The sequence below is a fragment of the Streptomyces sp. NPDC049915 genome (genome assembly GCF_040656475.1).
GTDB lineage: Bacteria > Actinomycetota > Actinomycetes > Streptomycetales > Streptomycetaceae > Streptomyces.
The window spans coordinates 109,158-338,651 of the sequence record NZ_JBFAMH010000005.1 but is presented as its reverse complement, the minus strand read 5'-3'; the positions used below and the strand labels follow the sequence as shown (position 1 = coordinate 338,651).

At 72.3% G+C, this 229,494-nt stretch carries 191 protein-coding genes, 1 tRNA gene, 5 pseudogenes and 1 riboswitch (2 of these 198 running past the window's edge); of the genes and pseudogenes, 103 read left to right on the top strand and 94 right to left on the bottom strand.

Going from position 1 to position 229,494, the window contains the following annotated elements:
- Together AB0J12_RS11310 and AB0J12_RS11305 are read left to right on the top strand one after the other, a co-directional pair.
- Nucleotides 1-147, top strand: partial view of a hypothetical protein gene (locus tag AB0J12_RS11310; RefSeq protein ID WP_363264012.1) — the final stretch only. 876 nt of this gene lie to the left of the window's left edge; 147 of the gene's 1,023 nt are visible here — the last part of the coding sequence; the start codon falls outside the window, past its left edge; the stop codon is at nt 145-147.
- Nucleotides 144-1,979 carry a glycoside hydrolase family 15 protein gene (locus AB0J12_RS11305; protein ID WP_363264011.1) on the top strand — a complete coding sequence of 612 codons (1,836 nt, stop codon included), beginning with the start codon at nt 144-146 and terminating at the stop codon, nt 1,977-1,979. Before AB0J12_RS11310 ends, AB0J12_RS11305 begins: the two co-directional genes overlap by 4 nt.
- Here AB0J12_RS11305 and AB0J12_RS11300 read toward each other — a convergent pair.
- From AB0J12_RS11300 to AB0J12_RS11270, 7 genes are all read right to left on the bottom strand, one after another.
- On the bottom strand, nt 1,879-2,628 hold the full coding sequence (locus tag AB0J12_RS11300) for a class I SAM-dependent methyltransferase (protein WP_363264010.1): 750 nt from the start codon (nt 2,626-2,628) through the stop codon (nt 1,879-1,881). The genes AB0J12_RS11305 and AB0J12_RS11300 overlap by 101 nt on opposite strands.
- 10 nt (nt 2,629-2,638) lie before the next feature.
- Nucleotides 2,639-7,138: an aminotransferase class I/II-fold pyridoxal phosphate-dependent enzyme gene (locus AB0J12_RS11295; RefSeq protein ID WP_363264174.1), complete on the bottom strand. Its 4,500-nt coding sequence runs from the start codon at nt 7,136-7,138 to the stop codon at nt 2,639-2,641.
- 145 nt (nt 7,139-7,283) lie between these two features.
- The gene (gene galE / locus AB0J12_RS11290; protein ID WP_363264009.1) at nt 7,284-8,342 is read right to left on the bottom strand and encodes a UDP-glucose 4-epimerase GalE; all 1,059 of its coding nucleotides are present in this window, start codon (nt 8,340-8,342) and stop codon (nt 7,284-7,286) included.
- Nucleotides 8,343-8,548: 206 nt separating this feature from the next.
- Nucleotides 8,549-9,319 (bottom strand): GntR family transcriptional regulator, encoded by a 771-nt coding sequence (locus AB0J12_RS11285; protein WP_363264008.1) that lies wholly within the window; start codon nt 9,317-9,319, stop codon nt 8,549-8,551.
- A 10-nt stretch (nt 9,320-9,329) separates the two neighbouring features.
- Complete coding sequence (gene iolD, locus AB0J12_RS11280) at nt 9,330-11,201, bottom strand: 3D-(3,5/4)-trihydroxycyclohexane-1,2-dione acylhydrolase (decyclizing) (protein WP_363264007.1); 1,872 nt, start codon at nt 11,199-11,201, stop codon at nt 9,330-9,332.
- A complete protein-coding gene (iolB, locus tag AB0J12_RS11275; protein ID WP_363264006.1) occupies nt 11,198-12,091 on the bottom strand; it encodes a 5-deoxy-glucuronate isomerase in 894 nt (297 codons plus the stop codon). The genes iolD and iolB overlap by 4 nt, the downstream gene beginning before the upstream one ends.
- Before the next feature lie 81 nt (nt 12,092-12,172).
- The gene (locus AB0J12_RS11270) at nt 12,173-13,051 is read right to left on the bottom strand and encodes a deoxyribose-phosphate aldolase (protein WP_363264005.1); all 879 of its coding nucleotides are present in this window, start codon (nt 13,049-13,051) and stop codon (nt 12,173-12,175) included.
- Nucleotides 13,052-13,352: 301 nt separating this feature from the next.
- Here AB0J12_RS11270 and AB0J12_RS11265 point away from each other — a divergent pair, with 301 nt between their 5' ends.
- From AB0J12_RS11265 to AB0J12_RS11245, 5 genes are all read left to right on the top strand, one after another.
- The gene (locus AB0J12_RS11265; protein ID WP_363264004.1) at nt 13,353-14,366 is read left to right on the top strand and encodes a sugar ABC transporter substrate-binding protein; all 1,014 of its coding nucleotides are present in this window, start codon (nt 13,353-13,355) and stop codon (nt 14,364-14,366) included.
- A complete protein-coding gene (locus tag AB0J12_RS11260; RefSeq protein ID WP_363264173.1) occupies nt 14,366-15,442 on the top strand; it encodes an ABC transporter permease in 1,077 nt (358 codons plus the stop codon). The genes AB0J12_RS11265 and AB0J12_RS11260 overlap by 1 nt, the downstream gene beginning before the upstream one ends.
- 6 nt (nt 15,443-15,448) lie before the next feature.
- Nucleotides 15,449-16,357 (top strand): ATP-binding cassette domain-containing protein, encoded by a 909-nt coding sequence (locus tag AB0J12_RS11255; protein ID WP_363264003.1) that lies wholly within the window; start codon nt 15,449-15,451, stop codon nt 16,355-16,357.
- Nucleotide 16,358: 1 nt separating this feature from the next.
- Nucleotides 16,359-17,261, top strand: a complete 903-nt coding sequence (locus AB0J12_RS11250; RefSeq protein WP_363264002.1) for a sugar phosphate isomerase/epimerase — start codon at nt 16,359-16,361, stop codon at nt 17,259-17,261.
- Between the two features lie 197 nt (nt 17,262-17,458).
- Nucleotides 17,459-18,862, top strand: a complete 1,404-nt coding sequence (locus AB0J12_RS11245) for a serine hydrolase domain-containing protein (protein ID WP_363264001.1) — start codon at nt 17,459-17,461, stop codon at nt 18,860-18,862.
- Between the two features lie 172 nt (nt 18,863-19,034).
- On the opposite strand, the gene AB0J12_RS11240 is transcribed toward AB0J12_RS11245, so the two are convergent.
- From AB0J12_RS11240 to AB0J12_RS11230, 3 genes are read right to left on the bottom strand one after another with little or no spacing between them, the layout of a single operon-like run.
- Nucleotides 19,035-20,039: a Gfo/Idh/MocA family oxidoreductase gene (locus AB0J12_RS11240; protein ID WP_363264000.1), complete on the bottom strand. Its 1,005-nt coding sequence runs from the start codon at nt 20,037-20,039 to the stop codon at nt 19,035-19,037.
- A 43-nt stretch (nt 20,040-20,082) separates the two neighbouring features.
- The gene (locus tag AB0J12_RS11235) at nt 20,083-20,859 is read right to left on the bottom strand and encodes an SDR family oxidoreductase (protein ID WP_363263999.1); all 777 of its coding nucleotides are present in this window, start codon (nt 20,857-20,859) and stop codon (nt 20,083-20,085) included.
- A gap of 28 nt (nt 20,860-20,887) precedes the next feature.
- The gene (locus AB0J12_RS11230; RefSeq protein WP_363263998.1) at nt 20,888-22,045 is read right to left on the bottom strand and encodes a phytanoyl-CoA dioxygenase family protein; all 1,158 of its coding nucleotides are present in this window, start codon (nt 22,043-22,045) and stop codon (nt 20,888-20,890) included.
- Nucleotides 22,046-22,189: 144 nt separating this feature from the next.
- Between AB0J12_RS11230 and AB0J12_RS11225 the strand changes: the two genes are divergently transcribed.
- A complete protein-coding gene (locus AB0J12_RS11225) occupies nt 22,190-23,221 on the top strand; it encodes a LacI family DNA-binding transcriptional regulator (protein ID WP_363263997.1) in 1,032 nt (343 codons plus the stop codon).
- A gap of 29 nt (nt 23,222-23,250) precedes the next feature.
- Nucleotides 23,251-23,829 (top strand): poly-gamma-glutamate hydrolase family protein, encoded by a 579-nt coding sequence (locus AB0J12_RS11220; RefSeq protein WP_363263996.1) that lies wholly within the window; start codon nt 23,251-23,253, stop codon nt 23,827-23,829.
- A gap of 3 nt (nt 23,830-23,832) precedes the next feature.
- On the opposite strand, the gene AB0J12_RS11215 is transcribed toward AB0J12_RS11220, so the two are convergent.
- The gene (locus AB0J12_RS11215; RefSeq protein ID WP_363263995.1) at nt 23,833-24,990 is read right to left on the bottom strand and encodes a Gfo/Idh/MocA family oxidoreductase; all 1,158 of its coding nucleotides are present in this window, start codon (nt 24,988-24,990) and stop codon (nt 23,833-23,835) included.
- 114 nt (nt 24,991-25,104) lie between these two features.
- Here AB0J12_RS11215 and AB0J12_RS11210 point away from each other — a divergent pair, with 114 nt between their 5' ends.
- A complete protein-coding gene (locus AB0J12_RS11210) occupies nt 25,105-26,154 on the top strand; it encodes a LacI family DNA-binding transcriptional regulator (RefSeq protein WP_363263994.1) in 1,050 nt (349 codons plus the stop codon).
- Here AB0J12_RS11210 and AB0J12_RS11205 read toward each other — a convergent pair.
- Nucleotides 26,144-26,488 (bottom strand): cupin domain-containing protein, encoded by a 345-nt coding sequence (locus AB0J12_RS11205; protein WP_363263993.1) that lies wholly within the window; start codon nt 26,486-26,488, stop codon nt 26,144-26,146. The genes AB0J12_RS11210 and AB0J12_RS11205 overlap by 11 nt on opposite strands.
- A gap of 262 nt (nt 26,489-26,750) precedes the next feature.
- Here AB0J12_RS11205 and AB0J12_RS11200 point away from each other — a divergent pair, with 262 nt between their 5' ends.
- From AB0J12_RS11200 to AB0J12_RS11135, 14 genes and pseudogenes are all read left to right on the top strand, one after another.
- Entirely contained in the window at nt 26,751-27,269 is a 519-nt protein-coding gene (locus AB0J12_RS11200; RefSeq protein ID WP_363263992.1) for a hypothetical protein, read from the top strand.
- A gap of 188 nt (nt 27,270-27,457) precedes the next feature.
- Nucleotides 27,458-29,473, top strand: a complete 2,016-nt coding sequence (locus AB0J12_RS11195) for a TerD family protein (protein WP_363263991.1) — start codon at nt 27,458-27,460, stop codon at nt 29,471-29,473.
- Between the two features lie 157 nt (nt 29,474-29,630).
- Nucleotides 29,631-30,263, top strand: coding sequence for an SRPBCC family protein (locus AB0J12_RS11190; protein WP_363263990.1), 633 nt, complete (start codon nt 29,631-29,633; stop codon nt 30,261-30,263).
- Nucleotides 30,264-30,353: 90 nt separating this feature from the next.
- Nucleotides 30,354-30,427, top strand: a tRNA-Pro gene (locus tag AB0J12_RS11185).
- Between the two features lie 156 nt (nt 30,428-30,583).
- Nucleotides 30,584-30,700, top strand: coding sequence for a putative leader peptide (locus AB0J12_RS11180; protein ID WP_361628884.1), 117 nt, complete (start codon nt 30,584-30,586; stop codon nt 30,698-30,700).
- Between the two features lie 192 nt (nt 30,701-30,892).
- Nucleotides 30,893-31,774, top strand: coding sequence for a glutathione S-transferase C-terminal domain-containing protein (locus AB0J12_RS11175; RefSeq protein ID WP_363263989.1), 882 nt, complete (start codon nt 30,893-30,895; stop codon nt 31,772-31,774).
- Nucleotides 31,775-31,812: 38 nt separating this feature from the next.
- Nucleotides 31,813-31,922: riboswitch (SAM riboswitch) on the top strand.
- A 30-nt stretch (nt 31,923-31,952) separates the two neighbouring features.
- A complete protein-coding gene (locus AB0J12_RS11170; RefSeq protein WP_363263988.1) occupies nt 31,953-32,102 on the top strand; it encodes a hypothetical protein in 150 nt (49 codons plus the stop codon).
- 193 nt (nt 32,103-32,295) lie between these two features.
- Complete coding sequence (locus tag AB0J12_RS11165; RefSeq protein WP_363263987.1) at nt 32,296-33,384, top strand: amino acid ABC transporter permease; 1,089 nt, start codon at nt 32,296-32,298, stop codon at nt 33,382-33,384.
- On the top strand, nt 33,333-34,355 hold the full coding sequence (locus tag AB0J12_RS11160; RefSeq protein WP_363263986.1) for an ABC transporter substrate-binding protein: 1,023 nt from the start codon (nt 33,333-33,335) through the stop codon (nt 34,353-34,355). The genes AB0J12_RS11165 and AB0J12_RS11160 overlap by 52 nt, the downstream gene beginning before the upstream one ends.
- A gap of 88 nt (nt 34,356-34,443) precedes the next feature.
- Nucleotides 34,444-34,539 (top strand): putative leader peptide, encoded by a 96-nt coding sequence (locus AB0J12_RS11155; protein WP_363263985.1) that lies wholly within the window; start codon nt 34,444-34,446, stop codon nt 34,537-34,539.
- 105 nt (nt 34,540-34,644) lie between these two features.
- Nucleotides 34,645-35,847, top strand: a complete 1,203-nt coding sequence (locus AB0J12_RS11150) for an LLM class flavin-dependent oxidoreductase (protein ID WP_363263984.1) — start codon at nt 34,645-34,647, stop codon at nt 35,845-35,847.
- 19 nt (nt 35,848-35,866) lie between these two features.
- Nucleotides 35,867-37,243, top strand: a complete 1,377-nt coding sequence (locus tag AB0J12_RS11145) for an NtaA/DmoA family FMN-dependent monooxygenase (RefSeq protein WP_363263983.1) — start codon at nt 35,867-35,869, stop codon at nt 37,241-37,243.
- Nucleotides 37,244-37,285: 42 nt separating this feature from the next.
- A complete protein-coding gene (locus AB0J12_RS11140) occupies nt 37,286-37,732 on the top strand; it encodes a GNAT family N-acetyltransferase (RefSeq protein WP_363263982.1) in 447 nt (148 codons plus the stop codon).
- A gap of 40 nt (nt 37,733-37,772) precedes the next feature.
- Nucleotides 37,773-38,024 (top strand): annotated as a pseudogene (locus AB0J12_RS11135) (hypothetical protein); the annotation flags it as partial.
- 18 nt (nt 38,025-38,042) lie between these two features.
- On the opposite strand, the gene AB0J12_RS11130 reads toward AB0J12_RS11135, so the two are convergent.
- A complete protein-coding gene (locus tag AB0J12_RS11130) occupies nt 38,043-40,607 on the bottom strand; it encodes a CHAT domain-containing protein (protein ID WP_363264172.1) in 2,565 nt (854 codons plus the stop codon).
- A 151-nt stretch (nt 40,608-40,758) separates the two neighbouring features.
- On the opposite strand from AB0J12_RS11130, the gene AB0J12_RS11125 reads away from it, so the two are divergent.
- From AB0J12_RS11125 to AB0J12_RS11115, 3 genes are read left to right on the top strand one after another with little or no spacing between them, the layout of a single operon-like run.
- A complete protein-coding gene (locus AB0J12_RS11125; protein WP_363263981.1) occupies nt 40,759-42,180 on the top strand; it encodes a S8/S53 family peptidase in 1,422 nt (473 codons plus the stop codon).
- Nucleotides 42,177-42,818 carry a sigma-70 family RNA polymerase sigma factor gene (locus AB0J12_RS11120; RefSeq protein WP_363263980.1) on the top strand — a complete coding sequence of 214 codons (642 nt, stop codon included), beginning with the start codon at nt 42,177-42,179 and terminating at the stop codon, nt 42,816-42,818. The genes AB0J12_RS11125 and AB0J12_RS11120 overlap by 4 nt, the downstream gene beginning before the upstream one ends.
- Nucleotides 42,815-43,282, top strand: a complete 468-nt coding sequence (locus AB0J12_RS11115; protein WP_363263979.1) for a hypothetical protein — start codon at nt 42,815-42,817, stop codon at nt 43,280-43,282. Before AB0J12_RS11120 ends, AB0J12_RS11115 begins: the two co-directional genes overlap by 4 nt.
- Nucleotides 43,283-43,301: 19 nt before the next feature.
- Here the strand turns inward: AB0J12_RS11115 and AB0J12_RS11110 are convergent, their stop codons facing one another.
- The 6 genes from AB0J12_RS11110 to AB0J12_RS11085 form a co-directional block, all read right to left on the bottom strand.
- Complete coding sequence (locus tag AB0J12_RS11110) at nt 43,302-44,099, bottom strand: N-formylglutamate amidohydrolase (RefSeq protein WP_363263978.1); 798 nt, start codon at nt 44,097-44,099, stop codon at nt 43,302-43,304.
- 912 nt (nt 44,100-45,011) lie between these two features.
- Nucleotides 45,012-47,231 carry an NADP-dependent isocitrate dehydrogenase gene (locus tag AB0J12_RS11105; RefSeq protein WP_363263977.1) on the bottom strand — a complete coding sequence of 740 codons (2,220 nt, stop codon included), beginning with the start codon at nt 47,229-47,231 and terminating at the stop codon, nt 45,012-45,014.
- Nucleotides 47,232-47,355: 124 nt separating this feature from the next.
- Nucleotides 47,356-47,760: a DUF4186 domain-containing protein gene (locus tag AB0J12_RS11100; RefSeq protein WP_363263976.1), complete on the bottom strand. Its 405-nt coding sequence runs from the start codon at nt 47,758-47,760 to the stop codon at nt 47,356-47,358.
- Nucleotides 47,761-47,885: 125 nt separating this feature from the next.
- Complete coding sequence (locus AB0J12_RS11095; protein ID WP_363263975.1) at nt 47,886-48,977, bottom strand: mechanosensitive ion channel family protein; 1,092 nt, start codon at nt 48,975-48,977, stop codon at nt 47,886-47,888.
- A gap of 202 nt (nt 48,978-49,179) precedes the next feature.
- Nucleotides 49,180-49,944, bottom strand: coding sequence for a crotonase/enoyl-CoA hydratase family protein (locus AB0J12_RS11090; RefSeq protein WP_363263974.1), 765 nt, complete (start codon nt 49,942-49,944; stop codon nt 49,180-49,182).
- A 64-nt stretch (nt 49,945-50,008) separates the two neighbouring features.
- Entirely contained in the window at nt 50,009-50,983 is a 975-nt protein-coding gene (locus tag AB0J12_RS11085; protein WP_363263973.1) for a lysylphosphatidylglycerol synthase transmembrane domain-containing protein, read from the bottom strand.
- Nucleotides 50,984-51,133: 150 nt separating this feature from the next.
- On the opposite strand from AB0J12_RS11085, the gene AB0J12_RS11080 reads away from it, so the two are divergent.
- Nucleotides 51,134-53,038: an ABC transporter ATP-binding protein gene (locus AB0J12_RS11080; protein WP_363264171.1), complete on the top strand. Its 1,905-nt coding sequence runs from the start codon at nt 51,134-51,136 to the stop codon at nt 53,036-53,038.
- 254 nt (nt 53,039-53,292) lie between these two features.
- Here the strand turns inward: AB0J12_RS11080 and AB0J12_RS11075 are convergent, their stop codons facing one another.
- Together AB0J12_RS11075 and AB0J12_RS11070 are read right to left on the bottom strand one after the other, a co-directional pair.
- Complete coding sequence (locus AB0J12_RS11075) at nt 53,293-54,102, bottom strand: pentapeptide repeat-containing protein (RefSeq protein WP_363264170.1); 810 nt, start codon at nt 54,100-54,102, stop codon at nt 53,293-53,295.
- Between the two features lie 328 nt (nt 54,103-54,430).
- Nucleotides 54,431-54,820 (bottom strand): DUF4345 domain-containing protein, encoded by a 390-nt coding sequence (locus tag AB0J12_RS11070; RefSeq protein WP_363263972.1) that lies wholly within the window; start codon nt 54,818-54,820, stop codon nt 54,431-54,433.
- 91 nt (nt 54,821-54,911) lie between these two features.
- On the opposite strand from AB0J12_RS11070, the gene AB0J12_RS11065 reads away from it, so the two are divergent.
- Nucleotides 54,912-55,520, top strand: coding sequence for a helix-turn-helix domain-containing protein (locus tag AB0J12_RS11065; protein ID WP_363263971.1), 609 nt, complete (start codon nt 54,912-54,914; stop codon nt 55,518-55,520).
- Nucleotides 55,521-55,533: 13 nt separating this feature from the next.
- Here AB0J12_RS11065 and AB0J12_RS11060 read toward each other — a convergent pair whose 3' ends face one another.
- From AB0J12_RS11060 to AB0J12_RS11040, 5 genes are all read right to left on the bottom strand, one after another.
- Entirely contained in the window at nt 55,534-56,019 is a 486-nt protein-coding gene (locus AB0J12_RS11060) for a peptidylprolyl isomerase (RefSeq protein WP_363263970.1), read from the bottom strand.
- A 69-nt stretch (nt 56,020-56,088) separates the two neighbouring features.
- Nucleotides 56,089-57,384 carry a haloacid dehalogenase-like hydrolase gene (locus AB0J12_RS11055; protein WP_363263969.1) on the bottom strand — a complete coding sequence of 432 codons (1,296 nt, stop codon included), beginning with the start codon at nt 57,382-57,384 and terminating at the stop codon, nt 56,089-56,091.
- Between the two features lie 103 nt (nt 57,385-57,487).
- Nucleotides 57,488-58,270, bottom strand: coding sequence for a 3-oxoacyl-ACP reductase (locus AB0J12_RS11050; protein WP_363263968.1), 783 nt, complete (start codon nt 58,268-58,270; stop codon nt 57,488-57,490).
- A complete protein-coding gene (locus tag AB0J12_RS11045; RefSeq protein WP_363263967.1) occupies nt 58,267-59,664 on the bottom strand; it encodes an aldehyde dehydrogenase family protein in 1,398 nt (465 codons plus the stop codon). The genes AB0J12_RS11050 and AB0J12_RS11045 overlap by 4 nt, the downstream gene beginning before the upstream one ends.
- Before the next feature lie 8 nt (nt 59,665-59,672).
- Complete coding sequence (locus AB0J12_RS11040; RefSeq protein WP_363263966.1) at nt 59,673-61,037, bottom strand: glutamine synthetase family protein; 1,365 nt, start codon at nt 61,035-61,037, stop codon at nt 59,673-59,675.
- Nucleotides 61,038-61,182: 145 nt separating this feature from the next.
- On the opposite strand from AB0J12_RS11040, the gene eat reads away from it, so the two are divergent.
- Together eat and AB0J12_RS11030 are read left to right on the top strand one after the other, a co-directional pair.
- The gene (eat, locus tag AB0J12_RS11035) at nt 61,183-62,649 is read left to right on the top strand and encodes an ethanolamine permease (protein WP_363263965.1); all 1,467 of its coding nucleotides are present in this window, start codon (nt 61,183-61,185) and stop codon (nt 62,647-62,649) included.
- Between the two features lie 29 nt (nt 62,650-62,678).
- The gene (locus tag AB0J12_RS11030) at nt 62,679-63,407 is read left to right on the top strand and encodes a gamma-glutamyl-gamma-aminobutyrate hydrolase family protein (RefSeq protein WP_363263964.1); all 729 of its coding nucleotides are present in this window, start codon (nt 62,679-62,681) and stop codon (nt 63,405-63,407) included.
- Between the two features lie 42 nt (nt 63,408-63,449).
- Here the strand turns inward: AB0J12_RS11030 and AB0J12_RS11025 are convergent, their stop codons facing one another.
- The 5 genes from AB0J12_RS11025 to AB0J12_RS11005 all read right to left on the bottom strand — a co-directional run bounded on the left by AB0J12_RS11025 (nt 63,450) and on the right by AB0J12_RS11005 (nt 70,869).
- On the bottom strand, nt 63,450-65,012 hold the full coding sequence (locus AB0J12_RS11025) for a GMC family oxidoreductase N-terminal domain-containing protein (RefSeq protein ID WP_363263963.1): 1,563 nt from the start codon (nt 65,010-65,012) through the stop codon (nt 63,450-63,452).
- A gap of 398 nt (nt 65,013-65,410) precedes the next feature.
- Nucleotides 65,411-67,549: a SpoIIE family protein phosphatase gene (locus AB0J12_RS11020; protein ID WP_363263962.1), complete on the bottom strand. Its 2,139-nt coding sequence runs from the start codon at nt 67,547-67,549 to the stop codon at nt 65,411-65,413.
- Between the two features lie 66 nt (nt 67,550-67,615).
- A complete protein-coding gene (locus AB0J12_RS11015; RefSeq protein ID WP_363263961.1) occupies nt 67,616-68,638 on the bottom strand; it encodes a TolB-like translocation protein in 1,023 nt (340 codons plus the stop codon).
- An 80-nt stretch (nt 68,639-68,718) separates the two neighbouring features.
- A complete protein-coding gene (locus AB0J12_RS11010; RefSeq protein ID WP_363263960.1) occupies nt 68,719-69,984 on the bottom strand; it encodes an MFS transporter in 1,266 nt (421 codons plus the stop codon).
- A 21-nt stretch (nt 69,985-70,005) separates the two neighbouring features.
- Nucleotides 70,006-70,869: a glycosyltransferase family 2 protein gene (locus AB0J12_RS11005; RefSeq protein ID WP_363263959.1), complete on the bottom strand. Its 864-nt coding sequence runs from the start codon at nt 70,867-70,869 to the stop codon at nt 70,006-70,008.
- 459 nt (nt 70,870-71,328) lie between these two features.
- On the opposite strand from AB0J12_RS11005, the gene AB0J12_RS11000 reads away from it, so the two are divergent.
- The 8 genes from AB0J12_RS11000 to AB0J12_RS10965 all read left to right on the top strand — a co-directional run bounded on the left by AB0J12_RS11000 (nt 71,329) and on the right by AB0J12_RS10965 (nt 82,480).
- Nucleotides 71,329-72,660 (top strand): sugar transferase, encoded by a 1,332-nt coding sequence (locus tag AB0J12_RS11000; RefSeq protein ID WP_363263958.1) that lies wholly within the window; start codon nt 71,329-71,331, stop codon nt 72,658-72,660.
- Nucleotides 72,661-72,683: 23 nt separating this feature from the next.
- Nucleotides 72,684-73,733 (top strand): Gfo/Idh/MocA family oxidoreductase, encoded by a 1,050-nt coding sequence (locus tag AB0J12_RS10995; RefSeq protein ID WP_363263957.1) that lies wholly within the window; start codon nt 72,684-72,686, stop codon nt 73,731-73,733.
- 54 nt (nt 73,734-73,787) lie between these two features.
- Nucleotides 73,788-74,762 carry an NAD-dependent epimerase/dehydratase family protein gene (locus AB0J12_RS10990; protein WP_363263956.1) on the top strand — a complete coding sequence of 325 codons (975 nt, stop codon included), beginning with the start codon at nt 73,788-73,790 and terminating at the stop codon, nt 74,760-74,762.
- Nucleotides 74,759-75,898, top strand: coding sequence for a DegT/DnrJ/EryC1/StrS family aminotransferase (locus AB0J12_RS10985; RefSeq protein ID WP_363263955.1), 1,140 nt, complete (start codon nt 74,759-74,761; stop codon nt 75,896-75,898). The genes AB0J12_RS10990 and AB0J12_RS10985 overlap by 4 nt, the downstream gene beginning before the upstream one ends.
- Nucleotides 75,895-76,584 carry an acetyltransferase gene (locus tag AB0J12_RS10980; protein WP_363263954.1) on the top strand — a complete coding sequence of 230 codons (690 nt, stop codon included), beginning with the start codon at nt 75,895-75,897 and terminating at the stop codon, nt 76,582-76,584. Before AB0J12_RS10985 ends, AB0J12_RS10980 begins: the two co-directional genes overlap by 4 nt.
- Nucleotides 76,581-77,699: a DegT/DnrJ/EryC1/StrS family aminotransferase gene (locus AB0J12_RS10975; protein ID WP_363263953.1), complete on the top strand. Its 1,119-nt coding sequence runs from the start codon at nt 76,581-76,583 to the stop codon at nt 77,697-77,699. Before AB0J12_RS10980 ends, AB0J12_RS10975 begins: the two co-directional genes overlap by 4 nt.
- A 62-nt stretch (nt 77,700-77,761) precedes the next feature.
- A complete protein-coding gene (locus AB0J12_RS10970; RefSeq protein ID WP_363263952.1) occupies nt 77,762-81,367 on the top strand; it encodes a DUF4082 domain-containing protein in 3,606 nt (1,201 codons plus the stop codon).
- Between the two features lie 66 nt (nt 81,368-81,433).
- Nucleotides 81,434-82,480, top strand: coding sequence for a glycosyltransferase (locus tag AB0J12_RS10965; RefSeq protein ID WP_363263951.1), 1,047 nt, complete (start codon nt 81,434-81,436; stop codon nt 82,478-82,480).
- A gap of 11 nt (nt 82,481-82,491) precedes the next feature.
- Here AB0J12_RS10965 and AB0J12_RS10960 read toward each other — a convergent pair whose 3' ends face one another.
- Nucleotides 82,492-83,148, bottom strand: a complete 657-nt coding sequence (locus AB0J12_RS10960; RefSeq protein ID WP_363263950.1) for a hypothetical protein — start codon at nt 83,146-83,148, stop codon at nt 82,492-82,494.
- A 71-nt stretch (nt 83,149-83,219) separates the two neighbouring features.
- Here AB0J12_RS10960 and AB0J12_RS10955 point away from each other — a divergent pair, with 71 nt between their 5' ends.
- Both AB0J12_RS10955 and AB0J12_RS10950 read left to right on the top strand, forming a co-directional pair.
- The gene (locus AB0J12_RS10955; protein WP_363263949.1) at nt 83,220-85,223 is read left to right on the top strand and encodes an O-antigen ligase family protein; all 2,004 of its coding nucleotides are present in this window, start codon (nt 83,220-83,222) and stop codon (nt 85,221-85,223) included.
- Nucleotides 85,220-86,137, top strand: a complete 918-nt coding sequence (locus AB0J12_RS10950; protein WP_363263948.1) for a glycosyltransferase family 2 protein — start codon at nt 85,220-85,222, stop codon at nt 86,135-86,137. The genes AB0J12_RS10955 and AB0J12_RS10950 overlap by 4 nt, the downstream gene beginning before the upstream one ends.
- Here the strand turns inward: AB0J12_RS10950 and AB0J12_RS10945 are convergent.
- From AB0J12_RS10945 to AB0J12_RS10900, 10 genes are all read right to left on the bottom strand, one after another.
- Nucleotides 86,116-86,907, bottom strand: a complete 792-nt coding sequence (locus AB0J12_RS10945) for a glycosyltransferase family A protein (RefSeq protein WP_363263947.1) — start codon at nt 86,905-86,907, stop codon at nt 86,116-86,118. The genes AB0J12_RS10950 and AB0J12_RS10945 overlap by 22 nt on opposite strands.
- A gap of 11 nt (nt 86,908-86,918) precedes the next feature.
- Nucleotides 86,919-87,851, bottom strand: a complete 933-nt coding sequence (locus AB0J12_RS10940; protein WP_363263946.1) for a hypothetical protein — start codon at nt 87,849-87,851, stop codon at nt 86,919-86,921.
- Nucleotides 87,848-89,344, bottom strand: a complete 1,497-nt coding sequence (locus AB0J12_RS10935) for an oligosaccharide flippase family protein (protein WP_363263945.1) — start codon at nt 89,342-89,344, stop codon at nt 87,848-87,850. Before AB0J12_RS10935 ends, AB0J12_RS10940 begins: the two co-directional genes overlap by 4 nt.
- Nucleotides 89,298-90,170, bottom strand: a complete 873-nt coding sequence (locus AB0J12_RS10930) for a Wzz/FepE/Etk N-terminal domain-containing protein (RefSeq protein WP_363263944.1) — start codon at nt 90,168-90,170, stop codon at nt 89,298-89,300. The genes AB0J12_RS10935 and AB0J12_RS10930 overlap by 47 nt, the downstream gene beginning before the upstream one ends.
- 51 nt (nt 90,171-90,221) lie before the next feature.
- Nucleotides 90,222-91,334 carry a UDP-N-acetylglucosamine 2-epimerase (non-hydrolyzing) gene (wecB, locus tag AB0J12_RS10925; RefSeq protein WP_363263943.1) on the bottom strand — a complete coding sequence of 371 codons (1,113 nt, stop codon included), beginning with the start codon at nt 91,332-91,334 and terminating at the stop codon, nt 90,222-90,224.
- 3 nt (nt 91,335-91,337) lie between these two features.
- Complete coding sequence (locus tag AB0J12_RS10920) at nt 91,338-92,597, bottom strand: nucleotide sugar dehydrogenase (protein ID WP_363263942.1); 1,260 nt, start codon at nt 92,595-92,597, stop codon at nt 91,338-91,340.
- Nucleotides 92,597-93,367: a WecB/TagA/CpsF family glycosyltransferase gene (locus tag AB0J12_RS10915; protein ID WP_363263941.1), complete on the bottom strand. Its 771-nt coding sequence runs from the start codon at nt 93,365-93,367 to the stop codon at nt 92,597-92,599. Before AB0J12_RS10915 ends, AB0J12_RS10920 begins: the two co-directional genes overlap by 1 nt.
- Complete coding sequence (locus AB0J12_RS10910) at nt 93,364-94,530, bottom strand: hypothetical protein (RefSeq protein ID WP_363263940.1); 1,167 nt, start codon at nt 94,528-94,530, stop codon at nt 93,364-93,366. Before AB0J12_RS10910 ends, AB0J12_RS10915 begins: the two co-directional genes overlap by 4 nt.
- Nucleotides 94,531-94,843: 313 nt before the next feature.
- Entirely contained in the window at nt 94,844-95,443 is a 600-nt protein-coding gene (locus tag AB0J12_RS10905; protein WP_363263939.1) for an acyltransferase, read from the bottom strand.
- A 238-nt stretch (nt 95,444-95,681) separates the two neighbouring features.
- On the bottom strand, nt 95,682-96,584 hold the full coding sequence (locus tag AB0J12_RS10900; protein ID WP_363263938.1) for a LysR family transcriptional regulator: 903 nt from the start codon (nt 96,582-96,584) through the stop codon (nt 95,682-95,684).
- A gap of 134 nt (nt 96,585-96,718) precedes the next feature.
- On the opposite strand from AB0J12_RS10900, the gene AB0J12_RS10895 reads away from it, so the two are divergent.
- Nucleotides 96,719-97,453, top strand: coding sequence for a flavodoxin family protein (locus AB0J12_RS10895; protein ID WP_363263937.1), 735 nt, complete (start codon nt 96,719-96,721; stop codon nt 97,451-97,453).
- A gap of 26 nt (nt 97,454-97,479) precedes the next feature.
- Here AB0J12_RS10895 and AB0J12_RS10890 read toward each other — a convergent pair whose 3' ends face one another.
- Nucleotides 97,480-98,082 carry an NUDIX domain-containing protein gene (locus AB0J12_RS10890; protein ID WP_363263936.1) on the bottom strand — a complete coding sequence of 201 codons (603 nt, stop codon included), beginning with the start codon at nt 98,080-98,082 and terminating at the stop codon, nt 97,480-97,482.
- Nucleotides 98,079-98,510, bottom strand: coding sequence for an NUDIX domain-containing protein (locus tag AB0J12_RS10885; RefSeq protein WP_363263935.1), 432 nt, complete (start codon nt 98,508-98,510; stop codon nt 98,079-98,081). The genes AB0J12_RS10890 and AB0J12_RS10885 overlap by 4 nt, the downstream gene beginning before the upstream one ends.
- 668 nt (nt 98,511-99,178) lie before the next feature.
- On the opposite strand from AB0J12_RS10885, the gene AB0J12_RS10880 reads away from it, so the two are divergent.
- From AB0J12_RS10880 to AB0J12_RS10870, 3 genes are all read left to right on the top strand, one after another.
- Nucleotides 99,179-99,523: a family 1 glycosylhydrolase gene (locus AB0J12_RS10880; RefSeq protein ID WP_363263934.1), complete on the top strand. Its 345-nt coding sequence runs from the start codon at nt 99,179-99,181 to the stop codon at nt 99,521-99,523.
- 312 nt (nt 99,524-99,835) lie between these two features.
- Nucleotides 99,836-101,251: a DEAD/DEAH box helicase gene (locus AB0J12_RS10875; RefSeq protein ID WP_363263933.1), complete on the top strand. Its 1,416-nt coding sequence runs from the start codon at nt 99,836-99,838 to the stop codon at nt 101,249-101,251.
- Nucleotides 101,252-101,364: 113 nt separating this feature from the next.
- Nucleotides 101,365-101,607 (top strand): DUF5302 domain-containing protein, encoded by a 243-nt coding sequence (locus tag AB0J12_RS10870; RefSeq protein ID WP_363263932.1) that lies wholly within the window; start codon nt 101,365-101,367, stop codon nt 101,605-101,607.
- Between the two features lie 136 nt (nt 101,608-101,743).
- Here AB0J12_RS10870 and AB0J12_RS10865 read toward each other — a convergent pair whose 3' ends face one another.
- Both AB0J12_RS10865 and AB0J12_RS10860 read right to left on the bottom strand, forming a co-directional pair.
- Entirely contained in the window at nt 101,744-103,018 is a 1,275-nt protein-coding gene (locus AB0J12_RS10865; RefSeq protein WP_363263931.1) for a glycoside hydrolase family 6 protein, read from the bottom strand.
- Nucleotides 103,019-103,128: 110 nt separating this feature from the next.
- Nucleotides 103,129-104,094: a glycoside hydrolase family 6 protein gene (locus AB0J12_RS10860; RefSeq protein ID WP_363263930.1), complete on the bottom strand. Its 966-nt coding sequence runs from the start codon at nt 104,092-104,094 to the stop codon at nt 103,129-103,131.
- 214 nt (nt 104,095-104,308) lie between these two features.
- Here AB0J12_RS10860 and AB0J12_RS10855 point away from each other — a divergent pair, with 214 nt between their 5' ends.
- A complete protein-coding gene (locus AB0J12_RS10855; RefSeq protein ID WP_363263929.1) occupies nt 104,309-105,322 on the top strand; it encodes a LacI family DNA-binding transcriptional regulator in 1,014 nt (337 codons plus the stop codon).
- Nucleotides 105,323-105,417: 95 nt separating this feature from the next.
- Here the strand turns inward: AB0J12_RS10855 and AB0J12_RS10850 are convergent, their stop codons facing one another.
- Nucleotides 105,418-107,439, bottom strand: coding sequence for a non-reducing end alpha-L-arabinofuranosidase family hydrolase (locus AB0J12_RS10850; protein ID WP_363263928.1), 2,022 nt, complete (start codon nt 107,437-107,439; stop codon nt 105,418-105,420).
- Between the two features lie 736 nt (nt 107,440-108,175).
- Nucleotides 108,176-109,396, bottom strand: coding sequence for a metallophosphoesterase (locus AB0J12_RS10845; protein WP_363263927.1), 1,221 nt, complete (start codon nt 109,394-109,396; stop codon nt 108,176-108,178).
- Nucleotides 109,397-109,661: 265 nt separating this feature from the next.
- Between AB0J12_RS10845 and AB0J12_RS10840 the strand changes: the two are divergent.
- Nucleotides 109,662-109,844: pseudogene (locus tag AB0J12_RS10840) on the top strand (SAM-dependent methyltransferase); the annotation flags it as partial.
- A 430-nt stretch (nt 109,845-110,274) separates the two neighbouring features.
- Here the strand turns inward: AB0J12_RS10840 and AB0J12_RS10835 are convergent.
- The 8 genes from AB0J12_RS10835 to AB0J12_RS10800 form a co-directional block, all read right to left on the bottom strand.
- Nucleotides 110,275-111,606 (bottom strand): PE-PGRS family protein, encoded by a 1,332-nt coding sequence (locus AB0J12_RS10835; protein WP_363263926.1) that lies wholly within the window; start codon nt 111,604-111,606, stop codon nt 110,275-110,277.
- Nucleotides 111,599-112,216, bottom strand: coding sequence for an AAA family ATPase (locus AB0J12_RS10830; protein ID WP_363264169.1), 618 nt, complete (start codon nt 112,214-112,216; stop codon nt 111,599-111,601). Before AB0J12_RS10830 ends, AB0J12_RS10835 begins: the two co-directional genes overlap by 8 nt.
- 171 nt (nt 112,217-112,387) lie before the next feature.
- A complete protein-coding gene (locus AB0J12_RS10825; RefSeq protein ID WP_363263925.1) occupies nt 112,388-114,004 on the bottom strand; it encodes a transporter in 1,617 nt (538 codons plus the stop codon).
- A 4-nt stretch (nt 114,005-114,008) separates the two neighbouring features.
- Nucleotides 114,009-114,374, bottom strand: coding sequence for a hypothetical protein (locus AB0J12_RS10820; protein ID WP_363263924.1), 366 nt, complete (start codon nt 114,372-114,374; stop codon nt 114,009-114,011).
- 375 nt (nt 114,375-114,749) lie between these two features.
- Nucleotides 114,750-116,096, bottom strand: coding sequence for an FAD-dependent oxidoreductase (locus AB0J12_RS10815; protein WP_363263923.1), 1,347 nt, complete (start codon nt 116,094-116,096; stop codon nt 114,750-114,752).
- A 42-nt stretch (nt 116,097-116,138) separates the two neighbouring features.
- Nucleotides 116,139-116,816 (bottom strand): transporter, encoded by a 678-nt coding sequence (locus AB0J12_RS10810; RefSeq protein WP_363263922.1) that lies wholly within the window; start codon nt 116,814-116,816, stop codon nt 116,139-116,141.
- Nucleotides 116,817-116,886: 70 nt separating this feature from the next.
- Complete coding sequence (locus AB0J12_RS10805; RefSeq protein WP_363263921.1) at nt 116,887-118,527, bottom strand: MFS transporter; 1,641 nt, start codon at nt 118,525-118,527, stop codon at nt 116,887-116,889.
- 17 nt (nt 118,528-118,544) lie between these two features.
- Nucleotides 118,545-119,444: a phytanoyl-CoA dioxygenase family protein gene (locus AB0J12_RS10800; RefSeq protein ID WP_363263920.1), complete on the bottom strand. Its 900-nt coding sequence runs from the start codon at nt 119,442-119,444 to the stop codon at nt 118,545-118,547.
- A 204-nt stretch (nt 119,445-119,648) separates the two neighbouring features.
- Here AB0J12_RS10800 and AB0J12_RS10795 point away from each other — a divergent pair, with 204 nt between their 5' ends.
- On the top strand, nt 119,649-120,260 hold the full coding sequence (locus AB0J12_RS10795) for a TetR/AcrR family transcriptional regulator (protein WP_363263919.1): 612 nt from the start codon (nt 119,649-119,651) through the stop codon (nt 120,258-120,260).
- A gap of 101 nt (nt 120,261-120,361) precedes the next feature.
- On the opposite strand, the gene AB0J12_RS10790 is transcribed toward AB0J12_RS10795, so the two are convergent.
- From AB0J12_RS10790 to AB0J12_RS10765, 6 genes are all read right to left on the bottom strand, one after another.
- On the bottom strand, nt 120,362-121,825 hold the full coding sequence (locus AB0J12_RS10790; RefSeq protein WP_363263918.1) for an aldehyde dehydrogenase: 1,464 nt from the start codon (nt 121,823-121,825) through the stop codon (nt 120,362-120,364).
- A gap of 28 nt (nt 121,826-121,853) precedes the next feature.
- Complete coding sequence (locus AB0J12_RS10785; protein WP_363263917.1) at nt 121,854-122,951, bottom strand: Zn-dependent alcohol dehydrogenase; 1,098 nt, start codon at nt 122,949-122,951, stop codon at nt 121,854-121,856.
- A 68-nt stretch (nt 122,952-123,019) separates the two neighbouring features.
- The gene (locus AB0J12_RS10780) at nt 123,020-125,428 is read right to left on the bottom strand and encodes an AMP-binding protein (protein WP_363263916.1); all 2,409 of its coding nucleotides are present in this window, start codon (nt 125,426-125,428) and stop codon (nt 123,020-123,022) included.
- Complete coding sequence (locus tag AB0J12_RS10775; RefSeq protein ID WP_363263915.1) at nt 125,425-126,213, bottom strand: gamma-glutamyl-gamma-aminobutyrate hydrolase family protein; 789 nt, start codon at nt 126,211-126,213, stop codon at nt 125,425-125,427. The genes AB0J12_RS10780 and AB0J12_RS10775 overlap by 4 nt, the downstream gene beginning before the upstream one ends.
- A 17-nt stretch (nt 126,214-126,230) precedes the next feature.
- On the bottom strand, nt 126,231-127,604 hold the full coding sequence (locus AB0J12_RS10770; protein ID WP_363263914.1) for a glutamine synthetase: 1,374 nt from the start codon (nt 127,602-127,604) through the stop codon (nt 126,231-126,233).
- The gene (locus tag AB0J12_RS10765; RefSeq protein ID WP_363263913.1) at nt 127,597-128,247 is read right to left on the bottom strand and encodes a hypothetical protein; all 651 of its coding nucleotides are present in this window, start codon (nt 128,245-128,247) and stop codon (nt 127,597-127,599) included. Before AB0J12_RS10765 ends, AB0J12_RS10770 begins: the two co-directional genes overlap by 8 nt.
- A gap of 179 nt (nt 128,248-128,426) precedes the next feature.
- Between AB0J12_RS10765 and AB0J12_RS10760 the strand changes: the two genes are divergently transcribed.
- From AB0J12_RS10760 to AB0J12_RS10735, 6 genes are all read left to right on the top strand, one after another.
- A complete protein-coding gene (locus AB0J12_RS10760; RefSeq protein ID WP_363263912.1) occupies nt 128,427-129,413 on the top strand; it encodes an alpha/beta hydrolase in 987 nt (328 codons plus the stop codon).
- Nucleotides 129,414-129,532: 119 nt separating this feature from the next.
- Nucleotides 129,533-131,194, top strand: coding sequence for an NAD(P)/FAD-dependent oxidoreductase (locus AB0J12_RS10755; RefSeq protein WP_363263911.1), 1,662 nt, complete (start codon nt 129,533-129,535; stop codon nt 131,192-131,194).
- Nucleotides 131,191-131,577 carry a hotdog domain-containing protein gene (locus AB0J12_RS10750; protein ID WP_363263910.1) on the top strand — a complete coding sequence of 129 codons (387 nt, stop codon included), beginning with the start codon at nt 131,191-131,193 and terminating at the stop codon, nt 131,575-131,577. The genes AB0J12_RS10755 and AB0J12_RS10750 overlap by 4 nt, the downstream gene beginning before the upstream one ends.
- A gap of 122 nt (nt 131,578-131,699) precedes the next feature.
- Nucleotides 131,700-133,247: a long-chain fatty acid--CoA ligase gene (locus AB0J12_RS10745; RefSeq protein WP_363263909.1), complete on the top strand. Its 1,548-nt coding sequence runs from the start codon at nt 131,700-131,702 to the stop codon at nt 133,245-133,247.
- A gap of 659 nt (nt 133,248-133,906) precedes the next feature.
- Nucleotides 133,907-134,326 carry an aspartate 1-decarboxylase gene (panD, locus tag AB0J12_RS10740; protein WP_361633522.1) on the top strand — a complete coding sequence of 140 codons (420 nt, stop codon included), beginning with the start codon at nt 133,907-133,909 and terminating at the stop codon, nt 134,324-134,326.
- A 32-nt stretch (nt 134,327-134,358) separates the two neighbouring features.
- Entirely contained in the window at nt 134,359-134,703 is a 345-nt protein-coding gene (locus AB0J12_RS10735; protein WP_363263908.1) for a GNAT family N-acetyltransferase, read from the top strand.
- Between the two features lie 877 nt (nt 134,704-135,580).
- Here the strand turns inward: AB0J12_RS10735 and gndA are convergent.
- Entirely contained in the window at nt 135,581-137,020 is a 1,440-nt protein-coding gene (gndA, locus tag AB0J12_RS10730; protein ID WP_363263907.1) for an NADP-dependent phosphogluconate dehydrogenase, read from the bottom strand.
- 301 nt (nt 137,021-137,321) lie between these two features.
- Here gndA and AB0J12_RS10725 point away from each other — a divergent pair, with 301 nt between their 5' ends.
- Nucleotides 137,322-138,548 (top strand): transglycosylase family protein, encoded by a 1,227-nt coding sequence (locus tag AB0J12_RS10725; RefSeq protein WP_363263906.1) that lies wholly within the window; start codon nt 137,322-137,324, stop codon nt 138,546-138,548.
- Here the strand turns inward: AB0J12_RS10725 and AB0J12_RS10720 are convergent.
- Nucleotides 138,538-139,926 (bottom strand): DMT family transporter, encoded by a 1,389-nt coding sequence (locus AB0J12_RS10720; RefSeq protein ID WP_363263905.1) that lies wholly within the window; start codon nt 139,924-139,926, stop codon nt 138,538-138,540. The two genes, AB0J12_RS10725 and AB0J12_RS10720, sit on opposite strands and share 11 nt — an antisense overlap.
- A gap of 228 nt (nt 139,927-140,154) precedes the next feature.
- Here AB0J12_RS10720 and AB0J12_RS10715 point away from each other — a divergent pair, with 228 nt between their 5' ends.
- The 3 genes from AB0J12_RS10715 to glgC all read left to right on the top strand — a co-directional run bounded on the left by AB0J12_RS10715 (nt 140,155) and on the right by glgC (nt 143,421).
- The gene (locus tag AB0J12_RS10715) at nt 140,155-140,907 is read left to right on the top strand and encodes a (2Fe-2S)-binding protein (protein ID WP_363263904.1); all 753 of its coding nucleotides are present in this window, start codon (nt 140,155-140,157) and stop codon (nt 140,905-140,907) included.
- Nucleotides 140,908-140,977: 70 nt separating this feature from the next.
- Nucleotides 140,978-142,150 carry a glycogen synthase gene (gene glgA / locus AB0J12_RS10710; protein ID WP_363263903.1) on the top strand — a complete coding sequence of 391 codons (1,173 nt, stop codon included), beginning with the start codon at nt 140,978-140,980 and terminating at the stop codon, nt 142,148-142,150.
- Nucleotides 142,151-142,200: 50 nt separating this feature from the next.
- Entirely contained in the window at nt 142,201-143,421 is a 1,221-nt protein-coding gene (gene glgC / locus AB0J12_RS10705; RefSeq protein ID WP_363263902.1) for a glucose-1-phosphate adenylyltransferase, read from the top strand.
- A 134-nt stretch (nt 143,422-143,555) separates the two neighbouring features.
- Here the strand turns inward: glgC and AB0J12_RS10700 are convergent, their stop codons facing one another.
- Nucleotides 143,556-143,939, bottom strand: a complete 384-nt coding sequence (locus tag AB0J12_RS10700; protein WP_363263901.1) for a hypothetical protein — start codon at nt 143,937-143,939, stop codon at nt 143,556-143,558.
- Between the two features lie 200 nt (nt 143,940-144,139).
- Here AB0J12_RS10700 and AB0J12_RS10695 point away from each other — a divergent pair, with 200 nt between their 5' ends.
- From AB0J12_RS10695 to AB0J12_RS10685, 3 genes are all read left to right on the top strand, one after another.
- Nucleotides 144,140-146,755, top strand: a complete 2,616-nt coding sequence (locus AB0J12_RS10695; RefSeq protein WP_363263900.1) for a PA14 domain-containing protein — start codon at nt 144,140-144,142, stop codon at nt 146,753-146,755.
- Between the two features lie 219 nt (nt 146,756-146,974).
- Entirely contained in the window at nt 146,975-148,324 is a 1,350-nt protein-coding gene (locus AB0J12_RS10690) for a wax ester/triacylglycerol synthase family O-acyltransferase (RefSeq protein ID WP_363263899.1), read from the top strand.
- A gap of 103 nt (nt 148,325-148,427) precedes the next feature.
- Nucleotides 148,428-149,921: an SDR family NAD(P)-dependent oxidoreductase gene (locus tag AB0J12_RS10685; protein ID WP_363263898.1), complete on the top strand. Its 1,494-nt coding sequence runs from the start codon at nt 148,428-148,430 to the stop codon at nt 149,919-149,921.
- 26 nt (nt 149,922-149,947) lie between these two features.
- On the opposite strand, the gene AB0J12_RS10680 is transcribed toward AB0J12_RS10685, so the two are convergent.
- Nucleotides 149,948-150,400 (bottom strand): hypothetical protein, encoded by a 453-nt coding sequence (locus AB0J12_RS10680; protein WP_363263897.1) that lies wholly within the window; start codon nt 150,398-150,400, stop codon nt 149,948-149,950.
- Between the two features lie 468 nt (nt 150,401-150,868).
- Between AB0J12_RS10680 and AB0J12_RS10675 the strand changes: the two genes are divergently transcribed.
- Together AB0J12_RS10675 and AB0J12_RS10670 are read left to right on the top strand one after the other, a co-directional pair.
- Nucleotides 150,869-151,042 carry a hypothetical protein gene (locus tag AB0J12_RS10675; RefSeq protein WP_107082809.1) on the top strand — a complete coding sequence of 58 codons (174 nt, stop codon included), beginning with the start codon at nt 150,869-150,871 and terminating at the stop codon, nt 151,040-151,042.
- A gap of 60 nt (nt 151,043-151,102) precedes the next feature.
- Complete coding sequence (locus AB0J12_RS10670) at nt 151,103-151,585, top strand: GNAT family N-acetyltransferase (protein WP_363263896.1); 483 nt, start codon at nt 151,103-151,105, stop codon at nt 151,583-151,585.
- Between the two features lie 81 nt (nt 151,586-151,666).
- Here the strand turns inward: AB0J12_RS10670 and AB0J12_RS10665 are convergent, their stop codons facing one another.
- A complete protein-coding gene (locus tag AB0J12_RS10665; RefSeq protein WP_363263895.1) occupies nt 151,667-152,947 on the bottom strand; it encodes an MFS transporter in 1,281 nt (426 codons plus the stop codon).
- A 57-nt stretch (nt 152,948-153,004) separates the two neighbouring features.
- Here AB0J12_RS10665 and AB0J12_RS10660 point away from each other — a divergent pair, with 57 nt between their 5' ends.
- Both AB0J12_RS10660 and AB0J12_RS10655 read left to right on the top strand, forming a co-directional pair.
- Nucleotides 153,005-153,991 carry a DUF5937 family protein gene (locus AB0J12_RS10660; RefSeq protein ID WP_363263894.1) on the top strand — a complete coding sequence of 329 codons (987 nt, stop codon included), beginning with the start codon at nt 153,005-153,007 and terminating at the stop codon, nt 153,989-153,991.
- Nucleotides 153,992-154,002: 11 nt separating this feature from the next.
- Entirely contained in the window at nt 154,003-154,398 is a 396-nt protein-coding gene (locus tag AB0J12_RS10655) for a DUF4440 domain-containing protein (RefSeq protein ID WP_363263893.1), read from the top strand.
- Between the two features lie 9 nt (nt 154,399-154,407).
- On the opposite strand, the gene AB0J12_RS10650 is transcribed toward AB0J12_RS10655, so the two are convergent.
- Both AB0J12_RS10650 and AB0J12_RS10645 read right to left on the bottom strand, forming a co-directional pair.
- Nucleotides 154,408-155,763: an amidase gene (locus AB0J12_RS10650; RefSeq protein WP_363263892.1), complete on the bottom strand. Its 1,356-nt coding sequence runs from the start codon at nt 155,761-155,763 to the stop codon at nt 154,408-154,410.
- Between the two features lie 94 nt (nt 155,764-155,857).
- Nucleotides 155,858-156,868, bottom strand: coding sequence for a LacI family DNA-binding transcriptional regulator (locus AB0J12_RS10645; RefSeq protein WP_363264168.1), 1,011 nt, complete (start codon nt 156,866-156,868; stop codon nt 155,858-155,860).
- A 281-nt stretch (nt 156,869-157,149) separates the two neighbouring features.
- On the opposite strand from AB0J12_RS10645, the gene AB0J12_RS10640 reads away from it, so the two are divergent.
- Genes AB0J12_RS10640 through AB0J12_RS10615 form a run of 6 tightly spaced genes read left to right on the top strand, consistent with a single transcriptional unit; the run spans nt 157,150 to nt 166,653 of the window.
- Nucleotides 157,150-158,442, top strand: coding sequence for a sugar ABC transporter substrate-binding protein (locus AB0J12_RS10640; protein WP_363263891.1), 1,293 nt, complete (start codon nt 157,150-157,152; stop codon nt 158,440-158,442).
- 6 nt (nt 158,443-158,448) lie between these two features.
- Nucleotides 158,449-159,342 carry a sugar ABC transporter permease gene (locus tag AB0J12_RS10635; RefSeq protein WP_363263890.1) on the top strand — a complete coding sequence of 298 codons (894 nt, stop codon included), beginning with the start codon at nt 158,449-158,451 and terminating at the stop codon, nt 159,340-159,342.
- Nucleotides 159,339-160,244 carry a carbohydrate ABC transporter permease gene (locus tag AB0J12_RS10630; protein ID WP_363263889.1) on the top strand — a complete coding sequence of 302 codons (906 nt, stop codon included), beginning with the start codon at nt 159,339-159,341 and terminating at the stop codon, nt 160,242-160,244. Before AB0J12_RS10635 ends, AB0J12_RS10630 begins: the two co-directional genes overlap by 4 nt.
- Before the next feature lie 60 nt (nt 160,245-160,304).
- The gene (locus AB0J12_RS10625; protein WP_363263888.1) at nt 160,305-161,561 is read left to right on the top strand and encodes a glycosyl hydrolase; all 1,257 of its coding nucleotides are present in this window, start codon (nt 160,305-160,307) and stop codon (nt 161,559-161,561) included.
- On the top strand, nt 161,558-163,609 hold the full coding sequence (locus AB0J12_RS10620) for an endo-beta-N-acetylglucosaminidase (protein WP_363263887.1): 2,052 nt from the start codon (nt 161,558-161,560) through the stop codon (nt 163,607-163,609). Before AB0J12_RS10625 ends, AB0J12_RS10620 begins: the two co-directional genes overlap by 4 nt.
- A gap of 29 nt (nt 163,610-163,638) precedes the next feature.
- Nucleotides 163,639-166,653: a glycoside hydrolase family 38 C-terminal domain-containing protein gene (locus tag AB0J12_RS10615; RefSeq protein WP_363263886.1), complete on the top strand. Its 3,015-nt coding sequence runs from the start codon at nt 163,639-163,641 to the stop codon at nt 166,651-166,653.
- A gap of 70 nt (nt 166,654-166,723) precedes the next feature.
- On the opposite strand, the gene AB0J12_RS10610 is transcribed toward AB0J12_RS10615, so the two are convergent.
- From AB0J12_RS10610 to AB0J12_RS10600, 3 genes are all read right to left on the bottom strand, one after another.
- Complete coding sequence (locus AB0J12_RS10610) at nt 166,724-168,103, bottom strand: serine/threonine-protein kinase (RefSeq protein ID WP_363263885.1); 1,380 nt, start codon at nt 168,101-168,103, stop codon at nt 166,724-166,726.
- Nucleotides 168,104-168,228: 125 nt separating this feature from the next.
- Nucleotides 168,229-169,209, bottom strand: a complete 981-nt coding sequence (locus AB0J12_RS10605; protein ID WP_363263884.1) for a zinc-binding dehydrogenase — start codon at nt 169,207-169,209, stop codon at nt 168,229-168,231.
- 100 nt (nt 169,210-169,309) lie between these two features.
- The gene (locus AB0J12_RS10600; protein WP_363263883.1) at nt 169,310-170,740 is read right to left on the bottom strand and encodes a lipase maturation factor family protein; all 1,431 of its coding nucleotides are present in this window, start codon (nt 170,738-170,740) and stop codon (nt 169,310-169,312) included.
- A gap of 154 nt (nt 170,741-170,894) precedes the next feature.
- Here AB0J12_RS10600 and AB0J12_RS10595 point away from each other — a divergent pair, with 154 nt between their 5' ends.
- From AB0J12_RS10595 to AB0J12_RS10575, 5 genes are all read left to right on the top strand, one after another.
- Entirely contained in the window at nt 170,895-173,000 is a 2,106-nt protein-coding gene (locus AB0J12_RS10595; RefSeq protein ID WP_363263882.1) for a SpoIIE family protein phosphatase, read from the top strand.
- Between the two features lie 78 nt (nt 173,001-173,078).
- The gene (locus tag AB0J12_RS10590; protein ID WP_363263881.1) at nt 173,079-173,942 is read left to right on the top strand and encodes a DNA-formamidopyrimidine glycosylase family protein; all 864 of its coding nucleotides are present in this window, start codon (nt 173,079-173,081) and stop codon (nt 173,940-173,942) included.
- A gap of 57 nt (nt 173,943-173,999) precedes the next feature.
- Nucleotides 174,000-175,256 (top strand): SLC13 family permease, encoded by a 1,257-nt coding sequence (locus tag AB0J12_RS10585; protein WP_363264167.1) that lies wholly within the window; start codon nt 174,000-174,002, stop codon nt 175,254-175,256.
- A gap of 16 nt (nt 175,257-175,272) precedes the next feature.
- Nucleotides 175,273-175,713, top strand: a complete 441-nt coding sequence (locus tag AB0J12_RS10580) for a universal stress protein (RefSeq protein WP_363263880.1) — start codon at nt 175,273-175,275, stop codon at nt 175,711-175,713.
- A gap of 196 nt (nt 175,714-175,909) precedes the next feature.
- Entirely contained in the window at nt 175,910-176,926 is a 1,017-nt protein-coding gene (locus tag AB0J12_RS10575) for a ScbA/BarX family gamma-butyrolactone biosynthesis protein (protein ID WP_363263879.1), read from the top strand.
- Nucleotides 176,927-177,390: 464 nt separating this feature from the next.
- Here the strand turns inward: AB0J12_RS10575 and AB0J12_RS10570 are convergent, their stop codons facing one another.
- The 4 genes from AB0J12_RS10570 to AB0J12_RS10555 form a co-directional block, all read right to left on the bottom strand.
- Nucleotides 177,391-178,968 (bottom strand): MFS transporter, encoded by a 1,578-nt coding sequence (locus AB0J12_RS10570; RefSeq protein WP_363263878.1) that lies wholly within the window; start codon nt 178,966-178,968, stop codon nt 177,391-177,393.
- Nucleotides 178,969-179,012: 44 nt separating this feature from the next.
- Nucleotides 179,013-179,702 carry an HAD-IA family hydrolase gene (locus AB0J12_RS10565; protein WP_363263877.1) on the bottom strand — a complete coding sequence of 230 codons (690 nt, stop codon included), beginning with the start codon at nt 179,700-179,702 and terminating at the stop codon, nt 179,013-179,015.
- Between the two features lie 108 nt (nt 179,703-179,810).
- Nucleotides 179,811-180,509: an HAD family phosphatase gene (locus AB0J12_RS10560; protein WP_363263876.1), complete on the bottom strand. Its 699-nt coding sequence runs from the start codon at nt 180,507-180,509 to the stop codon at nt 179,811-179,813.
- A 72-nt stretch (nt 180,510-180,581) separates the two neighbouring features.
- Nucleotides 180,582-181,574 (bottom strand): aldo/keto reductase, encoded by a 993-nt coding sequence (locus AB0J12_RS10555; protein WP_363263875.1) that lies wholly within the window; start codon nt 181,572-181,574, stop codon nt 180,582-180,584.
- A gap of 368 nt (nt 181,575-181,942) precedes the next feature.
- Here AB0J12_RS10555 and AB0J12_RS10550 point away from each other — a divergent pair, with 368 nt between their 5' ends.
- From AB0J12_RS10550 to AB0J12_RS10530, 5 genes are all read left to right on the top strand, one after another.
- Nucleotides 181,943-182,953, top strand: a complete 1,011-nt coding sequence (locus AB0J12_RS10550; protein ID WP_363263874.1) for a beta-ketoacyl-ACP synthase III — start codon at nt 181,943-181,945, stop codon at nt 182,951-182,953.
- 223 nt (nt 182,954-183,176) lie between these two features.
- Nucleotides 183,177-183,455, top strand: a complete 279-nt coding sequence (locus AB0J12_RS10545; RefSeq protein ID WP_363263873.1) for an acyl carrier protein — start codon at nt 183,177-183,179, stop codon at nt 183,453-183,455.
- Nucleotides 183,455-184,684 carry a beta-ketoacyl-[acyl-carrier-protein] synthase family protein gene (locus AB0J12_RS10540; protein WP_363263872.1) on the top strand — a complete coding sequence of 410 codons (1,230 nt, stop codon included), beginning with the start codon at nt 183,455-183,457 and terminating at the stop codon, nt 184,682-184,684. Before AB0J12_RS10545 ends, AB0J12_RS10540 begins: the two co-directional genes overlap by 1 nt.
- A 182-nt stretch (nt 184,685-184,866) precedes the next feature.
- The gene (gene fabG, locus AB0J12_RS10535) at nt 184,867-185,571 is read left to right on the top strand and encodes a 3-oxoacyl-ACP reductase FabG (protein WP_363263871.1); all 705 of its coding nucleotides are present in this window, start codon (nt 184,867-184,869) and stop codon (nt 185,569-185,571) included.
- Entirely contained in the window at nt 185,568-186,416 is an 849-nt protein-coding gene (locus AB0J12_RS10530) for a thioesterase domain-containing protein (RefSeq protein ID WP_363263870.1), read from the top strand. Before fabG ends, AB0J12_RS10530 begins: the two co-directional genes overlap by 4 nt.
- 4 nt (nt 186,417-186,420) lie before the next feature.
- Here AB0J12_RS10530 and AB0J12_RS10525 read toward each other — a convergent pair whose 3' ends face one another.
- Entirely contained in the window at nt 186,421-187,242 is an 822-nt protein-coding gene (locus AB0J12_RS10525) for an AfsR/SARP family transcriptional regulator (protein ID WP_363263869.1), read from the bottom strand.
- Nucleotides 187,243-187,530: 288 nt separating this feature from the next.
- On the opposite strand from AB0J12_RS10525, the gene AB0J12_RS10520 reads away from it, so the two are divergent.
- Together AB0J12_RS10520 and AB0J12_RS10515 are read left to right on the top strand one after the other, a co-directional pair.
- Nucleotides 187,531-191,571, top strand: coding sequence for a beta-ketoacyl synthase N-terminal-like domain-containing protein (locus AB0J12_RS10520; RefSeq protein WP_363263868.1), 4,041 nt, complete (start codon nt 187,531-187,533; stop codon nt 191,569-191,571).
- A 105-nt stretch (nt 191,572-191,676) separates the two neighbouring features.
- On the top strand, nt 191,677-192,333 hold the full coding sequence (locus AB0J12_RS10515) for a TetR/AcrR family transcriptional regulator (protein WP_363263867.1): 657 nt from the start codon (nt 191,677-191,679) through the stop codon (nt 192,331-192,333).
- 30 nt (nt 192,334-192,363) lie between these two features.
- On the opposite strand, the gene AB0J12_RS10510 is transcribed toward AB0J12_RS10515, so the two are convergent.
- The 3 genes from AB0J12_RS10510 to AB0J12_RS10500 form a co-directional block, all read right to left on the bottom strand.
- Nucleotides 192,364-193,014 carry a zf-HC2 domain-containing protein gene (locus AB0J12_RS10510; RefSeq protein WP_363263866.1) on the bottom strand — a complete coding sequence of 217 codons (651 nt, stop codon included), beginning with the start codon at nt 193,012-193,014 and terminating at the stop codon, nt 192,364-192,366.
- Between the two features lie 496 nt (nt 193,015-193,510).
- Complete coding sequence (locus AB0J12_RS10505; protein ID WP_363263865.1) at nt 193,511-194,014, bottom strand: hypothetical protein; 504 nt, start codon at nt 194,012-194,014, stop codon at nt 193,511-193,513.
- Between the two features lie 133 nt (nt 194,015-194,147).
- Nucleotides 194,148-194,702: a sigma-70 family RNA polymerase sigma factor gene (locus AB0J12_RS10500; RefSeq protein ID WP_363263864.1), complete on the bottom strand. Its 555-nt coding sequence runs from the start codon at nt 194,700-194,702 to the stop codon at nt 194,148-194,150.
- A 211-nt stretch (nt 194,703-194,913) separates the two neighbouring features.
- Between AB0J12_RS10500 and AB0J12_RS10495 the strand changes: the two genes are divergently transcribed.
- Nucleotides 194,914-196,071, top strand: a complete 1,158-nt coding sequence (locus tag AB0J12_RS10495; RefSeq protein WP_363263863.1) for a CapA family protein — start codon at nt 194,914-194,916, stop codon at nt 196,069-196,071.
- A 59-nt stretch (nt 196,072-196,130) separates the two neighbouring features.
- Here AB0J12_RS10495 and AB0J12_RS10490 read toward each other — a convergent pair.
- A pseudogene (locus AB0J12_RS10490) lies at nt 196,131-196,436 on the bottom strand (MarR family winged helix-turn-helix transcriptional regulator); the annotation flags it as partial.
- Between the two features lie 25 nt (nt 196,437-196,461).
- Between AB0J12_RS10490 and AB0J12_RS10485 the strand changes: the two are divergent.
- Nucleotides 196,462-196,593: a hypothetical protein gene (locus tag AB0J12_RS10485; protein WP_363263862.1), complete on the top strand. Its 132-nt coding sequence runs from the start codon at nt 196,462-196,464 to the stop codon at nt 196,591-196,593.
- On the opposite strand, the gene AB0J12_RS10480 is transcribed toward AB0J12_RS10485, so the two are convergent.
- Complete coding sequence (locus tag AB0J12_RS10480) at nt 196,568-198,007, bottom strand: amino acid permease (RefSeq protein WP_363263861.1); 1,440 nt, start codon at nt 198,005-198,007, stop codon at nt 196,568-196,570. The two genes, AB0J12_RS10485 and AB0J12_RS10480, sit on opposite strands and share 26 nt — an antisense overlap.
- 291 nt (nt 198,008-198,298) lie before the next feature.
- Here AB0J12_RS10480 and AB0J12_RS10475 point away from each other — a divergent pair, with 291 nt between their 5' ends.
- The 3 genes and pseudogenes from AB0J12_RS10475 to AB0J12_RS10465 form a co-directional block, all read left to right on the top strand.
- On the top strand, nt 198,299-198,859 hold the full coding sequence (locus AB0J12_RS10475; RefSeq protein ID WP_363263860.1) for a heme-binding protein: 561 nt from the start codon (nt 198,299-198,301) through the stop codon (nt 198,857-198,859).
- Between the two features lie 149 nt (nt 198,860-199,008).
- Nucleotides 199,009-199,629 (top strand): annotated as a pseudogene (locus AB0J12_RS10470) (ankyrin repeat domain-containing protein); the annotation flags it as partial.
- 236 nt (nt 199,630-199,865) lie between these two features.
- A pseudogene (locus tag AB0J12_RS10465) lies at nt 199,866-200,836 on the top strand (YncE family protein); the annotation flags it as partial.
- 15 nt (nt 200,837-200,851) lie between these two features.
- Here AB0J12_RS10465 and AB0J12_RS10460 read toward each other — a convergent pair.
- Entirely contained in the window at nt 200,852-201,328 is a 477-nt protein-coding gene (locus AB0J12_RS10460; RefSeq protein WP_363263859.1) for a universal stress protein, read from the bottom strand.
- An 89-nt stretch (nt 201,329-201,417) separates the two neighbouring features.
- Between AB0J12_RS10460 and lysX the strand changes: the two genes are divergently transcribed.
- Nucleotides 201,418-204,699 (top strand): bifunctional lysylphosphatidylglycerol synthetase/lysine--tRNA ligase LysX, encoded by a 3,282-nt coding sequence (gene lysX / locus AB0J12_RS10455; protein ID WP_363263858.1) that lies wholly within the window; start codon nt 201,418-201,420, stop codon nt 204,697-204,699.
- A 36-nt stretch (nt 204,700-204,735) separates the two neighbouring features.
- On the opposite strand, the gene AB0J12_RS10450 is transcribed toward lysX, so the two are convergent.
- The gene (locus AB0J12_RS10450; RefSeq protein WP_363263857.1) at nt 204,736-205,458 is read right to left on the bottom strand and encodes a hypothetical protein; all 723 of its coding nucleotides are present in this window, start codon (nt 205,456-205,458) and stop codon (nt 204,736-204,738) included.
- Between the two features lie 206 nt (nt 205,459-205,664).
- On the opposite strand from AB0J12_RS10450, the gene AB0J12_RS10445 reads away from it, so the two are divergent.
- The gene (locus tag AB0J12_RS10445) at nt 205,665-206,501 is read left to right on the top strand and encodes a polysaccharide deacetylase family protein (protein ID WP_363263856.1); all 837 of its coding nucleotides are present in this window, start codon (nt 205,665-205,667) and stop codon (nt 206,499-206,501) included.
- Between the two features lie 37 nt (nt 206,502-206,538).
- Here AB0J12_RS10445 and AB0J12_RS10440 read toward each other — a convergent pair whose 3' ends face one another.
- Nucleotides 206,539-207,210 carry a class F sortase gene (locus AB0J12_RS10440; RefSeq protein WP_363263855.1) on the bottom strand — a complete coding sequence of 224 codons (672 nt, stop codon included), beginning with the start codon at nt 207,208-207,210 and terminating at the stop codon, nt 206,539-206,541.
- A 333-nt stretch (nt 207,211-207,543) separates the two neighbouring features.
- Between AB0J12_RS10440 and AB0J12_RS10435 the strand changes: the two genes are divergently transcribed.
- Entirely contained in the window at nt 207,544-208,041 is a 498-nt protein-coding gene (locus AB0J12_RS10435; protein WP_363263854.1) for a hypothetical protein, read from the top strand.
- A 134-nt stretch (nt 208,042-208,175) separates the two neighbouring features.
- Here AB0J12_RS10435 and AB0J12_RS10430 read toward each other — a convergent pair whose 3' ends face one another.
- The 3 genes from AB0J12_RS10430 to AB0J12_RS10420 all read right to left on the bottom strand — a co-directional run bounded on the left by AB0J12_RS10430 (nt 208,176) and on the right by AB0J12_RS10420 (nt 209,907).
- Nucleotides 208,176-208,718 (bottom strand): hypothetical protein, encoded by a 543-nt coding sequence (locus tag AB0J12_RS10430; RefSeq protein WP_363263853.1) that lies wholly within the window; start codon nt 208,716-208,718, stop codon nt 208,176-208,178.
- A 277-nt stretch (nt 208,719-208,995) separates the two neighbouring features.
- Entirely contained in the window at nt 208,996-209,760 is a 765-nt protein-coding gene (locus tag AB0J12_RS10425; protein ID WP_363263852.1) for a hypothetical protein, read from the bottom strand.
- A gap of 18 nt (nt 209,761-209,778) precedes the next feature.
- Nucleotides 209,779-209,907, bottom strand: a complete 129-nt coding sequence (locus AB0J12_RS10420) for a hypothetical protein (RefSeq protein WP_363263851.1) — start codon at nt 209,905-209,907, stop codon at nt 209,779-209,781.
- Between the two features lie 754 nt (nt 209,908-210,661).
- Here AB0J12_RS10420 and AB0J12_RS10415 point away from each other — a divergent pair.
- From AB0J12_RS10415 to AB0J12_RS10400, 4 genes are all read left to right on the top strand, one after another.
- A complete protein-coding gene (locus AB0J12_RS10415; RefSeq protein WP_363263850.1) occupies nt 210,662-211,609 on the top strand; it encodes an SCO0930 family lipoprotein in 948 nt (315 codons plus the stop codon).
- 290 nt (nt 211,610-211,899) lie between these two features.
- Nucleotides 211,900-212,712: an SAM-dependent methyltransferase gene (locus AB0J12_RS10410; protein WP_363263849.1), complete on the top strand. Its 813-nt coding sequence runs from the start codon at nt 211,900-211,902 to the stop codon at nt 212,710-212,712.
- Nucleotides 212,709-214,844, top strand: a complete 2,136-nt coding sequence (locus AB0J12_RS10405) for an EAL domain-containing protein (RefSeq protein ID WP_363263848.1) — start codon at nt 212,709-212,711, stop codon at nt 214,842-214,844. Before AB0J12_RS10410 ends, AB0J12_RS10405 begins: the two co-directional genes overlap by 4 nt.
- Before the next feature lie 4 nt (nt 214,845-214,848).
- Complete coding sequence (locus tag AB0J12_RS10400; protein ID WP_363263847.1) at nt 214,849-215,544, top strand: N-acyl homoserine lactonase family protein; 696 nt, start codon at nt 214,849-214,851, stop codon at nt 215,542-215,544.
- A gap of 156 nt (nt 215,545-215,700) precedes the next feature.
- Here AB0J12_RS10400 and AB0J12_RS10395 read toward each other — a convergent pair whose 3' ends face one another.
- On the bottom strand, nt 215,701-216,585 hold the full coding sequence (locus tag AB0J12_RS10395) for a LysR substrate-binding domain-containing protein (RefSeq protein ID WP_363263846.1): 885 nt from the start codon (nt 216,583-216,585) through the stop codon (nt 215,701-215,703).
- A 120-nt stretch (nt 216,586-216,705) separates the two neighbouring features.
- Between AB0J12_RS10395 and AB0J12_RS10390 the strand changes: the two genes are divergently transcribed.
- The 5 genes from AB0J12_RS10390 to AB0J12_RS10370 all read left to right on the top strand — a co-directional run bounded on the left by AB0J12_RS10390 (nt 216,706) and on the right by AB0J12_RS10370 (nt 221,901).
- Complete coding sequence (locus AB0J12_RS10390) at nt 216,706-217,377, top strand: succinate dehydrogenase (protein WP_363263844.1); 672 nt, start codon at nt 216,706-216,708, stop codon at nt 217,375-217,377.
- Nucleotide 217,378: 1 nt separating this feature from the next.
- A complete protein-coding gene (locus tag AB0J12_RS10385) occupies nt 217,379-219,328 on the top strand; it encodes a fumarate reductase/succinate dehydrogenase flavoprotein subunit (RefSeq protein WP_363263843.1) in 1,950 nt (649 codons plus the stop codon).
- Nucleotides 219,325-220,074, top strand: a complete 750-nt coding sequence (locus AB0J12_RS10380) for a succinate dehydrogenase/fumarate reductase iron-sulfur subunit (RefSeq protein WP_363263842.1) — start codon at nt 219,325-219,327, stop codon at nt 220,072-220,074. Before AB0J12_RS10385 ends, AB0J12_RS10380 begins: the two co-directional genes overlap by 4 nt.
- Nucleotides 220,075-220,267: 193 nt before the next feature.
- The gene (locus AB0J12_RS10375; RefSeq protein ID WP_363263841.1) at nt 220,268-221,041 is read left to right on the top strand and encodes a GNAT family N-acyltransferase; all 774 of its coding nucleotides are present in this window, start codon (nt 220,268-220,270) and stop codon (nt 221,039-221,041) included.
- A complete protein-coding gene (locus tag AB0J12_RS10370; protein ID WP_363263840.1) occupies nt 221,041-221,901 on the top strand; it encodes a lysophospholipid acyltransferase family protein in 861 nt (286 codons plus the stop codon). The genes AB0J12_RS10375 and AB0J12_RS10370 overlap by 1 nt, the downstream gene beginning before the upstream one ends.
- Here the strand turns inward: AB0J12_RS10370 and AB0J12_RS10365 are convergent.
- Nucleotides 221,898-224,231 (bottom strand): excinuclease ABC subunit UvrA, encoded by a 2,334-nt coding sequence (locus tag AB0J12_RS10365; protein WP_363263839.1) that lies wholly within the window; start codon nt 224,229-224,231, stop codon nt 221,898-221,900. The two genes, AB0J12_RS10370 and AB0J12_RS10365, sit on opposite strands and share 4 nt — an antisense overlap.
- A gap of 43 nt (nt 224,232-224,274) precedes the next feature.
- The gene (locus AB0J12_RS10360; protein ID WP_363263838.1) at nt 224,275-225,270 is read right to left on the bottom strand and encodes an LLM class flavin-dependent oxidoreductase; all 996 of its coding nucleotides are present in this window, start codon (nt 225,268-225,270) and stop codon (nt 224,275-224,277) included.
- 175 nt (nt 225,271-225,445) lie between these two features.
- On the opposite strand from AB0J12_RS10360, the gene AB0J12_RS10355 reads away from it, so the two are divergent.
- Entirely contained in the window at nt 225,446-225,817 is a 372-nt protein-coding gene (locus tag AB0J12_RS10355) for a chaplin (RefSeq protein WP_363263837.1), read from the top strand.
- A 6-nt stretch (nt 225,818-225,823) separates the two neighbouring features.
- Here the strand turns inward: AB0J12_RS10355 and AB0J12_RS10350 are convergent, their stop codons facing one another.
- On the bottom strand, nt 225,824-226,243 hold the full coding sequence (locus tag AB0J12_RS10350) for a (2Fe-2S) ferredoxin domain-containing protein (RefSeq protein WP_363263836.1): 420 nt from the start codon (nt 226,241-226,243) through the stop codon (nt 225,824-225,826).
- A 41-nt stretch (nt 226,244-226,284) separates the two neighbouring features.
- On the opposite strand from AB0J12_RS10350, the gene AB0J12_RS10345 reads away from it, so the two are divergent.
- Nucleotides 226,285-226,851, top strand: coding sequence for a hypothetical protein (locus AB0J12_RS10345; RefSeq protein WP_363263835.1), 567 nt, complete (start codon nt 226,285-226,287; stop codon nt 226,849-226,851).
- On the opposite strand, the gene AB0J12_RS10340 is transcribed toward AB0J12_RS10345, so the two are convergent.
- The gene (locus AB0J12_RS10340) at nt 226,817-227,032 is read right to left on the bottom strand and encodes a dodecin (protein ID WP_363263834.1); all 216 of its coding nucleotides are present in this window, start codon (nt 227,030-227,032) and stop codon (nt 226,817-226,819) included. The genes AB0J12_RS10345 and AB0J12_RS10340 overlap by 35 nt on opposite strands.
- A 241-nt stretch (nt 227,033-227,273) precedes the next feature.
- Here AB0J12_RS10340 and AB0J12_RS10335 point away from each other — a divergent pair, with 241 nt between their 5' ends.
- Nucleotides 227,274-228,533 (top strand): extracellular solute-binding protein, encoded by a 1,260-nt coding sequence (locus AB0J12_RS10335; protein WP_363263833.1) that lies wholly within the window; start codon nt 227,274-227,276, stop codon nt 228,531-228,533.
- A 7-nt stretch (nt 228,534-228,540) separates the two neighbouring features.
- On the opposite strand, the gene egtD is transcribed toward AB0J12_RS10335, so the two are convergent.
- A protein-coding gene (gene egtD, locus AB0J12_RS10330) for an L-histidine N(alpha)-methyltransferase (protein WP_363263832.1) crosses the window boundary here: on the bottom strand, nt 228,541-229,494 show its 3' portion. It continues 9 nt past the right edge of the window; only the last 954 of its 963 coding nucleotides appear in the window; its start codon lies off the right edge, out of view; the stop codon is at nt 228,541-228,543.

Genomic DNA, 229,494 nt, shown 5'->3' with positions numbered 1-229,494 from the left:
CTGCCGGCCCCGACGGACCGCGTCCGGTCACTGGACTACTCCGCCCAGGGCAAGCGGGCCGAGCACGTGGTGGCCCGGTGGTGGGCCGGCCGCACGGAGGAGCCATACCTCGCCCAGGACGGGTCGGTGGGAGGCAGGACACCATGACGTCCATCGAGGACTACGCCCTGCTCGGAGACATGGGCACCGCGGCCATGGTCGGCCGCGACGGCTCCGTCGACTGGCTCTGTCTGCCCCGCTTCGACTCGCCGGCGTGCCTCGCCGCCCTGGTGGGGACACCCGACAACGGCTTCTGGCGCCTCGCCCCGGCCACCGGTGCCGGCACCTGCGCGGAGCGCTCTTACCGGCCCGACACGCTGGTGCTGGACACCTTGTGGCGCACCGCGACCGGCGTCGCGCGGGTCACGGACTTCATGCCGACCGGCACGCCGCTGCCCTGCCTGGTGCGGATGGTGGAGGGCGTGGTGGGCGAGGTGTCCCTGCGCAGCGAGCTGCGACTGCGCTTCCACCAGGGCCGGGTGGTGCCCTGGGTGCACGGCATCGACGGCTGCACCGTCGCCGTCGCGGGGCCGGACGCGGTGTGGCTGCGCATCGACGGCGACGGGCGGCTGTCCGGCGACGAGCACGCCACCGTCGCCGAGTTCACCGTCCCCGCCGGCCGGCGGATCGCCCTCGTCCTGGCGTGGGAGCCCTCGCACCACACCGAGCCGCCGCGGTCGCTCGCCGTTCCCGCCGAGACCCTGCTGAAGGAGACCACCGACTACTGGCACGGCTGGGCCGGCCGCTGCCGCTACCAGGGCCCCTGGCGGGACGCCGTGGTGCGCTCCCTGATCACGCTGAAGGCCCTCACCTACGCCCCCACCGGTGGCGTCGTCGCCGCCCCCACCACCTCGCTGCCCGGCTGTATCGGCGGCGGGCGCAACTGGGACCAGCGCTACTGCTGGCTGCGCGACTCCACGCTGACCCTGTCCTGCCTGCTGCGCAGCGGCTACCGGGACGAGGCGGTGGCCTGGCTGGACTGGCTGGTGCGCACCGTCGCCAGCGACCCCGCCGACCTGCAATCCGTCTACGGCGTGGGCGGGCAGCGGCTGCTGCGGGAGACCGAGGCGCCCTGGCTGAGCGGCTACGAGGGCTCGCAGCCCGTCAGATTCGGGAACTGTGCCGACGGATCGTTCCAGCTCGACGTCTACGGCGAGGTGCTGGACACCCTCTACCAGTCCCTGCGGGTGGGGATTGCGATGCCGGCCCACGTGTGGGAGCTGGTCGACGCGCTGATGGGCTACCTGCTGCGGCACTGGCGCGAGCCCGACCAGGGCGTGTGGCAGGTGCGCGGGCCGCGCCGCCACTTCGTGCACTCCAAGGTCATGGCCTGGGTGGCCGCCGACCGGGCTGTGCGCATGGGAAAGCTGCTGGGCCGCAACGGCTCCTCCGCGCAGTGGTGGGCCATGCGGCAGGAGGTGCACCGGCAGGTCTGCCGGGACGGCTGGGACCCGCGACAGGGCTCCTTCGTGCAGTCCTACGGTTCCACCGCCCTGGACGCCACCGCCCTGCTCATGCCCCGGCTCGGCTTCCTGCCCGCGCAGGATCCGCGCGTCCGCAGCACGGTCCGTGCCCTGGGGGCCCTCGAGGAGGACGGCTTCCTGCACCGCTACGCACCCGGCGACGAAGGGGTGCACCCCGTGGACGGCATGGCCGGTCGTGAAGGAGCGTTCGTCTCCTGCTCCTTGTGGCATGCGGATACCCTCGCCGCGACCGGCCACGTCCTCAAAGCGCGTGAGACGTTCGAGCGCGTCCTCGCCGTCCGCAACGACGTGGGACTGCTCGCCGAACAGTGGGACCCGGCCGCCGGCCGCCACCTGGGCAACGCCCCCATGGCCGTCAGCCACCTCGCACTGGTCGAGACCGCGTTCGCCCTGTCAGCAGCACCATCCCGGTATCCCCGTACTCCGGCAGCGTCGGATCGGCGTCGATCCGTGTGACGTCCAGCTCCTCGGTCACCGGTGCGAACACCCTGGTGACGCGCTCGGGGTCCACCGGGCAGCCCGGCCAGCGCGAGGTGGCCCCGATGCGGTAGGTGGGCAGGTTCTCCATGAAGGCCGCCACCAGGTGCCCGCCGGGCACCACACAGCGCACGAAGTGCCCGCAGAAGGCGGCGAACTCGTCGAAGTCCTCACTCGCCCCCTCCGCCACGAAGTGCATCGACGCCAGTTCGTACGTCCCGGACGGCAGCGCCCGCACATCACCGTGCACCACCCGCACCCGGGCCAGCGCGGCCGGCAGCGACGCCGCGATCCGCGGGTCGAGCTGCCGGCACAGCGCGTGGAAGGGGCGCCAGCTGTCGTCCGGACCGGTGGCCAGCTGCCGCAGCAGATAGGCGACGTTGGCGGCGCCCGCCTCGACCGCGTCGATCCCGGCGCTGACCGCGGAGGCCAGCAGCAGCGGGTAGAGGTTCGGACCGGCGCCGAACTCCACCGTGCGGGCCAGGCCCCCGGTGGGCAGGGTGCGGTAGTACGCGGCGTGGTGGGCGATGACCGCGGCGTCGCACGGATGCAGCTGGCGGTAGTTCTCGGTGAGGTAGTCCTCGACGGGCCAGCCGTCCCAGTTCACGTCGTCGTTGCGGATCGACATCGGCGCCGCCTCAGCCGCGGTGCCGCAGTGCGCCCCGCGCGTCCAGCCCGGTCAGCGCCTCGCCGAGCCGGTCGATGTCGTCGTCGGAGTTCAGCGCCGTGACCTGGACACGGAAGCCGACCTGCCGGCGCGGCACCAGCGGATACGCCGCGAGAGTCACGTAGACGCCGTGGTCCCACAGGAAGTCGGCGACCGCCTCCAGTTCGGCCGGGTCCGCCAGCGGGATCTCCACGATGGGCAGCTCGCCCTCGCACGGCGTGTCCAGGTCCAGCGCGTGCACCAGGTCGAGCACCCGTACCGTCTTGCGGTACAGATCGGCGCGGATGGTGTCCCCCCGGCGGTCGTTGACCTCCAGACCGGCCAGGGCGGTCGCCAGCGAGGCGGTGGGGGAGGGGCCGGAGTACAGGTAGGGGGCGGCCGCGATCTTCAGATGGTCCTTCAGCGCGCTCGGCAGCGCCAGGAAGGCCAGCAGCGACGAGTACGCCTTGGAGAAGCCGCCCACCAGCACGATCCCGTCGTAGGACGTACCGGTGTGCCGGACCACGCCGTTGCCGCGCGAGCCGTACGGGCACGGCTCGGTCGGCGAGCGCTCGCCGATGACACCGAAGCCGTGCGTGTCGTCGATGTACAGCGTGGCGCCGCGCCGCCGGCAGATGCCGGCGAGAACCGGCAGATCGAACACGTTGCCGCTCATGCTGTTCACGCCGTCCATGCACACCAGACGCGGGGTGCCGGACGGCGCGTCCCGCAGCAGCGCGTCCAGTTGCTCCGGCCGGTCCGCGTGGAACCGGTGCAGTCTCGCACCCTGACCGCGGGCCGACACGCACCCCTCGTACACCGTGCGGTGGGCGGTGGCCTCCACGAACACATCCCCCTGCTCGGCCAGCAGCGGGATCACCGCGTGGTGGATGAGGGTGGCCGTCGGCAGGAGCAGGGTGTCCTCGGCGCCGAGCAGCGCGGTGAGCCGCTCCTCGATGTCCGGGTACAGCCGGGGGCTGCCCAGCAGACGCGACCAGCTCGGGTGGATGCCCCAGTCCCGCACGGTCGGGCCGATCGCCTCGATGATGTCCGGATCCTGGTCGAAGCCGAGGTAGTTGCAGGACGCGAAATCGATCAGCCAGTGTTCGCCGCAGCGGATGTGCCGGCCGCGCACCTCGTCCAGTACGGCGTCGCTCATCCGACTCGTGTGGCGCAGATGATCGAGGTCCGCCCAGCGGGGGTCGCGCCGGACCGGCGCCAGGGGCGCGAGCGTTGCGTCCATGGTGCTGTGTCCCCTCTCGAGGGCTGTCCCGCTGCCCGGGGACGCGGTCGTCGCAGGCGTGCTCGCCGGGGGCGCCGGGACCTGAGAGGTCTCCCCGGCGGCCGCTGCGGGACCCGCCCGTGCCGCCCGGGCGCCCTCGGCCGGGCCCGGGCGCCGTGCCGTGATCACGGGCGCCGCCCGCCGCAGCACGGCCTCCCCCTCGTCCAGCGGCATCGGGGGCGCGAACAGGTAGCCCTGCCCGAACCGGCAGCCCATGTCGGCCAGCAGCTCCCGCTGCGCCTGCTGCTCGATGCCCTCCGCGATCACTGTCAGGCCGAGGGTGTCGGCGATCCGGACGATCCCCTCGACGAGCGCCACCTGCCGCGGGTCGCGCGGCAGGTCGTCGATGAACGTCTTGTCTATCTTCAGTACGTCGAGGGGGAACTCCCGCAGATAACGCAGCGAGGAGAACCCGGTGCCGAAGTCGTCCACCGCGATGCGCACCCCGAGGCCCCTGACCCCGCCGATCGCGGAGTCGATCTGCTGGTCCCGCTGCATCAGCACGGACTCGGTGAGCTCCAGCTGCAGGGAGCGCGGGTCGAGAGCCGCCGTGTCCAGCGCCTGGCTCACCGCCCCCACGAACCCGGGGTCGCGCCACTGCCGGCTGGAGACGTTGACGCTGACGTACGGCGGCGCGGCGGGCCGGACGCGGCGCTGCAGCCGGGCGATGTCGGAGACGGCGCTGCGCAGCACCCAGGCGCCCAGCGGCGCGATCTGGCCGGTCTCCTCGGCGAGCGGGATGAACTGTTCGGGCGGCACCAGGCCGCCCGGCGCGTGCGGCCAGCGGACCAGTGCCTCGAAACCGACCACCGGCGGCAGCGACTCCGCGAGGTCGACGACGGGCTGGTAGGACAGCGAGAAACGTTCCTGTGCGATCGCGTCGTCGAGATGGGCGAGCAGATCGTGCCGCTGCGCCACCCGCACCCGCAGCTGGGGCAGAAAGCGGCGCCACTGGCGTTTACCTGCCGCCTTGGCCGCGTAGAGCGCCATGTCGGCCAGGGCCAGCAGTTCCTCGGCGTCGGAGCTGTCGAGCGCGGTGGCCAAGCCCACGCTGGCGGAGACGGTGACCGCCTCGTCGCCCAGATGGAAGGGGCGGCTGAAGGCCTGGATCAGCTGGGCAGCGAGCAGCTCGGCGTCCAGCGGCTGCCGGGCGTCCTCCATCAGCACCGCGAACTCGTCCCCGCCGAGCCGAGCCGCCGTGTCGGTACGTCGCAGGGTGTGCGCCAGCCGCTCGCCCACGGCCTTCAGCAGCCGGTCGCCGGTGGAGTGCCCCAGGGTGTCGTTGACGGTCTTGAAGTCGTCGAGGTCCAGGAAGAGCACGCAGGTCAGCGTGGACTCCCGGCGGCCGCGCAGCAGGGCACGGGCGGTCCGCTCCAGCAGCAGCGTGCGGTTGGGCAGACCCGTCAGCGGGTCGTGGAAGGCCCGCTGGGTCAGCTCCTGCTCCAGCTGCCGCTGTTGCGTCACGTCCCGCAGGGTGACCACCACGCCGCCCACGGTGGTGTCCTGCCGGAGGTCGCTGCAGCGCACCTCCACCTCGACGCGGCCGTCGCCGCGCAGCACCCACCAGTGGTCGTGGGCCTCGTGGCGCCCTTGCCGGCCCAGCAACCCCAGGGTGCGGTCCACCCGGTCCCGGTCGCCGGGCGCCACCAGGTCCCGCAGCGCCGTCCCGGCCAGCTCGCTGCGGCCGAAGACCGCCCGGGCCGAGGGGCTGGCGTACCGCACGGTGGTGTCCTCGTCGACGATGAGGATGACGTCCGAGGTGTTGCGCACCAGCGTCCGGAAGTACGCCTCGCTCTCCTTGCGCACGATCTCCTGCCGCAGCGCCACGCGCTCCAAGGCGAGGCCCGCGTGCGAGGCGAGGATCTCCAGGGAACCGCGCACCTCACTTATCCGGCGCTCGGGCCCGGCCGCCACCAGCGCGCCCGCCGGCTCGGGTCCTTCGGCGGTGTCGGGCGCCGCCGTCGGGCACACCAGCGCGCGGGGCAGCCCGTTGAGCCGGGTGGCGAACCGCGGGCCGAGCCGTTCCACGGGCACGGAGAGCGAGCGCTGCGACGGCTCGACGCCACCGGCGCGGGCGCGCGGGCAATCGAGGGAGGCGTACAGCTCCTCGGCCTGCCGCGCGGTGAGCATCAGGGAGCGGTGCGGTGCCTCCGGCCCGAACAGGCTGCCGACCGCCCGCGCGCACGCCACTGCGACCTCCTGCGGGGTTATGGCGGCCACCAACGCGACGGTCGCCGTGCGCAGGGTCTGCTCACGGGCCAGCGCCTTGCGGTGCGCGACGACCATGACCGTGAGGCGGAAGATCACCAGCAGGAACATCAGCGTCGAGAAGACGGCCAGGGCCGTCGCGTCGTGCACCCGGCCCATCCGCTCCTCCACCAGGAGCAGCGCCGGGGCGATCAGCGTGGCGGCGGTGAGCAGGACCAGCCGGTGCCAGCGCAGGAGCAGCGACTGCGGCGGAGGCTCTGCGGCGGTCAGCTCGGCCATGGAGGGGTGCAGCCCGGCCAGGCCCCAGGCCGTGTAGAAGACGACCCAGCCCCAGTCCAGCGCCGTGCCCGTCTGCCAGGTGCCGTTGAGCTGGAGGAAGCCGTAGGTGATGTCGAAGCACAGCAGGGTGACGGTGCCCAGCACCAGCAGCTGCACCGCCCGGTTCGGGCCGGAGACGCCCCCCGGCACGAGCAGCCGGGCCAGCATTCCGAGGACCAGCAGGTCCCCGAGCGGGTAGGCGACGCTGATCGCCCGTTGCTGCCAGGTCAGCTGATCCTGGCCGGCCAGCGGCTGCACCAGGTACACCCAGACCGGCACAGCGACCCCCGCGGTGACGATCATCGAGTCGAGCAGGCTCGGCAGGTCGCGGCCCACCCAGCGGTGCCGGACCAGCCCGAACAGCCCCGCAGCCAGCAGCGGGTAGACGGCGAGATAGCAGGCGTCGGCGGGGGAGGGGAACGGGTTGGAGGCGTGGAAGTACTGCTCCGAAGCGTTGTAGTACGTGTCGCCGGCGGCGAAGGCCAGCAGCCCGGCCGCGAGCGCCAGCCACGGCCAGCGCACGGCGGGCCGGTTGCGCCGGACTCCGGCGAGGACGGCCAGCACACCGCCCAGCCCGATCAGCGCCCACAGCGGGGTCCGCAGGGCGGGGACGAGCAGGTAGACACAGGTGGCAACCAGGATCGTCGCGAGATAGGCGGCCGGCAGCCGGCGGGTCGGCAGCACTGGCAAGCGCCTCCCAACTCGGAGGACACCGGGCTGCGGGGAAAGCGTCAACCTGGAGAAAACATCTGAATACCGATCCTAGGCACGCCGGGCTCCGAGGCGCATCTTCGGCGCCGGCCCCAGGCCGAGTCCACGGCGCCGGTGCTCACTCATCCCCGGGCCCGGAAGGGCGGACGAAGTCGCCGTAACCGACCTGCCGGAGACGCTGGTAGCGCCAGGCGTCACGGCACACGTCGTCCAGGCCGCGACTCGGGCTCCAGTCCCAGGCCCGGCCGATCGCCCCGGCGTCCGCGACCCGCCGCGCCGCGTCCCCGGGCCGGGGCGGGGCCACCTCGTACGGCAGCGCACGCCCGCACACCCGGGAGAACGCGGCGACGACCTCGAGCACCGAGACGCCCCGTCCGCTGCCCAGGTTGTACACGTGCAGCCCCGGCGCGTCGGCGAGATGGTTCAGCGCCAGCCGGTGCGCCTCGACGGCGTCCAGCACGTGCACGTAGTCGCGGACCGCCGTGCCGTCGGGCGTGGGGTAGTCACCGCCGTACACCCGCACCCGCCGGCGCCGGCCTGCGGCGACCTGTGCCACCGACGGCAGCAGGGAGTCGTGGGTGCCGGGACCGCCCCCGCCCAGCAGCCCGCTCGGATGTGCCCCGGCCGGCGTGAAGTGGCGCAGGCACACCACGGTGTACTCCGGCCGGCGCAGGCAGACGTCGGCGAGGAGTTGTTCGCAGGCCCACTTGGAGGCCGCGAAGGGGTCCTCCGGGCGGATCGGGTCGCTCTCGGTGTGGGTGCCCTGCTCGGCGGGCGCGTAGAGGGAACAGGTGGAGGAGAACACCAGTTGGCGCACCCCGTGTTCGTGCATCGAGCGCAGCAGCGTGGTGGTGCCGCCGAGGTTGGCGTCGTAGTACTCCACCGGCCTGTTCAGTGAGGTCCGGGCCGAGGTCAGGGCGGCGAAGTGCACCACCGCGTCGATCGCGTGCCGGGCGAACACTGCCGACAGCGCGCGGCGGTCGCGGATGTCCAGTTCGTACACGGCGCCGACGAACCGGCCCGCGAGCTGCTCGACGCGGGCCAGGACCTGCCTCAGGGCGGGGGACCGGTTGTCGACCACGATCACTTCGTAGCCGTGGTCGAGCAGGTCCACGCAGATATGGCTGCCGAGGAAACCGGCCCCGCCGGTGACCAGGATCGTGGACGGTGCGCTCATGGACCCGGCTCCTTCGCGCACGGTATAGGTGTACGTTTACGACGTATATCTCGACTCTGCTCCGCCCGCGGCGGCCCGTCAAGTGCCGCGGCCCACCCACCACCGGCCTCCTCCCGGGCCCACCGGGGCCCGGACACCACCGGCCTCCTCCCGGGCCCACCGGGGCCCGCCCACCACCGGCCTCCTCCCGGGCCGCCGCGGCTCCCCTAGTTCCGTACCAGCAACTGGAAGTCGAACGAGTAGCGCGACGCGCGGTAGATGTGGGTGCCGTGTTCCACCGCGCGGCCCGTGTCGTCGTAGGCCGTGCGCTGCATGGTGAGGAGCGCGGCGCCCTGCTGCTCGTCCAGACGGGACGCCTCCGTGGCCGTCGCGCAGCGGGCGCCGACGCGTTGCCGGGCGCTGTGCAGGGTGATGCCGGCCGCGCGCATCAGCCGGTACAGGCCCGTCGTCTCGAGCCGGGCCGTGTCGAGATCGAGCAGTGCCGCCGGCAGGTGGTTGCACAGCAGCGCCACCGGCCTGCCGTGCGTTAGCCGCAGCCGCTCCAGCACGATCACCTCGTCGCCCTCGCCGATCCCCAGCGCGGCGGCCACCTCCGCGCTGGCCGGCCCCCGCTCGTGGCGCACGACCCGCGTCGACGGTCCCTGCCCGGCCGCCTCCAGGTCGTCGTACAGGCTGCTGAGTTCCAGCGGGCGCCGGACCTGGCGGTGCACCACCTGGGTGCCCACCCCGCGGCGCCGCACCAGCAGGCCCTTGTCGACGAGGGACTGGATCGCCTGGCGGACCGTCGGGCGGGACAGGCCGAGCCGGGTGGACAGGTCGACCTCGTTGCCGAGCAGGCTGCCCGGGACCAGCACGCCGCGGCTGATGGCCGCCTCCAGCTGCTGGGCCAGCTGGTGGTAGAGCGGAACCGGGCTGGCCCGGTCCAGGGCGAAGTCCACCGCGTCCGTGCCGGGCCCCTCGGTGCGGGACTGCGTCATGGCTCCCCCCTCACAGGTGGCGGCGGCGGTCGGCCACCCGCTGCTCGTAGCGCGCGCGGGCGGCGACCGCGGCCTCACGGCCCGCCACCTCGGCGACCGGCACGTCCCACCAGGCCTCGGCACCGGGCGCGGTCGGCGCCGGGTCCGTCTCGACGTACACGCAGGTCGGCCGGTCCGCGGAGCGTGCGGCGGCCAGCGCCTCGCGCAGCTCGGCCACCGTCTTGGCGCGCAGCACCTCCATGCCGAGGCTGGCCGCGTTCGCCGCGAGGTCGACCGGCAGCGGCGGCCCGGTGAACGTGCCGTCGGCGGCCCGGTGGCGGTAGGCGGTGCCGAAGCGTTCGCCGCCGGTCTCCTCCGACAGGCCGCCGATGGAGGCGTAGCCGTGGTTCTGGATCAGCACCAGCTTGACCGGCAGCCCCTCCTGGACGGCGGTGACGATCTCCGTCGGCATCATCAGATACGTCCCGTCGCCCACCAGCGCCCACACCACCGTGTCCGGCGCGGCCTGCTGCACACCGATCGAGGCCGGGATCTCGTAGCCCATGCAGGAGTACCCGTACTCCAGGTGGTACTGGCGCGGGCTGCGCGCCCGCCACAGCTTGTGCAGGTCGCCGGGGAGCGAACCGGCCGCGTTGATCACCACGTCCGTGTCGCCGACGACGCCGTCCAGGGCGCCGAGCACCTGCGTCTGCGTCGGCACCGCGCTGTCGTCCGCCGCGCGGAACGCGCCGTCCACGACCCGCTCCCAGCGCTCCTTGCCCTCCCGGTACTCCGCCTCGTACGCCGTGTCCACGCGGTGCCCGGCGAGCGCCGCCGCCAGCCGCTCCAGACCGCTGCGCGCGTCGCAGACCAGCGTGCGCGCCGCGAGCTTGTGCGCGTCGAAGGCGGTGATGTTGAGGTTCACGAACCGCACGCCGGGATCGCGGAAGAGGGTCCCGGAGGCGGTGGTGAAGTCCGAGTAGCGGGTGCCGACGCCGATCACCAGGTCGGCGGTGCGGGCGAGGTCGTCGCACACGGCCGTGCCGGTGTGGCCGATGCCGCCCACGTCGGCCGGGTGGTCGTAACGCAGCGAGCCCTTGCCGGCCTGTGTGGAGGCGACCGGGATGCCGGTGGCGTCCACCAGCGCGCGCAGCGCCTCCTCGGCCTCGCTGTGGTGGACGCCGCCGCCCGCGACGATCAGCGGGCGGGACGCGGCCCGGATCTCCCGGACGGCCTCGGCGAGTTCGACGGGGTCCGGCGCAGGCCGCCGTACGAACCACACGCGCTCGGCGAAGAACTCCACCGGCCAGTCGTACGCCTCCGCCTGCACGTCCTGCGGCAGGGCCAGCGTCACGGCCCCGGTCTCGGCCGGGTCGGTCAGCACCCGCGCGGCCTGCAGCGCGCTCACGAGGAGGGCTTCGGGGCGGGTGATCCGGTCGAAGTAGCGGGAGACCGGTCGCAGAGCGTCGTTCACCGACACATCCGCCTCGACCGGGTGCTCCAGCTGCTGGAGCAGTGGGTCGGCGGGGTGCGCGGCGAAGTAGTCGCCGGGCAGCAGCAGGACCGGCAGGCGGTTGATCGTGGCCAGGGCGGCGCCGGTGACCAGATTGGTGGCGCCCGGGCCGATCGACGTCGTCACCGCCATGGCGGACAGCCGGTTCAGATGGCGGGCCCGGCCGACGGCCGCGTGCACCATGGCCTGCTCGTTGCGGCCCTGGTGGTACGGCATGACGTCCGCGTACTCGACGAGTGCCTGGCCGATCCCGGCGACGTTGCCGTGACCGAAGATCCCCCAGGTGCCGGCGATCAGCCTGCGGCGCACGCCGTCACGTTCGGTGTACTGGGCGGCGAGGAACCGCACCAGGGCCTGGGCGGTGGTCAGACGGAGGGTGCGGGCGCTCATCGGGACGTCTCCGGGGCGGTGTAGAGGGGCAGTCGGGGGTCGACGGGCTGTGCGGGCCAGGTGTCGCGGATCCAGGCGTGGTCGGGGTGGTCGCAGATCAGCCAGGACCGCTCGGCCTCGGGACCGGCCATGACGTTGAGGTAGTACATGTGGTGGCCCGGCACCGCCATGGACGGCCCGTGCCAGCCGTCGGGGATGAGGACGACGTCGCCGTCGCGGACCTCGGCCAGCACGTCCGTTCCGCGGCCCCGCCCGGACGGTGAGACCCGCTGGTAGCCGAGGCCGGGTGTGGCGGCGTGGGCGGCGAACTCGAAGTAGTAGATCTCCTCCAGAACCGACTCCTCGCCCGGACGGTGCTCGTCGTGCTTGTGCGGCGGGAAGGAGGACCAGTTGCCGCCGGGGGTGAGCACCTCGACCGCGATCAGCTTGTCGCAGTCGAAGACGCCGGCCGCCGCGAAGTTGTTGACCTGGCGCGAGCAGTTCCCGCTGCCGCGCAGCTCGACCGGTACGGAGGCGGCGGGCCCGTAGCGGGCGGGCAGCCGGCGGGCGCAGCGGGCGCCGGTCAGCGCGAAACGGCCGCCGGCGGCGGAGGTCACGGTGGCGCGGGCGTCACGCGGGGCGTAGGCGAAGTCGCTGACCCCGCTGAAGACGTCCGCCCGGCCCGCCAGCTCGAAGGTGTGGTGGCCGAAGTCGTCGGCCACGGCGACCGTGCAGGAGCCGCCGAGCGGCAGCACGATCCACTCGCTGTCACCGGTGTCGAAGGTGTGCGAGCCGGCGGCGGGCAGCTCCAGCACCCGCAGGGCGGAGTACCCCCAGCCGGCCTCCTTGGGGCCGATGTCGACGGCGTAGGGCCCGGCGGCCGCCTTGCCCGCGGGCAGGTGGTACGTCATGAACTCCTCCGTTTCACAGCACGCGCCGTACAGCGGACCTCTGACGGCACGCCCGTACAGCAGACCTTCCCCGGCGGCGCCTCACAGCAGTCCGACGGCCGTGTCGACCGCCTCCTCCACACTGCCCGCGGCCGGGTAGAGCAGCGAGCGGCCCACGACCAGGCCGTGGACGGTGGGCAGTCCGAGCGCCTTGCGCCAGCGTTCGTAGGCGGCGTCCTGGTCGTCCCCGACGTCACCGCCGAGCAGCACGGCGGGCAGGGTCGAGGCCTGCAGCACCTCGCCCATGTCGTCGGGGTCGTCGGTGACGGGCAGCTTGAGCCAGGTGTACGCGGAGGTGCCGCCGAGGCCGGAGGCGATGGCGATGGACCGGGTGACGGCCGGCGCGGACAGGTCGTTGCGGATCCGGCCGGCCACGCGGCGCGTGAGGAACGGCTCGACGAACACCGGCAGCCGCAGGGACGCCATCTCGTCGATGGCGCGGGCGGTGGCTTCCAGCGTGGTGAGCGAGCCGGGGTCGTCGTAGTCGATGCGCAGCAGCAGCTTGCCCGCGTCGAAGCGCAGCCGGGCGAGGTCGGCGGGGCGGTGCCCGGTGAACCGGTCGTCCATCTCGAAGGCGGCGCCCGCGAGCCCCCCGCGGTTCATCGAGCCCATCACGACCTTGCCGTCCAGCACGCCGAGCAGCAGCAGGTCCTCCAGGACGTCGGCGGTGGCGAGCACCCCGTCGACCCCGGGCCGGGTCAGCGCCGTACACAGCCGCTCCAGCAGATCGGCCCGGTTGGCCATGGCCAGGTCCCGGTCGCCGACGGCGAGCGCGCCCCGGGCCGGGTGGTCGGCGGCGACGATCATCAGCCGCCCGGAGCCGTTCAGCAGCGGCCGCCGGACGCGGCGGGCGGCGGCCTCGGCGACGGCCTCCGGGTGCCGCGCGCGAACTGCGGCGAGGTCGGGGATGCTGAGAGTCAAGACGTCGCTCCGTTTCCGCGTCAGGGCTACGCCCGCGCCCCTGGGGTAGGGATCGACCACGTACCGGCGGGCCTGCCGCCTCCCAGGTGTAGGTGGCCGAAGCCGACACTGTCAATACTTTGTACTTACATTCGGACCTGCTCGTGAAATGATGTCTTAACAAAGTATTGACAGCGGGCGCCGCAGCGACTTGTATCCCGTCCCAGCGCAACAGCCGTGGGACACGGCTCTCGATCCCCTCCCTTCCCCGTCGCACACGTCTTCCCCCGTCGCACACGTCGCACAGTGAGGTGCAGGAAAGATGGACCGCTCTTCTCACTCCCGCAGACTCGCCCCGGTCGTGGCCCTGGCCGCGGCGGCGGCCCTGGCCCTCGCGGGCTGCTCCAGCAGTTCCGGCGGCAAGAAGTCCGAGGAAGGAGGGGCCGCGGCCTCCGCCGGCAAGGCCAACACCCCGCAGATGACGGTCGCGCTGGTGACCCACCAGTCGCCCGGCGACACCTTCTGGGACATCGTCCGCAAGGGCGCCGAGGCCGCGGCCGCCAAGGACAACATCAAGCTCATCTACTCCGCCGACCCCAACGCCGGCAACCAGGCCAACCTGGTGCAGAACGGGATCGACCAGAAGGTCGACGGCATCGCCGTCACCCTCGCCAAACCGGACGCCATGAAGGGCGCCGTCGCCAAGGCCAAGAGCGCCGGCATACCCGTCGTGGGCCTCAACTCCGGTGTCAGCGACTGGAAGAAGCTCGGCCTGCTGGAGTTCTTCGGCCAGGACGAGACCGTCGCCGGCGAGGCCTTCGGCAAGAAGCTCAACGAGGTGGGCGCCAAGAACGCCGTGTGCGTCATCCAGGAGCAGGGCAACATCGGCCTGACCCAGCGCTGCGACGGTGTCAAGAAGACCTTCTCCGGCTCCGTGCAGAACCTCTATGTCAACGGCACCGACATGCCGTCCGTGAAGTCGACGATCACCGCCAAGCTCAAGCAGGACACCGGCATCGACTACGTCGTCACCCTCGGCGCGCCCTTCGCGCTGACCGCGGTGCAGTCGGTCGGCGACGCCGGCAGCAAGGCCAAGGTCGCCACCTTCGACCTCAACAAGGACCTCACCAAGGCCATCAAGAACGGCACCATCCAGTTCGCCGTCGACCAGCAGCCCTACCTCCAGGGCTACCTGGCGGTCGACTCCCTGTGGCTCTACAAGAACAACGGCAACTACAGCGGCGGTGGCGAGCAGCCGGTGCTCACCGGTCCGGCCTTCGTCGACAAGTCCAACGTCGACCAGGTCGCGAACTTCGCCGCGAAGGGCACCCGGTGATCGGTATGACCCAGCAGGCTGCGCCGGCGGTGGGGACACCGCCGGCCCCCGGCCCCCGGGGCTCCGACGGCCGCACCCGGCAGCGCTCCCTGGTGTTCCGGCTGCTCGCGCGGCCCGAGGTCGGCGTCTTCCTCGGCGCCGTGGCCGTCCTGATCTTCTTCCTCATCGCGGCCCCGACCGTCCGCCAGGGCAGCTCGATGGCCACGGTGCTCTACCAGTCATCGACCATCGGCATCATGGCGCTGCCGGTGGCGCTGCTGATGATCGGCGGAGAGTTCGACCTGTCGGCCGGCGTCGCGGTGATCACCTCGGCGCTCACCGCGAGCATGCTGAGCTTCCAGCTGAGCATGAACGTGTGGACCGGCGTGGTCGTCGCCCTGATCGTCTCCCTCGGCATCGGCGCCTTCAACGGCTGGATGGTGGTGAGAACGGGGCTGCCCAGCTTCCTGGTCACCCTCGGCACCTTCCTGATCCTCCAGGGCGTCAACCTCGCGGTGACCAAACTCGTCACCGGCAACGTCGCCACCGACGACATCAGCGACATGGACGGCTTCCAGGGGGCGAGAAAGGTCTTCGCCTCCTCCTTCGACGTCGGTGGGGTCCAGGTGAAGATCACGGTGGTGTGGTGGCTGGTCTTCGCGGCCCTGGCCACCTGGGTGCTGCTGCGCACCAAGTACGGCAACTGGATCTTCGCCGTCGGCGGGAACAAGGACAGCGCCCGGGCCGTCGGCGTGCCCGTGAACTTCACGAAGATCACGCTGTTCATGACCGTCGGCTTCGGCGCCTGGTTCGTCGGCATGCACAACCTGTTCTCCTTCAACACCGTGCAGTCCGGCGAGGGCGTCGGCCAGGAGCTGATCTACATCGCCGCGGCTGTCATCGGCGGCTGCCTGCTCACCGGCGGCTACGGATCCGCGATCGGCCCGGTCTTCGGCGCGTTCATGTTCGGCATGGTCAACCAGGGCATCGTGTACGCGGGCTGGAACCCGGACTGGTTCAAGGCGTTCCTCGGGGTGATGCTCCTCGGCGCGGTCCTGATCAACCTGTACGTGCAGCGCACCGCGACGAGGAGGTGAGGCGACATGACCAGCAGCGGAACACACGGCGCGATCCTCGCGGACACCGTGCCCGAGAAGGACACGCCCCTCGTCGAACTGCGCGCGGCCGGCAAGTCCTACGGCAACATCCGCGCCCTGCACGGCGTGGACCTGAACGTCTTGCCCGGCCGGGTGACCTGCGTCCTCGGCGACAACGGCGCCGGCAAGTCCACCCTCATCAAAATCATCTCGGGGCTGCACCAGCACACCGAGGGCGAGTTCCTCGTGGACGGGCAGCCGGTGCGCTTCAGCACCCCGCGCGAGGCCCTCGACCGCGGTATCGCCACCGTCTACCAGGATCTCGCGACCGTCCCGCTGATGCCGGTGTGGCGCAACTTCTTCCTCGGGTCCGAGATGACCAAGGGCCCCTGGCCGGTCCGCCGCCTCGACATCGCCCGCATGAAGAAGACGGCCGACCAGGAGCTGCGCAACATGGGCATCGTCCTGGACGACCTGGAACAGCCCATCGGCACCCTGTCCGGCGGCCAGCGCCAGTGCGTGGCCATCGCCCGCGCCGTCTACTTCGGCGCCCGGGTGCTCATCCTGGACGAGCCGACCGCCGCCCTCGGTGTCAAGCAGTCCGGCGTGGTCCTGAAGTACATCGCCGCCGCCCGCGACCGCGGCCTCGGCGTCATCTTCATCACCCACAACCCCCACCACGCCTACATGGTCGGTGACCAGTTCAACGTGCTGCGGCTGGGCACCCTGGAGCTGTCCGCCGCCCGCAGCGAGGTCAGCCTGGAGGAACTGACCAACCACATGGCCGGCGGCACCGAGCTCGCCGCCCTCAAGCACGAACTCTCCCAGGTCCGGGGCGTCGACGTGGAAGGACTCCCCGAGGCGCAGGACCTCTCCGCACCCGTGGCGGCCCCTACGTCGGAAGGAACCCCCTGACATGCCCGCTGCTCTGAGCCGCATCCGGGTCGGCTCCGCCCCCGACTCCTGGGGGGTGTGGTTCCCCGACGATCCCGCCCAGGTGCCCTGGCAGCGCTTCCTCGACGAGGTCGCCGAGGCCGGCTACGAGTGGATCGAGCTCGGTCCCTACGGCTACCTGCCCACCGACCCTGCCCGGCTCACCGACGAGGTGCGGGCCCGCGGCCTGAAGGTCTCCGCGGGCACCGTCTTCACCGGTCTGCACCGCGGCCTGTCGGTGTGGGACGCCACCTGGGAGCACGTCGCCAAGGTCGCGGCCCTCACCCAGGCCATGGGCGCGCGGCACCTCGTCGTCATCCCGTCCTTCTGGCGCGACGACAAGACCGCCGAGATCCTGGAGCCGCCGGAGCTGACGACCGAGCAGTGGGCCTACCTCACCAAGGGCATGGAGCGGCTCGGACACGAGGTGAAGGAGACCTACGGCTTGGACATCGTCGTCCACCCGCACGCCGACACCCATATCGACACCGAGGCCCACGTCGAGCGCTTCCTGGACTCCACCGACTCCGACCTCGTCAACCTGTGCCTGGACACCGGGCACTACGCCTACTGCGGCGGCGACAGCGTCAAGCTCATCGAGACCTACGGCGAGCGCATCGGCTATCTGCACCTCAAGCAGGTCGACCCCGGCATCCTCGCCGACGTCGTGGCCGACGGGGTGCCCTTCGGTCCGGCGGTGCAGCGCGGAGTGATGTGTGAACCGCCGTCCGGCGTACCGGAGTTGGAGCCGGTGCTGGTGGCGGCACAGAAGCTGGGCGTGGACCTGTTCGCCATCGTCGAGCAGGACATGTATCCCTGCGAGCCGGACAAGCCCCTGCCGATCGCGGTCCGCACCCGGCGCTTCCTGCGCTCCTGCGGAGCCTGAGCGCACGGCGGAACGGGCGGGGCGCCCCCTGCCGACAGGACGTGACGGGCGGGCGCTCCTATGCTGGGGGTAGCCGGTGTGACCGCTGGGGCCACTGGTACTCCAGGGTGTCGGTCCGTGTCCCACGGCCTCGCTCCCGCCGCCTTACACGACGTTCGCGGGGCGTCCCCTTCCGCCGTCTCACGGGGAGCAAGCCCATGTCGTACGCCTCCACCCGACTGCGCAGGGCGGCCGTCGTGGCCGCCGCGCTGGGGTTCCTCGCCGCACCGGTCGCCGGCGGGGTGGCCGTCGCGCTGCCGACCGCCGCCCCCACGCCACCGTCGCCGTACGGCCCGTCCTCGGCGCCCCTGTCCACCTCGCCGTCCACCTCGCCGTCCTCCTCCGGAGCGACCTCACCGTCGCCGTCCCCATCGACGTCGACGTCCGCGTCCGTCTCGCCATCGGCCTCCCCGTCCGTCTCCCTGTCGGCCTCGGTCTCGTCGTCCGTCTCGCCGTCCCCGTCCGGCAACGAGGTCCGGGCGCTCACGCCCGCCGTGCAGCGGGCTCTCGACGCCGCCGTACAGCGGGTGATGCACCAGGCGAACGTCCCAGGCGTGACCGTCGGCGTGTGGACGCCCGACCAGGGGAAGTACGTCAAGTCCTTCGGCGTCGCCGACAAGAGCACCGGCCGCAAGATGTCGCCGGACCTCTACATGCGCATCGGCAGCGAGACGAAGACGTTCACCGTCACGGCCGTCCTGAAACTCGTCGACCAGGGCAAGATCGGCCTGGACGACACCATCGACAAGTACATCAGCGGCGTGCCCAACGGCGACAAGATCACCATCCGGCAGCTGGCCGGCATGCGCAGCGGGCTGTTCAACTACTCGGCGGACGAGGGCTTCTACAAGGCGCTCACCTCCGACCCGAACCGCCCCTTCACCCCGCAACAGCTGCTCGGCTACTCCTTCAAGCACCCCGTGCTCTTCCCGCCGGGCCAGCAGTTCTACTACTGCAACACCAACCTGATCCTGCTCGGCCTGGTCGTCGAGAAGGAGAGCGGGCAGAAGCTGAACGACTACATCCAGCAGAAGATCCTCGCCCCGGTGGGCCTGAAGCACACGCTCTTCCCGACCGGCAACGAGTTCCCGACGCCGCACTCGCAGGGGTACACCAACCAGACGGCGACCGGGAAGGTCGAGGATTCCGCCGACTGGGACCCCTCGTGGGGCTGGGCGGCCGGCGCGATGATCTCCCAGCTGGACGACCTGCGGGTGTGGGCCCGCACGGTGGCCACCGGCAAGCTGCCGAACGGCGGCGACATGATCAGCCCCGCGACGCAGCAGCAGCGGCTGACGACGCCCGCGACCCCGATCCGGGGCGCCGGCTACGGACTCGGCATCTTCAATGTGCAGGGCTGGATCGGGCACAACGGCTCCCTGCCCGGCTACGAGTCCCTCACCATCTACCTGCCGGCCGCGCAGGCGACGGTCGTCGTGGTGCTGAACACCGACATCAACTACAAGAACGAGGAGCCCAGCACCCTCTTCGGCCGGGCCGTGACCCGGATTGTCTCCCCGGACCACGTGTTCGACCTGCCGGCGGAACCGGTGGCGCGGTGAGTTCGTCGCACGACTACGGCTGAGCCCCGACCGGAGTGCCGGCCGGGGCCCCGCCACGGTTCGGGTGCGGTGTGCTTCCGGCGGTGCCTGTTCCGGCGCCGCGCAGAGCAGGCGCGGTCACGTGGCTCGGCCCTGCTGAAGGCCGCAGTCATCGGGTGGCCCCCCGCCAGGGTCACGCTCCGCGGACCTCCGCGAGTGTCACCGGCCGGTGCTCGTGCCGGGACAGCGTGCACGCCTCCGCGATCCAGCCGGCCTCCAGCGCGTCCTCGATCGTGCACGGGGAGGGCCGGGTGCCGGCGATCAGCTCGGTGAAGGCGGCGAGTTCGGCGCGGTAGGCCGCGGTGAAGCGGTCCATGAAGAAGTCGTGCGGGACACCGGAGGGGAAGGTGACGCCGGGCTCGGCCGAGCGCAGCGGCAGCTTGTCGTCGAGGCCGACGGCGAGGGAGTCCTCGAACCCGTGCAGCTCCATGCGGACGTCGTAACCACGGCCGTTGTGCCGGGAGTTGGACACCACCGCGACGGTGCCGTCGTCGAGGGTGAGCAGCGCGCCGGTGGTGTCGGCGTCACCGGCCTGCCGGATGTAGTCGGCGCCCCGGTTGCCGCCGACGGCGTACACCTCGGTCACCTCGCGGCCGGTCACCCAGCGGATGATGTCGAAGTCGTGCACGGAGCAGTCCCGGAAGATGCCCCCGGACGCGGCGACGTAGGCGGCAGGCGGCGGCGCCGGGTCGAGGGTGGTCGACCGCACGGTGTGCAGCTTGCCGAGTTCCCCGGCCCGGACGGCGGCGCGTGCGGCGGTGAACCCGGCGTCGAAACGCCGGTTGAAGCCGATCTGCACCGGCACGTCGCTGCCCTTGACGGCGCGCAGCACCTCGACGCCCTCGGCGATGGTCCGGGCGACCGGCTTCTCACAGAACACGGGCACGCCGGCCGTCACGCCGGCCCGGATCAGTGCCGGGTGGGCGTCGGTGGCCGCGGCGACGACGATGCCGTCCACGCCGGAGGCCAGCAGGGCCTCGGGAGAGTCGGCGACCTCGGCGCCGAACCGCTCGGCGGCGGCCTTGGCGGCGTCCGCCACGGGATCGGTGACGACGAGGGACTCGACGGCGTCGAGCCCGGACAGGGTCTCGGCGTGGAAGGCCCCGATGCGGCCGAGGCCGAGGATTCCGATACGCATGGTGCTCCTTGGGAAGAAGGAAGAAGGAGGAAGGGTGTGCCGGTCAGTCCAGTCCGCCCAGGACGTTCTGGTCCCAGTCGATCACCGAACCGGTGACCACCCCGGACCGGTCGGACAGCAGGAAGACCACGAAGTCGGCGATCTCGTCGGGCCGGCCGAGCCGCCCCATCGGCAGCCGTGCCGCCGCCTGCTCCTGCCAGTCGTCGCCCGCCCCGTGGAAGGCCCGCTGGGTGGCGTCCTCGCCCTCGGTCGCGGTCCAGCCGATGTTCAGGCCATTGATCCGGATGCGGTCGTAGCGGTGGGCGTGCGCCGCGTTGCGGGTCAGTCCCGCGAGCCCCGCCTTCGCGGCCACGTACGGGGCGAGGAACGGCTGCCCGCCGTGCGCCGACGACGTGATGACGTTGACGATCGTGCCGGACGCCCTGCGGGACAGCATGTCGGCGACGGCCGCCTGCATCGCGAAGAACGGCCCCCTGAGATTGACGGCGATGTGCTGGTCGAACAGCTCGGGCGTGGTGTCGAGCAGTGTGCCGCGCGCGGTGAGCCCGGCGGAGTTCACCAGGCAGTCGATGCGGCCGCAGGCGTCCACCACCGCGGCCACGGCCGCCCTCGCCTGCTCCGCGTCGGCCAGATCGGCCCGCACGTACAGCGCCTTCCCGCCGCCGGCCGTGAGTTCCGCGACCAGTGCCTCGCCCGGCTCGGGGCGGCGCCCGGTGACGGCCACGACCGCGCCCTCACGGACCGCCGCCCGGGCGACGGCCGCGCCGACGCCCTGGCTGCCGCCGTTGACCAGCACGACCTTGTCGTCGAGCAGTCCCATTTCTCTCCTTGCTCCCTCGTCTTCCGTGTCAGCTCGTGCGCCGTCGCCCGGCGCCCGCGCGCAGCTCCTCGCGCAGTGTCTCGGGGCTCCACACCCCGGCGAGCGCACGCCGCAGCAGATCGGCCTGTGACGGCGGGGCGAGCCCCTCCACCGGCGGGTCGCGGTCCAGGTTGGTGGGGAAGGGGTAGCCCTCGGCGCTCGCGGCGATCACGTGCTCCAGCCACGCCTCGCCCACACCCTCGGCCCTGCGTTTGAGCAGCACCGGGTAGACGGCGTTCACGACCGCCTCCCGGTCCACGCTCTCCATGGCCCGGCCGAACGCGGAGGACACCTGGAGCAGGTTGGCCGTGCGCCGGATGTCCGCCGAGCGGTTGGTGCCGGCCGCGTGGAAGAGGGCCGGGTTGAAGAAGACCGCGTCCCCCTTGGCGAGCGGCAGCTGCACATGGTGCTCCGCGAAGTACGCCCGGAACTCGGGCAGCCGCCAGGCCAGATACCCGGGCTCGTACAGCTGGGAGTAGGGCAGGTACAGCGTCGGCCCGGACTCCACCGGCATGTCGCAGTGCGCGACGGCACCCTGCAGGGTGAGCACGGGGGAGAGGCGGTGCACGTGCGCCGGGTAGGCGGCGGCGGTCTCGCCCGCGAGGAAGCCCAGGTGGTAGTCGCGATGGGGCTGCTGCGCCTCGCCGCCCGGGTTGACCACGTTGACCTGGGAGGTGACCTGGTAGGCGGGACCGAGCCAGGCCCGGGAGACCAGCGCCACGACCTCGTTCGCGTAGTAGTCGGCGAACGCCTCCGCGTCGTACAGCGCGGCCTTCTCCAGGGCGTTCCACACCCGGTCGTTGGCGCCCGGGCGCGCGAAGTGGTCACCGGCCGTCCGGCCCGCGGCGCGCTGCTCGGCGATCAGCGCATCGAAGACGGCGGTGAGCCGGTCGACGACGGCGGGGTCCGGGAAGGCGCCCCGGAAGACGGCGACCCCGGGGCCGTCGGCGAGGACGCGGACGATCTCGGCCTGGATCGCGCGGCCGGAGCCGAGCTGCCCGGCGTCGTAGAGCGGCACGTTGTGCTCGACGGCGGCGGCGCGCGGACAGTCGGCGGGGTCGGTGGTCCGCTCGATCAGGGTACGGAAGGCGGTCAGGTCGCAGTCCGGCTCGGACAGCCAGGCGCGCTGCGGTGCGGTGGCGGACATCGCGGTCCCTTCGGTTCATGGCGCGACGCATGGTCCATGGTGCAAGGTGCGGGTCACTGAGCGGCGCGGCTCTGTCATTCTTGTCAGGACAAACACGGCGAACAACCGGCAGGCAGCCATCAAAAACCCCTCAAGGAGCCGACCGTGGGTCACCCCTTCCCGATCAAGGAGATCGCACGTCAGGCCGGTCTGAGCGAGGCCACGGTCGACCGGGTGCTCAACGGCCGCGGCGGGGTCCGCGCGTCCACCACGCAGGAGGTGCACCGGGCCATCGCCGACCTGGACCGCCAGCGCACCCAGGTACGGCTGATCGGCCGCACCTTCATGATCGACATCGTGATGCAGGCACCGGAGCGGTTCTCCACCGCTGTACGCGCCGCTCTGGAGGCGGAGTTGCCGTCCCTGCACCCGGCGGTGCTGCGCTCCCGCTTCCACTTCCGCGAGACCGGGCCGGTCGAGGAGCAGGTCCGGGTCCTGGACCGGATTGCGCGCAGGGGCTCCCAGGGGGTGCTGCTCAAGGCGCCGGACGTCCCCGAGATCACCGCCGCCGTCGGCCGCCTCACCGCCGCGGGCATCCCCGTGATCACCCTCGCCACCGACCTGCCGGCCAGCACCCGGCTCGGCTACGTCGGCATCGACAACCGCGCCGCGGGCGCCACCGCCGCCTATCTGATGGGCCAGTGGCTCGGCGACCGGCCCGGCAACGTCCTCACCAGCCTCAGCAGCGGCTTCTTCCGCAACGAGGAGGAGCGCGAGATGGGTTTCCGCAGCGCCATGCGCGCCCGGCATCCGGGTCGCGTCCTCGTCGAGATCGCCGAGGGCCAGGGACTCGACGCGACCCAGTACGACCTCGTGCGGGCCGCCCTGGAGCGCGACCCGGACATCCGCGCCGTGTACTCGATCGGCGGCGGCAACATCGCCACGCTCCAGGCCTTCGCCGACCTCGGCCGCGCGTGCGCCGTGTTCGTCGCCCACGACCTCGACCACGACAACACCCGTCTGCTGCGCGAACACCGCCTGTCCGCCGTCCTCCACCACGACCTGCGCCAGGACCTGCGCGAGGCCTGCCACCTGGTGATGCGGGCCCACGGCGCGCTCCCGCCGGCCGGGCCGACCCTGCCGTCCGCGATCCAGGTCGTCACCCCTTTCAACATGCCGCCGCAGGCCGGCCGATGACCGGCGCGGGCCGCACGCGGACCGAGCGCGTGAGGATCGAGGGCGTCGACTTCACGGTCACCCTCACCCCGGGCGAGGGCATCGGCCTGCTCGCGCTGCACGCCAGCGTCGAGGGCGGCACCGGCGAACTCGCCGACGAACTGGCGAAGCGGTGCGGAGCGGCGCAACTGGTGTTCCGGCAGAGCGACGGGGAACCGGTGCACATCACCTCGGCACGGATGGCGGCCGCCCCGTGCGGCCTGCTGCGCGACTTCCTCGCCCGCGTCGACGTCGTCGTATCGCTGCACGGCCATCTGCGGAAGGCCGCGCCCCGCTCGATCTTCCTCGGCGGGGCCGACCGGAGCGCGGCGCACCTGATGGCGGGCGGGCTTCAGGCGCTGCGGCCGCGGTTCGAGCCGGTCACCGACCTGGCGCTGATCCCCGCCGCCCTGCGGGGCGTCCACCCCGGCAACCCGGTGAACATGGCCGGCGGCCCGGGCGTGCAGGTGGAGCTGCCGCTGCTGGCCCGCACCACCGTCCCGGGCGGCGCGGACATGCCGCCGCGCGATGTCGCCGACGCACTCGCCGACGGCGTACGACGGCTGCGGGTGCTGGCGCGGAAAGCGTGACGGTCACGGCCGGAGCGTGACCCACGCCCCGCTCTCGGCGGACCGTGTCATCGCGTCCAGCACGGTCGCGTTGTGCACGGCGTCCGTGAGGGTCGCCCCGTGCGAGGTGCCCTCGGCGATCGAGCGCAGGAAGCGGTGGCACTCGATGACCTTCAGGTCGTCGTAGCCCATGGCGTTGGCGGCGCCGGGCTGGAACGCGCCGTACTCGCCGGCGCCCGGGCCGACGTACACCCTGCTCACCGGCTGGTCCTGATAGGCCGTACCGCGACTGACGCCCAGCTCGTTCATCCGCCGGAAGTCCCAGAAGACGGCGCCCCGGGTGCCGTGCACCTCGAAGCCGTAGGCGTTCTGCTCGCCCACGGAGACGCGGCAGGCCTCCAGTACGCCACGGGCGCCGGAGGCGAAGCGCAGCAGACAGCTGACATAGTCCTCGTTCTCCACGGGGCCGAGTGCACCGCCGACGGCGCGCGCGTGGCCGGCGGTGGCACCGGTGGGCCGTGCCCGCTCGGGCAGGAAGATCGCGGTGTCGGCGGCCAGGGCGGTGATGTCGCCGAGCAGGTACCGGGCGAGGTCCACGCCGTGCGAGGCCAGGTCGCCGAGCACCCCGCTGCCGCCGCGCTCCCGCTCGTAGCGCCAGGTGAGAGCGGACTCGGGGTGGGCGGCGTAGTCGCTGAACAGCCGGATGCGGACATGCGTGACCGAGCCCAGCTCCGCTGAGGCGATCAGTTCACGGGCCGCCTCGACGGCCGGGGCGTTGCGGTAGTTGAAGCCGACCGTGCCCTGCACGCCCGCCCTGGCGGCCGCGTCGGCGACCGCGCGGGCGTCACCGGCGCCCAGGCCGACCGGTTTCTCGATCCACAGGTGCTTGCCCGCCTCGGCCATGGCGACGCCGATCTCACGGTGCAGGAAGTTCGGCGCGGTGACGCTGACCGCCTCCACCCGGGGGTCGGCGGCGACCTCACGCCAGTCACGGGTCGTGGAGGCGAACCCGAACTGCGCGGCGGCCTCCTCCGCCCGCCCCGGCACCTCCTCCGCGACGGTGACCAGGTGCGGCCGCAGCCCGAGTAGGGGGAAGTGGTGGAGCACGCGCGCGTACGCCTGGGTGTGCACCCGCCCCATCCAGCCGAACCCGACGACGGCGACCCCGAGCGTGCGTGCCATGACAGCCTCTCGCTTTTGGACCGTTCCAAACAGCTTCTCCCGTCACCTTGTGCGGGCCTGTCCCTGCTGTCAAGCCCTTTGACAACCAGATGGCTTCATGGAACGGTCCACACCATGAGGCAGCCGACGATCCGCGACGTGGCCGAACGGGCGGGGGTGTCCAAATCGCTGGTCTCCCTCGTGCTGCGCGGCTCCGGCCAGGTGCGCCCCGAGAAGCGGGACGCGGTGCTCCGGGCGGTGCGTGAGCTCGGCTACCGGCCCAACGCCGCGGCCCGCACCCTGAGTGAACGACGCTCCCGCACCGTCGGGGTGCTCCTGCACGACCTGCGCAACCCCTGGTTCGTGGAGCTGCTCGACGGTCTCAACTGCCTGCTGCACACGGCCGGTCTGCACATGCTCCTCTCCGACGCCCGCCTCGGCCGCCGCGCGGGCCACGACCTCGCCGAACCCTTCCTCGACCTCGGGGTCGACGGCCTGGTCGTGGTCGGCACGCTGCCCGACCCGGCAGGGCTGGCGCGGGTCGCCGAACGGCTCCCGGTGGTGGTCGCGGGAGCGCGGGAGCCGGTGCTGCCGGGCGTGGACGTGGTGGCGGGCGACGACGAGCAGGGCGCCCGGCTCGCCGTGGAGCACCTGATCGGGCTGGGGCACCGCCGGATCGCGCACGTCGGCGGGCACGGCGCGGTGGGCGAGCTGCGCCGGAACGGCTACGCGTCCGCGCTGGCCGCGCACGGGCTGGAGCAACTGGTCGAGCGCGGGGACCTGACGGAGGAGGGCGGCTACCGGGCCACGGTCCGGCTGCTCAGCCGCCCCGACCGGCCCACGGCGGTCTTCGCGGTCAACGACATGACGGCGGTCGGCGTGCTGACGGCGGCCGCGGAGCTGGGACTGAACGTGCCGCGGGACGTCTCCGTGGCCGGCTACGACAACACGAGCATCTCCCGGCTCCGGCATGTCTGGCTGACCACCGCCGACAACGCCGGCCACGAGGTGGGCCGACGCGCGGCGCGCTGCCTGCTGGAACGGTTCGAGGGCCAGGCGGGCGCGGGCCGGATCCAGCTGACCGCGCCGCACCTGGAGGTGCGGGGGACGACGGGCCGGTGCCCCGCGACGGCCGGTGAAGACGTCCGCGACCGTCCCCGGAACGGGCCCAAGCTCACTGATTGATCGCGTACACCTTGCGCAGCGTCTCGTGCACCGTCCACGTCGTGCGGTCGCCCTCGCGCAGCACCGCCATGTCGCCGGGGCCGAGGTGCAGGGTGGGTCCGCCGTCGACCTCGACCGTGGCCGATCCGCTGAGCACGACGAACATCTCGTCGGCCTCCGTGTCGGTGACGACGCCGGGCGTGATCTGCCAGATGCCGCGGACCTGGCGCCCGTCCTCCGACTCCCACACCACCTTCCCGGTCACCTCGGGCGAGCCGGAGACGATCTGGGCGGGGTCGAGCGGATCCGGCGTCAGGTCGGCGTCCGGGACGTGCAGGGCGAAGGAGTGGATCACGCGGCGACCCTAGCGGCACGGCTCAGGCGGCGGTGCTGGACACAGTGTGCGTGATGGATCCCGCGGACCGGACACATCGTCGTATCGACCGGACACCGCGTCGTACCGGCGCGCCTGCCGGGTCCGGCCGTCGTCGGCCGTGGCATCACACCTGTGCGCCTGCCGGTCCGCCCCCCCCGGCTCGCCGTGCTCAGTGCAGCCGCGCACCTCCCGCCCGCCGTGGCGAGTGGCAGGCGCCCCGGAGCCGGGTGATCGTGAGGGCATGGCCGACTCCGACTCGCCGCCGACGGCCACCGCGTCGCGCGGCCACGACACGCGCGAGATGATCCTCTTCGGCGGTGTCTACGGCGCCGTCCTGGCCAGCTCCATGGTCGCGGCCCTCACCCAGTACGGGCACGCCTCCGCGCACAGCCGCCGCTACGACGCCCTGTGGCTGCTGATCACCGCCTTCGCCTCCGCGCTGGCCCACGGCTACGCCCACTACATCGCCGAGCGGGGCCCGCACCGCCGCGGGGACGCCCTGCGCGCCCTCCTCGACGAGTGGCCCCTGGTCACGGCCGTCCTGCCGACGGTGCTGGTGCTCGCCGGAGCCGGCTGGGGCTGGTGGCCCCCGGACGGCGTCGAATACCCGGCGTTCGCCCTCAACATCGCCCTCCTCTTCACCCTGGGTCTGACGACGGCCCGCTCGTCCGGACGCGGCTGGCCCACGGCGTTGGCCATCGGAGCGGTGGACGCGCTGCTGGGCTTCGTGGTGGTCGTGGCGAACGCGATCATCAAGTGACGCCGGCAGCCGCCCCTGCCCCCGTTTGCCGCGGGCTGCCCCGAGCCGGCTGCGTGGGTATTACAGTCATCTGCCTGCGGCATGTCACACCGTGTCGCTCGTTAGGCCTTTGGGGTCTCGACAGGCCTTTGGGGCAGGGATGTCCGCGCGCTGGGAACGCGCGGCGGTTGGGGGGCTTTGTGCACGAAATGATCAAGGGCTCGAATGTGTCGCTGGCAGCCCTGAGCGAGGACGCCGGATCCGTGATCGTCGGGCTGGGCTGGGCCAGTCCGACCGGGGAGGGGGACGCGGACGTCTCCGTGCTGCTGCTGGACGCGAACGGCAAGGTGCGCAGCGACGCGGACTTCTACTTCTACAACAACCCGGTGGCGGCCGACGGCAGCGTGCAGCTGCTCGGCAAGACGCCCACGGACAACGGCAGCGAGGACCGCATCAGCTTCGACCTCACCGCCGTTGCGTCCGATGTCGAGCGGATCGTCGTCGCCGCGAGCCGGTACCGGGGGGCCCGGTTCGGCGAACTCGACGAGGTCAGGGTGACGTTGGCCGACGCGGCCGGTGAGAACCTGCTGCGCTTCACCATCGACGACGCCGACTCGGTCGGCGCCGTCATCTTCGGCGAGCTGTACCGGCGCGGGGAGGAGTGGAAGTTCAGGGCCGTCGGCCAGGGCTACGACAGCGGCCTCGCCGGCCTGGCCACCGACTTCGGCGTCGACGTCGACGACGCGGAGGAGACGGACACCACCTCGGCGGCCGCGGTGCTGGAGGACGCGCGCGGCGACGAGCGGGCGGAGACGGCGGCCGTGCCCTCGGCGCAGGCGACGCTGGAGGCGGTGCCCGCGCCTCGCCAGCCCGCCGACGACCCGGCCCCCAGGAAGTCGTCCGCCCGGCCGCGCACGGCCAAGAAGAAGATCACCCTGCCCAAGGCGGCGATGAAGACGCTCGCCGAGAACGACTCCTGGAAGCAGGCCAAACTCTTTCCGGTGTCGGCCCTCAAGAGCGACCGGGACCGCGAGATGCGCGCCACATCGGTCCTGCTGTCGGTGATGGCCCAGGTGCCGGAGTTCGGCCGCAGGCTCACCGCGGCGTTCGGCGCCCCGGCCGGGCGGATGGAGACGTTCACGGAGGTCTCCCTGCCGCACGGCGACACGCCGCGCCGCCCCGACGGGGTCATCCGGGTGGAGCGCGCGGGGAAGCTGTGGACCGCGCTGGTCGAGACGAAGACCAACGGCAACCCCCTGAAGGCGGAACAGGTCCAGGCGTACATGGACATCGCCGCGCGCCGCGGCTACGAGGCGGTGATCACGCTCTCCAACGACGTGGCCCTGGAGGGCACTCCGCTCGTCGACGTCAAGGTCGACGGCCGCCGCAAGCACAAGGTCGCCCTGTGGCACCTGTCCTGGGCCGAGGTGGCGCACCAGGCGCAGCTGCTCATCCGGCACGAGGGCGTCGGCAACGCCGCGCACGCCTGGCTGCTCCAGGAGCTGCTCCACTACCTTCAGCACGAGAACTCCGGCTGCCACGGGTTCCAGAACATGGGCTCCGCCTGGGTCCCGGTGCGCAACGGCATCGACGACGAGACGCTGTGCCAGGGCGACCCCCGGGCGCTGGAGGTGGTGGAGAGCTGGGAGCGGCTGATCCGCCAGGTCTGCCTGCGGCTCGGCGGTGAACTCGGCCAGAAGGTGCTCCCCGTGCAGCGCACCCGGCGCGGCACGGACCCGCGGGCCCGCCGCAGCGACCTCGCCGACCAGCTGTGCCTGGACGGCCGGCTGGATGCCGAACTGCGCATCGAGGGCACGCCCGGTGTCCTCGCGATCAGCGCGGACCTGCGGACCGGCAAGCTGCGCACCTCCATGGAGATCCCCGCGCCGGAGCAGGGTTATCCGCTGTCCTGGGCCAAGCGGCTGGTGCGGCGGCTGGCCGAGGCGCCGGCGGACCTGCATGTCGAAACCCTCGTCGACGGGGACGTCGGCGGTCCGCGGGGCACGCTGGAACGGTTGCGCCCCGAGCCCGGTGACATGCTGCCGAAGGACAGCGGTGTGCGGATCACCGGTTTCCGGCTGTCGCTGTTCAAGGGCATGGGGAGCGGCCGGGGCAACGCGGAGTCCGGCTTCATCCGCAGCGTCGACGACGCGGTGCAGCGCTTCTTCACCACGGTGGTCGTCCATCTGGACGGTGCGGCACCCCGCCGGGCGGGCGTCAGGTAGCCCGCGGACGGTACCTGCCGCCGCCGCGTCGCCTCCCCGCTCCTCGGGGCCGGCGACGCGGCGGCAGCACAATCATCACTTCCCTGGCCACCGAACTCGCCCGCGGCCGCCGTGAGCGCCGGCTGCGCGGCACCGACGAACCCCCGAGGAGCACCCCGTGATCGACGTGACCCACCAGATCGGCAGCGTGCGCCGCACGGTCGGCCGCCGTGACTTCAAGGCGGGCGAGGCCCGCGTGGTGACCGTGAGCCGGACGTACGACGTCCCGCTCGACGACCTCTGGGACGCGTGCACCAACCCCGCGCGCATCCCCCGCTGGTTCCTCCCCGTCGAGGGAGACCTGCGCGAGGGCGGCCGCTTCCAGCTGCAGGGCCAGGCCGGCGGCACGATCGAGCGCTGCGAGGCACCCAAGGGCTTCACCGCGACCTGGGAGTACGGCGGGGAGGTCAGCTGGATCGAGCTGCGGCTGACGCCGGAGGGGGAGGGGCGGACCCGCTTCGAGCTCGACCACATCGCCCACGTCGACGACACCAAGTGGGCCGAGTTCGGGCCCGGCGCGGTCGGGGTCGGCTGGGACGGGATGCTCGTCGGCCTCACCGTGCACCTGCGCACCGGCAAGCCCGTCGATCCGGCCGAGGGCTTGGCGTGGATGACCTCCGAGGAGGGCCGCCGCTTCTATGCCGAGAGCAGCGAGGCCTGGTACGCGGCGAACGTGGCGAGCGGCGAGGACGAGAGCCGGGCCCGCGAGGCCGCCGACCGCACGACGGCGGCGTACACCGGCACCGGCTGACCACAGCGACCGCCCCGCCCGGCGGGACCACCCGCGCGGGTGGGGTAGGGTTTACCTGCGTGATCACGCGGTCCACCGCGTACGACGCACCGGGACGTGGCGCAGCTTGGTAGCGCACTTGACTGGGGGTCAAGGGGTCGCAGGTTCAAATCCTGTCGTCCCGACGGTGCGAAGGGTCTTCGCGGGCGAGAGCCCGCGGAGGCCCTTTTCGTGTGCCGCGGACCTTCACCCGCTGACCAACCGGTGGACGCCCCCTTGACGGTGAGCCAGGGTCGATCGACACTCCAGACAGGAATCCTAGTGAACAGGTAGGGAAAGGCATGAGGACTCGCGCACCGCTCCCGGCCCACGCCCGAGCGAGCCGTTCGCCCCTGCTCACCTCCCGCCGTCACATCGACCTGCTGCGCGTCTGCAGCGCCATCGGCCCGGCCGCCTGAGCCCGGGCCGGCGGCCCTCCCCGCGTTCCGCACCGCCACTCGTGGCGCACCGTACCCCCGCCCTCCGCGCCGCCGCCCACGGTCCCGCCCCGCGTGGCCGTACCCGGCCACCGCGGCGCCCCGCGGGGTGCCGCTCACCCGCCCCGAACCCGCCGCCGGCGCCCCCGCGTGCGCCCGACCCCCGGGAGACCCATGTCCGTCGCACCGCTCGCCGCCCACCCGTCCGTGTCGTCCGCGTCCGCCTTCCGCGGGCGGATCGGGCGGGACGCGCGCAGTGGGCACTACGCCGTGCCCCGCCGTTACCGGCTGCACGTGTCGACCGCGTCTCCCGACGGGCTGCGCATCGCCGTCACGCACAGCCTGCTCGGGCTCGACGAGAGCTGTCCGGTCACCTTCCTGCCCGCCGTCCCGGACTGCCCCGACGGCGGACACGCCACGCTGCGCCCGCTGTACGAGGCCAGCGCCCACCGTTATCCGGGCCCGGCCCTTGCGCCCGTGCTCAGCGACGACTGGTCCGGTCGGATCGTCAGCACGCACGCGCGCGACATCATGCGCGACCTCGACCGGCACTTCGCCTCCGGCCACCCCTCGCTCTATCCCCGGGCCGGTGCCGCCGGTATCGAGCACGTCGAGCGGCTGTGCACCGACAGCATCGAGGAGGCAGCCCAGCGCGCCGGATCGGCAGCCGCCGACCCCGCCGAGCGGGCTGCGGCCCTGCGCACCCTGCTGACCGCGCTGGACGACGCCGAGCGGCTGCCGGCCGGGCGCAGGCATCTCCTCGGTGACCAACTCACCGCTGCCGATGTCGAGTTGTGGGTCGCGCTGGTCCAACTCGACACCGTGCACCGGCATCACCTCGACGCCGCCGCCGTGCAGCGCATCGCCGGCCACCCCGCCCTGTGGGCCCACGCCCGCCGCCTGGCCGCCCACCCGGCGTTCGGCACCCACCTCGACCTCGACTCCATCGCCCGCCGCCACCACGCCCGTTGCCGCGGCCTGGAGGCCGCCGGGTCCGCCGTACAGATCCTCGACTGGGCCCGTCACACCAGGTCCCAGCAGCCGGACGGCCGTTGACAGCCGTTCGGGCAGCTGTCTTAATTACGGCCCAGAACGGTCATGAGCGTCAGCGACAAGCCCTGGCTTGCTGACCGGCAACCCTCGCTCCGCGGTGGGGTGCCCCAGGTGACGACCGGACCGGATGACGTTTCGGTAAGCGCGAGGCCCCCAGGGCCGGAACAGTGACGGTGACGTGATGCACGCAGCTCCCAGCACGGCGGCCCGCCGCGCCGTGGGCTGCGTGCGGCCGTATGCGAACCCGCTCGTCGCCGACCGCGCCGTCGATCTCCTGCGCGTCAACAGCGCACTGTGTACCGCACCGGGCCGTGCCCGCTGCCGGGGCTGACCCCTCAGCCGTCCGCCCCGCGCTCCTTCGCCGCACCCCGCACCCCGCGGTGTGCCGCCGCCCGCCCGAGCCCCCGGTCCCGTGCACCCTCCGCGCCCCGCCCGTCCCGGCAGCCGCCCCGCGCCGCCCGGACCCGGCCCCGCGCGGCCCGCCACGCCCGAGGGGCGCCGCCGACTCCCCGCCGGAGCCCACCATGAGCCACACCCAAGGCGCCGCCGTCTCCCTGGCCGACCCGCCGGTCAGTGACACCCCGTCAGACAAGCAACACCCGCCGCGCGTCGTGCCGTTGCGGCACCCCGGGCGCTGGATCGCCACCGCCGTCGTGCTCGTCCTGCTCGCCCAGTTCGTCCATGGACTGGCCACCAACAGCTTCTACCAGTGGGACCGCTTCGCCTACTGGTTCTCCCGCCCCACCATCCTCGACGGCCTCCTCATCACCCTGGAGGTCACCGTCTACAGCGCGGTCCTGGGCCTGCTCGGCGGCATCCTGCTGGCGCTCGCCCGGCTGTCCAGGAGCCCGGTGCTGTGCCTGGTCAGCTGGACGTACGTCTGGGCGCTGCGGTCCATCCCGCTCATCGTCGTCCTGCTGTTCCTGTACAACTTCTCCGCCCTGTACAAGACCCTCAGCCTCGGCGTCCCCTTCGGGCCGGCCTTCCTCACCTTCGACGAGTCGCGGCTGGCCACCGACATGGTCGTCGCCGTCGTCGGCCTCAGCCTCAACGAGGCCGCCTACGCCGCCGAGGTGGTCCGCGGCGGCATCCTCTCCGTCGACCAGGGCCAGCACGACGCGGCGGCGGCCCTCGGCCTGCCCAGGAGCCGCCAGTTCACCCGGATCGTGCTGCCGCAGGCGCTGCGCTCCATCATCCCGAACTACGTCAACCAGCTGATCGGCCTCGTCAAGGGCACCTCCCTGGTCTTCTACGTCTCCCTGCTCGACCTGTTCGGCGCCGCGCAGACCATGGGCTCCACCTACCCCGGCGACATCGTGCCGCTGCTCCTGGTCGTCACCGTCTGGTACCTGCTGCTCACCAGCGCCATCTCCGTCGTGCAGTTCTACGTCGAACGCCACTACGCCCGCGGCGACGCACGCTCCCTTCCGCCGACACCGCTGCAGCGCCTGCGCGCCGCCCTCACCGGCCTGCGCGCGCGTGTCCGTCACGAGGCCGCCGTATGGCACACCATCCGTCGTCCCCTTCCGCTCATCCCGCTCACTCAGCGACAAGGACAGCCATGCCTTCTCACTTCACACGAGGCCACCTGCTGCGCGGCCTCACCGCGGTGACCGCGGTCGCCACCCTCGCCACCGGCCTGGCCGCCTGCGGCGGTGACAGCGAGGCCGCCACCACGACCGACGCCGCGGCGGGCACCGTCGTCGTGGGGCAGGTGTCCAACGGCGCGGCGAAGGAGACCACCATCAAGGTCTCCGAGGTGAAGTCCATCAGCGCTCAACTGCCCGACTCCGTGAGGAAGAGCGGCAAGCTGGTGATCGGCTCCGGCACCCTGCCCTCGGGCGCCCCGCCGCTGGGATTCATCGGCAGCGACCAGAAGACCCTCACCGGCTCCGAACCCGACCTGGCCCGGCTGGTCGCGGCCGTGCTAGGCCTCAAGCCGGAGGTCAAGCGCTTCACCTGGGAGAACCTCTTCGTCGGCATCGACAGCGGCAAGGTGGACGTCGGCTTCTCGAACATCACCGACACCGAGGAGCGCAAGAAGAAGTACGAGTTCGCCTCCTACCGCAAGGACGACCTCGCCCTGGAGGCCCCCAAGTCCTCCACATGGAGCTTCGGCGGCGACTACGAGAACCTCGCCGGCAAGACGGTCTCCGTCGGCGCGGGCACCAACCAGGAGCGGATCCTGCTGGAGTGGAAGCGGAAGCTCACAAGCGAGGGCAAGAAGCTCACTGTCAAGTACTTCCAGGACAACAACAGCACCTACCTGGCGCTCAGCAGCGGCAAGATCGACGCCTACCTCGGGCCCAGCCCCAACCTCTCCTACCACGTCACCCAGACCGCGAACACGCCCCACGCCACCCGGATCGCGGGCCAGTTCTCCGGCGCCGGTGCCTCCCTCCAAGGCCTGATCGCGGCCACCGCGAAGAGGGGCAGCGGCCTGGCCAAGCCGGTCGCCGACGCCATCAACCACCTCATCAAGAGCGGCCGGTACGCGCAGTGGCTCAAGGCATGGAACCTCTCCAACGAGGCCGTCACCACCTCCCGGATCAACCCGCCCGGCCTGCCGCTGGACAACTCCTGACACCGGGAACACTCGTGCCTGCACAGGGCGTTGAACCCACGACGACACTCGCGCGGCCCCGGCCGGCGCGCCCGCCCGCACCCCGGAGGTGACGCCCGTGCCTCGCAGCCCGCACACCGTCCGCCTCCACACCCGGCCGCACATCGATCTGCTGCGCGTGGCCGGCGCGCTCTGTCGCGCCTGACGCCGGACCCCTTCCGGCCGGCCGCCCTCGCGGCCCTTCGTGCGCCCGCGCCCCGTGGCACCCCGGGGCCGGCGTGTCCCCACAGACCTCCAGGAAGGCACCCTCGTGTCCTCGACTCCCGCTGCTCCCCTGCACCTTGCCGTCGCCCTGGACGGCACCGGCTGGCATCCCGCCTCCTGGCGTGAGCCGGTGGCCCGGCCCCGCGACCTGTTCACCGCCGGATACTGGGCCGACCTCGTTATTGAGGCCGAAGGCGGTCTGCTCGACTTCGTGACGATCGAGGACGGCCTCGGTCCGCAGTCCGCCCACTTCCTCGACCCCGACGAGCGCACCGACCAGGTCCGCGGCCGGCTCGACGCCGTGCTGATCGCCTCCCGTGTCGCACCACTGACCTCGCACATCGGCCTGGTGCCCACCGTCATCGCCACCCACACCGAGCCGTTCCACATCTCCAAGGCCATCGCCACCCTGGACTACGTCAGCACCGGCCGGGCCGGCCTGCGCGTGCAGATCTCCGCCCGCCCCGCCGAGGCCGCCCACTTCGGCCGCCGCACCATCGAGCGCATCGACGCCTACGACAGCCCCGCCGCGCGGGACGTGGTGACCGAGCTGTTCGACGAGGCCGCCGACCACGTGGAGGTCGTGCGCCGGCTGTGGGACAGCTGGGAGGACGACGCGGAGATCCGGGACGTGGCCACCGGGCGTTTCATCGACCGGGACAAGCTGCACTACATCGACTTCGAGGGCCGGCACTTCAGCGTCAAGGGTCCCTCCATCACCCCGCGCCCGCCGCAGGGCCAGCCGCTCGTCACGGCGCTCGCCCACTGGACCGTCCCCTACCGGCTGGTGGCCCGCCAGGCCGACCTCGGCTACGTCACCCCGCACGACCCCGAGCAGGCCCGCGCGATCGTCGCCGAGATCCGCGACGAGCAGGAGGACGCCGGGCGGGCCGATCAGCCCCTGCACGTTTTCGCCGACCTGGTGGTCTTCCTCGACGACGCCCCGGGCGCGGCCGCCGCCCGCCGGGAGCGTCTGGACGCCGTGACCGGTGAGCCGTACACCAGCGACGCCCGGATCTTCACCGGGACGCCCGCCCAACTTGCCGACCTGCTCCTTGAGTTCCAGGAAGCGGGCCTGTCCGGGTTCCGGCTGCGGCCGGCCGTCGCCGGGCACGACCTGCCCGCGATCACCCGCGGCCTGGTCCCCGAACTCCAGCGCCGGGGCGCCTTCCGCCGCGCCTACGAAGCCGACACCCTGCGCGGCCTGCTGGGCCTCGCCCGCCCCGCCAACCGCTACACCGCCGCCTGAGCCGAGGGATTCCACCGCCATGACCAAGCCGCTGAAGCAGATCCACCTGGCCGCGCACTTCCCCGGCGTCAACAACACCACCGTGTGGAGCGACCCGAAGGCCGGCAGCCACATCGAGTTCGACTCCTTCGTGCACTTCGCGAAGACAGCCGAACGCGCCAAGTTCGACTTCCTGTTCCTCGCCGAGGGCCTGCGCCTGCGCGAACACGCCGGGAAGATCTACGACTTGGACGTCGTCGGCCGCCCCGACACCTTCACCGTGCTGGCGGCGCTCGCCGCCGTCACCGAGCACCTCGGCCTGACCGGCACCATCAACTCCACCTTCAACGAACCCTACGAGGTGGCCCGCCAGTTCGCGAGTCTGGACCATCTCTCCGGCGGGCGCTCCGCGTGGAACGTCGTCACCTCCTGGGACGCCTTCACCGGCGAGAACTTCCGCCGCGGCGGCTTCCTGCCGCAGGAGGAGCGCTACGGCCGAGCCCAGGAGTTCCTCGCCACCGCGCACGAGCTGTTCGACTCCTGGCGGGGCGACGAGATCATCGCCGACCAGGCCACCGGCACCTTCCTGTCCGACGCCAAGGCCGGCGCGTTCGTGCACCAGGGCCGGCACTTCGACATCCACGGACGTTTCAACGTCCCGCGCTCCCCGCAGGGCCGCCCGGTGATCTTCCAGGCGGGCGACTCCGACGAGGGCCGCGAGTTCGCCGCCGCCGAGGCCGACGCCATCTTCAGCCGGTACGGCACCCTGGATACCGGCCAGGCCTTCTACCAGGACGTCAAGCGCCGCCTCGCCAAGTACGGCCGCCGCCCCGACCAGCTGCTGATCCTGCCCGCCGCGACCTTTGTGCTCGGCGACAGCGACGCCGAGGCCGAGGAGGCGGCCCGCGAGGTGCGCCGGCAGCAGGTCAGCGGCGCCACCGCGATCCGCCACCTGGAGTTCGTCTGGAACCGCGACCTGTCCGGATACGACCCGGACGGCCCGCTGCCCGTCGTCGACCCGGACGTCGGCGACGACCACATCGCCCGGGGCCGCGCCCAGGTGCGCATGTACCGCGACCCGCTGGCCACCGCCCGCGAGTGGCGGGAGCTGGCCGAGGCCAACAACTGGTCGATCCGCGACCTCGTCATCCACACCGGCAACCGGCAGAACTTCGTCGGCTCCCCGGCCACGGTGGCGAAGGCGATCAACGACCTCGTCCAGGCCGACGCCTCCGACGGGTTCATCCTCGTCCCGCACATCACCCCCGGCGGCCTGGACGAGTTCGCCGACACCGTCGTCCCGCTCCTGCAGGAACAGGGCGTCTTCCGCACCGATTACGAGGGCACCACCCTCCGCGACCACCTGGGCCTCGCCCACCCCGACGACGTCGTCCGGGCGCAGCGGGCGGCTTCCTGACGTTCACTGCGCCCATCGCGGCCCGGGTGCCATGATCGGCCCATGACACTCGACATCACCCGGGCCACGGTGCGGGACCTGCACCAGGTGGTGGCCGACCACCCCCGCTACTGGGGCGAGCGCGATCTGCGCGCCCTGCACCAGCCGGTGTTCGTGCAGGAGTTCGGAGCCACCTGCCTCGTGGCCCGCGCCGACGACGGCATCCGCGGCTACCTCGTGGGTTTCGTCACCCCGGACCGCACCGGCTACGTCCATCTGATCGCCACCCGCGACGACAGCCGGGGCACGGGCCTGGGCCGTCGACTGTACGAGGCGTTCACCGAGGCGGCCCGCGGCCAGGGCGCGGTCCGCCTGAAGGCGATCACCTCGCTCGGCAACAGCGGCTCGCTCGCCTTCCACCGCAGCCTCGGCTTCGAGGATCGCGTGGAGGGCGACTACGACGGGCCCGGAGAGGCGAGGATCGTGTTCACCCGCCTCCTGCCGCCCTGAGAGCGACGGAGCCGGACCGTGGACCAGGGGCCTGGTCGGGGCGTGACGTGCCGCACGCACCCGGACCGCCGCCCCCGCTCGCGGCTGCCCGGGTGCGCGCACCCCGACGCTGACCGGTCCGGTGCTGGGCGAACTCACCGCCCGCCAGCGGCGGATCGTCACCCTCGCCGCCGCCGGTCTGAGCAACCGGCAGATCGCCGAGCCCCTGTCTGTGCGGACCCTCGGCAGCCGCCTGCACAGCGCCTGGACCCCCGACGCCCCGCCCTGGCCGGCGGAGCCGCCGCAGGAGTAGCAGCCGCCTGAAGCGCCGTCACGCCGCGCCGAACGCCGTGAACGCCCAGCCCGTCGCCTGGTGCAGCGCGTCGTCCGGGACGGCGGCGCGGGCGTCGCGCAGCGCCTCCGCGAGCGACAGCCCTGCGCCGAGGCCCTTGTGCAGCGCGAGCATCAGCGGCACCACCGCCGCGTCGTTGACCGGCGCGCTCGCCGCCACCACACCGGCGGTGCCCAGCGGCAGCAACGCCGTGACCAGGCCCAGCAGTTCGTCGGCGCCGACGGAGGCGAAGCGGGCCGTGTCGCAGCAGGACAGGATGATCCGGTACGGGCTGCGCGCGAGGCGTTCGAAGTCGTGCACGATCAGCGGCCCGTCCGCCATCCGCAGCGATGAGAACAGCGGGCTGTCCGCGCGGAAGGCGCCGTGCGCGGCGATGTGCGCGAGCGCCGCGCCGTCCAGTTCCGCCAGCACCCGCGCCGCGCGCGCGTGCTCGTCCTCCAGCAGCGTCGGCGTGCCGTACCGCCCCGCCAGTTCCGGCACTTCGGCCCCGCCGGTGGCCAGCCCCGGCCCGCGCACCAGGACGTGCCGGCCGTCCGCCGGCGGCTCGGTGTCACGGGCGCGCAGCCAGCTGCTCGCCGACGGCGACACGCTCACCACCCGCTCCGTGAGTGACGGCAGCACCGCCCACGGCACGCGATGCAGCCGACCCGGCGGTACGACGACCAGCGGACCGGAGCCCAGATGACGGACCGCCGCACCGAGCAGCAACTCCTCCAGCCGCCGCCCCGCCGCCAGCAGCACCGGCAGCCGCGCCTCACCGCCGGGATGCGCGAGCCGGCGCAGCCCCGCCTGCACGTGTTCCGCCTCCGCCTCCGCATCGGAGAGCAGCCCCGCCGTGAACCGCCGCACGCGGCCCCGCCCGACCAGCAGCACGTGCACCCGGCCATCCACCACGGCCAGTTCGACGAGCCGCCCCTGATCGAGCCGCTCCAGCAGCCGGCCCGCGTCGAAGCGGTCGGCGCCACCGGGTGCGTCCGCGCGCAGATGCAGGGTGAGGGAGCGGATCTCCCGCTCCAGCCGCCGCTGTTCGCGCTCCAGCGCCGGCACGGCCCGGCCCTCACCGCGGGCCTCCTCCGCACGGGCCGCGATCTCCCGGAACGCGGTCAGACGGCTCAGCAGCGCCGGATCGGCCGGCGGCCGGGTGGGCGGCGCGCTCAGTGCGGTGGCCCGCCAGCGCTCGCTCCACTCCAGCAGACGGCGCGGCCCGCCACCGTCCAGGCTCGCCCGCTGCGCCATCGCCGCGAGCTCCGCGCCCTGCTCGGTGGCGCGGGCCCGCAACTCCGAGGCGCCGAGCGTCATCCGGTGGGCGTCCAGCACGGCCAGACCGCTGCGACACGCCCGCAGCACGCCGGCACTCGACCCGGCGGCCCGCGCGCGCAGCGCCTGCGCCGCCCAGCCGGTGATCCGGGCCAGTGGCGGCCCGCCGTGCCGGCTGCGCGCCGCCCGCGCCAGGTGCCGTTCGGCGTCCCGCGGCCGGCCCAGCGCCAGCGCGATCCGCCCCGCCAGCAGGGACGCCTCCGGCGCGGCCGGCGCCCCGAACGAGGCCAGCCGCTCGGCGACCCGCGCCGCGTCCGCGACCAGCCGCCCCGAGGCCCGTCCGGCGGCGAACCGCGCCTCGATCAGCACCAACCGCGCGTGCGCCTCCCACCACGGGCGCCGCTGCGCCGCGAACAGCCGCACCGCCACCGCGGCCCGGGCGATCGCCGTGTGCGGATCCCCGGCCGGGCGGGCGGCCCGGGCGGCGGCCAGCAGCAGCTCCGCCTTGCGGGTCAGCTGCCCGCCGATCCCGTCCAGTGCCCGGATCGCCGCGTCCGCCTCGGCCAGCGCCTCAGGCGCGAGCCCCGCGGCCATCAGCACCTCGCAGCGCCGGATGTCGAGCATGAACGTGGGCGTGCCCAGCTCCGCGTACCGCTTCTCCGCCTCGTCCAGCAGCCGCAGCGCCGCCGGCACGTCCCCCGCGCGGAACGCCGCCAGCCCCCGGCTCTCCACCGCGTCGGCCTTGTCGTGCTCCTGGCCGGTGGTGTCCCACAGCGCCTCAGCGGCGCTGAAGTCGGCGTCCGCCCGCTCCACCGAGCCCAGCGCGAGATGCACGGTGGCCCGCAGGGTCAGCGCCCGTGCCGTCCAGATGACGTCGTTCTCCTGCCGCAGCACGGGGATCGCCCGGCGCACGTCCTCCAGCGCCTCCCGGTGCCGGCCCAGCACCCAGCGGGCGTAGGCCCGGCGGAACAGCACCTGCGCCCTGGTGTGCCCGCTGCCGCGCTCGACGCCCCGCTCCAGCGCCGCCAGGCCCTGCCGGGTGCGGCCCGCGTGCACCAGGGCCACTCCGAGCGTGGCCAGCACGTCGGCCTCCCGGTCGGCCGACCCCGCCCGGGCCGCGAGGTCCCGGGCGCGCCGCAGATGACGCAGCGCTAGACGCAGATCGCCCCAGTCCCGCTGCCAGATGCCGATCACCTGATGCGCCACGGAGGCGTGCACCGGGCAGGGATCCGCCTCCAGCACCTCCCGCGCCCGCGCCAGCGCCTCGTGCGGGGCCGCGAACACCATCGGCAGCAGGCCGAACACCGAGTCGCTTCCCGAGGTCACCCTTGGGATGGTAGGGGACCGGGAACCACATCCCCACCGGTGTGCCTCTGTATCAATCGGCGACCTGGGGGCTCTCCCCTACGACGGTTGCCTCGAGGGGGAGGAACACGACATGCCGGCACAGCGGTTCAGGGAGCAGTTCCACCAGATCCAGCGTTCCATGCCCGACGTCCCGCTGGCTCTCGGCCCGGACGACGCCGCGGAGTTCGTGTTCGAAAAGGGCGTCCTCCTCGTGCGTGACGGCGACGACGCCGCGTTCGTCGAGGACGCGGTCCGCGCCCACTTCACCGCCACCGACGGCCTGGACCCCGAGCCCGTGCGCCGGGCGGGCCCGCAGACCCACCGCTCCGGCATCACCCGCGTCCAGGTCGCCGACCCCGGCCGGGGCAGCCACCCCGCCGACCCCGTCGTCGGCCACGCGCTGCGCGCCGTACGGCAGGCCGAGGACCGCACCGGGCGCCGGCTGGTCAGCCGCAACCACGTGGTGTCCATCGCGGTGAACTCCTGTCCCGGCGACGAGCCCGTGCCCGCCGAGCGCGCCGCTGGCCTCAACCCGGCGCCCAGCGGGGGCGGTTACGACCCCGGGAGGGCCGTCGGCGTGCTGGTGATCGACAACGGCCTCAGCCACGATCACCGCGCCCACCCGCTGCTCGCCCACACCCAGGGCGACCCGCACCCGCAGGAGACCGACGACTCCGGCGTCCTGCGCCAGTACATGGGCCACGGCACCTTCATCGCCGGGCTGCTCGCCGCCGTCGCGCCCAGCACCGACATCACCGTCCTCGGCACCCTCAACGACGCCGGTGCCATCCTGGAGTCCGAGTTCGGCGACAAGCTCTTCGACGCCGTGGACCGGCACGGCTGGCCCGACATCCTCAGCCTGTCGGCCGGCACCTCCAACGGCCGCACCGACGGCCTGCTCGGCGTCGACGCCTTCATGCGCGAACTGCGCGAGCAGCGCACCCTGTTGGTGGCCGCGGCCGGCAACAACTCCAGCGCCAGTCCCTTCTGGCCCGCCGCCTACGCCACCGTTCCCGGCTTCGAGGACGCGGTGCTGAGCGTCGGCGCCCTGCGCGACGACGGCGAGTTCGGCTCCTGCTTCACCAACCACGGCCCCTGGGTGCGGGCTTACGCCCCCGGCGAGCGCCTCACCAGCACCTTCACCGGCTTCACCACACCCGTGCCGTACGTCTACCACCACTCCACCTACGACGCCTGCCGCTACGGCTTCACCTACGCCTGCACCTGCACCACGCCCGGCCACAGCGGACTGCTCAGCGACGACGGGGACACGGGCGCCAAACCGGACCAGGTGATGTTCGAGGGCCTGGCGCACTGGAGCGGCACCTCCTTCGCCACCCCGGTGGCCGCCGGGCTCGTCGCCGCGCACATGAGCGCCCACCGGGAGACCGACCCGCGCGCCGCCCTGGCCGGACTGCTCGCCGCCAACGTGGAGTTCGCCGAGGTGCGCGGTGCGCATGTGCCGGCGCTGCGGCCGCCCACCTGGCGTCCGGCGGCCGCCCCGGCGTCATGACGGCCGGGGTCGCCCTCCGTACGGCGTACCATGACGTGCCGTACACGAGGGGTGGAGCAGTCGTGGACCGTGCAGAGGTCGGCACGCTGGTCCGGTCCGCCGTCGACGGTGACGGCGCGGCCTGGAAGGCGCTGGTGGAAGGGCTCAGCCCGCTGGTCTGGTCCGTGGTGCGCGCGCACCGGCTCTCGGACGCCGACGCGCACGAGGTCTATCAGACCGTGTGGTTCCGCTTCGCCCAGCACCTGGGGCGGCTGCGCGAGCCCGACAAGGCGGGGGCGTGGCTGGCGAGCACCGCGCGGCACGAATCGCTGAAGGTGATCAGAGGTCTGCAACGGCTGACCCTGACCGACGATCCGTCTCTGCTGGACCGGCCCAGCGAGGAGCACACGCCGGAGCAGTCGCTGCTGGAGGCGGAGGAGGCGGCCGCCGAGAGCGAGCGCATCCGCCGGCTGCGGCGCGAGCTGGGGGCGCTGGGCGAGCGGTGCCAGGGGCTGCTGCGGGTGCTGATGGCCTCGCCGCCGCCCAGCTATCAGGAGGTGTCCGCGGCGCTCGGTATCGCCGTGGGCAGCATCGGCCCGCTGCGCCAGCGCTGCCTGCGCCGGCTGCGGGCGCGACTGGACGCACGGGGGGTGCGGTGAACGACGACGACGGCCTCGAGCCGGTGGAGGAAGCGGAACTTGACCGGCTGGAGGGGGAGTTGCGTGCGGCCGCGGCCGTACTGGACCCGTTGCCGGCCGCGCTGAGCGCGATCGCCGTGGAGGCGTACGCGCTGCACGACCTCGACGCCCGGATCGCGGAGCTCACGTTCGACTCGCTCACCGACGCGCAGCCGGTGCGCGGGGCGACGGACGTGCCGCGGATGCTGACCTTCCAGGCGGGGGAGTTGACGGTCGACGTGGAGGTGGGCGCCGAAGGGCTGTTCGGGCAGGTGCTGCCGCCGCAGCGGGCGAGCGTGGAGGTGCTGAGCGGACCGCACGCCGGTGCCGCGCTGACGGCCGACACGATGGGCCGCTTCAGCGCCGCCGCGCCGCCCGCCGGGCCGTTCGCCCTGCGGCTGCGGACCGGCGGGGACGTCGTCGTCACGGAGTGGCTGCGGGCCTGACCGGGGGCGGGCCGCGGAGTCAGCCGGAGACGGCGTCCACGAGACGGGCCAGGGCGCCGGCGAGCCTGCCCAGCCCGGGTCCGGCGGGTCCGCCCGGCTCGCGCATGTAGGTGTCGCGGCGGATCTCCACCATCAGCGCGGCGACGCGTGGCTCGCGGCCGTAGAAGTCCAACGGCACGTACGTCCCGCTGAACGGGCTGTCCAGGCCGGTCTCACCGCACCCGGCGAACGCCTCGCGCGCCGCCGTCAGCAGGGCGGGCGGGGTGTGGAAGGCGTCCGTGCCCAGGCACACCGGCGGGCGCGGGCCGGTGCCGTGCAGTTCGTAGGGCAGCGGGGCGGTCGGGTACGAGTGCACGTCGACGATCACGACCCGCCCGACGGCGTCGAGCCGCTGCGCGACGGCCTCCGTCATGGCCTGCGCGTAGGGCCGGAAGTACCGGCTCAGCAGCGGCTCGGGGTCGTGGCCGTCGGGCCGCAGCACCTCCCGGTGCGTGGTCCGCGTGTACACGGCGCCCATGCCGACCGCGCCCATCTCCTCCCGCTCGTCCGGGAACCGCTCCGGATCGACGACCAGCCGCGACAGCCGGTTGACGAACCGCCACGGCGTGACGCCGGCCAGCCGGGCCGCCTCGTCCGCGATCCCGGCGGTGTGCGCGTCGGTGATGTGGTCCAGCTCCCGCGCGAGCGCGGAGTCGTCGAGCACGATGCCGGCGCGTACGTCGTCCGGTATCTCCCGCGCGGAGTGCGGCACATGCAGGATCACGGGCGACGCGCCAGCTCCGGTCAGCAGCTCGAAGGACGGCTCGGCTGGGGTCATGGGGCGGCTCCGGGGCGTTGTCGGGGGCAGGGTGCATGATCAAGGTGCCACATCACACACCGGCACGGTGAGCCATGCCGCGGCACGGTGACGCGATGCCACCGGCACGGGCACGCACGCCGTGCCACCGGCACGGGCACGCACGCCGTGCCACCGGCACGGGCACGCACGCCGTGCCGCCGGCCCCGGGACGCACGCCATGTCACCGGTCCGCCGACCGGTGGCACCGGCGCGGGCCTGCCCCCGCGAGGGCCGCGAGGGCCGCCGGGGGCGGGAGAAGTGCCTGCACGGGCCGGCAGCCAGCGCGCGCCCTCGCGTTCCCCGCACCCGTGGAACGCCCCGCCTTCCCCGGCGCGGGGCGCGCTCGGACCGCCGACGGGGCGCGGTGCCTCGTCCCCTGCGGGGGTCGGCGCGTGCCCGTGCCGCCCCGGATGAGGCACCTCGCCCCGCCCGGGGCAGCGATTACGTCTCCGTACCGGGGACGCCCTGCGGGCGGTAGCGCGTGCGTCCCGCGTCGGCGATCGCCCGGTCGGGACTGGCCGTGCAGGCCTCTCCCGCCCGCGAGGCGCCCCGCCGCGGGCCCGAGAAGCAGGGCGGGTGAGCGCGCCGGGCGCGAGGCACCTCGCCTCGTCGGGGGCGGCGTTTGCGTCTTCGCGCCAGGTACGCCCGGCGGGCGCCAGGGCGTGCGTTCTGCGTCGGCGGCCGCGCGGCCGGGGGCCGGCGTGCACGCGTGTGCAGCCTCCGAAGCGCCCCCAGCGGGCCCGCCCGGTCGGGCAGTCGCCCCGACCAGGCGGCGACGACGCCGAGCCCGCCCCGGGAGGAAACACCTCCGCCCCGGCCGGGCGGTGCTCGGTCGGGGCGGAGGGGGGGCCGGTCAGGTCACCGGCGTCGGATCGGGAACGCGGAGGGCGTTCAGCTCAGGGACGCCAGGGCCTCGTTCCAGGTGGCCGACGGGCGCATCACCGCGGCGGCCTTGGCCGGGTCGGGCTGGTAGTAGCCGCCGATGTCGACCGGCTTGCCCTGGACGGCGTTCAGCTCGTCGACGATCTTCTGCTCGTTCGCGGCGAGCGTCTCCGCGAGTGGCTGGAAGGCCTTGGCGAGTTCGGCGTCGTCGCTCTGTCGCGCCAGCTCCTGCGCCCAGTACAGGGACAGGTAGAAGTGGCTGCCGCGGTTGTCGATGCCGCCGACGCGACGGGTCGGGGACTTGTCCTCGTTGAGGAAGGTCGCCGTGGCCCGGTCGAGGGTGTCGGCGAGGACCTTGGCCCGGGTGTTGCCGGTGGCCTCGGCGAACTGCTCGAAGGACGGCACGAGCGCGAAGAACTCACCGAGGGAGTCCCAGCGCAGGTAGTTCTCCTTGACCAGCTGCTGCACGTGCTTGGGCGCGGAGCCGCCGGCGCCGGTCTCGAACAGGCCGCCGCCCGCCATCAGCGGGACGACCGACAGCATCTTGGCGCTGGTGCCCAGCTCCAGGATCGGGAACAGGTCGGTCAGGTAGTCACGCAGCACGTTGCCGGTCACCGAGATGGTGTTCTCGCCGCGGCGGATGCGCTCCACCGACAGCTTGGTGGCCTCGACGGGGGACAGGATCCGGATGTCCAGGCCCTCGGTGTCGTGCTCCGGCAGGTACTGCTTGACCTTGGCGATCAGGTTGGCGTCGTGGGCGCGGTCCTCGTCCAGCCAGAACACGGCCGGGTCGCCGGTGGCGCGGGCGCGGGTGACGGCCAGCTTCACCCAGTCCTTGATCGGCGCGTCCTTGGTCTGGCAGGCGCGGAAGATGTCACCGGCCTCGACGCTCTGCTCGATCAGAACGGCACCGGAGGCGTCGACGAGGCGCACCGTGCCGGCGGCCGCGATCTCGAAGGTCTTGTCGTGGGAGCCGTACTCCTCGGCCTTCTGCGCCATCAGGCCGACGTTCGGCACCGAGCCCATGGTGGACGGGTCGAACGCGCCGTTGGCCTTGCAGTCCTCGATGGCGGCCTGGTACACGCCGGCGTAGGAGGAGTCCGGGATGACGGCGAGCGTGTCGTGCTCCTGGCCGTCGGCGCCCCACATGTGGCCCGAGGTGCGGATCATCGCCGGCATCGACGCGTCGATGATCACGTCGGACGGCACGTGCAGGTTGGTGATGCCCTTGTCGGAGTCGACCATGGCCAGGTCCGGGCCCTCGGCCAGCTCGGCGTCGAAGGAGGCCTTGATCTCGTCGCCCTCGGGCAGGGCGTCCAGGCCCTTGAGGATGCCGCCCAGACCGTCGTTCGGGGTCAGACCGGCGGCGGCGAGCTTCTCGCCGTACTTCTCGAACGTCTTCGGGAAGAAGGTGCGCACCACGTGACCGAAGATGATCGGGTCGGAGACCTTCATCATCGTGGCCTTCAGGTGCACGGAGAACAGCACACCCTCCGCCTTGGCGCGGGCGACCTGCGCGGCGAGGAACTCACGCAGCTCGGAGACGCGCAGCACGGACGCGTCGACGACCTCGCCGGCCAGCACGGGTACGGACTCGCGCAGCACGGTGGTGGTGCCGTCGGCGGCCACCAGCTCGATCTTGAGCGTGTCGTCCTGCTCGATGACCACGGACTTCTCGGTGGAGCGGAAGTCGTTCTCGCCCATGGTCGCCACATCGGTCCTGGACTCGGAGGACCAGGCGCCCATGCGGTGCGGGTGGGTCTTGGCGTAGTTCTTGACGGAGGCGGGGGCGCGGCGGTCGGAGTTGCCCTCACGCAGGACCGGGTTCACGGCGGAACCCTTGATCTTGTCGTAGCGGGCGCGGATCTCGCGCTCCTCGTCGGTCTTCGGCTCGTCCGGGTAGTTCGGCAGCGCGTAGCCCTGCCCCTGCAGCTCGGCGATGGCGGCCTTGAGCTGCGGGATGGACGCCGAGATGTTCGGCAGCTTGATGATGTTCGCGGCCGGCGTCTTGGCCAGCTCGCCCAGCTCGGTCAGCGCGTCCGGGATGCGCTGGTCCTCGGTGAGGTACTCCGGGAACACGGCGATGATGCGCCCGGCCAGCGAGATGTCGCGGGTCTTCACATCGACACCGGCCTGCGCGGCGTACGCCTGGACCACCGGCAGGAAGGAATACGTCGCCAGGGCCGGGGCCTCGTCAGTGTGCGTATAGATGATGGTCGAGTCAGTCACCGGGTGCTCCGCTCCACGTCTGCAACATTGCTCGACATCAAGATATCTCCTGATCCGGTCCGGCTCGACAAGGGTCCTGGCCTGAAACGACGCCGTGGGCCGCCCCGTGCGCGGCCGCACCGGCTCAGGCGCGGCGGACCGTGTCCGGCCCGGTACGCCCGGTCATCTCGCGCGTGATCCACCGGCAGATCACCTCCACCACGTACACCCGCTCGGCGTGGCTCAGCTCACGGCCCTTGGGGATGCCGTGCCAGCGCTGGAGGCAGCCCCGGCAGCAGGTCGCGGTCGCGTGCTGGGCGACGAACACGGGGTGACCGCGGTACGGCGTCTGCTTGCCGTCCTTGTACGGCTCGGCCGGTGCGAGGCGCTTGACGATCAGGTCGTCGGCGTGCCGCCGGATCGTCACCGGGCCCTTCAGCTCGGCCGTGGCGCGGTCGCGGCCGCGCAGGTGGAACTTCGCCCGGAACGGCTGGCGCGCGAGGGCTTCCAGCCGTCGGTCGATGCTGTGGGGGTCGGTGGGGGAGTTCATTCCGCTTCCGAGCGTAGGCGCTCCGCGGGGCCAGGCGCCCTCCGGGGCGCGGGGTGGCGGTTCCTCGGCGTCCGCGGGCGCGTTGTGGCTGGTCGCGCGGTTCCCCGCGCCCCTTTCGGGGTGCTCTATTCGCCGGCGACGAGGACCGACCGTATGTCCTCACCGGGCCGCTGCTGAGGGATCGTGACCGTGCCCTGCTGGAGCGTGACCGTGCGGGCCGGGGCCGGGATGTGGATGCCCTCCGAGCGGTAGCACTTGTGCAGGCGCTTGATGAACTCGTGCTTGATCCGGTACTGGTCGCTGAACTCGCCGACGCCCAGGATCACCGTGAAGCCGATCCGGGAGTCGCCGAAGGTGTGGAAGCGGATCGTCGGCTCATGGTCCGGCAGCGCCCCGGTGATCTCGGTCATCACCTCGGCGATCACCTCGTTGGTCACCCGCTCCACATGGTCCAGGTCGCTGTCGTAGGCCACCCCGACCTGCACCAGGATCGTCAGGTCCTGCTCGGGCCGCGAGAAGTTGGTCATGTTGGTCTTGGCCAGCTGGCCGTTCGGGATGACCACGAGGTTGTTGGACAGCGCCCGCACGGTCGTCTGCCGCCAGTTGATGTCCTCGACGTACCCCTCCTCCCCGCTGCTCAGCCGGATGTAGTCGCCCACCTGCACGGTCTTGGAGGCGAGGATGTGGATGCCGGCGAAGAGGTTCGCGAGCGTGTCCTGCAACGCCAGCGCGACGGCCAGACCGCCCACACCCAGGGCGGTGAGCAGGGGCGCGATGGAGATGCCCAGGGTCTGCAGCACCACCAGGAACCCGATCGCCAGGACCAGCACCCGGGTGATGTTGACGAAGATCGTCGCGGACCCGGCGACGCCGGAGCGGGACTGGGTCACCGCGCGCACCAGCCCGGCGACCACCCGGGCCGCCGACAGGGTCACGACAAAGATCAGCCACACCTGCAGCGACTGGTTGACGGTCCGCTGCACCGTCCGGGTCAGCGGCAGCACGGCCGCCGCCGCGGCGGCACCGCCCGCGATGGCAGCCCACGGCACCACCGTGCGCAGGGCGTCCACGACGACGTCGTCACCGCTCCACTTCGTCCGCTTGGCGTGCTTCGCCAGCCAGCGCAGCAGGGTGCGGGAGAAGAAGGCCGTCAGCAGGCCCGCCGCCAGGGCGATGCCGGCCAGCACCAGGTCGTCCAGGGTCAGCGCACGGTTCACCGGCCGCCTCCGAGAAGACGGTCGTCGGCGCCCTCGGCCGACGACGGGATGTGAAGTCTCGTCACGTTGTCACCTGCTCGAACTGCTCGTATCGGGGATGCGCGCCAAATGCGCCCGACGGGGCGTCAGCGTGCGGCGCGAGCGCTCATCCTGCCGTATCCGGCACAGCAGTTCGAAACCGGGCGCCGTGACGAGCGCCGCGTCAGCCGTCCGTGAACGACCCGTGCCGTCCCGCCCCCGACGCGAACCGGCCGGCGCCCCGCATCGCCTCTTCCAGCACGGCCGCGCCGTGGGCGTGTTCGACCCGCAGCGCCTCCCGCTCACCCAGCCCCTCCTGGTCCAGGACCGCCGCGCGGTCGGAGCGCAGACAGTCCTGCGGGAAGCGGGCCAGGGCGGCGGCGAGTTCCTCGGCGGCGGCACGTGCGGTGCCGGCCGGCACGACGCGGTCGGCCAGCCCCATCCCGTACGCCTCGCTCGCCGGGACCGGGCGGCCGGTGAGGATCATGTCCAGCGCGCGGCCGGTGCCGATCAGCCGGGGCAGCCGTACCGTGCCGCCGTCGATCAGCGGCACTCCCCAGCGGCGGCAGAACACGCCGAACACCGCGTCCTCCTCGGCGACCCGCAGATCGCACCACAGCGCCAACTCCAGCCCGCCGGCCACCGCGTGCCCGGCGACGGCGGCGATCACCGGCTTGGACAGCCGCATCCGGGTCGGCCCCATCGGCCCGTCCCCGTCCCCGGCGACCCGGTTGCTCCGCTCCCCGCCCATCGCCTTCAGGTCCGCGCCCGCGCAGAACGTGCCGCCCTCGCCCCACAGCACCGCCACCCGCGCCTCCTCGTCCGCCTCGAAGGCCCGGAACGCCGCGGCCAGTTCCGCGGCCGTCGGCCCGTCCACGGCGTTGCGCACCTCGGGGCGGGACAGCACGACCGTGGTGACGTGCTCTCGTCGTTCGACGCGGACCGGCATGACGTAACCCCTTCTGGGCGGCGCTGTACGGCGACGCCCGCAGGTTACTCGCGAGTCGCCGTTCTCAGATCACCTTCAGACGGACCAGCGCCCCCAGTGTCAGCGCGCCCGGCAGCAGCGGCAGCCACACGGTGAGGATCCGGTACGCCAGCACCACCGCCGTCGCCACGGCGGCCGGTCCGCCCGCCGCGACCAGTGCCACCACCAGCGCGGCCTCCACCGAGCCGATGCCGCCCGGGGTGGGCACCAGCGCCACCGCCACGGTCGCCGCGAGGTAGGCCACCGCGATGTGCGGGGGCGACACGGGAAGGTCCAGTGCCTGCCCGACCAGGACCAGACCCGACGCCTGCAGCGCCGGGAAGGCCAGTGAGCCGCCCCACAGGGCCAGGGCGCGGGCCGGTCGCGCGTGCACGGAGCGGGCCTCGCCGAGCGCGGTGCGCAGGAAGCCGCGCGCGGCCGTGCGCAGCCGCCGTACGCAGACCAGCGTCAGCGCCGCGGCCGAGGCGAGCGCGGCGGCGGCCGCCAGCAGCGGCAGCAGCGCGCCGGCGGGCAGCAGCGTGCCGAGGTGCAGCGCGTCCGGGAAGGCGAGCAGCAGCACCGCCAGCAGGGCGATCCGGCCCACGCACTCGGCGAGCATGTACAGCGCGAGGGCGGCCGAGGAGCGGGCCAGCGGCACCCCGCACACCGTCATGAAGCGCAGGTTGACCGCGCTCGCGCCCAGGCCCGTGGGCAGCAGATGGTTGGCGGCGCCGGCCGCGAACTGGGTGGCCAGCAGCCGCCGCCGGGGCAGTCGCTCGACGACCGCCCCCTGCCGGGTGAAGGAGGCCGCCACCCAGGTCAGACAGGTCGCGCCGGCCGCGGCGACCAGCCAGGGCCACTCGGCGGTGCGCAGCTGGCCGAGCCCTTCGGTGAGCGTGGAGCGGTGCCGTACGGCGACGACGGCGACGAGCAGGAGCGGGAGCAGACACAGCACCTGCCGGACCGGGACGCGACGGGGGAGTCGTCCCTGCGGCAGCGGGGGGAGGGGGACGGCGGTCACATCGGGAGAGGTTCTCCGCACCGCGCCAACGGCGGGTTGCGGAAGCGGGGACGGCACATTGCGTACGGTCATCGGATCCTTCGAACGGGGGGACGGACGGCGGACATTGACCTCAACGATGATTGAGGTTCTACGTTGCTGTCCATGAGCATGGAAACCACCGCTTGGACGCAGCTGCACAGCGTCATGACCGCTCAGCAGGAGCGGCGCCCCTTCGACCCCGCGACGCTGCGCCGCATCGGCGCCTTCGCCCGCCCGCACCGCCGACGCATCGCCCTGTTCGTGGTGCTCGGGGTGGGGACCGCGCTGCTCGCCGTGGCCACCCCGATCCTCGCCGGACGCGTCGTCGACTCGATCGTGTCGAGGGGCGAGGCGGGCCACGTCGTACGCCTCGCCCTGCTCATCGCGCTCATCGCGGTGGCCGAGGCGGCACTGGGCATCCTCTCGCGGCGGCTGTCGGCCACGCTCGGTGAGGGGCTCATCCTCGATCTGCGGACGGCTGTGTTCGATCATGTGCAGCGCATGCCGGTCGCGTTCTTCACACGGACCCGTACGGGAGCGCTGGTCTCCCGGCTCAACAACGACGTCATCGGCGCCCAGCGCGCCTTCAGCAACACCCTGTCCGGCGTGGTCAGCAACCTCGTCACGCTGCTGCTCACCCTCGCGGTCATGCTGACGCTGTCCTGGCAGATCACCCTGCTCGCGTTGGTGCTGCTGCCGGTGTTCGTGATCCCGGCCCGGCGGATGGGCAGCCGGATGGCGCGTATGCAGCGCGAGGCGGCGGCGCTGAACGCGTCCATGGGCACCCGGATGACCGAGCGCTTCTCGGCCCCCGGCGCCACGCTCGTGAAGCTCTTCGGGCGGCCCGAGGAGGAGTCGGTGCAGTTCGCGCTGCGCGCCCGGCGGGTCGCCGACATCGGCATCCGCACCGCCACCGCCCAGTCCGCGTTCATCACCGCCCTCACCCTGGTCTCCGCGCTCGCCCTCGCCCTGGTCTACGGCCTCGGCGGCTTCTACGCCCTGCACGGCACCCTGGAGGCGGGCGCCGTCGTCTCCCTCGCGCTGCTGCTGACCCGGCTGTACGCGCCGCTCACCGCGCTCGCCGGGGCCCGGGTGGAGGTGATGAGCGCGCTGGTCAGCTTCGAGCGGGTCTTCGAGGTGCTCGACCTGAAGCCGCTGATCGTGGAGAAGCCCGACGCCCGAGAGGTGCCCGACGGGCCGGTCGGCGTCGAGTTCGACGACGTCCGCTTCGCCTACCCGGCCGCCGACCAGGTCTCCCTCGCCTCTCTGGAGGAGGTGGCAGCCCTCGACACCCGCGGTGGCGCCGAGGTCCTGCACGGCATCTCCTTCCGCGCCGAACCCGGCCGCACCGTCGCCCTCGTCGGCTCCTCCGGCGCCGGCAAGTCGACCATCGCCCAGCTGCTGCCGCGGCTCTACGACGCCGACGCGGGCGCGGTCAGAGTCGGCGGCGTCGACGTCCGCGACCTGACGTTCCGCTCCCTGCACGGAGCCGTCGGCATGGTCACCCAGGACGGCCACCTCTTCCACGACAGCGTCCGCGCCAACCTGCTGCTCGCCCGCCCCGAGGCGAGCGAGGACGAACTGTGGGACGCGCTGCGCCGGTCCCGCCTGGACGACCTCGTCCGCTCCCTGCCCGACGGCCTGGACACCGTCGTCGGCGAGCGCGGCTACCGGCTCTCCGGCGGCGAACGCCAGCGCATGACGATCGCCCGGCTGCTGCTCGCCCGCCAGCGCGTGGTCATCCTCGACGAGGCCACCGCCCACCTCGACAACACCTCGGAGGCAGCCGTGCAGGAGGCGCTGACGGAGGCCCTCGCCGACCGCACCGCCGTCGTCATCGCCCACCGGCTGTCCACCGTGCGCACGGCCGACGTGATCCTGGTGGTGGAGGGGGGCCGCATCGTGGAGCGCGGCACGCACGAGGAGTTGCTGGCGGCGGACGGACGGTACGCCGAACTGCACCGGACGCAGTTCGCCCGGGCACAGGACGCGACCGGGGCCGCCGGGCGGCTGACGGGGGAGACGGTGGCGTAAGGGAGGCGTCCGGGCGGGGTCCGGACCCGGTCGGGTCAGAGCACCGACCGGGCCGCGATCCGTCTCGGGGTTCCGGACGCGGCCCGGCCGGAGTCGTGGATTCCGGTGCGGTGCCGGTGACTTCAGTCAACAGCGCCCGCTCGCCCGCCGCATCTCCAGCGCGCCGAACGGCCGAACCCACCGGCGGCCGGGCCGTGCGCCGCCAGGACACCGGCACCCGCGCCCGCGCCCGGCACCGGCACCCGCGCCCCGCGTCACCAGTGCCCTGGCCGCTCCAGCCCCGCCGGCAGAACCGTCGACGCGTCGCCCCTGGCCGCGTTCAGCTGGGCTTGGGTGACGAAGAGCGCGCCCGAGAGGTCGGCGCCCGAGAGGTCGGCGTCACGCAGGTCCGCGCCGATCAGGTCGGCCGAGCGCAGGTCGGCGCCCGAGAGGTCGGCCGCGATCAGCAGCGCGCCGCGCAGACTGGCGCCCCGCAGGTCGGCACCGGCCAGCCGGGCCCCGATCAGATCCGCCCCGCGGTGGTTGCGACGCCGGCCGGGCAGCCCCGCCCGCGCCAGTTCGCCGGCCCGCAGCAGCAGCTCGTTCACCTCGCCGCGCAGCGCGTTCACGTCCACCGCGCGGATCTCCTCGGCACTGCCCCGGGTGAGTTCCTCGATACGGTCCGCCGCGCGCCGCAGGTCCCGGTGGACGGGCCGGGCCGCCGCGAGGCCGAGCGCCTCGGTGACGTACCACAGCAGCTCGTGCAGCTGCCGCATCACCGGGAACACGGCGAACATCGCCCCGGAGGTGCCCGGCGCACTCCGCCAGTCCGCGCCGCCGAAGGTGACCTGGGAGACCTTCTGGCCCGCGCCGAAGCAGTCGAAGACGGTGCAGCCCGGGTAGCCCCGCTCGCGCAGGTCGGTGTGGATGCCGCAGCGGAAGTCCGCCTGGAGGTTCCCGCACGCCTTCCCGGCCGGCTTGTCGGCGGCGAAGTCGGCGGAGCGGGCGAAGGGCAGCGCGACGCAGCACAGCCCGAAGCACGACGCGCAGTCGGCCTGCAGGTCCGCCCGGCGCGGCGCGGGCAGCGGGTCACCGCCGCCGGGTGCCCCCTGCCTGCCGCGCGCCGCCTCCCGGGGCGAGGGCGCCTGCGGCGCCCGGCGCCCGCCACCCGCCGTGTCGGACCCGCCCCGGCCTGCGGACGAGGCGGGGCGCTTGCGGCCCCCGGCGGTGGAGGGGGTTCCGTGCTGTCGGGACACCGTGCGTGCTCTCCAAGGACGAGACGAGCACCGCCGGTCTGCGGCGCTCGGAAGACCGGCCGTCCATTCTCGCAGAGCGCGTACGGGGCCTGATCGGCCTGCCCCGGACGGGCACCGGTCCCTACCGTGCCGCTGCGGAGTCCCCCGCGCTCGGCGGTCAGGCCGTGACCGCCTCCTCGCTGTCCGCCAGCCACAACAGCAGCGGCGACAGCCCCAGTTCCACGGCCGCCAGCAGGAGCTGGAACCAGTGCGGCCGGCCCTCGACGGCGAGGGACAGCAGCCGCGCCGCCCCGCCCAGCAGGAACACCGCGGTCAGCACCCGGACCGCGGCCGCCGGGACGGGCGACTGCCGCACCGCCCACAGCCAGGCCAGCCCGTACCCGGCGAAGACCGCGCCCATGAACCGCCCGAAGCTGTCGACGGTCGGCCCGGCCGAACCGGCGCCGGGGATCGCGGCGTTCCCGAGCAGCACATGGAAGAGACCGATGGCCACGCACGCGTACCCCATGGCCCACGCCAGTCCCCGCAGCACTCCGACCCGCGTCATGCCGGACACCCCCGTCGCTAGTAGACACACGTCCAGTAACGCCCTCAGGGTAGGCGCCACTAGTAGACACATGTCAAGTAACATGCCGCCCATGTCCCCTCGCCGCCGCCTCAGCCCCGACGAACGTCGGGCCGAACTCCTCGCCGTGGCCGCGCGGCAGTTCGCCGAGCGTCCCTACGACGAGGTGCTGATGGAGGACGTGGCCGAGCGGGCGGGTGTCTCCCGCGCGCTGCTGTACCGGTACTTCCCGAGCAAGCGGGACCTGTTCGCCGCGCTCTACCGGCAGGTCGCCGAGCGGCTGCTCGACCTGACCCGGCTCCACCCCGCCGACGACCTGGCGGACCAGCTGGCCCAGGGGCTGGACGTGCACATCGCGTACTTCGCGGAGAACCGCAACACCGTCCTGGCGGCCAACCGGGTCCTGGCCGGCGACCGGCTGATCCAGACGATCATCACCGGGGAGCTGGACGCCCTGCGCGAGCGCCTGCTCGCCGTCCTGCCGGTCACCGACGCCGGCACCCGGCAGGCCGTCTCCGGCGTCCTGAAGAGCTGGCTGGTCTTCGTCCAGGTGCTGTGCGTGGACTGGCTGACCGAGCCGACGTGCACCCGCACCGAACTGCGGGACGTGTGCGTGGGTGCCGTGCTGGGCGCCTTGCGCCCCCTGCTGAAGGAGGACCCGGCGCCCGGCCGGCCGTACTGAGTGACGCCGTGGCTCAGATCTGGACGACCTCGGCGGAGTTGATCACGACCTGCTCCTTGGGCACGTCCTGCGCACCCGTGGGGACCTGCGCGATCCGGTCGACGACGTCCTGGCCCTCGACGACCTTGCCGAAGACCGCGTAACCCCAGCCGTCCTGGCCCGGGTAGTTCAGGAAGTCGTTGTCGCTGACGTTGATGAAGAACTGCGCGCTGGCCGAGTGCGGAGCGGACGTCCGCGCCATGGCGACGCTGTACTTGACGTTCTTCAGGCCGTTCTTGGCCTCGTTCTCCACCGTGCGCGGGGCGGGCTTGATGCGCATGTCGGTGCCGTGGCCACCGCCCTGGACCATGAAACCGTTGATGACCCGGTGGAAGATCGTTCCTGCGTAGTGGCCGCTGTTGAGGTACTCCAGGAAGTTCTCGACCGTCTTCGGGGCCTTGGCGTCGTCGAGGCTGAGGACGATGTCGCCCATCGTCGTCGAAAGGCGGACGTTGGTCATGACTGCTTCTCCACTCGCTGTACGTCGTCTCTCCCCTGCCCGAACAGGCACGGGAAACACGTCAGTCTTTCACAGCCCCTGCGGGTACACCCTGTCCCACTGGTCCGGCACGGGAGAACCGTCCTGACGGAGCACCGGCCCGCGCGTGCCGTCGGGGTTCTCGTATCCATTAGTGGCACACGGGTACGGGTCCGCCCGGCGCGGCTTCGGCTGAAGGAACATCGGGTTGACGATCCAGCGCCCGTCGCCGTCGTCGTACGCCCGGCACATCAGCTCGGTCTTGTTGCGGTTGAGCACGAGCCGCAGCACCGTGGCGTCCCGCAGGAAGGTGACGTCGGTGTCGGAGTCGCCGGCCGCGAAGACCTGCCGGCGGTCCGCGGGCAGGGGCCGCTCGGCCGCGGCGCCGTGGACGCCGTACACCACCGTGTTGATCCAGCACCGCTTGCCGTCGATGTACGGGATCAGCGCGTCCTCGCCGTCGCGGACCGTGCCGCAGCCCCTCAGATGCGCGGTGAGCCGGCCGGCCGCGGTGACGCTGCGGATGCCGATGGTGTGCGCGGCGTCGACGCCGCCGCCGCGCGCCCACACCTCGACGACCGGTTCGGGCGAGGCGGAGGTGATCCATACGTCGAAGCCGGACCGCTGGAGCGTGCGGATCAGGTCGCGCTGCTCGGCGTAGTAGCGCACCCAGCCGGTCTCCCGTCCGCTGCCGACCCGCTGCTCGGTTCCGACCGGCGCAGCGAGGTTCTCCGCCCGGGCCGCCGCGGCGAACTCCCCGACCTCGCGTGGCGTCCAGCCCTGCAGCAGCTGCGCGAGCCACGCGTACTGCGGCTGCGTGCGGCGGTGGCCGAAGCCGGCGAAGGCGTGCTCACCGCCGGTCGTGGCGCCGTCGGAGTACACCGCGCGGATCTCGTCGGCGCAGCCGGTGTCCGTGGCGGTGGGCAGCGGCGCACCGGCCGGCGCGGAGCTGCTGCAGGCGGCCGCGAGCGCCCGGACGGCGGCGTCGGTGAGGTGGCGGCTGGTCGTGTGCCAGTCCCGGTGGGCGGGCTGGCGGATCCCGTCGTGGCGCAGCAGCCAGAACATCGTCGCGTCACCGACGTCGTTCTTGACGACCGTGTTGTCCCAGTCGAACACCGCGACCGGCCGGTCCTTCGTGCCGTGGGACCCGTCGCCGCAACGGCCGTGACGGTCGATCAGCTGCTGGAGCCGGGCCCGGTTGTCGCCGTACCAGCCGGGCGAGGGCGCGAGGACGGGGCACGCCCGCGGCGCCGGCTCCGCCACGGCCGGGCGGCCGGCGGCCAGGGACCCGGCGAGCAGGGACAAGGCCAGGGCGGTCACCAGCCGTGGACGGCTCTTGCCGGACATGGGATACGCCTCCTCGGGGTGCGGAACGCTGGGGCTGCGGAACGTGCGGACGGCCGCCGGCCGTGCGAGCGAGCCGGCGGCCGTCCGGGGCGGCGGGCAGGGCCTACAGCGGGGTGACGTACGCGCCCGCGATGCCGCCGTCGACGAGGAACTCGGCGGCGTTGACGAAGGAGGAGTCGTCGCTGGCGAGGAAGGCGACGGCGGCCGCCATCTCCTCCGGCTCGGCGAACCGCCCCACCGGCACGTGCACCAGGCGACGCGCGGCACGCTCCGGGTCCTTCGCGAATAGCTCCTTCAGCAAAGGGGTGTTGACGGGGCCGGGGCACAGCGCGTTGACGCGGATGCCCTCCCGGGCGAACTGGACGCCGAGTTCGCGGGACATGGCGAGCACACCGCCCTTCGAGGCGGTGTAGCTGATCTGCGAAGTCGCCGCGCCCATGACGGCGACGAAGGACGCGGTGTTGATGATCGACCCCCTGCCCTGGCGGCGCATGTAGGGGAGCGCCGCCTTGCAGCACAGGTAGACGGAGGTGAGGTTGACCTCCTGGACGCGCTTCCAGGCCTCCAGGCCGGTCTGAAGGATGGAGTCGTCGTCGGGCGGCGAGATGCCCGCGTTGTTGAAGGCGACGTCGACGCTCCCGTAGGTGTCGTAGGCCGTCTTGAACAGGGCCTCGACCTGCTCCGGGTCGGTGACGTCGACCTGCACGAACAGCCCGCCGGCCTCTGCGGCGGCAGCCTTGCCGGCGGCCGCGTCGATGTCGGCGCACACGACGTTCGCGCCCTCGGAGGCGAGACGGCGCACGGTGGCCAGGCCGATGCCGCTGCCGGCTCCGGTGACGACGGCGGTACGGCCGACCAGGCGGCGGCAGATGGCGGACTCGGTCACGGTCGGTTCTCCTCGGTGCTGATGAAGACGTTCTTGGTCTCGGTGAAGGCGCTGAGGGCATCCGGCCCCAGCTCCCGGCCGATGCCGGACTGCTTGAACCCGCCGAACGGGGTCCAGTAGCGGACGCTGGAATGGGAGTTGACGGACAGGTTCCCGGCGGCGACCGCCCGCGAGACGCGGATCGCGCGTCCCACGTCCCGGGTCCACAGGGAGCCGGACAGGCCGTAGTCGGTCGCGTTGGCCAGGCGTACGGCGTCCGCCTCGTCCTCGAAGGGCAGGACGACGGCGACGGGCCCGAAGATCTCCTCGGTGGCCGCCGGGTCGCCGGGGCGTCCCTCCAGGACCGTCGCCGGGTACCAGAAGCCCTTGCCCTCGGGAGCCTCGCCGCGGATGACGACGGGAGCGCCGTCGGGGACGTAGGAGCGCACGCGCTCGCGCTGGGCGGCCGAGATCAGCGGGCCCATCTGCGTCCCGGGGTCCGCCGGATCGCCCACCCGCCACGCCGTGACGGCCGGTTCGAGCAGCTGAAGGAAGCGGTCGTACACCTCGCGCTGGACGAGGATGCGGCTGCGGGCGCAGCAGTCCTGGCCGGTGTTGTCGAGGAAGGAGCCGGGCGCCGCGGCGGCGGCCTGCTCCAGGTCGGCGTCGGCGAAGACGATGTTCGGGCTCTTGCCGCCGAGTTCGAGGGTCACCCGCTTGAGCTGCGCCGAGCCCTTCGCGAGCACCTGCTTGCCGACGGCCGTGGACCCGGTGAACACCACCTTGGCGACACCCGGGTGCTCCACGAGCGCGGCGCCGGTGACCGGGCCGGCGCCCGGCAGGACCTGGAACAACCCCTCGGGCAGACCGGCCTCCAGCGCGAGCCGGGCCAGCCTGATCGCCGTCAGCGGGGTCGTCTCGGCGGGTTTGAGCAGCACCGCGTTGCCCGCGGCCAGCGCCGGGGCAGCGCCCCAGCAGGCGATGGGCATCGGGAAGTTCCACGGCGCGATCACCGCCACCACCCCGAGCGGCTCGTGGAAGGTGACGTTCAGGCCGCCCGCCACCGGAATCTGACTGCCCGTCAGGCGCTCGACGCCGCCGGCCGCGTAGTCGAACAGGTCGCGGGCGTTGCCCGCCTCCCAGCGGGCGTTGCCGATCGGATGGCCGGCCTCCAGGACCTCCAGCCTCGCCAGCTGCTCCAGGTGGTCGTCGATGACGGCGGCGAAGCGGCGCAGCAGCCGGGCCCGGTCGCCGGGCGCGAGCGCGGCCCAGACGGTCTGGGCGCGCGCGGCCCCGGCGACGGCCTCGGCCACCTCCGCGGCGCTCGTGGCCGGGACGGTGGCGACGACCTCCTCGGTCGCCGGATTGAGGACCTCGTGCGCGGAGGGCTCGCAGCGGTAGGAGTGGTCGGACAAGGGGTTCCTCACAGGCGCTCGAAGGAACGGAAACGCTCCCAGTCGGTGACGGCGGAGTCGAAGGCGTCCAGCTCGACGCGGGCCATGTTCAGGTAGTGCTCGACGACCTCCTCGCCGAAGGCGGCCCGCGCGATCGGGGAGGACTGCCACAGCTCGGCGGCCTCCCGCAGGGTGCCGGGCACCTGCCGGGCGTCGCCCGTGTACGCGTTGCCGGTGCACGCCTCGGGCAGCTCCAGCTCGTGCTCGATGCCGTACAGCCCGGCCGCGACCATGCCGGCGACCGCCAGATACGGGTTGACGTCGCCGCCGGGCAGCCGGTTCTCCAGGCGGTGCCCGGGGCCGTGGCCGATGACCCGCAGCGCGCACGTGCGGTTGTCGGGACCCCAGGCGACGGCGGTCGGCGCGAACGAGCCCGGGCGGAACCGCTTGTAGGAGTTGATGTTCGGGGCGTACAGCAGCGTGAAGTCCCGCATCGCCGCCAGCTGCCCGGCCAGGAAGTGCTCCATCAGCGGGGACATCCCGTACGGCCCGTCGCCCGCGAGGACGGGACGGCCGGCCTCGTCGCGCAGCGAGAGGTGGATGTGGCAGGAGTTGCCCTCACGCTCGTCCCACTTGGCCATGAAGGTGAGGGACACGCCCTCCTGCGCGGCGATGGTCTTGGCGCCGGTCTTGTAGATGCTGTGCTGGTCGCAGCTGGTCAGCGCCTCGTCGTAGCGGAAGGCGATCTCGTGCTGCCCGAGGTTGCACTCGCCCTTGGCGGACTCCACGGTCATGCCCGCCGCACCCATCTCGTTCCGGATGCGCGCCAGCAGCGGTTCGACCCGGGCGGTGCCCAGCAGCGAGTAGTCGACGTTGTACTGGTTGGCCGGGGTCATCTCGCGGTAGCCGCGCGACCAGGCCGCCTCATAGGTGTCCTTGAAGACCATGAACTCCAGCTCGGTGCCCGCGTACGCGGTCCAGCCGTGCTCCGCGAGCCGGTCCAGCTGGCGGCGCAGGATCTGGCGCGGGGAGGCCACCACCGGGGAGCCGTCGTGCCAGGCCAGATCGGCGAGCAGCAGCGCGGTGCCCGCGTCCCACGGCGTGCGGCGCAGGGTGGCGGGGTCGGCGTGCATCGCGAAGTCGCCGTAGCCGCTCTCCCAGGAGGACATGGCGTAGCCGCCGACGGTGTTCATGTCGGCGTCCACCGCGAGCAGGTAGTTGCAGCCCTCGGTGCCATGGCGCAGGACCTCGTCGAGGAAGAAGCGCGCGGCGAACCGCTTGCCCTGGAGCCTTCCCTGCATGTCGGTGAAGGCGAGGACGACGGTGTGGATCTCCCCGCCGTCGACGAGTGTCACCAGGTCGTCGACGCTGAGCGGGGGCGTACGGTCAGCCACGGGAACGGCCTCCTGTCGGTGCGGACGGAGGCTCTAAGGTACGCACACAGACCTTTGAAAGGGAAGAGCCCGGGGGTCTTGCGCTCGGCACTCCGGGAACGCAAAGGTGTGCATCCGTACCTTTCCTCGAGGTAGGGAGCGGCCCATGACCGAAGGCACCGACGCACACGTGACCCCGTCTTCCCCCGCGGCGCCCCCGTCGCCGGACGACGCCTACCTCCAACGGCGCACCCTGCGCCGGGGCAGCGCCGGCTGGCTGCTGCTGACCGGCCTCGGCGTGGCCTACGTCGTCTCCGGCGACTACGCCGGCTGGAACTTCGGCCTGGCCGAGGCCGGGTTCGGCGGCCTGGCCGCGGCCGCCCTGCTGATGGGCGTGATGTACACCTGCCTGGTCTTCTCGCAGGCCGAGATGGCCGCGGTGCTGCCCACCGCAGGCGGCGGTTACGGCTTCGCCCGCCGGGCGCTCGGCCCGTGGGGCGGGTTCCTCACGGGCACCGCGATCCTCATCGAGTACGTGCTCGCCCCGGCCGCCATCGCCATCTTCATCGGTGACTACGTCGAGTCCCTGCACCTGTTCGGGCTGACCTCCGACTGGCCCGTGTACCTCGCCTGCTTCGCCCTGTTCATCGGCATCCACCTGTGGGGCGTCGGCGAGGCGCTGCGCTTCAGCTTCGTCGTCACCGGCATCGCGGTCGCCGCACTGATCGTCTTCGCCGTCGGCGCCCTCACCCACTTCGACGCCGGCCGGCTCGACGACATCCCCGTCGACCACACCGCCTTCGCCGCGAACTCCTGGCTGCCGTACGGACTCCTCGGCATCTGGGCCGCGTTCCCCTTCGGCATGTGGTTCTTCCTCGGCGTCGAAGGGGTGCCGCTGGCCGCCGAGGAGACCAAGGACCCGGCGCGCTCCCTGCCGAGGGCGATGGCCCTGTCCATCGGCATCCTGCTCGTCCTGGCGCTGGTCACCTTCCTCACCGCGACCGGGGCACACGGCTCCGCCGCGATCAAGGACGCCGGCAATCCGCTGGTCGCGGCGCTGGAAGGAGACGGCGGGCCCACCGCGCTGAGCCGGTTCGTGAACTACGCCGGCCTCGCCGGGCTCGTCGCCTCCTTCTTCTCCCTCATCTACGCCGGCTCCCGGCAGCTGTTCGCCCTCTCCCGGGCCGGCTACCTGCCCCGCTTCCTGTCCCTGACCAGCCGCCGCAAGGCGCCCTACCTCGGCCTGCTGGTGCCCGGCGCGCTCGGCTTCGCACTCGCCGCCGCCACCCGCGACGGCGCCCGCATGCTCAACGTCGCCGTGTTCGGCGCGACCATCTCCTACGCCCTGATGGCGCTGTCCCACATCGTGCTGCGCCGCCGTGAACCGCGGCTGCCGCGGCCGTACCGCACCCCGGGCGGCGTCGTGACCTCCTCGGTGGCCCTGGTCCTGGCGTGCGCCGCGCTCGCCGCGACGTTCCTGGTGGACAAGACCGCCGCGCTGATCGCGCTGGCCGTGTACGCGGTCGCCCTCGCCTACTTCGCGCTCTACAGTCGGCACCGTCTCGTGGCCTCCGCCCCCGAGGAGGAGTTCGCCGCGCTGGCGGCCGCCGAGGCCGAACTCGAACGCGACTGACCCCGCCCACGCCCGGAAGGACAGCCCCCGTGCCCACGCCGTGCATCGGAATCAGCACCTACCTGGAGTCCTCCGTGCGCTGGGGCGTGTGGGACCTGCCCGCCGCCGTGCTCCCGGCCGGCTACCACGAGCTGGTGCAGCGCTGCGGCGGGCTCGCTCTCCTGCTGCCGCCGGACGACCCCGGCGCCGCCGAGGAGACCGTCGCCCGCCTGGACGGCCTGGTCGTCGCCGGCGGCCCCGACGTCGACCCGCGCCGCTACGGCGCCGCACGCCACCCGCGCACCGGCCCCGCCCACGAGCGGCGGGACGCCTGGGAACTCGCCCTGATCGACGCCGCGCTGGAGCGGGGCACCCCGCTGCTCGGCGTCTGCCGGGGCATGCAACTGCTCAACGTGGCCCTCGGCGGCACCCTCGTACAGCACCTGCCGGACGTGGTCGGGCACGGCGGCCACTGCGGCCCACCCGGGGTATTCGCCCGGCACGTCGTCAAGCCGGTGCCGGGCACCCGGCTGGCCGCGGTACTGCCCGAGGCCGTCACCGTGCCGGCCTACCACCATCAGGCCCTGGACCGGCTGGCCGACGGCCTGAGGGTGAGCTGCCACGCCGAGGACGGCACGGTCGAGGCCGTCGAGCTGCCCGGCCCCGGTGGTTTCGCCATGGGCGTGCAGTGGCATCCGGAGGCCGGAACCGACGTACGGCTCATGCGGGCCCTGATCACGGCGGCACGGGCCCGTCGGGACGCGACGGAGGCGCCCTAGGTCAGGGGGCGAGGGCGCGGTCGGCCGGCGGGAGGGGACTCGCTATCGCCCCACTCCCGTGATGAGGCAGGCCGCCTTCTCGGCGGCCATGATGGTCGGTGCGTTGGTGTTGCCGCGCGGCACCGTCGGGAAGACCGAGGCGTCCACGACGCGCAGGCCCGGCACGCCGAACACACGCAGCTCGGGGTCGACGACCTCACCGATCGCACACGTCGACGTCGGGTGGAACAGCGTCTGCCCGTTGCGCTGCGCCCAGGCGAGGAGATCCGCCTCCGAGTTCGCGTCCGAGTCCGGGACGAGGTACGGCCCCGTCGCGACGTCGGTCACCGCCCGCTGTGCCGCGATATCCAGGGCGATCCGCAGACCGGCGACGATGGCGTCGCGGTCCTGCCTGGTGGTGAGGTAGTTGTGCACGATCCGGGGTGCGGCGTCGGGCCGCGGGGAGCGCAGGGTGACCGTGCCGCGGCTGGTCGGGGCGAGCACGCACGGGCCGAAGGCGAAGCCGTGCTCGGTGGGTGCGCCGAGCCCCTCCTGGTGGAAGAGCACGGGGGAGGCGTGGAACTGCACGTCCGGGGCGGCCAGGTCGTCCCGGCTGCGGAAGAAGCCGCCGGCCTCGCCGAGGTTGGAGGTGAGGTGGCCGCGGCCCTCGCTCTGCAGCAGCGCGGCGTTCTCCGGCGTGGCCGCCGTGAGGAGCGACTCGACGCCGGTACGGAAGTTCAGCAGCGTCATGTAGTGGTCCTGCAGACCCTCGCCGACGGGCAGGTCCTGGACGACGCCGATGCCGAAGGCGGACAGGGTGGCGGCCGGCCCGATCCCGGACAGCATCAGCAGCTTCGGCGACTCGTAGGCGCCCGCGGACAGGATCACCTCGCGTTCGGCGCGCACCACCTCGACGGTGCCGCCCCGCTCCACCTCCACACCGGTCGCCCGGCCGCCCTCGATCACCACGCGGTGGGCGAGGGCCGACGGCAGCACGGTCAGGTTCCCCCGCTCCAGCGCCGGGTGCAGATACGCGACGGCGGCGCTGCAGCGCAGACCGCCGCGCTGGGTGAGCTGGTAGCGGCCGACACCGAACTGCGTCTCGCCGTTGAAGTCGTCGTTCGCCTTGTGCCCGGCCTGCACGGCCGCCTGCACGAAGACGGAGGCGAGCGGGTGCTGCGACCGGCCGTCGCTGACGGTCAGCGGCCCGCCCGCGCCGTGGTACTCGTCCGCGCCGCGCTCGTTGTCCTCGGAGCTCTTGAAGTACGGCAGGACCTCGTCGTACGACCAGCCGTCGGCACCGGCCGCGGCCCAGCCGTCGTAGTCGGCGCGGTTGCCGCGGATGTAGATCATCGCGTTGATCGAGCTGCAGCCGCCGAACACCTTGCCCCGGGGCAGGTAGGTCCGCCGCCCGCCGATCCCCGGCTCCGGCTCGCTGTCCAGGTCCCAGTCCAGGGCCGACTTGAACAACTGCGGGAAGGCCGCCGGGACATGGATCTCCTGCGCGGTGTCGGGACCGCCGGCCTCGATCAGCGCCACCCGGACCTCCGGATCCTCCGAGAGGCGTGCCGCGAGCACACACCCCGCCGATCCGGCACCGACGATGACGTAGTCGTACGTGCTCATGTCCATCTCCTTTGGCAGCAGGTGCGGGTGTCGTGACAGGCAGTCCGCTACGGCCGGGAAGCCCGGTGCCGGCCCCGGTGACGGGGTAGCGGAGGGATCGAGGGCCCGGGTGAGGAAGCGGAGCCGGTGGGCCAGTGCCCGCTGCTGCCAGGGTCCCGCGTGGACGTCGAGATGGTCGACGGGTTACTCGGCCAACTGCCCGAGTGAACCGGCCCGTTCGACGGGCCGAGGGTCCGCGGCGAGGCCGGTGCGGTAGTCCCTGCGCCGGCGTCGCACCGACACGTCCGGGCGGTGCGCCCCCGGCCTGATCCGCGTATCGGTGGCGTGTTCCTCCTCGGGTGGCTCGGCAGCAGGAACCCGGGGACCCGTTCGTGCCGAGAGCTGGGCGGAGCAGGGCGTCAGCTGAGGATGTCGTGCGCCTCGGTGGGCAGGGTCTGCTCCGCCCAGATGACCTTGCCCTCGCGGCTGTGCCGGGTGCCCCAGCGCTCGGCGAGCTGGGCCACCAGCAGCAGTCCGCGGCCGCCCTCGTCCGAGGTGCGGGCGTGGCGCAGGTGCGGCGAGGTGCTGTTCGTGTCGAAGACCTCGCACGTCAGCGTGGACTGGAGGATCAGCCGCAGCTGGATGGGGCCCTTGCCGTAGCGGATCGCGTTGGTGACCAGCTCGCTGACGATCAGCTCCGTGGCGAAGGACAGCTCCTCGAGCCCCCAGGCGGTGAGCGTCTGGGACGTGTGGCCACGGGCGCCGGCGACGGCCGCCGGATCCGAGGGGAGGTCGAGCGTGGTGACATGGCCGGGGTCGAGGGCCCGGGTCCGCGCCACCAGCAGGGCCACGTCGTCGGAGCGGTTGCTGGGCAGTACGGCGGCCAGCAGCCGGTCGCAGATGTCCTCCGGTGTGTCCGGCCCGTCGGTGAGGGCGTCGCACAGCGCCGCGCGCGCGGAGTCGACGTCACGGCCACGGCTCTGGATGAGGCCGTCGGTGTACAGGGTCAGCACACTGCCCTCCGCCAGCTCGAACTGGGCGGTCTCGAAGGGGAGTCCGCCCAGGCCCAGCGGCGGGCCGATCGGCAGCTCGGGGAAGTCGACCGACCAGGTGGCGTCGACGCCCCGGGGGTGAGGGGGAGTTGCCACGGCCGGCGCCACATGGCCGGCGCTGGCCAGCGTGCACAGCCGGGACACCGGGTCGTAGACCGCGTACAGGCAGGTGGCGCTCAACTCGCCGTCCCGCGCCTCCTCGCGCTGCAGGCGGATGACCACGTCGTCCAGATGCGTGAGGAGTTCGTCGGGCATCAGATCGATGTCCGCGAAGGACCGGACGGCCGTGCGCAGGCGGCCCATGGTGGCGGCGGCGTGCAGGCCGCGGCCGACGACGTCACCGACGACCAGGGCGACCCGCGCCCCGGACAGCGGGATCACGTCGTACCAGTCACCGCCGACTCCCGCCCGGGCACCGCTCGGCAGATAGCGGGACGCCGCGTCGACCGCCGACTGCTCCACCGCGCGCTGCGGCAGCAGGCTGCGCTGGAGGGTGAGCGCGGTGGCGCGCTCCTGGCTGTACCGGCGGGCGTTGTCGATGGACATCGCCGCCAGCGCCGCGATCTCCTGGGCCAGCAGAAGGTCGTCGTCGTCGAAGGGGGCCGCGGTGGCGCGGCGGACGAACTGCGCTAGGCCGAGGGTGTTGCCGCGGGCCCGCAGGGGCAGCAGCAGGGCGGAGTGGTGCTCGGACGGGTGCCCCGTGGCGCGGTGCAGGCGCGGCTGCCCCGAGGCCAGTGCGCGCGCCGGGTCCGACTCCGCGGGGTAGGTGTGTGTCCGGCCGGTGGCGACCGGCAGATCCGCGTCGTCGTCCAGCGCCGCATGCTGGGCGATACGGCGCAGCACCGGCGTGCGCTCCGGCGGCGCCGGCGGACGGGCGTCGCCGTCGTGGAGCAGGGAGTCGAGGAGGTCGACGGTGACGAGGTCGGCGAAGTCCTCGGTGCCGAACTCGGCCAGCTCCTCGGCGGTGCGGGCGGTGTCGAGAGCCGTCCCGATCCGCCGGCTCGCCTCGTTGGCGAGCAGCAGCCGTCGCTGCAGCCGCCGGTCGCGCTCCTCCTGGTAGGCCGCGACGACCTGCTCCGACCCGCGGTCGACGTACGCGAAGGCCGCACGGATCAGCCGCATGCCCGCGGCGTTCATCAGCTCCCAGTCGTCGGTGAGCCGGGCGGCCTCGCCCTGGATCAGCTGGAGAAGGATCATGTGGCCGAGACGGTAGGAGCGCAGCAGCTGGCTGATCGGCACCCCACGCCGGGCGGACTGGCGGGCAATCTCCAGTGCCTCGGGCGGCGCGTCGACCTCCGCCACCTCGGTGCGCTGTTCGAGCACGTCCAGGAACCGGGTGATGTGCCCGGCCGTCTCCTCCAGCGCGAGCGCGGCGATCTCCTCGTGCTCCCACAGCTCGGGCATGTCGACGCTCAGGCGCTGCAGCAGCAGGTCGGCCGACTCCACCGCCCGTGGTCTGAGCTCTTGAGCCAGACGACGGAGGAACGCGTCGACATCGATGCCCATACCGGAAACCTACCGAAGCTCCCTGGTCCGCGCCGCTCCAGCCGGGCCCACCAGGCGGGCCGCGGGCTACAGCGGCGCCGGGGACGACGCGCCCGCGATCAGCAGCCTCGGGCTTCCCGTGCCGTCCGCCGGCACGCTCCACAGGTCGCTGCCGCCGACCTTGCCGTCGGCGGGCAGGGCGTAGACGAGGGTGTGGTCGTCGAGCCAGGTGGCCTGGTCGTCGACGCTGTGGCGTTCGGCGAGCGGCGTCCGGCGCAAGGTCTTGAGGTCGAGGACGTACTCGTGCCAGAGCGAGGCACCGGACAGGACGCGCCTCTTGTAGGCGACCCGGGTCCCGTCGGGGGAGAGCGACGGGCACTCCACGTTCTCCGCCAGGGTGGTCACGGTACGCCGGGAGAGGGAACCGCGGACCAGGTGGGTGCGACCGGCGGAGTTCAGGGTGGCGTAGAAGGTGTCGTCGTCGGCGGCGAACGTGACGCCCCAGAAGTTGACGTCCGAGGCGTGGTACGGCTTGCCGTCCTTGACGACGGAGAACGTCTCCAGGCTGGGCGTCAGCCGCATCGTACGGGTGTCCAGCACGGAGGTGCGGGTGGAGAAGAAGGCCGACGAGTACGACTCGCCGGAGACGAAGACGGTCCACGCGGCGAAGCGGCCGCTGGGCGAGACGCGGGCCCGGCTCGGGGTGCCCGCGAGCGGGAAGGTGCGCACGGTGCGCAGCCCGGCGTCCAGGATCAGGGCGCGGTTGCTCTGCTTGAGCACGCCCGGGTTGGACTGGAGGCAGACGCCCGTGCCGGCCGCCGCGTAGAAGCGGACGCACTTCAGGCTCGCCGCGATCCGCCCGCCCCCGGGATCGGCCGACGGCACGGAGGCGAGAGCGCCCCGGTGCGGGCCGGTGGCCGCGTTCACGAACAACAGGCGGCCCTTCTGGCCGAGCGCCGGCGTGCCCGCGGTGACGGCGGGACCGCCCGACTGTGCCCGGCCGGCCCGGTCGGCGCGGTCGGCGGCCTGCAGGACGACGCCGGTGCCGAGGCCGGCGAGGAGCAGCACCGCGGCGAGGAGGATCAGCAGGCGGCGGCGCAGCGGTGTCATTCCGGTCCTCGCGTTCGTCGTTCCGGCGGGGCCAACGGGGCCAACGGGGCCGGTGGGGTTGCTGCACGTGGTCATCGTGGTCATCGTGTGCCGTCCGCCGGCCGCAGCACCAGGCCCGCGACGACGGCGCAGCACACCAGGCCGGCCGCCGAACCGGCCAGCGCGGCGCCGTCGCCCCACATCGTCCACGCGGCGCCGAAGGCCAGCGAGCAGCAGAAGCGGGCCAGGGCCTGGCTGGTGCCTACGATGGCGAGGCCGCTGGCGCGCAGGTGCTCGGGCACGACACCGGCGAGGGCGGCCGGGAGGACGCCGTCGGTGGCCGCGTAGAACGTGCCGTGCAGGGCGAGGACGACCGGCGCGAGGACCGGCGTGGCCGGCGCCCACAGCAGCAGGGCGTAGGCGGCGAGCAGGGCCAGATGCCCGGCGAGGAACACGGTGCGCCGCCCGACCCGGTCGGCCAGCGCGCCCATCGGCACGGCCAGCAGCAGGAACACGACGGCGGTGCCCAGCGGCAGCAGCGTGAACCACGCGTCACCGACCCCGGCCCGCCGTTGCAGCAGCAGATAGACGAAGGCGTCGCTGACGGTGGTCAGACCGAGCAGCGCGGCACAGCCGGCGAGCGCCCGCAGCCGCGGCAGGCGCAGCAGGGCGAGCGCCTCGCCCACGGACGGCTTGGGGCGCGGCGGGCCGGCCTCCTCCGTCCGCCCGGACTGCCGCCGCCCCGGTACGAACAGCACCAGGACCAGCACCCCCAGCACCGCCACGCACGTGCTCACGCCGAACACGGCGTCGTAGCCGTCGGCCGCCGCGCGCAGGATGAGGAATGCCGTCAGCGGGCCGAGCATGGCGCCCGTGGTGTCCATCGCCCGGTGCACGCCGAACGCCCGGCCCTGGGTCGCGGCCGGTGTGGACAGGGAGATCATCGCGTCGCGCGGGGCGGTGCGCAGGCCCTTGCCGGTCCTCTCCAGTGCCAGGACGGTGCCGAGCGTGCCGAGGCTGCCGGCGAGCAGCAGCAGCGGCTTGCACAGCGCCGAGAGGCCGTAGCCGAGCCCGGCCATCAGCTTGTGGCCGCGCACCCGGTCGGCGAGGTGGCCGCCGGTGAGCTGGACCAGCGCGCTGACGCCGTTGTAGATGCCGTCCAGGGTGCCGAACCCCAGCGGGCTGAAGCCGAGCGTGCTGACCAGGTAGAGCGGCAGGACGGCGGTGACCATCTCCGAGGAGATGTCGGTGATCAGGCTGACCGTGCCGAGCACGAGCACGACCGGCGCGACTCCGGGCCGCCGGCCGCGTATGCGGCCCGCACCGGCGCCCGTCTGCGCCGGTGCGGAACGGTCGGTGAGGTACATGTGGCAGGACTCCTGGTGCGCTCAGTTCCGCCGGCTGCTCTCGTCGCGCAGCCAGGTGCCGAAGTCCCCGGCGCGGATGGCCTTGCGCGCCCCCCGGCGTGCGACCAGCGCCGCGGCCACGAAGACCACGACGCCCGGCAGGAGCGACGGCTCCGCGCGCAGCAGCGCCGTCAGGTCCGACCGGCCGGTGCGCGCCGAGGCCCCCTGCGGGCCCTGCCGCTCGACCTGCGCGGTGGACACCGCCGCCCGGACCCGTCGTTTGATCAAGTCCCGCCAGGTGCGCGGCGGATGGACCACGACCCGTGCCGCGCCGACCACGCGCCGCTCGTGCGCGGCGAACGCCAGCGACGCGGCCAGGTCGTCCGCCATCAGCGGCGGCAGGGCGGCGATCCGGTCGTGCCCGGCCTTGGACAGCGCGATGACGCCCCGGCCGAACAGCCCTTCGCGCACCGCGGGCAGCCGCTGCCACACCCGGTAGTAGGCGCGCACCGGCCAGGCGCAGGCGGCCAGCGGGATGTGCCGCCGTGGCGCGGTGGCGAGGATCCGCGCGGTGCCGTCGGAGCGGTCGGCGCCGTCGTCCAGGGGCGTGGTAAGCGCCCGTACGTCGGCGGCCGTGAGCACCACGTCGGCGTCCACGTACAGGCGCGGGAAGCCGCGCGCGTGGTCGTCGCCCGCCCGCAGCGCGGCGTGCTTGGAGGGGACGGGGATCTCGACCACCCGCACGCGCGGACCGCGGGCGGCCGCGACGCGCGCGGTGTCGTCCGTGCACCCGTTGCACACGACCACGATGTCGGTGTCGTCCCCGAAGTCGTCGGCCAGCAGAGAATCGAGGAGCCGGCCGAGGACGCGTGCCTCGTTGTGCGCCGGGATCACGATGCTCGTCACTTGGGCAGTATGCCCCCCGTCATCCCGTTGCGCTGCGTGTTTCGTCCAACTGTTCCCGGGACTGCGTCGCGTGGTCTAGATTGAGGTCCGCCGGACCGGTTTGGGAGGGAAACCAGACCCTGGCTGCACGTCAGGGGAACGGCGTTGGGGGACCGGAGGCCGCAACAGGCAGCCGGCCAGCACGCGGGGGGCGTGAAGCGGTTGGGGAACCGCTGAGACTCCCTTGTTTTTCAGTGCCGTTGGGCTGAGGAGACACAGCGGCGCCGATCCATTCCCGGCTGCGGGTCTCGCGACCGCAGGCCCGGTTTTCGTTGGCTCAGGCATAGCTGCGCACGTGGTGGTGGGGGGTCCATGACCATTGAGATGACGCATGAGCACCTGGTTGTGGAACATAGACGTCCAGATGCTCGTCGAAGACGCTGGGAACGCACATACCGAAGAGCTCTGCTGGCCGCGGACGTGTTCGCGGCCCTGGCCGCCGCCCTGGTGATCCACGGGGCGTACGGCCGCTGGGCGGTGGCGCTGGTGCTGCCGCCGCTGTGGATCGTGGCGATGCTCGCCCACCGCACCTACGAGCGCGGAGCCCTCGGTCTGGGGGCCGAGGAATACCTGCGTGTGCTGCGCGGCGCCGCCCTGCTGCCCGCGCTGGCGGGCACCTACTGGGTGTTCACCCGCGATGCGGGGTTCCTGCATGACATGACGACGGCCGCGGTGCCGGCGATCGCCTTCGCGCTGCCGCTCCGTTACGCCCTGCGCCGCCGGCTGCACCGGCGCTGGGCGCGGGGGCGCGACCGCAGCGCGACCCTGCTGGTCGGACCCTCGCACGGGGTCCTGGAGCTGGCCGCCGTCCTGCGGCGCACCGGCGGCGCACGCGCCCTGCACGTCGCCGGCGCGTGCGTGAGCGACGCCGACCACAGCACGCAGATCCGCCGGCTGGGGGTGCCTGTCCTGGGCGGCGCCGGTGACCTGGACGACGTCATCCGGGCCATGGGCATCGGCACCGTGGTGGTGCTCCCGGCCCCGGAGTTCGATGCCGCCGTCGTGCGCCGCATGTCGTGGACGGCCGCCGTCCACGCCGCCGACTTCCTGCTGGCGCCCGTCCTGACCGACGTGTCCGCCGCCCGCCTGGCCGTGCGCCCCACCAACGGCGTGCCACTGCTGCGCGTCCAGGCGCCGAACCTCTCCCGGCTCTCCCGGCTGCCCAAGGAGGCGCTGGACCGTACGCTCGCGGCGGCGCTCCTGCTGCTGTTCGGGCTGCCCATGCTGCTGATCGCCCTGATCGTCCGGCTGGACAGCACCGGACCGGCCCTGTACCGGCAGCAGCGGGTGGGCCGCTACGGCGACCACTTCACCATGCAGAAGTTCCGCACCATGCGGCAGGACGCGGACGCCCTGCGGGCCGAGCTGGAGCACCTCAACAGCAACAGCGACGGACTGCTGTTCAAGGTGAAGAAGGACCCGCGCGTCACCCGCGTCGGTTCGTTCCTGCGCCGCAGCTCGCTCGACGAACTGCCGCAGCTGATCAACGTGGTCAAGGGCCACATGTCGCTCGTGGGCCCCCGCCCTCCGCTGCCCGAGGAAGTGGAGGAGTACACGCCGGACATCAAGCGCCGGCTGCTGGTCAAACCCGGCCTCACCGGTCTGTGGCAGGTCAGCGGCCGCTCCGACCTGCCCTGGGACGAGGCGGTCCGGCTCGATCTCGGATACGTGGACAACTGGTCGATGGGCCTGGACCTGTCGATCCTGCTGCGCACCGGCTCGGCCGTGGTGCGCGGAACGGGGGCCTACTGATGAGCCAGGGAAAGAGGAACGCCGTGACGCAGGAGCCGTTGGGGGTCGCCGTCGTCGGGGCCGGCTACTGGGGCCCCAACCTCGTCCGCAACTTCCAGGCCAGTGACCGGTTCCGGCTGCGCTGGCTGTGCGACCTCGACGTGGACCGCGCCCGGCGGGTCCTCGGCGGCTACTCGACCGTGCAGGCCACCGCGGACTACGCGGCCGTCCTCGCCGACCCGGAGGTGGACGCCGTCGCCGTGGCCACGCCCGCCGGCACCCACCTCGACATCGCCCTGGCCGCCCTGCGCGCCGGCAAGCACGTCCTGGTGGAGAAACCCCTCGCGGCCACCTACGCCGACGGGCTGCGCCTGGTGAACGAGGCGCGGGAGCGCGGCCTGACCCTGATGTGCGACCACACTTACTGCTACACGCCCGCCGTGGGCCGTATCCGGGAGGCGGTCCACTCCGGGGAACTCGGCGAGATCCACTTCGTCGACTCGGTGCGCATCAACCTAGGGCTCGTCCAGAAGGACATCGACGTGCTGTGGGACCTGGCCCCGCACGACCTGTCCATCCTGGACTTCATCCTCCCCGGCCACGTCGAGCCGGTCGCCGTCGCCGCCCACGGGGCCGACCCGATCGGCGCGGGCCAGGCCTGCGTGGCCTATCTGACGCTGCAGCTCAACACGGGGGCCATCGCCCACGTGCACGTCAACTGGCTCTCCCCGACGAAGGTGCGCACCACCATGGTGGGCGGCGCCAAGCGCACCTTGGTGTGGGACGACCTCAACCCGCTGCAACGGGTGGCGATCTACGACCGGGGCGTGGACCTGGCCGCGCCGCAGGAGATCGGTGCGGACGAGCGCCGCGACATGCTCGTCTCGTACCGCTCCGGGGACATGGTCGCCCCCGCGATCGCCGAGCGCGAAGCCCTGCGCGGCATGGCCGAGGAGTTCGCCGACGCGATCCGGCACCGGCGGGCGCCGCTGACCGACGGCCGCGCGGGCCTGCGCGTGCTGGACATTCTCGAAGCGGCCTCGCGGAGCCTTCAGTTCAAGGGCGCCGTCGTCGGTCTGCGCGCCGGCCACTGACGTCCGTTCCAGCGCCGCGCACTGACGTTCCACATCAGCGAGAGGGCCAAGCAGTTGAGCAGCGTACGAGGCAAGAAGATCCTGGTCACCGGAGGGGCGGGCACCATCGGCTCGAACCTGGTCGACCTCCTGGCCGAGGGCGGTGCCCGCGAGATCGTCGTGCTCGACAACTTCGTGCGCGGGCGCATGGCCAACCTCGCCCAGGCACTGGGGACCAACACCGTGCGGGTCGTCGAGGGCGACATCCGTGACGCCGCCCTGGTCCGCAAGGTCACCGAGGGCGCCGACCTGGTGTTCCACCTCGCCGCGATCCGCATCACCCAGTGCGCCGAGGAACCCCGGCTCGCCAACGAGGTGATGGTCGACGGCACCTTCAACGTCCTGGAGGCGGCGGTCGACGCCGGCGTCTCCAAGATCGTCGCCTCGTCCTCGGCGTCCGTCTACGGCATGGCCGAGGAGTTCCCGACGACCGAGCGCCACCACCCCTACCACAACGACACGTTCTACGGCGCCGCCAAGGCCTTCAACGAGGGCATGCTGCGCAGCTTCCACGCCATGTTCGGGCTCGATTACGTGGCCCTGCGCTACTTCAACGTGTACGGCCCCCGGATGGACATCCACGGCCTGTACACCGAGGTGCTCATCCGCTGGATGGAACGCATCGAGGCGGGCGAGCCGCCGCTGATCCTCGGCGACGGCACCCAGACCATGGACTTCGTCGACGTCCGCGACATCGCCCGCGCCAATGTGCTGGCCGCCGAGTCCCCGGTCACCGACGAGGTGTTCAACGTCGCCGGCGGCACGGAGACCTCGCTGAAGGAGCTGGCCGAGGGCCTGCTGGAGGCGATGGGCGCCACCGGCCTGGAGCCCGAGTACGGACCCGCCCGCACCGTGAACGGCGTGGTCCGGCGCCTCGCCGACACCAGCCGGGCCGCCGAGCGGCTCGGCTTCACCGCCCACATCGACCTGCGCACCGGGCTCAAGGACCTGGTCGCGTGGTGGCGTGCGGAGCGGGAGGCGGCCAAGTGAGCACCGACCGCATCCCCGTGATGATCCCCTGGCTGGGCGAGGAGGAGGCCCGGGCCGCCTCCGCGGCCGTACTGTCCGGCTGGGTCGCCCAGGGCCCCCGGGTCGCCGCGTTCGAGCGGGCCTTCGCCGAGCGCGTCGGCGCCGAGCACGCCGTCGCGGTCAGCTCCTGCACCACCGCCCTGCACCTGTCCCTCGTCGCCCTCGGACTCGGGCCCGGCGACCAGGTCGTGGTGCCCTCGCTGTCCTTCATCGCCACCGCCAACGCGGTGCGCCACGTCGGCGCCGAGCCGGTGTTCGCGGACGTGGACCCGGTCACCGGCAACCTCACCACGGTCACCGTGGACGCGGTCCGCACCCCGCGCACCCGGGCCGTCCTCGCCGTCCACCAGGGCGGCGTCCCGGCCGACGTCCACGCCCTGCGCGCCGCCTGCGCCGACTGGCGGATCCCGCTGGTCGAGGACGCGGCCTGCGCCATCGGCTCCACGGCCGGGGGCAAGCCCGTCGGACAGGGCGCCCTGGTCGCGGCCTGGTCCTTCCACCCCCGCAAGATCGTCACCACCGGCGAGGGCGGCATGATCACCACCGACGACGCCGGATGGGCGGCCCGTCTGCGCCGGCTGCGCGAACACGGCATGAACGCCTCGGCGGCCGAGCGTCACGCCAGCGACAAGCCTGTCCTGGAGAGCTATCTCGAGGTCGGCTACAACTACCGGATGACGGACATCCAGGCCGCGGTCGGCCTGGTCCAGCTCGGCAAACTCGACGCGATGATCACCCGCCGCCGCGAACTGGCGGCGCGTTACGAGGCGTTGCTGCGGGACATCCCGGGTCTCACCCCCGTCCGCGACCCCGAGCACGGCGAGAGCAACTTCCAGTCCTACTGGGTGCTGCTCGAACCGGACTTCCCCGTCGGCCGGGACGACCTGCTCGCCGCGCTCGCCGCGGCCGGCGTCTCCGCCCGCCGCGGCATCATGGCCGCCCACCTCGAACCCGCCTACGCCGGCCACCACGGCGCGCCGCTGCCGGTCACCGAACGGATCAGCCGCGACTCGCTGATCCTGCCGCTGTTCCACACGATGACCGAGGCCCAGCAGGACCGCGTGGTGGCTGCCCTGCGCGCCCAGGCCGCACGATGAACACGCTGCTGATCATCGGTGCCGGCGGCTTCGCCCGGGAGACCGCGCAGGCGGTACGGGACGCGGGCGAGGCCACGCTGCTCGGGCACCTCGACGACGACCGGGCCCTGCACGGCACCGACGTCGACGGCCTGCCCGTCCTCGGCGGCACGGACCTGGTCCACGACCTGCCCGACGCCCGCGTGGTGATCTGCGTGGGCAACCCCCGTGACTACGGCGCCCGCGCCCGCCTGGTGCGCCGGCTCGACCTGCCCGAGGACCGCTACGCCACCGTGGTCCACCCGACCGCGGCCGTCTCGGTGACCTCGCGCGTCGGTCCCGGCTCGGTGCTGCTCGCGCACTGCGCGCTGACGGCCGCCGTACGGGTGGGCGCGCACGTCGCGGTGATGCCGCACACCGTCCTCACCCACGACGACGTCGTCGAGGACTACGCCACCGTCGCGTCCGGCGTGCGCCTGGGCGGGGGAGTGCGGCTGGCCACGGGCAGCTATGTGGGCTCCGGGGCCCTGGTCCGGGAGGGCACCACGGTCGGCGCCTGGTCGCAGATCGGGATGGGGAGCACCGTGCTCGGCGACATACCGCCGGGCGAGGTCTGGGTGGGCAGCCCGGCCCGGCGGCTGCGCGAGGCGGCCGCCCCGGCGCTCGACGAACTCGCGCTGAGAGCAATGGGGGGACGGAACGTATGAACCGCATTCCACTGGTGGACCTGAAGGCGGCCCACGCGGAGGTCGCCGACGAGGTACGGGCCGGCTTCGAACGCCTCCTGGCGAACACGGCGTTCATCGGAGGGGAGGAGGTCCGCCTCTTCGAGCGCGAGTACGCCGACTTCGGCCGCGTCGCGCACTGCGTGGGCGTCGCCAACGGCACCGACGCCGTCGAACTCGCCCTGCGCGCCGGCGGGGTGGGGCCCGGCGACGAGGTCGTGGTGCCCACCAACACCTTCATCGCCACCGTCGGCGCGGTGGCCCGCATCGGCGCCCGCCCGGTCCTCGCGGACTGCCTGCCCGACAGCCATCTGCTGGATCCGCAGGCCGCGCTGGACGCGGTCGGCCCGGCCACCCGCGCGGTGGTGCCCGTGCATCTGTACGGCCAGATGGCCGACGTCACTGCGCTGACCGGCCGGCTCCCCGGCCATGTCCGCGTCGTCGAGGACGCCGCGCAGTGCCAGGGCGCCAGCTGTGGCGGCCGCACACCGGGCAGCGGCTCCATCGCCGCCACCAGCTTCTACCCGGGCAAGAACCTGGGCGCCTACGGCGACGCGGGCGCGGTCCTCACCGACGACGAGGCACGCGCCGACCTGGTCCGTGCGATCGCCAACCACGGTGGCGTCGCCAAGTACCGCCACGACGTGCCCGGCTTCAACAGCCGCCTGGACGGACTGCAGGCCGTCGTCCTGCGCGCGAAGCTGGCCCGCCTCACGGACGGCAACGCGGCCCGCCGCGCGGCCGCCGCCCGCTACGACGCGCTGCTCACCGGCCTGGCGGCCACCGGCCGGGTCGTCCTGCCGGTGACGGCGCCCGGCAATGTCCACGTCTGGCACCTGTACGTCGTCCAGATCACCGGCGCGGACCGCGACGACGTGGTCGGCAAGCTGGGCGCCGAGGGCATCGGCGCGGGCGTGCACTATCCGCAACCCGTCCACCTCACCCCGGCGTACCGCCATCTCGGCCACTCCCCGGGCGACTTCCCGAACGCCGAGAAGGCGGCCGAGCGGATCCTGTCGCTTCCGCTCTACCCGCAGATCACCCCCGACCAGCAGCAGCGGGTCGTGGACGCGCTCACCGCGGCGCTCGCCGGCTGAACGATCCCCGCTCCACCCCGACCGCACGGGTCGGTCCTGCACAGCACCGCTGAGAGGTACTCATGAACAGTTGGAGCAGACGGCTGCGGGGCGGGCGCCTCGCCGTCGTCGCAGCGTTGATCTGGACAGTGCTCCCGCAGGCCGTCCCCGCCCAGGCGGTCACCGATCCGTGCGGTGCGGGATCGAACCCGGTCGTCTGCGAGAACTCCAGACCGGGCAGCCCGAAGTCCGACTGGTTCTCGGCCAACGCCTACGGTGACATCAAGGGGTTCACCACCAAGGAGAGCGTCCAGGCGGGCGACACGGTCCAGTTCAAGGTCCAGTCGAAGACCCCGTACCGCATCGAGATCTACCGGCTGGGCTGGTACGGCGGTGACGGCGCCCGGGAGGTGTCGACGGCGGCGCAGGCCGCGGTGACGTACCCGGCCAACTACCTCACCAGCCCGAAGAGCTGCACCACCAAGAGCGCCACCGGCCTGGTCGACTGCGGCAACTGGCCGGTGACCGCGAGCTGGGCCGTGCCCGGCGACGCCGTGTCCGGCCTGTACATCGCGAACATCACGCAGACCGACGGCGACGGCCTGATGCCGTACCCGTTCGTCGTCCGCAAGGACTCCAGCACCTCCGACGTCGTCGTGCAGACCAGCGACCAGACCTGGCAGGCCTACAACGACTACGGCGGCCAGGACCTGTACGGCGGCGCCGGTCCCGCGCCCGACGGCCGCGCCTACGAGGTCAGTTACAACCGGCCGCTGGACATCGGCGGCGACAACGGAATCTACGGCTCCGAGTTCATGATGCTGTCGTGGCTGGAGCGCAACGGCTACGACGTGAGCTATCTGTCCGGCGTGGACGTCTCCACCAACGGCGTCACCCTGCTGAAGAACCACAAGGTGTACCTGTCCTCCGGCCACGACGAGTACTGGACGCAGAGCCAGTACTCCAACGTGCTGGCGGCCCGCAAGGCCGGGCTGCGCGAGGCCTTCTTCAGCGGCAACGAGGTCTTCTGGAAGACCCGCCTCGCCCCGAGCATCGACGGCGCGGCCACGGCGAACCGCACCCTGGTCTGCTACAAGATGACCAAGATGGCGCAGAACAACGGCATCGCCGACCCCAGCGGCAGCTGGACCGGCACCTGGATGGACCCGGCCGGCGCCCAGTACGGGCAGGCCTACCAGCCGCCGAACATCCTCACCGGCTCCATGTTCACGGTGAACGGCTACCGCAACGACGCCATCACGGTCCCCGGCTCGTACGGCAGGAACCGGCTGTGGCGCAACACCTCGATCGCCAACCTCACACCGAGCCAGACGGCCACCTTCCCGGCCGGCACCCTCGGCTACGAGTGGGACAGCGACATCGCCAACGGCACCCGGCCGGCCGGGGCGATCGACCTGTCCTCCACGACGGTGGACATCACCGACGGCAAGTACCGCCTGGACTGGGGCAACGTCTACGGCAACGGCACCGCGACGCACAACCTCGTCGCCTTCCGCGACCAGGACTCCGGGGCGCTGGTGTTCGGCTCCGGCACCGTGCAGTGGTCATGGGGACTGACCAATGTCCCTACCTACGACCCCGCCGACACGGTGGTCACCGAGGACGCCCGGATGCAGCAGGCGACCGTGAACATCCTCGCCGACATGGGCGTCCAGCCGAAGACCCCGCAGAGCAACCTCGTCGCCGCCACCGCCTCCACCGACGGCACCGGACCTGCGGTCACCGTGACGAGCCCCGCCTCGGGCGCCACCCTCCCGGCGCTGAAGCCCGTCACCCTCACCGGCACCGCCACCGACACCGGCGGGGGAGTGGTCGCCCGCGTGGAGGTGTCCACGGACGGCGGCGCCACATGGAACGCCGCCACCGGTCTCACCTCCTGGAAGTACACCTGGACCCCGACCACACCGGGCCCGGCGTCCCTCAAGGTGCGCGCGGTCGACGACAGCGTCAACATCGGCGCCGTCACGACCCTCCCGATGACCGTCGGCCCGCAGACCTGCCCCTGCACCGTCTGGCCGGCCTCGGCCGTACCCGGCACCGTCAACGCGGGCGACGGCAGCTCGCTGGAGCTCGGCGTCAAGTTCCGTACCACGGTGGCCGGTTCGGTCACCGGTGTCCGCTTCTACAAGTCGCCCGCCAACACCGGCACCCACACCGGCAGCCTGTGGACCGCCTCCGGCACCCGCCTGGCCACCGGCACCTTCACGAACGAGACGGCCTCCGGCTGGCAGCAGCTGAACTTCCCGACCCCGGTGGCGGTCAAGGCGAACACCACCTATGTCGCCTCGTACTTCGCCCCCAACGGCGGCTACTCCTACGACGGCGGCTACTTCACCGACAGCGACGCCGGCCTCGCCCCGCTCACGGCACTGAAGTCCGGCACCGACGGCGGCAACGGCGTCTACCGGTACAGCTCCACCAGCGCCTTCCCGGCCTCGCAGTCCTCCGGCAGCAACTACTGGGTCGACGCGGTGCTCGACACCTCGACGGCCGGCACGGCCCCGCCCGCCGTCACCGCGACGTCCCCGACCTCGGGGGCGGTCAACACGTCGATCACGGCACCGGTGTCGGCCACCTTCAACGCGGCCGTCGACGCGGACAGCCTCACGTTCACCGTGAAGGACCCCGACGGCAGCTCCGTGCCGGGCACCGTCACGCTCCCCGCGGCGAACAAGGCGACCTTCACCCCGTCGACCGAACTGGCTCTGCACACCACCTACACGGCGTCCGTGCAGGCCACCGACGTGTGGGGCAACGCCATGGCGGCCCCGGTGACCTGGAACTTCACCACCGGTTCCACCCCGCCGGCGGTCACCTGCCCCTGCACGCTGTGGAACGCCGGCACCGTCCCGGCCACCACCGACGTGACCGGTGACGCCAACTCCGTCGAACTGGGCACCAGGTTCACCTCGTCGACCGCCGGCTGGGTCACCGGCGTCACCTTCTACAAGGGCACCGGCAACACCGGCACCCACACCGGCAGCCTGTGGAGCGACGACGGCACCCTGCTCGGCAGCGGCACGTTCACGAACGAGACGGCCTCGGGCTGGCAGACGCTGACCTTCGCCACCCCGGTGGCCATCACCGCCGGCACCGCGTACGTCGTCTCCTACCACGCCCCGCAGGGCAACTACGCCGTCGACGGCGGCTACTTCGCGGCGGCCCACCAGTCGTATCCGCTGACCGCCACCGCCGACACCACCGCGCACCACAACGGGCTCTACCGGTACGGCGCGGGCCCCGCCTTCCCGAACAGCTCCTACGGATCCGCGAACTACTGGGTGGGCCCGGTCTTCACCGCCGACAACCCGAGCGGGATGCTCGCACCGGCCACCGCCTCGGAGGCGACCACGTCCTCGGTGACGCACACCGCCGACGCGGCCACCCCCCTCGTCGCGGCCCTGCCCGCCGTCACCGCCCTGTCCTCCGTCACCGCGACCGTGACCGTCCTGCCCGGCCCCACGGCAGCCGCTGCCAGGAAGCTCCACGTCACGGCCGTCACCTCCTACGACCGGGCCACCCACAAGGTGTCCGTCCACCTGTCGGCCCCGCTGCCGGACGGCACGCGGTTCACCGTCACGGTCAGCGCCCGGGACAAGCACCGCCACCCGGTGCGGTCCCACAGCTGGACCCTGACCAGCAAGACCGTCCACAAGAAGAAGAACTGACCGACCGAGCGCACCGGTGGTGATCCGCTCCGCGCGGACCACCACCGGGGATTGGCTGCCGCACCGATGAGCACCGTCAGTGTTGTCATCCCCTGCTACAAGTACGGCCACTTCCTCGCCGACTGCGTCAGCAGCGTCCTGGACGAGCAGGACGGTGTGGACGTCCGGGTCCTCGTCATCGACGACGCCTCGCCCGACGACTCGGCCGAGGCCGCGCGGAAGCTGGCCGCCTCCGACCCGCGGATCGAGGTCCGCGTCCACGAGACCAACAAGGGCCACATCGCCACCTACAACGAGGGCCTGCTGGAGTGGGCCGACGGCGACTACGTGGCGCTGCTGTCCGCCGACGACCGGCTCGTTCCCGGCGCCCTGGTCCGCGCCGCCGCCCTCCTCGACGCCCATCCGGAGGCCGGGTTCGCCTACGGCCGCCCGCTGCGCTTCCGGCACGGAGGCCCCCTGCCGAAGGCCCGCACCCGCACTACCGGCTCCGTCGTCCACCCCGGCCAGTGGTGGCTGGAGCGCCGCTTCCGGGAGGGCACCGGCTGCATCACCTCACCCGAGGTCGTCGTCCGCACCAGCCTCCAGCGAACCGTCGGCGGCTACGACCCGGCCCTCCCGCACGCCGGTGACATCGAGATGTGGATGCGGCTCGCCGCCCACGCCGACGTCGGCTACATACGCGGCGCCGACCAGGCCTTCTACCGCGTCCACGGCGACAACATGTCCACCACCGACTTCGGCGGCCAGCTCGACGACCTGCGCCAGCGCCTCGTCGCCTTCGACTCGGTGCTCACCAAGTGCGCCGACCGGCTGCCCCAGCGCGACCGCCTCGCCGAGCAGGTCCACACCCGGCTCGCCCGCTACGCCCTGCGCCGCGCCTACCGCGCCTACGACCGGGGCCGTACCGATGTCGTCCCGGTCGACGCGTGCGTCGCGTTCGCCGAGGAGTGCCTGCCGGGCTACCGGGCCCTGCCCGAGTACCGCGCGCTACGGCTGCGGCGGCGGATCGGACCGGCGGCGATGCCGTATCTGCAGCCGCTGGTGTGGTCGGCGGTGGCCGACCGCGGCCGGGAGTGGCTGTGGTGGCAGTCCTGGAAGCGCCGCGGCATCTGATGCGACTGTTCTCAGGGGACCACGGGAAGCGGACCGCCGTGCCGTCCGGGAGTGACCTTGCGCCGGCCCATCAGATACCGGTCGAGCCACAACGCGCCCACCACGCCGCCGGCCATGCCCAGCAGGGCGGCGCCGGCCAGGCCCCGGCTCGGTGTGCCCCGGACTTCGGCGGCGCTCGGGGAGACGAGGACCGAGGCGGTGATCCGCGCCCCGTCGGGAACCGTCTGGGACGTCTGCAACGCCTCGACGTGCCGGGTGTAGACGTCGACGACCCGGCGTACGGCGGTCACGGCCGCGTCCGAGTCCGACGCCTGCGCCTGCACCTGCACGGACGGGATCAGATAGCGGGGCGTCGCGCTGGTGCCGCTGTTGCGGGGCACCAGGTGGTAGGTCCCCTCGACGCCCGCCGCACGCAGCTCCCGGTCGCCCGCGGGGGACTGGAGCTGCTGGATCACCGAGTAGGAGACCAGGGCGAGCGGCGGCTGCAGATTGGTCAGCTGGTTGGGCTGGTTCCGGGTCACCGGCGGCTTGAGCACGACCACAGCGGAGCCGACGTACTGGGGTGCCGGACGGACCACCTGCCAGGCCCCGGCGGCCGTCAGCAACAGCGCGGCCACCACGACGTACCAGCGCCGCAGCAGCGCGTCGGCGACGTTCCCGGGCGACATAGGAGATCCTTCCGTCGCCCTCGATACTGGCAGGACGCGCGGCGTGACGCCACCGATCGGGGGGACGGTTCGTGAGCCTTGGTGAGATATGGGCCATCCTGCGCAGACGCTGGTACTTCATGGTGCCCTTCACCCTGCTCAGCCTGGTCTGCGGCGGCTATCTGTACGTGACGGTGCCCGTCTCCTACCAGTCGCAGAGTTCCGTCGCCCTGCTGGACTCCTCGGCCGTCGCCCGGCTGGCCCCGACGTTCGGCAACCCCATCTCGAACGCGGGCGGTTCACTGATCGTCACGGCCGACGTGCTGATCCGCACCCTGGCATCCAGTGAGGCGGCGGAGGAACTGCGCGGCCGTGGCGTCACCGACCCGTACACCGCGGGATTCGCACCGCGGAGCGAGAGCCCGCTGCTCTCGCTCAGCGTCACCGGCACCGACCGGGCGAAGGTGCTCGAGGAGACCAACACCCTCACCGCGTTCGCCGGTGAGCAGCTCGACGCCCTGCAGGAGGCCGCCAAGGTCCCGCCCGCCTACCTGGTGCAGACGGCGCCCGTCGTCCTGCCGCAGACGCCCGTGGCGAAGTCGAAGAGCCGCTACCAGGACGTCGCGGCCGTCGTCATCGTGGGGGTGGTCAGCGCGTTCCTGCTGTCGATACTGATGGAGGGCGTCGCGGTGGTCCGCCGCCGGCGGCGCACGGAGCCCCGGCCGAAAGTGAGCCGGGCCCCGGTGGGCGTGCTCGCCCGGCGCGTCGACGCCACGGCGATCCTCACCGTCTATCTGGCGCTGGCCTTCTTCATCCCGTCGAACCTCGCCCTGCCCGCGCTCGGCGGCGTCGGCACCCCGGCCAACGTCTTCGCCCTGCTCGGCCTGTTGTGGTACCTCGCCACCTGGCTCGGCGGCCGCATCCTGCCCGCGCCGGGCACCCGGCTCGTCCGGGTCGCGGTGGGCGTGCTCGGGGTGGCCGTCCTCCTGGCGTACGTCGCGGACGCGATTCGGGAGAGCTCGCACCAGGAGGTCCTCGGCGCCGACCGGGGGCTGATCGGCTACCTGGTGTGGGTGTCGCTGGCCGTCCTGACGTCGGCGGCCGTGCAGGAGCGCGGCCGGCTCGACGTGCTGCTGCGCAGGGTGGTGGTGTTCGCGTCCGTCGTCGCCGCGATCGGCTTCTACGACTTCTTCGCCGCCACCAACATCGCCGACTCCCTGCACATCCCCGGCCTGCAGACCAGCGTGGCCCAGGTGTCCGTCATGGACCGCGGTGCCTTCACCCGGCCCCGCTCCACCACCGCCCAGCCCCTGGAGTTCGCCGGCGTGCTGGCGATCCTGCTGCCCTTCGCGATCCAGCAGGCCTTCGATCCGGTACGCCGTCAGCTGCGGCCCTGGCGCCGGTGGGCGCCGGTGGTGCTGCTGGCCGGTGCGCTGCCCCTGTCGGTGTCGCGGACCTCGATCATCGGCCTGCTGCTGGTGGCCGTGGTGATGGTGGTGCGCTGGAAGCCGGCCAGGCGCTGGGCCGCGATCGGCGTGATGACGGCGTCCGTAGCCGTCTTCAAGGTGCTCATCCCGGGCCTGATCGGCACGATCACGGGCCTGTTCGCGTCCTTCCTGTCCAACTCCGACAGCAGCACCCAGGCCCGTACGGTGAAGTACAGCGCGATCGTGCCGTATCTGAAGGAACACCCGCTGTTCGGGCGGGGCTTCGGCACCTTCACCCCCGACCTGTACTTCTTCACCGACAACCAGTACATGCTGGGCCTCGCCGAGATGGGGGTGGTCGGGCTGCTCGCCCTGCTCACCCTGTTCGTCACCGGCATCCACCAGGGCGGCGCCATCCGGCGCCTCGCCCGCACCGAGGCCGACCGCGAACTGGGGCAGGCGTTCTTCGCCTCCTCGCTGGTCGCGCTGGTCATCAGCGCCACCTTCGACTCGCTGAGCTTCCCGATGTTCGCCGGCATGTTCTTCCTGCTGCTGGGCGCCGGGGGCAGCTATCTCGGGTTCATCCGGCGCGAGGCAGCTGCCGCCGCCGTCGTGAACCGCGGCACGCCCACCGAAGCCCGGCTTCCCGATCTCGTGGAGTCCCGATGAGCCGCGTCGCCGTCATCGTCGTCACCTGGAACAGCGCCGCGGTGCTCCCCGGGTTCCTCGCCGCGCTCCCGGACGGCATGACCGGTCTGGGCTGGCGGCTGGTCGTCGCCGACAACGACTCCGCCGACGACACCGTCGACGTCCTGAAGACCCTCGCCCCCGACGCCACCGTCGTGCAGACCGGCCGCAACGCCGGGTACGCCGCCGGCGTCAACGCGGCGCTGGCCGCCGCCGACGGCTGCGACGCCGTCCTGATCTGCAACCCGGACGTCCGTATGCGGCGGGGCTGCGCCAGGCGCCTCGTCGACAGCCTCGGCGACGGCGTCGGCATCGCCGTACCCCTGCTGTACGAGGAGGGCCGGGACACTCCGCACCACTCGCTGCGCCGGGAGTCGAGCGTGCTGCGGGCCCTCGGCGAGGCCGTCATCGGCAACCGCCGGGCCGGACGCTTCCCGGCGCTGAGCGAACTCGTCACCGACCCGGACGCCTACCGGCGGCCCACCCGCGCGGACTGGGCGACGGGCGCGCTCATGGCGATCTCGGCCGGCTGCCTGGCCGCGTGCGGACCGTGGGACGAGTCCTTCTTCCTCTACTCGGAGGAGACCGAGTACTGCCTGCGGGCACGCGACCTCGGACACGCCACCCGGCTGGAACCGGCCGCCGAGGCCGTCCACCTGGGCGGGGACTCGCAGGTGTCGCCCCGGTTGTGGACGCTGCTGACCCTCAACCGGGTGCGGCTGTACCGGCGACGCCACGGACCGCTCGCGACGGCGTGTTTCCGTGCGACCGTCCTGCTGCGGGAGACCTCACGCGCACTCCTCGGCCGCGCCGCCAGCCGCGCCGCGGCCCGCGCGCTGCTCACCCCGGGCGCGCTGCGGGCGGCCCCCGGTCCTCAGGCGGACCACGTCGTGTAGAAACTCCCCGGATTCACCAGGTACCGTACGGTGGCGTGCGGGACGTGGCGCACGCGGTGGCCGCGGCTGTAGCGGTGGATGAGCTCCCAGTCCTCGCGCGGCATCACCTCGGGCGTTCGCCGCAACCGGCTGAAGTGCAGGGCTTTCGTACGTCGCGCGACGAACGCGTTGGTGTCCAGGAACGACTCCCGGGCGGCCCGCCGCCGGTCGAACGGCACCGAGAGCACGTCCCGTTCGGTGCCGTCCGGCAGGACGCGGCGCAGCGCCGTGTACACGCCATCGGGCCCACCGGGGGACTCCAGCACCGCCAGCGCCCGCTCCAGATGGTCCGGTTCCCACAGGTTGTCGTCGTCCAGGAACGCCACGTACCGCGAGCGGGTGAGGCGGATGCCCACATTGCGCACGACGCCGGCCACACCCGTGTTACGGGCCAGCGACACGGCGAACAGCCTTGGGTCTGAAGTGAGTTCCGGCAGCCCGGCGCCGTCGTCGACCACGATCACGACCTGGTCGCGCACGCTCTGGGCGAGAGCGGAACGGACGGCCGAGCGCAGCGCGTCGGGGCGGCGGTGGGTGGCGATGACCGTGGCGACGAGCGCGGCCGGCGGGGGAGCTGCGGCGGCCACGAGCCGGCGGACCTCCGCGGTCTCGAAGCGGCGCAGTCGCAGCGCCGAGGGGGCGAGCAAGACCTTGTTGCGCAGCTCGAAGAGGACGAGCCAGCCGAACGCGCGCTTGAGCAGCTCCCAGGGGGCGCGGACGATACGTCGCATGATCCTCTTCCTCAGCCGGCCGGCTCGGGGACGATCAGGGTGCCGTCGGAGAACCGGTTGCCGCGCCAGACGTTCCCGCTGCCGCCCTCGTTCCAGGCGGTGACGGCGCCGTAGACGCCGGAGTTGCGGTGGTAGCGACGGGAGAACACGTTGTCCGTCACCCTGACCCTCGTGGCGCCGGGCCCGCCCCCGTACAGCGCGTACGCGCCGCCGGCCAGCAGGTTGCGCTCGACGGTGACCCGGGAGACATGACCGGCGTCGGCGAACAGGCCGATGGCGGCGGACGCTCCGCGGTCGACGGGGACCGGGTTGAGCAGCGTGTTGTGCCGTACGACCAGCTCGCCGGTGTTGCCGCCGCCGCTGATCACCGCGTCGGTGTGCTGCCATTCGCCACCGGTGTTGCGGAACGGCACCAGGTCGTGGACGTAGTTGTCGTGCAGGTATCCCTGGCCCATGGACAGGGCGTTGCCGAACACGGAGATGTCGCACCAGCCGACCTCGGTCGAAGCGGTCCCCATGGTGGAGACGGCGTAGTCCACCCCGCCGTTGTCCGGGCCCTTGCCGGGGACGGCGGTGATCGTGCTGTGCAGGACCTTCAGACCGCTGTGGCCGGGGCGCAGATTGATCCCCCACCAGTTGGCGGAGGTGATCCTGGAGTCGACGACGGTCACGTCGTCGGCGTAGATGTCGAGGGAGCCGGTGAGGTCCCAGCCGTTGATGACCGTGCCGTCGGTCCTGATGCTGACGTTCCCCGCGTCGTGCGGGGTGAGGCCGACGCGCGGGCCGGTGCTGCGGGCGTCCGGGAAGCCGGCCTCACCGGGCAGCGGCGGCTTGGCGTCCTCCGTCCTCTCCCGGGAAGGGGCCGGAGCGGGGTCGCCGCCCGGCGAACAGGCGGCGCACAGCACGAGGGCCAGGCCGGCGAGCAGGAGGCGCGGCCTCGTCATACGGTCTCCGGGGTACGCGAGCCGAGCAGGAAGCGGCGGCTCGGCAGAACGCACACTACATAGCAGGCCAGGGCGGCCGTTGCGGTGACACACAGGGCGAGGAGGCCGTCTCCGAGGAATCGTTCGGCGGCGAGCACCACCACGGTCATCACCGCGCCCCCCAGGAACGGCCAGGCGCAGGCCCGGGCGACGGGGGCGAGGCCTATTCCGGCCCGGCCGAGCGCGTGCAGGAAGGCGGGCACGACGAGACCGGCGGCGACCAGTACGTGGCCCTGGGAGACGCCGACGATGCCGTTCAGCCGGGCGCCGCCGATCAGGACGGGGACCAGTGCGACGACCCACAGGCCCTGGGTGAGGATCAGCGAGCGGCGCCGGCCGGCGGCGATGAGGCAGTCGTAGGCGAGTTCGCAGCCGATGCGGACCAGGCCCAGGGCCATCAGCCAGGGCAGCGCGGCCGCGGCGGGCACCCAGGTGCTGCCGTACACGAGGTGGACGACCGGGGCGGCGAGCCCGCCGAGCAGCACACACAGCGGCACCGTCCCGGTGACCAGGACACCGAGGGCGCGGCTGAAACCGTCCGCGAGGGCCCGCGGGGAGTCGGCGAGACGGGAGAAGCCCGCGAAGGAGACCCGCCGGGCCGCCTCGGAGATGATGCGGACCGGCCAGCCGGACATGTTGAACGCCAGCACGTAGAAGCCGAGCGAGACACCGCCGAGGGCGGAGCCGACGACCAGGGTGTCCACGTTCACGACGGCGAGCGCGAGCAGACTCGCACCGGCCAGCGGCAGCCCGAACCTCAGCAGCGCGCGGGCCTGCACGGGGTCCCAGCCGAAGCGCAGAGTGCCGGGGGCGGCCAGCGCGCAGCCGGCGAGGGCGGCGACGTTGCCGGCGACCGCGCCCCAGGCGAAGCTCATCGCGCCCTCACCGGTGAACGCCAGCGCCAGGGTCACGGAGGTGCTGACGACGAAGTTGAGCGCGTCGATGACCATCCGCCGGCCCTGGGCGAACTCACGGGTGAGGATGGCGGCGGGCACCTGCGCCACGCCGTCGATCACCAGGCACAGGCACATCACACGCAGCACGCCGGTGGCGTCGGGCGAGTCCAGCAGCACGGCGACCGTCGGCGCCGCGACGAACAGGGCCGCGTACAGCAGGGCGCTGGAGGCGGTGGCCAGGGTCAGCACGGTCGGCGCGAAGCGGCGGGGGTCGCCTTCCCAGCGCACCAGGGCGAGGCTGACGCCGAGTTCGTTCGCCGACAGCAGGACCAGCAGCACGGTCTGGGCGATGCCGTAGACGCCCCACTCGGCCGGGCCCAGCGCGAAGCGCGCCAGCAGGATGCCGGTGGCGAAGTTGCCCAGCCGCATGACGACGGTGTTGACCAGGCTCCAGCGGGCCGCGGAACGGACCTGGTGGCCGAGGGAGGCGGGAGCGGGAGTGCCGCTCGGCTCAGCGGTGTCGCTGTCCGGTGTGCGGACGCTGTCGATGCTGTCCATGCGCAGACTCCTCGTCGAGCGGCTCGGCGGCGGACTCCACGGTCATGACGGACCGCCCGGCCCTCGACTCCCTGACGGACCCGGCGTCGGGGGACCCGGTCTCGGCCGGCCTGCCGTCGGCCGACCGGCTGTCGGGGGACCGGGACCAGCTGGGTGCGGTCCGCAGCGCCATCGTCCGCTCCACGGCCGGTTCCCCCGGCGACGCGGGCAGCGCGGGCTCCGCACCCCGCGGCCGCCGGCGCGCCTCGACGAAGAACACGGCCACCAGGCTCAGCACCAGGCCCAGGCCTCCGGCCATGACCATGTACTCGAGCCGGGTCTTGGTCTGCGCCACCGGGTTCTGCGGCGGCACGACGGTCGTCATGCGGATCATGGCCTTCGGGTCGACCCGCTGCTGCCGCTGGAACTGCTCCAGCCGTTCCTGGGCGTACGCGGTCAGGATGCGGTCCGCGGCCAGGACACCGGCCTTGTCGTCGCCGGTGACGGTGAGCCACATCAGCGGCCCCTGCGCGTTGTCGGCGAGCTTCGCCTCGAACGTGCCCGTCGCCCCCCGGGACTTCAGTTCCCGGAGCGAGCCGTCGGAGTTGAGATTGCGGGCCAGGCTGTCGGCCATCCCGGTGAGCGAGGTCTGCGTGCTCAGGAACGGGTTGCCGTCGTAGGCGACGGTGGCCTTCTGCGAGTTCAGCAGCACCACCGTGCTCTGCGACTGGTAGGTGACCGGCACCGTCAGCGCCACGGCCGCGGTCAGCGCCGCGGTCAGCAGCAGCCCGGGCAACAGCACCTTCCAGCGCCTGCGCATGACACGGAAGATCTCAGCGAGATCCATGGCGGTCCCCCCTCGCGGCCCGACGTGGCCCGAGCATATGTGGCAAGCGGATCACAGGGGGAGCGTTCGGTCGGTGGGCCTCGGCCGGGTACGCGCGGTGCCTCCCTCCAGCAGCACCTCTGCGATACGGTCGCTCGCCCGGCCGTCCCACAACTCGGGCCGGCGTGGGGCGGGCGGGGCGTCGAGCACCCGGCGCACGGTCGACACGATCCGCTCCGGATCCCGGCCGGCCAGCACGTTGGTGCCCTGCTCCACGGTGATGGGCCGCTCGGTGTTGTCCCGCAGGGTCACGCACGGCACACCGAGCGCGGTGGTCTCCTCCTGCACCCCGCCGGAGTCGGTCAGCACGAGCCGGGCGGCCTCCTGCAGGGCGATGAAGTCCAGGTACCCGGCGGCCGGCACCAGCCGGACACCCCCGGGGACGCCGATCTCCGCCAGCCGCCCGGCCGCGCGCGGATGCACGGGCAGTACGAGCGGGCAGCGGGCGGCGACTTCTCCCAGGGCCTTCAGCAACCCGGCGAGCACCTCGGGGTCGTCCACGTTGGCCGGGCGGTGCAGCGTGACCAGGCCGTACTCGCCCCGGGTCAGGCCGTACCGGTCGAGGGCGCCCACGTTCCGGGCCCGGTCCAGGTTGGCCAGCAGTGTGTCGATCATGACGTTGCCGACGAGGTGGATCTGGTCGTCCCGGTAGCCCTCCGCGCGCAGATTCTCGACCGCGTCCGGCGAGGGGGCCAGCAGATAGTCGCTGACCCGGTCGGCGGCGACCCGGTTGACCTCCTCCGGCATGCTCCAGTCACGGCTGCGCAGACCGGCCTCGACGTGTGCGAGCAGCGGCCCCGCCTTGGCCGTCACCAGGGCGCAGGCCAGGGTGGAGTTGATGTCGCCGACCACGACGACGACGTCCGGGGACACCTCGTCCAGGAGCGGCTCGAACGCGGTCATCACGCGTCCGGTCTGCTCGGCGTGGGTGCCGGAGCCGACCCCGAGGAAGCGGTCGGGCGCACGGATGCCGAGGTCGGCGAAGAACACGTCGTTCATCGCCGGGTCGTAGTGCTGACCGGTATGGACGAGCACGACCTCGGCGCCCCGGCGCTCCAGGGCGTCCATCACCGGCTTGATCTTCATGTAGTTGGGTCGCGCCCCGGCGACGCAGACGACTCGCATGGCTCAGAGCACCTCGATCGTGGGGCCGGCCGTCAGCCGCCGACGGCAGTCGAGGACGAACGGGGCGTATTCGGCGATCCGTTCGTAGTCGAAGCCGTCGTGGTCGGTGAGCAGGACCACCAGGTCGGCGGCCGCCAGCTCCTCGGGCACCGGCTCGACCCGCACCAGCCGGGCATCCACCGGCAGGTCCTCCACGACGTGCGGGTCCGCCGCCCTGACCTGGGCGCCCATGTCGAGCAGCAGCTGGGAGATGCGCAGCACGGGCGACTCCCGGGCGTCGCCGGTGTTCTTCTTGTACGCCAGGCCCAGCAGCAGGATGCGCGAGCCGTTCACGGACCGGCGTCTTTGGTTGAACAGGTCGCTGATCCGGCGCGCCACGTACTCGGGCATATGGCTGTTGATGTCGTTGGCCAGCTCCACGAATCGGAAGCTCTGGCCGAGTTCACGCTGCACCCGCCAGGACAGGTAGGAGGGGTCGATCGGCAGGCAGTGACCGCCGACGCCCGGCCCGGGCGTGAACTTCATGAAGCCGAACGGCTTGGTGGAGGCCGCGTCGATGGCCTGCCAGACGTCGATGTCCAGGTGGTGGGCGAACATCGCGATCTCGTTGACCAGCGCGATGTTCACGTGCCGGAAGGTGTTCTCCAGCAGCTTGGCGAGTTCGGCCTCCCTGGGCGAACGCACCGGCACGGTGGTGTCGACGAGCTGCCCGTAGAAGTCCCGCACGGACGCCAGGGACGCCGCGTCGACGCCGGAGACCACCTTCGGTGTCTGCTGGAAGCCCCAGACGGCGTTGCCCGGGTCGATCCGCTCGGGGCTGTAGCCGAGGTGGAAGTCGGCGCCCGCCTTCAGGCCCGAGCCGTCCTCCAGGATCGGCGCGAACAGCTCCTCGGTGGTGCCGGGATACGTCGTCGACTCCAGGACGACGGTGGCGCCGGGGCGCAGATAGCGGGCGAGGGTGGCCGCCGACTCCTTGATGTAGCGCAGGTCGGGGGTGCCCTCGTGCAGCGGGGTCGGCACGGTGACCACGGCGACGTCGAAACCGCCGCAGTCGCGCGCCAGATCGCTCGGTCTGTAGCTGCCGTCGTCCAGCGCGGCGCGGATCCGCTCCGAGGAGACGTCCTCGACGAACGACGCACCGGCGGCGAGGCTCTTGATCCGGCGGGCGTCGACGTCGTAGCCGACCACCTCGTGCCCGACCTCCGCGGCCCGCACGGCCAGCGGCAGTCCGACGTAACCCTGTCCAACCACGACGACGCGCATCAGTGACTCCTGTTCGCGGAAGCGGGCGACGGGGTGAGCCGGACGAACTCGCGCGCCGTCATGAGAAGGAAGGAGACGTTGGTGGTGACGTAACGCCGGCCGAGGCGGCGCGGCTCCTGCAGCGCGCGGTAGAGCCACTCGAGCCCCCAGCGCTGCCAGGACTTCGGGGCCCGCTTGGTGACCCCGGCCAGGATGTCGAAGGAGCCGCCGACGCCGTGCACGACGCGGGCGCCGGTGCGGGTGCCGTGCGCGGCGGTGAAGATCTCCTTCTTCGGCGAGGTCATCCCGAGGAAGAGCATCTGGGCGCCACTGCGGGCGATGCCGCCCGCGATCGCCTCCTGCTCGTCGTCGTGGAAGTAGCCGTTGCGGCTGCCGGCCACCTTCAGACGGGGGAAGCGGCTCGCCACCCGGCGCAGCATCTCCTCGAGGACCTCCTCCTTCGCACCGAGGAAGTACACGGAGACGCCGGCCGTTTCCGCCTCGGCGAGCAGCCGCAGGAACAGGTCGATGCCGGCCACCCGTTCCGGCAGCGGGGCGCGCAGGACCCGGCCGGCCCACACCACGGCCTGCCCGTCGGCGAGGACGAGATCGCAGCCGGTCACGGCGTCGGCGAGCTGGGCATCGCGCCGCATGTTCACCAGCTTCGCGGCGTTGACCACCCCGATCTCCAGCCGGCGGCCGTCGCGCACCGCTTCCAGGCAGCGCCGCACGGTCTCGTCCATGGTCAGCGCGTCCACCTCGATCCCGAACAAGGTCCGACGCGCACTCATATACGGCCCCCCAGCCAGGCGTGCAGCATCCAGCCGAACTCGTACGGCCGGCACTCGCGGTCCACGGACAGGGGGCGGTACACCCGGTCCAGGGCCGTCAGCCGCAGATTCGAGGCCACGCGGGTGGCGAGCCCCCGGGCGGCGCGTACGGCCTTCCTCGGATCGCCCCGGAAGACCTTGCGCCAGGTGACGCGGAGGTCGTCGAGGATCATCGGCTCCCGGTGCGCGGCCCCGGCCAGTTCGGGCACGTCCGTCATCCAGCGCAGGCCCCTACGGATCGCCGCGCCGAAGTCGGTGCCGCCGGCGTCGGCGAGGTCGAACAGGGCGGTGGGGGCCATCGCGTGCTGGTGGACGCTGTAGACCGGGTAGCCCTCCACTACGCCGCCGGTGCGCGTGTCGTAGTGCCACCACCACTGCCCGCCCTCGCCCTGCAGCGCGCAGATGCGCGCGGCACACGCCTCGGACGCGGCCAGCGCCTCCGGGTCGCCGCCGTCGCTGCTCGCGTGCGCCCGGGCCAGGGCCTGCAGCGGGTAGGTCTGGTCGGCGAAGCAGCTCACGTGCTCCCGGTACCAGGGCACCAGGCCGGGTCCGGTGGCGTGCGGGAACAGCGGGCTGTCGGCGAGGCGGGCGCGCAGCAGACGGTCGCGGGCGGCCGCGAAGTGCGCCTCCACGTCGACGACGTCCCGGGCCGCGGCGAGTGCGGACAGCACCCACGCCGCCTCGACCGTGTACTGCGGCCGGCCCGCCGCGTCCAGGGCCTCGACCCGGGCGAGGGCGTCGGAGAGCTTGGGGTGCCCGGTGTCGGCGGCGGCCCACGCGATGAGCGCCGCGTCGCCGAGGTTGGTCACCGCGGGCAGCGACTCCACCAGCAGACCGACGAACTCCTCGGCGGTACGCCCGCCGAGCACGGCACGCTGGCGGTCCTCGGGCAGGAACCGGGCGCCGAGCGCGGTGATGGCCGCGTACCGGGTGCTGATCCCGCGCCGCTCGAGGGACCAGGAACCGTCGGGGCGCTGCTGCCCCGCCATGGTGAAGGCGAAGGCCTCACCGCCGGGCAGCAGCATCTTCGGCAGCCCCGATTCGGCGAGCGCGAGGAGCCGCCCGGCGAGCGTGAGCAGCGGCGGCTCCTCATGACCGAGCGCCGCGAGACGTGTCGTGATCATCGTGTGGACACACCAACCCCCCTGTTGTGCACAGACTTGTCATCGCCGGGACGGAAGGCCGCACGGCGGACGGCGGACGGCAGACGTCGGACACCGGTCGTCGGACGTCGATCTTCGGAGTCGATCGTCGGAAGTCGATCGTCGGACGTCAGGCGTAGGAGCGGCGCTCGCTCCTCGCGGCAGACACAGATGTCCCCACCCGGTACCCCCCCTGGGCGCTGGTTTGTGTGCTCACTGTGCCCTGCCTTCACGGTTCGCACACATGTTATGCCTGCGGATGTTCGAAGATTGGTGTTTTGCGAAAATCAGGAAGTCATACTCGCTCGAAGAGTTCGCCGTCCTTCTCGTCGTACAGCGCGCCCGTGTCCGGGCACTCCCACGCGCCCGGTTCACCGTCTAGCTCCACCAGCCGTACGCCGGCCCGGCCCACCCAGCCGATCCGGCGCGCCGGAACACCCGCCACGAGCGCGAAGTCCGGTACGTCACGGGTGACCACCGCCCCCGCCGCGACCAGCGCCCAGCGCCCGACACGCACGGGAGCCACACACACCGACCGCGCGCCGAGCGACGCCCCCTCGCCCACGGTCACAGCCACGGCCTCCCAGTCGTCTCCGCGCTTGAGCCGGCCCCGCGGGTCCACGGACCGCGGGAAGTGGTCGTTGGTGAGCACGGCCGCCGGACCGACGAACACCCCGTCGCCGAGCACGGCGGGCTCGTACACCAGGGCGTAGTTCTGCAGCTTGACGTGGTCGCCGATCCGTACACCCGGCCCGACGTAGGCCCCCCGCCCCACGATGCACCCGCTGCCCAGGATCGCGTCCTCGCGTATCTGGGCGAGATCCCAGACGGTCGTCCCGTCACCTATCGTCGCGGCCTCGTCCACCTGGGCGGTCGGCTGAATCCGTGAACTCATGGCGCTGAACCTTTCTCTCATGGGGCGTGGCCGAAACGCCGTGGCCGTGCGCGTGCGGTGGCGGTGGTCGGCCGGACGCGTGCGGGGTTCGCGCCGGAAAGCCGGAAAGTCGTGCCGGGCGGGTCGAACGGTCCGTTCGACCGTTGCGCCGCCGAAAGTACCGCCCCCGGAGCCGCCGAACCAGACCGTACTCAGTCAGACAGGGGTTCGTTTCCCGGCCTGCTCTCGAGCCGGGCGATCAGTGGGTCCGGGCCGGCTTCCTCGAGGCGTGCAGGAGCAGGTCGCGCAGGGCCGTGGCCGCGTCCGACGGGTCGGTGGGGGTGAGGACGACCTGGTCGGCGGTGGTCGACGGGCCGGTGAGGGGGATGACGCGCAAGCCCGGCGGCTGATGGTCCAGCGCGGATTCGACCGTGATGCCGATACCCGTTCCCGCGGCGACATGAGCGGCGATGGCGTGCACACTGTCCGCCGTTCTGATGATGCGCAGGTCGGCCCCGCCGATGTGGAAGGCGGACAGGAGCCGGTCGCAGAGACCGCTGTTGATCTGGTGGGGCCACGTGAGCAGGCCGGTGGTGGACAGCTCGGCCGCGCTCAGCTCGGCGTGCCCGGCGAGAGGGTGGGTGGCGGGCACGAGCGCCATGAACCGCTCGGTGGACAGCACCCTCGCCCGTACGCCGGTGACGTCGCCGGTCGCCCAGCCGATGCCCAGCCCGATCGTCTCCGCCCGCAGGGCCGTGACCTGGGCCGTGGTCGGCATGGGCTCCGGCACGATCGTCACGTCGGGGAAGCGGTCGCGCAGTTGCGGCAAGCAGCGCAAAAGCAGCTGGTGGTCGGTGTACTCGGCGTGGGCGACGACCAGGGTGGTCCTGGCCCGGTCACCGGCGGCCAGGGAGCGTCCGCGCTGCTGGAAACGGCGCAACTGGGCCAATGCGGCGCGGGCGTCGGGCAGCAGCGCTTCGCCGAGATCCGTCAGGGACACCCGGCGGCTGGTGCGGTGGAACAACCGGCCACCCAGGGCGCTCTCCAGCCGCCGGACGGCGTCGCTGACAGTGGGCTGCCCCCGGTGCAGACGGACGGCGGCGCGGCCGAAGTGGAGTTCTTCCGCCACCGCGACGAATGCTTCCAGTTCGATCCTGTCCACGGGAACAGGCTAACGCGATCGATCGCTGCCACCGATCGCTGCGCGGCGAAGTTCGGCGTTGATGCCGTCCCGTGCCCGAGCTGAAATGGCTGGGCAGGCAAGGATTTCCCCATGACAGGAAGCAGTGAGAAGACATGACAGTCAAGGACGTTGAGCGTGAGCCCGAGGCACCTGTGGTCACCGTGGCAGTGGTCTATCACTCGGTGCACGGACACACCCGGGTCCTGGCCGAGCACCTCGCCGACGGGGCCCGGCTGGTACCGGGCGCCCAGGTGCACCTCGTCGAGATCCGGCCCGAGGACGTCACCGCGGGCCGCTGGCACGATGCGGAAGTGCTGGCGCTGCTCGACCGCTCCGATGCGATCGTCCTCGGCTGCCCCACGCTGATGGGCAGTGTGTCGGCGGTGTTCAAGGCGTTCATGGAGGCGGCGTTCACGCCGTTCACCACGCAGGCGTGGAAGGACAAGCTGGCCGGAGGGTTCACCATGTCCGCCTCGCAGAGCGGCGACAAACTGGCAGTTCTGGAGCAACTGGCGGTCTTCGCCGCACAGTTGGGCATGCAGTGGATCGGCGTGGCCGACATGCCGGGCAACAACTGGAGCGGCGGCTCCCGCGACGACGTGAACCGGCTGGGCTCGTGGCTCGGGCTGATGAGCCAGAGCCACGCCGACCAGGGACCGGAGCAGGCCGGATCCCGCGGGGACCTGATCACCGCTCAGCGGTACGGCGAGCGGATCGCCCGGCTCACTCAGCGCTGGGTCAACGCCGTGCCGTACGAAACGACCCGCATGACCGAACACGAGGCCCGCGCCCTGTCCGCCTCCCTCAGGGAGACGGACGGCGCAGCCGCAGCGCTGACGGGAGCCTGACCTCTCCGCAGACGCACGTCGACGTGTTACTCCTTCGCACCGGTGCGAGGACCGGGGGCGCCCCCGGATGCGGAGCCGGGCCAGGGCGCGGTGCCGACCAGGACCAGCCGGTCGACGCCCGGGGCGTAGGTGATCGGGTCACCGGGGTGCTGGAAGTGCACGGCCATCCGCGCTCCGGCCCGGTAGGCGTCCAGTCCGGCCCGGCAATAGGCGACCATCGGCTCCGGCAGGGCGTCGAGCGGGAACCAGTCCATGGCGTCGCACACCTGCGGCTCGCACACGCGTGGCGTGCCCTGCCAGCGCCGTACCTCGAAGAAGAACCCGACGCGCGCACCCCCGCCGGGGGAGCGGTGGTGCACGGTGACGGCCGCGCGGACATCACGGGCGTCGACGCCGACACCGGTCTCCTCCCGGGTCTCGCGGACGAGAGCGGCGACCACGTCCTCGTGCGGCCCGTCCAGGTGTCCGGACGGAAGATGCCAGCAGCCGGCCGCGTACACCGGGCCGGCCCGCCGCGACAGCAGCACTTCCGGGCGCCCCTCCCGCTCGCGGACCGCGATGAGGTGAACGTCCAGCGGCTCGGTGTGCCGCCGCGCGGAGGGGACGTGGGGGACGTCGTGTCCGTTCACCACCCCAGCTCCGTGTAGACACGCCCGCCGGCGATACCGGTGATGGCTGCTCGGGTGTACGGCACGATCGGTTCCGGCAGGTCTTCCTTCGGCCACCAGTGCCAGGCGAGGCATCTGTCGGGCTCGCGTAGTTCCGGGGCGCCCTTCCAGCGGTGGGCCCGGAAAACCATCTGCAGGCGCGGCTGCCCGCCAGGGGCGTCCACGATGTGCACGACGTGGACCAGTTCCACGTCCGTGGGATCGATGACCAGGCCGGCCTCTTCGAGCGCTTCCCTCACCAGGCAGCTGATCGCGGACTCCTGCTCGCAGTGCCCTGCCAGGAAATGCCATGTCTTCCCCGCGTACTTGGCGTCGGGGTGGCGCAGCCCGAGCAGCACGCGTTCTTCGTCGTCCTCCAGGTAGAGGTGGACCCCGACGACATGCAGCACGGTCCGGTTCCGGTTCTCCCCCGGCACGGGCGGCAACGCGCCGACCAGCCGACCGAGCGGGTGCGTGTGACGGAGGATCAGGTCTCCGATCCTCGGTCTCAGGCGCAGCGGATTCTTCACAGTTCCGGCTTCCCCTAGAGCCGCCCGTGAAGAAACGTGTCGCGCAGGGTCGCCGAGGTGACGTGGGTGTCGTATCGGCGCGTTGCTCCGGAGCGGCAGCAGGTCGGCCGGCGCGTCGCGTTCGCCGGGGACGTGCAGGGGGTCGGAGAAAGTGGCGGGACACCGAGGTGGGCGATGCACCGGCCCGTGCCCCGCGGGAGGCCGTGCCGGGAGGCGGTTGGCCGAAACGCCGATGCCCTGTGGGGCGGGGGCTGACTCACCTCGTCGTCATGCGTCTCGCCTGAGCATCCCGCAGGCAAGCAGCAGGGCGGCCCCCGGAATGACGGTGGCCGGCGCCTTCCAGGGGAGTCTCTACGCGATCCGGAGTCAGACCTTTCGGAAGGAGGGCGACCTGGAGATCATCTCGGCGCCCATGGACTTCCTGGGCATCAACTACTACGCCCCCTCCGTGGTGCGCGCCGCCCCGTACCGCGAGCCGGACTTGGCCCTGCGGTCCGCCACGGACCGCCTTCGCCGGGGAGACGCTGCCCGGCGCCCGCCTCACCGAGATGGGATGGTCCGTGGCGCCGGAGACGCTGGAGGAACTCCTGCTCTCGCTCCACCGCCGGTACGGGCCGCGGCTGCCGCCCGTGTTCATCACGGAGAACGGCTCGGCCGAGGCGGACACCCCGTCCGCCGACGGCCGAATCCACGACGCCGACCGGGTCGCCTGTCTGGCGGCTCACACGGAAGCCGTCGCACGGGCCATCAGGACGGGCGTGGGAGTGCGCGGCTACTACGTGTGGTCGCTGCTCGACAACTTCGAGTGGGCCCACGGATACAGCGAGCGCTTCGGCCTCGTCCACGTCGACTACGCGACCCAGCGCCGCATGCCGAAGGCCCGCTTCCACTGATACAAGGACCTCATCGCGGCCCAGGATGCCGCCGCCCGGCCGGGACACCGCACCGACGGCTGACCCTCGGCCTCCGACATGGGCGAGTCAGACGGGAGTCCGGCAGACCGCGCCGTAGGGACGTCGGGCCGCGGCGGGTCATCGAGGAGGGAGGGGTGATCCGCGTCACGGCGCGATGCTGTGCCGTGTGTTAGTGTCATGCGTTTGCGTGGTCGTCGCGGTGGGCGATTCTGCCTGTTCGGTTCAGCTTGTGTGTGGGCTGTTCAAGCCTGCCGGGCCTTCCTCGGTACGTTCCCCTGCGGAAGGCTGTTCATGAAGCACCCTGATGGCTCCGGCATCGCTCACGGCGGTCCCGCCCAGTCCGAGGCCACGACCCCGGCGCCGCCCCCGGCCGTCTCCTTCGCCGACGTGGAACTTCCGGCGCAGGTGCTGCGGACACTGAGCGAACTCGGGGTGCGCGAACCCTTCCCCATCCAGGCCGCCACACTGCCCGATGCCCTGAAGGGACGCGACGTCCTGGGGCGCGGGCGCACCGGATCGGGCAAGACGCTCGCCTTCGGCCTGCCGCTGCTGACACGTACGGCAGGGCGGCGCGCCGAACCGAAGCAACCCCTCGCGCTGATCCTCGTGCCCACCCGGGAGCTGGCCCAACAGGTCACCCAGGCGCTGGCACCGTACGCCGAGGCACTACGGCTGCGGATGGCCGCCGTCGTCGGCGGCATGTCGATCGGCCGGCAGGTCGCCGCGCTGCGCGAGGGAGCCGAGGTGGTCGTCGCCACTCCTGGACGCCTGCACGACCTGATCGAGCGCAAGGCCTGCCGCCTGGGACGGGTGAGGATCACCGTGCTGGACGAGGCCGACCAGATGTGCGACCTGGGATTCCTGCCGCAGGTTGTCGACGTGCTCGACCAGGTACATCCCGACGGTCAGCGGATGCTGTTCTCGGCCACTCTGGATCGTGACGTCGATCAGCTGGTCCACCGCTACCTGCACGACCCCGTCGTCCACTCGGTCGACCCGTCCGCGGGCACGGCCACGACGATGGAGCACCACGTTCTGGTCGTCCACGGCCCTGACCGCTACGCCGTCACCACGGAGATCGCCGCCCGCGACGGCCGCGTACTGCTGTTCCTGGACACGAAACACGCCGTCGACCAGCTCACCCGGCATCTGCGGGCCAGCGGGGTGCACGCCGGGGCCCTGCACAGCGGCAAGTCACAGCCGCAGCGCACACGGACCCTGGCGCAGTTCAAGAACGGCCGGATCAGCGTTCTGGTGGCGACCAATGTCGCGGCCCGTGGCCTGCACGTCGACGACCTCGATCTCGTGGTCAACGTCGACCCGCCCACCGACCCCAAGGACTATGTGCACCGGGCGGGCCGCACCGCCCGCGCCGGTGAGTCCGGCAGCGTGGTCACGCTCGTGCTGTCGGGCCAGCGCCGCGAGACGAGCCGCATCATGGCCGAGGCCGGCATCGAGCCGACCGTCACCAAGGTGCGCTCGGGCGAGGCGGAACTGAGCCGGATCACCGGAGCCAAGGCTCCCTCCGGCGTCCCGCTCGACGGCGGGCCCGCCGTCGAGCGGCCCAAGAACACCAACGCCCCCTTCCGCGGCCTCGGCACCAGCAAGGACCCCTCCCGCGGAGCCGGCGGCAAGTCCCGGAAGGCCGGCGAGGCCCGCAAGCTCGCCGAGGCCCGCAAGGCCGCCCTCGTGCGTCGCAACGGCTGAGAACCACTGCCCCGGCACCCGCCGAAACGCAGCAGGATGATGTTGCCGGCGCCCCGCACCGCGCCCGGCATGACAAGCTGTGCTTGCTCACCCCCCGAACCCAGGAGGTCACCATGACCGCAGAACCCGCATCCCCGGAAGGTTCGGAGCCGGCCGCCCCCGAGACGTCCCCTCTGGCGCCGGACAGCGACGGTACCTACGACCTCAAGCGCAAGTTCCGCGAAGCCCTGGCCCGCAAGCGCGGTGCGCAGGCGGACGCGGCCGATGTCGCCGCCAACTCCGATGCGTCGAAGGTGCGCGCGGCGCACGGCCCGGCTGCGAGCCAGCGCTCGTTCAGGCGCAAGAGCGGCGGCTGAGCCGATCAGTCCGGCGGTCCGCCGCCTGACCGGCACCCTGCGCGCTGCCCACGCGAGCGCCCGGTGCCGTGGCCCGCAATGCACGCATGCTCATGTGCGCGTTGCGGGCGCGGCGTAGCCGGGCTCGGTGCCCGGATCAGTGGTTGAACCTCAGACGCGGGGCCGCATTGTGCGCCAGCGTGTGGGCCTGTTCGGGCCACCAGGTACCCGCGGGCGGGTCGACGACGCCGTACTCGGGGTCGATCGTCCCGCCGGTGTTGCGCGTGCAACTGCCGTCGGACTCACCGGGGATCTTAATCCACAGGTACGCGTCGACGAGGGGGACGCCGGTGTCGGCGGTGGGGCGCGGGCCGAGACCACGGCCGGGCGCGTTGCACCAGATCTCCGGATCCCCGCTGTACTTGCCCGGTTCCGGGGTCCAGGCGCCCAGCCCGTTACGGCTGGTGTCGATCACGAAGTGCCGCAGATCGCCGGCCGGCGGGGTCCCCACGTTCCGGTCGTACCAGGCGTCGGTCCACCGCCAGGTGGTGGGGTCGGTGGAGGAGACCGCGTTGCCGGGGGCGCCGTCGTTGGGCGCGGCGGACGAGTAGTACTGGTCGGCGCACCGCTCGGCGTGGCCGCGCGCCTCCGCGGGTCCCGAGGTGGCGAACCACATGCACTTGGCGATCCAGGTGCCGTACCTCGCGTTGTGGTCGGTGGGATGGGTGTTGGACACGTTCAGCGCGAAACCGTCGCTGTACCCGACCCCGGCGTCCAGCAGCCGCTGCGCGATGTCGCCGACGGGGCGCCACTGGACGTTGCCCGCGTCGAGATAGACCGCGGTGCGCGGCCGGGCCTTCAGGGTTCTGACGGCGTATGTCAGGTCGGCGATCCGGGCGGCTGTGAGTTCGCCGGTCGGATCCGCGGTGGGCCCGCAGTCTCTGGGGAGGAGGGCCGTGCCGTCCGGTTCCACGACGACGACCGCCTTGCTGTTGCCCAGGCCGGCGGCGAACGCGTCGATCCACTGCCGGTAGGCGGCGGAGGATGCGGCTCCGCCACTGGAGTACTGCGTGCAGTCCCGGCCCGGAACGTTGTAGGCGACCAGGACGGGCGTCCGGTCGACGGCCCGGCCCCGATGGACGAGCCTGCTCACTTGGGCGCGCACCTCGCCCGGCGTGCCCTTGGTGAACCACTCGGCCTGTGGCCAGCTCGCGAGCCTGGCCATGTTCGTGGCGTTCTCGATGTCGCCGTTCCCGAAGTCCACGAGCGCCTGCTGTGCCGCCTTGCTGTGCGGGTCCACGTAGAACTGCGTGGCCGGAGTGATCACGTCCTGCGTGGGGGTGGCCTGCGCCTGTGTCGCGGTGAGAGCGGCGCAGGCGGTGAGGCCCGCGACGACGGCGGCCGCGCGGCGCCGTAGGCTGCGTGGATTCATGGCTGCTTCCTGGTCGATGGGATGGTCGAGGGGAGCGATGGGATGGCTGAGGGGGGCGCCGCCACCCCTGCGGGCTGCCGATCGCCCGGGCAGGCGGCGGAAGTCCCGGATCAGTAGCCGTAGATCATCTTGTAGGCGACCTCGGGGAGGAACTGTCCGGCCGTGGAGCCGGCTCCGACCCCGCAGTTGCCGTCCGACTCGCCCGGAGTCTTGATCCACAGCAGCATCTCGGCGCCCGAGCCCGTCCGGGTGGGGGTGCCGATGCGGCGGCCCGCGGGGTTGCACCACTGTCCGTCGGAGCCGTTTCCGTTGCGGCTGGTGTCGATGACGAACGGCTTGGTGTAGCCGTAGCGGGCGCTGAGTTCGCTGTTGACGGCGTTGCCGTATGCGGTGTTCTCAGCGGTGCCGAAGTAGTTGGAGACGTTGAGCGAGAAGCCATGGGCCTGACGGAGGCCGGCTTCGTGGAGGCGCCGGGCCATGGTCGCCGCGTCGACCCAGTGCGGGTTGCCGGCGTCCAGGTAGACCCAGGTGTTGGGGGCCTGGCGGTTGAATTCGGTGACGGCGCCGGTGATCATGCCCTCGCGTTCGTCGATCTGCGCCTGGGTCATGCAGCCGTAGTCCGCGAGGGAGTCCGGTTCGAGGACGACGACGGCCGGGCGGCCCGCGATCCCGCCGGCGAACTGGGCGATCCAACTGGCGTAGGCGGACGGCGAGGACGCTCCGCCCGCGGAGTGCCCGCCGCAGTAGTCGCGGTGGTAGATGTTGTAGGCGACGAGGACGGGCAGCTTGTCCCGGCTGTCCGCCGCCCCCACGAAGGCACCCGTGGCGGTGCCGATGGTGCCGCTCCAGGAGCCGAACCAGCGGGCCATCGGGGTGTTGGCGATGGAGGCGTTGATCGCGGCGGCCCGGCCGTCGGCGGGGTTGGCGGCCACCCACCTCTTCGCGCTGGAGTCGGGGTCCACGTAGAAGCCGCTGGTCATGGTGGTCGGGTCGGCCGCGTGGGCGGACGGGGCGACGGCGAGCGCCAGCGGCAGAGCGCAGAGCGCCGCCACCAGTGCGCGGAGTCTCGGGCGCATGACGGTACCTCGGTTTCCGGCAGGGGTACGGGATGCTGGGAGCGCTCCCACTGGAAGCGATCCCAATCGTGTGGCGAGCTGCTTCAACTGTCAATACTCAGCGCGGCAGTTGACTTTCCCCGGGAATCAAGAGGTGGCAATGCACGAAACTGGAAGCGCTCCCAGTCCTGGTTGTCGCCGAGGGGGCTCCCTACCTGTGGGAGGCTCATGATTCATGACAGAAGATGCGCCGCGTCGGCAGCCGACGCTCGACGAGGTCGCCGAACGCGCCGGTGTCTCCCGCTCGGTGGCCTCCCGCGCCCTCAACAACGTTCCGCATGTCAGCCGTGCCAAGCGTGAGGCGGTCGAACGGGCGGTCCGGCACCTCGGCTACGTACCCAATCCGACGGCCCGCGCGCTGGCCACCCGTCAGACGGGAGCGGCCGCCCTGATCGTCTCCGGAGAGGATCCGTCGATCTTCGCCGATCCCTTCTTCGCCCGGGTGATCGTGGGAGCGTCGGCCGCCCTGGAGGAGGCCGACCTGCATCTGATGCTCTGTCTGGCAGCCACCGAGCGGGCTCGCAAGCGGGTCGCGGAACTCCTTCGGTCCAAGGGCGTGGACGGCGCCATGCTGATGGCGCTGCGCGAGGACGATCCGCTGGCCCGGATGATCGACGACGCGCAGATACCCGTCGTGTTCGGCGGACGCCCCGTGGGTTCGGCACCCCGGTGGTACGTGGACGTCGACAACGTCGGTGGGGCGCGCGAGGCGACCGAGTACCTGCTCTCGCTCGGCCGCAGGCGCGTGGCCGCGATCTGCGGTCGGCTGGACACCGGTGCCGGGCGCGCCCGGTACCGCGGCTACCGGGACGCCATGCTGGGCGCCGGTCTCGATCCGTTTCCGCCGCGGGAAGGGGACTTCACCGAGGCCGGCGGAGCCGCCGCCATGGCCGGCCTGCTGATGGAACACCCCGACGTGGGTGGGGTGTTCGCCGCCAACGACAACATGGCGGCGGGAGCGATGCGCATCTTGCGGGAGGCTGGCCGACGGGTCCCCGCCGACGTCGCCGTGGTCGGCTTCGACGACCTGGCCGTCGCGCGGATCGCCGATCCGCCGCTCACCACCGTCCACCAGCCCATAGAGGATTTGGGGCGGGAGATGGCACGCATGCTCGTCGCACTCGTCAATGGGCAGGACCCCACCCCGCTGATTCTCCCCACCCGCCTGGTCAGCCGCGCCAGCGCCTGACGGCCGCGACCCGGACCCGGCTGTCCGCGCGAAGGCCGGCGCAGGTCCGCCAGGGGCGGGCCCCCGGCTCGAGCCGGGGGCCCGCAGGCGGTCGGTCAGCAGGTGGAGTTGGTCTGGGTGAGGAGGCCGAGCCGCCAGGGGAGGAGGTTGTAATCGCCGCCGGCGTTGGGATTCAGGCCCTGGTAGAGGTACTGCAGCCGGCAGGCGGGAATGGTGAGCGTCTGGTCGTAGCCGGCACGGATCATCTCACCGTGGCTGATGTCCCGGGTCCAGGCGCCCGAGGGGGAGGACACGTTGTTGGCCCGTGCGAACGGGTTGCTCTCGGACGCGGCCAGCGGCGTCCAGGAGCCGGCCAGGCTGCCCGAGGTCCAGGAGCGGAAGTAGCGCCGGCCGTCCGATCCGATGGCCTCGACGAGGAGCAGGTACTGGTTGCTGCCCTGCACCTTGTACACGTTGCTCGCTTCGAACAGGGCGTTCCTGTTGGCGTCCTGGGCGGCGATGACGGTGTTGGTGAACCCGTTCGGGAACTGGCCGACGGTCGTCTGCGAGCGGTACAGGTGCCCGTTGTCGTCGGAGGAGAACAGGTAGCAGTTGGCGCTGTCGCAGATCACCCACATGTCGACCCAGTAGCCGTTGCCGATGTTCTGCCGGATGACGTCGGGCATCGACGCGTAGAAGTTGCGCGGCGCGCTCCACCCGTTCGGGTTGCTGATGTCGGGGTTGGTGGAGTACGAGGCGTTGCCCGTCTGGTAGACGAGATACCACAGCTTCTGCGGCGCGTAGTAGAAGACCTGTGGGGCGGCGCGGTACCCGGACCCGATGGCGCTGCGGTCCAGATAGTGGTGCGTGGCCGAGCCCGCCTGGGACCAGTCGGTGAATTTCAGGTACACCAGGTTGTACCCGGAGGGGCTGGCGACGCTGGCGAACACGTGGTACTTGCCGTTGTAGTAGACGACCGACGGGTCCTTCATGCCGGCGATGTTGTGGGTGGCGTCCGGCTTCGGCGCGATCAGCGGGCCGCTGGAGCTCCAGGAGAAGCTGGACGGCAGCGCGGCGGCTGACCGGCCCGGACGGGCGTTCGCCCTCGATGCGGCGGCCGGGCCGCCCAGCGCGCTGAGCACCGCTTGGTAGGCCGGCTTCTTGTTGCCGTAGCGGTCGAACAGCAGCGGGTTCTCGCCGCCGCGCCAGGAGTCGCTGTCGCGGATGCCCCAGACGGTGATGCCGGTGCAGCGGGCGACGTTCATGCAGGCCCTGACCGTGTTCGCGTAGGCGGTCGGCGATGCCTGCGCGATGTCCAGTTCGGTGATCTGGACATCCACGCCGAGAGCGGCGAAGTTCGACAGCGTCGTCTGGAAGCCGGCGGGCGGGCCACCGGTGCCGAAGTGGGACTGGAAGCCGACGCAGTCGATGGGCACGCCGCGCGACTTGAAGTCGCGCACCATGCGGTAGACGCCCTGGGTCTTCGGGGAGTTCCAGTCCTCGATGCTGTAGTCGTTGTAGCAGAGCTTGGCGGCCGGATCGGCCGTCCGGGCGGTACGGAAGGCCTGCTCGATGAAGCCGTCACCCAGCAGGTTCTGGAAGACCGAGGGCCGATGCCGGCCGCTGCCGTCGTCCGCGAACGCCTCGTTGACGACGTCCCAGGCGTAAATCCTGCCCTTGTAGTGGTTCATCACGGTGCTGATGTGGTTGTTCATCACACCGCGCAACGTGCCCGCGTCCGTGATGGAGCTGACCCAGCCGGGCAGTTGGGAGTGCCAGACCAGGGTGTGGCCGCGTACGCGCTGACCGTGGGACGACGCCCCGTTGACGATCTGGTCCGCGGGGCCGAAGTCGAACGAGCCGCGGGACCGCTCGGTCGTGTCCCACTTCATCTCGTTCTCGGGTGTGACGGCGTTGAACTCACGCCCGAGGATGGAGGCGTACGTGCCGTCGCCCAGCCTGCCGGCGGCCACAGCGGTCCCGAAGTACCGTCCGGACTGGGCCGCTTGGGCGCCCAGGGTCGAAGCCTGGACGGCGCCGGGTGAGCCGGTCGCGGTCCCGGGCGTCATCAGTAAGGTCGCGGCCAGCAGACCGAGGACCGGGGCGCGGCGACTGCCGAGCCGTTTCAGCCAGTTCACGTTTCTCCTCACGGGGGGAAGGGGGGTGGGGGTGCGGTCGGAGCGCCACGCCATCGGCGTCACGCCGCCGTCGGGCCCGACTCCCGTGATTGATGCGTCCATGACATTTCTGTGTACGGCGCAGCCCCTCGGGGCTCAGCCGTTGCTGGTGTCGCGTCTTGCCGGTGCCCGGCTGCGGCTTGGGTTGAGTGACGTCTGTCCGGTATTCCGAACGTGGATCGAGTGGCCGGGCAACCAGGATCATAGGGGGCCGGGGGATGCCGTCAACCCCTCTCGCAGATTCGGTCTCGTCTACGAAACATTCAGACCGACGTTGGGCTTGTGAGGAGGAGCACAGCGAAGCCGGTTGCTGAGGCGATGTTGACATCGGAACTCGCTCATCTAGCATCCGTGGCACTGAATTTTACGAATGACATCCGAAATTTCGGCCCCGTCGCGTTCCCCCTGCAAAGGAGCCCCTGGTGTTCAGACGATCAGGCGGACGACGATCAGGTGGACGACTGCTCCAGCTCCTCGCGGTCTCCGCGCTGACGGTCACCGCGTCGCGGTGACGGCCTCAGTCTCTTCCACCACATCGGCCGCGCCGGACAGCCCGGCACTCATCCCGCCTGGGGTGGAACAGCTGGGACAGCTTCGGATGCGGCGGATGCGGCGGATGCGGGATCACCCAGGCCCAGGTGCGCCAGGCCGCCGACGTTCGAACCTCATCCCCAAGCGGATGTGCTTGGCTGCCCCTCTACGGCGAGGTGGGCAGGTGCGGGGAGCGGAGCACGAGCAGGGTGATCTCGCTGGGGGCGAAGACGCGGAACGGCGGGCCCCAGAAGCCGGTGCCGCGGCTGGTGTAAAGGAGGGTGCGAGGGCCGTGGTGGCTGAGGCCGGCGAGGGCGGGCTGGTCGATGCGGACCAGGTGGTGGAAGGGCCAGATCTGGCCGCCGTGGGTGTGGCCGGAGAGTTGGAGGTCGATGCCGTCGGCTGCCGCCCGGTCGACGAACTTGGGCTGGTGTGCCAGGAGCAGGACGGGCAGGTCGGGATCGGCGCCGTTCAGGGCTCCGGCGAGGTGGGCGCGGTGGCCTGCCAGGCCGGAGGACTCGGCGGTGACGTCATCCACGCCGGCCACCACGAGGGTGTCGCCTCCGCGTTCGAGCAGCAGATGGCGATTGCGCAGCGGCTCCCAGCCCAGCTCGTCCATCAGGTCGACCCAGCCCTGGGCCTCGCTGTAGTACTCGTGGTTGCCGGTGACGTAGACACGGGCCCGGGTGGCTTGCACGGTACCGAGTGGGGTTGCCTGGGCGCGGCGGCGTTCGGCCGTGCCGTCCGCGATGTCACCGGTGTGGCAGACCAGGTCGGCTTCCAGAGCGTTCACCGTCTCGCATACCCGTGCCGACCAGCGGACGCGATCGAGCGGGCCGTAGTGGGTGTCGGTGATGAGGACGACGCGGAGGCCGTCCAATCCGGCACCCAGTCGCGGGAGTTGCACGTCGAGTCGGCGCACGCGTGGCACGCGGCGGGCCTCGGCGTACCCCCAGGCGAGCAGTACAGCGGTTACGCCGAGGACGGCCCAAGTGACGATGCGGGCCCGGCCCTGGCTCTCGCCGACGCCGGCCGCGGTCAGGGCGAGCCGCAGCAGGACGCCGAGCAGAACGGACCAGGTGAACAGCACCCAGCTGGTGCCCAGCAGGGTGTCACCGATGATCGCCGCCCAGTCCTGCTGGCGCCGGCCGTGGCCGCGCACCATGGCGAGCGGCATGGATATGAGGCCGAGGGCGAACAGGGCGGTGCCGAGCAGCGTGACGGGCAGCGGCCAGTGCTGGCCGGTGTACAGGAGCACCCAGCAGGGCGCGGCCCACAGCAGGACGGGGGCGATCAGGGGGATGTAGCGCATCAGGCGGTGCAGTCGGCTCTGCCGCGGCGCTTGCGCCTCGCTCTCGGCGGGCCGGGTGTTGCTGGTGTCGTTCACGCTTGCCCTCCCCAACCATGCTGCCGTCTCGCGCACTGTATCCGGTCGCCCTCGGGCCGGCCTGACCGGTGTTCATGGGAGCGGCCCCTTGGGGCGAAGGGTTCTCTGGAGCGTGCGGACGGTCGGTGCCCGTCAGCCGTCCTCGGAGATCAGGAAGTCGCCGCAGGTCGGAGAGCGTCCGTGTCGAGCCGCTCTACCGTTAATGACCAGAAGGTCCCCCCATCTGCCTGTTCGTACCCGGTCGCCATCCGCGCTGCGAAACTGCATAGACGGCAAGGGTGCCCGCATCCCGCAGATGGACATCACCGGACAGCGGCGGTACGGGGCGGCGTTTCTCGCCCTTCAGGAGTTCGAGGAGCGAGCGAGGAGGGTCGCCGAGCTGAGCAGGGACGCGGCAACACTGGCAAGGGACGGTCTCGGCAACGGTGGGCTCGCCCCGGAGAACTGACAGGGAGCGTCACATCGCCGACCCGGTCACGCCGCTGCGCGGAAGGAGATCTTCGTTGCCGAGGTGAAAGCCTGACCGGGAGGAGCCAGGACCAGCAGATCCGCCTGGGCATCGGCCAGGTGCTCGATTACGCCCATCAGCTTCGGTCCAGGCTCTCCGGCCGGTCGATACAGCCGGTCCTCGTGCTGGAGAAGAAACCCACGGACAACAGGTGGGGCTCACTCGCCAAAGCGGTCGGCATCAAGTTGATCTGGGCACCGGAATTCCGTGGCATCTGAAGCCCCCGTCACCGGTCGTTTTCCCACGCGTCGCCCGCCGGATCGACAGCCTGCGAATGATCGTGATGGCGGCTCCGTGATCGCTGACTGACGGAGCAGACGTGAACGATCGAGTCGGTCTGCCGGGATGGACATCAGCACGGCCGTCACCGTCAGACCGAGCAGCTGAGGTCTCCTCCTTCCGGCGTCGTAAGTGAAGACGATGACCGCTGGTTCTGTGCGTGGCAGGTCGAGCGGCCCATGATGGTCAGGGCTACGGAGCCGATGCACTGTGCTGCCTGGGCAGGCGTGGTACGGGTGTCGACGCCGAGAACCTGGATGGTGCCCAACGGGCCGCTGGGGCCGCGCACCTGGAGGGTCCGCTGCGTGTGACCGCCCGGCTGGGGATGGACGATGACGGCAACCGGGGCGTCGGCGGGCGCGTAGCCGCTGCTGTAGGTGAGGAGCTGGTGGACGTCGGCCGCGCTCACGCCGTGGCGGTCGTAGCGCTTGTACTTGGCGTCCACGGGCAGCACCGTGCGGTGTGCCGTGTCGCGCCCTGGAAGGCTGAGCAGAAGATCGGGCCGGAACGTCGAGGCGTTGCCCAGGTCCCCGCGAATGGTGATGCCGGCGCCGGTCCCGCCGGGCACGGCGTGGCCGCCGTGCGGGCCGACGGCCTCGATGCCGAGACGGCGGACGACGGCTTCCCAGAGCGCGGGCATGGCGAGCAAGAGGCCGCCCGCCGTGGTGCCGTGGTCGGTGAGCAGATCGGTCACCCCTCCGCCGCGCAGCAGCAGGCGGGCCCAGGTGTGGGCGGGGCGGTAGCGGGCGTTGAGAGGGGTGTATTGCGTGCGGTCCAGAGCGCGGAGCGCCGCGGTCGGGGTCGGGGCCTGTGGGAAGGCGCCGGCGATGCCGTGCAGGGCGCGCGCCAGGTCGGGGCTTGAGGTGAGGCCGAGCGCCGACCTCAGCGCGCTGCCCAGAACACGGTTGTCCCAGATGTCCGCCTCCCGGTCGAAGGTGCGCACGTGCAGCTGGTCGAGTTGCCCGTAGCGGCGGGTGGCCTGGGCGGCGACGTCCAGGCGTCCCCGGAGTACCGGTTCGACGCTCCGGCGGCGTACGTAGTCCCGGCGCAGTCCCTCCCGCAGCAGCCGCTCGCACTGTTCGAGCAGGGCGGCGGCGACCAGGTCGGCGTACCCCTCGGGGCCGGTGGCCCACCGCCTGGCCGTCGCCGGGAAGGGCGTGCCGAGGGCGTAGGCGAGCCACCTCATGAGCTGCTCTCCCGGAATGGCAAATTTGGGCGTGATGACCACGCGGACACGGTCCAGGACCAGGACTCCGACGGTCGCGTCGGCCTTGAGCCGCCACCCGCTGCGTTCCGTGGTCAGGGTGAGGCAGCCCCGTGCCTGGAGGGCGTGCAGGCGGTCGACGTCCCGGGGAGTGAGTTGATCGGGCTCCAGCGGGGCGGACTCGTACTCACCGAGCTGGACCGGGGCGCGGTCAGGCATCCGGGCCGGGAACGCCGCTGGTGAACTCGGTCGCCAGCGCGTCCACCAAATCCTGCGGGGACATGAGCAGCGGGCGCCCTGTGTCGGCGTCGACCAGACCGCCGAGGATGCGGTGCAGAAGTTCCGCCCGGCCGAGGCAATAGTCCTCCAGGAGCGGGATCACCTCGTGGTGGAAGGCCGCGGCCAGATCCTCCTCGGTCGCGATCGGCTCACCGTCGCGCAGCAGGTAGGCGTGCCCGATCTGGTGGTCGGCGTCGAGATGGCGGGCGATGCGGGTGTTGAGGGACTCGAAGAACGCGGCCAGGTCCAGGGGACCGACGGTTCCGGATACGGCGTCCGGGTCCGGGCCCACGGGCAAGAAGGCGAAGCGGCGGCGGACTGCGGCGTCCAGGTGGCTGATGCTCCGGTCGGCAGTGTTCATGGTGCCGACGATCCGGACGTTCGGCGGCACGGAGAAGCGTCGCTTGCTGACGGGCAGGGCGACCGGCAGGTTTCGCTTGTCGAGTTCGAGGAGCGTGATCAACTCGCCGAAGATCCGGGGCAGGTCACCGCGGTTGATCTCATCGACGACCAGCAGGAACGTCTGGTCGGGATGGGCGGCGGCCCGGATGCACAGGTCGTGGAACAGGCCGTCTGCGAGGGCGAGGGTGAGCCCGGGTCCGGTGCCGCTCAGGTCCGGCTTGCCGGGGCAGCATCGCGATGTGCTGCGACCGAGACGGGGACATGGCGACTCGCCCTCCCCAGCCCGCTGGACCGCGACGCCGTAATAGCCAAGGCTTCGTCAAATGTTCGCAACCGGCGTTCGCCGTCCCCGCCCACTCTGACTCTGGACAGGACCGGCGCCCTTGCCCGGGTTCCTGCTGCCGACCCACCCGAGGAGGAAGGCCATCGGTACGGAAATCAGACCCGGGGTGCGGAACGGGTACCAGTTGAAATTCGCGCCCGGCAGCAGTGCGTACGCGGATCCGGAGACGGTGGGTGAGAAGATCGTGAGGACGGTGCAGAGCAGCAACCCCCCGTAGACGGACCACAACAGTCCTCTGTGGGTGAACCTCTGCCAGAAGAAGGAGTAGACGAGCACGGGGGCCACACAGGACGCCGCAACACTCATCGAGAAGATGGCCAGGAACTCGACCGAGTACCGGTGAGCGGCTGCGGACAGCGTCAGGCCCAGGGCACCCAGGACGACGATGGCCATGCGCAGCACCCGCACCTGCCGGGTGGTGGTGTCAGGACCGTCGGCTCGCGCGGACACGTCGTGAGCGAGACAGACGGCGGATACAAATATCACACTCGTCACAGTCGTGAGGATGACCAGGAAAGCGACACAAGCCACGACGGTGATCAGCGCAACGCGTGTGGTGGAGCCGTTCGGCAGTACGTGAGAGGCGAGCAGGACCGGGGATGCCTGCCCGTTGGCGTCGACGAGGCCGATGTCCCTGCCGCCGACCACAGCCGCGGCCGCGAAACCCACAGCGATCAGGAGGAGGACGTAGGCACCGGTCAGTCCCCCGGCGATGCTCATGGATCGCCGTGCCGAGCGGCCGCTGCGGGACGCGGCTACGCGCAGGATCAGGTGCGGCATCGCGACCGTCCCGAGGATCTGGACGATGTGGTCGCTGATCATGTTGAGAGGCACGAGGCTGGAGATGTGCGCCCAGAGCCCCGGTTTCAAGTAGTCGTCCGGCGCCACGCTCCTGTCCACTGCGGCTGAGAGGAGGATTCCGGAGTCCCACGAGAATTTCCTCAGGGCCAGCACCGTGAGCCCCGTGAGCGTCACCAGGGTGATGACGACCTTGACCACCTGCATGCGACTGGTGCCCTTGAGATCCGCCACCGCGGCAAAGCAGACGACGAGCCCGCCCAGCAGTACCGTGCACAGCACCTGGGACGCATCGCTCGACATGCCGATCAGCAGGGCCGCGATGATGCCTCCGGCGCGTAGCTGGAGCACGAGCAGGGGAAGCGTGATGGCGAGCGTCACCACAGCCGCGGCGATGCGCGGGGCTGACCCGGAGGCCCGCAAGGAGAAGAGGTCGCCGAGTGTGTAGTGGCCGCTGTCGCGGATCTTCTGTGAGAGGAGCAGCAGCAGTCCGAGTGCGATGACACTGTCGACGGCGGTGGCGTACCCGTCGTAGCCGAACAGGGCGATGGCCCCGGATGTCGCGAACAGTGTGATCACGGAGATCTGTTCGCCGGCCAGGGCGAACCCGTTGAAGACCGGTGAGAGGGACCGGTCGGCGATGTACAGCCGTTCCGGGTGGTCGTCGTGGGTGGCCAGGGTGAAGACCCACAGCAGGGCCAGACCGATGAAGACGAAGAAGGCGACCAGCACCGGGCCTCTTGCCGCCGAACCGATCGGGTCGGCCGGGCCCGAGCTCAGGAGGTGCAGGACCATCGCGTCACGTCCAGGACTCGTCGGCCGGAGAGACACCCGAAACCCCGGGCTGGGGCGTGCCGGACGTCAGGGACTGTTCGAGGGGAACACACAGACGCGTCGCCTGGTTCTCGTACCACCAGGTGCTGGCGACGAAGAGGCTGAGTTGCAGGATTCCCCAGACGATCCCCAGGGTGAGCCGTCCGTCCACAGGGACCGCGGCGAGCGCGCCGTCGCAGGACAGCACGACGCCGGCGGCAAGGGGCACCGCGTTGACGGCAAGAAACACCCGCTGGGCACGGTGCTCGGCTCGGCGGAGGATTTCACCGCGTTGCAGATGGGCATCCGTCGTCGGCGCACCGGCCGGCTTCTGAGCGAAGTAGGAGCGCACGGAACTCTCTTGTTGAGTAAGGGTGAGTGCGTTCAGGAGATGGTTGCGGCGACCCAGTAGTCACAGAGCGGAGGCATCTGGAACGCCGGCTCCGTGAAGCGCGTGGATCTCTTCTCCCGTAAGGCGCCGCTCCCTCAGCGCCGTCTCCTCCGGTGCGGCGACCAAGAGATCGGTGTCGGCGTCTTCTTGTGCCTCATCGCAAGGCCGAGGGAAGCCAATCCCAGCGCAAGGCCCGAAGCAGGTCGAGGCCGGGCGGCGTCGGGAGCGTGCGGAGTGTCATGGGCTGTCGGATCACCGTTGGATCGGTGGCACGGACACGCTGACGGCCTCTCGGCCACAGCGTGTCCTTCACTCCCTGCTGTGCGGCCGGAATCGTCAGGCCACAGGCGCCGCTCCTCGCCGGCCATTGCGCCGGCTTCCGTTGACCAGATCGTTGAAACGGTCGATGGCCCAGATGGTGCGTAGTCCCAGCGGGCTCATCATCATCGGACGAGGGAACTTCGGCTTTTTCATCCACACTCCCTCCAGGTCCTCGTGTCGCTTGCCGTCAACGATGCAATCGGCGATGAGGGTCCCGATGTAGGGCGCCTGAGCCAGCCCGTGACCGTTGCAGGCGATCGAGTAGAAGACGTTGTCCTCGATCTGCCCGGCAAGCGGAAGCCAGGACGAGGTGATCGCGATCCATCCTCCCCACGCACGCTCGACCGCGACGTCGGACAGGGCCGGAAACCGCGTCGCGAAGGCTCCTGCGAGTTCTTCGACGAGCGCCGGGTCCGGCTTCTTCTGCGGGAGTGGATACGTCGTGCCGCGCTCGAGCCGTCGGACGCCGAACACGATGGTGTTGCGCGGCGTCAGCCGGTAGTTCTCCATGATGGCGTGCTGGGTGACCAGTCCCGAACGACTGGTCCACCCCAGTGCCGCCAGGCGGGCAGGATCGATGGGCTCGGTCTCCACCTCGATGACGTAGATGGGCACGGAGAGCCGTGGAGGGGTGATGTCCCACTCTCCCGCGTACGCGTTCGTCGCCAGAACCACTTTGTTCGTCCGCACCTGACCTTGAGGAGTCGTGAGGACTACCTGACCGCGGTCGCGCGTGACGTCGGTGACCTTCGTCTGCTCGAAGACTCGCGCGGACGAGCCGAGCAGTGCGCGGCGCACACCCAGGGTGAACCTGCCGGGGTTCATCATTCCCCCGACCATCTCGCGCATCCCGCCGAGGAACCCGCGCGGGATGCCGAGCTCTTCGCTCGTGCCGAGTTCCACCTGGCAGCCGGCGCGCTGAAGAATCTTGGTCACACGGCGCACCCGGCCCATCTGTCCACGCGACACCGCCGCGAAGCAGTTGCCGGTCGGTTCGTAGTCGCAGTCGATGGCGTGCGTCTTGATGAGGTCTTCCACGTGGTGCGCGGCGTGCTCGGCGAGCCGGATCATGCCGGGCATCTTCTTGCGGTAGAGCAGATCGAGGAGTTGAAGGTCCCCGCCCGGAGCTCCCGCCAGTTGCCCTGCGTTTCGAGAGCTGGCGCCGTGTCCGCAGAACTCGGCCTCTAGCAGCACCACGTCCTGACCGCGTTCGGCCAGTCGCAGCGCCGTCGACATACCCCCCAGGCCGCCGCCGACAACCGCGACCTCACAAGCGAGGTCGCCGGTCAGGGCCGGCTGGATGTCTGCTGGCGGATCGACCCAGCCGCTGAACGTGGTGTACTCCACGTTGCCGGTCTTCATTGATGGTTCCCTCCGAGCGTGCTCTGATCCTTGGTGTGTCGCTCAAGCCCGAGCAGCGCTCGGCTCGTTCGAAGCCGGCTCCGCGCCCGTCGCCACGTTGTGGTTGTGCAGAGCGCGGTACGAGAGGAAGTACGTGAAGAGCTGGGTTCCCCACGTGGCGAGAGCGAGGGTGTAGAAGATGGTTCGGTATTCGTCGTCGCCCGAAATCGGGAAGAAGTCGTAGGTGACTGCGATGGCTGTCCCCGCGGCGGTGGCGAGCGCAGCACCGATGGCCAGACCCCTGGCACGGATCTTCCAGAGCCGCCGCACGAAGTAGGCGAGGAACAGGGTCGTGAGCGCGTTGACGACGACGTAGAACGTTGCCGGGCCGACGTGAAGCTCATGGCCGCGGAACTGCTGGAGATACAGGCCGGCGGCGATGGCGAGCGCGAACGCGGCGATGTCGGCTGCCAACGTCGGCTTGTACCGGTGTGTGACGCGCATCAGGCCCATGACGAGGATCAGGGTGATGCCCACCGATCTCGAGAAGGCATCGAAGAAGTACGCGATGTCGTACAGGAAGCTGCCCGGGTCGCCTCCGAGGAGGGACCAGGCGAGGAAGTTCGAGCCGGACGTGGCGACGATGATCCATTCGAGACCGAGCAGGTAGTTGCCGTACCGCCGGATGAATTTCCATCCGAAGTAGAAGCCGGCGAAGATCATCCACAGATCGGCCAGCATGAAGAGCAGTTCCTTCATGGTTCTCGCTCCTTTGAGGTGGGGCCCGATGTGCTGAGAAAAAGCCCTGCGGTCAGCCGAACATGTGCTGTTCGAGCGCGGCCTTGAAGCCACCCCTGTGCCGCAGTCGCGAAAGCGCCGTCGCGAGGATGACCAGTGCGGGGAAGATGAGCGAGACCCAGTAGGCCGTGGTGTATGCCTGAGCGCTCGGCATGTGGGCGCCTTCGAGGAGGTAGTCCGACGCCTTGAGGTTCACCATCGAGGGGTTCAGTTTGCCGGCCGTCATGCCGGCGACGTCCGTCGAGTGGTACACGAATCCCGATGCGTTCAGCAGGATCGTGACGACCGCGGCACCGATCGCGATCCCGATGGCCATGACCGTACCGGGCATTCCGGCCGCCATACCGGCCTTCTCCTCCGGGACGACGAACTGCGGTATGGCGAAGGCCGCGCTGTAGCCGGCACGGCTTCCCAGGCCGATGACGCCCGACGCGACGGCGTACTCCCATGGCCGGTCATGAGCAACGGCCAGGAACAGCAGGCCGGCCGCGCAGACCGCCGCGCCGCCGCTCAGGATGACGCCGGGGCGACCGCGAGCGATGAGCCTCTCGGAATACTTGCCGCTGATGAACATCGTCAGCGCGAACGGCAGCATGATCAGGCTCGTCTTCAGCGGGTCGTAGGTCAGGCCGTACTCCGCGAACTTCGTCGACCAGCCCGTCAGGCCACCGTTGGTCGAGACGGGCAGGCCGTTCGGGGTCTGCGCGTAGTAGTTGGCCAGCACCAGGAACGCGGCGTCGATACAGCCGAAGAGCCCGGCCGACAGGCAGGCCGTGGTGACGTAGGGCGTGCGCAGTACCGCAATGTCGAAGACCGGCTTGGTGGACCGGCGCTCCGCGAAGACCCAGGCGACCGCCGCGACCACGCCGACGAGGAGGATCACCGCGCTGTTCCTGCCGACGGTGCTGTCGGGCGGCGCGCTCAGGGGCAACAGGACAAGCGCCACCCAGCCGATCAGCCACATCGTGTTCACGACGCCCAGACGGCCCCTGGACTGCGGTGGAGAGTTCGGCACGACCACCAGCAGGGCGACGGTGGTGATGACGAAGAGCGCGGCCAGGACGTAGTAGAAGGGGGCGATCGACAGGCTCGGCAGCGAGCCGTCCGCGTTGAGGTGGGTGGGCAGCGGCCAGATCCGCACGGAGATCCCGCCGCCCACCATGCCCAGCACCACACCGCTCCCGGTGGCCATGATGAGGACCATGACCGCCGTCGACACGCCGTTGCCGGGCAGGTGCCGACGCAGGAAGCTCAGCGGCAGGAACTGGGCGGCGCTGCCGAAGCCGAGGAGCGCCGATCCGATCACCAAGGCGACGTAGTTGTCGGCGATCGCTGCGACCAGTGCGCCTCCCACGAGAAAGCCGCCGGCGAGCAACGCCATCGCGCGCTCACTCAGCATGTCGGTCAACCGTGGGATCAGCACGAAGCCTGCGCCGCCACCCAGCGTGAGTGCGCTGAAGATCCAGGTCGCGGCGCTCACCGAGTTGTGCGCGTAACCAGAGGTGATCAGGGGCAGGAGCGGGGGCACCATGAAAGCGATCGCGTTCGTCACGGTGGCCAGCAGGGCGGCGACTGCGATCAGTGCCCTCTTGTTGGCCGCGACACGGGCCGGAGCCTCGGCGTCGGTCCGGCCGAGTGTTCCTTGGACGTCCATGGTCTTTACCGGCTTTCTCAGATGTGTCCGGGCAGCCCGGCGCCGATGGCTGTGTAGTCGTCGCGGCTGAGCAGGTCCTTGGGGTCGGACATCTGCCCACCGACCTCGACCCACCCGACGTAGTGCTCCGAGGACCAGTCGAGGGCGCGCTGGATCTCCTCCGGGAACGACCGGATCTGCTCGAGCGTGTAGGTGAGGAAGTGGTTCTCCTCGGGACGCAGGAAAGCGAGGTCGTAGCCCGTCGACAGGCCGAAGCGGTACTCGTCCGAGGTGGTGTTCCGGCCGCCACCGTGGTAGGTGGAGCCGATCCAGATGAGCGCCGAGCCGGCCTTCATCTCGGTCGGGACGGCCTCCTCGAGTCGCGGCGCGCGCTCGTCGTCCCACAGGTGCGAGCCCGGAATGACGAGGGTGCCGCCGTTGTCGGCGGTGAAGTCGCTGACCGCCACCATGATCTGCACCCGCGCTTCGCGCTGGTAGGTGGGGTGCCGCCACAGCCAGACCGAGTCGTCGCGGTGGAGCGGCTGCGAGCCCTGTCCCGGGCCGATCTTGATGGCCATCGTCGCGCCGATGTGCATACCGGCGGGAAAGGGCACCGACTCCTCACCCATGTGGACGTTGATCGGCTTGCTGAGGATGCGCTCGGCGACGCCTCGGAACAGCGGGTTCAGCGCGATCGTCGCCATGTGCTCCGTCCGCGCGAACAAGCCGCATGCACGCTTGGTCCTGTTGCCGGCGAACACCTCGTCGTGGCCCGTGTCGACCCCGTCCAACACGGGGTCCAGGTCCTTCTTGATGCCTTCGATCGTGGCCTCGTCGAAGAGCCCTTCGATGATCACGCCGCCGTCTCGCATGATCACCTCGACCGCGGCTTCTGCGGTGACGTCGGGAGTGAGACGCGCGAGTTCGTTCTTCGTCATGACAGGTCCGTTCTTGTCGGAGAGCCGGCCGCACTGGAGGGGCGCCGACCGTGCGATCTGCCCCGTACGCTAAGGCAAAGTTAGTCATCCGTTCAAGACGTGTGACTAAGAAATTGGGCGGCTCAAGTTCGGGCAAAGTGTTAGGATGAGACTTGACTTAATCAATCGTCCGACTATGTGGACGCCTTGCAATGGGAGGATTTCGTGGCACGTCGGATCCCCGCAGCCCAGCGGCGCAGTGACTTCATCAACGCCGCCGTGGAAGTCATCGCGATCCACGGCATCGAGGGCGCGACAACCCGGCGGATTGCCGAGCAGGCCCAGGCGAACCTGGCTCTGCTGCACTACTGCTACGACTCCAAGGAGGACCTCTTCGCCGATGTATACGAGTTCGTAGCCGGCAAGTTCCGCGAGGTGCTGACAGCCAGTGATCCGCACTCGGACTTCACGGCCACAGCTCGCCAACTCCTGCGCGGTGTCATGGAGTTCTACCTCGAGTCAGCCAGCTTCACCGCGGCCACACTGGAACTCATCAGCTGGGCGGGGCGTCAGCACGGAGACCGCGGTATCGCGGTCTACGACCAAGCTCTTGAAACGGTGCGCGCTGTGCTGCGGGGCGCCGGCTCCGACCATCCGGTCGAACCGGAAACCATCAATCAGGTCGCCTATGTCATCGCTACGTTGGCCGACGGCTTCGCCCTGAACTGGTACACCTACGGGGATCGGTCCGCCGCAATGGAGCAGATGGACATCTCCGTCTCTGTCCTCGACAGTTGGCTCGCGGCCCGGCTCGGATCTGCGCCCGCGGGGCTGTGAGGACCCCCCCTCGGCATTGCGGACCCCGGGGTGAGCGCACCGAGGAGTGCACGGTCGGAGGCACAGGGTCGGGCCTCCGACAGATCATGTGTGGTGTTGATTCACAACGGCAGGTCGGGCGAGTCCACGCCGACGACCCGGTCACCGCAGAAGACGCGTACCGACTCCGCCGGCCCGTGCCCGCCGATGCCGGCCTTGCCCCAGAAGCTCTGAGCCGACTCCTCACCGAGGTCGGCGAGCTTGGCTCCGTTGACGCGCACCTCGCCGGAGAGGATGCGGGAGCCGACGTCGATCGCGCGGTCGGTGTCGGCCCCGAACACATAGGCATCGAGCCCCGAGGGGTTGGCGTTGGCGAAGTGCAACGCCTCCTCGTCGGAGTCCACGGCGTGCAGGGAGACGACCGGCCCGAACAACTCGGCGTTGGCCTGAGCCGGATCGGCGCCGGCGGCGATCGTCGGCGACAGGAAGAAGCCGTCGAGCTCGGGCAGCCGGGCGGGCCCAAGGATGGTCGCCCCCAGGTCACGGAGCCCCTGGATTCTGCTCTGCAGGGTCTGGAAGTGCGGCGCATTGGAGATCGGGCCGATCTCGGCGTTCTCGTCGAGCGAGTGACCGACGACGAGCTTGGAGATCCGCTCGGTCAGCGCCTCGAGAAGAGGGCCGACCAGGCTGCGGTGAGCGAGGATCTTGCCCGGCCCCTCACACCACTGACCGTTGAGCTTGGTCATGCCGTCGAGGATGCCGTCGGCGGTGACATCGAGGTCGGCGTCGTCCAGCACGAGCACCGGATTGTTGCCGCCGAGCTCCAGCTGCAAGACCTTGAAGTCCTCCGCGGCGGCTCGCGCGATGGCGCGGCCGGCACCCGGTCCGCCGGTGAACGAGACGACCTTGACGCGCGAGTCCGCAGTCAGCCTGGCGCCGACGTCGCCGCCGCCGTGCACCAGCTGCAGCGCGCCGCTGGGCAGGCCCGCCCCGACGAAGCACTCGATGATGATCTGCGCGCTGCCGGGCGCGTGCTCCGAGGGCTTGAGGATGACGGGGCAGCCCGCCGCCATCGCGCTGGCGATCTTGGCCGCGGGAATGAAGCTCGGGCCGTTCCACGGCGTGAGGATCGCGGCGGGCCCCCACGGCACCTTGTAGAGGCGGACGTCGCGGCCGCCGGCGGCCAGCGCGGTGACGCGCGGGATGTTCACCAGGTCCGACGCCGACGCCCGGATCCTCGCGGGCAGGAAGGCCGCGACCTTGCGCGTGACGCTGATGGGCGTGCCGCTGGTCAGCGAGTCCGTCCGCGCGATGTCCTCGGCACGGGTCTCGAGGAGCTCGGCGACGCGCTCGAGCATGTCGGCGCGCTCATGCCGGGCGTCCTCGTCCCAGCGGCCGATGTCGTACACGCGCTCCGCGTGCCGCAGCGCCCGATCGAGATCGTCGGGTGCCGTCGTGACGAGGCGGTGGACGGGCTCGCGCGTGTTGGGGTCGACGTTCCAGACGTCGTCGACCGTCGGGCACTCGCTCCAGTCGTCGGCGATGTAGTTCACCGGCTGGGGAATCGTGATCTCGTTGCTCGCCATGGAGCTCACCTCTGCGTTCACTCGTCGGTCAGGACTGGAGATCGACGACGATGCGGGTGACGTCACCGGACTTCATCGCCTCGAAGCCCTCGTTGATCTCGCCGAAGGGGATGACCCGCGTCACCATTTCATCGAGCAGCAGGCGTCCCTGCTGGTACAGGCACGCGAGCTGGAGTATGTCCTGCCGCGCCTGACCCGAGCCCATGTAGGAGCCGATGAGTCGCTTCTCCTCGAAGAAGAAGTCCGATGCCGGGATGCTGAGCTGGGTCCCTCCGGGCGCGATCCCGACCAGGCACGCGGTACCCGTCGGGCGCAGGACGGCCACGGCCGTCGCCGCGGTGCGGGCCGAGCCGACCGCCTCGAAAGAGTAGTCCGCCCCGTCGCCCAGATGGTGGTGGAGTTCTGCGACGACGTCGCCGCCTGAGGCATTGATGACGTGGGTGGCGCCGTAGCCGCGCGCGGCCTTGAGGCGTTCGTCGTCCAGGTCGATCGCGACGATCGCCGACGCGCCGGCGAGCCTGGCTCCCTGGATGATGGCCGATCCGACCCCGCCACAACCGATGACCGCCACAGTGCTGCCGGGCCTTACCCGAGCGCCGCGGAAGACGGCGCCGACTCCGGTCACGACGCAACAGGAAAGAAGGCATCCGACGTGCAGCGGTACGTCGTCGGGGAGCTTCACCAGGGCGTTCTCACGCATGAGGACGTGCCGGGAGAACGCCCCGATGTCGCCGAGCCGCTCGATCGGCCGGCCGTCCATGGTCCGGAACGCCGGCCGCGGACGGCGGCGTATCTCCTCGACACGCCGGCACTGGGTCGACCGTCCCGCCTCACAGTTGACGCAGCGGCCGCACGAAGGGGTCAGCGCGCCGACCACGCGGTCCCCCGGACTCAGGCCGGACACCTGCGCCCCGACCGCCTCGACCACGCCCGCCACCTCGTGCCCGACCACCACCGGCAGGCCGGTCGGAACCGTCCCCGTCATGTAGTGCAGGTCGCTGTGGCACAGCCCCACGTTCGTGACCGCGACCCGCACCTCGTGCGGTTCCGGGTCGTCCACCCGGATGACGGTCAGCTCGAGTGGCTCGTTGACCGCGGTGAGTACCGCGGCCTGGGTGTCGATCATGTCGACGTCCCCTCTGTCGGTTCCTGTGCATTGGTCTGTTGAAGGTGCGGGCGAGCCCGGGGCGGGGCCTACGCGCCGTTGGCCTTGGCGGACCAGAAGCCCTTGATCCCGGCACTGAGGACGCCGCTGTCCCACGCCTTCCTCGCAGCGAGGTCCTCACGGGCGAAGGCCGCTTCGATCTCCTCTGCCGGGGGGCGCAGGAGAGCAAGGTGGAGGGCCGTCGTGTTTCCCTTGGGCGTCCACTCGATGACGGTGTCGATGGCCCGGCCGATCAGGGCGTCGGGCTCGACGATCTCGTCGAGGAGCCCGATCCGCAGCGCCTCTTCGGCTCTGATCCGGGGCGATCCGAGCACGAGGCGCATCGCATGGCTCCCGACGAGGCGCCCGAGCAGCACGCTGGAAGCGTTCGAAATCGTGATGCCCCGGCCGTTCTCCGGCTGGTAGTACTCCGTCGCCCGGGTTCCGATGCGGGCGTCGCAGCACAGGGTGATCTCCGAGGCTCCGCCGACCGCGAGTCCGTTGACGGCCGCGACGACGGGTACCTGCGTCTGCAGGATGGCCCGGGTGATGTCGTGGAAGCTCTCGAACGCCTCGTGGAGTTCAGCGTCCGTGGACGGCGCGCTCTGGAGGTCCTCCCCCGCGGAGAAGGCCCGCCCCTCGCCGGTGAGGACGATCCCGCGCACGCTGTCGCCGGTGCCGAACTCGCGGATGACCGTCGCCAGCCGCAGCCGGGTGGCGACGTCCATGGCGTTGAGCTTCTCGGGGCGCCGGAGCGTCAGCACGGCCACGCCCCGCATGACGTCGACGTCGAGGAATCCTCCGCCGGATGCGGCAGGTGCCACCGTCTTGTTCCGTCGGGCACCGAGGTCGTGGGTGATGCCGGGTTCGGCTGCGGCGCGGGCTGTGAGGGCCGGCTTGGAGATGCGTTCGGACGGCGTCCGGGGGAAGTCGGCGACGAACTCCACATAGCGCGGCACCTTGAAGCGAGCGAGCTCTTTGCCGGCCCGCTCGACGATCTCCTCAGCCGTCGCACGATCGGCCGGCACGCCGGCCGCCAGCTGGACGAAGGCCTTCACCTCCTCACCGAGGACCTCGTCGGGTTCGGCGACGACCGCGGCCGCCACGACCACGTCGTCGCGCTCCAGGGCGGCCTCGACCTCGACGCTCGCGACGTTCTCGCCACCGCGACGCACCATGTCCTTGATCCTGCCGACCAGTTGGATGCCCTGGTCGGGCCGTCGGACGACGACGTCACCGGTATGGAGCCAGCCGTCCCGCAGAACCCTGGCCGTGTCCTCGGGGCGGTTCCAGTAACCGCTCATCATGGGCTTGCCCGAGATGAGCAGTTCACCGGGATCGCCGGCCGGTACCTCGATGCCGTCGGGGCCGACGACGCGGACCCTCTTGGTCGGCACCGGCTGCCCCAGGCTCCCGCTCCCGACGGCGTCGGCGTCGCTGAACGGGCTGAACAGGTCGACACCGGACTCGGTCATCCCGTAGATCTCCCGCCACGGCGCACCCCATCGTTCCTCCAGCTGCGCGTGCAGGGAGACGGGAATGCCCGAACAGAGCACCTGGCGTACGGCGTTGTCGCGGTCCTCCGGCGTGGGCGGCTGCTTGAACAGCAGCGTGGGCATCGACCCGAGGACGTAGAAGAAGGTCGCCCGGTGCCGGCGGACGTCGGCCATGAAGGTCGACGCGGAGAACCGGGGCAGCACGACCAGCGGAGCCCCGATCGTGAGAGCGAGCGCCGTGTTCCACTGCGGGTCCATGTAGGAGAAGGGCTGCGCCGTCAGCAGCACGTCCTCGGAACCGAGTCCGGTCGCCGCCGCGCAGGTCCAGCCCAGCCGGACCCAGTAGTCGTGGGTGAGCATGCACGCCTTGGGAAAACCGGTCGTACCGGAGGTGTACTGCAGGTTCGCCAGCGTCCCGGCATCGACCGGTGCCACCGGCGCCCTCCGCGGGAAGGGCTCGGACCCGTCGTCGGCGACGTCGACGACACGAAGGCCGGTGAGCACGTCCTCGGTCGCCATGACGTCGGCGATCAGCCCGGCCCGTTCGGAGTCGGTGAACACGACGCGTGCCCCCGAGTCCCGCAGGACGAAGGCGAGGTCACCCCGCCGGTAGGAGGAGTTGATCGGCACTGCGACCGCTCCGGCCTTGAGGGCGGCGAGCCACACGACGGGCCACTGCACGACGTTGGGGAGCATGATCGCGACACGGTCGCCCGGCTGTACGCCGTCGAGCTCGATCAACCGGTGTGCCAGCCTGGAGGTCCATGCGTCGATGTCGCCGAAGCTCCATGACCGTTCGCCGAAGCGCAGGAACTCCCGTTCCGCTGCGTCCTGTGCGCGCCGTGACAGCAGCTCCGTCAGGGTCGGGACGGTGGGGTCCGCGCCCATCTGCTCGGGCTTCACGACCGGCAGGGGACGCGAGTGCGTGCGACCGGCTTGTTCGACTGCCACGTTCTCCGTCATCGCAAGCTCCTGTGCGTCTGTTCACCGCGGTGGGCCGCGAGCAGCTCCGCCGCGGCCCGCACGATCCACGTCATCGTCGGGTCCGCGCTCTTCATCCACTCGGGGTGCCACTGGACTCCGAGGACCGGAGCGCCGGGGAGCTCCACCGACTCGATCACGCCGTCGCTCGTCCGTCCGGTCACGACCAGGCCGGTGCCGCAGCGGTCGACGGCCTGGTGGTGCCAGGAGTTGGTCAGTGCGTGTTCGCCGAACAGGCCGGCGGCGACCGAGCCCTTCTCGAAGGTCACGAGGTGATCAGCGGTGCCGTCGGTGGGTGCGGCCTCGGTGGACAGGTGACTCACGGAGCCGGGCGGAAGATCGGCGATGAGTGTGCCGCCGAGGGCGACGTTGAGCACTTGCAGGCCGCGGCACACACCCAGCACGGGAATGCCCCGCTCCAGCGCGGCTCGGACGAGGGCGATCTCGTACTCGTCCCGAGCCACGTCGTGGACCATCGGGTCCGTCCGTGGGTCGATGTCGCGGACCACTGCCGTGTCGCCGCCCCAGCATGCCGGATGGACGTCCTGTCCGCCGGTGATCACCACACCGGACAGCCACTCGCAGATGTCCGTCGCGTCGGTGTCGTACGACAGGTGCACGGGGAGTCCACCGGCCTGTGCGATGCGGCTTGCGAAGTCCGCCATGTAGCTGTCGGTGCAGCGGTCGCCGTACCGCTCGTCGGCTCCCTTGAGCAGGTGCAGCCGGTACCGCCGCCCGGTGATGCCGATCACCGGGCGTACCGTCACGGCCTTCTCACGCCCGCTCACGGCAGTTCGAAGTAGCGAGTCGACTCCCACTCCGAGAGCTCGGCAAAGGGGTCACCGCCGGCGGTGTGGAACTGCATCCACTCCCACTTGCGCGACGCGATCCAGCAGTCGACGAACTCCTCGCCGAGAAGGTCGCGGAGGATCGGGTCGGCCTCCAGGGCCGCCGCGGCCTTCGTGATGCTGTCCGGGATCCGGTCGACGCCCAGGCCCGGCGGCAGACACCACGCCATCTCGGTGACCTGCTGGGGCGGGTCGATCTTCCGCTCGACACCGGCGATGACGCCGGCGAGCACGCCTGCGAGCGCGAGGTAGAGGTTCGCGTCCGCGCCCGGGAGGCGGTACTCGAGACGGGAGTACGTGGGGTGTCCGCAGACGGCGCGTACCGCGGCGGTCTTGTTGCTGATCCCCCAGCTGATCGTGACCGGCGGTCCGCTGAGGTCGACGAGCCGCCGGTACGACGTGATCTGCGGCAGCACGATCGAGGTGTTGCCCTCCATCGTCGCCAGCAGCCCGCCGATGGCGTGCAGCATCGTGTCCGACGGTCCGTTCTCGGCGTAGAACGCGTTCGCGCCGTCGCGCTGCAGGGAGAGGTTGATGTGGGATGCCTGGCCGTAACCGGCGGTGGGCTTGGCCATGAAGGTCACGCTGTGCCCGCGCTCGAACGCGACCTCGCGCATGATCTGGCGGGTCCGTGCCCAGGCGTCGCCGACCTTGATCGGGTCGCCCGGTGCGAGGTTGAGCTCGATCTGACCGGCGGCGTCCTCGTCGCTCCAGGCCTCCCATTCGATGCCGACCTCATCGAGGCGGTCGGCCACGGCGTTCATGTAGTCGGTCCAGTCCCTCGACTTGGCGAGGTGGTATGCCGTGCCAGCGCTGCCGCCCAAGGGGGTCAGGTCGCGGTACCCGCGGGCGCGCGCCTCGTGGATCGACTCCTCGAAGACGGTCGCCTCGATCTCGACCGCGACGGTCGCGGTGAATCCGTGTCCGGCCAGACGCTCGACCATCTTCCGCACGAGGTTGCGCGGACAGAGCGGGACCGGTGTGCCGTCCTTGAGCCAGTAGTCGCCGATGACCGAGTCCAGGCCCGGCTTCCACTCGACCAGGGTCGACATGTCGGGGCGGAGGTAGACGTCGTCGAGGTGGCCACGCCAGGCGGGGTAGGCGGAACCGAAGGTAGGAAGGTTGCCGAGGTCGAGGCCGAACAGGAGATCCGCGAAGGGGAAACCCGCCTCCTTGCCCGCGGCGAACTTCTTGGGCGAGACGTTCTTGCCGAGGAAACACCCCTCGGGGTTGGTCGCCTCGAGCCGGACGGCTCGCGCGCCGGAGTCGCGAAGCGGCGCGCTCGTAGCGGTGGTGCTGAGGTCAGACATCGAAACGAACCTTCCAGGAGGCGCCGACCATCACGGACAGCTGGGACATGGTGCCCTGGATGCCCAGGGCACCCGAGGACAGGACCGCGACGAGGTCGTCGGCACCGGAGAACACGCCGGCGAGCGTCTCGGGAGCCCCGGCGATCAGGTACTGCGTGGCGCCGTCGCCGAGCACGGCCTGCTCCAGGCCCTCGGGCCCCTCGGTGACCGCGATCAGCACGTCGGGGATGCCCGGCAGGGAACGTGTCGCGTCCCAGAACCGCTGAGCGGCCTCCCGCCACCCGGGCAGCGGCGGCGTGAGCGCCTGCAGGACACCCCCGGCCAGGTCGGCGTCACCGGAGGGATCCGCCGTCGGCTCGAAACGCGCGTTGAGGTCGACGGTGAGGGCGGCGTCCGGCTCGACCAGCACTCCGCTGGACACGTCGATTCCGTTGTCACCGAAAATGATCGTCGCGGCCTGGGGCGTGTCGTGGGAGTGAATCGCGACAGTGCCGGTCGACCTCTTCAGGGCGTCGACAGCATGCCCGGTCCGGACGGAGTCGCGCAGCGTGCGGCCGATCAATCGCACGAGGGGACTGGCATCGTCCTCGATCCTGACGTCGACCTCTGCGGCGCCCGCCGAGGTCGATGGGGGGGCCGTCATGGTTTCGGCCATCCTTCGGTCCTTTCGACTTCACGGACCACGCGACCCGTAGGGGCGCCGCACGGTCTCTGGGAATCCACGATTTCTTAGTCATTTGACTCAATCGCGTGACTAGGATGGTGGGGCACGGACCGCAACGTGTCAACACCTCTCCTCACCCCTTCGGAAAGGCCCCGCGCATGACCAAGTCCGTTCCATCGAGCTGGGAGCGCCTCGACGCCGACGCGCTGCTCGTCGCCCAGGCCATCGCCGAGGCGCTGCCCATCCCCGTCCGCGAGCTCGGAGCCCAGGCGGCGCGCGAGCTGCTCGCGAGCACGCCGTCCGACCGTCCCCTGACGCCCCTCGACCGGGTCGAAGCGGTGATCGTCCCGACGCGTTCCGGACCACTGCGGGCGCGCCTGTACCACCCACCCGGCTCGCCGGCCGAGGATCTGCGACCGACGCTGCTGTATCTGCACGGCGGCGGATTCGTACTCGGAACCCTCGACGGAGTGGACGAGGTCTGCCGCGCCATAGCCGCCCGGTCCGGGTGGGCAGTGCTCTCCTTGGAGTACCGGCTCGCCCCTGAGCACCCGTACCCGGCGGCCCTCGAGGACTCGCTGGACACGCTGGTCTGGCTGCGCGGGTCAGCCCAGGATCGGGGCATCGACCCGGGCATGATCGCCGTCGGCGGCGACTCCGCGGGTGGCAACCTCGCCGCTGCGCTCTGCCTCCACCTCCGGGACCGCGGACTTCCGCTCCCCGTGTCGCAGGTCCTCGTCTATCCCGCGGTCGACGACCGGTTCTCCACGCCGTCCTGGACCCGGTTCGCCGACGCGCCCCTGCTGACCGCGGCCGATGCCCGCTGGCTCTGGGGGCAGTACATCGGCCCCAACCGCCAGGGCGGCGTCGATCAGTACGCGGCCCCCATGAAGGCCGCGTCCCTGCGCGGGTTGCCGCCGGCCCTGGTCCTCACCGCCGAGGTCGACCCCCTGCGTGACGACGCCGAGGCGTATGCCGAACGACTGCGGCACGACGGCGTACCTACTACCGCCATTCGCCACCCGGGCGTGTTCCACGGCTTCTTCACCGAGGTCGGTGTCTTCGCCCGGACCGACGCTGCGATCGACGACGTGGTGCGGCATCTGCGCGGCAGCACCGCCGCCCGTGCCGCATCGACTTCCTGAGGGCCGCCGGGCATTGACGAGGTCACGGCCGGTAGCTACATTCTTAGTCACTCGACCTAGACAAATGACTATCTCCGTGCCGTCCGTCAGCCACCCTGGACCACGAGAAGGCAGAGCCCATGACTGACTCCTCCTCCACCGCCCCGGTCGTCGACGTCCTGTGCGTCGGCGCCGGGTTCTCCGGCCTGTACGCCGCCTACAAGGCGGCCGAACAGGGCTGGACGTTCGCCGGGTTCGAGACCGCCCCCGACGTCGGCGGCACCTGGTACTGGAACACGTATCCCGGGGCCCGATGCGACGTCGAGAGCATCTACTACTCGTACTCGTTCAGCGAGGAACTCCAGCAGGAGTGGTCCTGGAGCGAGCGCTTCGCCCCGCAGGCGGAGATCCTGAGCTACATCAACCACGTCGCCGACCGCTTCGACCTTCGCCGGCACTTCCGGTTCAACTCCAAGGTGGTCGCGGCCAACTGGCTTCCGGAAGACCACCTGTGGGAGGTGACCCTCGACTCCGGCGACACCCGCCGTGGCCGCTACCTCCTGGCCGGCTCGGGCGGACTGTCGACACCGAAGGAATTCGACGTGCCCGGCCTGGAGAACTTCACCGGGCTGACCGTGTCGACGAGCCGCTGGACGATCTCGCTCGACGACCTCGCCGGCAAACGGGTCGCCGTCATCGGCACAGGATCGTCGGGCGTGCAGTGCATCCCGCTCATCGCCGAGGTGGCAGAGCACCTGACCGTGTTCCAGCGGACCCCCAACTACGTCTTCCCCGCCCGCAATGCCTCGCTGCCCGCGGAGACCGTCGCTGAGATCAAGGCCAAATACCCCGCCATCCGCGAGGAGTGCCGGCAGTCCCCCGGCGGAATTCCGGACCGCCCCGTGACCGACTGCGCCTTCGACGTCTCCGACGAAGAGCGTCAGGAGCGCTACGAGCGGGCCTACGAGCGCAGCGGGTTCCTCGGCGTCGGTGCGGAGTTCGCCGACCTGCTCACCAACCCGGAGGCCAACGAGACCGCCGCGGAGTTCGTGCGTCAGAAGATCCGTCAGATCGTCCACGATCCGCGGACCGCGTCCCTGCTCGAGCCCCGGTTCCACCCTCTGGGCGCCAAGCGCAGCTGCTTCGGCACCGACTTCTACGAGACGTTCAACCGTCCGAACGTCTCGCTCGTCTCGCTGCGCGACGAGCCGATAGCGACCATGACCTCCGGCAGCATCATCACCGAGAGCTGCTCCTACGACGTCGACGCCGTCGTTCTCGCGATCGGTTTCGACGCCTTCACCGGACCCCTGTACGCGCTCAACGTGACGACGCCCGAGGCAGGCACGCTCCAGGACGCGTGGCGCGACGGCGTGCGCACGTACCTGGGCGTCATGACCGCCGGATTCCCCAACTTCTTCATGATCGCCGGCCCGCAGAGCCCCGCGCTGGCGAGCAACGTCGTCGTGACGATCGAGCAGGCGGTCGACTGGATCGCCGACCTGATCGCCCATGCCAAGGAAGAGGGTGGCGACGTCATCGAAGCCACTCCCGAGGCCCAGGACGACTGGGTGACCATCACCGAGGCCACGGTCAACCAGACGCTGTACGCGACCACCGACTCCTGGTACCGCGGTTCCAACGTGACCGGCAAGCCGACCACCTTCCTCGGCTACGTCGGCGGCGTCGGCAAGTACCGCCGCATGTGCACCGAGATCGCCAAGCGCGGCTACCCCGGCGTCAGGATCGGCGGAGAGGCGGTTGCCCCCGGGATCGGCCGCATCGATGAGGAGATCGCGTGAAGGTCGTCCACCAGCGGTACGTCGCCTACTCCGATGCCCACTACGCCGGCAACCTGGTCGACGGCGCGTTCAGCCTGAAACTGTTCGGGGACGCCGGGACGCATCTGGCCATCGCCGTCGACGGCCACGAAAGCCTGTTTGCCGGGTATTCGTCGGTCGAGTTCCTGGCCCCGGTCCGCGGCGGCGACGTTATCGAGGTCGAAGCGCGTCTTGCTTCCAAGGGGACCCGGAGCCGGACCATCGACTTCGAGCTGCGCGTCATCTGCCGTGCCATCGACGACACCGGCCGGGCCGAGGTGCTGGCCGAACCCGTCGTCGCCACTCGTGCTCGGGGGACAGGTGTGGTCCCCGCCAACACCGGGACGGCGAACACCCGGCTCTAGAGACCCGTCAGCCATGCCCTCGACCAGGGCGGCTCTTTGTCTCGCTCCATCCGCATGGGGGCGCATGCGTCCCGGGCCGAGTCCTCATGGATCCACCACCCACCGACATCGAGAGAACTCCCATGCTGAACCTGTCAGTCCTGCTCGAGGACTCCGCCCGCTCGTTCCCCGACCGTGACGCGTTGGTCCTGGGGCCCACTCGGCTCACGTACGCACAGGTGGACGCCGCGGCCAACCAGGTCGCGAACCTCTTGGTCGCGCGCGGTATCCAGCCGGGCGACAAGGTGGCCCTGAGCTGCCCGAACCTGCCGTACTTCCCGATCGTCTACTACGGGATCCTCAAGGCCGGTGCGGTCGTCGTACCCCTCAACGTGCTGCTCAAGTCGCGCGAGGTCGCCTACCACCTCGCCGACGCGGACGTGAAAGCGTACTTCTGCTTCGAGGGCACGCCCGAGCTGGCGATGGCGGCGGAGGGCCACGTCGGTTTCCAGCAGGTCGACGGCGCCGAGCACTTCTTCGTGATCACCGCCGACGCGGCCGCCCCCAGTCCGATCGCCGGCACCGAGACCCTGGGTCAGGCCGTCGCCGGGATGAGCCCTGTCTTCGAGTCCGCCGTGACGGAGCCCGGCGATACCGCGATCATCCTGTACACCTCCGGCACCACCGGGCAGCCCAAGGGGGCCGAGCTGTCCCACGCCAACACGATGATGAACGTGGTGGCCAACAACCGGCTTTTCCAGAGCGAGCCGGCGACCGACAGTCACGTCGTCTGCCTCCCGCTGTTCCACACCTTCGGCGCCACCGTGCAGATGCACGCCGGGTTCTCGATGGCGGCAACGCTGCACCTGGTCCCACGGTTCGACGCCCACGCGGTGCTCGAACTGATGGACCGGGAGATCATCACCTTCTTCGCCGGCGTGCCGACCATGTGGTGGGGTCTGCTGAACGCGCTCACCGACGACATCGACGTAGGCCGCATCGCGGACAACCTCCGCATCGGCATCTCGGGCGGCGCCTCCCTGCCGGTGGAGATTCTCCACCAGGTCAAGCAGCTCTTCGGCGTCACCGTCATCGAGGGATACGGACTCTCCGAGACCTCCCCGGTGGCCACGTTCGGCGACCGCAGGCTCCGGCCCCGACCGGGCTCGATCGGCACCCCGATCTGGGGTGTCGAGCTCAAGCTCATCGCACCCGACTGGACCGAGGTGAGCAAGGTCGGCGAGGTCGGAGAGATCGCGATCAAGGGGCACAACGTGATGAAGGGCTATTACAACCGTCCCGCAGCGACGTCCGAGGTGATCCGCGACGGCTGGTTCCGCACCGGCGACCTGGCACGCAAGGACGAGGACGGCTTCTATTACATCGTCGACCGGTCCAAGGACCTCATCATCCGGGGCGGCTTCAACGTCTACCCGCGTGAGGTCGAGGAAGTCCTGATGACCCACCCTGCGGTCAGCCTGGCCGCCGTCGTCGGCGTACCCCACGACAGTCACGGCGAGGAGATCAAGGCCTTCGTCATCCTCCGGCCCGGCGCCTCTGTCACCCCCGGCGAGCTCGTCGCCTGGGGCAAGGAGCAGATGGCCTCCTACAAGTACCCGCGCATCGTCGAGTTCGTGCCGAGCCTGCCGATGACGGCCACCGGAAAGATCCTCAAGCGCGAGCTGGTCTGAGCCCGCCGAACACACGGACGCAACATTCGTGTTGAGGTCCAGAGCCTTGAGCTCCTGGAACGCGAGATCGAAGCGGCCCGCCGCACCGGCTACGCCCCCGGTGTCCTGTGGTAGCGCCTGCCCCAGCTGCACACGGCGGAGGAACTGCACGGCCGGCCGACCCGCAGGCGGTACCGCCAAGAGCCACCGGACGAGCTATTCCATGGTCATGAGAATCGCCGGTTTGGCTAACCGGCGATTCGCTGCCATGTTGCGGCGCCCATTCGGCACTCGGGATCCTTGATGGACCTTGGCCGCCTGTACCTGCTGGGTGGTATGGAGGCGCTCTGGCCAGCTGACCCCACGGCGGTGCGTGGTCCGGCTCCCGGTCGAGCGCCGCCGCCTCTGACTGCCCTCCAGGCCGCCCGAGTGACGGTCATCACGGATGCCCTTGAGGGGGTGCTGCGTAGGCTTGAGCCGTCGTCGCCGCGGGGGACGGGAGAGCGGGCGAAGCCCTCCTCCGGTCGCCTGACGATGCGTCAGCAAAGTCAGCAAGTGGTCAGCATGAGTCCTGAAAAACCTGGGGAAAGCTGCCCGAACGTGCGACTCGCTGTAGGGTGTGGAAACAGCCCTTGACCTGCAAAAACGCAGGCAGGGAGCCTACTTGTGGGAGTGCCCCGATGTTGCGTACCATGTTCAAGTCCAAGATCCACCGCGCCACCGTCACCCAGGCCGACCTGCACTACGTGGGATCCGTGACCATCGACGCCGATCTGCTCGACGCTGCCGATCTGCTGCCCGGTGAGCTGGTGCACATCGTCGACATCACCAACGGTGCGCGGCTCGAGACGTACGTCATCGAGGGGGAGCGCGGGTCCGGAGTGATCGGGATCAACGGGGCCGCCGCCCATCTCGTGCACCCCGGCGACCTGGTGATCATCATCAGCTACGCTCAGGTCACCGACGCCGAGGCGCGGGCGCTGACGCCGCGGGTGGTGCACGTGGACCAGGGCAACCGCATCGTGGCCCTGGGCGCGGACCCGTCGGAGCCGGTGCCGGGCTCGGACCAGGAGCGCAGCCCGCAGGCCGTCACGGCCTGACGCCGACCCGGGACCGAACACAGGAGCGTGCCATGAGCGACATCGAGATCCGCGACGACCGGGCCGCCGGCCGGCTGGAGGCCCTCGGCGACGGAGAGGTCGTCGGGCACATCGAGTACTTCGTGCTCGACGCCCCGCGCACCGCTCTGGTGCCGGTCCACACGATCGTCGAGCCCGCGCACGAGGGGAAGGGCATCGCCTCCTCCCTCGCGCGCGAGCTGTACGCCATCGCCGGGCGCGAGGGCGTTCCGGTCGCCCCTCTGTGCCCGTACGTCGTGAAGTGGGCCGCCAAGCATCCCGACGAGGCTCCGGCCGCCGACCCCGAGCTGCGCACCGCGGCGAAGGAATGGCTGGCCGCCCACCCCGGGCGGTTCTAGGCCGCCCGGTCCCCGAAAGGGGTGCTGCCTGTCGACGTTTGCGGTGACGCAGGTTGTTCGGCTGACGGGGCGTCCGGTCGGGGTGAGGGTGGTCCGGTAGGGGCGAGGGGGCGGGCGGTCCCGTCCGGTCGGGCAAGGGGCGGACCGGTCCAGGTACAGGCACCCTTCGCCCTCCCCCCCGACCCGCGCGGTGCGCCCCTGAGCCCGCGGCGGCCGGTCCGCGCGCCGGGCACCGGCGTTGGGCCATGCGGAGGGTGGGCCACGGCTCCACCGGGTGACTGGCCGCGCGGGCGCCGGGTACGCGGGGGAGTAGTCCAGAGCCACCGTCGACCGACTGGCCGGAGGACGCCATGACCGACCCGTACCACGACCCGGTGCATCCGGGCCCGACGCCCCGCCCGGAACCCCAGCAGCCGTACCCGGATCCGGTGTCGCCGCCGGATCCCTCACCGGCCCCCCAGCCGCCGGGCCCGGGACCCGAACCGACCCCGCAGCCGCCGGGGCCGGGACCCGAACCAACTCCCCAGCCGCCAGGACCGGGTCCGCAACCCACCCCCCAGCCCCCCGGCCCGCGACCCACCCCCCAGCCCCCGGGTCCGGGTCCGCAGCCCACGCCGCCACCGCCGCCGGGGCCCGGGCCGATCCCGCCTCCCGGGCCCGGCCCGAACCCGCAGCCGCCGGGCCCGAACCCGTTCCCGGAGCCGGACCCGTCCCCGATCCCGCCGGGCCCCGAACCGCTCCCCAACCCGGAGCCGGGTCCGCCCCTCACCTAGCTGAGCGGCTGTCCCAACCGGGTGGCCGTCCTGCCGTGCGGCGCGGCGGAGACGGGTGGCGCCTCCCGGGCAGCCCGCCACGCCGTGACCCCGGCCGCCGCCCCCTACGCCGTGACCTCCGACCGGTCCCCGCCCCACAGCGTGTGGAAGGAACCGCCGCGGTCCACCCGCCGGTAGGTGTGCGCGCCGAAGAAGTCGCGCTGGCCCTGGGTGAGGGCGGCCGGGAGGCGTTCGGCGCGCAGGGCGTCGTAGTAGGCGAGGGCCGCGGCGAATCCGGGGGTCGGCACGCCCTGGAGGGTCGCGGCGACCAGCACCTCGCGCCAGCTGTCCTGCGCGGCCGCGATCTCCCGCGCGAACGTCTCGTCGCTCAGCAGGCTCGGCAGGTCCGGCCGCGCGTCGTACGCCGCGCGGATGCGGTCCAGGAACGCCGCCCGGATGATGCAGCCGCCGCGCCAGATCGACGACACCGCGCCCAGGTCGATGTCCCAGCCGTACTCCTCGCTGCCCGCGGCCATCTCGTGGAAGCCCTGCGTGTACGACACGATCTTCGAGGCGTACAGCGCCTGCTCCACCCGGTCGGCGAAGGTGGCCGCGTCCGCCTTCGTCAGCGGCGACGCCTTCGGACCCGCCAGCTCGCGGGACGCGTCCCGCAGCGCCGCGTGCCCCGACAGCGACCGTGCGAAGACCGCCTCCGCGATGCCCGACACCGGCACGCCGAGATCGAGGGCGATCTGGACGGTCCAGCGCCCGGTGCCCTTCTGCTCGGCCTGGTCCACCACCACGTCCACGAACGGCTTGCCCGTGGCCGCGTCGACGTGCGCCAGCACCTCCGCCGTGATCTCGATCAGATACGAGTCGAGCCGGCCGGTGTTCCAGGTGCGGAAGATCTCCGCGATCTCGGCCGGCGTGTACCCGGCGACCTCGCGCAGCAGCTGGTACGCCTCGCCGATCAGCTGCATGTCGGCGTACTCGATGCCGTTGTGCACCATCTTCACGAAGTGCCCGGCACCGTCCGGACCGACGTGCGTCACGCACGGCGCCCCGTCCGCCGCCTTCGCGGAGATCTTCTCCAGCATCGGACCGAGGGAGTCGTACGACTCCGTCGAGCCGCCCGGCATGATGCTCGGCCCGTTCAGCGCGCCCTCCTCGCCGCCGGAGATGCCCGTGCCGACGAAGTGGATGCCCCGCTCGCGCAGCTCCCGCTCCCGGCGCCGGGTGTCCGCGAAGTGCGCGTTGCCACCGTCGATGATCATGTCACCGCGCTCCAGCAGCGGGGCGAACTCCTGGATCACCGCGTCCGTCGGCTCGCCCGCCTTCACCATGATCACCAGGCGGCGCGGCCGCTCCAGCGCGTCCACGAACTCCTTGGCGGTCTCGGTCGCGACGAAGTCGCCCTCGTGCCCGAACTCCTCCACCAGCGCGTGCGTCCGCGACGCCGTCCGGTTGTGCAGCGCCACCGCGTAGCCGTTGCGCGCGAAGTTACGGGCGAGATTGCGGCCCATCACCGCGAGTCCCGTGACACCGATCTGGGCTGAAGTGCTCATACCGCCTGCTCCCGAAGACATAGAAGACATGGGGAAAGGGTGGGGGGAGATCGTGCCGTTCCTGCCCGCCAGTATCGCCTCTCGACCATGCTGACGTGCCGGTACGCCGGCCGCACATCCGGCCGCGCCGCACCCTCGGTACGCACGGAAGGCACCCGGAGTCTCAGCCTCCGGCTCAACGCGCGGCGATTCCAGGCCACTTGGCGCCGACGGGAGGCCGAATCACTGCCTTGTCATGGCCTGTTCCCGGCGCCTACTGTGCCGCTCCTGACGCTCACGCGTGTCGAGGGGGGCTCCCAGCATGGCCGTACGCGGCCGGCACCGCCGGTACCAGCCGAACAGGATCAACCGCGCCTCGCTCACCGTCACGGCGGGCGGTGCGGGCATCGCCCTGCCGCTCATCGGCGCCGGTGCCGCGCACGCCGCCGACGTGAGCACCTGGAACAAGGTCGCCGCCTGTGAGTCCAGCGGCCACTGGAGCGTCAACACCGGCAACGGCTACTACGGCGGCCTGCAGTTCACCCAGTCCACCTGGGCGGCGTACGGCGGCACCGCATACGCCGCGCGCGCCGACCTCGCCACGCGGCGGCAGCAGATCGCCGTCGCCGAGGAGGTGCTCGACGGACAGGGCCCCGGCGCCTGGCCGGTGTGCTCGGTGCGCGCCGGGCTGACCAGGGGCGGTCCCGCACCCGACGTCCACCCGGACACCGCCCGAACCGCATCCCGGCCCGTGGAGCGCTCCGCCCAGCGGTCCGCCGAGCGGTCGGTACGCGATGTCCAGCCGCAGACCACGCCCCAGTCCCGTGCGGGCCGTACCGAGATGTACACGGTGATCCACGGCGACACCCTCTCCGGTATCGCCGAGTCCCAGCACGTGCCCGGCGGTTGGCAGCGGCTGTACGAGGCGAACCGGGCCACCGTCGGTGCCGACCCCGACCTCATCGTGCCGGGGCAGCGGCTGCGGGTGCACGGCGGCGGTGCGACGAAGGCCGCCCCGAAGAGCCACGGCCACGTCGGCAGCGCGGCGCCGGCGCAGAAAACCCCGGCCAAGAAGGCCCCGGTCAAGAAGACCCCGGCCAAGACCAGGCATGCCGTGCCCGAGCAGAGCCGGAAGGCCGGCGGTCACACCCTCGTCGCACCCGTCGGCGGCGGCATCGGCACGCCGTACCACGCGGCGGGCTCTTCGTGGTCGAAGGGCTACCACACCGGCGTCGACTTCCCCGTGCCGACCGGCACGTCCGTACGGGCCGTCGGCTCGGGCGAGGTCGTGGACGCGGGGTGGGGCGGGTCGTTCGGCTACCAGGTGGTGATCCGGCACGCGGACGGCCGCTACACCCAGTACGCGCACCTGTCGGCGATCTCCGTGCGGGCGGGGCAGTCCGTCGGTGGCGGTCAGCGCATCGGCCGTACCGGCTCCACCGGGAACAGCACCGGTCCGCACCTGCACTTCGAGGTCCGCACGGGACCCGGCTTCGGGACGGACGTGGATCCGCTGGCGTATCTGCGGGCCGGCGGGGTCAGGATCTGACCCGGGTCCGATGCCGGTCCGGCACCAGGACCGGCGCGCCCGGCACCAGCACCGGGACGCAGGGGCTGACGTAGAGCGGGGCGCAGACGTACAGCACCTCGTCCGCCCCGCTCGCCGCCTCCCCGCCCCGGTACGTCACCGAACGCCCGCCGGAACCCGCCGGCACCACGGGAACGGTCCGCACCACGTCCTGCGCGGGCACGACGACCACGACGGGAACCTCCACGGACACCGGTTCCAGCACCGGCACGTCCACTGCACCCGCGTCCGTCTGGGACAGCGCCGCCGCCTCCACGGGGACAGCTCCGCGCACCGCCACGTCCACCGCATCCGCGTCCGCCCCGGAAAGTGCCGCCGCCTCCGCCGGAACCGGTCCGGGCACCGCCACGTCCACTGCACCCGCGTCCGTCTGGGACAGCGCCGCCGCCTCCACCGGGACAGCTCCACGCACTGGTACGTCCACCGCACCCGCGTCCGCCGCCCCGGACAGCGCCGCCACCTCCGTCCCAGAACGCACCGCCGCCCCCTGCGTCCCTGAGGCCCCCGCCGTCTCCGCCAGCCGCTCCGTCGTCAGCAGGATCAGCCCGCCCGCCGCGAGGACTCCGCATCCCAGCGCCAGCACCGTGCCCGCCGTGCCGTGGCGGAAGGTCTCGCCGAACATCGTGATGCCCACCGCCGCCGCGACCACCGGGTTCACCACCGTCAGCGTGGCCAGCGGCGCGGTCAGACCGGCGCCCCGGTAGGAGGCCTGGGACAGCAGGACACCCGCGCACGCGAACACGCCGATGACCGCCAGCGACGGCACCTCGGACATCGCCGGGCCGCCGGTGAGGTCCACGGCGACGGTCTTGGTGAACACCGAGGACATGCCGAACGCCACGCCGGCGGCGGTCGCCAGCAGCGCGCCGCGCACCGCCGGATGCCGTTGCGCGGCCCTGCCCGCCACCATCAGCGCGGCGACCGCGCCGACGGCCACCAGCGCGGTGCTCACGCGCTGCGCCGTGTCCAGCGACTGCGCCGCCGACATCCCGACCAGCGCCAGCAGGCCCGCCAGACCGGCCGTGGCCATGATCGCGCCCCGCCAGGCGGTCGCCCCGGCCCGGCGGCCGACGAACAGGGCCGCCATGGGCAGCGCCAGCACGATCGTGAGCGCGCCGAGCGGCTGCACCAGGCTGAGCGGGCCGTACGCGAGCGCCACCACGTGCAGCAGACCGCCGAGGGCGTTCAGCGCCAGCGCCCCCCACCAGGCGGGCCGGCGCAGCGGCGCGTAGCTTTCGCCGGGGTCGGTCGCGGCGACCCGCTCCTGCACGATCGCCCCCGCCGCGTAGGCGACGGCCGAAACGAGCGACAGCAGGACGGACAACGCGAGGGCGCTCATGAGCGGCTCCTTCGCGGAAGGCGGGGCTTCCGGCCCCGGCGCGACGAACGGTCGGCTGGCATGTGCAACACGATGCCCCGCCGGCGTGTTCCCCGTCGTCGTCCCTGAGCACGCAATGCTTCCTACTGCCGATGGAGTACGACCCGTCTCCGGTCATCCCTCAGGGGGGTGACACGGGCCGTGACCCGGTGATCACGGCTCCGGACGCCCTTGGTACTACTGCTGCTCGTGGACCTCGACCCCGAACTCGCCGCGCTCCGCCCGCTCGGCGGCTTCTTCCTCCTGCGCGTGGCCGGACCCGAGCACCGGGCGCTGCCCACCCTCGCGGACGCCTACGGAAGCGGAGGGCCGCAGGGCCGGCCGGATCCGCTCGACGTGCGGGTGCGCAGGGTCGCGGACGGTATCCGCGCGCCCGAAGCGCGGGTCGCGGCGTCCATCGCCCACCAGGGGCTGGCGGCCCGGCTCTGGTCCGTCGCCCTCGGCTGCGCCGCGCTGTACGGCAGCCTCCCCGACCTGGACCCGCGGCTGCTGCGCTGGGACCCGGAGGGCAGCGCCCCCGACGACCTGTGGCTGACGCGGGTACGCCCGGGCACGGACCTCGCCCGTGCCGTCCTGGACGCTCACCTGCACCCGCTCGCCGCAGCCCTGCGCGCCCGCCACCGCCTCGCCCCCGGCCTGCTGCGCGGCAACGCGGCCTCCGCGCTGGCCGGCGCCGGCCGGCAGCTGCAGCGCTGGGCGCTCGCCCACGACCGTCCCGGCACCGCGGCACGCGCCCGCACCCTGACCGCCGCCCTGCTCACCCATCCGGACCTCGCCGGCGCCGGCACCCTGACGGACCCCGCGACCGGCGCCCCGAGCGGCCCCCAGGCGTTCCGTCGGCGCAGTTGCTGCCTGTACTACCGGGTGCCCGGCGGAGGCGTGTGTGGTGACTGTTGCTTCCCGAGGCCCCCGCGCTCTTCCCCACGCGCCCCGTCTGGGTGACCATGAAGGTGACCGGTGACCGACAAGGTGACCGCGATGGCAACAGCCGCCGAATACAGGGGGTCGACGGGTGCGAGTGGGACTGCTGACCCGGGAGTACCCCCCGGACGTGTACGGCGGCGCCGGCGTCCACGTGGAGTTCCTGGCCCGCGAACTGGCGCCCCTGGTCGATCTCGACGTGCACTGCTGGGGCGAGGGCTCGTCGGCGGACAAGGCGGCCGGCATCCAGCGGCACCGCCCCTGGTCCCGCCTCGACGACGCCAACGACGCGCTGCGCACCTTCTCCGTGGACCTGTCGATGGCCGCCGCCCTGCGGGGCCGCGACCTGGTCCACTCGCACACCTGGTACGCCAACCTCGGCGGCCACCTCGCCAAGATGCTGTACGGCGTCCCGCACGTGGTGACCGCGCACTCGCTGGAGCCGCTGCGCCCCTGGAAGGCCGAGCAGCTCGGCGGCGGATACGCGCTCTCCGGCTGGGCCGAGCGCACCGCCATCGAGGCCGCCGACGCGGTGATCGCCGTCTCCGGCGCCATGCGCGAGGACATCCTCGCCTGCTATCCGGCGCTCGATCCGGCCCGGGTGCACATCGTCCACAACGGCATCGACACCGCGCTGTACCGGCCCGACCCCGGCACCGACGCCCTCGCCCGGGCCGGCGTCGACCCGCACCGCCCCTACGTGCTGTTCGTCGGCCGCATCACCCGGCAGAAGGGCGTCCCGCATCTGCTGCGGGCCGTGCGGGACATCGACCCGGGCGCGCAGGTCGTGCTGTGCGCGGGCGCGCCGGACACTCCGGAGATCGACCGGGAGTTCCGCACCCTGTACGAGGAGCTGAGCGCCGTACGCGACGGGGTGCACTGGATCCCGCGCATGCTGCCGCGCCCCGAGGTGATCCAGCTGCTCACGCACGCGGCGGCGTTCGTCTGCCCGTCGGTGTACGAGCCCCTGGGCATCGTGAACCTGGAGGCGATGGCCTGCGGCACCCCCGTGGTCGCCTCCCGGGTCGGCGGCATCCCCGAGGTCGTCGAGGACGGCGAGACCGGGGTACTCGTCGACGTGGACGAAGACTTCGAGTCGAGCCTCGCCCGCGCGCTGGACCGGGTCCTCGCGGATCCGGCGGCCGCCCGGCGGATGGGTGAGGCGGGACGGGAGCGGGCGGTCACACAGTTCGGCTGGGACGCGGTCGCGCGGCGCACCGTACGGCTCTACGAGGAGATTCTCGGCGGCACCAAACAGGCGTAACGCGCCCTGACCAGGGGCAGGGATCCGTCAACCAGGTGAGGGGAGCGGCCATGCGTCGTGGTGGTCCTTCGGTGCTCGGCATCGTGCTTGCGGGCGGAGAGGGCAAGCGCCTGATGCCCCTGACCGCCGATCGCGCCAAACCGGCGGTCACCTTCGGCGGGACGTACCGCCTCGTCGACTTCGTGCTGTCCAACCTCGTCAACGGCGACATCCTGCGCATCTGCGTGCTGATCCAGTACAAGTCGCACTCACTGGACCGGCACATCACCACGACCTGGCGGATGTCCAGCCTGCTCGGCAACTACGTCACCCCCGTCCCCGCCCAGCAGCGCCTCGGCCCCCGCTGGTACCTGGGCAGCGCCGACGCGATCCTGCAGTCGCTGAACCTCATCCACGACGAGCAGCCGGAGTACGTCGCCGTCTTCGGCGCCGACCACGTCTACCGGATGGACCCGCGGCAGATGCTGGCCCAGCACATCGAGGGCGGCGCGGGCGTCACGGTGGCCGGGATCCGGGTGCCGCGCAGCGAGTCCGCGTCGTTCGGCGTGATCACGCCCGGCTCGGACGGCCGCACGGTCCACCGCTTCCTGGAGAAGCCCGCCGATCCGCCGGGTCTCGCGGACGACCCCGCGTGCGTGTTCGCCTCGATGGGCAACTACATCTTCACCACCAAGGCGCTGATCGAGGCCCTGCACCGGGACGCCGAGGACGAACACTCCGTGCACGACATGGGCGGCTCGATCCTGCCCCAGCTCACCGAGCGCGGGGAGGCGCAGCTGTACGACTTCAGCGACAACCACGTCCCCGGCGAGACCAGCCGCGACCAGGGCTACTGGCGGGACGTGGGCACCCTGGACGCGTACTACGAGGCGCACATGGACCTCATCGCCGAGCGGCCGGCGTTCAACCTGTACAACCGGCAGTGGCCCATCTACACGCACTCCAGCGACCTGTCCCCGGCCCGCTTCAACGCCGGCGGCATAGCGGGCGAGTCGATCATCAGCGCGGGCTGCCTGATCCGCGGCCAGGTGACCCGCTCCGTGCTGTCCCCGGGTGTCGTCGTCGACCCGGGCGCGGTGGTGCAGGGGTCGGTACTGCACGACAACGTGCACATCGGCCGGGGTGCGATCGTGCGCGGCGCGATCCTCGACAAGAACGTCGAGGTCCCGCCGGGCGCGACGATCGGCGTCAACCCGAGCCGGGACGCGGAGCTGTACACCGTCTCCAAGAGCGGGGTGATCGCCCTCGGGAAGGGCCAGCGGGTGTCGTAGGGGGCGTCTCGACGGCCATGCCGGGCTCGCGACGCCCTGATCCTGGTCCGATCGCGAGACACGCCCGGGGGCTTACGGGGGGGCGCTGCGCCGACATCGCCCCGCCCGGCACGGCGGCGGAGCGCGGCCTTGCGTCAGCCGGACGCCCGCATCGCCTCAAAGTTCTTCATGATCGTCTCGGACGTGCGGCTCATCTCCTCCGACGGGCTGATCTGGAGGTACTCGGTGCCCGGCTGGGTATGCACGGGCACATGCCCGGCGGGGGCGTAGAAGGCGTCCCCCGCCAGGTACACCTCGTCGTGGTCCGCGTAGTGGAACGTGAGCTCGCCCTGGAAGACATACCCCCAGTGCGGGCACTGGCAGCGGTCGTCGGGCAGGCCCTTGAGCAGCGGACGGTGGTCGACGTCCTCGCGGAACGTCAGAAAGTCCACCGTGTATTCGGCGAGCGCCTCGGAACGGTCCACGACCGGTCCGAAGTCGCCGCCCTGGGTGGCCGTCTCCCTGGAAACTTTCGGCATCTGTGTCGCCTTCTTCCACGAGCAGGGCTTCACCTCATTGTGCGCGCCGCCCTCGGGTCCCGGCACCCCGTGCGATTGTCATGTCCCTGGACGGGGAGCGGATTCCGTGCTGTCATGCCAACGACCGCCATTACAACGATGTAAAAGCGCGGTCGCACGATGCGACGAGCCGTCACCCGCCTTCCCCCGAAGGAGGATTCATGCGCACCGGACGCCTCAGAACGACACTCGCCCTCCTGTTCGCCACGGCCCTGGGACTCGCCGGGCCGGCCGCGGCCCCGGACGCCGTCGCGGCCCCCGCCGCAGGCGCGGCCGAGGTCCACGGACTCAAGGGCGAGTACTACACCCAGTCCGCCCCCGGAGCCTTCGACTTCCACGAGCTGAAGGCCACCGGGTTCGACCCCGCCCTCGACTTCGACGATCTCGAACCGCGCCTGAAGTTCACCACCGGGCAGTCGGACGACGTCAGCGTCCGCTGGACCGGCAGACTCGTCCCCGCGAAGTCAGGCCCCCACACCTTCTCGATCACCGGCGACAACGGCTTCCGCCTGTGGGTCGGAGGCCGCCTCGCCATCGACCACTGGGTGGACGACTGGGACCGCGAACAGACCTCCGCACCCGTGGAGTTGACCGCCGGCCAGGCCTACGACCTCAAGGTCGAGTACTTCGAGCACTTCGGCGGCTCCAACCTGCACCTGCGCTGGACCGAGCCCGGCGGCGCCAAGGAGGCCGTACCGCAGTCGGTCCTGCGCCTGCCCGACGGCTTCGACTATGACGGCGCGACCGCCGCCACCGTACTCCCCGACGGCCGCACCCTGAAGCTGGACTTCGCCCAGTCCCTGGCCGCGCCTCCGGCCGGCTTCACCGGTCACCTGAAGGTGGTCATCGGCGGCGCCGCGTGGCCGCTGGGGGCCGCACGGCCCGACCCGGGCGACCCCCGGGCCCTGCTCGTCGCACTCGAGCAGCCCGTCGTCGGCAACAGGACCGGCACCGCCCGCGGCACCGCCGACGTCCGCTACGACGGAGCGGGCGGGCTGACCGACACCGACGGCAACGTTGTCACAGCGTTCTGGAGCAGCGGCGCCAACCGCTCGACGTACGAGCTGCGCACCCCCTGGGCCGACCAGGTCGACCCGGCGCACCCGCTCGACGACTACCCGCGGCCCCAGCTCACCCGTGACGCCTGGCTGAACCTCAACGGCCGCTGGCAGTTCGCCGGGGCGAAGGCGGGGGAGCGGCCGCCCACCGGCCGCGACCTGCCCGAGCGGATCACCGTGCCCTACCCGGTCGAGTCGCAGCTGTCCGGCCTGGAACGGCACGAGGACCGCATGTGGTACCGCCGCACCTTCACCGTCCCGCCCGACTGGCGCGTCGGCTCCGGCCGGCGGCTCCAGCTGAACTTCGGCGCAGTCGACTGGCAGGCCGAGGTGTATGTCAACGGCCGCCGGGTCACCGAACACCGCGGCGGGTACGACAAGTTCAACGCCGACATCACCGACGCGCTGAAGCCCGGCCGCACCCAGGAGCTCATCGTCGGCGTGTACGACCCGACGGACGCCGCCGACCGGGAGAACCCGCCGCTGGGCAAGCAGCGCCTCGACCCGAGCGGCATCTGGTACACCCCGACCTCCGGCATCTGGCAGACCGTGTGGCTGGAACCGGTCGCCCCCGACCACGTCGACGCCCTCAAGCTCACCCCCGACCTCACGCGCGGCACGCTCACCGTCGAGCCGCAGGGGGTGCGCGCCGGCGTCCCGGTCACGGCGACGGCGTACGCCCACGGCCGCAGGGTCGCCACGGCGCACGGCACTGCCGGCGCCCCGCTGACCCTCACGATCCGCGACCCGCACCTGTGGACCCCCGACGACCCGTTCCTGTACGACCTGAGGCTGACCGTCGGCGCCGACCGCGTCGGCAGCTACTTCGGGATGCGCTCCATCGGCGTCCAGACGATCGACGGCGTGCCCCGCACGGTCCTCAACGGCAAGCCGGTCTACCTGATGGCCACCCTCGACCAGGGTTTCTGGCCGGACGGCCTGTACACCGCGCCCACCGACGAGGCCCTGGCCTACGACCTGAAGGTCCACAAGCGGCTCGGGTTCAACTCCGTGCGCAAGCACATCAAGGTCGAGCCCGACCGCTGGTTCTACTGGACCGACCGGCTCGGCCTGCTGGTCTGGCAGGACATGCCCGCCATGACGGCCGGCGTGGACCCGGGCGCGGCGGCCCGCGCCGAGTACGAGCGCGAGATGAAGCAGGTCATCGACGAGCACGTCTCCAGCCCGTCGGTGATCATGTGGGTCACCTTCAACGAGGGCTGGGGCCAGTACGACGAGGCCCGCATCGCCGACCAGGCCAAGGCGTGGGACCCGACCCGGCTGGTCAACGGCATGTCGGGGCTCAACCTCGGCCGCGACGGCGGCACCGGCGACGTGATGGACGAACACGGCTACCCCAGCCCCGCCCTGCCGCCGCACCCCGACAGCGAACGCGCCCTGCTCAGCGGCGAGTACGGCGGCCTCGGCCTCGCGGTGCCGGGCCACGCCTGGCCGGTGCAGCAGTCCTACGTCGATGTCGACCCGGCGGCGTACACCGACGACTACCTGGCGAAGCTCGCGGAGGTCCACGTCCTCGCCTGCAAGGGCGGCAACGGCGCCGTGTACACACAGATCACCGATGTCGAGGGTGAGCTGAACGGGCTGCTCACCTACGACCGCCGGGTGCTCAAGCCGGACGCCGACCGGCTGGCCGCCGCACACCGGGCGCTGATCCATGACGCGTCCCGGGCGACCGTGGCCGGCTGCCCGGCGTCCTGACCGCCGCCCCCGGACGGCCCGCGGCCGTCCGGGTGGGGTGCGGGGGAGACTGCGGAGCACTCCGCACCGAACCGACCTCATGTCCCATGAGTCCCACCCGTCACTCGAAGGGTGGGACTTAATCTGCTGTTAACTGTACGTAGCCTGATCGTACTTGACCGTAATCGGGTGCAGGGGTTTGACTGCTGACTCATCGGTCCGTCGACGCGAGGCAAGCCCTTGACTTCTGATCTGCTCGCACCCCTCGATCTGGCGTTCTGGAACATCGAGTCCGCCGAGCACCCCATGCACCTGGGCGCCCTCGGTGTCTTCTCCGCCCACTCGCCGACCGCGGGAGCGCACGCGGCCGATCTGCTCGCCGCGCGCGCCGCGGCCGTGCCCGGGCTGCGCATGCGGATCCGCGACGTCTGGCAGCCGTTGCGGGCCCGCTCGCCGTTCTCCTTCGGCGGAGCCGTCCGCGAAGGCGTGCCGGACTTCGACCCGCTCGACCACATCCGGCTGCACGCCCCCACCGCCGACTTCCACGCCGAGGCCGGCCGGCTCATGGAGCGGCCGCTGGACCGCGACCGGCCTCCGTGGGAGGCGCATGTGCTGCCCGGCGCCGACGGGGTGTCGTTCGCGGTGCTGTTCAAGTTCCACCACGCCCTGGCCGACGGGCTGCGGGCGCTCGGCCTGGCCGCCGCCATCCTCGACCCCGTCGAGATGCCCGAGCCCCGGCCCCGGCCCGCTCAGCCGCCGCGCGAACTGCTGCCCGACGTGCGCCGGCTGCCCTCGTTGGTGCGTGGCGCGGTGTCCGGTGCGCTGTCCGACGTCGGCCGCGCCCTCGACATCGGCGCCTCGGTGGCCGCGTCCACGCTCGCCATGCGCAGCACGCCCGCGCTGACCGCCGAGCCGTCGGGCACCCGGCGCACCGCCGGAGTGGTCCTCGACCTGGACGACGTGCACCGTATCCGCAAGGCCGTCGGCGGCACCGTCAACGACGTACTGATCGCGGTCGTCGCCGGCGCCCTGCGCACCTGGCTCGACGAGCGCGGCGACGGCAGCGAGGGCGTCGCGCCCCGCGCTCTGATCCCGGTTTCCAAGCGCCGCCCGCGCACCGCCCACCCGCAGGGCAACCGGCTCTCCGGGTATCTGATACGGCTCCCGGTCGGCGAGAGCGACCCGCTGGGCCGGCTCGCCGCGGTCCGCGTCGCCATGGACCGCAACAAGGACGCCGGCCCGGGCCGGGGCGCCGGGGCGGTCGCGCTGCTCGCCGACCACGTCCCGGCGCTCGGTCACCGGCTCGGCGGGCCGCTGGTCTCGCAGGCCGCCAGGTTGTGGTTCGACATCCTGGTGACCAGCGTGCCGCTGCCCAGCCTGAGCCTGAAGCTCGGCGGAAACCCGCTCACCGCGGTGCACCCGCTCGCGCCGCTGGCCCGCGGTCAGTCCCTGGCGGTCGCGGTCTCGACGTATCAGGGCCGGGTCCACTACGGCCTCGTCGCCGACGCCGAGGCGGTACCGGATCTCGACCGGTTCGCGGCGGCGCTGACCCGGGAGGTGGAGACGCTGCTCACAGCGTGCGAAGACTGAGCCCGCGCGTTTGGTTTCCGGGTGCGGCGCTCCGTTAGAATTCCGCGTTCGACAGCGGGCGCGGTTGGAGCGCCGCGGGACCAGACCAGGGATCGGCAGCGCGATGACGGTGACAGAGGACGGCTCGACGACCACGGACGAGGTGGTGTACGGGCCCGGCATCGACCCCGAGCGACTGGCCGTGTGCCTGAGCGTGCTGGAGGAGCTCGACCGGATCGACGTCGACCACCCCGACGCGATCGCGGTGCGCCGGGCCACCTCGCACATCTACCGCACGGTCAAGCAGCGCCGCCGCCAGGAGCGCCGCGCCGCCAAGACCGCCCACGACCGCGCCGTCACCGAGGCCACCGCCACCGGTTCCGCCGAGCGCATCGACGACGAGACCGAGGGCATCCTGCCGTCCTCCAAGGTCGAGGCCGGCCGGATCGCGGGGATACTCCAGCGCCCCCGCTCCTGCTACACCTGCAAGAAGCGCTACGTCGAGGTCGACTACTTCTACCACCAGCTGTGCCAGGAGTGCGCCGCGCTGAACCGCACCAGGCGCGACGCGCGCGCCGACCTCACCGGGAAGCGGGCCCTGCTCACCGGCGGCCGCGCCAAGATCGGCATGTACATCGCGCTGCGCCTGCTGCGCGACGGCGCCCACACGACGATCACCACCCGCTTCCCCAAGGACGCCATCCGCCGCTTCAAGGCGATGGAGGACTCGGCGGACTGGCTGCACCGCCTCGACGTCGTCGGCATCGACCTGCGCGACCCGGCGCAGGCCGTGTCCCTGGCCGAGCAGGTCGCCGAGGCCGGACCGCTCGACATCCTGATCAACAACGCGACGCAGACCGTGCGCCGCCTGCCCTCGGCCTACGCGGCACTCGTCGAGGGCGAGAGCGCCCCGCTGCCCGCGGGCGAACTCCCCGCCCACCACGTGATCGGCGCCTTCAACTCCGGCGCGGTCGACGGCATCGCGGCACTGCCCATCGGCGCCAGCGGTCTGGACGCGCAGAAGGTCGCCGACCTCGCCCTCGTCGCGGGCAACGCCAGCGTCGCCCGGCACCTGGACGGCACCGCCATCGACGCCGGCGGTCTCGTCCCGGACGTCGTCGACACCAACACCTGGGTGCAGACCATCGACCAGATCTCCCCGGTCGAGCTGCTCGAGACCCAGCTGTGCAACTACACGTCCCCGTTCATCCTGATCAGCGCGTTGCGCCCGGCGATGGCGGACGCCGCGAAGAAGGCGGCCAGCGGCCGGGCGTACGTGGTGAACGTCTCCGCGATGGAGGGCGTCTTCAGCCGCGGCTACAAGGGAGCCGGGCACCCCAACACCAACGCCGCGAAGGCCGCCATGAACATGGTCACGCGGACCAGCGCCCAGGAGATGTTCGACGCCGACGGCATCCTCATGACCTCCGTCGACACCGGCTGGATCACCGACGAGCGCCCGCACTACGACAAGCTGCGCCTCGCCGAGGCCGGTTTCCACGCGCCGCTCGACCTGGTCGACGGTGCGGCCCGGGTCTACGACCCGATCGTGCGCGGCGAGGCGGGCGAGGACCTGTACGGCGTCTTCCTGAAGGACTACGCGCCCGGCAAGTGGTGACAGCGCGTCCCTGGGGTTGCGCCGGCTCAGTCGACGGCGCCGGTCCGGGCGTTGTGCGCGCAGAGCAGTTCCAGCACCGTGCGCCAGTCCTCCAGGACCCCGCCGTCCAGTGCGTCGGTGCGCGCCTCCTCGTCCGCCTGGCGCAGGGCGAGCAGCGCGTCGTCCGCGGCGGCGGCCTCGCGCGGGACAGCGCGCACCAGGTCGTGGACCCGCTCGCCGAGCAGTGAGCGCACCGCCCCGGCCGCCCGTTCGGCGCCGCCGGTGGCGTCCCCGGGCCGTAGCAACCGTCCCACGGCGAGCACCAGCCCGGCGACCTGGAGTTCCTTGTCGGCGGGCCGGCGCCGGCGCAGCAGCGCCGCGGTGCGCAGGGCGTGGTCGTGCAGATCGGCCGGGGCGGCGGTGCGCGCCGGCGGCAGGTCCCGCACGCCCCGGCAGGCGTACAGCAGATCCATCAGCTCCTCGACGCTGCGCAGTTCCATGCGCCTGTCCTCCCGTGTCCTCCCGCGAGACAGCCGGTACCGGCACGTCAGCAGAGCATGGCCGGCCCATCGCTCAGCCAACGGCACGTGAACTGTCGGCCGAAGTCGAAGACCCGCGCGGGAACATAGGCCGATCGAGTGACTGATAAAAGGCGTCAAACCGGTCAAAGGGGTTGAATTCCCTAACGGGGACATGTGCGTGACTTGCCATGGTTACCCCAAATTTTCAGCCCCATCGAGCGGGGCCCCGCTCATTTGGTTAATCTGTAGCGGACGGACAGCGCAACGGGGTCCCACCCACACCCATCGTCCGTCATGGGACAAGCCGGTCCACCACGGCCTGATCCACTGCCAGTTGTCGACGCCACCGCGTCCGAACGCCTTGAGACAGACCCGAGCGGGCGTCGAAGAACAGGCCGCAGTATGGCCCGTACGTCCCCCGGGTGACCGACACATAAGGAGTGCGCGGTGACACCAGAGAAGACGAATCGCGAGCAGCGCCCCAAGGAACGCACGGAGCGCGCCGGCCGCCGACCCGGAGAGATCGGCAGCCTCGACGTGTGGGCCCGGTCCGCCCCCATCCGCCTCGCCGGATACGAGGACGACCTCGCCGAGCCGCACATCCTGCCCAGCGTGGACTGACCCGCTCCGGGCAGGACCATCGCGATCGCCGAGAGGCATGGGCGTGTCAGACTCACGCCCATGCTGATCAGAGAAGCCGCGGCCGAGGACTGGCCGCAGATCTGGCCGTTCTGGCACCGCATCGTCGCCGCCGCCGAGACCTACGCCTGGGACCCGGACACCACCGAGGAAGCGGCCCGCGCCCTGTGGATGAGCCCGGCCAAACGCGTCTACGTCGCCGAGGACGAGAGCGGAGCCGTCGTCGGCTCCGCGTATCTGACGCCCAACTACGGCGGCCCGGCCGCCCGCATCGCCAACGCCGGCTTCATGGCCGACCCCGGCCAGGGCGGCCGCGGTATCGGCCGCGCCCTCGCCGGACACGTGCTGGCCGAGGCCAGGGCCCACGGCTACCGGGGGATGGTCTTCAACGCCGTCGTCGAGACCAACCCGGCCGTCGGCCTGTGGCAGTCCCTCGGCTTCACGATCCTCGGGACCGTCCCGGAGGCCTTCGAGCATCCCCGGCACGGACCGGTGGGACTGCACATCATGTACAAGGCGCTGTAGCCGGCCACCCGGCACCCCGGAGCCTTCGCCCCGGCGGCGCACCCGGGGCCGCGCCCGCACGAGCCGCTGGGACCCGCTTTCTCAGCCCGACTCCCCGCGCCAGTCGCCGTCGCGTCGGGCCCAGCGCACCGCGGGTGCCACCGCGAGCCCCGCCAGGGCGAACAGGACGCCCAGCACCGCCCAGCCCAGCGCCCCGTGGGCGATCGCGGTCACCGTGACCAGCGCCGGGCCCGCCATCATGCCCGCCGACATGCCCGTACCGAAGACCCCCTGGTAGACGCCGTGGGCGCGGGCGTCGGCGAGTTCGTAGCCGAGGGTCCAGCCGCCGGCCGCCGACAGCACCTCGGCGAAGACCTGCACCACCGAGCCGGCGGTCAGCGCGAGCACCGCCCACAGGGGCGAGAGCCCGGCGGACACGGCGTACACCGCGCAGGCCGCGGCCAGCAGCAGGCCCGACCAGGCCATCGCCCGCACCGCGACCGGCACCCCCGCCGTGCGCCGGGCCACCCGCACCTGGAGCAGTGCCACCAGCACACAGTTGACGATCATCAGCAGCGCCGCCGTCCAGCGCGGCGCCCCCGTCCGCTCCACGATCCACAGCGGCAGCCCGACCTCGGACAGCGAGAACTGCACGACCAGTACCGCGTTCAGCACCGTCACCGCCAGGAACGGAAGATCGCGCACCGCCCGCCAGGGGCTGCCGGCCGGCGCACCGCCGTCCGGTGCACCCCGCTCGGCGACATGCGCGGCCAGCGGCAGCCGGGGCACCAGCAGGGCCGGTCCCGCGAACGACAGCGCGTTCAGCACGATCACGGTCAGGTACGCGGCCCGCGAGTCCAGTTGCAGCGCGACGGCACCGAGCACGCCACCCGCCCCCATGCCGACGTTCGTCACCATCCGCAGATACGCCCGCGCCTCCACCCGGGTCGCCGCCGGCAGCACGTCCGCGTACAGCGCGCCCTGCACCCCGCGGCTCGCCATCTGCAAACCCGTCGCCACGATCACCGTGACGAGGAAGCCGGCGTAGGAGTGCACCAGCGTGTACGCGGCCGTCGCCAGACCCGTACCGCCCCACAGCAGCGCGCCCGCCCGCCGGGCGCCCCACCGGTCCGCGGCCCGTCCGGCGGGCACGCCGGCCGCCACACCGACCAGTCCGGCGACCGTCATACCGACGCCGACCGCGGTCGCGTCCAGGCCGACGATGCGCGTGAAGTACAGGACGCCGAGGGGGAAGTACAGCCCGTTGCCGAGGGAGTTGACGGCGGTCAGCACCGTGGCCAGGCGCAACGCCGGGTCGGTGGGCAGCAGTCCGCCGGCCCGGGTGGCGCGGCCGGTCTCCGGAACGGGGCGTGTCGTGGTCATGCGGATCAGGGAACCCGGTCGCCGGACCCGTGCGGCATTGATTTAGCGTGGCGCTCAATGATCGAGTTCCACTTCGGCATCGGCGACCTCGCCACCACCTCCTTCGCGTACTCCCCGCTGCAGGAGACGGTGTTCTCGCTGCGCTGTCTGCACGACCCGGCCCGCTACCCGCACCACCGGCCGTGGCTGCGCCGGATCCGGCCGCGGCTGGCCGCCCTCGACCACGAGACGCTGACCGCCCTGTCCGCGCCCTGGCTGTGGGTGCCCGACTTCCTCACCCCGCGGCCCTCCCGCGCCCGCCCCGCCGTCGCCGACGAACTCGCCACGCTCCGCCGTACCCCGCCGGACGTCGTCGCCGCCGACTTCCGCGCCACCTACCGCACGAAGGACGCCCTGCCGCCCGTCATCGCGCGGGGCCTGACCGACCCGCCGGCGCTGCTGACCCGGGTCGTGGACGCCCTCGAGGAGTACTGGCACACCTGCCTCGCCGACGACTGGTGGCCGCGCGTCCAGGCCGTCCTGGAGGCGGATCTCGCCCACCGGGGGCGGGTGCTCGCCGAGCACGGCACCGCCGCGATGCTGTCCGGGCTGGACGACCGGCTCACCTGGGACGACGGCCGACTGAGGCTGTCCACCCAGCACTTCACCGTCCCCGCCCCGTGGACCGACATCGTCGGCATCGCCGGGCGCGGGATGGTCCTGCTGCCCACGCTGTTCGCCCGCGGCGCCCAGCCCACGATCGATCCGTCACGCCCGCCGGTACTGGCCTATCCGGCCCGCGGCCGCGCCCTCCTCTCCGAGCAGCCCCCGCCGGTCACGGACGACGCGCTCGTCCGCCTCCTCGGCCGCCCCCGCGCCCGCCTGCTGCTCCTGCTCGCCGAACCCGCCTCCACCACGGAACTCGCCCACCGCCTCGGCGTCACCCCGGGCGCGGTCAGCCAGCACCTCACGGTCCTCTACGACGCGGGCCTGCTCACCCGCACCCGCACCGGCCGCATCGTCCACTACGCCCGCACCGCCCTCGGCGACGACCTGTGCCGTTAGGCCCTCGGCTCGTGGCCGGCGAGCACGGTGCCCGTGCGGTACAGCTCCACGAGCAGCGGCCGCACGGCGCGCCCGGCGGGGGTGAGCGTGCAGCGGGTGCGGACGGGGAAGCCGGGCAGCCGGTGCAGCTCGACCAGACCGCGCTCGCGCAGGGTGCGGTGACCGGCCCGGACCGCAGGGTCGCCAACATCGCGTTCCAGGCACTGGGCATACCGATCACGGTCCGCACCCGGCACACGTATGTCGCAGGCTGCCTCGCATTGCTGGTCGTCGACTGGGTCATCGACGGCCCCGGTCCGGACGGCACACAGGTCCACCTGGAGGGCACCGCCACCGATGTCGCGCGCCGCGGGCACGACGGCCTGTGGTGCTACGTCATGGACAATCCGTTCGGCACCGCGGGGTGACCGTGTCTGCTAGGCCGGCGGCTCGTCCAGCGGCGCGGTCCGCCGCCACGGCAGCAGCCCCTCCAACTGCTCGGCGAGCTGCAGGAGTTCCGCCTCCGTACCGGGCCGTCCCACCAGCTGTACGGCGGTCGGGGCGCCCGAGGGCAGGGTGCCGAGCGGGATCGTCGCGGCCGGCCAGCCGATGAGGTTCCACGGTGGGGTGAACGGCGAGTAGGAGGTGTTGGCGGCGATGTTGCGCAGCCAGCCCCGCTCGTGCCAGGGCGCGGCCTCGGGGGAGCGGCGCGCCAGTGCGGGCGTGAGCAGCACGTCGTAGTGCGCGAAGAACGGTTCCAGCCGTTCGCTCAGCTGCTCACGGGCCCGCCCGGTGCGCACGGTGTTCAGGAAGCGGCGGCCGACGGCCGCGTGGACGCGGGTGCGGCGGGCCAGCAGCCGCCGGTCCAGGCCGGCCGCGTCGACGGCGGTGCCGGCCGTCCAGTGGGCCAGCGCGGTCACCCCGAGCGTGAGCGGATACGGCGGCTCGGCGCGCCGTACCGTGTGCCCGGCGCGCGCCAGCAGCCCGGCCGCCGCACGCACCGCCGCCCTGTACGGCGCCGTCACCGCGACCCCGGCGAGCGGGCTGCGCAGGGACATGGCGATGCGCCGGGCGCCGGGCGCCGGGGGCCGTACGGCGTCGGCGCCGGCCAGGACCGACAGGGCCAGGCGGACGTCCTCGACCGTCGTGGCCAGCGGGCCGTTCTCCGCCATGCCGAACCAGTCGCCCTCACCGATGCCGGCCGGGACCACCCCGCGCCCCGGCTTGATCGTGACCAGGCCGCAGTTGGCGGCCGGGATGCGCAGCGAGCCCATGCCGTCGTTGCCGAGCGCCAGGGGCACGAAGCCGGCGGCGACCGCGGCCGCGCTGCCGCCCGAGGAACCGCCCGCCGTGCGGGAGGTGTCCCACGGGTTGCGGGAGGTGCCGTGCACGCCCTCCGTCGTACCGAAGACGCACAGTTCGGGCACGTGCGTCAGCCCCACGACCACCGCGCCCGCCGCGCGCAGCCGGGCCACGGTCACGTGGTCGGCCCCGCCGGGTGTGTCCGGGGTGGCGGCGGAGCCGACGCGCATCGACTCGCCGCGCACGGCGAGGTTGTCCTTCACCGCCACCGGCACGCCGGCCAGCGGCAGTTCACCGAGATCGCCCCGGGCGCCGACGGCGTCGGCCTCGGCGAGCGCCGCCTGCGCGCGCACTGTACGGAAGGCGCCGATCCGCCCGTCCAGCCGGTCGATCCGGGCGAGATGCTCGGCCACCACCTCGCGCGGCGTGGCCCGCTTCTCGCGGACGGCGGCGGCGATCTCGGCGGCGGACAGACCGACCCAGCTGGTCACGGGCAGCTCCTCGACATCGGACGGCGGTGATTACCGGTGAGTAGTACAGGCGCCACTGTGCCCTGCCGCGCGCGCCGCGTCGAGGGGGTCGCCCTCACCACTCGCGTGCCGCCCCGGTACTGTCCCGTTCGATCAGCCGCGGCACCGGCACCCGCACGGTCCGCGCCGGACCACCGTCCAGCAGCGCGAGCAGCTCGCGGGCCGCCGTGCGGCCGAACTCCACGCTGTCCCGGGACAGCGCCGACAGCCACGGCTTGACCAGCCGGCACAGCGCCGAGTCCTCCCAGGACACCACCGACACGTCGCCGGGCACCGCGCAGCCCAGCCCCGTCGCGGCGGCGATCCCGGCGACGGCCATCACGTCGTTGTCGTAGACGAGGGCGGTCGGCGCGGGGGAGCGCTCCAGCACCCGGCGGGTCACCGCGGCGCCCTCAGCGTCGGAGTAGTCCGTGGTCACCGACTCCACCCCGGCCAGGCCCCGCCGCCGCGCCTCGGCGCGCAGGGTGCGCACCCGGCGTTCGGTGTGGGCGAGCCCCGGCAGCCCGGCGATGTGCACGATCCGCCGGTGGCCCAGCGCGTACAGCCGGTCCACCACCGACGCCATCGCCCCGGCGTCGTCCGCCCACACCGAGGACAGGCCCGGGTGCCGTTCGTCCGGCGCGCCGCCGATCACCACGGCGGGCAGGCCCAGTTCGTCCAGCAGGGCGGGCCGCGGATCGTCGCTGCGCGGGTCGACCACCAGCACGCCGTCCACCCGGTGCTCGGCCCACCAGCGGCGGTAGACCGCGCACTCCTCGCCGACGTCCTGCGCCACCTGGAACAGCAGCCCGAGATGGCGCTCGGCCAGCACCTCCTGGATGCCGGAGACCAGCTGGAGGAAGAAGGAGTCCACGCCGAGGGTGTCGGCGGGGCGGGCCAGTACGAAGCCGACCGTCGCCACCCCCTCGCCGGACAGCGCGCGCGCCGCGGTGCTGGGCCGCCAGCCCAGCTGCTCGGCGACCCGGCGCACCCGGTCCCGGGTGACCTCCGAGACGCCCGGGCGGCCGTTGAGCGCGAAGGAGACCGCGCTCTCGGAGACACCGGCACGCCGCGCGATGTCCTTCATCGTCGGCCGGCGCGCCGGCACCCGCTTGCCCGACAACCCATGTCTCCTTCGGAAACTCACGATGCACTAATGCGCTTGAGTGCGAACAGGCTAAAGCGCATTAGCGATCTGCCGCAAGAGATCGTTGTCAAACACGCTGACCTGGCCAAATGGGCAACTAAAGACATTAGTTCGCGTGAATCCATTGACGTCGTCGGGAATCGGCGGGCAAGGTCTGGCCCGGCGCCACCGGCCGGCCGTCCACCCCACCGCACACCGTCCCCGACAAGGAGCACACCGTCGTGCGCATCTCCCGCAGAACCTTCGCCGCCGCCGCTGCCGCCGTCGTCCTGTTGCCGCTGAGCGCCTGCGGCGGCGGCGGTGACGACGGCGGTTCGGACGACGCCTCGGGCAAGGTCCAGGGCGACATCACGTTCCAGACGTGGAACCTGAAGGCCGACTTCAAGGACTACTTCGAGGGCGTCGTAGCCGAGTTCGAGAAGAAGTACCCGGGCACGCACGTCAAGTGGATCGACCAGCCCGCCGAGGGCTACGCCGACAAGATCAGCGCCGACGCGGGCGGCGGCACCCTGCCCGACGTCGTCAACGTCTCCCCGGACCTGGTCGCCCCGCTCGCCAAGGCCGGCCTCGCGCTCGACCTCGACAAGGCGGCCGGGCAGTACAAGAAGGAGTACCTGGACGGCGCCTGGGCCAGCCACCAGATCCCCGGCCTCGGCGGCACGTACGCCTTCCCCTGGTACCTCAACACCGGGCCGCTGTTCTACAACAAGTCCCTGTTCACCAAGGCCGGACTCGACCCGAACAAGCCGCCCAGGACGTACGCCGAACTCTTCACGGACGCCCTGCAGATGGCCGACAGGACCGACGGCAAGGTCGCCACCCTCGCCAATGTGCCCACCGTCGAGGACTTCGGCCGCTACGGCGTCGAGCTGATGAACAAGGAAGGCACCGCCTTCACCTTCAACGACGCCAAGGGCGTGGAACTCCTCACCAAGTACAAGGAGTTGTACGACGCGAAGGCGCTCGACCCGCAGGCGCTGACCGCCACCCCGGAGTCGTCGGGAAAGAAGTTCCTCACCGGGGCCGTCGCCATGAACCCCGGCAGCGCCCTCGACCTCGACAACTTCAAGAAGAACGCGCCGAACCTGTACAAGAACATCGGCATCACCGACCAGATCACCAGCACCGGGCACGTCAACATGTACGTGATGGGCGTGATGGTCAACGCGCAGACCAGGAAGAAGCCCGCCGCGATCGCCTTCGCGCACTTCGTCACCGACGCCGCGCACCAGATGTCCTTCGCCAAGAAGGTCGCCATCTTCCCCTCCACCGCCGGATCGCTCGACGACCCGTACTTCACCCGGCAGGACGGCACCGACGTCACCCGGGTGCGCGTCGCCGCAGCGCAGTCGCTGAAGAGCGCCGTCAACTACACGCCGGTGCTGTTCAGCGAGCAGATGAAGACCGCGCTGCGCAACGAGGTCGCCAAGGCGCTCCAGGGCAGGCAGAGCCCCCAGGACGCGCTGGACAACGCTGTCAAGCAGTGCGACACGCTGCTGAAGCAGCAGGGCTGAACCACCATGGCCGGCTCCACCGTCTCCCGGGTGCGGCGTCAACTGCCCACCAGTCCGTGGCTGTTCGCCGCACCGGGACTGCTGATCATCGGCGCGTTCATCCTGTGGCCGTTCGTCTCCACGGTGATCAACGCCTTCACCGACCGCCGCACCCTGCTCCCCGGGCAGTTCGTCGGGCTCGCCAACTTCCGCGAGCTGCTGCACGACGACATGTTCTGGATCGGCCTGCGCAACAGCGCGCTCTACGTCGTCGGGGTCGTCCCCGCGCTCGTCGTGCTGCCGCTGCTGCTGGCCCTGCTGGTGCAGAAGAACATCCCCGGCATCGCCTTCTTCCGCTCCGCCTTCTACACCCCCGTCGTCGCCTCGATCGTCGTCGTCGGCCTGATCTGGGTGTGGCTGCTGGACGAGCGCGGACTGGTGAACTCCCTGCTGGAGACGGTCGGCGCGGGCCGGGTCGGCTTCCTCAGCGACCAGTGGCTGCTCTTGCTGAGCGCCATGGCCGTCACCGTGTGGAAGGGCCTCGGCTACTACATGATCATCTACCTCGCCGCGCTGGCGAACGTGCCGCGCGAACTGCACGAGGCCGCCGCCGTGGACGGCGCGGGCACGGTCCGCCGCTTCCTCACCGTCACCGTGCCCGCCGTGCGCTCCACGATGGTGCTGGTCGGCGCACTGTCCTCGGTCGCCGCGTTCAAGGTGTTCTCCGAGGTGTATCTGATGGCCGGCCCCAGCGGCGGCCCGGCAGGCGAGGACACCACCCTCGTCATGCTGGTCCAGCGCACCGGCACCGGCCTCACCGGCCGCGTCGGCTACGCCTCCGCCCTCTCCCTGGTGGTCTTCGTCGTCACCGTCGCCCTGATGCTGCTCGTGCTGCGCGCCGACCGGAAGGAGGACCGGTGAGCGTCCTCGAAAAGGTGCGGCCCGCGCCGCGGACGGAGGCCGCCCGCGAACCCCGCCTCACCGACGAACACGGCCGGCGCATCCGCGTAGCGGAACTGGCCTGGCGTTACATCCTGCTGCTCGCCGTGCTGGCGCTCACCGTGGGCCCGTTCCTGTGGCAGCTGTCGACCTCCCTCAAGGGGCCGACCGAGGACATCTTCAGCTCCCCGCCCCGCTTCCTGCCCGAGCACCCCACCCTGCACAACTACGAGCGGGTCGCCGACACCATCCCCGTCTGGGACTACGCCCTGAACTCGCTGAAGGTCGCCACCGCCAACGTCGTCACCAACTGCGTCGGTTCCGCCCTCGCCGGTTACGCGCTCGCCCGGCTGCGCTACCGGGGCCGGCGCGCCGCCACCCTCGCCTTCATCCTGGCGATGCTGGTACCGGTGGAGGGCATCGTCATCGCCCAGTTCACGACCATGCGCGAACTCGGCCTGAACAACACCCTGATCGGCGTCGTCCTGCCCGGCTCGATCGGCGCGATGAACGTGCTGCTGATGCGCAACGCCTTCCTGAACCTGCCGTACGAGATCGAGGAGGCCGCCTTCGTCGACGGCGCCGACGTCTGGCAGCGCTTCACCCGGATCGCGCTGCCCACGGTCAAGGGGACCCTCGCCGTCGTCGCGATCTTCGCCTTCATGGGCGCCTGGGACGACTTCCTGTGGCCGCTGATCGTGCTCAGCGACCCGTCCCGGTTCACCCTCACCATCGGCCTCAACTATCTGCACGGCACGTTCGCGGGCGACGAGCGACTCGTCGCCGCCGGCACCGTCATCGCCGTCGCCCCGCTCATCGCCCTCTTCGCCTGCCTCCAGCGGTACTTCTTCCGCGGGGTCGGCGAGGGCGCGGTGAAGGGCTGAACCCCTCACGGCCACCGCCGCAACGGCCCGCATCCCACGGCCTCTCCCAAGGACCTCCGCATGCCCGCTGCCCCGCGCTTCGGCGTCAACTACACCCCCAGCGAGGGGTGGTTCCACCACTGGCTCGACTACGACCCCGGCGCCGTCCGCGCCGACCTGGACTCCATCGCCGCCCTCGGCGTCGACCACGTCCGCGTCTTCCCGCTGTGGCCCTACTTCCAGCCCGACCGCGCCCTGATCCGGCCCCGGGCGATCGAGCAGCTCCTCGACCTGACCGACGCGGCCGCCGAACGCGGCCTGGACGTCAACGTGGACGGCCTACAGGGCCACTTGAGCAGCTTCGACTTCCTGCCCGCCTGGACCCGCACCTGGCACCGGCGCAACCTCTTCACCGACCCCGAGGTCCTCGACGGCCAGGCGGCCTACCTGCACGCCCTGGCCACCGCGCTCGCCGACCGCCCCAACTTCCTCGGCATGACCCTCGGCAACGAGGTCAACCAGTTCTCCGCCGGCCCCCACCCCGACCCCGACCGGGCGAGCGCCGAGGCGATCGACGCCTGGCTGGAGCGCATGCTCGCCGCCTGCGAGAAGGGCGCTCCGGGCCGGCTGCACCTGCACGCCGAGTACGACGCCACCTGGTACCAGGACGACCAGCCCTTCACCCCGGCCCAGGCCGCCCGGCACGGCGCCGTCACCGCCGTCCACTCCTGGGTCTTCAACGGCACCGCCCAGCGCCACGGCCGCACCGGCATCCCCACCGAACACCACGCCGCCTACCTGATCGAACTGAGCAAGGCATGGGCCGACGATCCGGCGCGGCCGGTGTGGCTCCAGGAGGTCGGCGCGCCCGCACCCCTGATCCCGCCCGAGCACGCCGCCGCCTTCACCGAGGCCACCATCGCCGCCGCCCTGGACTGTCCCGGCCTGTGGGGCGTCACCTGGTGGTGCTCCCACGACGTCTCCCGCTCCCTCGCCGACTTCCCCGACCTCGAATACGGCCTCGGGCTGCTCACCAACGACCGGCGGCCCAAGGACACCGCCCGCGTCCTCGCCCGCGCCGCCCGCACACCGCGGGACACCCCCACCACGCGCACCACGGCCCTCGCCGTGCCCGCCGACCCTGCTCTGCGCTCGCTCTGTGCCCCCGGCGGACCCGTCTTCGACGCCTTCTTCCGGCTGGTCGCGGACGGCGCCCGCCCCACCACCGTCCTCGACACCCGCACCCGGGACACCGCCCACCTGGCCGCCCGGGGCATCACCGAGGTCGTCGCTCCCGAACAGGTACTCCCCACCCCACCAGGAGGCACCCGCTCGTGAACCCCACCCGACGCACCGTCCTGCTCGCCGCCGGAGCCGCCGGCGCCGCCGCGCTCCTGCCGTCCCCGCCCGCGCAGGCCGCATCCAGGGCGACGGCCGCGCTCCAGCCGTACGCCTCCTACTGGTACCCGGACTCCCTGCCCGCCGGCAGCCCCGGTCCCGGCATCACCTGGCGCAGCCTGAAGTCCTGGCGCGCGGCCACCGACCCCGACCTCGCCTTCAACGCGGCCTCCGTACCGCTCGCCCCCCGCTTCACCCCGGCCCCGGCCAACGCCACGGCCCGCTCCGGGCAGGCCCGTATCCAGGCCCTGGTCTCCTTCGGCCCGACCTCGGGCAACCCCTCCCAGGGCTCCGCCACCGCCGACTACTACGCCCTCACCCACTGGGCGTACATCGACGAGCTGGTCTTCTGGGGCGGCTCGGCGGGAGAGGGCCTGATCCTCGCGCCCAACGCGCCGGTCGTGGACGCCGCCCACCGCCACGGCGTGCCCGTCCTCGGCAACGTCTTCCTGCCGCCCGTCGCCTACGGAGGACAGCTGCGCTGGACCCGCGATCTGGTGCGGAAGGACGCCACCGGGCACTACCCGCTCGCCGCGCAACTCGTCGCGGTCGCCGCCGCGTACGGTTTCGACGGGTGGTTCCTCAACGCCGAGACCGGCGGCGGCGACCGCGGGCTCGGGGCGGACATGCTCGGATTCGTCCGCGAGCTGAAGACGCTGGCCGCGGCCCGCGGACAGCGGGTGACCTGGTACGACGCGATGACCGTGGACGGCGGCGTCGACTGGCAGAACGCGCTCACCAGCCGCAACGAGCCCTTCTTCCAGGCCGCCGACGACATGTTCGTCAACTTCGGCTGGAGCACGGGCGGTCTCGCCTCCTCCGGGGCCGCCGCCGAGCGGCTCGGCCGCAGCCGGTACGCGCTGTGGGCGGGCGTGGACGTGGAGGCGAACGGCTGGAACACGTCCGTGAACTGGGACGCGGTCGTGCCCACCTCGTCGGACCACGTGACCTCGATCGGCTTCTACCGGCCGGAGTGGACCCGCAACCAGCTGCCCGACGACCGGCGCCGCCCCGGCGACTTCCACGCGGCGGACGACCGGTTCTGGACCGGGCGTTCGCTGGACCCGACGCGGCCCGATCCGGCCGACCCGTGGCGGGCGCCCGCGGTGTCCGTGGCCGACCGCTCGGCGGTGACGTCCGTGCCGTTCGCCAGTGTCTTCAACACCGGGCACGGGCTGCGCTGGTACGAGGACGGGGAAGTCGTCTCGGACGCGCCCTGGAACCATCTCGGGCTCCAGGACCGGCTGCCGTCGCGGCGGTGGGCGGTGCACACGGCGGGCCGGCGGGCGGCCGTCTCCTTCGACTTCGCGGACGCCTGGCGGGGCGGGAGCAGCGTCCTCGTCGACAGCCAGGGCGGTGAAGTCGACGAACCGGTGGTGGTCGAGCTGTACGCGACACGCCTGCCGCGCGCTGTGAACACCGTTGTCGAGGTGACCTACCGGGTCGAGGAGGGCGACGTGAACGTCGAGCTCGGTGTCGCCACCGCGGAGCCGGGCACACCGGGGACGCCACCGCCGTACACATATCTGCCCGTGAGCTCGGTCGACAGCGCCTCGCGTACGGGGCTCGTCAACGGCTGGCGGACCGTGACCGTGCCGCTCCCGGCACTGGCCGGAGGCACCCTGCGCGCCCTCGGCATCCGGCTCACCTCCACCGGCGGTGGGCCCCTGCGCTGGCGGCTCGGCCGTATCGCCGTCCGCACCGCCCGCGAGACGCCGGCCGCGCCCACCGGCTTCCGCGTCACCGCGGCCGCCGCCGACGCGCTGCGCCTGGGGTGGAACCGGCCGGGCGGCGATGTACGGCAGTACACCCTGCACCGCGTCCTGCCCGACGGCACCCGCCGCTTCCTCGGTGCCACCGGACAGTGCGCCTTCCACGCCGCCGGCCTGCGGCCCGAGCAGGGCGAGAGGGCCGCACGGTTCGAAGTGCGCGCGGTGGGGGAGCTGTACACCTCGTCGGCCCCCGCGACGTTGACCCACCCCTGGTAACCACCCGCGGACGATTACGGAGCACCCGCATGCATGACGACCGCAGCCTGGTCGAAGCCCGCCTCAAGCGCGTCCTCGACGAGCGCATCCGCCCCGCCGTGTACCCCGAGTCCGTGCCGCTGGACGTGGTGGTGTGGCACGCACCCGGCGAGCCCGTGCCGGTCGCCGAGGGCCTGGCCGCGACGCCCGAGCCGATCGCGGTCGGCGCCCGCTGGGGTGCTCCGTGGGGCACCAGCTGGTTCCGGGTCACCGGCACCGTCCCCGAGGCGTGGGCCGGGAAGACCGTGGAGGCCCTGCTCGACCTCGGCTTCGACGAGAACATGCCCGGCTTCCAGTGCGAGGGCCTGGTCTACCGGAGCGACGGCACCCCGGTGAAGGGCCTCAACCCGCGCAACCAGTGGGTGCGCGTCGGCGCGCCCGTCGAGGGCGGCGAGGAGGTGCGGCTGCACATCGAGGCCGCCTCCAACCCCGTCATCCTCGACTACCACCCCTTCGTGCCGACACCGCTCGGTGACAAGGAGACCGCAGGCAGCGAGCCGCAGTACACGCTGACCCGTATGGACCTCGCCGTCTTCGACGAGGACGTGTGGCAGCTGGTGCTCGACCTGGAGGTGCTGGGTGAGCTGATGGCCGAGCTGCCGGTGGACGCCCAGCGCCGCTGGGACGTGCTGCGCGCCGTGGAGCGGTGCCTGGACGCGGTCGACCTGCAGGACGTGAACGGCACCGCGGCGCGCGCCCGCGCCGAGCTGACCGATGTCCTCGCCGCCCCGGCCGTCCCCTCCGCGCACCGGATCAGCGCGGTCGGGCACGCGCACATCGACTCGGCGTGGCTGTGGCCGCTGCGCGAGACCGTCCGCAAGGTCGCCCGGACCACGTCCAACATGACGGCTCTGCTGGAGGACGAGCCGGAGTTCGTCTTCGCCATGTCGCAGGCCCAGCAGTGGGCGTGGGTGAAGGAACACCGGCCCGAGGTGTGGGCGCGGGTGAAGAAGGCCGTGGCGGAGGGGAGGTTCGTGCCGGCCGGCGGGATGTGGGTGGAGTCGGACACCAACATGCCGGGCTCGGAGGCGATGGCCCGGCAGTTCGTGCACGGCAAGCGGTTCTTCCTCGACGAGTTCGGCATCGAGAACGACGAGGCGTGGCTGCCGGACACCTTCGGCTTCGCGGCCGGACTGCCGCAGATCATCAAGGCGGCTGGCTCCAAGTACCTGCTGACGCAGAAGATCTCCTGGTCGCAGACCAACAGGTTCCCGCACCACACCTTCCGCTGGGAGGGCATCGACGGCACCCGGATCTTCACCCACTTCCCGCCCGTCGACACCTACAACTGCTCCATGAAGGGCAGCGAACTCGCCCACGCCGAGCGCAACTTCAAGGACAAGGGCGTCGCCCGGCACTCCCTCGCCCCGACCGGCTGGGGCGACGGGGGCGGCGGCACCACCCGCGAGATGGTCGCCAAGGCGGCCCGGCTGAAGAGCCTGGAGGGCTCGCCCACGGTGGTGTGGGAGCCGCCGCACACGTTCTTCACCAAGGCCGAGGCCGAGTACCCCGAGCCGCCGGTCTGGGTCGGTGAGCTCTACCTCGAACTGCACCGCGCGACCCTGACCAGCCAGGCCAAGACCAAGCAGGGCAACCGGCGCAGCGAGCACCTGCTGCGAGAGGCCGAACTGTGGGCGGCCACGGCGGCCGTACGCACCGGATTCCCCTACCCGTACGAGGAGTTGGACCGCATCTGGAAGACGGTCCTGCTGCACCAGTTCCACGACATCCTGCCCGGCTCGTCGATCGCCTGGGTGCACCGCGAGGCCCGCGCCACCTACGCACGCCTGGCCACCGAGCTGAACGGCATCATCGACGCCGCCCAGCGCGCCCTGGCCGGTGAGGGTGAGGTGCCGCTGGTCTTCAACGCGGCCCCGCACACCCGCTCCGGCGTCCCGTCCGGCGGCGCCGGGACCCCGGCGACCGAGGGCCACACGACGCGCGAGGACCGCACCGGCGGAGGGCACGTGCTGAGCAACGGCCATCTGCGCGTCGAGATCGACGAACGCGGCCTGGTCGTCTCCGTGTACGACGTCGACGCCGACCGCGAGGCCCTTCCGCCGGGACAGCCCGCGGGCCTCCTCCAACTGCACCCCGACTTCCCCAACATGTGGGACGCCTGGGACGTCGACAGGTTCTACCGCAACACGGTCACCGACCTCACCGACGCCGACGCCGTCACGGCCGGTGAGGACGGGCAGTCGGTGCGGATCACGCGCTCCTTCGGCTCCTCGAAGGTCACCCAGGTGCTGTCCCTGGCGCCCGGCGAGCGGCGGCTGCTCATCGACACGGAGGTCGACTGGCACGAGACGGAGAAGTTCCTGAAGCTGGCCTTCCCGCTCGACGTGCACGCCGAACGGTACGCGTCGGAGACCCAGTTCGGGCACTTTCACCGGCCGACCCACACCAACACCTCGTGGGAGGCGGCCAAGTTCGAGGCCTGCAACCACCGCTTCCTCCATCTGGAGGAGCCCGGCTGGGGCGCCGCCGTCGTCAACGACTCCACCTACGGCCACGACGTCACCCGCACGGTGCGCGCCGACGGCGGTACGACCACGACGGTGCGCGTCTCGCTGCTGCGCGCCCCGCGCTTCCCCGACCCGGAGACCGACCAGGGCGTGCACCGCTTCCGGCACGCGCTGGTGCCCGGCGCCGGGATCGGCGACGCGGTGCGCGAGGGCTGGCGGATCAACCTGCCCGAGCGGCGGCTGACAGGCGCGGGCGAGGTCGCACCGCTGGTGACCGCCGACCGGGACGCGGTCGTGATCACGGCGGTGAAACTCGCCGACGACGGCAGCGGCGACGTGGTCGTCCGCTTCCACGAGGCCCACGGCGGCCGCACCCGCGCCACGCTGACCGCCGGTTTCCCGCTCGCCGAGGTCACCGTCACCGACCTGCTGGAACGCCCGCTGCCGGACGCCTTGGCACCGGCCGTCGACGGCGAGCACATCGCCGTACGCCTGCGGCCGTTCGAGCTGGTGACGCTGCGGCTGCGCAGGGCGTGAGCATGGACGGGGCGCTCGCCGCGGCGGTGCGCCCCGTCCGGCACCAGGTGACCACTGGGGGCGGGGCCGGTCAGCGCTTGCCCTTCTTGTGGGCCTTGTGCTGGGACTGCTTGGCCTTCTTCGGTGTGTCACCCCGGCCGGAACGCGGCGGTGAGACCACGGGGCCGTGTCCGGTCGTACCGCTGCCCCGCTCCCGGCTCGGGCCGACGGTGACCGGCTTTCGGCTCGGGCCGGCCGGGGCGGGACGGGAACTCTCCTCCAGCGCGGCGTCACGGAGCCGCCCGGTTCCCTCGCCGGTGGGGGAGGCCGGAGCGGCGGGGGCCGCCTCGGGCCTCGCCTCGGACGTGGTCGGCGCCTCCGGGGAAGGGCGGCTGACGGCCTGTGTCGCCCTCTCGCCGCTTCCCCCGTGCGACGTGCCGTCGGAGACCGCGAGGGTGGCGGCCACGGCGGTGGCGAGCGCGACGGCTCCGCCGGCGACCAGACGCCGTCCGCGTGCGCCCCTCGGCGTGGCCGCGCCCGAGGCCGGGGGCGGACCCGGGCGCGTCGTGTCGGGGTCCCGCAGCGGTGCTTCCGCGGCCACCACGCTCGTCACGGCCGCCGTGGACGGGCCGTGTCCGGGACCGGCGGTGCCGGCCAGCGCGGTCAGCGTCCGGGCGCACTCGTGCGCCGACGGGCGGTCCCCCTCGTCCAGCGCGGTCATGTCCCCCAGCAGCGCGGCGAGTTCCTCCGGGAGGGACCCGGGCAGCGCGGGACGGCGGTGCAGGCGCGCGATCGCGGCCTCCAGGGGAGCGCCGTCGTACTCCAGCCTGGTCGTGAGGCATTCGAGGAGCACCAGTCCGAGGGCGTAGACGTCGGCGGCCGGGCCGACGGACTGTCCGAGGACCTGCTCGGGGGCCAGGTAGGCGGCCGTGCCGATGAGGGAGCCGGGGGCCGTGCGGGTGGTGGCGTCGAGCAGCCGGGAGATGCCGAAGTCGGTCAGATGGGGCCGGCCGGACGTGTCCAGGATGATGTTGGAGGGTTTGACGTCACGGTGCACGATCCCCGCCTCGTGCGCGTGGGCCAGGGCCCGGGCGAGGCCGGCGCCGAGGGTGGCCGTCGCGTCCGTGGACAGCGGGCCCGCGGCGATGCGCCGCTTCAGGGTCGGGCCGTCGATGAGCTGCATGACCAGGTAGGGCCGGCCGTCGTGCCGGCCGGCGTCGTAGACCGTGACCAGGCCGGGATGCTGCAACCGGGCCAGGATCACGGCCTCGTTGTGGAAGCGTTCCTCCATGTCCGCGTCGGCGCCGGCGCGGAAGATCTTCACGGCCACGGGACGTTCCAGACGCAGGTCGTGGCCGCGGTGGACGTCGGCGGCGCCCCCCGAGCCGATGAGTCTGTCCAGGCGGTACCGTCCGGCGAGGACGTTCGCGAAGCACCGGGACGGTGCCGGAGCCGGCTGGCGGAGCCGCATCTGATCTCCCACTGCGTCAAGGGGCGCTGCGCGCCGGGCGCTCGTTTACCGGGGGGTGCCGGACACGCGTACCCAGGTCGGCGTGGCCTATCCTCCCTCCCTCCGGCACGGGCTCTGACACCGGCTCAGGGCAGGCCGACCAGCTTGCCGACCTTGCGGCCCTCCTCCAGGTCGCGGTGCGCGGCGCGGATGTCGTCCAGCGCGTAGGCGTGCACCGGGCCCAGGGTGAGTTCTCCGGTGGCGAGCCGGTCCAGGCAGCCCTGGAGCACGTCGGCCGGCAGGTCGCCGGCGTCACCGCCGTACGCGCTGAGCCGTACCCCGCGCGGGAGGTAGGAGAGGGGGTAGAAGTCGCGCACGGTCCACTCGTTCGACAGCATCCCGGTGAAGCAGACCGTGCCGTGCACGCGGGTGGCGCGCAGGGTGTCGGGCAGCGTCGGGGTGCCGACCAGCTCCAGCGCCGCGTCCGCGCCGTCGGGCAGGATGCGGCGGACCTGCGCGGCGACGTCGCCGTCGTCGACCAGCGGATGGTCGACGCCGTGGTCGGCGAGGTGCTTCAGGCGCTCGGGCCGGCGGGTGGTGGCGAGCACGGTCGCGCCGAGGTCCTTGGCCAGCGTGGCGGTGGCCAGGCCGAGGGCGGAGGTGCCGCCCCGGATGAGCAGGGTCTGCCCGGCCGCGAGGTCGAGGCCGGTGGTGAGCGAGCCGTAGGCGGTCTGGAGGGTCTCGGGCACCGCGCCGATCGTCGCCCACGGAAGGTCCGAGGTGAAGGGGACGACCTGCGCTCGCGGTACGACGGTGTACTCGGCGTAGCCGCCGTCGAAGACCCGGCCCATGCCGCCCATCAGCGCGGCGACCTGCTGCCCGGGGCGCAGCACGCCGTCGGGGTCGGCGTCCACGGTGCCGCTGGCCTCGATGCCCGGGACCCGGGGGAAGGTCACGCCGTCGGCGAGCCCGAGCCGGGTGTGCAGCTCGGAGCGGTTCAGCCCGAAGGCCCCGACCTTGACGCGTATCCATCCGGGCGGCGGTTCGGGCAGCGGCAGGCGGCGCACGTGCAGGTTCGTCACCGGTCCGGGGGCGTCGAGGACGACGGCGCGCATGGTGGCGTCCATGGGGTCTCCGTAAGCGGTCGTACGGCGCGGTGGCCGTATCTCGAAACGAGGTATCACCCCATGCCAAGGCTCTCTCGAAACGAGGTATTCCCGGAGCGGTTCAGGTCCGCTGGGCCACCCCGGCCAGCCGGGTCGGCGGCAGGTACTCGCGCACGTAGGTCCGCTTCCAGCAGGCGCCGGTCTCGCGCAGCTCCCGCCAGGTCGTGTACCGGTAACGGAAGAGGCGGGCGCGGATGTGGCGCGGGGGAGTGTCCGGCGGGAAGGGGGAGCGGCGCAGCAGGCGCAGGGTGTCGCGGTCGTTCTCCAGCAACCGCTCCACCAGACCCTCGAACCACGCGCCCGCGTAGCCGGGGGACAGCGCCGCGAACCACATCAGCCAGTCCAGGCGCAGATGGTACGGCGCGAACTGGCGCGGCCAGTGCCCGGGATGCCCCGGCTTGCCCTTGAACTCGTACTCCCGCCAGTCGGAGTCCTCGCGCGGCACGTCGTCCAGGGTGCCCTCGACCACCACCTCGTAGCGGATACGGCTGACGCTGCCGAACGCGCCGTAGGTGTTGACCAGGTGCAACGGGTCGAAGGAGCGGTTCATCACCTGGCGGCGGGAGATCATGTTGAGCACCGGGTGATAGCTGAGGAACACCAGCAGCGCCGCCACCGCCAGCACCACCACCTCGTACCACAGGGGTGCGCCGGAAGGCGCCGACGCGGGGGCGCCGCCGTCCGGGAACCGCAGCGCCGGCACCGCCAGCACGATCGTGATCCAGTTCAGCCAGGCGAAGTTGCCCGACAGCACGAGCCACAGCTGGGTGAGGATCATCAGCGAGGCGGCCGCCGTCGCGACCGGCTGCGGGGTGAACAGCAGGAACGGCACGATCAGCTGGGTGACGTGGTTGGCGGCCACCTCCACCCGGTGCAGGGGCCGGGGGAGGTGGTGGAAGAACCAGCTCAGCGGGCCCGGCATCGGCTGCGTCTCGTGGTGGTGGTCCAGGCAGGTCAGCTTCCGCCAGCACTCGTCCCCGCGCATCTTGATCAGACCCGCGCCGAACTCCACCCGGAACAGGATCCAGCGCAGCAGGAACAGCACCACGACGGGCGGCGCCACCTCGTCGTTGCCGAGGAACGCGGCGAGGAACCCCGTCTCCAGCAGCAGCGACTCCCAGCCGAAGGAGTACCAGGTCTGGCCGACGTTCACGATCGACAGGTACAGCGCCCACGGCACCAGCCACAGCGCGATCGCCGCGCCCAGCGGCACATATCCGTCCACCCCCGCCAGCAGCGCCGCCGACACCGCGCAGCCCGCCCACGCGCACGCGGCGAAGAAACGGTCCGAGTAGTGCAGCTGGAACAGGCTCGGCGCCCGCCGCATCGGCACCCGGGCGGTGAACCGCGGGATCGGCAGCATGCCGCGCTCACCCAGCAGGGCCCGGAACTGCAGGGCCGCCGTGAGGAACGCGACCAGGTAGACACCGGCCAGGGCCCGCTGGAAGACCAGCCGGCTCAGCCAGTAGTCGGATGCGGTGAACCAGTCCACGCCTCGGCGCTCCTCTCCTGCCATTCTTCCGCGCTCGATCGTCACGCTCCGTGTGCCACGGCTCCGCCCGGGTAACCCGTACGAGGGCGAGCCGCCCCCGGCAACACCCCGCCCCCCGGTCGAATAATCAGGCAAAGCCTGGCAAGGTGGGCGCATGGTTGATCGGGGTGCGAGCGCCCTGTCACTCCCGGACGACCGGCCCGCCCACCCGGATCCGATCCTGGCGCTCAACCGCATGGGCACCTTCGACTGGGACCTGGACACCGGCCGGATGAGCATGGACGCCCAGGCCCACGAGGCGTTCGACGTGCGCCCGGACGAGTACGACGGCCGGCCCGAGACCCTCGCCGCCCGGGTGCCGCCCGGCGAGGCCCGCCGACTGGACGCGCTGGTCGCCCAGGCCATCAAGGACGGCAGCGAGAACTACGGCGCCTACTTCCGTCTGCGCTGCCGCACCGGTGAACTGCGCTGGACCCACACCCAGGGCTACATCCGGCGCGACCACAGCGGCCGGCCGCGCCGTATCGTCGGCATCGTCCGCGACGCCACCAGAGAACTCGACGAGCTGGCCGCCCACCGCCAGCAGGCCTCCCTGGACGAGGCCCGCCGCGAGCAGACCAACGTCGTCCAGCTCACCACCGCCGCCCTCGCCCACGCCCGCACCGTCCAGGACGTCATCGACGTCCTCAAGGACACCCACGGGCTGGTCCACCTCGGCGCCGCCAGCCTCGTCATGGGCCTGGTCGAGGCCGGCCGCATCCGGCTGATCGCCGAGGGGCCCCTCGGCAGCTTCGTCCCCGGCACCCGCGTCACGCGCATCGACGAGCCGTACCCGATGAGCGAGGTCGTGCGCACCCTCAGCCCGCGCTTCATCGAGTCGCCCGAGGAGTTCGCCGCCGACTACCCGATCCTGTGGCCGCACATCACCGACCTGAACATCACCTCGGCCGCCTATCTGCCGCTCATCGTCCAGGCCAGCCCGATCGGCGCGATGGGCCTGCTCTACAACGACCGGCACGGCTTCACCCCCGAGGAGCGCAACATCCTTGTCGCGCTCGGCAGCAGCATCGCGCAGAGCCTGCAGCGCGCCATGTTCTACGAGGAGGAGAAGGACATCGCGCAGGGCCTGCAGCAGGCCATGCTGCCGCGCACCATCCCCAGCGTGCCCGGCGCCGACGTCGCCGTCCGCTACCGCGCGGGCAGCGCCGGCGGGGCGCTCGGCCGGGACATCGGGGGCGACTGGTACGACCTGATCCCGCTGCCTGGGGGTACCCCCTCCGGGGGAGGCCGGGTCGGCGCCGTCATCGGTGACGTCCAGGGCCACGACACACACGCCGCCGCCGTCATGGGCCAGCTGCGCATCGTGCTGCGCGCCTACGCCGCCGAGGGCCACACCCCGGCCACGGTGATGGCCCGTGCCTCCGTCTTCCTGCACGAACTCGACACCGACCGCTTCGCCACCTGCCTGTACGCCGAGGCCGACCTCGGCACCGGCGTCGTCCAGGTGGTCCGGGCCGGCCACATCGACCTGCTGGTACGCGCCGCCGACGGCACGTGCCGCCGTATCGCCGTGCCCGGCGGGCTGCCGCTCGGGCTGTCCGCGGAGTTCGGCAGCCTGGAGTACCCGGTCTCCACCGTCGAACTCGACCCCGGCGACACCCTGCTGCTCACCACCGACGGCCTGGTCGAACAGCCCGGCGCCGACCTCGACGACGGCATGCGGGCCCTCGCCGCGTTCGTCGCCGCCGGCCCCGACGACGTGCGCGCGCTCGCCGACCGGCTGATCGAGGTCGCCGAGGAACGCGCCGGCGACGACGACGTCGCCCTGCTCCTGCTGCGGCGCCGCCCCCTGGACACCCCGCGCACCGGCGGCCGCCTCCAGCAGCACGTCGCCCCCGGCGACGCCGAGGCGCTCACCCAGGCCCGGCACATGATCCGCGCCGCCGTGCGCACCTGGGGCGCCCGCGAGCGCGCCGACGAGATCGAACTGGTCGCCGACGAGCTGATCACCAACGCCCTCATGCACACCGAGGGAGCCGCAATCGTCACCCTGCGGGTGCTCAACGGCGCCGACCGCCGGCTCCGGGTCGACGTCGAGGACTCCTCCAGCGCCCTGCCGCGCCGCCGCGAGGCCGGCGTGCAGGGCGTCTCGGGACGCGGTCTGCTCCTGGTCGACCTGCTGACCGACGTGTGGGGCGTGGAGGCGCGCGGCGGCGGCAAGTGCGTGTGGTGCGAGTTCGTGGTGCCCGCGACGGCGTGAGCGGCGCCGGGCCGACCCGCCCGCCGCCCACGCACCGCGATGCGCGGGTACCGCGGGGACGGGTGGCACTCTGGACGTATGCCGGAACTGCCCGAGGTGGAAGCGCTCAAGGACTTCCTGTCCGAGCACCTGGTCGGCCACGAGATCGTCCGCGTGCTGCCCGTCGCGATCAGCGTCCTGAAGACCTACGACCCACCCCTGAGCGCCCTGGAGGGACGCGAGGTCACCGCCGTGCGGCGGTACGGCAAGTTCCTCGACCTCGCCACCGAGGGCGGCCCGCACCTGGTCACCCATCTGGCCCGGGCGGGCTGGCTGCACTGGAAGGACCGCCTGCCCGACGGCCCGCCCCGCCCCGGCAAGGGCCCCCTCGCCCTGCGCGTGGCGCTGGAGACCGGCGCCGGCTTCGACCTCACCGAGGCCGGCACACAAAAACGCCTCGCGGTGTACGTCGTCGACGACCCGCAGCAGGTCGAGGGCGTCGCCCGCCTCGGCCCCGACCCGCTCGCCGACGACTTCGACGAGGCCCGCTTCACCGCCCTGCTCGCCGGCGAGCGCCGCCAGATCAAGGGCGCCCTGCGCGACCAGAGCCTGATCGCCGGGGTCGGCAACGCCTACAGCGACGAGATCCTGCACGCGGCGAAGATGTCCCCCTTCAAACTGGCCGCCTCCCTCACCCCCGAGGACACCACCCGCCTCTTCCGGGCACTGCGGGACACGCTCACCGAGGCCGTCGAGCGCTCCCGGGGCGTGGCCGCGGGCCGGCTGAAGGCGGAGAAGAAGAGCGGCCTGCGCGTCCACGGCCGCACCGGCGAGCCCTGCCCGGTGTGCGGAGACACCATCCGCGAGGTCTCCTTCAGCGACTCCGCCCTGCAGTACTGCCCGACCTGCCAGACCGGCGGCAAGCCGCTCGCCGACCGCCGGCTGTCCCGGCTGCTGAAGTGAGCTGCACGGACCTGTGATGAACTCTCGGGTGAACCGGCCGCCCGAGAGGATCCACCGCTGAACACCATGCTCGCCGAGTCGCTCTCCGCCGTCCTGCTCGTCCTCGTCCTCGGCTGCGCGGTCGTCCGTCCCTGGGGGTGGCCGGAGGCCGTCGTCGCCGTACCGGCCGCCGCGCTCGTCGTCGGCACCGGCGCGATCTCCCTCGACCACGCCCGCGAGGAGGCGGCCCGCCTCGGCCCGGTGATCGGGTTCCTCGCCGCCGTCCTCGTCCTGGCCAAGCTCTGCGACGACGAGGGGCTGTTCCAGGCGTGCGGGGCGTGGATGGCGCGGGCGGCGGCGGGCAGCCCGGCCCGGCTGCTGCTGTACGTCTTCGTCACCGCGTCGGCGATCACCGCCGTCCTCAGCCTGGACGCTACGGTGGTGCTGCTGACACCGGTGGTGTTCGCGACGGCCGCCCGCCTCGGCGCGCGGCCCAAGCCGCACGTCTACGCCTGCACCCATCTGTCGAACACCGCCTCGCTGCTGCTGCCGGTGTCCAACCTGACGAATCTGCTGGCCTTCTCGGTCAGCGGACTGAGCTTCGCCCGGTTCGCCGGGCTGATGGCGCTGCCGTGGCTCGCCGCGATCGCCGTCGAGTTCGCGGTGTTCCGGCGGTTCTTCGCCACCGACCTCGGCGTGGGCGCCGAGACGCCCGACGCCGGAGAGCCGCCCGAGGTGCCGGTGTTCGCGCTGGTGACGGTCGCGGGCACGCTGGCCGGTTTCCTGCTCGCCTCCGCGGTCGGTCTCGACCCCGCCTGGGCGGCGTGCGCGGGCGCGCTGGTGCTGGCGGTACGGGCCCTGGCCCGCCGGCGGACCCGCCCGTCGCAGATCGTCCGGGCCGCCTCCGTGCCGTTCCTGGCGTTCGTCCTGTCGCTGGGAATCGTGGTCCGGGCAGTCGTCGACAACGGCCTCGCGGACGCCCTCGGCCAGCTGGTCCCGGACGGCACCGGGCTGCTCGCGCTGCTGGCGCTGGCCGCGCTGGCCGCCGTCCTGGCCAACCTGATCAACAATCTGCCGGCGGTGCTCGTGCTGCTGCCACTGGCCGCGCCGTCCGGCGCCGGGGCGGTCCTCGCGGTGCTGCTCGGCGTCAACCTCGGGCCCAACCTCACCTACGCCGGCTCGCTGGCCACGCTGCTGTGGCGGCGGATCGTGCACCAGCACGACCACGAGGTCGAGCTGAAGGAGTTCACCACGCTCGGCCTCATCGCCGTGCCCCTGTCCCTGGGCGTGGCCGTGGTGGCACTGTGGGGTTCCCTGCACGTGATCGGAACCTGATCGGGAGGCCGAGCGCATGGCCGTCGTCGTCTGGGTCGCCGAGGGCACCTGGCGTGCGTGCGTGGACGCCGCGCGCACGTACGCCCGGGACGCCGCCGAGGTCGTACTGCTCCACGTCAGCGGCCATGACGTGGCCGACGCCGCGCACGGCGCGTTCGCCGGCCTGCTGGGCCGCGCCGACCCGGGGCACGACCCCGGCACCCGGCTGGAGCGGCTGGCCGCGGAATCCGGGGAGCGCCTCCTGGCCGCCGCCGCGGACCGGCTGGGCCGCCCCTGCACCCGGACGGAACGCACCGGCCGGCCCGAGCAGGAGGTGGTCGCCGCGGCGCGCGACGCGGACCTGCTGATCCTCGGCCGTGACGGCGACCGCGGCCGCCCGGGCCCGAAGACACTGTCCCCGCCGACACGGTTCGTCGTGGACCACGCGCCGTGTCCGGTGCTGCTCGTGTGGCCATAGGGGACCGGGGCCCTCGCGGGGTCCCGGCCGACCGGTCGGGTGCCCAGGCCATGACGCGTACGAGCCCGCCGGTCGGGCTCGTGCGCCATGACGCCGTTGTGAGCCGGGTGTTAGCCGCGGCTGGGAGTGTGGCGGGCCGGGGCAGACCCGCATCAGCCCAGTGAGACCCAGCCAGTTCCAGCGAAAGGGGAGCCGGATGACCGTGGTGACCGAGCCGGCCGGACCAGGTGCCGCACAGGCGGCGCGCACCGCCCTCGCATTCGAGCAGACCGTGCCGCGCGGCCTCGTCCATCGGCACGCCCTGTCCGAGGTGTTCCTCACGGACAGCGCACGCGTGGACGACGAGCACTTCGTCGCGGCCGCCCAGCTGCCGCCCTCCCACGCGTACTACACCGACCACACGACGCCCCAGCCCGTCGACCCGCTGCTGCTGCTCGAGTGCTGCCGGCAGGCGGAGACCCACGCGGTGCACACCCACTTCGGTGCACCGCCCGACACGAAGTTCGTGCTGCGGGAGTGGTCGATGACGCTGTCGGACGCTGCCGCGGACCTGCCGGCACACGGCCCGGTCCCGGTGACCGTCGAGGCCGCGACACACGACGCGCAGTGGGTCGCCGGGACCCTGCGCGCCCTCGCGTACCGCATGCGGGTGTCGGCGTCGGGGCGCCCGGTGGGCGAGGTGACCATGCGGGTGAAGTATGTGACCGACACCGTCTACGCGAAGCTGCGCGGCCGTGCCGCCGGGACGACGCCGACGTCGGAGTCGTACCGCCTGGCACAGGCCGAGGGGCTGGTGGAGCCGGGGCTCGTGGGGCGCGGGCGTGCGGAGAACGTGGTGCTGCTCGACCCGGTGCGCTCCGGGGACGCGGTGGCGGCCCGGCTGCGTGTGGCCGGCGGTCATCCGAGCCTGTTCGACCATCCGCAGGACCACGTGCCGGGCATGGTGCTGATGGAGGCGGGCCGGCAGGCGGCCCTGCTGTCGGCCGGGACGTTCACCGGTGCGGGCGCCGAGCGGTGGACCGTGTCGGGGCTGCGCGCGTCGTTCGGCGCCTACGCCGAACTCGACGAGCCGCTGACCGTGCGGGCACACTGGCCACAGCGGCCGGAGGCAGCCGGAGGCTGGGACGTCCGGGTGGACTTCGAGCAGGCCGGCCGGACCGTGGCGGACGCCGCCCTCACGCTGGAGCGGGCCGGGGCCGACGGCGAGCGGTGACGGCGGGCGCGCGCGTCGGCCCGGTGACGGTGGTCGCCGTCACCGGGCCGACACGTGTGCAGGGTGCTGGACGCGCGCCCCGGGCCGTCCGGGAGCCGTTACCCGCAGATTGCCTGCCGTGGCGCCGGTTGCGGGGTGCCCGGCCCGCGCTCATGCCCGTCGCCGTGAGCGGGATCGTGAGGAGCAGCAGTGCCACCAGCGGCCAGGTCCAGCCGCCCGTGGCGTCGTGCAGTCCCCGTCTGCGTCCGGGCCCCTACCCGCCCCTCCCTTGCTCCGGGACGCCCTCCGCGCACCGGCCCCGCCGAGGCGCTCCGCGTCCCGGCCGGCCCCGGCCGCTGCCGCCCGCACCCTGCGAAAGGGCCGCGATGACCACCGCTGCCTGGCGCCAGGATGAACAGGCTGGTCAGACGTCCCGGCCGGAGGCCACCAGGTGGTTCCCCCTCGAGGCCGGCGACCCGGAACGGTCAGGCGTCCTTGCCGGTGGCCGCCGGGTCCAGGTCCCGGTCGCGGACCAGGGTGAAGATGGCTACCGCGCCGGCGAAGGCGACGCAGGCGAGGACGACGTACACGACGCTCCAGCCGTGTTCCAGACCCTGCACGGCTCGGTGCACCAGGTCCTCACCCCCGCTGCGGCGCACCGAGGACAGCCGGCCCTGCACCACGTCGTCGGCCAGTGTGCCGCTGTCCGCGCCGCCGGTGGCGGGCAGCCGCTGCCGGGTCGCGGTGAGCAGCAGGCCGCCGACGCAGGCCACGCCGATCGTCTCGCCCGCGACACGCAGGGTGTTGAACATGCCCGAGGCCATGCCGGCGCGCTCCGGCGCCACCACGCTGACCGCCGCGTTGTCCATGACGCCGAAGGCGAGGCCGATACCGATGCCCGCGAGCAGCAGCGCGGCGTACAGACCGGTGCGCGAGGAGACCGGGTCGGTGAAGGTCATCAGCAGCAGCGCCACGGCGAGGACGGCGGGGCCGACGGCCAGCAGCGTGCGCACCGACAACCGCTTCACCAGCGCCCCGGAGAACAGCGGCAGCACGAACACCGGTAGGGTGAGCGGCAGCAGCATCGCGCCGGACATCGTGGACCCGGCGCCACCCGCGCCCTGGAAGTACGGCGGCAGGTAGACCAGCAGCGCGGCGAAGGCGAAGACGATGCTGACCGGCTGCCAGATGATGGCGACGAACGTGGGGCGGCGCAGCAGACTCAGATCGAACATGGGCTCGCTGCTGCGCAGTTCGACGGCGACGAACGCGGCGAGGAAGAGGGCGGCACCCGCGAAGGAGCCGAGCGTCTGCGGCCCGGTCCAGCCGCGCGAGGGTCCCTCGACGAAGCCGAGGGCGAGCAGCAGCAGGGCGAGCGTGAAGGTGACCACACCCGGCATGTCGATGCGCCGGGCCGAGGGGTTGCGGGACTCGGGCAGGGGCCGGGCGAGGACGAGGACCACCGCGCCGAGGACCACGTTGACGAGGAAGACGGCGTGCCAGGAGGCCGCACCGACGAGCAGCCCGGACACGAACGGGCCCATCGCCAGGCCGAACCCGATCGAGGCGCCGAAGATGCCGAAGGCCCTGGCCCGCGCGGCCCCCTCGAAGGTGTGCGCGAGCAGCGTCGAGCCGCTGGTGAGAACGGCCGCGGCGCCCATGCCCTGGACGAACCGGGCACCGTCCACGAGCACGATGGTGGGCGCGGTTCCGGCCACCAGGGAGGCCAGCGCGAAGACGGTGGTTCCGGTCAGGAACACACGGCGCCGCCCGTACAGGTCGGCGGCCGACCCGGCGGCCAGCATGAACGCGGTGAAGGCGACGTTGTAGGCGTTGAGGACCCACTGGGTGGAGGCGGCCGAGGCGTGCAGCGCGCCGGACATGTCGGCGAGCGCCACTCCGGGTCCGGTCACGGAGATGGGCAGCATGACGGCCGCCAGGGCGATGGCCACGAGGACCCGGGTGGGGCCGATCCGGGGACGTTCGCCGCCGGCGGCGGTGACCGGCTCGGCTCGGGTGGCGGGCCGTACGGCGGGCTCTGCTTCGGCAGGGGTGTGGGACATCGGGAGGCTTCCTGTGTCGGGTGCCTGGAGGCGGGAGGGGGCGGTCAGGCCGGCAAGGCCGCCGGGAGGGGCCGCAGAACGTCGCCGAGCTGGGCGAAGGAGGTGACCTGGGCGTCGATGGAGGAGCCGAACGGCGCCACGTCGGCGTCGGTGAAGACCTCTCCGCGCATCAGTACGGTGCGCAGTCCGGCGATCTTGGCGGCGCGCAGGGCCAGCGGGGAGTCGTCCACGAGCAGCCAGCGCTCCGGATGCGTCTCGCGCTCGGCGGCCAGCAGCGCGGTGTAGGTGTCGGGGTCGGCCTTGGAGGCGTGGTCGAGGGCGACGAAGTCCCGCGGCTCGAAGAGCCCGTCGAGCAGGGCGCGGCGCGCGGTCGCGTGGTCCATGGTGGAGAAGACCCGCAGCCGCACACCGTGTGCGCGCTGTTCGGCGCAGAACTCCTCGACCCCGTCGCCGAGGGCCAGCCGGGCGCCGCCGACGGCGGTCAGCGAGCGCAGCGCCGCGATCTCGGCCGAAAGGTGCTGTTCGATGCCGAGTCCGGCGAACAGCACCCGCAGGCTGTCGCGCTGCGGAAAGGTGCTGATGGCCTTGAACTGGGCGGCGGTGGCGTCGTACGGGAGGTCGGTGTGGCGGTTGATGCCTTCGTGCAGGGCCCGCAGCAGCAGGCTGGAGGCGTTGAGGCTCAGCACTCCGTCGAAGTCCAGCAGCACGGTGTGCGCACGGGAGTCGCGGTCCATGGCATGGCTCCTTGCGGGGGAGAGGGGGGTACCGGCCCGACGCGGGGGAGGGCCGGGCCGGTACGTCGGGGGGCGCGGGCTCAGCCGCGCCGGGCGGTGCGCGTGGGCTCAGTCGCGCCAGACGGTGTGCGCGGCGGCCTCCGCGTCGAGGGTGCGCAGCAGGTCCTCGTCGATGGCCTGCAGCGAGTCGACGATGTGACGGGTGCCGGCGTCGCGCATCAACTGCGGCTGGAAGCTGTGCTCGAAGGAGCTGGGGTGCCCGATGAAGGGGATGTCGAGCGCCCGGGCGACCTCGGCGACCCGGGCCACGTCGTCGATGAAGAGCACCTGGTCGTACTCCAGGCCGAAGACCTCGGTGGTGATCTCCCGCAGCCCGGGGCGGAAGTCGTTGGTGCAGACGTAGCGGGGCTCGTCGAAGAGATCGGCGTGCTCGCCCAGGTAGCGGTCGAAGTGGGAGGCGTCCAGCCCGCCGTAGCTCACGGTCTTCAGGCCCAGGGCGCGCAGCCTGCGCAGCAGGTCGACGGCGCCGTCGAGGAGCTGGACGGGGTGGTCCCGGACGTACTCCTCGCGTTCCTTGAAGTAGACGTCGATGGCCTCCTGCGCGGTCCACGGCATCCGGGCGGCGTTGGCCATGCCCTGGCCGCCCACCAGCTGGGGCTGGGAGAAGATGCTGCGCTCGACCTCGGCGGTGTACTCGCCGCCGCGGTTGACGATGAAGTTGTAGATGACCGGGCTGAACGTGTCGTTGAGCAGGACGCCGTCGATGTTCACGGCGGCCAGCTTGAGGTGCTGGAGCTTGTCTGCCACGGGAGGGTTTCCGTTTCTCGGGTGGTGTCGCAAGGGGCGTTCAGGGATCGTGCGTCCGGCCGGCGGACGCGGTCAGAGGCCGACGGTGGCCATGCCCGCGGGGTCGTAGCGCTCGCCGGACACGGCCTCCGGCGGTACGGCGGCCTCGACCGCGGCCAGCTGCTCGTCGGTGAGTCCGACCTCCGCGGCGGCGAGGTTCTCCCGCAGATACGTCTCACGGCGGGTGCCGGGGATGGGCACGATGTCCTCGCCGCGGGACAGCAGCCAGGCCAGCGCGAGCTGGACGGGCGTGCAGCCGGCGTCGCCGGCGATCTCGCGCAGCCGCTCCACCATGCGGGTGTTGCGCTCCAGGTGTTCCTGCTGGAACCGCGGGTGGGAGTGCCGGAAGTCGGAGGGGTCCAGGTCTTCGGAGCGGGTGATGGCGCCCGTCAGGAAGCCCCGGCCGATCGGCGAGTAGGCCACGAGGCCGACCCCGAGTTCCCGCGCGGTGGGCAGGACCTCGTGCTCGACTTCGCGGGTCCACAGCGAGTACTCGGTCTGCAGGGCCGCGATCGGGTGGACGGCGTGCGCCCTGCGCAGCGTCTCCGCGCTGACCTCGGACAGCCCCAGGTGACGGACCTTGCCGGCCGCCACCAGCTCCGCCATGGCGCCCACGGTCTCCTCGATCGGGATGTCGGGGCTGCGGCGGTGGAGGTAGTACAGGTCGACGTGGTCGACACCGAGCCGCTTCAGTGACGCGTCGATGGCCTGCCGGCAGTACACGGGGCTGGAGTCGACCTGGCGGCCCTGGCGCGGGTCGCGGTCGTCGCGCCGGATGCCGAACTTGGTGGCGAGGACCACCTGCTCCCGGCGGCCGGCCACGGCCTGCCCCACGAGTCGCTCGTTGTGACCCTTGCCGTACATGTCGGCGGTGTCGAGGAAGGTGACCCCGAGGTCCAGCGCCGCCTGAAGCGTCCGCAGGCTCTGCGCCTCGTCGGTGGGTCCGTAGAACTCCGACATGCCCATGCAGCCCAGCCCGATGGCCGAGACCGACGGACCGTCCGTACCAATCCTGCGTTCCCGCACTGGTTTGTCTCCTCGTACACGTTGGTGAACCGGGTGGCCGCGGCGTTGCCGTACGCACGGCGCGCCCCCGTCGGAGCCCGTCGTCGGCGGTGTGCCGCCGGGCGCCTCGACCATGCTCGCAACCGCTGCTCCCGCACGGCTCACTTGGCGCTCACGCCCTGACGTGAGCGGCGCATGGGCCCGTGGTGAGCGGGAGCGGAGCTGCCGTTGCCACAGTGAACTCACCGACCGGACCCGGGACTTCCGGGGCACGCCGGCCGACGGCAAGGCAGCGAGAAGGAGTGCGCAGTGATGGCGATGACAGGCGACGGCCCGAGGACGGCCGGCGGCACCCGGCTCCGGCCGGGTCGCGGTGACGGAGGGGCCGGATGAGCGGGACCGGCCGCGCGGCGGTGGTGGCCGGGCTGGGGGCCTGGGTGCCGCCGGCCGCGGTCACCAACGACGCGCTCGCCCGGCAGCTGGACACCTCCGACGAGTGGATCCGCAGCCGTACCGGGATCGCCTCCCGGCATGTGGTGGACCCCGGTACGGCCACCGGTGATCTCGCGGTCGAGGCCGGCCGGCGGGCACTGAAGTCCGCCGGGACGGACGTCGCCGACGCTGTGGTGCTCGCCACCAGCACCCCGGACCGGCCCTGCCCGGCCACCGCCCCCGAGGTGGCGAGCAGGCTGGGGCTGACCGGCGTGTGCGCCTTCGACGTCGCCGCGGTGTGCACCGGCTTCGTGTACGCCCTCGGCGTGTCCGCCGGCCTGGTGGCGTCCGGGGCCGCCCGGACCGTGCTGGTCATCGGCGCGGACACGTTCTCCACCATCCTCGACCCGGCCGACCGCACCACCCGGGCCATTTTCGGCGACGGGGCCGGCGCCGTGGTGCTGCGAGCGGGGGATCCGGACGAGCCGGGCGCCCTGCTGGGACTGCACCTGGGCAGCGACGGCAGCCGCAGCGACCTCATCCAGGTCGCCGCGGGCGGCTCCTGGCAGCGGTCCACCGGCCTGCCCGCCGAGGAGGCGGCCACCTACTTCACGATGGAGGGCCGTCCCGTCTTCGCCGAGGCCGTACGGCACATGGCGGCGTCCGTGGAGGCGACGGCCGCCGTGCTGGGCGGGACGCCCGCCGACGTCGACCGGATCGTCCTGCACCAGGCCAACGCCCGGATCCTCGCGGCGGTCGCGGAGCGCGTCGGGGTACCGCTCGAGCGCTTCCCGTCCAACATCGAACGGGTCGGCAACACGGTCGCCGCGTCCGTCCCGCTCGTCCTCGCCGACGCCGTCGCCGACGGCACCCTGCGCCCCGGCCACCGGGTCGTGCTGGGCGGCTTCGGCGGCGGGCTGACCTGGGGTTCGGTGGGCCTGGTGTGGCCGGAGGTGGTCCCGGCCTGACGCCCCGGGGGACGTCCCGCACGACGTCCCCGGCCGACCCCCGCATCTCCGGTCGACTCCCGCATGTCCAGTCGACTCCCGCATGCCCGGTCGACCCGCGCATGTCCGGTCGATCCCCATGCCCGGTCGACCCCCATGCCCGGACGGCGATCCGGGTGCACCCCACGACACGGCGGCCCGCCGGCTTCCGGCCGGGGCGCCCTCCCACCCTCAGGAGCACACCATGCAGGACATCCAGGAGCACACCACCATGCAGCCCACCATGCAGCCCACCGTGCAGCGCATCTCGGCACTCCTGTCGGGCCACTTCAAGGTCAGGCCCGAGGCGATCACGCCCGGCGTGACCCTGGGCGAGCTGTCCTTCGACTCGCTGGTCCTGATCGAGCTCGGACTCGTCCTGGACAAGGAGTTCGGCGTCCGGATCGAGGACGGCGAGCTCACCGAGGAGCACACGCTCGACGACGTCGTCGACCTCCTCGTAGCCAAGGGAGCCTCGCTCTGATGGCGGGCGGCACCGACGCCATAGCCGTCACCGGCCTGGGCCTGGTGACCCCGGCAGGGATCGGCGTCGAGGAGAACTGGGAGCGGCTCCTCACCGGCCGCTCCTGCGCCATCCGGGACGACTCCCTCGGCGACCTGTCGGCCGACTTCTCCTGCCGGGTGCCCGGCTTCGACGCGCAGGAGCTGCTGGGCGGTTTCGCCTCCTGGCAGTTGGAGCGGTTCGTGCAGCTCGCGCTCGTCGCCTCCCGCATGGCCGTACGGGACGCCGGGCTGGACCCCGAGCGCTGGGACGGCACCCGTGTCGGCGTGGTGCTCGGCAACTCGCTGGGCGGTGCGGCGACGCTGGAGGAGCAGTACCGCGCACTCTCCGAGGACGGCCCGGCCCGGGTCTCTCCGTTGCTGGTGACCCGGTACATGCCGAACATGCTCGCCGGGTACGTGGCGATCGACTGCGGCGCCCGCGGCCCCAGCCTGGTCACCGCCACCGCCTGCGCGTCGGGCGCCACGGCCGTCGGCACGGCCCGGGACCTGCTGCGCGCGGGCGCCTGCGACATCGTGCTGGCCGGTGCCAGTGAGTCGGCCCTCACCCCGACGGTGATGGCCGGACTGTGCCGGATGGGCGCCCTGTCCAAGTCCCGGCAGGCACCTGAGCACGCGGGCAAGCCGTTCGACGCGGAGCGCGACGGCTTCGTGGCCGCCGAGGCGGCGGGTGTCCTGGTGCTGGAGCGGGCCGCCGACGCGCGGGCCCGCGGCGCCCGGATCCGCTCGCTGGTCAGCGGCTACGCGGCCTCCTCCGACGCGCACCACGCGACGGCCCCCCGGCCCGACGGCGAGGGCATCGAACGAGCGTTGCGGGCGGCGCTCGCGGACGCCGGAGTCGCCCCGTCCGAAGTGCGGCACGTCAACGCGCACGGCACCGCCACGCCGATGAACGACCTCGTCGAGGGCACCATGCTCGGGCGGGTCGTGGGCAGCGGGGCGGCGGTGACCTCCACGAAGGGTGTCACCGGTCATGCCCTGGCCGCGGCCGGCGCGATCGAGGCCGCGTACACGGTGCTGGCCGTGCAGCACGGGCAGATCCCGCCCACGGCCAACCTGAAGAACCCCGACCCGGCCCTCGATCTGGACCTGGTCGGCGGCGAACCCCGCACGGCCCGGGTGGACGTGGCGGTGAGCACGTCGCTCGGTTTCGGCGGCCACAACGCCGCGCTCGTCTTCACCGCGGCCTGACCCCTGCCGGGCGGCCGCCCCCCCACGCACGGGGGCGGGGCGGCCGCCCGGGCCGTCGAGACGCCCGCATCCCCGCGCGGCGTCCCCTCTTCGTGTGCGACATCCGAGACGTCGCTCTTCCAGAACCCAGAGCCCAGACCCCAGAACAGAACTCAGAACCCAGAACCCCGAGGGAGACAACCATGAACCGCTCGGTCTTCGTCACCGGCGGCAACCGCGGCATCGGCCACGCCGTCGCCCGGGCCTTCGCCGACGACGGCGACAGGGTCGCCGTCAGCCACCGTACGGGCAGTCCGCCGGACGGCGTGCTCGGCGTCAAGGCCGACGTCACCGAACCGGGTGCGCTGGAACGCGCCCTGCGGGAGGCGGAGGCCGAGCACGGCCCCGTGGAGGTACTGGTCGCCAACGCCGGCATCACCCGGGACACGCCGATGCTGCGGATGACGGACGAGGACTTCGACGACGTGCTGCGCACCAACCTCACCGGGGCGTTCGCCGCGGTCCGGGCCGCGGTGCGCAGCATGCTGCCCGCCCGGCGCGGACGGATCGTCCTCGTCTCCTCGGTGCTGGGTTTCCTCGGCTCGCCCGGCCAGACCAACTACGCCGCATCCAAGGCGGCCCTGCCGGGCCTCGCCCGCTCCCTGGCCTGGGAGCTCGGGGACCGCGGGATCACGGTGAACGTGGTCGCGCCGGGCATCATCACCACGGACATGACCGCGACGCTGTCCGAACGGCGCATGAGCGACGTCATGCGCATGACCCCGCTCGGCCGGCCCGGCACGGTGGACGACGTGGTCGCCGCGATCCGCTTCCTCGCCGGTGAGGAGGCCGGTTACATCACCGGCGCGGTCCTCCCCGTCAGCGGCGGCCTGGGCATGGGTCTGTGACCCGTACGCCGCCCACGCCCCCGTACCCGGGCATCGCCACGGCCGCCGGAGCCGGCGACGGAGACGGAAGGGCACCCGGCACCCCGGCGGACGACCCGCTGCGCTGGACGGAAGTCCTGCGTCCCGTGGCGGGGCCCGGGCCACGCGTCGTCGTCTTTCCGCACGCGGGAGGAGGCGCCCGCCGCTACCGGGAGGTGCTGGCGCCGCTCCCGGCGCAGGCCGAGATCGTCGGCGTCACCCTCCCCGGGCGTGAGCGGCGGGCCGGCCTGGCGCCCCGCACCACGCTCGCGCACGCCGTCGCCGGCATCGCGGCGGAGCTGCGGACGCCCGCCGCTGGGCCCACGCTCTTCTACGGCCACAGTCTGGGCGGGCTGCTGGCCGTGCTCATCGCGGGTGAGGTGCGCTGCGACGGGCTGGTGGTCTCCTGCTCGCTGCCGGGTCGCCGCGCCTTTCCGCGGCCCGCTCTCCTCGGCACCCCCGCGGGCCTGGCGGGCGTCCTGGCACTGCACGGGCTGGCCGCCGACGCCCTGGACGACGCCTCCCTCTCCCCGGCGCGCCGGGCGCTCGCCCATGACCTGGCGCTGACCCAGGAGGCCCTGCTCGCGGTGGACGCGGTGTGTGCCGGCGTACCGCTGACCGCGCTGGCGGGCGAGGGGGACCCGCTCGTCCCGCTCGCCGCACTGCCGCTGTGGGCGGGCCTGACCAGCGGTCCGTTCCGGTCGCGGACGGCCGAGGGCGGCCACTTCTTCCCCTTCACGGCCTCCGGTCAGGCGGTCGTGCTGGAGGAACTCACCGTGTCCCTCCAGCGGTCCGGTCATCGCGCGGACTGCTCCCTCACGCTCTGATCCCTCAGACTCTGACCGGCTCCGGTACGAGGCCCGGCCACCCCGGCAGGGCGGCGGCCGGAGCCTCGTCGCTGGCCAGGATCCGTTCCTGCAGGCCGCGCAGCCGGTGCGAAGGCTCCAGGCCCACGCCGTCGGCGAGCGCGGTGCGCGCCTGCTGGTAGGCGGTGAGCGCGTCGTTGCGACGGCCCGAGAGGTACAGGGCGAGCATCAGGTACTCGTGGAGCACCTCGTCGTACGGGTCGAGGGAGACCAGCGCGTGGAGTTCGCCGACGACCTCCGCGTACCGGTGCAGCCGCAGATCCAGGGCGAGGCGCTGGGCCAGCACCGCCTTGCGGTCCTCCTCCAGGCGGCGGACGTGGGCCCGCAGCACCGGGCCCGCCGGTACGTCGGCGAGCGGGGCGTCGCGCCACAGGTTCAGCGCGGCGTTCAGCAGGGCGGAGGCTTCGGCCAGGTCCCCGCGTGCCTCGGCGGCGCCGGCCTGGGCCACGAGCCGCTGATGGCGGACCACGTCGAACTGGTCTCCCGGCACCTCCAGGCGGTAGCCGGTGGGCTCAGTGATCAGCGTCTGCCGGGCGGCGCGGCCCGGGTCGCCCTGTTCGGCGCAGCCGATGCCCTTGCGGATCCACATCACGCAGTTCTGGATCCCGGTGGAGGCGCTTCTCGGCGCGTCCAGGTCCCACAGCTCCCGCTCGATCGTGGCACGCTGCACGACCCGCCCCCGGTTGAGGACGAGCATCGCCATCAGCTTCCTCGCCTTCACCGCCGTCGGGACCACCGAGGTGCCGTTCACGGTCACCCGGAGCGGTCCGAGCACTCTGGCGATCATGGGTCATTCCTCCTTCGCCGGTGACCGGACGTCACACCTGACCATGTGTACCAGTTTATTGATGTACTCGAGGTCACCTTTGACCCCACAGTAGCGTGGATCTGGGTGCATGGCACACTGATGCACCGTCAAGAAGTCTTCTCTACGGCTGTTTTATCCCCTCTCCATCCCTGGATCACACGGCCGTAGCCTGCCCGTCGCGTCGTCGTCACCTCCGCCGGTCGAGGTCATTGTTAGCCTGGGGTCTATCTTTGGACGCCAGACCTAAGGCAATACGAGGGGGGTCGCGTGAGCGGCGCAGCACAGGTAGCGGTCATCGGAATGGGATGCCGATTCCCGGGAGCGAACGGTGTGGAGGAGTTCTGGCGGCTCCTGGTGGACAACACCGACGCCGTCACGCCGGTACCCGAGGACAGGTTCGACATCCGGCCCCACTACGCGCCCCACCCGGGGACGCCGGGACGCACGGTCTCCCGGCACGGCGGGTTCCTCGACGACCTGTACGGCTTCGACGCCGCCTTCTTCGGCATCGCCCCCCGCGAGGCGCTCGCCATGGACCCGCAGCAGCGACTCCTGCTGCACGTCGTGTGGGAGGCGCTGGAGGAGGCCGGGATCCGCCCGTCGTCCCTGGCCGGCAGCGCCACCGGAGTGTTCGTGGGGCAGGCGACCGCGGACTACGGCGAACAGGCCGGCGACCTGCCCCTGGACGTGCACGGCATGGCGGGTGCCCGGCTGCGCGCGGTCACCGCGGGACGGGTGTCGTTCGCCCTCGACCTGCGCGGGCCCAGCCTCGTGGTCGACACCGCCTGTTCGTCGTCCCTGGTGGCGGTGCACCTGGCCCGGCAGAGCCTGCTGTGCGGCGAGAGCGACCTGGCCGTCGCCGCGGGGGTGAACGCGATCCTGTCCGCCGACGACGCCGTCACCTACTCGCAGGGAGGCATGCTCGCCCCCGACGGCCTCTGCAAGTTCGCCGACGCCTCAGGTGACGGATTCGTCCGCAGCGAGGGCGTCGGTGCCGTCCTGCTCAAGCGGCTCGACGACGCCCTGCGCGACGGCGACCCAGTGCTGGCCGTGCTGCGCGGCAGCGCGGTGACCAACGACGGCGCGGGCAGCGGACTGCTGCTCCAGCCCGCCGTACCGGGCCAGGCCCACATGGTGCGCGCGGCCTGCCGCAGTGCGGGCATCACTCCCGGACGGCTCGACTACGTGGAGGCCCACGGCACCGGCACCAGGGTCGGCGACGAGGTCGAGCTGCGCACCCTGGCGGACGTACTGCGCGAGGACCCGACGGCCGACCGCCCGCTGCGCGTCGGCTCGGTGAAGACCAACATCGGCCACGCCGAGGCCGCCGCCGGAATCGCCGGCCTGATCAAGACCGTACTGATCGCCCGCCACGGCCTGATCCCCGCCTCCCTTCACCAGCGTTCGCCCCACCCGGTCCTCGCCGAGCCGGACGTGCCGCTGGAGGCCGTCGGCCGCAACACCCCGCTGGAGCCGGCCGGCCCGGACGCCCTGCTCGGCGTGTCCTCCTTCGGGCTGTCGGGCACCAACGCCCAGGTGATCGTGGGGAGTCACCCGCGACCAGCCGGTGAGGCGGCGTCCTGGGCGGACCGCCCGGCGGGCGAAGCGGACGGCGACGCACCGCAGTTGCTGGTCCTCAGCGCCCGCACTCCCGCCTCCCTGCACCGCCTGGCGGAGCGCTACGCCACCCACCTGGAACCGGGCGGGCAGGGGCGCGCCCACCGCCTGTCCGCGCTCTGCCGTGCCGCCGCCACCCGCCGCGACACGCACCCCCACCGTCTGTGGGCGATCGCCACCACCCACGACGAGATGGCCGCCACCTTGCGTGCACTCGCGCGCGGCGAGGAGAGCGCGGACGGCGGTCTCGGCGCGGCCCCCTTCCACCAGGACCGCCGGATCGCCTTCGTCTTCCCGGGCCAGGGCGCGCAGTGGAAGGGCATGGGGCGCCGGCTGCTCGAGCAGGACGCGGACTTCCGCCACGCCCTGACCGAGTGCGACGCCGCCGTCCGCGCGGAACTGGGCTGGTCGGTGATCGGGACCCTGACCGGCGACGGCGACGACACCGCGGACGAGGCCGAGTCCTGGGACGACGTGGCCGTGGTGCAGCCGCTGCTGTGGGCGGTACAGGTCTCCCTCGCCGCGGCGCTGCGCGCCAAGGGCGCCGAGCCCGGCCTGTGCATCGGGCACAGCATGGGTGAGGTGGCCGCTGCCCGGACGACGGGCGCGCTCTCGGTGCGCGACGCGGCGGCGGTGATCTGCCGGCGCAGCCGCCTGATGTCCCGGTCGGCCGGACGCGGGGCGATGCTCGTCGTGGAACTCGACGCGGAAGCGGCCGCCGCCGCCGCGGCATCCCACGGCGGCGCCGTCTGTGTGGCCGCACGCAACGCGCCCCGCTCCACCGTCCTCGCCGGCGACGCCGAGGCGCTGCGGAGCATCGCCGCCCGGCTGGAGGGTGACGGTGTCTTCTGCCGCCCGGTGAAGGTCAACGTGGCGTCCCACTCCCCGTTGATGGACGAGCTGCGGGAGGACCTGCTCACGGCCCTCGCCGACCTCGGCCCGCAGGCCGGCGAGACGCAGTTGCTGTCCACCGTCCGCTGCGCACCCGTCGACGGCGCCCGCCTCGACGCCGCCTACTGGGCGGACAACCTCCGCGAACCGGTGCGTTTCGTGGACGCCGTCCGCGAGGCCGCCGAGGCGGACGAGACCGTCTTCGTCGAGATCAGCCCCCACCCCCTGCTGACCCAGGCCGTCACCGCCACGCTGGAGGAACAGGGCGAGACACCGTCCGTCGTGGCGACGCTCAAACGACGGCAGACCGAGCCGGAGAACCTGCTGCGCGCACTGGGCCGGATCTTCGCCTGCGGGGGCCGCGTCGACTGGGACCGCTGCTACGGGACCGGTGACCGGCGTCCGGAACCCTGGGTGCCGCTTCCTGTGTACGCCTGGGACGTGGAGCAGTTCCGCCGCGAACCGGCCACCGCACCGGCCGCCCGCCACAGCCGTGAGTTCGCCCTGCTCGGCCTGGGGCTGCCGGCCATGGGAGGCGGCGTGCGCAGCCGGGGCACGGCCGCGGTGCCCGCCGTGCTGTACCTGGAGGCGGTGCGCCTGGCCGCCCGGGACGCCACCGGGGGCCGGAGCGGGGTGCTGAGCGACATCGAGTTCGGCGGTCGGCCCCTGGACCTGGAGCGGGAGGGGAACGCCGCCGTTCGGGTCGACCTCACGGCCCTGCCCGGGCAGGACGCGTTCGCCTTCACCGTCACCGCCGCGCACACGGAGGGCGGGCACCGGGACGGTGACGTCCTGCTGAGCGGACGGCTCAGCACGGCGAGCGACACGGCGCCGGACGGCGAAGACGAGCGGTGGCAGGGCCGTGAACTCCTCGACGACGCGCTGACCCGGTGCGGGGAGTACGTGCCCGCAGGCGAGTTCTACCGCCGTACCCGGGCACGCGGCCTGGCGGTCGACGACGCGCTGCGTACGGCGGCCCAGGTGTGGCTCGACGAGGGCGAGTGCGTCGCGCGGATGCACGGCAGGTCCGGTCCCACCCCCGGCACCGCCACCGCCGCGGCCCTGGAGGCGGCGCTGGTCACGATGGCGGCGACCTGGCCCGCGGCGGCGTCCGCGGCCCCGTCCGGCGCCTTCGGGCCGGTGTCCTTCGGCCGGGTCCACATCGCCGACCCCGGTGCCCTGGCCGCGGACCACTGGGCACTGGCCCGCTGCGTACCCGGCCCCCGGGCCGGCGAGGCCCACTGCGACGTACGGCTGCTCGCCCCGGACGGGCATCCGATGGCCGAGTTCCTCGGTATACGGCTCCGCCCGCTCCCGTCCCAGGACGAAGGCGCGGCGACGGTGCCGGCGCAGGCCGCCGACGTCGTCTCCGGCGCGCCCGCGCACTCCGCCGCGTCCCGGACGGCAGCCACCGGCAGCGTACGGCCGCACCGGGGCGTACGACCGCACGAGCCGGTGCGTCCGCCCCGAGCCCGGCACGCCCACACCGGCCTCGCGGCAGTGGCACCCCCGCAGGCGCCGGAGGGGCCGGTCCAGCACACGGACGTGCTGCGGCACGCGGCGACCGTCCTGGGCATCTCGGCCTCGCGGCTGGACCCGCGCCGCCCGCTGCGCAGCTTCGGGCTGGACTCCCTGCTGGCCACGGAGCTGAGGGTGCGGCTGAACCGGTCCCTCGGCGTGGACGTCACCGCCCGGCGCCTGCTCGGATCCGAGCCGGTCGGGGAGATCGCCGCCTCCCTTGCCGCGCCCGGGACCACCGCCTTCGGCACCGCCGCGCTCGACGGTGTGGCGGGCCGGTGAGCGGGTGCGGGACCGGGGCGGCCGACAGCCCAGGATCCATCCATGTACTGTGGTATAAATTTCGAGGCCGGGGGATCTCACAGAGCCGTGAGAAGCGAGGAACACATGAGTGCTGAGCCAGCCCCCCTCGGGCGTCGTGAACGCAGCAAGCAGCGCATAAAGGACCGTATCTACACCTCCGCGCTGTCCCTGTTCGCCGAGCAGGGCTACGACCGCACCACGATCGACCAGATCGCCGAGCGCGCGGACGTCGCCCGCGGGACCTTCTTCAACTACTTCCAGCGCAAGGAAGACCTGGTCACAGCCTGGGCGGAAGCGCGCCGACGGCGTCTGGAGGAGTGCATGGAGGAGTCCATGCTCGCCCGGGACGACGGGGTCACCGTGCACCTGGAACGCTGCATGCTGGCGCTCGCCGAGTTCAACGAGACGGAGCGGGACGTCACCGCCGCCATGCTCCAGGCGTGGGTGAAGGCGGGGCGGCCGCTGCTCGAGGAGCCCTACGCCGGGCATGTGTTCGCCACCGTCGTCGAGGCGGGCAGGAGGCGCGGCGAGATCGCCGTCGACATCGACCCCCTGCGGGTCGGCAACATCCTGCGGGACTCCTACCTGGGCCTGCTCTACCGCTGGTCCCAGAGCCCGGAGCCGCGGGTGCCGCTCCACATCGAGCTGCGCGAGGTCCTGCGGATCGTGCTCACCGGGATCCTGTCCTACGCCCGGCCGACCGCGTACGTCCCGGAGCCGGGGGGAGAGGTGCGGGCTTAGCGTCCGGCCGGCAGATCGGACAAGCCGGGCCTAGTGCGGGCGCAGGCTGATCAGAGGGTGGCCGTCCGTCGTGCGGACCTCGTAGCGGGCGATCTGGTCGGGGTGGAAGGCGGCGCTGCCCTCCATCGTGGCCGTGCGCCCGCCGGCGCCGGGGGCGCTCCAGGTGCTGACCGTCTGCTCGGAGCCGTCGCGGCCGATCACGACCAGGCGGCAGGAGCGGGTGCCGGCCGTGTCCCTGACCTTCAGCTGCACCTGGCTGCCCCAGTCGGCGTCGTGCGTCGTGACCTGCGCCCACACCCCGGAGCGCGGGTCGGTGGCGGCGAGAGGAGCCTGCTGCTCGCCGCCGGTCGCCAGCACGGCCACCGCCGGTCCGGTGACCACGGCGACGACGGCGGCGGCGACGGCGTAGAGCAGGCGTCGGCGTGCGGTCCGCCGGCGCCTGCCGACCTCGGCGAGCAGCCGGTCCAGCAGCCGCGGGCCGGGTGCCGACGCCGGGTGCACGAAGCGTGGTGTGGCCCGCCGGTACAGCAGCAACTGACGCGTCACCGGCCCGAATTCGGTCACCTGCGCCGAGCAGCCGGCGCACTCCATGAGGTGGTCCTCGAAGCGGAAGGCTTCCGCCTCGTCCAGCACGCCGAGCGAGTAAGCGGCGACGTCGCGATGCCGTTCCAGGGACCTCATGCGAATCCTCGTGCCGTTGGGTGGGGGTGGTGTCACTCCTTGCACCCATCGGTACGGACCACGGCACCGATTGACTCAAGCCACGCACGGAAAGAGGCGTACAGGATTCGGAGCGGGCCGGTCCCCGGATTGGTCCGGGACGAAGAAAATTCCGGGCCCGTCACGACGCGCGGAAGCCCGGGGATCGACGGCGGGGCGGCCGGGCTCCGGCGCACCGCCGACACGGTCGTCCGGAGGAGGAAGGCGGGGGCGGCTCGTAGGGGCGTGGGCAGGCAGGCCTGCCTGCGGCGACTCGGCACCAAGGCCGGTGCGGGGTGGCCACCGGGTGCCGACCGAGCGGGCGCGGCGAACCGGCCGATCGCCGGACCCGGCGGGGCGGGCCGGTACCGCAAGGCCCGCGCGCCCTGAACCGTCAGGGAGACCGACCCGCCGGGGGTCGGCATGGCGGGCCCCCCGTGACGGGCATCGGGCCGGCCCGGACGCGCAGGCGGACGTGTCAGAAGAGGTGGATCGCCAGATGGCCCAGCGGCAGCCCCAGCTGCCAGGCCGGGGTCCATACCTTCGGGCCGTCGTCCTCGCCGAGGGCCCCGGGACCGCCGGGTACCGCGTTCAGGTCGGGTGCCAGCAGCTCGGTCTCCTCCAGCCAGCGCCACGCCGCCCGCGCCAGCGCAAGGTCCGGCCCCGCGGAGCCCTCCGTGCTCAGCGCCGCCATCCGCTCGCGCACCCAGTCCTGCCACGGCTGGTCGTACGCCGTCAGCGACAGCCAGGTCTCCAGCTGGGTCACGACCCGGATGCCGGACAGCTCGCCCTCGGTGTCGGACAGGAAGATGGTCAGGGCGAGCGCATCGCGCCCGGCGCGGAACTCGAACGACGTCGGCGGCATCAGATCGCCGGTGCGCAGCAGCTCGTCCGCGATGTACTCGGCGTACAACCAGGCCATGGGTACGACGAGTTCCCCGCCGTCGGCACCGTCCGTGCCCTGGTGACCTCTGTGCAGCATCCCTTCCTGCCTTCCTCCGGTGTCGCGCGTCGCCCGGTGCGGGCCCCCGTCCGGAACACGGATGAAGACAGCCGATTACTCAACCATGGTCGGCAGCAAGGCGCTTTGCGAAGCCTTGACCCGGTGGCCGGTTTCAGCGCAGGTCCGCCGCATATCCCGGAAGCTCCCGACGCAGGGCGCGCAGCGCGTAGAACGCGCGCGACTTCACGGTACCGGGCGGGATGCCCAGCTCCGTCGCTGCTTCCGCCACACTGGCCCCGCGGAGGTACACGAGGACCAGTACGTCACGGTGGCGCGGCGTGAGTGTCTTCACAGCCTCCCGCAGATCGAGCGTCGCGGCGGCCCTCTCCGCGTGATCCGCGCACATCGGCACATGCCCCTGTTCCAGCACCTCGTCGCACACCTCCGCCGGCCGCGCCTGCCGGGCCCGGCGCGCGTCGATGGCCAGCCGCCGTGCCACGGTCATCAGCCAGGGCCGTACCGAGTCGAAGGAGTCGGCGTGCAGCGCCTCGGGGTGCTGCCAGGCCCGCAGCAGGGTCTCCTGCACGAGATCCTCGGCCCGCTGCCGGTCGCCGTCGCACAGCCGCAGCAGCAGCGCGAACAGCGGCCGGCCGTGCTCGCGCTGCAACGCGGCGAGTTCGTGCTCGGCGGTCGTCGTCCGGGTGGTGAGGGTGTTTCCGGCCGTCATGGCGGTATGGCACCGCAGGGCGCCGGTCGCGGACAGGGCGCGTACACGCCTGTGCGGCGGGCGGTCGATCGCGTCGGTGAACGGTACGGCGAACGGTCGGTCCTCTCCCGTCGGCGGACACCGGACGGGTCAAAGGGGCGCCCGAACCGTTTGCGGCGCCCGCCCCCCTCATACCTATTCGTAGGGAAATGTGACCAGGCTGGGGTGACTGATGATCGTACGCGCACACACACGCAGACGACTGCTGGCACTGGCCCTGACGGCCGTACTCGCCGCCGGGGCCGCCTGTCAGGCCGACCGCCGCGCGCAGGCGGGGCGCCCGGCCCCGCCGGCCGGTGCGCGCGGCTTCACGCTGGTCGCCTCCGGGGAGGTCCTGCCGCACACCTCCGTCATCGAACGGGCGCGCTTCGACTCCGGCGGCACCGGCTACGACTTCCGGCCCATGCTCGCCGGCGCCAGGCCCCTGATCGCGCCGGCCGCCCTGGCGCTGTGCCACATGGCGACGCCCTACGGAGCGAACGGCGACTACACGGGCCGTCCCGTCTTCAAGTCCCCGCCCGAGATCGCCGACGGCCTCGCCGCCACCGGCTACGACAGCTGCTCCACCGCCTCCGACCACAGCCTCGACGACGGCGCCGACGGCGTCCGGCGCACCCTCGAGGCCCTCGACCGGACGGGCGTCAAGCACGCGGGCTCGGCGCGCACCGTGGCGGAGGCGAACTCCGTGACCCTGCTGCGCGCCGGTCCGGCGAAGGTGGCCCACCTCGCCTACACCTACGGCACCGGCGACTTCGCGATGCCGCCCGGGCAGCCGTGGGCCGTCGGCCTCATCGACCAGGGCAAGATCATCGCGGACGCCCGGGCCGCCCGCAAGGCCGGTGCCGACGTGGTGGTGGTCTCCCTGCACTGGGGCACCCCGTGGCAGGACGCCCCCGACGGCCGGCAGCTCGACCTGGCCCGCCGGCTGACCGCCTCCCGCGACGGCGGCCGCCCCGACATCGACCTGATCCTCGGCACCCACGCCCATGTCCCGCAGGCCTACGAGAAGGTCAACGGCACCTGGGTGGTGTACGGCATGGGCGACGAGGTCGCCGGCGAGATGTACGACGACAACGGCGTCGAGGACCAGCGCGGCAACCAGTCCACCCTCGGCCGCTTCACCTTCGTGCCGCCGAAGCGGCCGGGCGGCCGCTGGGAGGTGGCGAGGGCCGAGTTCGTGCCGCTGCTGTTCGACGTGGACGCGGGGCGGGTGGTGGACCTCAACCGCGCCCTCGCCGACGGCGCCGAGCTGCGCGCGGTCCGCGACCGCATCCGCCAGGTGGTCCTCAGCCGGGGCGCCGCGAAGGACGGGCTGGTGATGGGGCACTAGGCGTCCGGCGCACTCCGAGGGCTTACGGCCGCCCCGCGGCAGTCAGTTGACGTCCCCAGTCAGTTGACGTCCCCGTCGTCGAACACCGTCAGCATCTCGCCGAGCACCCGCAGGCAGGCCGTGACGTCGGCCTCGGTGAGATCACCGCCGACCTGGCGCAGCAGGGCGCGCTCCCGGGTCAGGACGGCGGTGATCGCGGCTGATCCGTCGGCGGTCAGCCGGATCAGCGAGGACCGCTGGTGTGCGGGGTTCGGGATGGACTCGACCAGGCCGCGCGCGGCGGCGTCGTTCACCATCCGCTGCACGAACTGGCGGCTGAGCGACTGGGCCTGGCCCATCTGCGGCACGGCCATCGGGCCGTTGCGGTGCGGCAGGTCCGACCACCTGGGCATGGCAAACCGGCTGGTCGCAACGGTGCGCGACGGGCGGGCCGCCACGGGCGACGGCACCGCCCACTACCCGAACAGGGAACGGCCCGAGGCCTACCTCGCGCTGCTCACCGGCTTTCTGCGCTCCCTGTAGCGTCCTGGCGCGCCAGCGCCGAGCGCTTGTAGGAGTAGCCGAAGTAGACCACGCAGCCGATCAGGAACCACACGGCGAACCGCACCCAGGTCTCCCACATCAGGAACGTGATCAGCCAGATCGAGAAGACGACACCCAGCGCCGGCACGACCGGCATCCACGGCGTACGGAAGGTGCGCTGCAGTTCCGGACGCCGGTAGCGCAGCACGATCACCGCCGTGCACACCACCACGAACGCCAGCAGGATGCCGATGTTGGTCAGTTCGGCCGCCGAGCCGATCGGGACGAACCCGGCGATGGCGGCCGACGCCACCCCGACGATCCACGTCACGCGGGTCGGCACATGGCGCGTCGGGTGCGTCTTCGCGAACCAGGCGGGCAGCAGGCCGTCACGGGACATGGAGAACCACACGCGGGTCACGCCCAGCATGAACGTGAACATCACCGTGAGGATGCCGATGATCGCGCCCACCGCGATCACGTCCGCGAGGCGGTCCAGGCCCACCGACTTGAAGGCGGTGGAGAAGCCGCTCTTGGGGTCGATGTCCTTGTAGTTCTGCATGCCGGTCAGCACCAGACAGGCCGCCACGTACAGCACCATCGAGATCACCAGCGAGTAGATGATCGCCTTCGGCATGTGCTGCTGGGCGTCCTTGGACTCCTCGGCCGCCGTCGACATGGCGTCGTAGCCGAACACCGCGAAGAACACCGTCGCCGCACCCGTGAACGCGCCGCTGACGCCGAACGGGAAGAACGGGTGGTAGTTCGACGAGGTGATGTGGAAGACGCCCACGCCGATGACCAGCAGCACCACCAGCACCTTCAGCACCACCACGACGGTCTCGAAGCGGGCCGCGCTGCGGATGCCCAGGTTCAGCAGCCAGGCGATCAGCAGGCACAGCACGGCCGCGAAGAGGTCGACCTTGTGGCCGGAGCCGGTGCCGGGGGCGCCCAGCATCCAGTGCGGCAGGTTCGCCCCCATCTCCTCCACGAGGAAGCTGAAGTAGCCCGAGATGCCGATGGCCACCACCGCCACGATCGCGGTGTACTCCAGCAGCAGGTCCCAGCCGATGAACCAGCCCGCGAACTCCCCGAGCACCGCGTAGCCGTACGTGTACGCCGAGCCCGCCTTCGGGATCAGCCCGGCGAACTCGGCGTACGACAGCGCCGCGCACGCGCTCGCCACACCGGCGATGAGGAAGGAGATCAGCACCGCCGGACCGGCCGTGCCGTTGGCCACCGTGCCGGCCAGCGTGAAGATGCCGGCGCCGATGATGCCGCCCACGCCGATCGCGGTCAGCTGCACGAGGCCCAGCGACCGATCCAGCCGCGTGCCCTCCTCGACTTCCGTCTCGTCGATCTGCTCGATCGGTTTGCGACGGAGAATGCCCTCACCCATCTTGAGCCCGGCCATGCGCCTCACCTCTTCACGATCGGCAAACGGCTGACGGCGGATCATGATGGCCCAGCCCACCCGTCCTGGGAAGACGCCACGCACGAGGACGGACCACCCCGGCCCGCGGCGGGGGTCGTCCGATCGGACGACCCCGTAGTCACCCGATGCGTGCGCCAGGACGAGCCGGGACGCCGACCGTGACGGGCCCGCTCCCGGCGGAGGCTGGAGGCACAGCGCACGGAGCGCTGAGCGGGACCCGGCACCACGCCGCGGTCCGCGCTGACGCGACACGACAGGGAGTCGTCCGGCATGCAGCACAAGGCCAAGAAGTTCTCCACCCGCGCCAAGGCCGTCACCTCGGCCGCCCTCCTCGCCGCCGTCGGCGCCGGTGTGGTCGGCGCGGTCTCCGCCTCCGCCGACACCCCGGCCGCCGCGCCCGCCGCCCTCAAGGGCAGGACCACCACGACCAGCACCCACCTGACGATCGACGCGGCCACCGACGCCGCCCGGGCCGCCCTGGACGCCGCCGAGCAGGACGGCCAGCGGGTCACCGTCGCCGTCGTCGACCGCAACGGCAACACCGTGGTCACCCTGCGCGGCGACGGCGCCGGTCCGCAGTCCTACGACTCCGCCGTCAGGAAGGCGTTCACCGCCGTCTCCTGGAACGCGCCCACCTCTCAGCTCGCCCAGCGCCTGGAGAAGGCCCCCCACCTGAAGGACATCCCCGGCACGCTGTTCCTCGCGGGCGGCGCGCCGGTCGCGTACAACAGCGCGCCGATCGCGGGCATCGGCGTCGCGGGCGCTCCCCCCGGCGACCTGGAAGAGAAGTTCGCGCAGGCCGGCGTCGACGCGATCAGCAACGGCCGCTGACCGATCGGACCACCCGCGTGAGCGCCACCCCGACCCGGCGCGGCGCTCGCGAACCGGCGGTGCGCGCCCTTCCCTCGGCCACGCACCGCCGGCGCATCCGCCTGAGCGCCGTCCTGACCCCCGTCACCGCTCTGTGGAGGAGTCACGTCATGCTCCGCCTCGTGGTTCATGAGGAACCGTCCACAGCCGACCTCGCCCTGCTGGACGCCGCCGAGCGCGGCGACGCCGACGCCGTCCGGGCCGCCCTCGCCCGCGGCGCACGCCTGGAGACCCGCGACGAGGCCGGCTGCACCCCGCTGCTGCGCGCCGCGCTCGCCGACCGCGTCGAGACGGCCCGCGTCCTGGTCGCCGCCGGCGCCGACGTCGACGCGCAGGACGACCAGCAGGACAGCCCGTGGCTGGTCACCGGCGTCACCGGCAGCGTGGCCATGATGCGCGCGCTGCTGCCCGGCGGCCCGGACCCGACGCGCACCAACCGCTTCGGCGGCGTGTCCGTCATCCCGGCGAGCGAACGCGGCCACGTCGACTACGTCCGCGCCGTGCTCGCCGAGACCGACATCGACGTCGACCACGTCAACCGGCTGGGCTGGACGGCCCTGCTGGAGGCCGTCATCCTCGGCGACGGCGGCCGCGTCCACCAGGAGGTCGTCGAGACCCTGCTCGCCGCGGGCGCCGACCCGGCGCTGCCCGACGGCGGCGGCGTGACGGCCCTCGCCCATGCCGAACGCCGCGGCTTCACGGGCATCGCGGCGATGCTGCGGCAGGCGGCAGGCGGCAGGCGGCAGGCGGCAGGCGGCAGGCGGCAGGCGGCAGGCGGCAGGCGGCAGGCGGCAGGCGGCAGGCGGCAGGCGGGCGGTGGTGAACCACCGCGCCACCGCCGCCGGCTCGCTCGCCACCGCCGTGGCCGTCCTCACCGGCTGCACGACCAGCCCTCTCCCCCCCAGCCGCAACTCCCTCTGTCCCGGCGACCTTCGCGCCCGCACCCGCTGGCCCGATCCCGGGTGAGACCCTGCTCCTCACCGACTTCGGCGCCGACACCGTCACCTTCGTCGCCCCCGCCCGCCGCCGCACCCTCGGCTCGGTCACGGTCGGCACCGCCCCCTACGGCGTCGCGGTCGACGCCCGCGGCACCGCCCGGGTGGCGACCGCGGAGGGCGTGGCCGCCGTGGACACCGTCACCCGCACACGCACCGCGCTGATCCCGTACGCCACCGGCACCGGCCCGGTGACCACGGGCGAGTACCGGGGCGGCATGGGCATCGCCCTGTCCCCGGACGGCACGTGCGTGTACGTCGGCGTCAACGTGCCCGGCGGCGACGGGTCCTGGAGGTGATCGACACCCGCGAGGCGAAGATCGTCGCGAGCGTCCCCGTCGGCCGCCGCCCCTTCGACGTCGACGTCTCCCGCGACGGCCGCCAGGTCTACGTCACCGGCCACGACTCCTTCGACGTCACCGTCGTGGACACCCGCACGCGCGCCACGCGCCGTATCGAGGTCGCCCCCCACGGCACCGCGGGCGCCCTCGGCTCCTGGCTCAAACCGCACTACACCGCCGTACGCCCCTCCGACGGCTTTCTGCTGCTGCCCTTCGAGGGCGAGCGGCTCGCGGTCTTCGACCCCGCCACCGGCCGGGTCCGCGTCGAGCGCATGACCGCCGACACCCACCAGCACGGCGTCACCGTCGCCGCGGACGGCACCCTCTACGCCGTCGGCACCGGCCCCATCGACCCGGCGCGGGACGCCGGCCCGTCACTGACCGTCCGCACGCCGAGCGGCACCGAACGCGTCATCGCGCTGGACGGCCCGCACGAGACCGTCGCCCTCTCCGCCGACGGCCGCACCGCCCACGTCACCGGCGGGTTCACCCGCGACGGCCACTGGAACGGCGTCAGCGTCGTCAACACGGCCACCGGCACGGTGACCCGGCTGCCCGCGGGCCGCCGCCCGCTGGGCATCGCCGTACTGCCGGCGGCCTGATCCGAACGGCGGGACCTACGGCACCACCGTCACCGGCCACCGTCCCGCCTTCACCAGCCGGACGGCCACCGAGCCGATGATCCGGTGGCCGGCCTGCTCGGAGGCGCCCACCACCACCGCGTCCGCCTTCAGTTCGTCCGCCGCCTTCACCAGGCCGTTGTAGGGGTCGCCGCGGAAGGTGTGGAACTCCCAGCGCACGTCGAATATCCCCTTGACCCGCTCGGCCGCCTCCCGGATCTGCGCGACCAGGTCCTCGGCGATCTCGTCGGTGGTCTCCGCGACCGGCGCGCCGAGCGCCGCGCCCGCCGCCAGCACCGGCTGCACGTAGACCACGGCCAGCAGCGCGTGCTGCCGCCTGGCCAGGCCACCGGCGTAGGCCGCGGCGCGCAGCGAGGAGTCGGAGCCGTCCACCCCGGCCACGATGACCTTCGGCCCGTCAGTACCTCGTTCGAACTGGTGGGAGTCGAACTGGTGAGAGTGCTGTTCCGTCACGCGCCGAGGCTATCGGAGGCCGCCGCTGCGCCGACCGGCCGGGACGGCTCGACGGGCGGACATGCCGCGGCCTTCCTACAGTCGGATGCATGAGTGCCACCGCGCAGGCCGCCCGGGGCCGCGACGCCCCGGGGTCCCTACGACCCGCCGGGAGCCGCTTCCTCAGCCGGGTGCCCGAAGGCTTCGCGACCTTCTTCGGCGCCCTCGGCCTGCTGTGCGCCCTGCTGGCGCTCATCGCACCGCTGCGCCGCCTGCTGCGCCCGGTCGTGCGCTTCCTGGACCTCCTGCTGGTCCCCCTCAGCGCCAACCTCGCCTACGCGGTCTTCCTGTTCCTGCTCGCCGCCGCCACCGCCGCCCGCAAGAAGGTCGCCTGGTGGCTGGTGGTCGTCTACCTCGGCCTGGTCGTCCTCACCGACGCCCTCGGAGTCGCCGTCGGCCTCTACGCCCAGTCCGTGCCGTCCCTCGTGGTGTGCGCCCTCGCGCTGGTGCTGCTCGTCGTCGCCCGCCGCGAGTTCTGGGCCGCCTCCCGGCGCGGGGCGCTGCGCCGCGCCGTCGCCGTCCTGCTGGGCGGGCTCGCCGTGGCGATCCTCGCCGGCTGGGGCCTGGTCGAGCTGTTCCCCGGCACCCTGCCGCACGGCCAGCGGCTGTCCTGGGCCGCCAACCGGGTCCTCGGCGGCCTCGTCTCGGCCGGCTCCTTCGGGGGCCGCCCTCCTCCCGCCCTGCACTTCCTGCTCGGCCTCTTCGGCGCGCTCGCCCTGCTGAACGCCGCCGCCACCCTCTTCCGCTCCCAGCGCCTCGAAGCCGCCCTCCACGACGACGAGGAGGAACGCATCCGGGCCCTGCTCGGCCGCTACGGCGAGCAGGACTCCCTCGGCTACTTCGCCACCCGGCGCGACAAGGCCGTCGTCTTCTCGCCCAGCGGCAAGGCCGCCGTCACCTACCGCGTCGAGGCCGGGGTGTGCCTGGCCAGCGGCGACCCCGTCGGCGACCGCGAGGCCTGGCCGCACGCCATCGCCGCCTGGCTGGACGTGGCCCGCCGGCACGCGTGGGCGCCCGCGGTGATGGGCGCCTCCGAGGACGGCGCGACCGCCCACGCCCGGGCCGGGCTCGGCGCGCTGCAGCTGGGCGACGAGGCCATCGTGCACGTGTCCTCCTTCGACCTGAACGGCCGCGACATGCGGGTCACCCGGCAGGCCGTGCACCGGGTCCGTCGCACCGGCGCCACGTGCCGTATCCGCCGCCACGAAGCGCTCACCGACGCCGAGATGGAGGAGATCGTCGGCAAGGCGGACGCCTGGCGCGACACCGAGACCGAGCGTGGCTTCTCCATGGCCCTGGACCGCCTCGGCGACAGCGCCGACGGTGACTGCCTGCTGGTGGAGGCGTTCGGTGCGGACGGCCGGCTGCTCGCCCTGCTCTCCTTCGTGCCGTGGGGCCGCGACGGCGTGTCGCTGGACCTGATGCGCCGCGACCGCGCCGCCGCCCCCAACGGCATCATGGAGTTCATGGTCGCCGAGCTGTGCGCGGCCGCGCCGAAGCTGGGCGTGCGGCGCATCTCCCTCAACTTCGCCGTCTTCCGCTCGGTCTTCGAGGAGGGCGCCCGCATCGGCGCCGGACCGGTCCTGCGGCTGTGGCGGCGCCTGCTGCTGTTCTTCTCCCGCTGGTGGCAGCTGGAGGCCCTGTACCGCTCCAACGCCAAGTACCACCCCGAGTGGTACCCGCGCTTCCTGTGCTACGGCGACGCCGCCGCCCTCGCCCGCATCGGCCTGGCCTCCGGCATCGCCGAGGGCTTCGTCGCCGTACCGTCGCTGCGCAAGCTGTGGGGCAAGGCGCATCCGAGGGGGGTGCGGCGGCCCGTGACCACCGAGGGTCTGCCGCCGCTCGCGGCGCTCGGTCTCGACGGAGGGGGCGAGACCGGGTCCGGCGGTGCGGACGCGGGCCTGCCCGAGCAGGTCCGCATCCGCCACCGCACCCTGGACCGGCTGCGCGCCGACGGCACCGACCCCTACCCGGTCGGCGTCCCGGCCCGCACCCACACCCTCGCCGAGGTCCGCGAGGGGCAGGACGTGACCGTCGCCGGGCGGATCATGCTGGTGCGCGACTTCGGCGGGATCGTCTTCGTCGTGCTGCGCGACTGGTCCGGCGACCACCAACTGGCGCTGACCCGCGAGGGGGCGGGGGCCGCCCTGGCCCGCTTCCGCACCGGCACCGACATCGGCGACCACATCGTCGCCACCGGCCGGGCCGGCGTCAGCGACAAGGGCGAACCGACCGTCTTCGTCACCTCCTGGCAGCTCACCGGCAAGTGCCTGCGCCCGCTGCCCGACAAACGCCGGGGCCTGGCCGACCCCGAGGCCAAGGTGCGCATGCGCTACCTCGACCTGGTCACCAGCCCCGCCGCCCGCGACGTCGTCCGGGCCCGCTCCACCGCCGTCCAGGCCCTGCGCCAGGGCCTGCTGGAGCGCGGCTTCCTCGAGGTCGAGACACCGATGCTGCAGCAGATCCACGGCGGCGCCAACGCCCGCCCCTTCACCACCCACATCAACGCCTACGACCTCGACCTGTACCTGCGCATCGCCCCTGAGCTGTATCTGAAACGGCTGTGCGTGGGCGGCATGGAGAAGGTCTTCGAACTCGGACGCACCTTCCGCAACGAGGGCGTCTCCTACAAGCACAACCCCGAGTTCACGATGCTGGAGGCCTACCAGGCGTACGCCGACTACGACGTGATGCTCGACCTGGTGCGCGAACTGATCCAGGGCGCGGCCACGGCGGCGTTGGGCTCGCCCGTGGCCCGCAAGGACGGCCGGGAGTACGACATCTCGGGGCGCTGGCCGGTGAAGACGGTGTACGGCGCGATCTCCCAGGCCCTCGGTGAGGAGATCGACGCGGACACCGAACTGGCCCGGCTGCACCTGCTGTGCGACCGGGCCGGAGTGCCCTACACCCAGGACGACGGGCGCGGTGACGTCGTCCTGGAGATGTACGAGCGGCTGGTGGAGGAGCGCACCGAGCTGCCCACGTTCTACAAGGACTTCCCGACCGAGGTCTCCCCGCTCACCCGCCGGCACCGCACCGACCCGCGCCTGGCCGAACGCTGGGACCTGGTCGCCTTCGGCACCGAACTGGGCACCGCCTACTCGGAGCTGACCGACCCGGTCGAACAGCGCCGCCGCCTCACCGAGCAGTCCCTGCTGGCCGTGGGCGGCGACCCGGAGGCGATGGAACTCGACGAGGACTTCCTGGACGCCCTGGAGTACGCGATGCCCCCGACGGGCGGTCTCGGCATCGGAGTGGACCGCCTGGTGATGTTCCTGACCGGCCTGACCATCCGGGACACCCTGCCGTTCCCCTTGGTCCGCCGCCGCTGACGGCCCGCCACCACACGGGGGTCCTTCGGCGGCGGATCAGCCGTCCGGGCGCAGCAGGCGCAGGTCCTCACCCCAGGAGTCCAGCACCTGATCGTGCCCGGCGGCCCGGGCGGCCGCCTCGATCCGGCCGAACAGGGCCCGCTGGGTGTCCCGGTCTCCGTCGGCCAGGATGCGGCGCACCAACGGCAGCAACCGATCCGTACCCCACTCGGGCGCGCCGAGCGGATACCGCTCCAGCTCCCAGCACAGGTACTTGTTGTAGGGCCGCACGCGGCCGTGCAGTGCGAACAGCACCTCCAGGGCGTACGGCACGCTCTCGGCGGCGTCCAGGTGGGCGAGCCCGGCCCGCCCGTCACGGTGGCTCTTCAGCGAGCGGTAGGCCTGGTTGACGTACGCGTCGAGCTGGGCGTCGACCGCCGCGCGGGCCTCGGCCTGCTCCAGGGTGCGCTTGCGGTCCACGATCCGAGCGATCTCGCCGTCGAGCCGGTCCAGCACCACCTCGGCGTGGACGTAGGCGTAGCGGCTCCAGCCGTCCGCACCGCCGGGCAGCCCCCGGTCGCGCAGCGCGGTCAGCGTGAGCACCACCAGGTCCAGATGGGCCGAACGGAACCGGTCGGCGTCGGCGAGCGGTGAGGCGTGCCCGTCGCGCAGGACCACGTGGAGGTCGTGGTCGGAGCGAGCGGTGGGCATGCCGTCGTGCACCCGGGAGCCGCTGAGCACCAGTCCGGCCACGTCCGGGTCGGCGCCCGCTCGTGCCACGAAGGCGGCGAACGTGGCCTCGGGCGTGTCCAGGAGGGCGGGGGAGTCGGGCGCGCCGCGACGGTAATGGGCACTGCCGGCCGCCGCACCCGATTTTCCGTGCGCTCGGTTCGCGCGTCCGGGTGCTTGCGCTGAGTGGGTGTTTCCCTGACGCCGGTGCGGTGGTGGTGGGGTGCGTCGTGCGGTCGGTGGGCGACTGATTGGTCATGAAGAAGGATCAGTTCCTCACCCGGCGCCGGGCGCTGCTCGCCGGTGCCGCCGCTCTGGGCGCGGCCGGGACCGCCGGGCTGTTCGCACTGGAGGGCGCCGACGAGCCGGCCCGCCCCGCCGCGCCCGCCGCCGGCGCCCCCGCCCAGCTGCCGGAGAAGCCGTCCGCCTACCGTCTGCAGCCCCTGACCGGATACGGGCCGCCGCACACGGCACCGCCACGCACACCGGTGCGGCGCGAACCGCTGCTGAAGATCTCCGCGCGGGGCCGCACCATGTTCCTGACCTTCGACGACGGTCCCGATCCCCGCTACACCCCGGGCATGCTGGACACCCTGCGCGAGCACGACGTGCGGGCCACGTTCTTCGTGTGCGGGGAACAGGCCGACTGGAACCGGGACCTGCTGGCCCGCATGGCCGACGAGGGCCACGTCGTCGGCAACCACACCTGGTCCCACCCGCTGCTCACCCAGCTCGGCCGAGGGGAGATCCGCAGCGAGATGGAACGCACCAGCGACGTCATCGAGGCCGCCTACGGCGAGCGCCCCCGCTGGTTCCGCGCCCCCTACGGCGCCTGGAACCGCGCCGCCTTCCAGCTCGGCGCCGAGCTGGGCATGGAGCCGCTGGCCTGGACCGTCGACACCGAGGACTGGACCCTCCCCGGCACCGGAGCCATCGTCCGGGCGGTGGAGGAGGGTGCCGGTCCCGGCGTCGTGGTGCTCTCGCACGACGCCGGCGGGGACCGCTCCGAGAGCGTCGGCGCGCTGCGCCGCTACCTGCCGCACCTGCTGGACTCCGGCTACCACCTCACCGTGCCGAGCCGCCCGTACGCCTGAGAGCTCGCGGGCCTTCGCCCGCCTGCCGGGATCCCGCTCAGCGGACCTCGGTCAGGCGGGCGAAGACGACGACGTTCCCGTCGTAACCGTTCTTCTTGGAAAAGCCGCCCCCGCAGGTGATGACCCGCAATTCCGGCGCGCCTTTGGACGCGTAGACGCGGTCGCCGGGGAAGTCGGCCTTGGAGAACACCTCGATGCCGTAGATCTCGAACACCGCCGTCTTTCCGTCCTGGCGGTGCACCTCGACGCGATTTCCCTTTTTCAGTGCGCCCAGCCCATAGAAGACCGCAGGGCCCTGTTTGTTGTCGACGTGGCCGACGACGACCGCGGTGCCCTTTTCCCCGGGCGAGACTCCGCCGGTGAACCAGCCCGCCAGATTCGGGTCCTCCGGGGGCGGCGCGTCCACCCAGCCGTCCGCGTCCAGGCCGACCGGCATGACGGGCGCGTCGACCTGGATCGCGGGAATGCGCACCCGGTCGGCCACGGAGAACGCCAGCGGCTCGGGCGCCCGGGAGAGCACGCCCTGGGCGCTGCGGCTGTCCGCGGCCGCCGCCGACGCCGGCTGCGGCGGACCCACGTCGAACTCCCCGGAGCCATTGCGAATGAGCGCGAGACCGGTGAGCAGAACCAGCGCTATCACCCCCCAGGGGGCGCGCTTTCTCCGCCGCTCCTCCTCCTCGGCCAGTTCGGACAGCTCGGACGCAGACATTCGCCATCCCCTTTCGACACGGCCGTCGCCGCGCCATGGTGCGCATGAAAGAACGCTAAGTCCGGTCGGCCCGAGCGGCGAGGAGGCGACAGCGAACGGGTGGCGGGAGTTCCCCGTGTGCGCCATCCGTGGCACGGCCGAACGGATCGTTTCTGACGGTCCGTGACCTGCGGCGATATCCGGCTGCGGCCTCTTTTGACGGTGTGTCGTCTCACCGGGACGGACCATCCCCGAAATGCGGGAGCGCGCACGGCATCTGAGGGTTTTTCCGGGAGACGCTTTCTCGCCGATCGACCGGGGACGGGTCCCGGGGCGTCTTCCGCGGAGGATCACATGCGCAACTCTCGTGCCCTGGTGGCCACGGCCGCCGCGGTCGCCGCCCTCGGCCTCGCCGCCCCCTCGGCCGCCGCGCGGGACGGCATGAACTTCAGACTGAGCAACATCGTCGCGCTGCCCAGCGTCATCGCCCGCGGCGGGCAGCTCACCATCACCGTCGACGGCTGCCCGTCCGGCGGTACCGCCACCTCGGACGCCTTCCGGCCCACGCCGCTCACCCCGATCCACGGCGCCAACCAGACCGCCAAGGGCACCGCGACGATCAACAACGACGCGCGCCCCGGCGCGCACAGCATCACGGTCAACTGCAACGGCCAAACCCTGACCAACCCGGCGGCCTTCACCGTCATCGGTGGTGTCCGCGGCGGTCTGGGCGGCAGCAGCTCCAGCGGCGCCTCCCCCACCGACATGGCGATCGGCGGCGGGCTCGTGGCCGCGGCCGTCATCGGCGGCGGCGTGTTCTGGATGCGCCGCCGCTCCGAGAAACACATCTGATCCCCGCATCGCGCCTTTCCCTTTCCACCGCGCACACGTCGCACCGCGCACACGACCAGGGCGTCGCCCCGGACCCCGAGCGGGGGTCCGGGGCGACGCCCTGCGGCACACCCGGCCGGCGGCGCACACGCGGATCAGCTGCCGCTCTCGCCGCTCCGCCGCCGCGCGACGAGATACGCCGCGCCGACCGACCCGGCGACGAGTGCCGCGCCCAGCCCGATCTCCCGTGCGTCGAACCCGCCGACGCTGCCTCCCGCACCGGCGTGCACCCCGCGGGGCACCGTCGGCTGCAGCGGCTGAGGCGTCGGACGCACCGGCCGGCCGCCGGCGATGCCCAGTCCCGTCGAGCCGCTCACCCCGTCACAGGTGAACGTCACCTGGTAGACGGCGCCCGGGCGCGCGTCCCGGTCGACGGTCGCCGTCGCCGACGACAGGCGCGGCGCGATGGTGACCGTGTCGAACACATCCGAGGAGACCGTGACCGCTCCCCGGCAGCCCCCGCGGCCGCGGTCGACCTGGAGGATGACCTGCCCGCCGGCCGAGACCGTGGACGGGACGACGCCGAAACCGAACGGGGTGATGTTGCTGCCGTCGCCTTGCGCGACGGCGCCCGGCGCCGTCAGGGCGAGGGCGCCCAGGCTCAGCAGAGCGGCCGAAGCGACGCGTATCGCGCGCATGTGTTTCCTCCGGTCTCCGAGGAGCGGCTGCGGACCTGTGTTCCGCTTGTGCAGAAGTGCCCCTCGATGACCGAAACGCTAGGAAGGGGACCGCGCCCCCGCGATCGCAGTAGCGCGAACGGGTCAAGCCTGTGCTCCATACGGGCGACGTCGCATACGCGTCCGGGGGACACATCGGCGTGGCGACGAGCGGACCGGGCGTCCACCGCACCGCCGACCGGGCGGGCCGCCGCCAACCCTCGCTGACTCGGCCCCGGCGTCCGACAAGGGGCGTGACTCACCCCTTGGCGTGCGGGAAGAGGCTGAGCAACGGCTCCATCGACGCGGCCGTGTCCCGGCTGTACGGCGCGTCGAAGTCCCAGATCAGGAACAGCAGGAAGGCGATCAGGGCCGAGAAGAGGCCCGCGAGGACCAGTTCGCGCGGAGTGCGGCGGATCTGGAGGGCGAAGACCATGCCGATGGTGACCACCGCCCCGGTGAGCAGCCCGAACCACACCACCCCCGGCATGGTCGGCGAGGTGGCGTTCGCACGGGCGGTGCGGGCTTCGTCGGCCGCGGTGACCTGGTCGAGCAGCGGCTGGTAGGCCTGCGCCTCGAAGTCGTTGCGCGGCTGGTAGTCGGTGACGTCCCGGCGCAGCCGGTCGAGCAGCAGGGTGCCGCGGTCGGTGACCTCGCCGTGGTCCTCCATCGCCTTCCACTCCTTGGTGGCGACGTGTCCGACATAGGCGTTGACATCCGCTCGGATCCGGTCACGGGTCGGAGCGGGATAGACCCGGACGCGCTGGTCGATCTCGTGCAGCGCCTGCGCCTCCGCCTGCACATGGTCCTGCGCGGTGCTGCGCGCCTCCCACACGCCCGCGATCGCCAGGCCCAGGACGATGGCGTAGACCACGCCGATCCACATGGTCATGTACTCGATGACGTCCGGAGTCTCACTGGGGTCCTCGTCCTCGGACGCCGTGCGGTGACGGACGAGCGTGATGACGACCACCACGACACAGGCGGCCAGCATCGCGAGGGTGAGAACAAGCCATTCCGGCAACGGGGGTACCTCCGGGGCTCAGCGCGGGCGGAGCGCGGCGACGGCCACGATCGCGGGCGTGGTGATGAGCAGGACATAGACGACGGGCGAGACGTGGTGGCTGCGCTGCCGCCGGGGCGGCGCCGCGTGATACCGCGGGTAGCTCACCGGGCTCGCGGAGGGCCGCGGTGTCGGAGTGGGCGTGGGGGCCGGCGGGGGAGGCGGGGCCGGGCGGACCGGCGCGGGCCGGGGCGCGGGCGCCGGTGGTGCGGGGGCCGGGGGTGCCGGGGCCGCAGGCGTGGGCCGCGGTTTCGGCGGCGGGGGTGTCGGTGCCGGCTTCGGCGGCGGTGGTTTCGGCGAAGGCGAAGACGAAGGTGGCGGCGGAGGAGGAGGCGGTGGCGGCGGAGGAGGCGGTGGTGGCGGAGGCGGTGGTGGCGGAGTCGGACTGGGCGCCGGGCTCGGTGAACACCCGGGCGGGATCGGCCAGTCGAGGCTGCCGGCCACCGCCACCGCCGTCACCCCGTCCGGTCCGGTCGAGGCGTAGGCGCAGGCGTCGGCCGTCGCCGTCCCGGCCGGTGCGCCCACCAGGAACCAGCTCAGGGCCACCGCGGCCAGCACCCGTGTGCCCACGGCGGTTCGGGTCGGTTCGGGTCCGTACACGACGCAGATCATGAGGTGCGCGGGACCCCGTCATGCCTGGTCGGCGGCGGAATGCTCCGAACGGGCGACGGTGCTCGGCGTGGCGCCGTGCACGGCTGACGCTCGTATGTCCGGCGCTCCGCACGCCTGTCCGACGGAATCACCCCCTCCGCAAAGATTTCCGCACCGGCGTTGAACACACCCACCGTCCCGCTGCGTACCCCATGCCGTGCAGCGACGCAGCAGGGCGCTGCAACACATTTGTGAACGTGGGGAGTTGACGATGAAGACCTCGTGGCGGAGCGCCTCGCTCGCGGTGGGCGCCGTGGCCGTACTGGCGCTGACGACGGCGTGCGGGCAGGGCGACGGTGGTGCCAAGGCGGCCGCCCAGAACGTCGGTGCCACGGCCCCGGTCGGTGGCTACGGCACCGCCGGCGGCGGTTACGGCGTCGGCAACGGGTCCTCCGGCCAGAGCTCCGCACCGCAGGCCCGGCCGGCCCCCGCGGGCAAGCTGTCCGTCACCGACAACGCCGAACTGGGCAAGGTGCTCACCGACGGCTCCGGGCTCACCCTGTACCGCTTCGACGCGGACACCGCCGAGCCGTCCAAGTCGACCTGCGACGGCGACTGCGCCAAGGTGTGGCCGCCGGTGCCCGCGGACGACGTCATCGCCGGTACCGGCATCGAACCGTCCGAGCTCGGCGAGGTCACCCGTGCCGACGGCACCAAGCAGCTCACCATCGGCGGCTGGCCGGCGTACCGCTACGCCAAGGACGTCAAGGCGGGCGAGGTCAAGGGCCAGGGCCTCAAGGGCAAGTGGTTCGCGCTCGCTCCCGACGGCAAGAAGGCGAAAGCATCCGATCTGCCCGGACTGTCCGTCCGCAAGGACCCCAACCTCGGTGACATCGTCGTCGACCGCAACGGCATGACCGTCTACCGCTTCCTGAAGGACCAGGCCTGGCCCAAGCCGGTCTCCGCCTGCACCGGCGCCTGTCTGCAGAAGTGGCCGGCCGTCGAACCCGTCGCCGCCGGCGACACCAAGGACGTGAAGAAGAAGGGCCTGATGAGCTTCACCCGGCCCGACGGCGTCAAGCAGCAGACGGTCAACTGCTGGCCCGTCTACACCTTCTCCGGTGACAAGACCCCCGGGGACATCAACGGTCAGGGCGTCGGCGGCACCTGGTACGCCGTCGCACCCGACGGAAAGCCGGTCGGCGCGCCGAAGAAGTGACGGATCGCACCTCCCCAGGGTGTCCGCCCCCCCCCCGCCCGGGCGGCGCGCACGGCCGACGGACCGCCCCCTCCGCACCGCACGGAGGGGGCGGTCCGCTGTGCGTGCCGCCCTGTACTCTGCGCAGCATCCCGGACACGTGCGGTAGTAACGTGGCGCGGCGCCGCACACGCACGTGCCGCAGGCAGTGACCGGGAACGGACGGTCAATTTCCGGTTCTGCTCGCTACTTGACCCGACGATCAGTAGCCTCTGCTCGAACACCGGATCGCCTACGCCTTGGAGAGATGGATGGAGCGTCCCGCTTGGGCCCCCCGAAGCATCGACATCTCGGTGCCGAGCGTCTCGCGCATCTACGACTACTACCTGGGCGGTTCGCACAACTTCGAGGTGGACCGGGAAGCCGCCCGCAGGGCCATGGAATTCCTGCCGGGGCTGCCCAAGGTCATGCAGGCGAACCGGGCGTTCATGCGCCGGGCCGTGCGCTTCGCGGCCGACGAGGGCATCACCCAGTTCCTCGACATCGGCTCCGGCATCCCCACCTTCGGCAACGTCCACGAGATCGCCCAGAGCGCCCGCCCCGGCGCGCGCGTCGTCTACGTCGACCACGACCCGGTGGCGGTCGCGCACAGCCAAGCGGTGCTGGAGGGCAACGAGAACGCCGACGTCGTCGCGGCGGATCTGCTGAAGCCCCACGAGATCCTGGCCAGTGAGCAGGTGGAGCGGCTGATCGATCTGAAGCGGCCGGTGGCGCTGCTCCTCGTTGCCATACTGCACTTCGTGGAGGACGAGGACGACCCGTACGCCGCGGTGGCCGAACTGCGCGACGCGCTCGCGCCCGGCAGTCTGCTGGCGCTCACGCATGCCTCGTACGAGGGAATCCCGGTGCCTCCCGAGCGGGCAGGGGGTGCGGTGGACGTGTACCAGGACATTCGCCACCCGTTGGTCATGCGCTCGCCCGACGAGATCGCGCGGTTCTTCGAGGGGTACGAGATGGTGGAGCCGGGGCTGGTGCCGATGCCGCTGTGGCGGCCCGAGACGGCGCCGGAGGACGAGGACCCGTTCGCCTTCTCCGGCTTCGCGGGCGTGGGGCGTACGGCGTGAGCGCGGAACCGGACGGGCCGGAGGACAGACTGCGCCGGTTCGCCACGATCTGGACCCGGGCGGTGTTCCCGCTGACCTCCACGTCGGCGACCCGGCCGGAGTTCGAGGCGGACCTGCTTCCCCTGGCCCGGCGGCTCAGCGGGGCACTGCACGCGCCGGCCACGGTCACCGAGGAGGGCCGGGTGATCGGCGCCGCCCTGGTCGCCGCGCACTGCACCGACCCGGAGGCGCTCAGCCGCACCCTGGACTGCGTGGACGCCTACCTCGTGCTCTACTGCGGCGGCGACGGCGACCCGGAGGAGCTGCGCACCCGCTGCTCCCGGCTCCAGCACGCCATGGCCGCCGGCTACGCGCAGGCGCTGCGCGAACGCACCCTGGGCGAGCAGGAGGCCATCGCGCAGGCGGCGTTGCAGGCGCAGGGCGTGGTGGCGCAGGCGCTGCACGCCAGCGAGGCCCGCTTCCGGGCGGTGTTCGAGGGCGCCGCCATAGGAATCGGCATCGCCGACCTCGACGGCACCATACTGCAGGTCAACGGCGCGCTGGTGCGCATGTTCGGCGGTATCGAGCAGGCGGTGCGCGGCCGCAACGTCAAGGAGTGGACGCACGCCGAGGACGCCCCGCAGGTGTGGCGCCTGTACGACGAGCTGGTGCGCGGCGAACGCGAGCACTACCACGTGGAGAAGGCGTTCTACCGCCCCGACGGAACGGTCCTGTGGACCAATCTGACGGTCTCCCTGCTGCGCGACGCCGACGGCGAGCCGCAGTACCAGCTGGCGTTGATGGAGGACACCACCGAGCGCCGCCTGCTCAACCTGCGGCTGCGCTACGAGGCCACGCACGACGCGCTGACCGGTCTGCCCAACCGCACGCTGTTCTTCGAGCGGCTGGAGAAGGTCCTCGCCCAGCGCGGGGGACAGCGCTTCGGCCTGTGCTACCTCGACCTCGACGGCTTCAAGACCATCAACGACAGCCTCGGACACGCGGCCGGCGACCGGCTGCTCGTCGAGGTCGCCGACCGGCTGCAGTCCTGCGCCACCGCGCCCGGCGAGATGGTGGCCCGGCTCGGCGGCGACGAGTTCGTCGCGCTGACCACCGGCCCCGACAGCCGCCGCGAGGCCGACGAACTCGCCGCGCGCATCATGAACGCCCTCCTCGCGCCCGTACGCATCGACGGCCGCGAGCTGACCGTGCGCGGCAGCATCGGCATCGTCGAGGGCGCCGCCGGTGAGCGCAGCGCGGCGGAGGTGCTGCGCAGCGCCGACATCACCATGTACCGGGCGAAATCGGCCGGCGGCAACCGCTTCGAACTCGCCGACCCGGAGGCCGACGCCCGCGCCATCACCCGGCACGGCCTGACCACGGCGCTGCCGGCCGCCCTGGAACGCGGCGAGTTCTTCATCGAGTACCAGCCGCTGGTGCACCTCGGCGACGGCAGCGTGCGCGGCGCGGAGGCGCTGGTGCGCTGGCTGCACCCGCAGCACGGAGTGCTCGGCCCCGACCGGTTCATCCCGCTCGCCGAGCACACGGGGCTCATCGTGCCGCTGGGCCGGTGGGTGCTGGACCAGGCGGTGCGCCAGGCGCGCCAGTGGCGTGAACGCAACGCCGGGGCGGGCCCGCTGCGCATCAACGTCAACCTCTCGCCGTGCCAGCTCACCCATCCCGGGCTGGTGCAGGACACCGTGGACATCCTGGAGCGCACGGGCGTGGAACCGGACGCGCTGTGCCTGGAGGTGACCGAGTCGGCCCTGATCGGCGCCGACGACGACCTGCTCAAACCGCTGCGCCGGCTGGCCGAGATGGGCATCGACATCGCCCTGGACGACTTCGGCACGGGCTACTCGAACCTGGCGAACCTGCGCCGGCTGCCGGTGTCCGTCCTGAAACTGGACCGCTCCTTCACGCAGGGCATGCAGCAGTTCCCGGCCGACCCCGTCGACCTGAAGATCGTCGAGGGGATCGTCTCGCTCGCCCACAGCCTCGACCTCGCGGTCACCGTCGAGGGCGTGGAGACCGGCGCCCAGGCCGAGCAGCTGCGGATACTGGGCTGCGACACCGCCCAGGGCTGGTACTACGCCCGCCCCGGCCCACCGGAACGGCTGCACGAACTGGCCCTGGCGGACGCGAGGGGCTGAACCGATGCGGATACGGCGGCTGGACCTCGGGTACTTCGTGCGCCCCGCCTCGGAGGCGGGTGGGGCGCATCCGCGCGTCGAGCCCGTCCTGGCCTACCTCGTGAGTCACGAGCGGGGCCCGATCCTGTTCGACACCGGGATCGGGGCGGCGAGCCCGGAGACGGAGGCCCACTACCGGCCCCGCCGCCGAGGGCTGCGCGAGGCCCTCGCGGCGGCCGGGGTGGCCCCCGAGGACATCACCCTCGTCGTCAACTGCCACCTCCACTTCGACCACTGCGGCGGCAACCCGCTCTTCCCGGGCACGCCCGTCGTGGTCCAGGACGTGGAACTGGCCACGGCCCGCGCCGGCGGCCACACCTTCGACGCGCTGATCGACTTTCCCGGCGTGACGTACGAGGAGCTGAAAGGCGAGGCGGAGATCCGCCCGGGCGTGTGGATCGTCCCGACGCCCCGGCACACCGAGGGCCACCAGTCGCTGGTGGTGCGCCTGAGCGACGGCACGGTCGTGCTCGCCGGGCAGGCCCACGACTTCGCCTCCGACTACGCCTCGGACCACCTGGCCCGCGAGGCGGCCCGCGACGGCGTCGAACCGCCCCTGCCCCCGTACCGCCCCTGGCTGGACCGCCTGGCCGCCTTCGACCCCCGCCGCGTCCTCTTCGCGCACGACGCCTCAGTGTGGGAGCCGCCCCAGGGCCCCTGACGCTCCGGGCCACCCGGCACGGCACCAGCCGGCCCGGCCCGCCGCGCCCCGCAGGCGCGCAAAGGGGCGCGGGGAACTGCGCGAACAACCACAACGAACACGCAGACGCCGAACCGGCCGAAGCTCAACGGTGCTCATGCGAACCCCGCCCCAGCCTCACCGCTCAAGAAGCATCCGCTGCAACTCCCGCGCAGCCCGTGGCGGAGCCACATCGCTGCGATGGGCGAGCGCGATCGTCCGATGCAACCCCGGCCGGGCCAACGCGGTGACCCGCAGGCCGCGCCCCGACCGCGCCGCCACCATACGGGGCACGACGGCCACCCCGAGCCCCGCCCGCACGAACCCGAGCACCGCGTCCATCTCGCCGCCCTCCACCGCGAAGTCCGGCTCGAACCCGGCGGAACGACACGCCGCCACCGTCAGCTCCCGCAGGTCGTACCCGTGCCGGAACATCACCAGACGCTCGCCCTCCAGGTCGGCGATCCGCACCGCCCGCCGCCCGCCGCCCGGCGTCGGCGCCTCCGGTGAGGACACCACGACCAGGTCCTCGCGCAGCAGCTCCACCGTGGTCAGGGCCGGCGACGGCGTCGGCAGGGGCAGCACCACCAGCGCCAGGTCCAGCGCGCCGCGGGCCAGCTCCCGTACCAGGTCGTGCGAGCCGCTCTCCTCGATCAGCAGCTGGATGCCCGGGTAACGGTCGTGGAAGGCCCGCAGCACGTCCGGCAGCAGGCCCGTGCACAGACTGGGCGTGGCGCCGAGCCGCACCCGGCCCCGCCGCAGCTGCGCCAGCTCCTGCACCTCGTGGCGTGCGGTGTCGGCGTCGGCGAGGATCCGCCGGGCGAGCGGCAGCAGGGTCTCCCCGGCGTCGGTCAGCGTGATGTTGCCGCGCGCCCGCTGGAACAGATCGGCGCCCAGCTCCCGCTCCAGCGCCTTGATCTGCTGGGACAGCGACGGCTGGGCGACATGGACCAGCTCGGCGGCCCGCGTGAAGTGGCGCGTCTCGGCGACGGCGACGAAGTACTGGAGCTGCTGGAACTGCATAAGACCAGCATAGGCTCTGCCTATCGGATCAAGCTGGACCATGTCTTGGACCGATCGCCCTCCCAGCCCCTAGCGTGCTGACACATGGCTCTGGCAACGCGGACGGACCGACGGCCGTCCATGGCACGCACCGTGTGGGACTCCACCGTCGGCAAGAAGACGGTCATGGCCGTCAGCGGCGTGATCATGCTGCTGTACCTGGTCGCCCATGTGATCGGCAATCTGAAGATCTTCTTCGGCGCCGGGGAGTTCAACCACTACGGGCACTGGCTGCGCACCGTCGGCGAACCCTTCATGCACTACGAGTGGACGCTGTGGCTGGTCCGCGTCGTCCTGATCGCCGCGGTCGTCGCGCACGCCGTGTCCGCGTACCAGCTCAGCCGCCGCGACATCAAGGCGCGGCCGAGCAAGTACGTGCACAAGAAGCCGCGTGCCAGTTACGCGACGCGCACCATGCGCTGGGGCGGGATCATCCTCGGCCTGTTCATCGTCTGGCACATCCTGGACCTGACCACCGGCACCGTGCACTCCGGCGGCTTCCAGGAGGGCCACCCGTACCAGAACGTCGTGGACACCTTCTCCACCTGGTACGGCAACGTGATCTACATCGTCGCGATGCTCGCCCTCGGCCTGCACATCCGGCACGGCTTCTTCAGCGCCGCCCAGACCCTCGGCGCCGGCAGCCGCACCCGCAACCGGGCCCTCAAGACCGTCGCGAACATCCTCGCGCTGCTGCTCACGGCCGGTTTCATCGCCGTCCCCGTGGGCGTCATGACCGGAGTGGTGAGCTGACATGACCTCCTACGTCGACTACACGCCCGGCGAGCCGATCGCCGACACCAAGGCCCCCGCCGGCCCGATCCACGAGCGCTGGGACACGCGCCGCTTCGAGGCCAAGCTGGTCAACCCCGCCAACCGGCGCAAGCACACGGTGATCGTCGTCGGCACCGGCCTCGCGGGCGGCTCGGCGGGCGCCACCCTCGCCGAACAGGGCTACCACGTCGTCCAGTTCTGCTACCAGGACTCCCCGCGCCGCGCCCACTCGATCGCCGCGCAAGGAGGCATCAACGCGGCGAAGAACTACCGCAACGACGGCGACTCCGTCCACCGGCTGTTCTACGACACCGTCAAGGGCGGCGACTTCCGGGCGCGCGAGTCGAACGTGCACCGGCTCGCGCAGATCTCCGTCGAGATCATCGACCAGTGCGTGGCCCAGGGCGTGCCCTTCGCCCGCGAGTACGGCGGCCTGCTCGACACTCGCTCCTTCGGCGGCGTCCAGGTTTCCCGCACCTTCTACGCCCGCGGGCAGACGGGCCAGCAGCTGCTGCTCGGCGCCTACCAGGCCCTCAGCCGGCAGATCGCCGCGGGCAACGTGGAGATGCACGCGCGCACCGAGATGCTCGACCTGATCGTCGTCGACGGCCGGGCCCGCGGCATCGTGGCGCGCGATCTGATCACCGGGAAGATCTCGACGTACTTCGCCGACGCGGTCGTTCTCGCCTCCGGCGGCTACGGCAACGTCTTCTACCTGTCGACCAACGCGATGAACTCCAACGCGACCGCGGTCTGGCGGGCGCACCGGCGCGGAGCCTACTTCGCCAACCCGTGCTTCACCCAGATCCACCCCACCTGCATCCCGCGCACCGGCGACCACCAGTCGAAGCTGACGCTGATGAGCGAGTCGCTGCGCAACGACGGCCGGATCTGGGTGCCCAGGGCCAAGGGTGACACGCGTGCGCCGAACGAGATCCCCGAGGACGAGCGCGACTACTACCTGGAGCGCATCTACCCCTCCTTCGGCAACCTCGTCCCGCGCGACATCGCCTCCCGGGCCGCGAAGAACGTCTGCGACGAGGGCCGTGGTGTCGGCCCCGGCGGGCAGGGCGTCTACCTGGACTTCGCGGACGCCATCGAGCGCATGGGCCGCACGGCGGTCGAGGCCAGGTACGGCAACCTCTTCGACATGTACCAGCGGATCACCGACGAGGATCCGTACCAGGTGCCGATGCGGATCTACCCGGCCGTGCACTACACGATGGGCGGCCTGTGGGTCGACTACGACCTGCAGACCACCGTTCCCGGCCTGTTCGCGATCGGCGAGGCGAACTTCTCCGACCACGGCGCCAACCGGCTCGGTGCGTCCGCGCTGATGCAGGGCCTGGCCGACGGCTACTTCGTGCTGCCGGCGACGATCAACGACTACCTCGCGCGTAACCCGCTGGGGGACACGGTCACCGACGAGCACCCGGTCGTCCGGGAGGTCCTGGCCGAGACCGAGGACCGGCTGAACCTGCTGCTGTCCGTCGACGGTGACCGCACCCCGGACTCCTTCCACCGCGAACTCGGCGAACTCATGTGGGAGTTCTGCGGCATGGCCCGCACCGACGCGGGCCTGCGCAAGGCGCTCGAGCGGATCCCGGAGATCCGCGAGGAGTTCTGGCGCCGCATCAAGGTGCCCGGCAGCGGCGAGGAGCTCAACCAGTCCCTGGAGAAGGCGAACCGCACCGTCGACTACCTGGAACTGGCCGAGCTGATGTGCCTCGACGCCCTGCACCGCGCCGAGTCCTGCGGCGGCCACTTCCGCGAGGAGTCCCAGACCCCCGACGGCGAGGCCGCCCGCCGGGACGACGAGTTCGGCTACGCGGCGGCCTGGCAGTTCACCGGCACCGGCGAGGCCCCCGTCCTGCACAAGGAAGACCTGGTCTTCGAGTACGTCCACCCCACCCAGCGGAGCTACGCATGAAGCTCACCCTGCGCGTCTGGCGGCAGAAGAACGCCGACGCCGACGGCGCCATGTCCACCTACGAGGTGGACGGCATCTCGCCCGACATGTCCTTCCTGGAGATGCTGGACGTCCTCAACGAACAGCTCACCCTCTCCGGTGAGGACCCGGTCGCCTTCGACCACGACTGCCGCGAGGGCATCTGCGGCGCGTGCTCGCTCGTCATCAACGGCGACGCGCACGGCCCGGAGCGCACCACCACCTGCCAGCTGCACATGCGGTCCTTCCGGGACGGCGACACGATCGACATCGAGCCGTGGCGGGCAGCGGCGTTCCCGGTCGTGAAGGACCTGGTCGTCGACCGCTCGGCCTTCGACCGGATCATCCAGGCCGGCGGCTACATCACCGCCCCGACCGGATCCGCACCGGAGGCGCATGCGACCCCTGTCCCGAAGGCCGACGCGGACTACGCCTTCGAGCACGCCGAGTGCATCGGCTGCGGCGCCTGCGTGGCCGCCTGCCCCAACGGCGCGGCCATGCTGTTCACTTCCGCGAAGGTGAACCACCTGGGCGTCCTCCCGCAGGGCTCGCCCGAGCGCGAGACCCGCGTCCTGGACATGGTGACCCAGATGGACGCCGAGGGCTTCGGCGGCTGCACCCTGGCCGGCGAGTGCGCCACCGCCTGCCCCAAGGGCATCCCGCTCACCTCCATCACCCACATGAACAAGGAGTGGCTGCGCGCGACCCGCAAGGTCGCCAGGCGCTGACAGACGTTCGCCGTCAGGCGCGAACGGGCGGGACCGGGGCTGGTGCTCTCCCCGGTCCCGTCTCGCTTCGGCGCCTGGCATTCAACAGCTCCACATCCTCGCTCCTGGCTGCGGTCACGTCCGCGCCAACCGGCGTCGGAAGAAACGAGGGGTACCGCCCCCCTCGCCCTTCCGGCCGTACCAGGAGTCAGCCATGACCGGCGTTTCCACGCTCGACCGTCCGCCGCGGCCCGCCGCGCCCACCCGTTATACCGTCTCCCTCGCCCGGGACGAGGCCGAGGTGCGGGCCGCGCAGCGGCTGCGGCACGACGTCTTCGCCGGGGAGATGGGCGCCCTGCTGACCACCCCGCAGCCCGGCCACGACATCGACGCCTTCGACGCGTACTGCGACCACCTGCTGGTGCGCGAGGAGATCACCGGGCAGGTCGTCGGCACCTACCGGCTGCTGCCGCCCGAGCGGGCCGCCGTCGCCGGACGGCTCTACTCCGAGGGCGAGTTCGACCTCGGCGCGCTCGACACGATCCGCCCCGGCCTCGTCGAGGTGGGCCGTTCCTGCGTCCACCCCGACCACCGCGACGGCGCCGTCATCGGCCTCATCTGGGCCGGCATCGCCCGCTACATGGTCGACCGGGGCCACGAGTGGCTGGCCGGCTGCTGCTCCCTGCCGCTCGCCGACGGCGGCGCCCTCGCCGCCGCCACCTGGGACCGGGTACGCGCCAAGCACCTCGCCCCCGAGGAGTACCGGGTGCGCCCGCTGCTGCCGTGGACCCCGCGCACGGCCGGCGCGCCCGCCTCCCGCGCCGAGCTGCCCGCCCTGCTGCGCGGCTATCTGCGCCTGGGTGCCTGGGTGTGCGGCGAGCCCGCCCACGACCCGGACTTCGGGGTGGCCGACCTGTACGTGCTGCTGTCGATGCGCCGCGTCGACCCGCGCTATCTGCGGCACTTCCTCTCCCTCGTCCCGGCCTGATGAGCGTCTGGCTGCCCAGCGCCCCCTGCACCCCCGGGACGTGCGTGGAGGCGAGGGCCCGCATCAGTGCCGTACCGCGCGCGGTGCTCAGGCTGGCCGGGCTGGTCGCCCTGCTGCTCGTCGGGATCGCGCTGGCCCCGCTCGGCGCGCGGATCCCGGCGCCGGCCGTGCGGATCTGGTGCCGGTGGATCGTACGGGCGGCCGGTGTGCGGGTGCGGATCACCGGCACCGCCGCCGCGCCCACCGGCGGCCTGCTCCTGGTCGCCAACCACATCTCCTGGCTGGACATCCCGCTGCTGGCCGCCGTCCGCCCGGCCCGCATGCTCGCCAAGTCCGAGATACGAGGCTGGCCGGTCGCCGGGGCGCTGGCCGCGCGTGGCGGCGTCCTGTTCATCGACCGGGACCGGCTGCGCGCCCTGCCCGGCACGGTCGCCCGGATCGCCGGCAAGTTGCGCGCCGGGCAGGCCGTCGCCGTCTTCCCCGAGGGCAGCACCTGGTGCGGCCGCGCCCAGGGCCGCTTCCGCCGCGCCGCGTTCCAGGCCGCGCTCGACGCCGGTGTCCCCGTCCAGCCGGTGCACCTGCGCTACTACCGGCACTCCGGGGGAGCGGCCTCGACCGCCCCCGCCTTCGTCGGCGAGGACTCCCTGCTCAGCTCCGTGTGGCGGGTGGTGTCCTCGCGCGGCCTGGTGGCCGAGGCCGAGGTCCGCGCCCCGATCCCGCCGGGCCGGCACCCGGACCGCCGCGCCCTCGCCCAGGCCGCGCAGCCCGCTCCGCCCACGGGCGCGCACCTGCCCGGCACCACCCCGACACGCTTGCCCGCACCCAGACGCCCCGCACTCCTCCCCGCGGACGTCGCCTAGCGCCCCAGCGTCCGCGCCAGGTACGGCGCCGTCGCGCTGCCCTGCGCACGGGCCACCTGCCCCGGGGTGCCCGCCGCCACGATGCGGCCGCCCGCGTCGCCGCCGCCGGGGCCCAGGTCGATCACCCAGTCGGCGGCCGCGACCACCGTCATGTCGTGCTCGACGACCACCACCGTGTGCCCGGCGTCCACCAGGCCGTTCAGCTGGCGCATCAGCACCTCCACGTCGGCCGGGTGCAGGCCGGTCGTCGGTTCGTCCAGCAGATACAGGGTGTGGCCGCGGCGGCCGCGCTGCAGCTCGCTCGCCAGCTTGATGCGCTGCGCCTCACCGCCGGACAGCTCCGTCGCCGGCTGGCCGAGGCGGAGATAGCCGAGACCCACGTCGAGCAGCGTGCCCAGGCTGCGCGCGGCGGCCGGAGTGTCCGCGAAGAACTCCGCCGCGGCCTCCACCGTCAGATCCAGCACCTCGGCGATCGTCCGCCCCCGGTAGGTCACCTGGAGCGTCTCGGGGTTGTAGCGGGCCCCCGCGCAGTCCGGGCACGGCGCGTAGGTGCTGGGCAGGAACAGCAGCTCCACGCTGACGAAGCCCTCGCCCTGGCAGGTCTCGCACCGCCCACCGGGCACGTTGAAGGAGAACCGGCCCACCCCGTAACCCCGGGCCCGCGCCTCGTCCGTGGCCGCGAACACCTTCCGCACGACGTCGAACAGGCCCGTGTACGTCGCCAGGTTGGAGCGCGGGGTGCGGCCGATCGGCCGCTGGTCCACCGACACCAGCCGGCCCACGCCCGGTAGGTCCTCGGTGATCTCGCCCACCAGCGTCGACTTGCCGGACCCCGACACCCCGGTGACGGCCGTGAACACGCCGAGCGGGAACGAGGCGGTCACCTGCCGCAGGTTGTGCCGGGTGACCGGACCGACCGTCAGCTGCCCGCGCGGGGCACGCACCTCACGCACCGGCGCGGGGGAGTCGTCGAAGAGATAGCGCGCCGTCGCCGACTCCGCCACTCCCGCCAGCTCGGCGACCGGCCCGCTGTGCAGCACCCGCCCGCCGTGTTCCCCGGCCCGCGGGCCGACGTCCACCAGCCAGTCGGCGCCGCGCACCACGTCCAGGTGGTGCTCGACCACGAACACCGAGTTCCCGGCCCGCTTCAGCCGCGCCAGCACCGTCAGCAGCGCCTCGGTGTCCGCCGGGTGCAGCCCCGCCGACGGCTCGTCGAGGACGTACACCACCCCGAACAGCCCGGAGCGCAGCTGCGTCGCGAGCCGCAGCCGCTGGAGCTCGCCCGCCGAGAGGGTCGGTGTGGCCCGGTCCAGGCTGAGATAGCCCAGGCCCAGCTCGAGGACCGGCGCGATCCGTGACTTCAGGTCCTCGGTGAGCACGCGGGCCGTCTCGCCGTCGGCGGTCAGCGTGTCCGCCAGTTCCGCCAGCGGCAGCGCCGCCAGCTCGGCGATCGTGCGGCCCGCGAAGGTCACCGCCAGCGCCTCCGGCCGCAGCCGGCTGCCCTTGCAGGCCGGGCAGGGCGCGCTGGTCAGGAAGCGTTCCGCCTTCGCCCGCAGCGTCTGGCTCCTGGAGTCCGCGAACGTCTTGAGCACGTACCGCCGGGCGCTCATGTACGTCCCCTGGTAGGGCCGTTGGATACGGCCGGCGTCCCGCACCGGATGCACGGTCACCACGGGCTGCTCGTCCGTGAAGAGGATCCACTCCCGCTGCTCGGCGGGCAGTTCGCGCCAGGGCCGGTCCACGTCGTAGCCGAGCGCGTCGAGGACGTCCCGCAGGTTCTTGCCCTGCCAGGCGCCCGGCCAGGCGGCGATCGCGCCTTCCCTGATCGACAGCGAGGAATCCGGCACCAGCAACTCCTCGCTGGTGTCGTGCACCTGGCCGAGGCCGTGGCAGGCGGGGCAGGCGCCGGCCGCCGTGTTCGGCGAGAACGCGTCGGAGTCGAGGCGCTCGGCGCCCGGCGGATAGGCGCCGGCCCGCGAGAACAGCATCCGCAGCGAGTTGGACAGGTTCGTCACCGTGCCCACCGAGGAACGCGAGGTCGGCGCCGAGCGGCGCTGCTCCAGCGACACCGCGGGCGGCAGCCCGGTGATCTCACCGACCTTCGGCGCGCCCACCTGATGGATCAGCCGCCGCGCGTACGGCGCCACCGACTCGAAGTACCGGCGCTGCGCCTCGGCGTAGATCGTGCCGAACGCCAGCGACGACTTGCCCGACCCGGACACGCCGGTGAAGACCGCCACCGCGTCGCGCGGGATGTCGACGTCCACGCCCTGCAGGTTGTGCTCACGGGCGCCGCGCACCCGGACGTACGGGTCGTGGGGGCTGTGCATGGCGGTGACTCCGTACGGCTGCTGGGGGACAAACCCCGCGATTCTATGCGAACAACGTGGCCAGCCGGCGGTAGGAGTCCAGCAGCGCCGCACGGTCGTAGGTGCTGGTGGTGATGAGCACCTCCTGCGCGTCCGTCTCCTTCAGCAGCGTCTCCAGCTCCGCGGCGACCTGCCCCTCGGTGCCCGCGATGTGCCCGGTGAGCCCCGACTCGTAGAAGCCGCGCTCCTTCGCCGTCATGGCGCGGGTCTCGACCGTCTCGGCGGGCGGCAGCGGCGGGAAGGTGCCGTGCGTGCGGGAGTACGCCATCGACCAGGCCTCGGGCAGGAGGAGCCGTCGGGCGTCCGCCGGGGTGCCGGCCACCGCGATCGTGCCGGAGATCACCACGTACGGCTCGCTCGCCCACGGCGAGGGCCGAAAGGCCTCCCGGTAGGCGTCGATACCGCGCCGCATCCTCTCCCGGCCTCGCAGGTCGCCGATCACCATGGGCAGGCCGAGCCGGGCGGCGATCAGGGCGCCCTCTCCCATGGCCAGCACGAACGGCGGCACGCTGAGCCCCTCCGCGGGCCGTGCGTGCACCCCGGTCGGGGAGGTGCCGCCGAACCAGCCGAGCAGTTCCCCGATCCGCGCCGCGAAGTCCTCGGCGTCGTTCTTGTCGCGGCCCAGCGCCCTGCGCACCCCGTCGGTGAAGCCGACCGACCGGCCGAGCCCCATGTCGATCCGGCCGGGGAAGAGGGACTCCAGCACCCCGAACTGCTCCGCGACGATCAGCGGTTGGTGGTTGGGCAGCATCACCCCGCCCGTGCCGACCCGGATCCGCTCGGTCGCCCCGGCCACCGCGGCGGCCAGCACCGTCGGCGCCGAACCGGCCACGCCCGGCACGCCGTGGTGCTCCGACACCCAGAAGCGGTGGTAGCCGAGCCGCTCCGCCTCCCGCGCGAGGCGCACGGTGTCGCGCAGCGCCTCGCCCGCGGGGTGCCCTTCCCGGGTGCGGGAGCGGTCGAGGACGGAGAAACGGGTCCGGCTGATCAGCGCATTCACCTCTCGTTCAACACCCGCGGCCGCGAGGGATTCCCACCGTCACGGTGCGTCGGCGCGCGGACACGGCCGCGTGAACGGCTGATTCTTCATAGCTCCTTCCGCCGCTGGGCGTTGCATCCGGTGCGGGCGAAAGACCGCATCTCTCTCATGGGTTACCCGGAACACCCTGATCGCGGTGGCCGCCGCGTCCGGTGCGATGGTCATGGTCCCGGCGGCGCACGCCGACTCGACGGCGGAGGGCAGCCTCGCCGGTTCGCCCGGCGTCGGCTCCTGCAACGGGGTCCAGTTGCCGGTCGACCTCCCGGTCAACGTCAGCGGCAGCACGGCGAACGTCGTCGGTATCGGCAACCCGGTGTTCGGCCACGAGTTGTCCAACACCTCCGGCGAGAAGCCGCAGCAGCCCACCCCGGTCGAGGAGGTGGGCGCCGTGGGAGCCCTCGCCGGGACCGGCACGGACGGCATGCTCCCGGCCGCCCTGGCGGGCGGGGCGCTGCTGCTGGGCGGCGCCGCGCCGTACCGGCGTCACCGCCCGGACCGGCAGCACTGAGGCGCCCTATTTGCGTGCCCCCGGCCGCCGGATGACCTGCAACTCCAGCGTCACCGGCGGCGCGGCCACGCCGGGGCCGCCCGCGGCCGCCCAGTCGATGACCTCCTGCGTGCAGTCATCGTCCGTCGCGAACCCCACCCACACGGCCCGCCCGCCGGCCCGGCGTCCCGCGGCCGACGGCTGGACGACGATGACGTTCGCCTGGTCGCAGGGGCCGAGACAGTCGGTCGTACGGACCTCGAAGCCGTGCTCCTCGGCCGCGGCGCGCAGCCGCTCCAGCTGCCAGACGTGATCGGTGCCGGGGTGCTTGCGGGCGTTGCCGCAGCAGCAGCCCCGGCACACCACGAGGGTGCAGGGCCGCTGGCGGGCGGCACCGAGGAAGGACCTGCGGGGGGCGGGGACGGCGGCTCGGACGGGGGATCGCATGGGAGAAGCATGATCCATACGGCGGGGCTAGGGTGGACCGCGTGACTGTTACGTCCGGCACGTCCGCCTCCCGCGCGTCGCGTCGTCCGCTCGCCGTGTTCGATCTCGACAACACGCTCGCCGACACCGCGCACCGTCAGAGGTTCCTCGAGCGGCGGCCGAAGGACTGGGACGCCTTCTTCGCCGCCGCGCCCGCGGACCCGCCGCTCGCCCAGGGTGTCGCGCTGGCCGTGGAGAGCGCGCGGGAGTGCGAGGTCGTCTACCTCACCGGTCGGCCCGAGCGGTGCCGGGCCGACACGCTGGACTGGCTGGCCGCGCACGGGCTGCCCGAGGGGCGCGTGTACATGCGCGGCGACGACGACCGGCGGCCCGCCCGGCGCACCAAGCTGCAGACGCTGCGCCGGCTCGCCCTCAGCCGCGAGGTCCGGGTGCTGGTGGACGACGACGAGCTGGTGTGCGACGACGCCGAGCGGGAGGGGTTCACCGTGCTGCGGGCGCGCTGGGCCACCCCGTCGACCGAGCTGAAGGTGGCGCAGGAGCGCGAGGGCCGTACCCGAGCCGTCCGGCTCCGTGTCAGTCGGTCTCCTCGAGCCGGAAGCCGACCTTGAGGCCCACCTGCCAGTGGGCGATGTCCCCGTTCTCGATCTGCCCGCGCACCTGTGTCACCTCGAACCAGTCCAGATTGCGCAGGGTCTGCGACGCGCGCGTGATGCCGTTGCGGATCGCTGCGTCGACACCCTCGGGGGAGGTGCCGACGATCTCCGTGACCCGGTAGGTGTGGTTCGACATGCGGGTGCTCCTCTCGCGGGCGGGGCACGTGTGTGTCACGCGTCACTCCACCGTGCCCCAGAGTGCGGCTCGGCGCGAGGCGGTCGGATCGGCCTTACCCGGGGAAACCCTTGACCCCCCGCATTGGTCCATACCAAAATCCGGCACACCCGTTCGAGTCAGTCGCTCGTCCCCCACGTCGGGTCCCATTCCTCTGTCCGCAGCCTGAAGCCCCTCCAGCCAGGACCCCGGGAGCCCCCTCGTGCCACGCCGCCTCCTCGCCCTCGCCTGCGTGTCCGCCTGCCTGCTCACCGCCTGTGGCGTCCTGCCGCACGGCGGCACGGCGCGCCGCACGGTCACCGTCTGGCTGATGAAGGACAGCGCCTCACCTGAGTTCCTGCGCCGGTTCACCGACGACTTCGAGCACACCCATCCCGGCCTCGCGCTCGACATCCGCATCCAGCAGTGGACCGGCATCGGCACCAAGGTGCAGGCCGCCCTGAAGGCGGACGGCAGCGACGGCCCCGACGTCATCGAGGTCGGCAACACCCAGGTCCCGCAGTACATCGACAAGGGCGGACTGCTCGACCTCACCCTGGAGTCCATGCGTGACTGGGGCCTGGACGACTGGCTGCCCGGACTCGCCGAGCCGGGGCAGCGCGACGGACAGCAGTTCGGCATCCCCTGGTACGCCGCCAACCGCGTCGTCATCTACCGCAAGGACCTCTTCGCCGAGGCCGGCGTCACCGCACCGCCGAAGACCCGCCAGGAGTGGCTGGAGGCCACCCGGAAGCTGAACTCCGCCGGTCATCAGGGCATCTACCTCGCCGGACAGGACTGGTACACCCTCGCCGGATTCATCTGGGACGAGGGCGGGGAACTCGCCGTGGAGGGCGACGCCGGCTGGCGCGGCACCCTCGACTCCCCGGCCGCCCTGCGCGGCATGGACTTCTACCGGCGGCTGCACGCCCTCGGTGCCGGGCCGGCCGGCGCCGACGAGGAACACCCGCCGCAGGCCGGCGTGTTCGCCTCCGGCCGGGCGGCGCAGATCGTGGCCGTCCCCGGACTCGCCCAGTCCATCGTGCAGCAGAACCCCGGCCTGAAGGGCAGGCTCGGCTTCTTCCCCGTCCCCGGCAGGAGCGCCGGCCGCACCGGCGCCGTGTTCACCGGCGGTTCCGACCTCGTCGTGCCGCAGAACACCGACGAACGCAAGGGCGCCCTCGCCGTCGTCGAAGCCCTCACCGGCGCCCGGTGGGACAGTGACCTCGCCCGCACCATGAACTACGTGCCCAACAAGGCCAGACTCGCCCCGGCCGTCGCCGGTGAGGAGGGGGTCGCGGCCATGGCGGCCGGAGCCGCACACGGCAGGGCGACCCCCAGCACGCCCGAGTGGGCGGTGGTCGAGGCCGGCAACCCGATCAAGCGGTACATGACCGCCGTACTGACCGGGGCCGACCCCGCCACCGAGGCCCGGCGCGCCTCACGCCGGATCACCGAGGAGCTGAAGGTGTCGCTGCGCTGAGCGGCTCTCAGCGCACCGTGGCCAGCGACAGCGCGAACCGGCCCTCGTGGTCCGTCCACCAGTGGGACAACTCCATACCGCAGGCGGTGAGTTCCTCCGCGACCCCTTCCCTGCGGAACTTCGCCGACACCTCCGTGCGCAGTTCCTCGCCCGCCGCGAAGTCGACGGCGAGCCCGAGCGCGGGCACCTTCACGCTCTGCGCGGTGCGGGACCGCAGCCGCATCTCGATCCACTCGCGGTCCGTGTCCCACCGGGCGACGTGGTCGAAAGCGTCGGCGTCGAAGTCGGCGCCCAGCTCGCGGTTGATCACGGTGAGGACGTTCTTGTTGAACGCCGCGGTCACCCCGGCCGCGTCGTCGTAGGCGCGGACCAGGACCCGTTCGTCCTTGACCAGGTCCGTGCCGAGCAGCAACGCGTCACCGGGGGAGAGCAGGCCCCGCACCGAGGTCAGGAACGCGGACCGCTCGGCCGGCAGCAGATTGCCGATCGTGCCGCCGAGGAACGCCACCAGCCGCGGCCCCGGTGTGTCCGGCAGGGCGAGCGCGCCGGTGAAGTCGGCGATGAGGGCGTGCACCTGAAGGTCCGGCCGCTCGGCGGCGAGCGCCTGCCCGGCCTGGGTGAGCGCGCTCTCGCTGACGTCGACCGGCACATAGGTGTGCAGCGCGTCCAGCGCGTCGATCAGGTACCGGGTCTTCTCCGAGGAGCCGGAGCCCAGTTCGATCAGGGTGCGGGCCCCGGTGGCGGCAGCGATGTCCCGGGACCGGTCGATCAGGATCTCGCGCTCGGCGCGCGTCGGGTAGTACTCGTCCAGGGCGGTGATCCGCTCGAACAGGTCGCTGCCGTGGGCGTCGTAGAACCACTTCGGCGGCAGCGTCTTCGGGGTGGCCGCGAGGCCGGCGAGGACGTCCGCGCGCAGGGCGGCGTCCGTCGCGTCCTCCGGCAGCGTGCGGGTGATGCGGAA

What these genes read in the sequence shown, in the direction of transcription:
- AB0J12_RS11305 (WP_363264011.1), top strand. Translation starts at nt 144, where the DNA reads ATGACGTCCATCGAGGACTACGCCCTGCTCGGAGACATGGGCACCGCG.
- AB0J12_RS11300 (WP_363264010.1), bottom strand. Translation starts at nt 2,628, where the DNA reads ATGTCGATCCGCAACGACGACGTGAACTGGGACGGCTGGCCCGTCGAG.
- galE (WP_363264009.1), bottom strand. Translation starts at nt 8,342, where the DNA reads ATGAGCGCACCGTCCACGATCCTGGTCACCGGCGGGGCCGGTTTCCTC.
- AB0J12_RS11285 (WP_363264008.1), bottom strand. Translation starts at nt 9,319, where the DNA reads ATGACGCAGTCCCGCACCGAGGGGCCCGGCACGGACGCGGTGGACTTC.
- iolD (WP_363264007.1), bottom strand. Translation starts at nt 11,201, where the DNA reads ATGAGCGCCCGCACCCTCCGTCTGACCACCGCCCAGGCCCTGGTGCGG.
- iolB (WP_363264006.1), bottom strand. Translation starts at nt 12,091, where the DNA reads ATGACGTACCACCTGCCCGCGGGCAAGGCGGCCGCCGGGCCCTACGCC.
- AB0J12_RS11265 (WP_363264004.1), top strand. Translation starts at nt 13,353, where the DNA reads ATGGACCGCTCTTCTCACTCCCGCAGACTCGCCCCGGTCGTGGCCCTG.
- AB0J12_RS11255 (WP_363264003.1), top strand. Translation starts at nt 15,449, where the DNA reads ATGACCAGCAGCGGAACACACGGCGCGATCCTCGCGGACACCGTGCCC.
- AB0J12_RS11250 (WP_363264002.1), top strand. Translation starts at nt 16,359, where the DNA reads ATGCCCGCTGCTCTGAGCCGCATCCGGGTCGGCTCCGCCCCCGACTCC.
- AB0J12_RS11245 (WP_363264001.1), top strand. Translation starts at nt 17,459, where the DNA reads ATGTCGTACGCCTCCACCCGACTGCGCAGGGCGGCCGTCGTGGCCGCC.
- AB0J12_RS11240 (WP_363264000.1), bottom strand. Translation starts at nt 20,039, where the DNA reads ATGCGTATCGGAATCCTCGGCCTCGGCCGCATCGGGGCCTTCCACGCC.
- AB0J12_RS11235 (WP_363263999.1), bottom strand. Translation starts at nt 20,859, where the DNA reads ATGGGACTGCTCGACGACAAGGTCGTGCTGGTCAACGGCGGCAGCCAG.
- AB0J12_RS11230 (WP_363263998.1), bottom strand. Translation starts at nt 22,045, where the DNA reads ATGTCCGCCACCGCACCGCAGCGCGCCTGGCTGTCCGAGCCGGACTGC.
- AB0J12_RS11215 (WP_363263995.1), bottom strand. Translation starts at nt 24,990, where the DNA reads ATGGCACGCACGCTCGGGGTCGCCGTCGTCGGGTTCGGCTGGATGGGG.
- AB0J12_RS11210 (WP_363263994.1), top strand. Translation starts at nt 25,105, where the DNA reads ATGAGGCAGCCGACGATCCGCGACGTGGCCGAACGGGCGGGGGTGTCC.
- AB0J12_RS11200 (WP_363263992.1), top strand. Translation starts at nt 26,751, where the DNA reads ATGGCCGACTCCGACTCGCCGCCGACGGCCACCGCGTCGCGCGGCCAC.
- AB0J12_RS11195 (WP_363263991.1), top strand. Translation starts at nt 27,458, where the DNA reads ATGATCAAGGGCTCGAATGTGTCGCTGGCAGCCCTGAGCGAGGACGCC.
- AB0J12_RS11180 (WP_361628884.1), top strand. Translation starts at nt 30,584, where the DNA reads ATGAGGACTCGCGCACCGCTCCCGGCCCACGCCCGAGCGAGCCGTTCG.
- AB0J12_RS11175 (WP_363263989.1), top strand. Translation starts at nt 30,893, where the DNA reads ATGTCCGTCGCACCGCTCGCCGCCCACCCGTCCGTGTCGTCCGCGTCC.
- AB0J12_RS11170 (WP_363263988.1), top strand. Translation starts at nt 31,953, where the DNA reads ATGCACGCAGCTCCCAGCACGGCGGCCCGCCGCGCCGTGGGCTGCGTG.
- AB0J12_RS11165 (WP_363263987.1), top strand. Translation starts at nt 32,296, where the DNA reads ATGAGCCACACCCAAGGCGCCGCCGTCTCCCTGGCCGACCCGCCGGTC.
- AB0J12_RS11160 (WP_363263986.1), top strand. Translation starts at nt 33,333, where the DNA reads ATGCCTTCTCACTTCACACGAGGCCACCTGCTGCGCGGCCTCACCGCG.
- AB0J12_RS11145 (WP_363263983.1), top strand. Translation starts at nt 35,867, where the DNA reads ATGACCAAGCCGCTGAAGCAGATCCACCTGGCCGCGCACTTCCCCGGC.
- AB0J12_RS11140 (WP_363263982.1), top strand. Translation starts at nt 37,286, where the DNA reads ATGACACTCGACATCACCCGGGCCACGGTGCGGGACCTGCACCAGGTG.
- AB0J12_RS11130 (WP_363264172.1), bottom strand. Translation starts at nt 40,607, where the DNA reads ATGGTGTTCGCGGCCCCGCACGAGGCGCTGGCGCGGGCGCGGGAGGTG.
- AB0J12_RS11125 (WP_363263981.1), top strand. Translation starts at nt 40,759, where the DNA reads ATGCCGGCACAGCGGTTCAGGGAGCAGTTCCACCAGATCCAGCGTTCC.
- AB0J12_RS11120 (WP_363263980.1), top strand. Translation starts at nt 42,177, where the DNA reads ATGACGGCCGGGGTCGCCCTCCGTACGGCGTACCATGACGTGCCGTAC.
- AB0J12_RS11110 (WP_363263978.1), bottom strand. Translation starts at nt 44,099, where the DNA reads ATGACCCCAGCCGAGCCGTCCTTCGAGCTGCTGACCGGAGCTGGCGCG.
- AB0J12_RS11100 (WP_363263976.1), bottom strand. Translation starts at nt 47,760, where the DNA reads ATGAACTCCCCCACCGACCCCCACAGCATCGACCGACGGCTGGAAGCC.
- AB0J12_RS11090 (WP_363263974.1), bottom strand. Translation starts at nt 49,944, where the DNA reads ATGCCGGTCCGCGTCGAACGACGAGAGCACGTCACCACGGTCGTGCTG.
- AB0J12_RS11080 (WP_363264171.1), top strand. Translation starts at nt 51,134, where the DNA reads ATGGAAACCACCGCTTGGACGCAGCTGCACAGCGTCATGACCGCTCAG.
- AB0J12_RS11070 (WP_363263972.1), bottom strand. Translation starts at nt 54,820, where the DNA reads ATGACGCGGGTCGGAGTGCTGCGGGGACTGGCGTGGGCCATGGGGTAC.
- AB0J12_RS11065 (WP_363263971.1), top strand. Translation starts at nt 54,912, where the DNA reads ATGTCCCCTCGCCGCCGCCTCAGCCCCGACGAACGTCGGGCCGAACTC.
- AB0J12_RS11060 (WP_363263970.1), bottom strand. Translation starts at nt 56,019, where the DNA reads ATGACCAACGTCCGCCTTTCGACGACGATGGGCGACATCGTCCTCAGC.
- AB0J12_RS11055 (WP_363263969.1), bottom strand. Translation starts at nt 57,384, where the DNA reads ATGTCCGGCAAGAGCCGTCCACGGCTGGTGACCGCCCTGGCCTTGTCC.
- eat (WP_363263965.1), top strand. Translation starts at nt 61,183, where the DNA reads ATGACCGAAGGCACCGACGCACACGTGACCCCGTCTTCCCCCGCGGCG.
- AB0J12_RS11025 (WP_363263963.1), bottom strand. Translation starts at nt 65,012, where the DNA reads ATGAGCACGTACGACTACGTCATCGTCGGTGCCGGATCGGCGGGGTGT.
- AB0J12_RS11020 (WP_363263962.1), bottom strand. Translation starts at nt 67,549, where the DNA reads ATGGGCATCGATGTCGACGCGTTCCTCCGTCGTCTGGCTCAAGAGCTC.
- AB0J12_RS11015 (WP_363263961.1), bottom strand. Translation starts at nt 68,638, where the DNA reads ATGACACCGCTGCGCCGCCGCCTGCTGATCCTCCTCGCCGCGGTGCTG.
- AB0J12_RS11010 (WP_363263960.1), bottom strand. Translation starts at nt 69,984, where the DNA reads ATGTACCTCACCGACCGTTCCGCACCGGCGCAGACGGGCGCCGGTGCG.
- AB0J12_RS10980 (WP_363263954.1), top strand. Translation starts at nt 75,895, where the DNA reads ATGAACACGCTGCTGATCATCGGTGCCGGCGGCTTCGCCCGGGAGACC.
- AB0J12_RS10975 (WP_363263953.1), top strand. Translation starts at nt 76,581, where the DNA reads ATGAACCGCATTCCACTGGTGGACCTGAAGGCGGCCCACGCGGAGGTC.
- AB0J12_RS10970 (WP_363263952.1), top strand. Translation starts at nt 77,762, where the DNA reads ATGAACAGTTGGAGCAGACGGCTGCGGGGCGGGCGCCTCGCCGTCGTC.
- AB0J12_RS10965 (WP_363263951.1), top strand. Translation starts at nt 81,434, where the DNA reads ATGAGCACCGTCAGTGTTGTCATCCCCTGCTACAAGTACGGCCACTTC.
- AB0J12_RS10960 (WP_363263950.1), bottom strand. Translation starts at nt 83,148, where the DNA reads ATGTCGCCCGGGAACGTCGCCGACGCGCTGCTGCGGCGCTGGTACGTC.
- AB0J12_RS10950 (WP_363263948.1), top strand. Translation starts at nt 85,220, where the DNA reads ATGAGCCGCGTCGCCGTCATCGTCGTCACCTGGAACAGCGCCGCGGTG.
- AB0J12_RS10945 (WP_363263947.1), bottom strand. Translation starts at nt 86,907, where the DNA reads ATGCGACGTATCGTCCGCGCCCCCTGGGAGCTGCTCAAGCGCGCGTTC.
- AB0J12_RS10940 (WP_363263946.1), bottom strand. Translation starts at nt 87,851, where the DNA reads ATGACGAGGCCGCGCCTCCTGCTCGCCGGCCTGGCCCTCGTGCTGTGC.
- AB0J12_RS10935 (WP_363263945.1), bottom strand. Translation starts at nt 89,344, where the DNA reads ATGGACAGCATCGACAGCGTCCGCACACCGGACAGCGACACCGCTGAG.
- AB0J12_RS10930 (WP_363263944.1), bottom strand. Translation starts at nt 90,170, where the DNA reads ATGGATCTCGCTGAGATCTTCCGTGTCATGCGCAGGCGCTGGAAGGTG.
- wecB (WP_363263943.1), bottom strand. Translation starts at nt 91,334, where the DNA reads ATGCGAGTCGTCTGCGTCGCCGGGGCGCGACCCAACTACATGAAGATC.
- AB0J12_RS10920 (WP_363263942.1), bottom strand. Translation starts at nt 92,597, where the DNA reads ATGCGCGTCGTCGTGGTTGGACAGGGTTACGTCGGACTGCCGCTGGCC.
- AB0J12_RS10915 (WP_363263941.1), bottom strand. Translation starts at nt 93,367, where the DNA reads ATGAGTGCGCGTCGGACCTTGTTCGGGATCGAGGTGGACGCGCTGACC.
- AB0J12_RS10910 (WP_363263940.1), bottom strand. Translation starts at nt 94,530, where the DNA reads ATGATCACGACACGTCTCGCGGCGCTCGGTCATGAGGAGCCGCCGCTG.
- AB0J12_RS10905 (WP_363263939.1), bottom strand. Translation starts at nt 95,443, where the DNA reads ATGAGTTCACGGATTCAGCCGACCGCCCAGGTGGACGAGGCCGCGACG.
- AB0J12_RS10895 (WP_363263937.1), top strand. Translation starts at nt 96,719, where the DNA reads ATGACAGTCAAGGACGTTGAGCGTGAGCCCGAGGCACCTGTGGTCACC.
- AB0J12_RS10880 (WP_363263934.1), top strand. Translation starts at nt 99,179, where the DNA reads ATGGGATGGTCCGTGGCGCCGGAGACGCTGGAGGAACTCCTGCTCTCG.
- AB0J12_RS10875 (WP_363263933.1), top strand. Translation starts at nt 99,836, where the DNA reads ATGAAGCACCCTGATGGCTCCGGCATCGCTCACGGCGGTCCCGCCCAG.
- AB0J12_RS10870 (WP_363263932.1), top strand. Translation starts at nt 101,365, where the DNA reads ATGACCGCAGAACCCGCATCCCCGGAAGGTTCGGAGCCGGCCGCCCCC.
- AB0J12_RS10865 (WP_363263931.1), bottom strand. Translation starts at nt 103,018, where the DNA reads ATGAATCCACGCAGCCTACGGCGCCGCGCGGCCGCCGTCGTCGCGGGC.
- AB0J12_RS10860 (WP_363263930.1), bottom strand. Translation starts at nt 104,094, where the DNA reads ATGCGCCCGAGACTCCGCGCACTGGTGGCGGCGCTCTGCGCTCTGCCG.
- AB0J12_RS10855 (WP_363263929.1), top strand. Translation starts at nt 104,309, where the DNA reads ATGACAGAAGATGCGCCGCGTCGGCAGCCGACGCTCGACGAGGTCGCC.
- AB0J12_RS10835 (WP_363263926.1), bottom strand. Translation starts at nt 111,606, where the DNA reads ATGCCTGACCGCGCCCCGGTCCAGCTCGGTGAGTACGAGTCCGCCCCG.
- AB0J12_RS10825 (WP_363263925.1), bottom strand. Translation starts at nt 114,004, where the DNA reads ATGGTCCTGCACCTCCTGAGCTCGGGCCCGGCCGACCCGATCGGTTCG.
- AB0J12_RS10815 (WP_363263923.1), bottom strand. Translation starts at nt 116,096, where the DNA reads ATGAAGACCGGCAACGTGGAGTACACCACGTTCAGCGGCTGGGTCGAT.
- AB0J12_RS10810 (WP_363263922.1), bottom strand. Translation starts at nt 116,816, where the DNA reads ATGCTGGCCGATCTGTGGATGATCTTCGCCGGCTTCTACTTCGGATGG.
- AB0J12_RS10805 (WP_363263921.1), bottom strand. Translation starts at nt 118,527, where the DNA reads ATGGACGTCCAAGGAACACTCGGCCGGACCGACGCCGAGGCTCCGGCC.
- AB0J12_RS10800 (WP_363263920.1), bottom strand. Translation starts at nt 119,444, where the DNA reads ATGACGAAGAACGAACTCGCGCGTCTCACTCCCGACGTCACCGCAGAA.
- AB0J12_RS10790 (WP_363263918.1), bottom strand. Translation starts at nt 121,825, where the DNA reads ATGGCGAGCAACGAGATCACGATTCCCCAGCCGGTGAACTACATCGCC.
- AB0J12_RS10785 (WP_363263917.1), bottom strand. Translation starts at nt 122,951, where the DNA reads ATGATCGACACCCAGGCCGCGGTACTCACCGCGGTCAACGAGCCACTC.
- AB0J12_RS10780 (WP_363263916.1), bottom strand. Translation starts at nt 125,428, where the DNA reads ATGACGGAGAACGTGGCAGTCGAACAAGCCGGTCGCACGCACTCGCGT.
- AB0J12_RS10770 (WP_363263914.1), bottom strand. Translation starts at nt 127,604, where the DNA reads ATGTCTGACCTCAGCACCACCGCTACGAGCGCGCCGCTTCGCGACTCC.
- AB0J12_RS10765 (WP_363263913.1), bottom strand. Translation starts at nt 128,247, where the DNA reads ATGACGGCCCCCCCATCGACCTCGGCGGGCGCCGCAGAGGTCGACGTC.
- AB0J12_RS10760 (WP_363263912.1), top strand. Translation starts at nt 128,427, where the DNA reads ATGACCAAGTCCGTTCCATCGAGCTGGGAGCGCCTCGACGCCGACGCG.
- AB0J12_RS10755 (WP_363263911.1), top strand. Translation starts at nt 129,533, where the DNA reads ATGACTGACTCCTCCTCCACCGCCCCGGTCGTCGACGTCCTGTGCGTC.
- AB0J12_RS10745 (WP_363263909.1), top strand. Translation starts at nt 131,700, where the DNA reads ATGCTGAACCTGTCAGTCCTGCTCGAGGACTCCGCCCGCTCGTTCCCC.
- panD (WP_361633522.1), top strand. Translation starts at nt 133,907, where the DNA reads ATGTTGCGTACCATGTTCAAGTCCAAGATCCACCGCGCCACCGTCACC.
- AB0J12_RS10735 (WP_363263908.1), top strand. Translation starts at nt 134,359, where the DNA reads ATGAGCGACATCGAGATCCGCGACGACCGGGCCGCCGGCCGGCTGGAG.
- gndA (WP_363263907.1), bottom strand. Translation starts at nt 137,020, where the DNA reads ATGAGCACTTCAGCCCAGATCGGTGTCACGGGACTCGCGGTGATGGGC.
- AB0J12_RS10725 (WP_363263906.1), top strand. Translation starts at nt 137,322, where the DNA reads ATGGCCGTACGCGGCCGGCACCGCCGGTACCAGCCGAACAGGATCAAC.
- AB0J12_RS10720 (WP_363263905.1), bottom strand. Translation starts at nt 139,926, where the DNA reads ATGAGCGCCCTCGCGTTGTCCGTCCTGCTGTCGCTCGTTTCGGCCGTC.
- glgC (WP_363263902.1), top strand. Translation starts at nt 142,201, where the DNA reads ATGCGTCGTGGTGGTCCTTCGGTGCTCGGCATCGTGCTTGCGGGCGGA.
- AB0J12_RS10700 (WP_363263901.1), bottom strand. Translation starts at nt 143,939, where the DNA reads ATGCCGAAAGTTTCCAGGGAGACGGCCACCCAGGGCGGCGACTTCGGA.
- AB0J12_RS10695 (WP_363263900.1), top strand. Translation starts at nt 144,140, where the DNA reads ATGCGCACCGGACGCCTCAGAACGACACTCGCCCTCCTGTTCGCCACG.
- AB0J12_RS10685 (WP_363263898.1), top strand. Translation starts at nt 148,428, where the DNA reads ATGACGGTGACAGAGGACGGCTCGACGACCACGGACGAGGTGGTGTAC.
- AB0J12_RS10680 (WP_363263897.1), bottom strand. Translation starts at nt 150,400, where the DNA reads ATGGAACTGCGCAGCGTCGAGGAGCTGATGGATCTGCTGTACGCCTGC.
- AB0J12_RS10670 (WP_363263896.1), top strand. Translation starts at nt 151,103, where the DNA reads ATGCTGATCAGAGAAGCCGCGGCCGAGGACTGGCCGCAGATCTGGCCG.
- AB0J12_RS10665 (WP_363263895.1), bottom strand. Translation starts at nt 152,947, where the DNA reads ATGACCACGACACGCCCCGTTCCGGAGACCGGCCGCGCCACCCGGGCC.
- AB0J12_RS10660 (WP_363263894.1), top strand. Translation starts at nt 153,005, where the DNA reads ATGATCGAGTTCCACTTCGGCATCGGCGACCTCGCCACCACCTCCTTC.
- AB0J12_RS10645 (WP_363264168.1), bottom strand. Translation starts at nt 156,868, where the DNA reads ATGAAGGACATCGCGCGGCGTGCCGGTGTCTCCGAGAGCGCGGTCTCC.
- AB0J12_RS10635 (WP_363263890.1), top strand. Translation starts at nt 158,449, where the DNA reads ATGGCCGGCTCCACCGTCTCCCGGGTGCGGCGTCAACTGCCCACCAGT.
- AB0J12_RS10625 (WP_363263888.1), top strand. Translation starts at nt 160,305, where the DNA reads ATGCCCGCTGCCCCGCGCTTCGGCGTCAACTACACCCCCAGCGAGGGG.
- AB0J12_RS10615 (WP_363263886.1), top strand. Translation starts at nt 163,639, where the DNA reads ATGCATGACGACCGCAGCCTGGTCGAAGCCCGCCTCAAGCGCGTCCTC.
- AB0J12_RS10610 (WP_363263885.1), bottom strand. Translation starts at nt 168,103, where the DNA reads ATGCGGCTCCGCCAGCCGGCTCCGGCACCGTCCCGGTGCTTCGCGAAC.
- AB0J12_RS10605 (WP_363263884.1), bottom strand. Translation starts at nt 169,209, where the DNA reads ATGGACGCCACCATGCGCGCCGTCGTCCTCGACGCCCCCGGACCGGTG.
- AB0J12_RS10595 (WP_363263882.1), top strand. Translation starts at nt 170,895, where the DNA reads ATGGTTGATCGGGGTGCGAGCGCCCTGTCACTCCCGGACGACCGGCCC.
- AB0J12_RS10590 (WP_363263881.1), top strand. Translation starts at nt 173,079, where the DNA reads ATGCCGGAACTGCCCGAGGTGGAAGCGCTCAAGGACTTCCTGTCCGAG.
- AB0J12_RS10580 (WP_363263880.1), top strand. Translation starts at nt 175,273, where the DNA reads ATGGCCGTCGTCGTCTGGGTCGCCGAGGGCACCTGGCGTGCGTGCGTG.
- AB0J12_RS10575 (WP_363263879.1), top strand. Translation starts at nt 175,910, where the DNA reads ATGACCGTGGTGACCGAGCCGGCCGGACCAGGTGCCGCACAGGCGGCG.
- AB0J12_RS10570 (WP_363263878.1), bottom strand. Translation starts at nt 178,968, where the DNA reads ATGTCCCACACCCCTGCCGAAGCAGAGCCCGCCGTACGGCCCGCCACC.
- AB0J12_RS10565 (WP_363263877.1), bottom strand. Translation starts at nt 179,702, where the DNA reads ATGGACCGCGACTCCCGTGCGCACACCGTGCTGCTGGACTTCGACGGA.
- AB0J12_RS10550 (WP_363263874.1), top strand. Translation starts at nt 181,943, where the DNA reads ATGAGCGGGACCGGCCGCGCGGCGGTGGTGGCCGGGCTGGGGGCCTGG.
- AB0J12_RS10545 (WP_363263873.1), top strand. Translation starts at nt 183,177, where the DNA reads ATGCAGGACATCCAGGAGCACACCACCATGCAGCCCACCATGCAGCCC.
- AB0J12_RS10540 (WP_363263872.1), top strand. Translation starts at nt 183,455, where the DNA reads ATGGCGGGCGGCACCGACGCCATAGCCGTCACCGGCCTGGGCCTGGTG.
- fabG (WP_363263871.1), top strand. Translation starts at nt 184,867, where the DNA reads ATGAACCGCTCGGTCTTCGTCACCGGCGGCAACCGCGGCATCGGCCAC.
- AB0J12_RS10525 (WP_363263869.1), bottom strand. Translation starts at nt 187,242, where the DNA reads ATGATCGCCAGAGTGCTCGGACCGCTCCGGGTGACCGTGAACGGCACC.
- AB0J12_RS10515 (WP_363263867.1), top strand. Translation starts at nt 191,677, where the DNA reads ATGAGTGCTGAGCCAGCCCCCCTCGGGCGTCGTGAACGCAGCAAGCAG.
- AB0J12_RS10510 (WP_363263866.1), bottom strand. Translation starts at nt 193,014, where the DNA reads ATGAGGTCCCTGGAACGGCATCGCGACGTCGCCGCTTACTCGCTCGGC.
- AB0J12_RS10505 (WP_363263865.1), bottom strand. Translation starts at nt 194,014, where the DNA reads ATGCTGCACAGAGGTCACCAGGGCACGGACGGTGCCGACGGCGGGGAA.
- AB0J12_RS10500 (WP_363263864.1), bottom strand. Translation starts at nt 194,702, where the DNA reads ATGACGGCCGGAAACACCCTCACCACCCGGACGACGACCGCCGAGCAC.
- AB0J12_RS10495 (WP_363263863.1), top strand. Translation starts at nt 194,914, where the DNA reads ATGATCGTACGCGCACACACACGCAGACGACTGCTGGCACTGGCCCTG.
- AB0J12_RS10485 (WP_363263862.1), top strand. Translation starts at nt 196,462, where the DNA reads ATGGCAAACCGGCTGGTCGCAACGGTGCGCGACGGGCGGGCCGCCACG.
- AB0J12_RS10480 (WP_363263861.1), bottom strand. Translation starts at nt 198,007, where the DNA reads ATGGCCGGGCTCAAGATGGGTGAGGGCATTCTCCGTCGCAAACCGATC.
- AB0J12_RS10475 (WP_363263860.1), top strand. Translation starts at nt 198,299, where the DNA reads ATGCAGCACAAGGCCAAGAAGTTCTCCACCCGCGCCAAGGCCGTCACC.
- lysX (WP_363263858.1), top strand. Translation starts at nt 201,418, where the DNA reads ATGAGTGCCACCGCGCAGGCCGCCCGGGGCCGCGACGCCCCGGGGTCC.
- AB0J12_RS10445 (WP_363263856.1), top strand. Translation starts at nt 205,665, where the DNA reads ATGAAGAAGGATCAGTTCCTCACCCGGCGCCGGGCGCTGCTCGCCGGT.
- AB0J12_RS10440 (WP_363263855.1), bottom strand. Translation starts at nt 207,210, where the DNA reads ATGTCTGCGTCCGAGCTGTCCGAACTGGCCGAGGAGGAGGAGCGGCGG.
- AB0J12_RS10435 (WP_363263854.1), top strand. Translation starts at nt 207,544, where the DNA reads ATGCGCAACTCTCGTGCCCTGGTGGCCACGGCCGCCGCGGTCGCCGCC.
- AB0J12_RS10430 (WP_363263853.1), bottom strand. Translation starts at nt 208,718, where the DNA reads ATGCGCGCGATACGCGTCGCTTCGGCCGCTCTGCTGAGCCTGGGCGCC.
- AB0J12_RS10415 (WP_363263850.1), top strand. Translation starts at nt 210,662, where the DNA reads ATGAAGACCTCGTGGCGGAGCGCCTCGCTCGCGGTGGGCGCCGTGGCC.
- AB0J12_RS10410 (WP_363263849.1), top strand. Translation starts at nt 211,900, where the DNA reads ATGGAGCGTCCCGCTTGGGCCCCCCGAAGCATCGACATCTCGGTGCCG.
- AB0J12_RS10400 (WP_363263847.1), top strand. Translation starts at nt 214,849, where the DNA reads ATGCGGATACGGCGGCTGGACCTCGGGTACTTCGTGCGCCCCGCCTCG.
- AB0J12_RS10395 (WP_363263846.1), bottom strand. Translation starts at nt 216,585, where the DNA reads ATGCAGTTCCAGCAGCTCCAGTACTTCGTCGCCGTCGCCGAGACGCGC.
- AB0J12_RS10390 (WP_363263844.1), top strand. Translation starts at nt 216,706, where the DNA reads ATGGCACGCACCGTGTGGGACTCCACCGTCGGCAAGAAGACGGTCATG.
- AB0J12_RS10385 (WP_363263843.1), top strand. Translation starts at nt 217,379, where the DNA reads ATGACCTCCTACGTCGACTACACGCCCGGCGAGCCGATCGCCGACACC.
- AB0J12_RS10380 (WP_363263842.1), top strand. Translation starts at nt 219,325, where the DNA reads ATGAAGCTCACCCTGCGCGTCTGGCGGCAGAAGAACGCCGACGCCGAC.
- AB0J12_RS10375 (WP_363263841.1), top strand. Translation starts at nt 220,268, where the DNA reads ATGACCGGCGTTTCCACGCTCGACCGTCCGCCGCGGCCCGCCGCGCCC.
- AB0J12_RS10370 (WP_363263840.1), top strand. Translation starts at nt 221,041, where the DNA reads ATGAGCGTCTGGCTGCCCAGCGCCCCCTGCACCCCCGGGACGTGCGTG.
- AB0J12_RS10365 (WP_363263839.1), bottom strand. Translation starts at nt 224,231, where the DNA reads ATGCACAGCCCCCACGACCCGTACGTCCGGGTGCGCGGCGCCCGTGAG.
- AB0J12_RS10350 (WP_363263836.1), bottom strand. Translation starts at nt 226,243, where the DNA reads ATGCGATCCCCCGTCCGAGCCGCCGTCCCCGCCCCCCGCAGGTCCTTC.
- AB0J12_RS10340 (WP_363263834.1), bottom strand. Translation starts at nt 227,032, where the DNA reads ATGTCGAACCACACCTACCGGGTCACGGAGATCGTCGGCACCTCCCCC.